The organism is Janibacter sp. A1S7 (assembly GCF_037198315.1).
Taxonomy (GTDB): Bacteria; Actinomycetota; Actinomycetes; order Actinomycetales; family Dermatophilaceae; genus Janibacter; species Janibacter alittae.
Map to the genome: position 1 here is coordinate 1476741 of NZ_CP144913.1, position 230686 is coordinate 1707426.

207 protein-coding genes, 5 tRNA genes, 9 pseudogenes and 1 riboswitch (2 of these 222 only partly in view) are annotated in these 230686 nt (G+C 68.9%); of the genes and pseudogenes, 143 read left to right on the forward strand and 78 right to left on the reverse strand.

What is annotated here, in order from left to right; all coding sequences use genetic code 11:
- Nucleotides 1-90 carry the 5' end (the start) of a potassium channel family protein gene (locus V1351_RS07060; RefSeq protein ID WP_338752075.1) on the reverse strand. The gene continues 576 nt to the left of window position 1, outside the view, so the window shows 90 of its 666 coding nt (coding positions 1-90); it begins with the start codon at nt 88-90; its stop codon lies off the left edge, out of view.
- Between the two features lie 44 nt (nt 91-134).
- On the opposite strand from V1351_RS07060, the gene V1351_RS07065 reads away from it, so the two are divergent.
- The 5 genes from V1351_RS07065 (at nt 135) to dxs (ending at nt 8899) form a co-directional block, all read left to right on the forward strand.
- On the forward strand, nt 135-2141 hold the full coding sequence (locus tag V1351_RS07065; protein ID WP_338752077.1) for an APC family permease: 2007 nt from the start codon (nt 135-137) through the stop codon (nt 2139-2141).
- A 5-nt stretch (nt 2142-2146) separates the two neighbouring features.
- Nucleotides 2147-3451 (forward strand): class I SAM-dependent RNA methyltransferase, encoded by a 1305-nt coding sequence (locus V1351_RS07070; RefSeq protein ID WP_338752477.1) that lies wholly within the window; start codon nt 2147-2149, stop codon nt 3449-3451.
- 138 nt (nt 3452-3589) lie between these two features.
- Complete coding sequence (locus V1351_RS07075) at nt 3590-6391, forward strand: aconitate hydratase (RefSeq protein ID WP_338752079.1); 2802 nt, start codon at nt 3590-3592, stop codon at nt 6389-6391.
- A 110-nt stretch (nt 6392-6501) separates the two neighbouring features.
- Nucleotides 6502-6948: a hypothetical protein gene (locus V1351_RS07080; protein WP_338752081.1), complete on the forward strand. Its 447-nt coding sequence runs from the start codon at nt 6502-6504 to the stop codon at nt 6946-6948.
- 88 nt (nt 6949-7036) lie between these two features.
- Nucleotides 7037-8899 (forward strand): 1-deoxy-D-xylulose-5-phosphate synthase, encoded by a 1863-nt coding sequence (gene dxs / locus V1351_RS07085; protein ID WP_338752083.1) that lies wholly within the window; start codon nt 7037-7039, stop codon nt 8897-8899.
- Between the two features lie 16 nt (nt 8900-8915).
- On the opposite strand, the gene V1351_RS07090 is transcribed toward dxs, so the two are convergent.
- On the reverse strand, nt 8916-10781 hold the full coding sequence (locus tag V1351_RS07090; protein WP_338752085.1) for a helix-turn-helix domain-containing protein: 1866 nt from the start codon (nt 10779-10781) through the stop codon (nt 8916-8918).
- A gap of 23 nt (nt 10782-10804) precedes the next feature.
- Complete coding sequence (locus V1351_RS07095) at nt 10805-11614, reverse strand: 3-hydroxybutyrate dehydrogenase (protein ID WP_338752087.1); 810 nt, start codon at nt 11612-11614, stop codon at nt 10805-10807.
- A 175-nt stretch (nt 11615-11789) separates the two neighbouring features.
- Between V1351_RS07095 and V1351_RS07100 the strand changes: the two genes are divergently transcribed.
- Nucleotides 11790-13241: a GntP family permease gene (locus V1351_RS07100; protein ID WP_338752089.1), complete on the forward strand. Its 1452-nt coding sequence runs from the start codon at nt 11790-11792 to the stop codon at nt 13239-13241.
- A gap of 78 nt (nt 13242-13319) precedes the next feature.
- Here V1351_RS07100 and V1351_RS07105 read toward each other — a convergent pair whose 3' ends face one another.
- The 3 genes from V1351_RS07105 to V1351_RS07115 all read right to left on the reverse strand — a co-directional run bounded on the left by V1351_RS07105 (nt 13320) and on the right by V1351_RS07115 (nt 16830).
- Nucleotides 13320-14861, reverse strand: coding sequence for a helix-turn-helix domain-containing protein (locus tag V1351_RS07105; RefSeq protein WP_338752091.1), 1542 nt, complete (start codon nt 14859-14861; stop codon nt 13320-13322).
- Between the two features lie 155 nt (nt 14862-15016).
- Nucleotides 15017-16252 (reverse strand): HRDC domain-containing protein, encoded by a 1236-nt coding sequence (locus tag V1351_RS07110; RefSeq protein WP_338752093.1) that lies wholly within the window; start codon nt 16250-16252, stop codon nt 15017-15019.
- Complete coding sequence (locus V1351_RS07115; RefSeq protein WP_338752095.1) at nt 16249-16830, reverse strand: DUF3000 domain-containing protein; 582 nt, start codon at nt 16828-16830, stop codon at nt 16249-16251. The genes V1351_RS07110 and V1351_RS07115 overlap by 4 nt, the downstream gene beginning before the upstream one ends.
- 70 nt (nt 16831-16900) lie before the next feature.
- On the opposite strand from V1351_RS07115, the gene V1351_RS07120 reads away from it, so the two are divergent.
- From V1351_RS07120 to V1351_RS07140, 5 genes are all read left to right on the forward strand, one after another.
- Nucleotides 16901-17734: a DMT family transporter gene (locus tag V1351_RS07120; protein ID WP_338752097.1), complete on the forward strand. Its 834-nt coding sequence runs from the start codon at nt 16901-16903 to the stop codon at nt 17732-17734.
- Between the two features lie 56 nt (nt 17735-17790).
- On the forward strand, nt 17791-18834 hold the full coding sequence (gene hemE, locus V1351_RS07125; protein WP_338752099.1) for a uroporphyrinogen decarboxylase: 1044 nt from the start codon (nt 17791-17793) through the stop codon (nt 18832-18834).
- Nucleotides 18834-20246 carry a protoporphyrinogen oxidase gene (gene hemG, locus V1351_RS07130; RefSeq protein WP_338752101.1) on the forward strand — a complete coding sequence of 471 codons (1413 nt, stop codon included), beginning with the start codon at nt 18834-18836 and terminating at the stop codon, nt 20244-20246. Before hemE ends, hemG begins: the two co-directional genes overlap by 1 nt.
- Nucleotides 20243-20962, forward strand: a complete 720-nt coding sequence (gene hemQ / locus V1351_RS07135; RefSeq protein WP_338752103.1) for a hydrogen peroxide-dependent heme synthase — start codon at nt 20243-20245, stop codon at nt 20960-20962. Before hemG ends, hemQ begins: the two co-directional genes overlap by 4 nt.
- 206 nt (nt 20963-21168) lie before the next feature.
- Complete coding sequence (locus V1351_RS07140; RefSeq protein WP_338752105.1) at nt 21169-22083, forward strand: type IV toxin-antitoxin system AbiEi family antitoxin domain-containing protein; 915 nt, start codon at nt 21169-21171, stop codon at nt 22081-22083.
- Between the two features lie 102 nt (nt 22084-22185).
- Here the strand turns inward: V1351_RS07140 and msrB are convergent, their stop codons facing one another.
- Entirely contained in the window at nt 22186-22614 is a 429-nt protein-coding gene (gene msrB / locus V1351_RS07145; RefSeq protein ID WP_338752107.1) for a peptide-methionine (R)-S-oxide reductase MsrB, read from the reverse strand.
- A gap of 95 nt (nt 22615-22709) precedes the next feature.
- Nucleotides 22710-23609 carry an ectoine hydroxylase gene (gene thpD / locus V1351_RS07150; protein WP_338752109.1) on the reverse strand — a complete coding sequence of 300 codons (900 nt, stop codon included), beginning with the start codon at nt 23607-23609 and terminating at the stop codon, nt 22710-22712.
- A 145-nt stretch (nt 23610-23754) separates the two neighbouring features.
- On the opposite strand from thpD, the gene V1351_RS07155 reads away from it, so the two are divergent.
- Nucleotides 23755-24837, forward strand: coding sequence for a DNA polymerase domain-containing protein (locus V1351_RS07155; RefSeq protein WP_338752111.1), 1083 nt, complete (start codon nt 23755-23757; stop codon nt 24835-24837).
- Between the two features lie 75 nt (nt 24838-24912).
- Here V1351_RS07155 and V1351_RS07160 read toward each other — a convergent pair whose 3' ends face one another.
- Nucleotides 24913-25938, reverse strand: coding sequence for an ATP-dependent DNA ligase (locus V1351_RS07160; RefSeq protein WP_338752479.1), 1026 nt, complete (start codon nt 25936-25938; stop codon nt 24913-24915).
- Nucleotides 25939-26017: 79 nt separating this feature from the next.
- Here V1351_RS07160 and V1351_RS07165 point away from each other — a divergent pair, with 79 nt between their 5' ends.
- Complete coding sequence (locus tag V1351_RS07165) at nt 26018-27187, forward strand: alpha/beta hydrolase family protein (RefSeq protein ID WP_338752113.1); 1170 nt, start codon at nt 26018-26020, stop codon at nt 27185-27187.
- A 1-nt stretch (nt 27188) separates the two neighbouring features.
- Here V1351_RS07165 and V1351_RS07170 read toward each other — a convergent pair whose 3' ends face one another.
- Nucleotides 27189-27863 carry a dihydrofolate reductase family protein gene (locus V1351_RS07170; RefSeq protein WP_338752115.1) on the reverse strand — a complete coding sequence of 225 codons (675 nt, stop codon included), beginning with the start codon at nt 27861-27863 and terminating at the stop codon, nt 27189-27191.
- 45 nt (nt 27864-27908) lie between these two features.
- Between V1351_RS07170 and V1351_RS07175 the strand changes: the two genes are divergently transcribed.
- On the forward strand, nt 27909-28778 hold the full coding sequence (locus V1351_RS07175; protein WP_338752117.1) for a polyphosphate kinase 2 family protein: 870 nt from the start codon (nt 27909-27911) through the stop codon (nt 28776-28778).
- A 9-nt stretch (nt 28779-28787) separates the two neighbouring features.
- On the opposite strand, the gene V1351_RS07180 is transcribed toward V1351_RS07175, so the two are convergent.
- On the reverse strand, nt 28788-30464 hold the full coding sequence (locus tag V1351_RS07180) for an acyl-CoA dehydrogenase family protein (protein ID WP_338752119.1): 1677 nt from the start codon (nt 30462-30464) through the stop codon (nt 28788-28790).
- Nucleotides 30465-30631: 167 nt separating this feature from the next.
- Here V1351_RS07180 and V1351_RS07185 point away from each other — a divergent pair.
- The 3 genes from V1351_RS07185 to V1351_RS07195 all read left to right on the forward strand — a co-directional run bounded on the left by V1351_RS07185 (nt 30632) and on the right by V1351_RS07195 (nt 30914).
- Nucleotides 30632-30704: transfer RNA gene (locus V1351_RS07185), tRNA-Gly, on the forward strand.
- Nucleotides 30705-30726: 22 nt separating this feature from the next.
- A tRNA-Cys gene (locus V1351_RS07190) sits at nt 30727-30797 on the forward strand.
- A 42-nt stretch (nt 30798-30839) separates the two neighbouring features.
- Nucleotides 30840-30914 (forward strand) — tRNA-Val (locus V1351_RS07195).
- Nucleotides 30915-30985: 71 nt separating this feature from the next.
- Here the strand turns inward: V1351_RS07195 and V1351_RS07200 are convergent.
- The gene (locus V1351_RS07200) at nt 30986-31663 is read right to left on the reverse strand and encodes a GAF and ANTAR domain-containing protein (RefSeq protein WP_338752121.1); all 678 of its coding nucleotides are present in this window, start codon (nt 31661-31663) and stop codon (nt 30986-30988) included.
- Nucleotides 31664-31731: 68 nt separating this feature from the next.
- Nucleotides 31732-32052 carry a PRC-barrel domain-containing protein gene (locus V1351_RS07205; protein ID WP_338752123.1) on the reverse strand — a complete coding sequence of 107 codons (321 nt, stop codon included), beginning with the start codon at nt 32050-32052 and terminating at the stop codon, nt 31732-31734.
- Between the two features lie 193 nt (nt 32053-32245).
- Between V1351_RS07205 and V1351_RS07210 the strand changes: the two genes are divergently transcribed.
- Nucleotides 32246-33070 carry a sigma-70 family RNA polymerase sigma factor gene (locus V1351_RS07210; RefSeq protein ID WP_338752125.1) on the forward strand — a complete coding sequence of 275 codons (825 nt, stop codon included), beginning with the start codon at nt 32246-32248 and terminating at the stop codon, nt 33068-33070.
- Here V1351_RS07210 and V1351_RS07215 read toward each other — a convergent pair.
- Entirely contained in the window at nt 33046-33903 is an 858-nt protein-coding gene (locus V1351_RS07215) for a helix-turn-helix domain-containing protein (protein ID WP_338752127.1), read from the reverse strand. The genes V1351_RS07210 and V1351_RS07215 overlap by 25 nt on opposite strands.
- 191 nt (nt 33904-34094) lie before the next feature.
- On the opposite strand from V1351_RS07215, the gene V1351_RS07220 reads away from it, so the two are divergent.
- From V1351_RS07220 to V1351_RS07245, 6 genes are all read left to right on the forward strand, one after another.
- Nucleotides 34095-35117, forward strand: coding sequence for a chorismate-binding protein (locus V1351_RS07220; protein ID WP_338752129.1), 1023 nt, complete (start codon nt 34095-34097; stop codon nt 35115-35117).
- The gene (locus tag V1351_RS07225) at nt 35114-35959 is read left to right on the forward strand and encodes an aminotransferase class IV (RefSeq protein ID WP_338752131.1); all 846 of its coding nucleotides are present in this window, start codon (nt 35114-35116) and stop codon (nt 35957-35959) included. Before V1351_RS07220 ends, V1351_RS07225 begins: the two co-directional genes overlap by 4 nt.
- A complete protein-coding gene (locus V1351_RS07230; RefSeq protein ID WP_338752133.1) occupies nt 35956-36552 on the forward strand; it encodes a PGPGW domain-containing protein in 597 nt (198 codons plus the stop codon). The genes V1351_RS07225 and V1351_RS07230 overlap by 4 nt, the downstream gene beginning before the upstream one ends.
- Before the next feature lie 94 nt (nt 36553-36646).
- Nucleotides 36647-36723 (forward strand) — tRNA-Val (locus V1351_RS07235).
- Between the two features lie 120 nt (nt 36724-36843).
- Complete coding sequence (locus V1351_RS07240) at nt 36844-37125, forward strand: hypothetical protein (RefSeq protein ID WP_338752135.1); 282 nt, start codon at nt 36844-36846, stop codon at nt 37123-37125.
- A gap of 232 nt (nt 37126-37357) precedes the next feature.
- Nucleotides 37358-37849, forward strand: coding sequence for a hypothetical protein (locus tag V1351_RS07245; protein WP_422389010.1), 492 nt, complete (start codon nt 37358-37360; stop codon nt 37847-37849).
- A 232-nt stretch (nt 37850-38081) separates the two neighbouring features.
- On the opposite strand, the gene V1351_RS07250 is transcribed toward V1351_RS07245, so the two are convergent.
- Entirely contained in the window at nt 38082-38273 is a 192-nt protein-coding gene (locus V1351_RS07250) for a helix-turn-helix domain-containing protein (protein ID WP_338752139.1), read from the reverse strand.
- 437 nt (nt 38274-38710) lie between these two features.
- Here V1351_RS07250 and V1351_RS07255 point away from each other — a divergent pair, with 437 nt between their 5' ends.
- The 3 genes from V1351_RS07255 to V1351_RS07265 all read left to right on the forward strand — a co-directional run bounded on the left by V1351_RS07255 (nt 38711) and on the right by V1351_RS07265 (nt 41156).
- Nucleotides 38711-39214 (forward strand): hypothetical protein, encoded by a 504-nt coding sequence (locus tag V1351_RS07255; RefSeq protein WP_338752141.1) that lies wholly within the window; start codon nt 38711-38713, stop codon nt 39212-39214.
- Between the two features lie 285 nt (nt 39215-39499).
- A complete protein-coding gene (locus V1351_RS07260; RefSeq protein WP_338752143.1) occupies nt 39500-39736 on the forward strand; it encodes a tyrosine-type recombinase/integrase in 237 nt (78 codons plus the stop codon).
- 244 nt (nt 39737-39980) lie between these two features.
- Entirely contained in the window at nt 39981-41156 is a 1176-nt protein-coding gene (locus tag V1351_RS07265) for an IS481 family transposase (RefSeq protein WP_338750181.1), read from the forward strand.
- Between the two features lie 411 nt (nt 41157-41567).
- Here the strand turns inward: V1351_RS07265 and V1351_RS07270 are convergent, their stop codons facing one another.
- The gene (locus tag V1351_RS07270; RefSeq protein WP_338752145.1) at nt 41568-42017 is read right to left on the reverse strand and encodes a hypothetical protein; all 450 of its coding nucleotides are present in this window, start codon (nt 42015-42017) and stop codon (nt 41568-41570) included.
- A gap of 115 nt (nt 42018-42132) precedes the next feature.
- Between V1351_RS07270 and V1351_RS07275 the strand changes: the two genes are divergently transcribed.
- From V1351_RS07275 to V1351_RS16295, 27 genes are all read left to right on the forward strand, one after another.
- Entirely contained in the window at nt 42133-42756 is a 624-nt protein-coding gene (locus tag V1351_RS07275; RefSeq protein WP_338752147.1) for a hypothetical protein, read from the forward strand.
- Between the two features lie 319 nt (nt 42757-43075).
- Complete coding sequence (locus tag V1351_RS07280) at nt 43076-43516, forward strand: helix-turn-helix transcriptional regulator (protein WP_338752149.1); 441 nt, start codon at nt 43076-43078, stop codon at nt 43514-43516.
- A 265-nt stretch (nt 43517-43781) separates the two neighbouring features.
- Nucleotides 43782-44342, forward strand: coding sequence for a hypothetical protein (locus V1351_RS07285; RefSeq protein WP_338752151.1), 561 nt, complete (start codon nt 43782-43784; stop codon nt 44340-44342).
- A gap of 458 nt (nt 44343-44800) precedes the next feature.
- A complete protein-coding gene (locus tag V1351_RS07290) occupies nt 44801-45325 on the forward strand; it encodes a PKD domain-containing protein (protein ID WP_338752153.1) in 525 nt (174 codons plus the stop codon).
- Nucleotides 45325-46053: an SAF domain-containing protein gene (locus tag V1351_RS07295; protein ID WP_338752155.1), complete on the forward strand. Its 729-nt coding sequence runs from the start codon at nt 45325-45327 to the stop codon at nt 46051-46053. Before V1351_RS07290 ends, V1351_RS07295 begins: the two co-directional genes overlap by 1 nt.
- 1 nt (nt 46054) lies before the next feature.
- On the forward strand, nt 46055-46828 hold the full coding sequence (locus tag V1351_RS07300) for a hypothetical protein (protein ID WP_338752156.1): 774 nt from the start codon (nt 46055-46057) through the stop codon (nt 46826-46828).
- A gap of 356 nt (nt 46829-47184) precedes the next feature.
- Nucleotides 47185-48363 carry a CpaF family protein gene (locus V1351_RS07305; RefSeq protein ID WP_338752158.1) on the forward strand — a complete coding sequence of 393 codons (1179 nt, stop codon included), beginning with the start codon at nt 47185-47187 and terminating at the stop codon, nt 48361-48363.
- Entirely contained in the window at nt 48360-49250 is an 891-nt protein-coding gene (locus V1351_RS07310) for a type II secretion system F family protein (protein WP_338752160.1), read from the forward strand. The genes V1351_RS07305 and V1351_RS07310 overlap by 4 nt, the downstream gene beginning before the upstream one ends.
- Nucleotides 49247-50143 carry a type II secretion system F family protein gene (locus V1351_RS07315; RefSeq protein WP_338752162.1) on the forward strand — a complete coding sequence of 299 codons (897 nt, stop codon included), beginning with the start codon at nt 49247-49249 and terminating at the stop codon, nt 50141-50143. Before V1351_RS07310 ends, V1351_RS07315 begins: the two co-directional genes overlap by 4 nt.
- A gap of 51 nt (nt 50144-50194) precedes the next feature.
- Entirely contained in the window at nt 50195-50389 is a 195-nt protein-coding gene (locus V1351_RS07320) for a hypothetical protein (RefSeq protein ID WP_338752164.1), read from the forward strand.
- Between the two features lie 79 nt (nt 50390-50468).
- Nucleotides 50469-50813, forward strand: a complete 345-nt coding sequence (locus V1351_RS07325) for a TadE family protein (protein ID WP_338752166.1) — start codon at nt 50469-50471, stop codon at nt 50811-50813.
- On the forward strand, nt 50810-51247 hold the full coding sequence (locus V1351_RS07330; protein ID WP_338752168.1) for a TadE/TadG family type IV pilus assembly protein: 438 nt from the start codon (nt 50810-50812) through the stop codon (nt 51245-51247). Before V1351_RS07325 ends, V1351_RS07330 begins: the two co-directional genes overlap by 4 nt.
- A gap of 5 nt (nt 51248-51252) precedes the next feature.
- Nucleotides 51253-51675, forward strand: coding sequence for a TadE/TadG family type IV pilus assembly protein (locus tag V1351_RS07335; protein WP_338752170.1), 423 nt, complete (start codon nt 51253-51255; stop codon nt 51673-51675).
- Nucleotides 51672-54887 (forward strand): LysM peptidoglycan-binding domain-containing protein, encoded by a 3216-nt coding sequence (locus V1351_RS07340; RefSeq protein WP_338752172.1) that lies wholly within the window; start codon nt 51672-51674, stop codon nt 54885-54887. The genes V1351_RS07335 and V1351_RS07340 overlap by 4 nt, the downstream gene beginning before the upstream one ends.
- Nucleotides 54888-55805: 918 nt before the next feature.
- On the forward strand, nt 55806-56636 hold the full coding sequence (locus V1351_RS07345) for a hypothetical protein (protein WP_338752174.1): 831 nt from the start codon (nt 55806-55808) through the stop codon (nt 56634-56636).
- Nucleotides 56636-56884 carry a hypothetical protein gene (locus tag V1351_RS07350; protein WP_338752176.1) on the forward strand — a complete coding sequence of 83 codons (249 nt, stop codon included), beginning with the start codon at nt 56636-56638 and terminating at the stop codon, nt 56882-56884. Before V1351_RS07345 ends, V1351_RS07350 begins: the two co-directional genes overlap by 1 nt.
- Nucleotides 56881-57705 carry a hypothetical protein gene (locus V1351_RS07355; protein ID WP_338752178.1) on the forward strand — a complete coding sequence of 275 codons (825 nt, stop codon included), beginning with the start codon at nt 56881-56883 and terminating at the stop codon, nt 57703-57705. Before V1351_RS07350 ends, V1351_RS07355 begins: the two co-directional genes overlap by 4 nt.
- Entirely contained in the window at nt 57702-58001 is a 300-nt protein-coding gene (locus V1351_RS07360; protein ID WP_338752180.1) for a hypothetical protein, read from the forward strand. Before V1351_RS07355 ends, V1351_RS07360 begins: the two co-directional genes overlap by 4 nt.
- Before the next feature lie 77 nt (nt 58002-58078).
- Nucleotides 58079-58819 (forward strand): hypothetical protein, encoded by a 741-nt coding sequence (locus V1351_RS07365; RefSeq protein ID WP_338752182.1) that lies wholly within the window; start codon nt 58079-58081, stop codon nt 58817-58819.
- Complete coding sequence (locus V1351_RS07370; RefSeq protein WP_338752183.1) at nt 58792-60354, forward strand: hypothetical protein; 1563 nt, start codon at nt 58792-58794, stop codon at nt 60352-60354. The genes V1351_RS07365 and V1351_RS07370 overlap by 28 nt, the downstream gene beginning before the upstream one ends.
- Before the next feature lie 18 nt (nt 60355-60372).
- Complete coding sequence (locus V1351_RS07375; RefSeq protein WP_338752185.1) at nt 60373-61878, forward strand: SCO6880 family protein; 1506 nt, start codon at nt 60373-60375, stop codon at nt 61876-61878.
- Between the two features lie 194 nt (nt 61879-62072).
- Nucleotides 62073-63392 (forward strand): ATP-binding protein, encoded by a 1320-nt coding sequence (locus tag V1351_RS07380; RefSeq protein ID WP_338752187.1) that lies wholly within the window; start codon nt 62073-62075, stop codon nt 63390-63392.
- Nucleotide 63393: 1 nt separating this feature from the next.
- Nucleotides 63394-64956 (forward strand): peptidoglycan DD-metalloendopeptidase family protein, encoded by a 1563-nt coding sequence (locus V1351_RS07385; RefSeq protein WP_338752189.1) that lies wholly within the window; start codon nt 63394-63396, stop codon nt 64954-64956.
- Between the two features lie 53 nt (nt 64957-65009).
- Nucleotides 65010-65504 (forward strand): hypothetical protein, encoded by a 495-nt coding sequence (locus V1351_RS07390; protein WP_338752191.1) that lies wholly within the window; start codon nt 65010-65012, stop codon nt 65502-65504.
- Nucleotides 65501-66970 (forward strand): type IV secretory system conjugative DNA transfer family protein, encoded by a 1470-nt coding sequence (locus V1351_RS07395; RefSeq protein ID WP_338752193.1) that lies wholly within the window; start codon nt 65501-65503, stop codon nt 66968-66970. Before V1351_RS07390 ends, V1351_RS07395 begins: the two co-directional genes overlap by 4 nt.
- Nucleotides 66971-66979: 9 nt before the next feature.
- Complete coding sequence (locus V1351_RS07400; protein WP_338752195.1) at nt 66980-67633, forward strand: hypothetical protein; 654 nt, start codon at nt 66980-66982, stop codon at nt 67631-67633.
- 418 nt (nt 67634-68051) lie between these two features.
- Nucleotides 68052-68456, forward strand: a complete 405-nt coding sequence (locus tag V1351_RS16295) for an ANTAR domain-containing protein (RefSeq protein ID WP_422389023.1) — start codon at nt 68052-68054, stop codon at nt 68454-68456.
- Here the strand turns inward: V1351_RS16295 and V1351_RS07405 are convergent.
- Together V1351_RS07405 and V1351_RS07410 are read right to left on the reverse strand one after the other, a co-directional pair.
- Nucleotides 68379-68780 (reverse strand): hypothetical protein, encoded by a 402-nt coding sequence (locus V1351_RS07405; RefSeq protein WP_338752197.1) that lies wholly within the window; start codon nt 68778-68780, stop codon nt 68379-68381. The two genes, V1351_RS16295 and V1351_RS07405, sit on opposite strands and share 78 nt — an antisense overlap.
- A gap of 529 nt (nt 68781-69309) precedes the next feature.
- Nucleotides 69310-69467 (reverse strand): annotated as a pseudogene (locus V1351_RS07410) (thiamine phosphate synthase); the annotation flags it as partial.
- 238 nt (nt 69468-69705) lie between these two features.
- Here V1351_RS07410 and V1351_RS07415 point away from each other — a divergent pair.
- The 5 genes from V1351_RS07415 to V1351_RS07440 all read left to right on the forward strand — a co-directional run bounded on the left by V1351_RS07415 (nt 69706) and on the right by V1351_RS07440 (nt 75572).
- Nucleotides 69706-70692 (forward strand): heme o synthase, encoded by a 987-nt coding sequence (locus tag V1351_RS07415; RefSeq protein WP_338752199.1) that lies wholly within the window; start codon nt 69706-69708, stop codon nt 70690-70692.
- A 64-nt stretch (nt 70693-70756) separates the two neighbouring features.
- The gene (locus tag V1351_RS07420; protein ID WP_338752201.1) at nt 70757-71143 is read left to right on the forward strand and encodes a hypothetical protein; all 387 of its coding nucleotides are present in this window, start codon (nt 70757-70759) and stop codon (nt 71141-71143) included.
- A 1140-nt stretch (nt 71144-72283) separates the two neighbouring features.
- The gene (locus tag V1351_RS07430; RefSeq protein WP_338752203.1) at nt 72284-72526 is read left to right on the forward strand and encodes a hypothetical protein; all 243 of its coding nucleotides are present in this window, start codon (nt 72284-72286) and stop codon (nt 72524-72526) included.
- Nucleotides 72523-74067 carry an apolipoprotein N-acyltransferase gene (gene lnt, locus V1351_RS07435; protein ID WP_338752205.1) on the forward strand — a complete coding sequence of 515 codons (1545 nt, stop codon included), beginning with the start codon at nt 72523-72525 and terminating at the stop codon, nt 74065-74067. Before V1351_RS07430 ends, lnt begins: the two co-directional genes overlap by 4 nt.
- 494 nt (nt 74068-74561) lie before the next feature.
- The gene (locus V1351_RS07440; protein ID WP_338752480.1) at nt 74562-75572 is read left to right on the forward strand and encodes an arsenic resistance protein; all 1011 of its coding nucleotides are present in this window, start codon (nt 74562-74564) and stop codon (nt 75570-75572) included.
- A 221-nt stretch (nt 75573-75793) separates the two neighbouring features.
- On the opposite strand, the gene V1351_RS07445 is transcribed toward V1351_RS07440, so the two are convergent.
- The 9 genes and pseudogenes from V1351_RS07445 to coxB all read right to left on the reverse strand — a co-directional run bounded on the left by V1351_RS07445 (nt 75794) and on the right by coxB (nt 87214).
- Nucleotides 75794-76645, reverse strand: a complete 852-nt coding sequence (locus tag V1351_RS07445; RefSeq protein WP_338752207.1) for a M56 family metallopeptidase — start codon at nt 76643-76645, stop codon at nt 75794-75796.
- A complete protein-coding gene (locus V1351_RS07450) occupies nt 76642-77064 on the reverse strand; it encodes a BlaI/MecI/CopY family transcriptional regulator (RefSeq protein WP_338752209.1) in 423 nt (140 codons plus the stop codon). The genes V1351_RS07445 and V1351_RS07450 overlap by 4 nt, the downstream gene beginning before the upstream one ends.
- Nucleotides 77039-78781, reverse strand: coding sequence for a thiol reductant ABC exporter subunit CydC (gene cydC / locus V1351_RS07455; RefSeq protein WP_338752211.1), 1743 nt, complete (start codon nt 78779-78781; stop codon nt 77039-77041). Before cydC ends, V1351_RS07450 begins: the two co-directional genes overlap by 26 nt.
- Nucleotides 78778-80436, reverse strand: a complete 1659-nt coding sequence (cydD, locus tag V1351_RS07460; protein WP_338752213.1) for a thiol reductant ABC exporter subunit CydD — start codon at nt 80434-80436, stop codon at nt 78778-78780. Before cydD ends, cydC begins: the two co-directional genes overlap by 4 nt.
- Nucleotides 80433-81503: a cytochrome d ubiquinol oxidase subunit II gene (gene cydB, locus V1351_RS07465; protein ID WP_338752215.1), complete on the reverse strand. Its 1071-nt coding sequence runs from the start codon at nt 81501-81503 to the stop codon at nt 80433-80435. The genes cydD and cydB overlap by 4 nt, the downstream gene beginning before the upstream one ends.
- Before the next feature lie 15 nt (nt 81504-81518).
- Complete coding sequence (locus V1351_RS07470) at nt 81519-82964, reverse strand: cytochrome ubiquinol oxidase subunit I (RefSeq protein ID WP_338752217.1); 1446 nt, start codon at nt 82962-82964, stop codon at nt 81519-81521.
- 1180 nt (nt 82965-84144) lie between these two features.
- Nucleotides 84145-84531, reverse strand: a pseudogene (locus V1351_RS07475) (cytochrome c oxidase subunit 4).
- Between the two features lie 53 nt (nt 84532-84584).
- On the reverse strand, nt 84585-86309 hold the full coding sequence (gene ctaD / locus V1351_RS07480; protein ID WP_338752219.1) for a cytochrome c oxidase subunit I: 1725 nt from the start codon (nt 86307-86309) through the stop codon (nt 84585-84587).
- Entirely contained in the window at nt 86309-87214 is a 906-nt protein-coding gene (gene coxB, locus V1351_RS07485; protein WP_338752221.1) for a cytochrome c oxidase subunit II, read from the reverse strand. Before coxB ends, ctaD begins: the two co-directional genes overlap by 1 nt.
- A gap of 585 nt (nt 87215-87799) precedes the next feature.
- Here coxB and V1351_RS07490 point away from each other — a divergent pair.
- On the forward strand, nt 87800-88252 hold the full coding sequence (locus tag V1351_RS07490; RefSeq protein ID WP_338752223.1) for a hypothetical protein: 453 nt from the start codon (nt 87800-87802) through the stop codon (nt 88250-88252).
- A 127-nt stretch (nt 88253-88379) separates the two neighbouring features.
- Nucleotides 88380-89231, forward strand: coding sequence for a M23 family metallopeptidase (locus V1351_RS07495; protein ID WP_338752225.1), 852 nt, complete (start codon nt 88380-88382; stop codon nt 89229-89231).
- A 66-nt stretch (nt 89232-89297) separates the two neighbouring features.
- Here V1351_RS07495 and V1351_RS16300 read toward each other — a convergent pair.
- From V1351_RS16300 to cmtR, 9 genes and pseudogenes are all read right to left on the reverse strand, one after another.
- A pseudogene (locus V1351_RS16300) lies at nt 89298-89480 on the reverse strand (helix-turn-helix domain-containing protein); the annotation flags it as partial.
- A gap of 382 nt (nt 89481-89862) precedes the next feature.
- Entirely contained in the window at nt 89863-90852 is a 990-nt protein-coding gene (gene ccsB, locus V1351_RS07500; protein ID WP_338752227.1) for a c-type cytochrome biogenesis protein CcsB, read from the reverse strand.
- Complete coding sequence (gene resB, locus V1351_RS07505; RefSeq protein ID WP_338752229.1) at nt 90849-92426, reverse strand: cytochrome c biogenesis protein ResB; 1578 nt, start codon at nt 92424-92426, stop codon at nt 90849-90851. The genes ccsB and resB overlap by 4 nt, the downstream gene beginning before the upstream one ends.
- On the reverse strand, nt 92426-93196 hold the full coding sequence (locus tag V1351_RS07510; RefSeq protein WP_338752231.1) for a cytochrome c biogenesis CcdA family protein: 771 nt from the start codon (nt 93194-93196) through the stop codon (nt 92426-92428). The genes resB and V1351_RS07510 overlap by 1 nt, the downstream gene beginning before the upstream one ends.
- On the reverse strand, nt 93193-93789 hold the full coding sequence (locus V1351_RS07515; RefSeq protein ID WP_338752233.1) for a TlpA disulfide reductase family protein: 597 nt from the start codon (nt 93787-93789) through the stop codon (nt 93193-93195). Before V1351_RS07515 ends, V1351_RS07510 begins: the two co-directional genes overlap by 4 nt.
- A gap of 49 nt (nt 93790-93838) precedes the next feature.
- Nucleotides 93839-94471: a vitamin K epoxide reductase family protein gene (locus V1351_RS07520; RefSeq protein ID WP_422389011.1), complete on the reverse strand. Its 633-nt coding sequence runs from the start codon at nt 94469-94471 to the stop codon at nt 93839-93841.
- On the reverse strand, nt 94452-95096 hold the full coding sequence (locus tag V1351_RS07525) for a DsbA family protein (RefSeq protein WP_338752237.1): 645 nt from the start codon (nt 95094-95096) through the stop codon (nt 94452-94454). Before V1351_RS07525 ends, V1351_RS07520 begins: the two co-directional genes overlap by 20 nt.
- Entirely contained in the window at nt 95093-97060 is a 1968-nt protein-coding gene (locus V1351_RS07530; protein ID WP_338752239.1) for a heavy metal translocating P-type ATPase, read from the reverse strand. Before V1351_RS07530 ends, V1351_RS07525 begins: the two co-directional genes overlap by 4 nt.
- Nucleotides 97057-97440 carry a Cd(II)/Pb(II)-sensing metalloregulatory transcriptional regulator CmtR gene (gene cmtR, locus V1351_RS07535; protein ID WP_338752241.1) on the reverse strand — a complete coding sequence of 128 codons (384 nt, stop codon included), beginning with the start codon at nt 97438-97440 and terminating at the stop codon, nt 97057-97059. Before cmtR ends, V1351_RS07530 begins: the two co-directional genes overlap by 4 nt.
- Nucleotides 97441-97547: 107 nt before the next feature.
- Here cmtR and V1351_RS07540 point away from each other — a divergent pair, with 107 nt between their 5' ends.
- Together V1351_RS07540 and V1351_RS07545 are read left to right on the forward strand one after the other, a co-directional pair.
- On the forward strand, nt 97548-97925 hold the full coding sequence (locus tag V1351_RS07540; RefSeq protein ID WP_338752243.1) for an ArsR/SmtB family transcription factor: 378 nt from the start codon (nt 97548-97550) through the stop codon (nt 97923-97925).
- On the forward strand, nt 97925-98860 hold the full coding sequence (locus V1351_RS07545) for a cation diffusion facilitator family transporter (RefSeq protein WP_338752245.1): 936 nt from the start codon (nt 97925-97927) through the stop codon (nt 98858-98860). The genes V1351_RS07540 and V1351_RS07545 overlap by 1 nt, the downstream gene beginning before the upstream one ends.
- A 17-nt stretch (nt 98861-98877) precedes the next feature.
- Here the strand turns inward: V1351_RS07545 and V1351_RS07550 are convergent.
- From V1351_RS07550 to V1351_RS07565, 4 genes and pseudogenes are all read right to left on the reverse strand, one after another.
- Nucleotides 98878-99941, reverse strand: a pseudogene (locus tag V1351_RS07550) (IS110 family transposase).
- A 62-nt stretch (nt 99942-100003) separates the two neighbouring features.
- Nucleotides 100004-100969, reverse strand: a complete 966-nt coding sequence (locus V1351_RS07555) for a phosphatase PAP2 family protein (RefSeq protein ID WP_338752247.1) — start codon at nt 100967-100969, stop codon at nt 100004-100006.
- Between the two features lie 81 nt (nt 100970-101050).
- On the reverse strand, nt 101051-101377 hold the full coding sequence (locus V1351_RS07560; protein ID WP_338752249.1) for a hypothetical protein: 327 nt from the start codon (nt 101375-101377) through the stop codon (nt 101051-101053).
- Nucleotides 101378-101393: 16 nt separating this feature from the next.
- Nucleotides 101394-101516, reverse strand: a pseudogene (locus tag V1351_RS07565) (transcriptional regulator); the annotation flags it as partial.
- Nucleotides 101517-101711: 195 nt separating this feature from the next.
- Between V1351_RS07565 and V1351_RS07570 the strand changes: the two are divergent.
- Both V1351_RS07570 and V1351_RS07575 read left to right on the forward strand, forming a co-directional pair.
- Nucleotides 101712-102286 (forward strand): annotated as a pseudogene (locus V1351_RS07570) (cadmium resistance transporter).
- Nucleotides 102287-102452: 166 nt separating this feature from the next.
- Nucleotides 102453-103067 carry a copper resistance CopC family protein gene (locus tag V1351_RS07575; RefSeq protein ID WP_338752251.1) on the forward strand — a complete coding sequence of 205 codons (615 nt, stop codon included), beginning with the start codon at nt 102453-102455 and terminating at the stop codon, nt 103065-103067.
- Between the two features lie 46 nt (nt 103068-103113).
- Here the strand turns inward: V1351_RS07575 and V1351_RS07580 are convergent, their stop codons facing one another.
- Entirely contained in the window at nt 103114-103626 is a 513-nt protein-coding gene (locus V1351_RS07580) for a methyltransferase family protein (RefSeq protein WP_338752481.1), read from the reverse strand.
- 133 nt (nt 103627-103759) lie between these two features.
- Here V1351_RS07580 and V1351_RS07585 point away from each other — a divergent pair, with 133 nt between their 5' ends.
- The 3 genes from V1351_RS07585 (at nt 103760) to V1351_RS07595 (ending at nt 107950) form a co-directional block, all read left to right on the forward strand.
- Nucleotides 103760-106171 carry a cytochrome c oxidase assembly protein gene (locus V1351_RS07585; protein ID WP_338752253.1) on the forward strand — a complete coding sequence of 804 codons (2412 nt, stop codon included), beginning with the start codon at nt 103760-103762 and terminating at the stop codon, nt 106169-106171.
- A gap of 319 nt (nt 106172-106490) precedes the next feature.
- Nucleotides 106491-107450 carry a cytochrome c oxidase assembly protein gene (locus tag V1351_RS07590; RefSeq protein ID WP_338752255.1) on the forward strand — a complete coding sequence of 320 codons (960 nt, stop codon included), beginning with the start codon at nt 106491-106493 and terminating at the stop codon, nt 107448-107450.
- 11 nt (nt 107451-107461) lie between these two features.
- Nucleotides 107462-107950: a GmrSD restriction endonuclease domain-containing protein gene (locus V1351_RS07595; RefSeq protein WP_338752257.1), complete on the forward strand. Its 489-nt coding sequence runs from the start codon at nt 107462-107464 to the stop codon at nt 107948-107950.
- Nucleotides 107951-108178: 228 nt separating this feature from the next.
- Here the strand turns inward: V1351_RS07595 and V1351_RS07600 are convergent.
- The 3 genes and pseudogenes from V1351_RS07600 to V1351_RS07610 all read right to left on the reverse strand — a co-directional run.
- Nucleotides 108179-109213, reverse strand: a pseudogene (locus tag V1351_RS07600) (IS1634 family transposase); the annotation flags it as partial.
- 114 nt (nt 109214-109327) lie between these two features.
- Nucleotides 109328-110902 (reverse strand): group II intron reverse transcriptase/maturase, encoded by a 1575-nt coding sequence (gene ltrA / locus V1351_RS07605; RefSeq protein ID WP_338747878.1) that lies wholly within the window; start codon nt 110900-110902, stop codon nt 109328-109330.
- A 485-nt stretch (nt 110903-111387) separates the two neighbouring features.
- Nucleotides 111388-111927: pseudogene (locus V1351_RS07610) on the reverse strand (IS1634 family transposase); the annotation flags it as partial.
- 178 nt (nt 111928-112105) lie between these two features.
- On the opposite strand from V1351_RS07610, the pseudogene V1351_RS07615 reads away from it, so the two are divergent.
- Nucleotides 112106-113439, forward strand: a pseudogene (locus V1351_RS07615) (IS1380 family transposase).
- A 472-nt stretch (nt 113440-113911) separates the two neighbouring features.
- Here the strand turns inward: V1351_RS07615 and mobF are convergent.
- Nucleotides 113912-119647: a MobF family relaxase gene (gene mobF / locus V1351_RS07620; RefSeq protein WP_338752261.1), complete on the reverse strand. Its 5736-nt coding sequence runs from the start codon at nt 119645-119647 to the stop codon at nt 113912-113914.
- A gap of 269 nt (nt 119648-119916) precedes the next feature.
- Here mobF and V1351_RS07625 point away from each other — a divergent pair, with 269 nt between their 5' ends.
- Together V1351_RS07625 and V1351_RS07630 are read left to right on the forward strand one after the other, a co-directional pair.
- Entirely contained in the window at nt 119917-120297 is a 381-nt protein-coding gene (locus V1351_RS07625; protein ID WP_338752263.1) for a hypothetical protein, read from the forward strand.
- Between the two features lie 58 nt (nt 120298-120355).
- Nucleotides 120356-120793, forward strand: coding sequence for a hypothetical protein (locus V1351_RS07630; protein WP_338752265.1), 438 nt, complete (start codon nt 120356-120358; stop codon nt 120791-120793).
- 114 nt (nt 120794-120907) lie between these two features.
- Here V1351_RS07630 and V1351_RS07635 read toward each other — a convergent pair whose 3' ends face one another.
- The 3 genes from V1351_RS07635 to V1351_RS07645 form a co-directional block, all read right to left on the reverse strand.
- Nucleotides 120908-121912, reverse strand: a complete 1005-nt coding sequence (locus tag V1351_RS07635) for a DUF932 domain-containing protein (RefSeq protein WP_338752266.1) — start codon at nt 121910-121912, stop codon at nt 120908-120910.
- A 113-nt stretch (nt 121913-122025) separates the two neighbouring features.
- Entirely contained in the window at nt 122026-122328 is a 303-nt protein-coding gene (locus V1351_RS07640) for a hypothetical protein (RefSeq protein WP_338752268.1), read from the reverse strand.
- 2 nt (nt 122329-122330) lie between these two features.
- Nucleotides 122331-123812 carry a ParB/RepB/Spo0J family partition protein gene (locus V1351_RS07645; RefSeq protein WP_338752270.1) on the reverse strand — a complete coding sequence of 494 codons (1482 nt, stop codon included), beginning with the start codon at nt 123810-123812 and terminating at the stop codon, nt 122331-122333.
- Nucleotides 123813-124062: 250 nt separating this feature from the next.
- Between V1351_RS07645 and V1351_RS07650 the strand changes: the two genes are divergently transcribed.
- The 6 genes from V1351_RS07650 (at nt 124063) to V1351_RS07675 (ending at nt 128616) form a co-directional block, all read left to right on the forward strand.
- Nucleotides 124063-124521: a hypothetical protein gene (locus V1351_RS07650; protein ID WP_338752272.1), complete on the forward strand. Its 459-nt coding sequence runs from the start codon at nt 124063-124065 to the stop codon at nt 124519-124521.
- Nucleotides 124522-124677: 156 nt separating this feature from the next.
- Nucleotides 124678-125865: an ATP-binding protein gene (locus V1351_RS07655; RefSeq protein WP_338752274.1), complete on the forward strand. Its 1188-nt coding sequence runs from the start codon at nt 124678-124680 to the stop codon at nt 125863-125865.
- 273 nt (nt 125866-126138) lie between these two features.
- A complete protein-coding gene (locus V1351_RS07660) occupies nt 126139-126918 on the forward strand; it encodes a hypothetical protein (RefSeq protein ID WP_338752275.1) in 780 nt (259 codons plus the stop codon).
- A gap of 140 nt (nt 126919-127058) precedes the next feature.
- Nucleotides 127059-127436: a hypothetical protein gene (locus tag V1351_RS07665; RefSeq protein WP_338752277.1), complete on the forward strand. Its 378-nt coding sequence runs from the start codon at nt 127059-127061 to the stop codon at nt 127434-127436.
- Between the two features lie 156 nt (nt 127437-127592).
- Nucleotides 127593-127751 (forward strand): hypothetical protein, encoded by a 159-nt coding sequence (locus V1351_RS07670; RefSeq protein ID WP_338752279.1) that lies wholly within the window; start codon nt 127593-127595, stop codon nt 127749-127751.
- Entirely contained in the window at nt 127741-128616 is an 876-nt protein-coding gene (locus V1351_RS07675; RefSeq protein ID WP_338752281.1) for a hypothetical protein, read from the forward strand. Before V1351_RS07670 ends, V1351_RS07675 begins: the two co-directional genes overlap by 11 nt.
- Nucleotides 128617-128932: 316 nt before the next feature.
- Here the strand turns inward: V1351_RS07675 and V1351_RS07680 are convergent, their stop codons facing one another.
- Nucleotides 128933-129118 (reverse strand): hypothetical protein, encoded by a 186-nt coding sequence (locus tag V1351_RS07680; protein ID WP_338752283.1) that lies wholly within the window; start codon nt 129116-129118, stop codon nt 128933-128935.
- Nucleotides 129119-129120: 2 nt separating this feature from the next.
- Here V1351_RS07680 and V1351_RS07685 point away from each other — a divergent pair, with 2 nt between their 5' ends.
- Nucleotides 129121-129573, forward strand: a complete 453-nt coding sequence (locus V1351_RS07685) for a hypothetical protein (protein ID WP_338752285.1) — start codon at nt 129121-129123, stop codon at nt 129571-129573.
- Nucleotides 129574-130045: 472 nt separating this feature from the next.
- Here the strand turns inward: V1351_RS07685 and V1351_RS07690 are convergent, their stop codons facing one another.
- The 5 genes from V1351_RS07690 to V1351_RS07710 all read right to left on the reverse strand — a co-directional run bounded on the left by V1351_RS07690 (nt 130046) and on the right by V1351_RS07710 (nt 135694).
- Complete coding sequence (locus V1351_RS07690) at nt 130046-132067, reverse strand: hypothetical protein (protein WP_338752287.1); 2022 nt, start codon at nt 132065-132067, stop codon at nt 130046-130048.
- Nucleotides 132064-132561, reverse strand: coding sequence for a hypothetical protein (locus V1351_RS07695; RefSeq protein ID WP_338752289.1), 498 nt, complete (start codon nt 132559-132561; stop codon nt 132064-132066). The genes V1351_RS07690 and V1351_RS07695 overlap by 4 nt, the downstream gene beginning before the upstream one ends.
- Nucleotides 132558-133496, reverse strand: coding sequence for a hypothetical protein (locus tag V1351_RS07700; protein WP_338752291.1), 939 nt, complete (start codon nt 133494-133496; stop codon nt 132558-132560). Before V1351_RS07700 ends, V1351_RS07695 begins: the two co-directional genes overlap by 4 nt.
- Nucleotides 133497-133673: 177 nt before the next feature.
- Nucleotides 133674-134426 (reverse strand): DUF6308 family protein, encoded by a 753-nt coding sequence (locus tag V1351_RS07705; protein ID WP_338752293.1) that lies wholly within the window; start codon nt 134424-134426, stop codon nt 133674-133676.
- 413 nt (nt 134427-134839) lie between these two features.
- Nucleotides 134840-135694, reverse strand: a complete 855-nt coding sequence (locus V1351_RS07710) for a hypothetical protein (RefSeq protein WP_338752295.1) — start codon at nt 135692-135694, stop codon at nt 134840-134842.
- Between the two features lie 223 nt (nt 135695-135917).
- On the opposite strand from V1351_RS07710, the gene V1351_RS07715 reads away from it, so the two are divergent.
- The 5 genes from V1351_RS07715 to V1351_RS07730 all read left to right on the forward strand — a co-directional run bounded on the left by V1351_RS07715 (nt 135918) and on the right by V1351_RS07730 (nt 139436).
- A complete protein-coding gene (locus tag V1351_RS07715; protein ID WP_338752297.1) occupies nt 135918-136262 on the forward strand; it encodes a hypothetical protein in 345 nt (114 codons plus the stop codon).
- A 182-nt stretch (nt 136263-136444) separates the two neighbouring features.
- Nucleotides 136445-137698, forward strand: a complete 1254-nt coding sequence (locus V1351_RS07720) for a hypothetical protein (RefSeq protein WP_338752299.1) — start codon at nt 136445-136447, stop codon at nt 137696-137698.
- A complete protein-coding gene (locus V1351_RS16305; protein ID WP_422389012.1) occupies nt 137695-137979 on the forward strand; it encodes an FtsK/SpoIIIE domain-containing protein in 285 nt (94 codons plus the stop codon). The genes V1351_RS07720 and V1351_RS16305 overlap by 4 nt, the downstream gene beginning before the upstream one ends.
- On the forward strand, nt 137960-138613 hold the full coding sequence (locus V1351_RS07725; RefSeq protein WP_338752301.1) for a hypothetical protein: 654 nt from the start codon (nt 137960-137962) through the stop codon (nt 138611-138613). Before V1351_RS16305 ends, V1351_RS07725 begins: the two co-directional genes overlap by 20 nt.
- Before the next feature lie 319 nt (nt 138614-138932).
- The gene (locus V1351_RS07730; protein WP_338752303.1) at nt 138933-139436 is read left to right on the forward strand and encodes a hypothetical protein; all 504 of its coding nucleotides are present in this window, start codon (nt 138933-138935) and stop codon (nt 139434-139436) included.
- 290 nt (nt 139437-139726) lie between these two features.
- On the opposite strand, the gene V1351_RS07735 is transcribed toward V1351_RS07730, so the two are convergent.
- Together V1351_RS07735 and V1351_RS07740 are read right to left on the reverse strand one after the other, a co-directional pair.
- Nucleotides 139727-140989 carry a tyrosine-type recombinase/integrase gene (locus V1351_RS07735; protein WP_338752305.1) on the reverse strand — a complete coding sequence of 421 codons (1263 nt, stop codon included), beginning with the start codon at nt 140987-140989 and terminating at the stop codon, nt 139727-139729.
- 253 nt (nt 140990-141242) lie between these two features.
- Complete coding sequence (locus tag V1351_RS07740) at nt 141243-142619, reverse strand: NAD-dependent succinate-semialdehyde dehydrogenase (protein ID WP_338752307.1); 1377 nt, start codon at nt 142617-142619, stop codon at nt 141243-141245.
- Nucleotides 142620-142807: 188 nt separating this feature from the next.
- Here V1351_RS07740 and V1351_RS07745 point away from each other — a divergent pair, with 188 nt between their 5' ends.
- From V1351_RS07745 to V1351_RS07755, 3 genes are all read left to right on the forward strand, one after another.
- Entirely contained in the window at nt 142808-143923 is a 1116-nt protein-coding gene (locus tag V1351_RS07745; RefSeq protein WP_338752308.1) for a class I SAM-dependent methyltransferase, read from the forward strand.
- Nucleotides 143924-144063: 140 nt separating this feature from the next.
- On the forward strand, nt 144064-145401 hold the full coding sequence (gene mgtE, locus V1351_RS07750; protein ID WP_338752310.1) for a magnesium transporter: 1338 nt from the start codon (nt 144064-144066) through the stop codon (nt 145399-145401).
- Nucleotides 145402-145452: 51 nt separating this feature from the next.
- Nucleotides 145453-145686, forward strand: a complete 234-nt coding sequence (locus tag V1351_RS07755) for a superinfection immunity protein (RefSeq protein WP_338752312.1) — start codon at nt 145453-145455, stop codon at nt 145684-145686.
- Between the two features lie 36 nt (nt 145687-145722).
- Here the strand turns inward: V1351_RS07755 and V1351_RS07760 are convergent, their stop codons facing one another.
- Both V1351_RS07760 and V1351_RS07765 read right to left on the reverse strand, forming a co-directional pair.
- Nucleotides 145723-147660: an acyl-CoA dehydrogenase gene (locus V1351_RS07760; RefSeq protein WP_338752314.1), complete on the reverse strand. Its 1938-nt coding sequence runs from the start codon at nt 147658-147660 to the stop codon at nt 145723-145725.
- A gap of 37 nt (nt 147661-147697) precedes the next feature.
- Complete coding sequence (locus tag V1351_RS07765) at nt 147698-148375, reverse strand: TetR/AcrR family transcriptional regulator (protein ID WP_338752316.1); 678 nt, start codon at nt 148373-148375, stop codon at nt 147698-147700.
- A gap of 121 nt (nt 148376-148496) precedes the next feature.
- On the opposite strand from V1351_RS07765, the gene V1351_RS07770 reads away from it, so the two are divergent.
- From V1351_RS07770 to V1351_RS07815, 10 genes are all read left to right on the forward strand, one after another.
- Nucleotides 148497-149786, forward strand: a complete 1290-nt coding sequence (locus tag V1351_RS07770) for an acetyl-CoA C-acetyltransferase (protein WP_338752318.1) — start codon at nt 148497-148499, stop codon at nt 149784-149786.
- Between the two features lie 32 nt (nt 149787-149818).
- Nucleotides 149819-151156, forward strand: a complete 1338-nt coding sequence (locus V1351_RS07775; RefSeq protein ID WP_338752320.1) for a 3-oxoacyl-ACP reductase — start codon at nt 149819-149821, stop codon at nt 151154-151156.
- Nucleotides 151156-152025 (forward strand): MaoC family dehydratase, encoded by an 870-nt coding sequence (locus tag V1351_RS07780; protein WP_338752322.1) that lies wholly within the window; start codon nt 151156-151158, stop codon nt 152023-152025. Before V1351_RS07775 ends, V1351_RS07780 begins: the two co-directional genes overlap by 1 nt.
- 117 nt (nt 152026-152142) lie before the next feature.
- Nucleotides 152143-152505 carry a VOC family protein gene (locus tag V1351_RS07785; protein ID WP_338752324.1) on the forward strand — a complete coding sequence of 121 codons (363 nt, stop codon included), beginning with the start codon at nt 152143-152145 and terminating at the stop codon, nt 152503-152505.
- A 108-nt stretch (nt 152506-152613) separates the two neighbouring features.
- A complete protein-coding gene (gene thrS / locus V1351_RS07790) occupies nt 152614-154635 on the forward strand; it encodes a threonine--tRNA ligase (RefSeq protein ID WP_338752326.1) in 2022 nt (673 codons plus the stop codon).
- Entirely contained in the window at nt 154635-155195 is a 561-nt protein-coding gene (locus tag V1351_RS07795; RefSeq protein WP_338752328.1) for an HIT family protein, read from the forward strand. The genes thrS and V1351_RS07795 overlap by 1 nt, the downstream gene beginning before the upstream one ends.
- Before the next feature lie 63 nt (nt 155196-155258).
- Entirely contained in the window at nt 155259-155885 is a 627-nt protein-coding gene (gene pgsA, locus V1351_RS07800) for a phosphatidylinositol phosphate synthase (RefSeq protein WP_338752330.1), read from the forward strand.
- Nucleotides 155882-156814 (forward strand): phosphatidylinositol mannoside acyltransferase, encoded by a 933-nt coding sequence (locus V1351_RS07805; protein ID WP_338752332.1) that lies wholly within the window; start codon nt 155882-155884, stop codon nt 156812-156814. The genes pgsA and V1351_RS07805 overlap by 4 nt, the downstream gene beginning before the upstream one ends.
- Nucleotides 156811-157992 carry a glycosyltransferase family 4 protein gene (locus tag V1351_RS07810; RefSeq protein ID WP_338752334.1) on the forward strand — a complete coding sequence of 394 codons (1182 nt, stop codon included), beginning with the start codon at nt 156811-156813 and terminating at the stop codon, nt 157990-157992. Before V1351_RS07805 ends, V1351_RS07810 begins: the two co-directional genes overlap by 4 nt.
- Nucleotides 157989-158561, forward strand: coding sequence for a hypothetical protein (locus V1351_RS07815; RefSeq protein ID WP_338752336.1), 573 nt, complete (start codon nt 157989-157991; stop codon nt 158559-158561). Before V1351_RS07810 ends, V1351_RS07815 begins: the two co-directional genes overlap by 4 nt.
- A gap of 21 nt (nt 158562-158582) precedes the next feature.
- Here the strand turns inward: V1351_RS07815 and V1351_RS07820 are convergent, their stop codons facing one another.
- Complete coding sequence (locus tag V1351_RS07820; protein WP_338752338.1) at nt 158583-159920, reverse strand: aminotransferase class I/II-fold pyridoxal phosphate-dependent enzyme; 1338 nt, start codon at nt 159918-159920, stop codon at nt 158583-158585.
- A 128-nt stretch (nt 159921-160048) separates the two neighbouring features.
- Between V1351_RS07820 and pdxS the strand changes: the two genes are divergently transcribed.
- The 11 genes from pdxS (at nt 160049) to V1351_RS07875 (ending at nt 171200) form a co-directional block, all read left to right on the forward strand.
- Nucleotides 160049-160945, forward strand: a complete 897-nt coding sequence (pdxS, locus tag V1351_RS07825; protein WP_338752340.1) for a pyridoxal 5'-phosphate synthase lyase subunit PdxS — start codon at nt 160049-160051, stop codon at nt 160943-160945.
- Nucleotides 160942-161541 (forward strand): pyridoxal 5'-phosphate synthase glutaminase subunit PdxT, encoded by a 600-nt coding sequence (gene pdxT, locus V1351_RS07830; protein WP_338752342.1) that lies wholly within the window; start codon nt 160942-160944, stop codon nt 161539-161541. Before pdxS ends, pdxT begins: the two co-directional genes overlap by 4 nt.
- 95 nt (nt 161542-161636) lie before the next feature.
- On the forward strand, nt 161637-162395 hold the full coding sequence (locus V1351_RS07835) for a YebC/PmpR family DNA-binding transcriptional regulator (protein ID WP_338752344.1): 759 nt from the start codon (nt 161637-161639) through the stop codon (nt 162393-162395).
- A 112-nt stretch (nt 162396-162507) separates the two neighbouring features.
- A complete protein-coding gene (ruvC, locus tag V1351_RS07840) occupies nt 162508-163044 on the forward strand; it encodes a crossover junction endodeoxyribonuclease RuvC (RefSeq protein ID WP_338752349.1) in 537 nt (178 codons plus the stop codon).
- Nucleotides 163041-163640 (forward strand): Holliday junction branch migration protein RuvA, encoded by a 600-nt coding sequence (gene ruvA, locus V1351_RS07845; RefSeq protein ID WP_338752352.1) that lies wholly within the window; start codon nt 163041-163043, stop codon nt 163638-163640. The genes ruvC and ruvA overlap by 4 nt, the downstream gene beginning before the upstream one ends.
- Entirely contained in the window at nt 163637-164761 is a 1125-nt protein-coding gene (ruvB, locus tag V1351_RS07850; RefSeq protein WP_338752354.1) for a Holliday junction branch migration DNA helicase RuvB, read from the forward strand. The genes ruvA and ruvB overlap by 4 nt, the downstream gene beginning before the upstream one ends.
- Before the next feature lie 137 nt (nt 164762-164898).
- Nucleotides 164899-165198, forward strand: coding sequence for a preprotein translocase subunit YajC (gene yajC, locus V1351_RS07855; RefSeq protein WP_338752356.1), 300 nt, complete (start codon nt 164899-164901; stop codon nt 165196-165198).
- A 1-nt stretch (nt 165199) separates the two neighbouring features.
- A complete protein-coding gene (secD, locus tag V1351_RS07860) occupies nt 165200-167143 on the forward strand; it encodes a protein translocase subunit SecD (RefSeq protein ID WP_338752357.1) in 1944 nt (647 codons plus the stop codon).
- Nucleotides 167143-168372, forward strand: a complete 1230-nt coding sequence (gene secF, locus V1351_RS07865) for a protein translocase subunit SecF (RefSeq protein ID WP_338752359.1) — start codon at nt 167143-167145, stop codon at nt 168370-168372. The genes secD and secF overlap by 1 nt, the downstream gene beginning before the upstream one ends.
- Nucleotides 168372-168899 carry an adenine phosphoribosyltransferase gene (locus tag V1351_RS07870; protein WP_338752361.1) on the forward strand — a complete coding sequence of 176 codons (528 nt, stop codon included), beginning with the start codon at nt 168372-168374 and terminating at the stop codon, nt 168897-168899. Before secF ends, V1351_RS07870 begins: the two co-directional genes overlap by 1 nt.
- 9 nt (nt 168900-168908) lie before the next feature.
- Entirely contained in the window at nt 168909-171200 is a 2292-nt protein-coding gene (locus V1351_RS07875; protein WP_338752363.1) for a RelA/SpoT family protein, read from the forward strand.
- 97 nt (nt 171201-171297) lie between these two features.
- Here the strand turns inward: V1351_RS07875 and V1351_RS07880 are convergent, their stop codons facing one another.
- Nucleotides 171298-172674, reverse strand: a complete 1377-nt coding sequence (locus V1351_RS07880; protein WP_338752364.1) for a DUF349 domain-containing protein — start codon at nt 172672-172674, stop codon at nt 171298-171300.
- A 57-nt stretch (nt 172675-172731) separates the two neighbouring features.
- On the opposite strand from V1351_RS07880, the gene V1351_RS07885 reads away from it, so the two are divergent.
- From V1351_RS07885 to V1351_RS07935, 11 genes are all read left to right on the forward strand, one after another.
- Nucleotides 172732-173433 (forward strand): MBL fold metallo-hydrolase, encoded by a 702-nt coding sequence (locus V1351_RS07885; RefSeq protein WP_338752366.1) that lies wholly within the window; start codon nt 172732-172734, stop codon nt 173431-173433.
- Nucleotides 173433-174791, forward strand: a complete 1359-nt coding sequence (gene hisS / locus V1351_RS07890) for a histidine--tRNA ligase (RefSeq protein ID WP_338752368.1) — start codon at nt 173433-173435, stop codon at nt 174789-174791. The genes V1351_RS07885 and hisS overlap by 1 nt, the downstream gene beginning before the upstream one ends.
- Nucleotides 174792-174963: 172 nt before the next feature.
- The gene (locus tag V1351_RS07895) at nt 174964-175875 is read left to right on the forward strand and encodes a site-specific tyrosine recombinase XerD (protein ID WP_338752482.1); all 912 of its coding nucleotides are present in this window, start codon (nt 174964-174966) and stop codon (nt 175873-175875) included.
- Nucleotides 175876-175949: 74 nt separating this feature from the next.
- Complete coding sequence (locus tag V1351_RS07900; RefSeq protein WP_422389024.1) at nt 175950-176825, forward strand: ParA family protein; 876 nt, start codon at nt 175950-175952, stop codon at nt 176823-176825.
- Nucleotides 176822-177715, forward strand: a complete 894-nt coding sequence (locus V1351_RS07905; protein WP_422389025.1) for a segregation and condensation protein A — start codon at nt 176822-176824, stop codon at nt 177713-177715. Before V1351_RS07900 ends, V1351_RS07905 begins: the two co-directional genes overlap by 4 nt.
- Nucleotides 177708-178361: an SMC-Scp complex subunit ScpB gene (gene scpB / locus V1351_RS07910; protein ID WP_338752373.1), complete on the forward strand. Its 654-nt coding sequence runs from the start codon at nt 177708-177710 to the stop codon at nt 178359-178361. The genes V1351_RS07905 and scpB overlap by 8 nt, the downstream gene beginning before the upstream one ends.
- Nucleotides 178358-179284 carry a pseudouridine synthase gene (locus V1351_RS07915; RefSeq protein WP_338752374.1) on the forward strand — a complete coding sequence of 309 codons (927 nt, stop codon included), beginning with the start codon at nt 178358-178360 and terminating at the stop codon, nt 179282-179284. Before scpB ends, V1351_RS07915 begins: the two co-directional genes overlap by 4 nt.
- Entirely contained in the window at nt 179281-180405 is a 1125-nt protein-coding gene (locus V1351_RS07920; protein ID WP_338752375.1) for a prephenate dehydrogenase, read from the forward strand. Before V1351_RS07915 ends, V1351_RS07920 begins: the two co-directional genes overlap by 4 nt.
- Nucleotides 180406-180427: 22 nt before the next feature.
- Nucleotides 180428-181126: a (d)CMP kinase gene (gene cmk / locus V1351_RS07925; protein ID WP_338752376.1), complete on the forward strand. Its 699-nt coding sequence runs from the start codon at nt 180428-180430 to the stop codon at nt 181124-181126.
- A gap of 38 nt (nt 181127-181164) precedes the next feature.
- A complete protein-coding gene (gene der / locus V1351_RS07930) occupies nt 181165-182676 on the forward strand; it encodes a ribosome biogenesis GTPase Der (RefSeq protein ID WP_422389026.1) in 1512 nt (503 codons plus the stop codon).
- Nucleotides 182677-182775: 99 nt separating this feature from the next.
- Nucleotides 182776-182849: transfer RNA gene (locus V1351_RS07935), tRNA-Pro, on the forward strand.
- Between the two features lie 105 nt (nt 182850-182954).
- Here the strand turns inward: V1351_RS07935 and V1351_RS07940 are convergent.
- Nucleotides 182955-184130: an IS481 family transposase gene (locus V1351_RS07940; protein WP_338750181.1), complete on the reverse strand. Its 1176-nt coding sequence runs from the start codon at nt 184128-184130 to the stop codon at nt 182955-182957.
- 339 nt (nt 184131-184469) lie between these two features.
- On the opposite strand from V1351_RS07940, the gene V1351_RS07945 reads away from it, so the two are divergent.
- The 4 genes from V1351_RS07945 to V1351_RS07960 are packed head-to-tail and all read left to right on the forward strand — an operon-like array spanning nt 184470 to nt 188533.
- Nucleotides 184470-185867, forward strand: a complete 1398-nt coding sequence (locus V1351_RS07945; RefSeq protein ID WP_338752380.1) for a branched-chain amino acid ABC transporter permease — start codon at nt 184470-184472, stop codon at nt 185865-185867.
- A gap of 21 nt (nt 185868-185888) precedes the next feature.
- Complete coding sequence (locus V1351_RS07950) at nt 185889-186881, forward strand: branched-chain amino acid ABC transporter permease (RefSeq protein WP_338752382.1); 993 nt, start codon at nt 185889-185891, stop codon at nt 186879-186881.
- Nucleotides 186882-186924: 43 nt separating this feature from the next.
- On the forward strand, nt 186925-187797 hold the full coding sequence (locus V1351_RS07955) for an ABC transporter ATP-binding protein (protein WP_338752384.1): 873 nt from the start codon (nt 186925-186927) through the stop codon (nt 187795-187797).
- Complete coding sequence (locus V1351_RS07960) at nt 187790-188533, forward strand: ABC transporter ATP-binding protein (RefSeq protein WP_338752386.1); 744 nt, start codon at nt 187790-187792, stop codon at nt 188531-188533. The genes V1351_RS07955 and V1351_RS07960 overlap by 8 nt, the downstream gene beginning before the upstream one ends.
- Nucleotides 188534-188626: 93 nt before the next feature.
- Here V1351_RS07960 and V1351_RS07965 read toward each other — a convergent pair whose 3' ends face one another.
- The gene (locus tag V1351_RS07965; RefSeq protein WP_338752483.1) at nt 188627-189880 is read right to left on the reverse strand and encodes an ABC transporter substrate-binding protein; all 1254 of its coding nucleotides are present in this window, start codon (nt 189878-189880) and stop codon (nt 188627-188629) included.
- A 253-nt stretch (nt 189881-190133) separates the two neighbouring features.
- Here V1351_RS07965 and V1351_RS07970 point away from each other — a divergent pair, with 253 nt between their 5' ends.
- On the forward strand, nt 190134-191036 hold the full coding sequence (locus tag V1351_RS07970) for an SDR family oxidoreductase (RefSeq protein ID WP_338752388.1): 903 nt from the start codon (nt 190134-190136) through the stop codon (nt 191034-191036).
- A 76-nt stretch (nt 191037-191112) separates the two neighbouring features.
- Here the strand turns inward: V1351_RS07970 and nhaA are convergent, their stop codons facing one another.
- Complete coding sequence (gene nhaA / locus V1351_RS07975; protein WP_338752390.1) at nt 191113-192405, reverse strand: Na+/H+ antiporter NhaA; 1293 nt, start codon at nt 192403-192405, stop codon at nt 191113-191115.
- A gap of 277 nt (nt 192406-192682) precedes the next feature.
- Here nhaA and V1351_RS07980 point away from each other — a divergent pair, with 277 nt between their 5' ends.
- Nucleotides 192683-192952, forward strand: coding sequence for a DUF7218 family protein (locus tag V1351_RS07980; protein ID WP_338752392.1), 270 nt, complete (start codon nt 192683-192685; stop codon nt 192950-192952).
- A 76-nt stretch (nt 192953-193028) separates the two neighbouring features.
- On the opposite strand, the gene V1351_RS07985 is transcribed toward V1351_RS07980, so the two are convergent.
- The 4 genes from V1351_RS07985 to V1351_RS08000 all read right to left on the reverse strand — a co-directional run bounded on the left by V1351_RS07985 (nt 193029) and on the right by V1351_RS08000 (nt 196578).
- The gene (locus V1351_RS07985) at nt 193029-193418 is read right to left on the reverse strand and encodes an ectoine synthase (protein ID WP_185989705.1); all 390 of its coding nucleotides are present in this window, start codon (nt 193416-193418) and stop codon (nt 193029-193031) included.
- A gap of 37 nt (nt 193419-193455) precedes the next feature.
- Nucleotides 193456-194736 carry a diaminobutyrate--2-oxoglutarate transaminase gene (ectB, locus tag V1351_RS07990; RefSeq protein ID WP_338752396.1) on the reverse strand — a complete coding sequence of 427 codons (1281 nt, stop codon included), beginning with the start codon at nt 194734-194736 and terminating at the stop codon, nt 193456-193458.
- Nucleotides 194737-194790: 54 nt separating this feature from the next.
- Nucleotides 194791-195219 (reverse strand): diaminobutyrate acetyltransferase, encoded by a 429-nt coding sequence (gene ectA, locus V1351_RS07995; RefSeq protein ID WP_422389027.1) that lies wholly within the window; start codon nt 195217-195219, stop codon nt 194791-194793.
- 213 nt (nt 195220-195432) lie between these two features.
- On the reverse strand, nt 195433-196578 hold the full coding sequence (locus tag V1351_RS08000) for a MalY/PatB family protein (RefSeq protein WP_338752400.1): 1146 nt from the start codon (nt 196576-196578) through the stop codon (nt 195433-195435).
- Nucleotides 196579-196684: 106 nt separating this feature from the next.
- On the opposite strand from V1351_RS08000, the gene V1351_RS08005 reads away from it, so the two are divergent.
- The 9 genes from V1351_RS08005 (at nt 196685) to gcvP (ending at nt 204848) form a co-directional block, all read left to right on the forward strand.
- Complete coding sequence (locus V1351_RS08005) at nt 196685-197638, forward strand: DUF881 domain-containing protein (protein ID WP_338752402.1); 954 nt, start codon at nt 196685-196687, stop codon at nt 197636-197638.
- Entirely contained in the window at nt 197635-197967 is a 333-nt protein-coding gene (locus tag V1351_RS08010; RefSeq protein WP_338752403.1) for a small basic family protein, read from the forward strand. Before V1351_RS08005 ends, V1351_RS08010 begins: the two co-directional genes overlap by 4 nt.
- Nucleotides 197964-198812, forward strand: a complete 849-nt coding sequence (locus V1351_RS08015; RefSeq protein WP_338752405.1) for a DUF881 domain-containing protein — start codon at nt 197964-197966, stop codon at nt 198810-198812. Before V1351_RS08010 ends, V1351_RS08015 begins: the two co-directional genes overlap by 4 nt.
- Before the next feature lie 22 nt (nt 198813-198834).
- Nucleotides 198835-199224: a glycine cleavage system protein GcvH gene (gene gcvH / locus V1351_RS08020; RefSeq protein ID WP_338752407.1), complete on the forward strand. Its 390-nt coding sequence runs from the start codon at nt 198835-198837 to the stop codon at nt 199222-199224.
- A 79-nt stretch (nt 199225-199303) separates the two neighbouring features.
- Nucleotides 199304-199756, forward strand: a complete 453-nt coding sequence (locus V1351_RS08025; RefSeq protein WP_338752409.1) for an FHA domain-containing protein — start codon at nt 199304-199306, stop codon at nt 199754-199756.
- 2 nt (nt 199757-199758) lie between these two features.
- Nucleotides 199759-200466 (forward strand): MerR family transcriptional regulator, encoded by a 708-nt coding sequence (locus V1351_RS08030; RefSeq protein WP_338752411.1) that lies wholly within the window; start codon nt 199759-199761, stop codon nt 200464-200466.
- 20 nt (nt 200467-200486) lie between these two features.
- Nucleotides 200487-200960, forward strand: coding sequence for a bifunctional nuclease family protein (locus tag V1351_RS08035; RefSeq protein WP_338752413.1), 474 nt, complete (start codon nt 200487-200489; stop codon nt 200958-200960).
- A 201-nt stretch (nt 200961-201161) separates the two neighbouring features.
- Entirely contained in the window at nt 201162-201731 is a 570-nt protein-coding gene (locus tag V1351_RS08040; RefSeq protein WP_338752415.1) for a MerR family transcriptional regulator, read from the forward strand.
- A 44-nt stretch (nt 201732-201775) separates the two neighbouring features.
- Nucleotides 201776-201869: riboswitch (glycine riboswitch) on the forward strand.
- A 72-nt stretch (nt 201870-201941) separates the two neighbouring features.
- Nucleotides 201942-204848: an aminomethyl-transferring glycine dehydrogenase gene (gene gcvP, locus V1351_RS08045; protein ID WP_338752418.1), complete on the forward strand. Its 2907-nt coding sequence runs from the start codon at nt 201942-201944 to the stop codon at nt 204846-204848.
- A 213-nt stretch (nt 204849-205061) separates the two neighbouring features.
- On the opposite strand, the gene V1351_RS08050 is transcribed toward gcvP, so the two are convergent.
- Together V1351_RS08050 and V1351_RS08055 are read right to left on the reverse strand one after the other, a co-directional pair.
- A complete protein-coding gene (locus V1351_RS08050) occupies nt 205062-208253 on the reverse strand; it encodes an SMC family ATPase (RefSeq protein WP_338747641.1) in 3192 nt (1063 codons plus the stop codon).
- On the reverse strand, nt 208250-209425 hold the full coding sequence (locus tag V1351_RS08055) for an exonuclease SbcCD subunit D (RefSeq protein ID WP_338747642.1): 1176 nt from the start codon (nt 209423-209425) through the stop codon (nt 208250-208252). Before V1351_RS08055 ends, V1351_RS08050 begins: the two co-directional genes overlap by 4 nt.
- A gap of 157 nt (nt 209426-209582) precedes the next feature.
- Between V1351_RS08055 and V1351_RS08060 the strand changes: the two genes are divergently transcribed.
- The 4 genes from V1351_RS08060 to V1351_RS08075 are packed head-to-tail and all read left to right on the forward strand — an operon-like array spanning nt 209583 to nt 213231.
- On the forward strand, nt 209583-211064 hold the full coding sequence (locus V1351_RS08060) for a glutamate--cysteine ligase (protein WP_338747643.1): 1482 nt from the start codon (nt 209583-209585) through the stop codon (nt 211062-211064).
- 4 nt (nt 211065-211068) lie between these two features.
- The gene (locus tag V1351_RS08065; protein ID WP_338747644.1) at nt 211069-211542 is read left to right on the forward strand and encodes an OsmC family protein; all 474 of its coding nucleotides are present in this window, start codon (nt 211069-211071) and stop codon (nt 211540-211542) included.
- A gap of 7 nt (nt 211543-211549) precedes the next feature.
- Nucleotides 211550-212584, forward strand: a complete 1035-nt coding sequence (locus V1351_RS08070; protein WP_338747645.1) for an ArsO family NAD(P)H-dependent flavin-containing monooxygenase — start codon at nt 211550-211552, stop codon at nt 212582-212584.
- A 26-nt stretch (nt 212585-212610) separates the two neighbouring features.
- Nucleotides 212611-213231 carry an L-threonylcarbamoyladenylate synthase gene (locus V1351_RS08075; protein ID WP_338747646.1) on the forward strand — a complete coding sequence of 207 codons (621 nt, stop codon included), beginning with the start codon at nt 212611-212613 and terminating at the stop codon, nt 213229-213231.
- 20 nt (nt 213232-213251) lie between these two features.
- On the opposite strand, the gene V1351_RS08080 is transcribed toward V1351_RS08075, so the two are convergent.
- The 9 genes from V1351_RS08080 to V1351_RS08120 all read right to left on the reverse strand — a co-directional run bounded on the left by V1351_RS08080 (nt 213252) and on the right by V1351_RS08120 (nt 225723).
- Nucleotides 213252-214445 carry a glycine C-acetyltransferase gene (locus tag V1351_RS08080; RefSeq protein ID WP_338747647.1) on the reverse strand — a complete coding sequence of 398 codons (1194 nt, stop codon included), beginning with the start codon at nt 214443-214445 and terminating at the stop codon, nt 213252-213254.
- A 1-nt stretch (nt 214446) separates the two neighbouring features.
- On the reverse strand, nt 214447-215487 hold the full coding sequence (gene tdh, locus V1351_RS08085) for an L-threonine 3-dehydrogenase (RefSeq protein ID WP_338747648.1): 1041 nt from the start codon (nt 215485-215487) through the stop codon (nt 214447-214449).
- Between the two features lie 71 nt (nt 215488-215558).
- On the reverse strand, nt 215559-216686 hold the full coding sequence (locus tag V1351_RS08090) for a methyltransferase domain-containing protein (RefSeq protein WP_338747649.1): 1128 nt from the start codon (nt 216684-216686) through the stop codon (nt 215559-215561).
- Between the two features lie 189 nt (nt 216687-216875).
- Nucleotides 216876-218543: an AMP-binding protein gene (locus V1351_RS08095; RefSeq protein ID WP_338747650.1), complete on the reverse strand. Its 1668-nt coding sequence runs from the start codon at nt 218541-218543 to the stop codon at nt 216876-216878.
- Nucleotides 218544-218585: 42 nt separating this feature from the next.
- Nucleotides 218586-219788 (reverse strand): MFS transporter, encoded by a 1203-nt coding sequence (locus V1351_RS08100; protein WP_338747651.1) that lies wholly within the window; start codon nt 219786-219788, stop codon nt 218586-218588.
- A 38-nt stretch (nt 219789-219826) separates the two neighbouring features.
- Nucleotides 219827-220273, reverse strand: coding sequence for a MarR family winged helix-turn-helix transcriptional regulator (locus V1351_RS08105; protein WP_338747652.1), 447 nt, complete (start codon nt 220271-220273; stop codon nt 219827-219829).
- A gap of 100 nt (nt 220274-220373) precedes the next feature.
- Nucleotides 220374-222398, reverse strand: a complete 2025-nt coding sequence (betT, locus tag V1351_RS08110; RefSeq protein ID WP_338747653.1) for a choline BCCT transporter BetT — start codon at nt 222396-222398, stop codon at nt 220374-220376.
- The gene (gene betA / locus V1351_RS08115) at nt 222395-224155 is read right to left on the reverse strand and encodes a choline dehydrogenase (RefSeq protein WP_338747654.1); all 1761 of its coding nucleotides are present in this window, start codon (nt 224153-224155) and stop codon (nt 222395-222397) included. The genes betT and betA overlap by 4 nt, the downstream gene beginning before the upstream one ends.
- Nucleotides 224156-224229: 74 nt before the next feature.
- Nucleotides 224230-225723, reverse strand: a complete 1494-nt coding sequence (locus tag V1351_RS08120; RefSeq protein ID WP_338747655.1) for an aldehyde dehydrogenase family protein — start codon at nt 225721-225723, stop codon at nt 224230-224232.
- Nucleotides 225724-225812: 89 nt separating this feature from the next.
- Here V1351_RS08120 and V1351_RS08125 point away from each other — a divergent pair, with 89 nt between their 5' ends.
- From V1351_RS08125 to arfB, 6 genes are all read left to right on the forward strand, one after another.
- The gene (locus V1351_RS08125) at nt 225813-226427 is read left to right on the forward strand and encodes a TetR/AcrR family transcriptional regulator (protein WP_338747656.1); all 615 of its coding nucleotides are present in this window, start codon (nt 225813-225815) and stop codon (nt 226425-226427) included.
- 26 nt (nt 226428-226453) lie between these two features.
- Nucleotides 226454-228811 (forward strand): excinuclease ABC subunit UvrA, encoded by a 2358-nt coding sequence (locus V1351_RS08130; RefSeq protein WP_338747657.1) that lies wholly within the window; start codon nt 226454-226456, stop codon nt 228809-228811.
- Between the two features lie 40 nt (nt 228812-228851).
- Nucleotides 228852-229226 (forward strand): VOC family protein, encoded by a 375-nt coding sequence (locus tag V1351_RS08135; RefSeq protein WP_338747658.1) that lies wholly within the window; start codon nt 228852-228854, stop codon nt 229224-229226.
- Between the two features lie 27 nt (nt 229227-229253).
- A complete protein-coding gene (locus tag V1351_RS08140) occupies nt 229254-229490 on the forward strand; it encodes a FitA-like ribbon-helix-helix domain-containing protein (protein WP_338747659.1) in 237 nt (78 codons plus the stop codon).
- Between the two features lie 197 nt (nt 229491-229687).
- Nucleotides 229688-230602, forward strand: coding sequence for a ketopantoate reductase family protein (locus V1351_RS08145; RefSeq protein ID WP_338747660.1), 915 nt, complete (start codon nt 229688-229690; stop codon nt 230600-230602).
- A gap of 12 nt (nt 230603-230614) precedes the next feature.
- Nucleotides 230615-230686 carry the 5' portion of an alternative ribosome rescue aminoacyl-tRNA hydrolase ArfB gene (arfB, locus tag V1351_RS08150; RefSeq protein ID WP_338747661.1) on the forward strand. It continues 372 nt past the right edge of the window, so the window shows 72 of its 444 coding nt (coding positions 1-72); the start codon lies at nt 230615-230617; its stop codon lies off the right edge, out of view.

A 230686-nucleotide genomic window follows, 5' to 3' on the forward strand; every position in this document is an offset into this window, starting at 1 on the left:
GTCGACGACGGCGACGTCGTGACCCATCCCCTCCAGGGAGCGGGCCAACGACGCACCGACCCGGCCACAGCCCATGATCACGAAGTGCACACGACGACGTTACTCTCCACCCGACTGCGGCCTACACTCGCCGGGTGTCTTCAGCACAACTTCTCAAGCGTGTCCTCGTCGGTCGGGCCAAGCGCAGCGACCGACTCGGCGAGACGCTGCTCCCGAAGCGCATCGCGCTGCCGGTCTTCGCCAGCGACACATTGAGCTCGGTGGCCTACGCGCCGGACGAGATCCTCCTGACGCTCGGTCTCGCCGGGGGTGCCCTCGCCGTGACGAAGTCGTGGCCGGTTGCGCTCGCGGTCGTCGTGGTCATGGTCGTGGTCGTGGCCAGCTACCGCCAGAACGTGCACGCCTACCCCTCCGGGGGCGGTGACTACGAGATCGCCAGCACCAACCTCGGCCCGCGTGCGGGGGTGATGGTCGCCAGTGCGCTGATCGTCGACTACGTGCTCACCGTCGCCGTCTCGATCTCATCCGGGGTGCAGAACGCCGCCGCGGCCTTCGGCTTCCTCGAAGGACATGAGGTCCTCGCGGGACTGGTCCTCATCGGGGCGCTCACCGCAGTCAACCTGCGCGGCGTGCGCGAGTCCGGACGCACCTTCGCCATCCCCACCTACCTCTTCATGCTCACCGTGCTCGGGATGGCTCTCGTCGCGATCGTGCGGCGCACCACCGGCACCCTGCCGCAGGCAGAGAGTGCGCAGCTGACGCTCGCACCGGAGCCCGGGTTCGAGCAGCTGGGCACCCTGGCGATGGCCTTCCTGGTGCTGCGTGCCTTCTCCTCCGGGTGTGCCGCCCTGACCGGCGTGCAGGCGATCAGCAACGGCGTCCCCGCCTTCCGACAGCCGAAGAGCCGCAACGCCGCCGCGACGCTGGTTCTCATGGGCGCCGCCGCGGTCACCCTCTTCGTGGCGATGATCGCGCTCGCTCGCTGGACCGGCGTCCAGATAGCCCAGGATCCTGCGACCCAGCTGCTGCGCGACGGCGAGCCGGTCGGCGGGGCCTACGTGCAGCACACGATCATGGGGCAGGTCTCGCACGCGGTCTTCGACGGCTTCCCCGCCGGTGTGTTCCTCGTGGCCGTCGTCACCGGACTGATCCTCGTGCTGGCGGCAAACACCGCCTTCAACGGATTTCCCGTGCTCGGATCGATCCTCGCCCGGGACGGGTACCTGCCGAGCCAGCTGCACACCCGCGGTGACCGGTTGACCTTCTCCAACGGGATCCTGCTGCTCGCCGGGGCGGCGGCCCTGCTCATCACCGTCTACGACGCGAGCGTCACCCGGCTGATCCAGCTGTACATCGTGGGTGTCTTCGTCTCCTTCACCGTGAGCCAGGCAGGCATGGTCCGGCACTGGAACCGCCACCTCGCGGTGGAGGAGGACAGGCGCTCCCGGAGGCAGATGCTGCGGCGTCGAGCGCTGAACATCGTCGGTGCCGTCCTCTCGGGCGTCGTGCTGCTCGTGGTCGTGGTCACGAAGTTCGCCGAGGGTGCCGGTTTCGCCATCGCCGCGATAGCGGCGTTCTACCTGCTGATGCGCGGAATCAACCACCACTACGAGAAGATCGGTGAGGAGCTGTCCGTCCCCGAGGGGGACACCTCACAGAGCCTGCTGCCCTCCCGCGTCCACGCCATCGTCATGGTCAACACCATCCACAAACCGACCTTGCGGGCGCTGGCCTACGCCAAGGCCACACGCCCCTCCAGCCTCGAGGCGATCACCGTCGACGTCGACCACGAGCGAACGGCCGCCCTGCAGGCCGAGTGGGACCGACGGGGGATCCCGGTGCCGCTCACCGCGCTCGACTCGCCCTACCGGGACGCCACCAGACCGGTGGTGCAGCACGTGAAGTCGATTCGTTCGGGCAACCCACGCGACCTGGTCGTCGTGTACATCCCCCAGTACGTCCTCGGACACTGGTGGGAGCAGGCGCTGCACAACCAGTCGGCGCTGCGGCTGCGCAGCCGACTGATCTTCACCCCGGGAGTGATGGTCTCCTCGGTGCCGTGGCAGCTGGCCAGTTCCGAGGGAGCCGAGGAGAAGCTGAACCGCCCGGCAGCCGGTGACGTGAGACGCGGAGGGGTTTGAGCGACGTGGGAGCCGATGAGCTGACGACCGGTGACGTGGTGGAGGTCCAGGTCGGGCCGATCGCCCATGGCGGCCACTGCGTCGCCCGGTACGAGGGACGGGTGCTCTTCGTGAGGCACACCGTTCCCGGGGAGCGGGTGCGCGCGAGGATCACCGAGGGTGGCCCCGGTGACCGCTTCCTGCGGGCCGACGCCGTCGAGATCGTCGAGGCGTCGCCGCACCGGGTGCCGCCGCGCTGCCCCGTGTCCGGTCCCGGCGGGTGCGGCGGGTGCGACTTCCAGCACGTCTCGACCGCCCACCAGCGGGAGCTGAAGGGGCAGGTGGTCGCCGAGCAGCTCCAGCGCCTGGCCGGTGTCGAGCGCGAGGTGAGCGTCGAGGCACTGGGGGACACCGACGGCCTCGGGTACCGCACCCGGGTGGAGTTCGCCGTGGACGGCCCCACGATCGGGTTGCGTCGACACCGCAGCCACGAGGTCCAGCCCGTGCCCGGGTGCCCGATCGCCGTGCCCGAGATCGACACCGCGCTCGCCGAGGCCCGTGCCGAGGTCGTGGACGCACCGCACGCCCTGGACGAGGTCGCCGCTCTCGACGTCGTCGTGCCCTCGGGTGAGGACGACACGGTGGTCGTCGAGGTGCCCGTGGGTGCGACGACACCCTCGATCCCGATCACCGAGGAGGTGCCCGTCCCGACGGGATCGATGGCCATGGGGGTGGACGCCCGGGGGTTCTGGCAGGTGCACCGTGACGCCCCCCGGGTCCTCGTCGAGGCCGTCCTCGCCGCGGCCCGCGTCGAGCCGGGGGAGCGGGTGCTCGACCTGTACTGCGGCGTGGGCCTGTTCTCCGTGCCGCTCGCGGCGGCGGTGGGGGAGTCCGGCCAGCTCATCGCAGTCGAGTCGGACGGTCGGGCCACCGAGCACCTGCGCGACAACCTGGCCGAGCGGCCGTGGGCGCTCGTGGTGCCCGGGCGGGTCGATGACCTCTTCGGGGTGCCCCGCAAGGGACCGAAGGGAGGCCGCGGCCGGGGCCGTGGGCGCGCTCCGGCCCGCTCCGACCTCCTCCCGCCGAGTGCGGACGTCGTCGTCCTCGACCCGCCGCGCACCGGCGCGGGCAAGGGGGTCGTGGTGGCGCTGACCTCCCTTCGCCCCCGACGCATGGTCTATGTCGCCTGCGACCCGGCCGCGCTGGCGAGGGACACCGCCTACCTGGCGGACCTCGGGTACACGCTGACCGGCCTGCGTGCCCTCGACGCCTTCCCGATGACCCACCACGTGGAGTGCATCGCGGTCTTCGAGCCGGCCGCAGCCCGCTGATGCGGCTGTGCCCGTGACGTGGCGGCCGATCTGCGGGAGAGTGGCAGCAGTGCCCCCTGCGTCGGGTGCTCGCGCCGTGGCGAGGTGGCTGTGATAGATTTATCTTGACGTCAAGATACCTACATCAAGGAGTCGACTGTGGCCAGTGCGAACACCTTCAACGCGAAGGACCAGCTCACCGTCGGGGACTCGTCCTACGAGTTCTACCGGATCGACGCGGTCGAGGGCTCGAAGAACCTCCCGTACAGCCTCAAGGTGCTGCTGGAGAACCAGCTGCGCAGCGAGGACGGCGAGAACGTCACCCCGGAGCACATCAACGCGCTCGGGTCCTGGGACGAGAACGCCGACCCGAGCATCGAGATCCAGTTCACGCCGGCACGCGTGATCATGCAGGACTTCACCGGTGTGCCGTGCATCGTCGACCTCGCCACCATGCGCGAGGCCGTGGCCGAGCTCGGTGGCGACCCCGAGAAGATCAACCCGCTGGCTCCGGCCGAGCTGGTCATCGACCACTCGGTGCAGATCGACGTCTTCGGCTCCGACGACGCCTTCGAGCGCAACGTCGAGTTCGAGTACCAGCGCAACAACGAGCGCTACCAGTTCCTGCGCTGGGGCCAGACCGCCTTCGACGACTTCAAGGTCGTCCCTCCGGGCACCGGCATCGTCCACCAGGTCAACATCGAGCACCTGGCCCGCGTGACGATGACCCGTGACGGCGTCGCCTACCCCGACACCTGCGTCGGCACCGACAGCCACACCACGATGGAGAACGGCCTGGGCGTCTTGGGCTGGGGCGTCGGCGGCATCGAGGCCGAGGCCGCGATGCTCGGCCAGCCGGTCTCGATGCTCATCCCGCGTGTCGTCGGCTTCAAGCTGACCGGAGCCATCCCGGCCGGTGCCACCGCGACCGACGTCGTCCTGACGATCACCGAGATGCTGCGCAACCACGGTGTCGTCGGCAAGTTCGTCGAGTTCTACGGCGAGGGCGTCGCCCAGGTGCCGCTGGCCAACCGCGCCACCATCGGCAACATGAGCCCCGAGTTCGGCTCGACCGCCGCGATGTTCCCCATCGACGACATCACCCTGGAGTACCTGCGCCTGACCGGACGCCCCGAGGAGCAGGTCGCCCTCGTCGAGGCCTACGCCAAGGAGCAGGGCATGTGGCTCGACCCGGCGACCGAGCCGCGTTTCTCCGAGAAGATCGAGCTCGACCTGTCCACCGTCGTGCCCTCCATCGCCGGCCCGAAGCGTCCCCAGGACCGCATCTCGGTCTCCGAGGCGAAGGAGCAGTTCCGCGGCGACCTGAAGAACTACGTCGTCGAGGGCAACGGCATCGTCAAGAGCTCGGTCGACGACGAGCTGCGGGACTCCTTCCCGGCGTCCGACTCACCGAGCCACGACGCCCACGAGGTGTCCGAGGAGGCCGGTCGCCCCGCGCACTCGGCGATGCGCTCCAACGGTGACCGAGCGACCAACCCGGTCACGGTGACGATCGACGGGCAGCAGGTCGAGGTCGACCACGGCCACGTCGCGATCGCCTCGATCACCAGCTGCACGAACACCTCGAACCCGTCGGTGATGATGGCCGCAGCCATGCTCGCCAAGAACGCGGTCGAGCGTGGCCTGCAGGTCAAGCCCTGGGTGAAGACCTCGATGGCGCCCGGCTCGAAGGTCGTCACCGAGTACTACGAGAAGGCCGGCATGTGGCCCTACCTCGAGAAGCTCGGCTACCACCTCGTCGGCTACGGCTGCACGACGTGCATCGGCAACTCGGGCCCGATCATCCCGGAGGTCACCGAGGCCGTGAACGCCAACGACCTGGCGGTCACCTCGGTCCTCTCGGGCAACCGCAACTTCGAGGGTCGGATCAACCCCGACGTGAAGATGAACTACCTGGCCTCCCCGCCGCTGGTCATCGCCTACGCTCTCGCCGGGACGATGGACTTCGACTTCGAGTCCGAGCCGCTGGGGCAGGACGGTGACGGCAAGGACGTCTTCCTCGCCGACATCTGGCCAGCCCCGGCCGATGTGCAGAGCACGATCGACACCGCGGTCAGCCAGGAGATGTTCACCGAGAAGTACGCGGACGTCTTCGCCGGTGACGAGCGCTGGACATCGCTCGAGACGCCGGAGGGAAACACCTTCGAGTGGGCGGAGGACTCCACCTACGTCCGCAAGCCCACCTTCTTCGACGGCATGACGATGGAGCTCGACCCGGTCGAGGACATCTCCGGGGCCCGCGTCCTCGCGCTGCTCGGCGACTCGGTCACCACCGACCACATCAGCCCGGCCGGTGCGATCAAGGCCGACAGCCCGGCCGGCGTCTACCTCACCGAGAACGGCATCGACCGCAAGGACTTCAACTCCTACGGCTCGCGTCGCGGTAACCACGAGGTCATGGTCCGCGGCACCTTCGCCAACATCCGGCTGCGGAACCTGCTGCTGGACGGCGTCGAGGGTGGCTTCACCCGCAACTTCCTGGCGGGTGGGGAGCAGACGACGATCTTCGAGGCGAGCGAGGCCTACCTCGGGGCGGGAGTCCCGCTGGTCGTCCTCGCGGGCAAGGAGTACGGCTCCGGGTCCTCGCGTGACTGGGCGGCCAAGGGCACCAGCCTGCTGGGCGTGCGTGCGGTCATCGCCGAGTCCTTCGAGCGCATCCACCGCTCGAACCTCATCGGCATGGGCGTCATCCCGCTGCAGTTCCCGGAGGGGAAGACCGCGCAGTCGCTCGGCCTGGACGGCACGGAGACCTTCGACATCTCCGGCATCACCGCCCTCAACGACGGCCCGGCGCCGGAGACCCTCGAGGTCACCGCGACGAAGGAGGGTGGCGAGACCGTGACGTTCGACGCGGTCGTGCGCATCGACACCCCCGGTGAGGCGGGCTACTACCGCAACGGCGGCATCCTGCAGTACGTGCTGCGCTCGCTCGCTGCCTGATCTGCACCGTTCGAAGGGGCCCGCCACGGCGGGCCCCTTCGTCGTGCGTGGGGGCGTGCGGTCAGGGGTGTCATGTTCAGGTGTCCGCTCATCGGCGTACACTCGAACGCATGTTCGAACTGGGTGAGGGTGGTGGACCGCCGGTGCGGGCTGCTGTGCCCGGGTCGCCGGGGGCGCACACCGCGGCCCGGGCGAAGGGGGGCCCTCCGGGATGGCCGGACCGGGTGCCGCCTCCGGGGGTGCGCGGGTGGGAGCCCGCGGCCGTCGCCTGGTTGCTCGATCTGTGCCCGCCCGAGTACCGCAGCCACGCGGTGCTGCGTCGCCACCCGGTCGCCCTCGCCTGGCTGGCCGACCACCACGTGGCAGCACAGGTCGAGGCGATGCGCCGGGCCTACCGGACCGTGCGGGTCGACCTCGGCGAGGCGCTGCCCACCGCAACCGTGACCGCCGTCCTGGTCTGTCTCGAGCACGAGGGGCTGCGGCTGCGTGCCGCGCAGCGGGGGATCGCCCTCATCCGTGAGGTGCTCGATGGCCGTGTCTTCATCGAGCGGTTGTGAACCCCGGGTAGCGCAGATGCCGGTCCTGAACACTTCCCCGGTCGGGGGGACGTAGACTCGTGCGGTCCCCACAGGAAGGAAAGCCAGCGTGGCAGTCCTGAAGACGATCACGTCTCCCGCCGATCTCAAGCGGCTCCCCGCCGAGTTGCTCGGGACGCTCGCCGAGGAGATCCGTGCCTTCCTCGTCGAGCAGGTCTCGCGCAGCGGAGGACACCTGGGACCCAACCTCGGCGTCGTCGAGCTGACCATGGCCATCCACCGTGTCTTCGACTCGCCGCGGGACACCGTCGTCTTCGACACCGGTCACCAGTCCTACGTGCACAAGCTGCTCACCGGACGACAGGACTTCAGCGGCCTGCGTACCCGAGGCGGCCTGTCCGGCTACCCGAGCCGCTCCGAGTCCGAGCACGACGTCGTGGAGAACAGTCACGCCTCGACCTCCCTCTCGTGGGCCGAGGGCATCGCCCGAGGGTACCGTCTGCGTGGCGAGGACCGGCATGCCGTCGCGGTCATCGGTGACGGAGCGCTGACCGGCGGCATGGCGTGGGAGGCGCTGAACAACATCGCCGCCAACAAGGATCTCCCGCTCGTCGTCGTCGTCAACGACAACGAACGCTCCTACGCCCCGACGATCGGCGGGCTCGCGGACCACTTGGCCATGCTGCGGACCAACCGCCAGTACGAGCAGGTGCTCGACTGGGGCAAGGAGACGCTGCACCGGACCCCGGTCATCGGCCGGACCGCCTACCAGGCCTTCCACTCCATGAAGAAGGGCGCAAAGGACTTCTGGGCGCCCCAGGGCATGTTCGAGGACCTGGGCATCAAGTACCTCGGCCCCGTCGACGGGCACGACGAGGCCAGCGTCGAGCAGGCCCTGCGCCGGGCGCGCGACTTCGGCGGCCCCGTGATCGTGCACGTCATCACGCAGAAGGGGCGCGGCTACGACCATGCGGTGGGTGACGTCGCCGACCAGTTCCACACCGTGGGCAAGATCAACCCCGAGACCGGTCTGCCCCTGGAGATCGCCGGACGATCCTGGACCGACGAGTTCAGCGACGAGATGCTCGAGCTGGGTCGGGAGCGCACGGACATCGTCGCCGTCGCGGCGGCGATGATGCTGCCGGTGGGCCTGAAGCCCTTCGCCGATGCCTACCCCGAGCGCACCATCGACGTCGGTATCGCCGAGCAGCACGCGACGACGATGGCCGCGGGCCTGGCCTTCTCCGGCATGCACCCGGTCGTCGCCATCTACGCAACCTTCCTCAACCGCGCCTTCGACCAGCTGCTCATGGACTGCGCGATGCACAGGGCGGGTGTGACCTTCGTCCTCGACCGCTCCGGCGTCACCGGGCCCGACGGTGCGAGCCACCACGGCATGTGGGACATGTCCCTCGTCTCGATCGTCCCCGGCCTGCGACTGGCGGCCCCCCGTGACGGACAGCAGATCCGCCGCGCCCTGCGCGAGGCGGTCGACGTCGACGACGCTCCCACCGTCATCCGGTTCCCCAAGGGCAGCGTCGCCGAGCCGCTCGAGGCGCTCGCGACCGCGGAGGGCCTGGACGTCCTGGCCGGTGACCCCGAGGCCGACCCCGAGGTCCTCATCGTCGCCGTCGGTTCCATGGCAGGCACCGCGACGACGGTCGCGGAGAAACTCGGAGCCGAGGGGCACGACGTCCTCGTCGTCGATCCCCGCTGGGTGCTCCCCGTGCCCGACGGCATCATCGAGCTCGCCCGCCGGGCCGGCCGGGTCGCGGTCATCGAGGACAACACCATCGCCGGTGGCGTGGGCGCCGAGGTCTCTCGAACGCTCGACGAGGCCGGACTGGCGACACCGGTGCACCGTTTCGGTCTGCCCAGGGAGTTCATCGCCCATGCCTCCCGGGGGCAGGTGCTCGAGGCGGCTGGACTGACACCGGAGCCGATCGTCGAGCGGTTGCGCACCCACCTCTGACGCTTCGGTCTGCGGTTCAGCGGGCCTCGAGGAGTTGGCGAAGTTTCAGCGCGAGTTGGATCTCCAGCGCGCGGTCCGGCTGTTGCCAGGTCGTACCAAGCAGCGACCCGATGCGGGTCAGACGCTGGGCGACCGTGTTGGCGTGCACGTGCAGGGACCCGGCCGCGTGCCGAGGTGAGCCTCCGGCGACGAAGTAGGCCTGCAGGGTACCGATGAGATCGGTGCCACGTGCGTCGTCGTAGTCCACCACGGGGCCAAGCACCTGTCGCACATAGTGAGCGATGTCCGGATCCGCACCGACGATGAGCCCGGCGAAACCGAGCTCGGTGGCGGCGGCGCCCTCGCCCGTGCGGCCGAGAGCATTCAGCGCCCCGACGGTACGCAGCGCCTCGAGGTGCAGCGAGGGGAACTCATCGACATCCGTCGTGGGACCGGTGCCGCCGATGGTCAGGACCGGGCCACGGTTCACCCGTTGGGCGAGCGCGTGGGCCAGTGCGTGGGGTGCCTCGCCTGGCACGACGGCGATGATCTCGTCGTCGTGCGTGCCGACGATGCACCCGTCGCCGAGCGCGGTGCTCACACTCAACGCAAGGGCGCGGTGCTGTCCGGGAGCGCCGCCGCGAGCGACGAGCAGACACATCGGTTGGCGGGGGTCCAGCCCCGCTGCGCGCAGATATCCGGTCCGGTCGGCGTGGCTGCCGCGGGCCGCGATGAGATCCGCCACGATCCGGTTGCGGGCACTCTGGCGCGCCTCGTCGGCCTGGCGCTCGAAGAGCAGGACGAGCGCGGTGACCACCGCCGCACGCTCCACCGTGCGTTGGTCTGCCTCCTCGAGCGCACCGTGCCCACTGACGAGGAGGGTCCCCAGTTGCTCCCTGGAGGCGATGACACCGATGGCGTGGATCCCGCCCTCGTCCACCAGCCGTCCGGTCTCGTGACGAGCGCGCTCGACGACCTCCATCTCGAGCAGGGGGTCGGTCTCGCCACCGTCCTGGGGTGCACGCCCATGGACGCTGCGTCGACGACCGTCCGCATCGAACAGGACGGCCCACCCCCCGAGCAACTCGCTCAGCGCCTTGGTGACGTCATCGACTCCGCCGCCCTCGAGGACGACGGAGGCGAAACGGTCGTGTGCTGCCGCAGCGCGCGCCACGCCCTCGGCCTGGTGTCGCATGTCCTCGTGGGCCTGCGACAACGCCGACAACGCGTCCTGGGCGGCGGTCAGGGCCCGCGTCTGGACGAGGGCGATGGCGGCCAGCGCCGCGAGGTTGCCCAGGAGGCCCACCTCGGTGCGCGAGAAGGGCCGCGGACTGCGGTTTGCCGCGAAGAGGACACCGACGAACTCCGACTCCACGATCAACGGGGTGCCGCAGATGGCGATGATCCCCTCATCGTCGACTGCGCTGTCGATGGTGTGGATGTGGTCGAAGCGCTCGTCCAGCTGGTAGTTCGCCGTCCAGTAGGGCCTGTGCGTCGACGCGACGAGGCCACCGAGCCCGGCCCCGAGGTCCAGGCGAACCGACTGGAACTCCGCGGAGACGGACCCGTCGGTCACCCTCATGAAGGTGTCGCCCGCATCGGTGTCGTAGAGCGTGAGGTAGGCCAGATCGGTCCCCAGCAGGATCCGCGCCCGCCGCACGATGGCCTCGAGAACGGTTCCGGGGTCCTCCTTCGAGGCGAGCTCGCGGGCGATGTCCAACAGGGCGGACTGCGCGGACTCCCGACGACGGTGCTCTTCCCGCGCTGTCCCGACACGAAGGACCAGATCCTTGATCGCATCGGGGGCCGGGGCGGCTGCGAGCCTGGCGATCGAGGCGTCCGAGGCGAGCAGCTCGAGCAGGCTGGTGGCCTGCTCGATGGATGCGTCCTCCTCGGTGGCCATGGGGGTGATCCTAGGCACGAAGGTCAGTGCGCGGTCCAGCCGCAGTCCACCGGGAGGGACGAGCCCGTGATCGAGGTCGCGGCCGGCGAGCAGAGGAACAGTGCCATGGCCGCCACCTCGTCGACCTCGACCAGCCGCTTGAGGGCAACGGGGGAGAGCATGACCTCCTCCAGCACCTCTTCCTCGGAGATGCCGTGCGTGGCGGCCTGGTCAGCGATCTGCTTCTCCACCAGTGGGGTGCGCACGTAGGAGGGGTTGAGGCAGTTGCTGGTGACCCCGTGCTCGGCCCCCTCGAGGGCGACGACCTTGCTCAGGCCCTCCAGCCCGTGCTTGGCGGTGACGTATGCGGACTTGAAGGCGCTGGCCCGCAACCCGTGGACGCTGGAGACGTTGATGATCCGTCCCCATCCCCGCGCGTACATGTGCGGCAGGTTCGCTCGCACCAGTCGGAAGGGGGCGTGCAGCATCAGCCGTTGGATGAGGTCGAAGCGCTCGACGGGGAACTCGTGCACCGGACTGACGTGCTGGATGCCGGCGTTGTTGACCAGGACGTCCGCGTCCGTGGGCAGCCGCGACAGCGCGTCGAGGTCGGCGAGGTCGATGGCCCGGGCGTCGATGCGTGCCTCGGGTAGCTCCGTCACGAGGTCGGTCAGCCCCCCTTCGTCGAGGTCGGCAGCGGTCACCCTGGCGCCGACCGCAGCGAAGGCGGCCACGCAGGCCGCCCCGATGCCGCTGGCGGCGCCGGTGACGAGGACGTGCCGGCCGGACAGGTCCGGGGCGAGTGCGGACAGTGGGGTCGAGGGGCCGCCGAGGCGCTGGTTCCGAGTCGTCATGGTGAGCAACGTATGGGTCCTCTCGCGGAGGAAGGATGCGCTGCGAGCACGTGATTGGTCGAAGAATGTGTGCTTCCAGCACACCGTTCCCGGTGGGCGCCGGGTGCCACGATCGGGGACGTTCACCACGGCCGTCGCCTGTCGACGACCGCCCCTGCCTGATTAGGAGACACCGATGTCCCTCGGACTCGTCGGCATCGTCCTGTCGCTGGGCCTGCTGATGTACCTGGCCTACCGCGGCATCAACGTGCTGATCCTCGCGCCGATCCTGGCGCTGCTGGCCACCCTGATGGCCGGTGGGCCGATGCTCGCGACGTACACCCAGGTCTTCATGCCGGCCCTGGGCAAGTACGCCATGACCTACTTCCCGCTCTTCCTGCTGGGCGCCATCTTCGGCAAGGTGATGGACGTCAGCGGCAGCGCCAAGTCGATCGCCGACTTCATCGTCCACCGGATCGGCGCCAGCCGCGCCATCCTCGCGATCACCCTGGCCTGCGGCATCCTCACCTACGGCGGCGTCTCCCTCTTCGTCGTCGCCTTCGCCGTCTTCCCGATCGCGGCAGCCCTGTTCAAGGAAGCCGGGCTGCCCAAGCGGCTGATCCCGGCGACCATCGCGTTGGGCTCCTTCACGTTCACGATGACGGCGCTGCCGGGTACGCCGGCCATCCAGAACGCCATCCCGGCGCCCTACTTCAGCACCAACGCCTTCGCCGCGCCGGGGCTGGGGACCATCGCCGGTCTGATCATGCTCGTGGGTGGTGTCCTCTGGCTCGACCGTCGCTCCAAGACGCTGATCGCGGCCGGCGAGGGGTACGAGCCGCCGGTGGTCGCCGGCGGCGGCTTCCTCGGTTTCGGCAAGAAGGCACCGGCCGACCCCGGGCCGGCCCCCACCCGCGGCGAGGACGAGCACCTCATGGAGCGTCCCGACGTCCCGGCGTGGCTGTCCTTCCTGCCGATCGTCGTGGTGATCGGGCTCAACTACGTGCTGGTGAACTGGATCTTCCCGAGCATGGACTTCGCGTACCTGCAGCAGGAGGCCTACGGATCGGTCGGCATCGACGAGGTGGCCGGCATCTGGGGCATCATCGTGGCGCTCGTCGCAGCGATCGCGCTCAACCTGGGCACCAACTGGAACCGGATCCAGGACGTCACCAAGACGGTCAACGAGGGGACGATGGGCTCCCTCCTGCCGATCTTCAACACCGCCTCGGAGGTCGGCTACGGCGCGGTCATCGCCTCCCTCGCCGCCTTCACGACCATCAAGGATGCGGTCCTGGGAGTGTCCAGCAACCCGTTGGTGTCGTTGGCGCTGTCGGTGAACGTCCTCGCCGGTATCACCGGTTCCGCTTCCGGCGGGATGAGCATCGCCCTCGAGGCCCTCGGTGACCAGTTCCGGACGTTGGGGATCGAGCAGGGCATCAACCCCGAGCTGCTCCACCGGGTCACGGCGATCGCGTCCGGAGGGTTCGACGCACTGCCGCACAATGGCGCGGTGATCACGCTGCTGGGCATCTGCGGGCTCACCCATCGCCAGTCCTACAAGGACATCGGTGTGGTGGCCGTGCTCATCCCGGTGATCGCCCTCGTCGTGGTGATCGTCCTGGGTACGGTGTTCGGCAGCTTCTGAGCGGATGCCCGGACCGGGACGAAGGGAGGTCCCGCCACCTGGTGGTGGCGGGACCTCCCTTCGTCGTGCGGCGGGGGGTCAGCCGATGTCGCGGTAGGGCTGCACGCTGGCCCCGAGGGCGTTGAGGCGCTCGGCGAGGTCCTCGTACCCGCGGTGGATGACGTAGACGTTGCGCAGGTACGAGGTGCCCGGTGCGGCGAGCATCGCCAGCAGGACGACGACGCCGGGGCGCAGCGCCGGCGGGCAGGTGACCTCGTTGGTGCGCCACCGGCTCGGGCCCTCGACGAGGACGCGGTGCGGGTCGAGGAGGGTGACCTTGCCACCGACCTTGTTCAGCTCGGTCAGGTAGATCGCCCGGTTGTCGTAGACCCAGTCGTGGATCGTCGTCGTCCCGTGGGCGCATGCGGCGATGAGGGCGAAGAAGGGCAGGTTGTCGATGTTCAGCCCCGGGAAGGGCATCGGGTGGATCTTGTCGATCGGTGCCCGCAGCGGCCCGGTCCGGGTGGTGATGTCCACCAGGCGGGTGCGGCCGTTGTGGGCCTTGTACTCGTCGGTCATCGCGTACTTCATGCCCATGCCGGCCAGGGTGGCCAGCTCGATCTCGAGGAACTCGATCGGGCACCGGCGGATCGTGATCTCGGACTCGGTGACCACGGCGGCGGCGATGAGGCTCATCGCCTCGATCGGGTCCTCGCTGGGGGAGTACTCGACGTCGACGTCGATGTCGCGCACCCCCGAGACCACCAACGTCGTGCTGCCGATGCCCTCGACGGTCACGCCGAGCTTCTCGAGGAAGAAGCACAGGTCCTGGACCATGTAGTTCGGTGAGGCGTTGCGGATCGTCGTGCGCCCGGGGTGGCGAGCCGCAGCCATGAGTGCGTTCTCGGTGACGGTGTCGCCGCGCTCGGTGAGGATGATCGCCCGGTCGGCGCCGTCCTTCGGGTCGACCTGGGCCTCGTACCAGCCCTGGGTCGCCTGCACGTCGAGACCGAAGTGGGTCAGCGACGTCATGTGCGGCTCGACCGTGCGGGTGCCCAGGTCGCAGCCACCGGCATAGGGCAGGCGGAAGTCGGTGAACTCGTGCAGCAGCGGCCCGAGGAACATGATCACGCTCCGGGTGCGGCGCGCCGCCTCCTCGTCCATGCCCTCGAGGTCGAACCTGGCCGGCGGGATGATCTCCAGGTCGGAGCTGTCCGGCAGCCAGCGGGTCCGCACGCCGATGGAGTCGAGCACCTCGAGGATGCGGTTGACCTCCTCGATGCGGGCGAGGTTGCGCAGGGTGGTCGTGCCCTTGTTGAGCAGTGAGGCGCACAGCAGAGCCACGGCGGCGTTCTTGCTCGTCTTGACGTCGATGGCACCGGAGAGCTGCCGACCGCCCTCGACCTTCAGGTGGACGGCGCCGGTGGCCTTCGTGCGGGTCAGGGCGACGAGCTCGGTGTCGAGCGCCTCGCTGATGCGGGCGAGGCTGTCCAGGGTGAGGTTCTGGCCGCCGGCCTCGATGCGGGTGACCGCACTCTGACTCGTCTCGAGGCGGGCGGCGAGGTCGGACTGGGACAGGCCGGCGCGGTGACGCGCGTCCTTGATGGTCGTGCCGATACGGGCGAGGTAGTCATCAGACATGCCCTTCACCGTAACTCATATATGAGTTACTCGCAGGTTGTCGGGTTCCGCGTGTCGTCGTGCACGACAGGGACTCCAGGTGCAGATGTCCCCGAGCACGTGGGGTGCTGGTTGCCGGGAGTCCCTTTCGTGCACACCGGACTCACGATCGGCTGCTACGCGTCCGGGTGCGCGTCGAAGGCCGCGACCAGGAACGGAGCGACGATCTCCTGCTGCCAGGGTCGCACGCCGTGTTCCGCCAGGGCGGCCGCGAAGCCCTCGACACCGCGCTCGGTCGGCGGGCTCCACACGACGCGACGCAAGGGGTCGGGGGAGCAGACGTTCTCGATCGGGATGGTGTGCTCCTCGGCGAAGTCGGTGAGGGCGGCACGGGTCGCCGTCAGCCGCTCCGCGGCGAGGGGGTCGCGGTTGGCCCACGAGCGCTGGGGCGGAGGTCCGTCGGACTTCACCGTCGCGGGTGGCAGCTCCTCGTCGGACAGGCTCCGGGCGCGCTCGACGGCGGCGAGCCACGCGCGCTGGTTGCGCTGGATGGCCCGGTGCCCACGAGGCAGGTCGCCCGCGCCGGCAGGGGCCGCCTGGGCGATGTCGACGAGGGCCGTGTCGGGGATGACGCGACCGGGGGCCGTGTCGCGGTCGCGGGCGATCCGGTCGCGTTCCCACCACAGCTCGCGCACGGTGGCCAGGACACGGGGGCGGCGGATCTTGTGCAAACCCGAGGTGCGCCGCCACGGGTCCTGGCGCTGGGCCGGTTGCCATTCCAGCAGGGAGGCGAACTCCTGCCTGGCCCACTCCGACTTGCCCTGGGCCGCGAGGTCGGCGCCCATGAGGTTGCGCACCTCGGTCAGCACCTCCACGTCCAGTGCCGCGTACCGCAGCCACGGCTCCGGCAACGGTCGCGTGGACCAGTCCACGGCGGAGTGCTCCTTGGCCAGGGAGATCCCGAGGTAGTACTCGATCACCGCGGCCAGCCCGACCCGGGACAGCCCGAGCAGCCGCGCGCCGAGCTCGGTGTCGAAGATCTGTCGAGGCACCAGCCCGACGTCACGCAGGCAGGTGAGGTCCTGGGTGGCCGCGTGCAGGATCCACTCGCCGGTCCCGATCGCCTGGTCGAGAGGTTCCAGGTCGGGCAGGAAGACCGGGTCGACCAACCAGGTGCCCGCGCCCTCCCGCCGCAGCTGCACGAGATAAGCGGCCTGGCCATAGCGGTAGCCGGAGGCACGCTCGGCATCGAGGGCGACGGGTCCGACGCCGGACGCGATCGCGTGCGCGCACTCGATCAGCTCGGACTCGCGCGTGATGACCTCGGGGACGCCTTCAGCAGGTTCGTCGAGCAGCGGAAGAGGCGCCGTCGTGGACTCCTCTTCCCCGCCCTTCGCCGGTCCCGCGCTCAACGGCGCCGACCCGGTAGTGCCACGACCCCGTCCGGCAGTGGGGGCAACCCACCGACCGTACCCAGCATGTCGACCCAGGCGGACAAGTGCGTGCCCGCCTCCGCGTCGGCGGGGCTCCACGAGGCGCGGATCTCCATCTCGACGCCGGGCTCGCGGTCATCGAGGTCGCCGAAGGACTCCGACACCACGTGGGTGACGGTCCCGGCGAGGTTGTGGGCCCGGATGCCGTGCGCCCCCAGCGCGTCGGTCAGCCATGACCAGCCGACGGCGCCGAGCATCGGGTCGCCGGCCACCTCGGCCTCGAGCTCGGCGCGGGCGAAGGTGACCACCCGCCACGCACCTCCCCACGGCTCGGGCTCGTCCGGGTCGTGCAGCAGCACGAAGCGACCGGTCGCGACGTCCTCGCCGTCCGAGGCATCGACGATGTCTGCGGTCAACGCCACTGCGTGGGGTGCGAGCCGGGTGGGCGCCGGGACCTCGGTCAGTCGCACCTCCGGACGCAGCCGCGCTGCGTGCACGCTGCGGAGTGCGTGCTCGAAGGCGGGCGACTCGGCGCCGGAGATCTGTCGAGTTGACACCCTGTGAGGGTAGGTCGCCAGCAGCCGCGCCGTCGGTATGCCACGCCGGGGGAGACGTACCGTTACCCGCGTGACGATCGCCATCGCCCTCGCGGCCTCCGTGACGTGGGGGACCTCCGACTTCATCGCCGGTCTGCTGTCCGCGCGACTGCCGGCACGCACCGTCGTCACCTGCTCGCAGGCCGTTGCGCTGGTGGCGATCTCCGTGGTGGTGCTGGTCATCGGCCTGCCCCTGCCGCCCGGCTCGTGGTGGGTGTGGGGTGCGCTCGGCGGAGTGGCCGAGGGCGCCGGCCTGCTGGCCCTCTACACCGGCCTGGCGCGCGGCCCGATGGGGATCGTCACGCCGATCGCCGGTCTGGGCGTCCTCGTCCCGGTGATCGTCGGTCTGGTCCAGGGTGACCCCGTGACCGTCCTGCTCGGCGCCGGGATCCTGCTGGCGATCGCCGGCGGTGTCCTGGCCAGCGGCCCGGAGGTCGAGGGCCGAGGCGAAGGGGGCGATGCCACCTCGATCCTCTACGCGGTCCTCGCGGCGGTCGGGTTGGGCACGGCCATGGTCTGCGTCGACCTGGGCAGTCGGGTTTCCGGGCTGCACACGCTGTGGGCGATGCGGATCGCGTCGGTGGGCGTCTTCCTCGTGCTCGCCGTGGTGCTGACGACCCGGTGGCGACTGCCGCGACGGCTGGTCCCGGGGATCATCGTCGTGGGCCTGGCGGACCTGTCGGCCACGGCCCTGTTCAGCGCGGCGACCACCCGTGGCCACCTGAGCATCGCCGGGGTCCTCGCCTCGCTCTACCCGGTGACGACGATCCTGCTCGCGTGGCTCCTCCTGCGGGAGCGGCTGCGTCCCGTCCAGCTGGTCGGTGTGGCCGCTGCGCTGGCCGGGATCGCCCTCATCGCCGCCTGACCCGCCCCCTTCGCCCGGGGCCGGGTGGCACGCCCGTGCATGGGAGGATCGAGGGCGTGAACACCGCAGCCTCGCCCTCCGACAGCACCCTGGTCCGTGCGGCCCGGGGTGAGTCCGTCCCGCACACCCCGGTGTGGTTCATGCGCCAGGCCGGCCGCTCCCTCCCGGAGTACCGCGAGGTGCGGGCCGGCACCACCATGATGGAGGCCTGCCGCACCCCTGACCTCGTCACCGAGATCACCCTGCAGCCGGTGCGACGCCACCGCGTGGACGCTGCGATCTTCTTCTCCGACATCGTCGTCCCGCTCGAGGCCGTGGGCATCGACATCGACATCGAGCCGGGAGTCGGTCCTGTCCTGGACGTGCCCTTCCGGTCCCGCGAGGACCTCGACCGGATCCCGGAGCTGACCGCGGACATGGTCCCGGACATCACCGAGTCGGTGCGGCGGATCGTGCTGGAGCTCGGGGCGACGCCGCTGGTGGGCTTCGCCGGCGCCCCCTTCACCCTCGCCTCCTACCTCATCGAGGGTGGTCCGAGCAAGAACCATGAGAAGACGAAGTCGCTCATGCACGGGGACCCGCAGCTGTGGCACGACCTGTGCGCGCGCCTGTCGCGGATCGCCTCGACCTTCCTGCAGATCCAGGTCGACGCCGGCGCCAGCGCGGTCCAGCTCTTCGACTCCTGGGCCGGGTTCCTCTCCAAGGCCGACTACCGCGAGCACGTCCTGCCGCACAGCAGGGCTGCGTTGGCCGCACTCGCCGACCGCGACGTCCCGCGCATCCACTTCGGCGTGGGCACCGGCGAGCTGCTCCCTGACATGGCCGGCGAGGGGGCCGACGTCATCGGGGTCGACTACCGGGTCTCCCTGGCCGAGGCCATCGAGCGCGTCGGCGGGGACCAGCCGGTCCAGGGCAACCTCGACCCGGCGCTGCTCTTCGCTCCCTGGGACGTCATCGAGGCGCAGGTCCGTCGCATCCTCGCGGAGGGGCGTGCGGCGCCCGGGCACATCTTCAACCTCGGCCACGGCGTGCTCCCGGACACCGACCCGGTCGTCCTCACCCGGGTCGTCGAGCTGGTCCACGAGGTCAGCGCGCGCTGATGCCTCGCGTGATCGTCGTCGGTGGTGGCATCGCCGGTCTGGCGACCGCCCACCACCTGCTGGCGCAACGACCCGACCTCGACGTCCTCGTCATCGATGCGGGGGAGACGCCGGGCGGCAAGATCCGCGGGGTCGAGGTCGGTGGCGTCACCGTCGACGTGGGCGCCGAGTCCATCGTGGCGAGCAGCGCCCCCGCGCGCCAGCTGATCACCGACCTGGGCCTGGCCGAGCGACTGGTCCACCCCGAGCCGGTGCCGGCCACGATCTGGTCCCGCGGCGCGCGCCACCGCGTCCCCGCCCGCAGCTACCTCGGCATCCCCTCCGCCGGGACCGACCCGGGTGGCATCCTCGACGAAGGGGAGGCCGCCCGCGCGGCGGAACCGGCCCCCTTCGCCATCGACGGTGTCGACGTGAGCGTCGCCGAGGCGGTGGGATCCGTCTACGGCCGGGCGGTCGTCGACCGGGTGGTCGAGCCGCTGCTCGGCGGGGTCTACGCCGGCCGGGTCGACGCGCTCTCCCTGCGCGCGACGATGCCCGGGCTGTGGACGACGATGGACGAAGGGAGGTCCATGCCCGAGGCGGTCGCCTCCCTCCTCCCGGACCCGACCACCCCGGCGAAACCGCGCGTCATGGGCCTCGCCGGGGGCCTCAGCACGCTCGTCGACGCCCTCGGATCCGGTGTCGCCGCAGCCGGCGGCACCATCCTGCGTGGGACCCTCGCCCGTGAGCTGCACCGCACCCCCACCGGGTGGCGGGTGGTGACCGGACCGACCATCGACCCCGTCGCCCACGACGCGGACGCCGTCGTGCTCGCGACCCCGGCCGCACCGACCTCCCGGCTGCTCGCCGACCACGCCCCTGCGGCCGCCCGCGCCCTGGCCGCCGTCGAGTACGCGTCGATGGCCGTCGTCACGCTCGCCCTGCCCACCGCGCTGCTGCCCCCGCTGCCCGGCAGCGGCTTCCTCGCGCCCGCGATCGACGGCCACACGATCAAGGCCGCAACCTTCTCCGCCAGCAAGTGGGCCTGGGTCGCTGCCGCGTCCTGCGAGGTCACCCTGCTGCGTGCGTCCATCGGGCGAGCCGGTGAGGTCGCGAGCCTGCAGTGCAGCGACGAGCAGTTGCGTGCCATCGCCCTCGACGAGGTCGGGCAGGCGCTCGGCGTCCGACTGCCCGCGCCTCTCGACGCGCACGTGCAGCGCTGGGGTGGCGGGCTGCCCCAGTACGACCTCGGGCACACTGACAGGGTCGCCACGACGCGCGCGGATGTCGCCGGCCTGCCCGGTATCGAGCTCGTCGGCGCCGCCTACGACGGGGTCGGCATCGCGGCCGTCCTCGACGGTGCGGCCCGGGCCGCGAGCACGATCCCGATCCCTTGCCCCCCTTCGTCCACCACCCGACAGGAGCAGCGATGACCGACCGTCCCGCCCACCCCAAGCCCGACCGCGAGCAGCTCGAGGAGATCAACTCCTCCGTGCACTACGCGATGTTCTCCGCCTTCGCCCTGGCGACACCGCTGGGCGAGGCCGACCGCCCCGCGCTGGTGGCCGAGGTCGAGGGGCTCATCGCCGCGGTGACCCAGGGTGGGGTGACCGTCCGCGGCGTCTACGACGTCGCCGGCCTGCGCGCCGACGCCGACCTGCTGGTCTGGTGGCACGCCGACGAGGTCGAGCTGCTCCAGGACGCCTACAAGCGCCTGCTGCGCACCGAGCTGGGGGCGCACCTCGAGCCGGTGTGGTCCAACGTCGCGTGCAACCGTCGAGCCGAGTTCAACCGCAGCCACGTGCCCGCCTTCATGGCCGGTGAGCCGGTGCGCAACTACGTGTGCGTCTACCCCTTCGTGCGGTCCTACGACTGGTACGTCATCGACGAGAAGGAGCGGCGCACCATGCTCGCCGAGCACGGCGCGATGGCCCGCGACTACCCGGACGTGCGCGCCAACACCATCCCCGCCTTCGCCCTGGGTGACTACGAGTGGATCCTGGCCTTCGAGGCCGACGAGCTGCACCGCATCGTCGACCTCATGCGGGAGCTGCGTGCCTCCCGCGCACGGCTGCACGTGCGCGAGGAAGTCCCGTTCTTCACCGGCCCGCGGGTGAGCGTCGAGGCGCTTGTGGAGGGCCTGCGCTAGGCCGAGCTCGCCTCACCCGCCCCTCGAATATCGGGTAACCCGATATTCCCCGGGTGTGCTGGAGTTTCGAAGTCGGGCGAAGCCCAAGGTTCTCTGGTGAGGTGGACCGGCGTGCGATACCCCCAAGCGTCCACCGTCCGTGCCGCTCATCCCCAGGATGGTGCCGGCATCTGTCGCGGGAGCCCGTCGGCGCGCACCGTGGCGGCATGATCGACGTGCCAGTGGACCTCTTTTCCGGACTTCTCGCTCTGCCCGACGGCATCTTCACCCGGCAGGATGCGCTGCGGGTCGGCGTCACGGACGACGTCCTCACCGCTGCGGTCCGCCGGGGAGTGCTCATCCGACCGTGCCGGGGTGCGTACACCTCGCCGGACACGTGGGCGAAGGGGGAGGCACGGCACCTTCTTGCCCGGGCCGCTCTGCGGCTCTACCCGGATGCCGTGCTCGCCGGTGCGCCCGCGGTGCGAGCCCATGGCATACCCCTGTTCGAGGTGCCCCTCGTCCGGGTCGACATCATGCGTCCGGTGACGAGCGAGGCCACGACTGCGCGCCTGCGCATCCGCCCCCTTCGCGACGAGGTGGTCCAGACCTCGTGGGGTCCGGCCACAGATCTGCCGTCATCCCTCGTCCAGCTGACCATGGACCACGGCATCGCCTCGGGGCTGGCGTCGTTCGACGCTGCCCTTCACACGGGGGCCGTCACGCGGGACGAACTCGAGGCCGCCTACGCACGCGTGGCCGGGTGGCCGCGCTCGTCCCGGGTGCGGTGTGCGTTGGCCTGGTCTGATGGCCACGCCGAATCGTTGGGCGAGAGCGTGACGCGCGCGATCCTGCTCGGGGCCGGCTGGGAGGTCGAGTCACAGGTGCTGGTTGCCGACGAGAACGGCGAGATCTTCGCCCGAGCCGACCTCGGCATCAAGGGCACCCGAGTGCTGCTCGAGTTCGACGGCAAGGTCAAGTACTCCGACGGCGGTGTCGACGCGCTGTTCCGGGAGAAGCGCCGCGAGGACCGGATCCGCGCGCAGGGCTACGTCGTGGTTCGAGTGACCTGGGCCGACCTGTTCCATCCGGAACGGATCGTCGCAGCCGTGCAGTCGGCCCTGATGGCTGCCGTTGCCTGATCTCCACCGGACTTTCCCCGGGTTCGTGTGAGTTCCAAACTCCTGCGAACCCGGGGAATATCGGGTTACCCGATATTCGAGGGGTAGGCGGGACCCCCGACCTCAGGCCTCCGCCGGGCGCAGGGTCATCGAAATCGAGTTGATGCAGTAGCGCTGGTCGGTGGGGGTGTCGTACCCCTCTCCCTCGAAGACGTGGCCCATGTGACTGCCGCAGTTGGCGCAGCGGACCTCGACGCGGGGGCGGCCGGGCAGGGAGTCGTCCTCGATGTACTCGACCCGGTCCTCGGCGAGCGGGGTGTAGAACGAGGGCCAGCCGCAGTGGCTGGAGAACTTCGTCTCCGAGGTGAACAACTCGGACCCGCAGGCGCGGCAGGCGTAGACGCCCTCGGTCTGCGTCTCGTTGTACTCACCCGTGAAGGGGCGCTCGGTCCCGGCGGCACGCAGCACGGAGTACTCCTCCGGGGCGAGCTCCTGGCGCCACTGCTCGTCGGTCTTGCTGACGGCGTAGTCGCGGTCGGTCTGCTCCATCATCGTGTGACTCCTTCATCGTCGATGTCTCCATCATGCAACGCCGCGGCCGCCGAAGATCTTCCGGGGCTGCCGCGGCGTTGCCTGATGGGCAGGGATCAGCCGACGTCGCGGTGGGCGAGGTGGTCGGGCCGCGGCGCGGAGGCCGCGAAGGGCTCCCGCAACCGGTTGGAGACCGCGTTGAAGACGACGAACAGGTTGTTGCGTGGATCCGGCGAGATGTTGCCCGCGGATGCGTGCATGCAGTTGGCGTCGAAGTACAGCGCCGACCCCGCCGGACCGGTGATCATGTCGATCCCGTGCTCCTGCGCCAGCCGGGCGACGTCCTCCTCGTCCGGGGTGCCGAAGGGGGGACGGTAGGAGCTGAGCGACTCGCGGTGGTAGCCCTCGGGCGTCTGGCCGACGCAGCTGACGAACTGCTTGTGCGACCCGGGGATGATCATCAACGCGCCGTTCGTCTCGTAGTTGGGCGTCAGCGAGAGCGAGACGCTCAGGGCGCGGGGGGCGGGCATCCCGTCCTCGGCGTGCCAGGTCTCGAAGTCGCTGTGCCAGTAGAACGGCCCGCCGGCGAAACCCGGCTTGAGGTTCATGCGGCTCTGGTGGATGTAGACGTCGTCGCCCAGGATCTGGCGGGCGGCGCCGACGATCTCGTCGCGGTTGACGATCTCGGCGATCGCGTCGCTGAACCGGTGGACGGCGAAGACGGAGCGCACGTCGTCGTTCGAGCGCTCTCGGATGATCCGCTCGTCCTCGCCCAGCCGGCCGGTGATGGCGTCCACCTCGGACAGGCAGGTGGTGATGTCCTCATCGGAGAGGACGGAGTCGGCGGTGTGGTAGCCGCGCCGGTCGTAGCCGCGCAGCTGGTCCTCATCGAGAGGACCCGAGGCATGCGTGCCCCACACGACGGAGTGGGAGCGGGGCTCGATCTGGCTGCGGTCGGCCAGTCGGGTCCGGTAGACGTCAATGGTTCGAGTTGCGGTTTGAGTTCCCGTGATCACAGAAGATCCCTTTCGCTCAATCCGGCGCATCGGTGGTGCCGGTGGTGCTGTTTTGTTGTCAAATGCATGGAGGCCACTGGGCCTTTCAGCACGTTCTCAACTTCGCTCGAGGGACGCAAGTGGCGCCAACCCATAGGCTGGCGCCATGGTCAGGACACCGGCTGCGGTCGTGACGGCGGGGGAGCGGGAGGTGCGCGTCTCCAGCCCGGACCGGGTCGTGTACCGGGCGAGCGAGCGGACCCCACAGATCACCAAGCTCGAGGTGTGCGAGTACGTCGCGGCCATCGGGGCGACGATGATGCGCACGATCGGGGAGCGCCCCACCGCGATGGAGCGCTGGCCGGACGGGTGGCGCGAGGGGATGCGCCTCGCGGTCGGCCCCAAGGACTCCGGCGCCGACGGCTTCTACCAGAAGCGCCTGCCCCGGGGCGCACCCGACTACGTCGAGACGGTCGACATCACCTTCCCGAGCGGGCGCACGGCCGCCGAGCTGTGCCCGACGGAACCGGCATCGCTCGTCTGGGCGGCCCACATGGGAACCCTGACCTTCCACCCCTGGCCGGTGCGACGGCCCGACCTCGACCATCCGGACGAGTTGCGACTCGACCTCGACCCGCAGCCCGGCACCGACTTCGCCGATGCGCAGCGGGTGGCCGGCGTCGCTCGTGAGCTGCTCGAGGAGCTCGGTCTGCGTGGCTACCCGAAGACCAGCGGTCACCGGGGCATCCACGTCTACGTGCGGATCGAGCCACGGTGGTCCTTCGAGGAGTTGCGGCACGCGGCGATCGGGTTCGGCCGCGAGCTGGAGCGGCGCGACGAGGGTGTGACGACGAAGTGGTGGAAGGAGGAGCGGGGCGAGCGGATCTTCGTCGACTTCAACCAGAACAACCGTGACCGCACGATCGCCGGCGCCTGGAGCCTGCGGGCTCGTCCCGGCGCGCCCGTGAGCACCCCGATGACGTGGGAGCAGCTGGCCGCGGTCACCGATCCGAGGGACTACAACCTCACGACGGTGCTCGATCACCTCGCCGACGGTGACCCGTGGGCCGACATGGACGAGCAGGCGTACTCGCTCGACCCCCTGCTCCGGTTGTGGGAGGCCTTGCCCGGCGGCGAGCTGAACTTCCCGCCCGACTACCCGAAGATGCCCGGCGAGCCACCGCGGGTGCAGCCGAGCAAGAAGGTCGCCGAGCACTGGGACGACGACGGCAACCGGATCGAGTCGTGACCGCAACGAGTGGTCGTGAACGCGCCGACGGTTCGTGCGGGTGGCTGACCTCCACCGAGCCGAGCGGCGGGATCCTCAGTCGGCGAGGACCTCACCCAGGTCGTAGGCGGCGGCCCGGTCGATCTGGTCGAGCGTGCACGAGGCGGGGTCGCGGTCGGGGCGCCAGCGCAGGAACTGCACGGTGTGGCGGAAGCGGTGCCCCTCGAGCTGGTCGAAGGCGACCTCGACGACGCGCTCCGGTCGCAGCGGGACGTACGAGACGTCCTTGCCCGAGGAGAAGCGCGAGCGGTCGGTCTCCGCGTGCTCGATCTCTCCGTCGGGGCCACGTCGCACGAGCGGTTCGAGCTCATCGATGAGTTCGAGGCGCCGCTGGGCGGTGAAGGCGGCGATCCCGCCCACGTTGTACAGCTGCCCCTCGTGGAAGAGCCCGAGCAGCAACGAGCCGACACCCTGCCCGGACTTGTGCAAGCGGTAGCCGGTCACGACGGCCTCCGCAGTGCGCTTGTGCTTGATCTTCAGCATCGTGCGCTTGCCCGGTTGGTAGGTCGAGGTGAGTGCCTTGGCGACCACGCCGTCCAGACCGGCCCCCTCGAACCGCACGAACCAGTCGCGGGCCTCATGCGCATCCCGCGTCACCCTCGTCAGGTGGAGCGGGGCACCCTTCGCCATCGTCGTGAAGACCGACTCGAGGACCTCGCGGCGGCGGGCGAAGGGGGACCCGGTCACGTCCTCGTCGCCGAGGGCGAGCAGGTCGAAGGCGATGAACTCCGCCGGTGTCTGCGCCGACAGCTTGGTGATGCGCGACTGCGCGGGGTGGATCCGTTGGCCGAGCGCCTCCCAGTCCAGCCGTTCCCGACCCGGCTCGCCGCTGCGCACGACGATCTCGCCGTCGAGGACGACCTGCTCGGGCAGGTGCTCGCGGCAGGCATCGACGAGCTCGGGGAAGTACCGGGTCAGGGGCTTTTTGCCCCGGCTGGCCAGCTCGACGTCCCCGCCGTCCTTGACGACGATGCAGCGGAAGCCATCCCACTTCGGCTCGTAGGAGTAGCCCGCGTCGACGGCGTCCGCTGCCGGAACCTCCGTGACGGCCTTGGCGAGCATCGGGGTGAGGTCGAGTTCGGGAAGGGGTGTCACTCGTCACATTCTGCCCGTTCGTCCTCGGATTTGAGACGATGTGCCGGTGGCGACGACGAGGACGGTGGCAGAGCGCGCAGTGACCTACGGGTCCGTGGCCGCCGCGTCCGCCATCGTGGGTGCGGGGTCGGTGTGGGTCGGGGGAGCGACCTACTTCGCCCGTCGCGTCCTCACCCCGGACCCGGTCCGGCCCGACGACACCATCATCCACGTCGTGCACTCCGACAGCGTCACCCTCTCGGGCACCGAGGACATCGTCGTGCCCGGTCGCTACGGACTGTGGCTCGACGGTGGGAGGGGCCACGCCCGCATCGGCGGCGTCCTCGAGGTGGACCATCGGCGCCAGCGGGTTCGCCGCGAGCTGCTCGGGGTGGACTGCGGCACACTGCAACCGGGCCCGGCACGCTTCAACAGCTACTACTGGGGGCGCGACCCGCAGACCGACCTCGGGCTGGCGACCGAGGACGTCGTGGTGCCCGCCGAACTCGGACCGATGCCGGCGTGGATCACGCCGGCCACGCACGGTACCGGTGACCGCTGGGCGATCCTCGTCCACGGCCGCGGTGCGCGTCGCATCGAGGCGATCCGGGCGGTCCCCGCACTGCATGCGGCCGGTCTGACCTGTCTGGTCCCGAGCTACCGCAACGACGGGGAGGCTCCGGTGGGGCCTGATGGGCGCTACAACCTCGGCCTGTCCGAGTGGCGCGACATCGAGGACGCCGTCTCGATGGCGTTGGCCCGCGGCGCGCGGGAGATCATCCTCGTGGGCTGGTCGATGGGCGGCGCGATCGTGCTGCAGTTCCTCGACCGCTCCCGCCTGGCGAGCGTCGTCTCCCGGGCCGTGCTCGACGGGCCGGTGGTCGACTGGGGACAGGTCCTCAAGCACCACGCCGAGCTGCACCGTGTCCCCGCCCCCGTTTCCCACCTGGGCAGTGCCCTGATGGGACAGCACTGGGCCAAGCGCCTGGTCGGGGTCTCCGAGAGCGTCGACGTCGCCAGGACCGACTGGGTCGCCCGGGCCGAGGAGCTGCACCACCCGATGTTGCTCATCCACTCGCGCGACGACGAGTTCGTCCCCGTCGGGCCGAGCGAGGAGCTGGCGCAGGCGCGACCGGACCTGATCACCTACGAGCCGTGGTCGCTCGCGCGGCACTGCAAGGAGTGGAACGTCGACCCGCGGCGTTGGGACGCGGTGGTCACCGACTTCGTGCGCTGACTCACCGCTCGACGCGCCACAGGCCCAGCAGCGTCCCGTCCTGCTCGAGCAGGTGCCGGCAGGTGAGGTCGACGTCGACGTCCGCCCCGTCGAGCAGGCGCGGGTGGGAGCTGCGGTCGCCACCGACGAGGTTCGGCGTCCACGACAGGCCGAGCTCGTCGACGAGCCCTGCGGCGACCAGCTGGGCGGCCAGCGACGGTCCCCCTTCGCACAGGACGTGGGGACCGAAGGCCTCCCGGGCGCGCTCCACGACGACCACCGGGTCGACGTGGTCCTCGCCGCACAGCCACGTGGTCTCTGCCTCGACGGCACCGGAAGAACGGGTCGTCGCGAGCACGACGTCGTCACCCTGCGCGGTCGGCGGCAACTGGGACCGGGAGGAGACGACGACCATCGGTGTGCCCGCCGGCTTGTACCCCTCGGCACGCGCCGTCCCGCCCCCGACGAGCAGGACATCGGCGGCTCGACGCATCGCCGCGAAGCCTCGGTGGTCGGCCGCCGAGTTGATCGTCCCGGAGCGTCCGTCCGGGCCGGTCGCCGCCCCGTCGAGGGTGGTGACGAAGTTGAGTCGCAGCAGCGGATCCGATGCGACGTAGAGGCTGTCGAGGTCGTCGTCGGAGAGCTCGTCGCCGGGCGAGACGGCGACAGCGGCATGGTCACAGGTCAGGACGCGCATGCTGCGAGTCTCCCTCACGACCGCCGTGGCTGCGATGATCGGTGGATGGCCAAGAAGAAGTCAGGCACGAAGAGCGCCTCGTCCACCCCGTACCGGGATGCGTTGCACGCCGCCCCGGGGATCGACCTGGCCGGTATCGACACCCGCGGTACCCCGGCCTTCGACGGGGACAAGAGTGCGGGCAAGAAGGCCCTGACGGCCCTGGCCGAGCCGGTGTCCGACCTGCAGGAGCGTCTCTTCGCCGAGGCGACTGCAGGTGGCCACCGCCGCGTCCTGCTCGTCATCCAGGGCATGGACACCGCCGGCAAGGGAGGTGTGATGCGCCACGTCGTCGGGAACGTCGACCCGCAGGGCGTGGAGATCACCGCCTTCAAGGCGCCGACGGCCGAGGAGCTGGAGCACCCCTTCCTCTGGCGCATCCGCAATGCCCTGCCGGACGCGGGCATGATCGGCGTCTTCGACCGGAGCCACTACGAGGACGTCCTCATCGCGCGCGTCCACGACCTGGTGCCGAAGTCGCAGTGGTCGCGCCGCTACACGACGATCAACACCTTCGAGGAGGAGGTGGCCGATGCGGGTACGACGATCATCAAGGTGCTGCTGCACATCAGCTTCGGCGAGCAGAAGGAGCGTCTGGCCGAGCGGCTCGACCGCCCGGACAAGCACTGGAAGTTCAGCCCCGCCGACATCGACGAGCGCGCCCACTGGGACGAGTACCAGCAGGCCCACCAGGCCGCCATCGACAGGTGCTCCACCGAGGTCGCGCCCTGGTACGTCGTGCCGGCGGACCGCAAGTGGTACGCCCGACTCGCCGTGATGAACCTGCTCAACGAGCACCTCGAGCCCATGGAGCTGCAGTGGCCCGAGGCGGACTTCGACGTCAAGGAGCAGCGCAAGCGCCTGCTGAGGTCCTGACCGCTGCGGCTATGCGGGCGTGACGGTGGACCGCTCGATCGCGGTCGCGCCCGCGAGGGTGACGAGGTCGGGGTCGAGGGTGCCGAAGTTCACTCCCTTGCCACCGCCGAGCCGGGAGACCACGAAGGCCTCGGCCACGTCGCTGGGAGCGTGCCTGACCATCAGGCTGGCCTGCAGTGTCTGCGCGAGGCGCTCGACGAGGTGGCGCGAGCCCATGGCCGCGCGGTCCGGGTCCTGCGCCCCGAGCTCGCTGCAGTCGCGCTCCAGGTCGTCCAGCGCGGCGTCGAGGACGGGAAGCTGCCCCCGGGCCACGGAGGCCTCCTTGAGCAGGGCCATCAGCGAGGCCGGCTCCTTGGCGATCGCGCGGAGCACGTCGAGGGCGTTGACGTTGCCCGAGCCCTCCCAGATCGAGTTCAACGGGGCCTGCCGGTACAGCCGGGCCATGCCGTGCTCCTCGACGTATCCGTTGCCGCCGAGGCACTCCATGGCCTCCGCGGTGAAGGTCGAGGCACGCTTGCACACCCAGTACTTGCCGACCGCGACCCCCAGACGGGTCAGCTCGGTGTCGCCCTCGTCGAGCGCGTGGGCCAGGCGCAGGCCGAGCAGGGTCGCGGCCTCCGACTCGAGGGCGAGGTCGGTGAGGACGTTGCGCATCAAGGGCTGGTCGACCAGCGTCGCACCGAAGGCGACACGGTGGCGCGTGTGGTGGACCGCCCGCGTCAGGGAGGCACGCATGGTGGCGGCCGAGCCGAGGACGCAGTCCAGTCGCGTCGTCGCGACCATGTCGATGATGGCTCGCACACCCCGGCCCTCCTGACCGACGAGCGCACCCCAGCTCCCGTCGAGCTCGACCTCCGACGATGCGTTGGAGCGGTCGCCGAGCTTGTCCTTCAGCCGCTGCAGGGCGAAGGGGTTGCGCGTCCCGTCCTCGAGCACGCGGGGGACGAGGAAGCAGCTGGGTGGCGCCTCGGGGGACGTCTTGGCCAGGACGAGGAAGACATCGCTCATCGGGGCCGAGCAGAACCACTTGTGCCCGGTGAGCCGGTAGGTGCTGCCGGTCAGGGGGCCGCCCGGCGTCGCCACGGCGAGCGTGGAGTTGGCCCGGACGTCCGAGCCGCCTTGCTTCTCCGTCATCCCCATGCCGGCGATCGCGCCGGTCTTGGTGCCGGCCTCGCGCAGACCGAAGTCGTACTCGCGGGAAGCGAGCAGCGGCTCCCACCGAGCGGCGAGCTCGGGGGAGTGGCGAAGGGCGGGAACGGCCGCGTTGGTCATCGTGATCGGGCAGATGTGTCCGGGCTCGACCTGGCTCCATGTGGTCAGGCCGGCCGCCCGACGGACGTGCGCGCCACTCCCTTCGTCCTGTGTCCACGCCTCGCCGGTGAGCCCGGCGCCGGCGGCGGTACGCATCAGCTCATGCCACGCCGGGTCGAACTCGACCTCGTCGATGCGGTGACCGAAGCGGTCGTGGGTGACCAGCCGGGGGGTGTTGCGGTGGGCGCGCTCGGCCCACCCGGCGGCCTCGTCGGTGCCGGCCAGCAGGCCCAGCGCAGTGAGCTCCTGCACGCTGTCGTCGCGACGTGCGGCCGGGACCCAGCGAGCGACCCCTTCCGTGAGTACGGGATCCGTGGAGAAGACATCCTGACCGCTGAACGGTGGGGGTTGGTTGGTCACCTCGTGCGTGGGCATGGGGCAAGCCTACGAGTGGAGGCCGTGGGGTGGGAGCGCGCCCCAAGCGGCCTGGTCGCCCGGATCTCCGGGCGACGTGGCCGGTGGTCACGCTCAGTTTGGAACTGGCGGAATCTATGGGCTAATCTTCCACAGCACGCCGACGCAGAGAAGCGGCAGGCGTGAGTGCGGATGTAGCTCAGTTGGTAGAGCGCAACCTTGCCAAGGTTGAGGTCGCCGGTTCGAGGCCGGTCATCCGCTCGGAAGGTTCACCGCCTTCAGTGGTGGAGTGGCCGAGAGGCGAGGCAACGGCCTGCAAAGCCGTCTACACGGGTTCAAATCCCGTCTCCACCTCGACCATGCAGAGCCTGCATGGAGTTGTACGTGCACGACCTCGGGCGATTGGCGCAGCGGTAGCGCGCTTCCTTGACACGGAAGAGGTCACTGGTTCAAACCCAGTATCGCCCACCACGGGAGACAGGCCCCTGCCCAGCGGATCCGCTGGGCAGGGGCCTTCGTCGTTGCGCTCGCGGTACGCCCCGTCAGTGCTGGGGGCTGCGCTGGCCCACGCCGTCGAGGACTCCCTGGGCGACGTCGCGCAACTTGGTGTTGCTCTCGTTGGAATGGCGACGCAGCACCTCGAACGCCCGGTCCAGGGTCAACCCGTAGCGCTCCATCAGGATCCCCTGGGCCGCGCCGATGATGAGCCGGTTGTGCAGGGCGCTGCGCAGACCGGTGATCTCACGAGCCTGCTCCAGCGCCACCGACGCGAGCCGCGCGTAGACGACGGCCCGGTCGAGCGCGTCCTGGTCGAAACCGTCCTCGTCGTGTGAGTACATGTTCAGGCACGCGAAGTACGGCGCCACCGCCGAGAGCCGCACGCTCAGGGAGGATCTCACCCCCTCCTCGTGCGCGGCATCGGCCCAGTCGGGCCACCGTCGCTCGTGCCCCGTGTCGCGGACGGTGGCGATCTCGTGCTCTGCCAGGACGTCGAGGCAGGGGCCCTCCTCGAACGCGAACTGCAGGTCGTCCACGCGGGACGCCACGGGATCCGAGCTGGCAGCGACCTCCACGGTGCCGTGCCGCCGTACGAACACGCTGCACATGTGGCACCCGGGGATGTTGGCAACGGCCTGGTCGACCACCTGCTGCAGGGTGTAGGCCTCCTCCGGCTCCGCGCTGAGCTGCTCGATGATGCGAGCGAGCTGGTCGTCCTGCATGGCACTCCTCGTAGGGGTCCTGACGGCCCGGTGCACCGGGCCGGTGGGCAGACCGTGGTCGAGGAGGCTCAGTGCCCGATCCAGTATGCGTGGAGGTCCAGCTCCTGCCGAGCGGTCATGGCGGTTCCCAACCTGATCTGGGGCGAGTCTCGCAGAGTCCTACGGGAAACCGGTACGCCCAGACCACCAGCCGTCCGCAGCACGAGTGCGCACGGCAGCGCGCGGTGCCGAGGCAAGAAGCCGCGCAGACTGACCACAACCCACTGGGCGGTGCCGGATCGGGCATCCGCGAGGATGTCGACGACGTGCCCGAGCAGCGGTCCGGCGGTGCTGTGGACCTCATGACCGAGGTAGTTGCGGATCGCCATGTCCGGAATGCGCACCGCCACGTCCCCTCCTCGGCCTCGTGCCGGGTTCTCCTGTCGGTCGCTACGGGGCCTACCCCGATCCTGTGCTGCCCAATCGCTCGGGCTGCGATCAGCTGCCCATCTGTTGCATGCGGCGAACCGCTGTGGTTGTCTGAAAGCAGTTGTCGGCTCGAGACCGTGGCTGGCGTGGTTCTTTCCCAGGAAGAGGCCGCCCATGTCCATCGCACCGCAGGAGAGCCCATCCCAAGCCCGCGACCGTGAGTCCGTGGAACTCTTGGCCCAGGCGTGGGCCGAGCCGGACCCGGCTCTGGCCAGCCGACTGCGCGAACGCGTCATCCTCGCGAATCGGTGCCTGGCAGACGGTCTGGCACGACGGTTCGAGGGGCGGGGCATCGAGGCCGACGACCTGCACCAGGTCGCGATGCTCGGTCTCGTACAGGCAGCGCGTCGCTATCGTCCCGAGAAGGGACACGGCTTCACGGCCTTCGCCGCGCCGACCATCAACGGCGAGCTCAAGCGCTACTTCCGCGACCACGGGTGGGCGGTCCGTCCGCCGCGCGCCCTGCAGGAGATGCACCAGCAGGTGCGGGACACCTCGGCCGCCCTGGGCCAGACGCACCACCGTGACGTCTCCGACGCCGAGGTCGCTGCCGAGCTCGGCATCGGCGCCGACGAGGTCCGTGCCGCACGGGCAGCGGGGGAGCGGTACCGCTCGACCTCGCTGGATGCTCCGGTCGGGACCTTCGGCCCGGTGCTCTCCGAGACGCTGGCCGGTGGCGATGGCGAGGAAACCTACGACAAGGTCGTCACGCTGATCTCGTTGCGTTCGGCGATGGAGGATCTTGACGAACGTGAGCGTCAGATCCTGACGCTGCGCTTCTCGGCCGACCTGACGCAGCGGGAGATCGGTGAGCGGATCGGGGTGAGCCAGATGCAGGTGTCGCGCATCCTCAGCGCCCTGTGTCGCCGACTGCGTACGCGGATCGAGGGGTGGGCCCCGACGTCCTCGAGCAGTCACCAGGTCCAGGTGAATCCGTAGGCCCCGGGGTCGGCGTCCTCCAGGACGAGTACCGCCTGCCGGTCGTCGTCCAGAGGCACCTCGTCGAGGAATTCGAAGTCCATGCCGGGGGCCTTCTGGACGCGTCGCAGAGTTGTCGGGGCCACGGCGAACTCGACCGAGACGACGAGGCTCCTGGTCGTGTGCGGCGCGCCCCAGATGAAGCCGTCCGAGTAGCCCAGGGTGCCGTCGTCGTCGGGGTGGGAGATCACCTCGTACTCGTAGGAGTGGAACTGGCCCTTGGCGAGTCGGCGCGGCAGAGCCACCCCGAAGACGGTGACGTTGCTGTCCTCGAAGTCCCACCGGCCGAAGAGGCGACTTCCCCGCAGGGGCACGAACTCCAGACGGGAGGCAGTGGTGTGCTCGTCACCGTTCTGGACGTTGAAGACCCGCTCGAGCCCGTCCTCGACCGCCTCCAGGGCGATCTGGCAGCGGGTCGTGGACATCCTGCGGTCCGCGCCGACGCTGGTGTGCCAGTTCTGGCTGATCACCCGGTACGCACCCAGGGCCGAGCGGGTCATCGCGTCGATCTGCTCCATCTCCGACAGGGTCGGGTCGACCAGGAGCCGGTCGAAGCCGGCCTGGTCCGGGGTGGCCCAGGCGTGCATGAACTCGGCCTGCTCCTGCGGTGAGAGCGTCAGTGCGAGGGCGAGTTGTTGCAGCGTGGTGACCTGGGGACGGTGGATCTCGCCGCGCTCCAGGCCGCGGATCGTGCGGACGCTGATCCCCGAGGCGTGGCCCAGATCGCTCTGGGTGCGCTTTCGCGCCTGCCGCAGACCTCGTAGCAAGGCCGCTCCGTGCGCTGGGTGGTTCATGATTCCACCCTGCCGGAAAGACGGCCGTTCGTCGTCCCGGCACCAGCAGGGCCGCCCCTCTGTGTGGAGGAGCGGCCCCTGTCCCACCCCCGGAGTCGATGTCAGAAATGTAGTCGGTGCTGCCCGTGCTGGCCAGTGGTTGCCGGTAGGTTGCCGCCTGATTGCCGCTCCCGGGCGCATACCCTTCGATCGTGGAGTTCGCGCGCTTCGGATCGACCACATGGTCCGACCCGGTCGAGGTCAGCCATGACATCGCCGACCTCGAGCGCGGATCGTGGGCCGTCGTGATCACCTTCGAGGGGGAGTTGACCGCGGTCCGCTTCGGCCACCGCGACGAAGGGGGCCTCCATCCCGGTCGAGCCGAGCGCTGGCCGGGCGTGACGGGGTGGCGGGCGAGTCTGGACCGGGCCGGGTACGTCGCCGGGGTCGAGGAGGTCCGTCGGCGCATCGCTGCCGGCACCGTCTACCAGGTGAATCTGACGACGATGCTCGAGACGCTCCTGCCGCCGGATGCGCACCTGCCCGATCTCGCGGCGCGACTGACCAGGGGGAACCCGGCGCCCTTCGCCGGGACCGTTCACGTCCCCTCGGCCGGGCTGGACGTCGTCTCCGCCTCCCCGGAGCGCTACCTGACCCGCACCAACGACCAGCTGCTCTCCAGCCCCATCAAGGGGACTGCGCCGACGGCCGACCAGATGCTGGCCAAGGACGTCGCGGAGAACGTGATGATCGTCGACCTCGTGCGACACGACCTGCAGCAGGTCTGCGAGTCGGGCAGCGTCGTCGTCGAGCGGTTGTGCGCACCGGAGGAGCACCCGGGCCTGGTCCACCTCGTGAGCGACGTCGCCGGACGTCTGCGCTCCAGCACGACGTGGGCGGACATCATCGGGGCGACCTTCCCTCCCGGGTCGGTCAGCGGCGCTCCGAAGGCGAGTGCGCTGCAGACCCTCGCCGACCTCGAGACCGCCTCACGCGGTCCGTACTGCGGAGGCATCGGGTGGGTCGAGGGTGACGGCACCGGGCAGGTGACCGGGGAACTCGCGGTGGGGATCCGCACGTTCTTCACCACGACGGACCCGACGGGGGGACGTCTGCTGCACTTCGGAACCGGAGCCGGCATCACGTGGTCCTCGGACCCGGAGGGGGAGTGGGCGGAGTGCGAGCTGAAGACCCGGGTCCTGATGGGCCTGGCATCTGGAAGAGTGGGGTCATGAGCGACGTACGCGTGTGGGTCAACGGAGCGATCGTGGGGCCGGACGAGCCGTCCCTGGCTGCACTCGACCACGGTGTGACCGTGGGGGACGGGGCCTTCGAGACGTGCAAGGTCATCGACGGCGAGGTCTTCGCCGCGGACCGCCACCTCGCGCGCATGGACCGCACCCTGGCGGGTCTGGGACTGCCCACGGCCGACCGTGCCGTGCTGCAGAAGGGCGTGGAGGCCGTCCTCGGCGAGGGCGACCCGATCGGCTTCGGCCGGCTGCGGTACACGATCACGGCGGGTCCGGGGCCCCTCGGCTCCGATCGGGGCGAGCAGGGGATGAGCTACATCGTCACGGCTGCGGAGGTCGCCCCCCTCGCCGCGACGACGGCCGTCGCGACGGTCCCGTGGACCCGCAACGAGCACGCTGCCACCGCAGGGCTGAAGACGACCTCCTACGCGGAGAACGTCATCGCCCTCAAGTACGCCAAGGACAAGGGCGGTACCGAGGCGATCTTCGCCAACACCCGGGGTGAGCTGTGCGAGGGCACCGGCAGCAACATCGTCGTCGTCGTCGACGGCGTGCTGCGAACCCCGCCGCTGGACAGTGGCTGCCTTGCCGGCATCACCCGCGAGCTGACCATCGAGTGGGCGCGCGGGGCCGGCATCGAGGTGCGTGAGCAGGCCCTGCCCATGGCGGTGCTGGAGACGGCCGACGAAGCCTTCCTGACCAGCACGACCAGGGACGTCCAGCCCATCCACGCCATCGACGGGCGCGAGTTGCCTGCTCCCGGGCCCGTGACCACCCGTGTCCAGGAGGCCTTCGCGAAGGCTGCCGCCGCATCGATGAATCCATGAGCCCGACGGAGAGCACCATGACCGCCGAGTCGTCGACACCGCAGAAGCCGGCCCCGGGGCGCACTGCCGACGGACAGCGCAAGCCCTATCGGGTGGTGCGCGACGAGCAGCACGCCATCGTGCGCCAGGAGCTGCTGGACCGCTTCGGCACGGATGGTCGGATCGACGCGCACGAGGACCCGATCCGGTGGCGCCGCGCCATCCGCACCAACCCGATGACCGCGACGGTCTACCGCGTCCTCGTCGCCGTGCTGGGACTGGCGCTGATCGTCGCCGGTCTCCCGCTGGTGCCGCTCGTCGGCCCGGGCTGGGCGATCATCTTCATCGGGTTGTTCCTGTGGAGCACCGAGTTCAGGTGGGCCCGCCGCGTGACGCAGTTCGTCAAGGCGGAGGTCAAGGCCTTCGAGCAGTACACACGCGCCCTCCCGTGGCGGGCGAAGCTGCCGCTGCTGTGCGTCTCGGCCATCTTCGGCTGGCTGTGCTTCTGGCTCGTCCTGATCCTCATCGGGGTCCCGACGTGGCTCCCGGACCAGGCGGAGAACCTCCTGCTGTGGGTTCCCGGCCTGAGCAACGAGCCACTGATCCCCTGGTGATCCGGGGACGAAGGGGACCGATTGGCACCGTCGGAACTCCGCCGGGTACTCTGCTCTGGTTGCCCGGCCGGGACACCGGACCGAGGAACACCACGGACGTATAGCTCAGTTGGTTAGAGCGTTCGCTTCACACGCGAAAGGTCAGGGGTTCGAGTCCCTTTACGTCCACCACGGAGAACAGCCCCTGACCTGCGGAAACGCAGAGTCAGGGGCCTTCGCTTTGCCCGGCGTGTCGACTACGTGTCGTAAGGGCCGAGGTTCCTGACGCCGATCCGGACGAAGGAAGCAGCCATGACCACCACAGCCACCACCCAGACCACGAAGTGTCCCCAGTGGTGCAGTCACCACCGCGACGACGGCGAAGGGGGCATCGTCCACCGGGCCTCCGTCACCGAGGGCGAGGCGACCGTCGAGCTTCAGGTCGGGCCCGAGAACGACGGCCTGCCGATCCTGTTGCCAGAGGTCATTGAGTGCGGTGCCTCAGCCGCGCGCGACCTATCCCACGCGCTGAGGCTGGCGGCGTGGATCGTCGAGGGCCACCCGGACGCGTACCTGCTCGTCGACCGCAAGTAGGAGGCGCAGGAGAGATCCCCGGCCGGGAGGCATGCGGCCGGCGACCTCGTGTGGCGCTGGTGGGTCTAAGGAAAGACCCGCTCGCCACCATCCCGGGCATGCGAAATCGCCGGCTTGACGTCGGTCTAGGACAGGGTGGCTCTCTCGGTGCCGACCATTCGAAACTATTCGCGCGGACGCAGTGTCGTCCACTGAAGGCCACACCGTAGTGCCGACCTGTCCAAACTGGACTGTGCGAGACATGGTCGAGCATTACGGGCAGACCCAGCACTGGGTGTCACAGATCTTGGAGGATCGGATCATCGACCCTGCCCAGCTGACCACCCAGTACGCCGAGCTACCCGCCGATTCGCAGGACTGGCCGGGGTGGCTGTCCGAGGCCGCCTCCCGTGCGACCGCGACCTGCACAGATGCAGCAATGCAGGCTCAAGTGTTCAACGCCGCCGGCGATGAACGCACTGGAGGCCAATTCTGGCTACTCAGCCTCCTCAAAGAGACCGTCCTCCATGGATACGACGCAGCCGTGGCCGCCGGCACTCAGCGCGACTACACCATCGATGACGACGTGGCCGCTGAACTGATCAGCAACCACCTGACGATGCTGACCTCACCAACCTGGGCGACCCAACGGCCGGACTCCGCGGCGGCGCTGCACGGCAACGGCGAAACCCTACTTTGCCATGCCACCGACGAACCCGGCTCCGCGACGTCGAGAGATGGTTGATCGAACGCCGTCCCGACGGTGCGACGTGGCAACACCGTCGCGAGGAGGCAGATGTGCGTGTGCAAGGACCAGCGCGAGCGTTGCCGCTGTTGCTGACCCGCCGGCTTCCCCTGACCGCAGCAGGCACCGAACGGGTCGGCGTCGACGGCGGGGCCAACCTGGCACGGCACTGGATCGAGCACACCGCCCACATCGCCGACTACCGTGATGCTGGAGTCAAGATGTTGACACATCATGCAGTCGGGACACGCACCATGAGTCGATCCACGTCCCTGGGGTCTACGCGAATCACGCGCGGGCCGCTGCGGTACGCAGGGAGGTGGCCTGCCGCGATGCGGCGACGCAGCGTGCGCACGCTGAGGCCAGTACGTTTGGCGGCTTCAGTGAGGGACTCGAACTGGCGGATGGATGTAGATGCAGACATTGGTCGCTCCCTTCGTCTACTCCCAAAGCCCTAGAAGCCTCCTTGGCGGTCACCACCGGTGGTGACCGCCAAGGAGGACCGGCATGGCGCACCTGGCCGACCCCGACGACCACGGACCACTGCACACCGCGTACTCCCGCTACCAAGAGCAAGTCGACGTCCTCGCCGAGCACTGCGGCATCGCCGCATGAAGGACGACTTCACGAACCAAACTTGACTCAGAATTCCGGCTCCGCCGGATCTAGCGAAGCTAGGAAAGTCCTCACATGGAGCTGCGTCGCCCCTTCGACGCTCCCCCTTGAATCGAATGGTCAAGTACGCAATCGTCACCGCACAGTCTTCTGGTCCGGGCGCAGAATTTGGACGTCAGTCAGCCGAAGAAGTCCATTCCTTGGTATGCGGCTTATCGCAGGACCGCTCGCCGCGATACTGCCAATATGGGGGGTGAGCAGTTCATTGCGTGGTGCTCACATTGCCACCGTCTGAACCTAATCTCGCATCCAGCCACGGAGACGTTCTTCGACGGCTACCTGCCGTGCCAGTTCTGTTCAGGCATATGTCTACGCCTGCCTGATCAATTCGGTGAATATGCGGTGTCGGCGTTCGCCTCTCTGGCGCAGCAGGAGTACGCGAAGGCTGTGCCGCTTGCTGAACTAGGCAGAGTCATTGGCCAGATTCGCGCTCAACACGCGGCCGGAGCCGCGTCGGACCCAATAGCCACCGTTGCCGCCAGCGCCCCCGACCTGGAGGACCTGCTGATTTACGCTCGTGACCGCGACGATCTGGACGCAGCCCTCCTCACGCTCTGGATCCTGATCGGGGAGCTGCTTATTGCAACCAGAGACCCATCGATTGCCGGGCTTCCGGACGAGGAGTCGGACAGCTTGGCGCACCTCCTGTCTTTGCACCGCATCGTCACCGAGTTGTCCTCGAGTCGATGAGCACGGCACCGCGAACCCTTACCAAGCCAGTAGTAGTGGCTCGCAAGCCTTTCTCGTCGGCTTGAGGTGAGAAGAGCTCGAGGTCGGTTTCCCCCCGATTGGCTCAGCGTCGGGTGCGGATGGTCGAGCGAGCGACCGAGGTCAGCGGTCGTATGGATGTCTTTGTCCCGAATTCGGAGGCTGGCCTGTCGCTGGTCACCGCGAGGTGGGCATTCCCGCGGTGCTGGGTGGCCACCTGAGGGTGCGGAACTGGCGCCACCGATGCGGTTATTTTGACGAGGCGTTGTGCCCTCTCGGGTTGGAGGTGCCCCGCACGACCTGCGACGCACCTTCGGGAGCCTGACTCGCGTGGCCGGCGCTGACCTGCGGTTCATCCAGAAGGCCATGGGGTCCGGCTCGATCACGACGACGGCTAGGATCTACGCGCACCTGTACGACGACGAACTCGATGCCGTCGCTGCCGCTCTGGATGGCCTCGGGGCCATCCGCTCACAGCAGGCGATGCGGGCAAGAAGCGGGTGACGAGGCCCGATTGAGCCGTCCTCGGGGACCGAGAACCCCGATTTCTAGGGTGCCCCCGGCAGTGTTCAGGTACAGGGTGCCCCCGGTAGTGTTTAGGTTCACGACATCGTTGACAGGTTAGGTCGTGGCGGGTGTCGATGACCGGTGATGGGTGAGTCGGGTCATCGTTGACAGATTCAGGTCGGTGATCGTTGACCGGTGAGTCGGGTCATCGTTGACGCTCGCGCGGCGCGGACGATTGGTGATGAACTCTCGTGAGAAGAATCAGGTGATCGTGCGGTCGGTGCTGGATCAGGGGTTGACGGTCGCGCAGGCCGCGGCGCGGTTCGGGGTCACGCGTCAGTGGGTGCACACGCTGGTGACTCGGTACCGGGCCGATGGCCCGCAAGGACTGGCACCGCGCAGCAAGGCACCGAAGTCACGACCGGGGACCACGAGTCAGGCGGTGCACGGGCGGATTGTCCAGTTGCGTCGTCAGCTCCACGCCGACGGCGCGGACGCCGGCCCGGAAACCATTGCTTGGCACCTGCGCGATGAGGGGTTGATGGCGCCGTCGACCTCCACGATCCGGCGGATCCTGCACGCTGAGGGGTTGGTGGTCCCGGAGCCGAAGAAGCGCCCGAAGTCCTCCTACATCCGCTTCGAGGCAGACCTGCCCAACGGGTGCTGGCAGGCCGACATCACCTACTGCTTCCTCGCTGATGGCACCCGCGTGGACGTCTTGGACTTCCTGGACGACCACTCCCGCTACCTGCTGTTCCTGCGTGCCGCATCTGCCTACAGCGGGCCCATGGTCGTGGCCGCACTGCAAGAACTGATCGACACCCACGGCGTACCGGCCTCGACCCTGACCGACAACGGGCTGGTCTTCACCGCTCGCCTGGCCGGCCGCACGGGTGGCCGCAATGGCTTCGAGAAGCTCCTGCAAGCCCACCACATCGAGCAGAAGAACGGGCACCCCGGCCACCCGCAGACCCAGGGCAAGATCGAACGCTTCCACCAGACCCTCAAGAAGTGGCTACGCCCCCGACCGGCACCGTCCACCACCACCGAATTGCAAGCCCTCCTGGACGAGTTCGCCCACTGGTACAACCACCAACGCCCGCACCGCTCCATCGGCCGACGCACCCCCGCGACCGCCTACACCGCACAGACCAAAGCCACTCCCGCCACCCCAGCGCATGACCCCGAATGGCGCACCCGCACGGACAAAATCGCCGCCGCCGGGACCGTGTCCCTGCGCTACGCCGGAAAGATGCGTCACCTGGGCCTCGGACGCGCCCTGGCAGGCCAACCCGTGCTCCTACTCATCCACGATGACCACGTGATCACCAGCCACGCAGAAACCGCAGAAATCCTGGCCGAACACCACATCGACCCCACCCGCGACTACCAACCAGCCACCCGACCACCCACCTGATCGTTGACACCGATGAGTCGCGACATCGACGACAAGCCCCGCGAACCTACAAAAAAGTCCTGAGTCGCGACACCGTGTAAACGATGTCGCGACTCAGGACACAGGGTGCCCCCGGCAGGATTCGAACCTGCGACACCTTCTTTAGGAGAGAGGCGGGGGCCCGATCCGGTCGTCGATCAACCGTGACAACCGTGAGAGTCTGGGCCAGCTGCTCGCGATCGTAACTCTCGCTCCGGTCTTCGTACGGACAAAACGCGGCCTCGGCTTGCTTGGGCTGCCTACCTCTTGCGTGGTGGTCGGGGAGGCAGGGTGGGTATCGCCATTGCTGGATGTCGGGTGAGGTCGTCTCGTCTACCCACGAGACCTCGATGGTGCTGTCGCTCGTCGCTATCGATCGAGTCGCCATGAACGTCAATGCCTCGCCTGGCCCCCCAGCATCGTCGTCTCTGGGGGGCGGAAGATCATCGACTCGTGTGCGGACACGGTGACCTCTTCTGCGGCGAGGCCGCTGGTGTTGGAAAGCAAGTAGGTGTCGCCAGATTGATTGGTCAGCGACCAAGTAAGCCGCCGGACGCCTTCAGTGGCGATCCCGGCTGGTCCTTGTGACGCCATTGTCTCGAGGGCTTCAACCACACGTCGGGTGTACTCCTCCGTCAAGCGGGCGGCTGCTTCTGATCGCATGGCCGTCGCTTCGGCCTGATCTCGCTCCAACTCCTGGCCGGCCCGAGTCAGGCGTTCCGACCGCAGTGAGTGGCCGACCGTCCACAGAACACCCAGCAGAGCGACCACCGTGCCAACTGTCGTGCCGATGTCGGCTGCCGTGGAGGGCGGCCGCATGTCGAGACCATCGGTAGCCTGCACTCGTGGAGCATGAACCCGATCTGAGGGGCTGACCTCACGGGTGCACGTGGCGCTGTGGCTCGACGAGCACCGGGAATCTCCAGCGCGAAAGGACGTCGGTGCGCTCGTACGCCGGATGAGCGGACGAGACCGCTTGGTCGATCTGGCCGCCGAGCGCGGCATGGCGCACAGCCAGATGCAGGACGTGCTGCACCGCACGGCGCTGCGCCTGATCGTCCCGCACCTGGACGACATCGCCGCCTGGGACCGGGCGCGCCAGACCAGCATCACGGACACGGCAATCGCCGAGCTGTCGGACAGCCTGCCCCAGGTCGTCGCGCTCGCCTTGGACGGCTGGCCGTCCGCGAGCAAGGCGGTTGTCGAGGAGATGAGGGTCGTCGAGGCACACCGATGCTGGCGGGCCGGCGGTTCACGAGCCGACGTGGCCGCAGTGCTCGGTATCCCCGCGGACCGCCTGATCCGGCAGTTGAAGTCAGGAGAGAGCGAGCTGTTGCCCCACCGCCTGACCAGCTGCGACCTGCGGAAGCGGTACGGCTGGACCCCGTCGGCAATCGGGATGTACCGCCGTAAAGGCGTCCTGCCGCCTCCCGACGGGCGGGACGGCAGTCGCGACTGGTGGTGGGAACCTGCGATCGAGGCCTGGGAGCGAGAGAGTGCGCTGCATTGGTGCGGGTTCTGCCACCATGCGTTCATCAGCCCCATCGGTCTGAGGGCGCACCGCACTCGCGTGCACGACTGAACGGGTGCACGCGGCAAGCGGGGGGCGGCTGCGAGACGCCGAGCCGGGTTCGTGGCCCTCGTCCTGCGATCGGACCGACGTCTGGCAGCGTGCCCGTCGGCGCATTCGCAAGGAGCAGGCCGCTTGACCTGTCTGATGCGTGGCGGGGGAGATCTCAAAGCCACACCCGGCTGGTCGGCGGCTGGACGTCGTTGCGGACTGTCGGATATGCCGAGCAGGCAGCCTCTACTCGGTAAACCACGAACATGTGTGAGTGAGACCCCCGCCCGCAACCCCCGGTCAACCCGAGCGGTCACCCCATACCGTCTAGGATCATGGGATGCCCGAGCCTGACCCACATTTCGACTCCGAGGCGCTACGACGAGCGCGCACGGACAAGGGGCTCACGCAACACGAGCTGGCCCGTCTGATCGGCACGGCAGGGGGGGAACACGTCTCTCGCTGGGAGCTGGGGACCACGGTCCCCAGGCCGGGGGCACTGCGTCGGATCGCGGAGGTCCTCGAGATGGACATCGCCAACCTGCTCCGGCCGGTTAGCCACGGCCCCGACCTGTGCCGCCTGAGGCTCCTGGCCGGCATGAGCGCCAACGAGCTTGCCCGCCAAAGCCACATCTCCCTGTCGACCATTCGCCGCTGGGAAGCGGGACGCCTCGAGCGGATCCCATCCGAAGAGACGCTGGGCCCCGTGGCAGAGGCGCTAGGAGTCGGTGTCACGGACGTCGACCGTGCTTTGCGCCGGGCCAGGGACGCCAGCCTGTAGCACGCTTCACCACCGGCTGGCGGGCTCTCAACAGGCGAAGCGGGCCTCGCTGTGATGCCATGGAACAGACTGAGTGGGTCGGCCTGTGGGGGGATCATGGCAAAACGGAGGGCTGGGGACCCCGAGACCACGGTCGACAGACGGGAGTTCGACGTAGCCAGGATGGTGCAATTGATCTAGAGTAAAAGTGTCGTTTTTTGGTGGTGTGAACGCCCGAGGCGTCGATGGGGCTTTAGTCCCTGAGATCGAGGAGACGAAGATGTCTGTGACCAACAAGCATCGAGTGGCCGCCGGAGCAGCGGCGACCATGCTCACCTGCTGGGTGACGCTGAGCGCCTGCAGCGATGCGCAGGCGCCTGAGGGAATCACGTCCTCGTCGTCTTCGAGCTCATCCTCGTCGTCGAGTTCTTCGACACCCAGCAACCCGGACGGCGCGCGGGCGATTGCCGTGGTGAAGAGCTATGAGAAGACCACCAACGAGCTCCGTCTCAACCCGTCGTTGCCGACGGGCGAGCTCGGCGCGTACGCGACCGGCCAGGCATACCGCCAGCGGACGTTCGACATCAGGCGGAGCCGCGAGCGGGGGGAGCAACAGCGAGGCGGGGTCAAGGTCGTGGAGGCGGATGCGTCCAGGCGATCGGCCACGAGCCAGCAGGTCGTCGCGTGCACGGACCTGACTGGCATCACGGTCACTGATCGGAACGGCAAGGAGATCGACCTGCCCCATGAGCATTTGGAGCGTATTTACACCGTGAGCAAGAGTGACGGGGCGGGGCAGGACGGGAAGTGGCGCGTGACGGCCGAGAAGGTGAAGGAGACGTGCTGACCGCTCGCCGCGTGGCTGAGCTCTGGGTCGGCCTCCTGCTCACCGTGGCCGCGACTCCGGCCTACGCGGGCTCCGGGGATGAGCCCGTGACCTGCGGGGCCGATGAGGTGATGAACGAGCGAGGTCAGTGTGTGCTGGTGGCGCCGCCCGTGAACGAGGGCCAGGGCGATCCGGTGGGGGTCGAGGAGGTGGCGGATGGGTCAACTCGTCCGACTGTCCTTCCTGCGGAGTCGGAGGGGGAGCCGGTGTGCAGGGATGGGGGCAAGACGATCCCGTGTGTGCAGAAGAACACGGGGCGGTGGTGGAGTCCGGAGTTCGGCTGCTACGTGAACGAGGTGCCCACTCCGCCCTCGAAGTCGGACCCGGTGTGGCAGGGGAACACGGGTGGCGCGATCTACTCGTGCCTGCGGGGCAGCGGAAACGGTGGGATGGCTGGTAGCGGTGCCGGTGGGGACGTCGTGCGAGACGAACTGTTCTGGGCGGCGACGCCTCCGGCTGGTCCGGGTGCGCCGTTGCCGGATCCGCGGGATCTGGCTGAGCAGGCCGTCGCCAAGATGGGCTTGCGAGCCCCGGAGATCGGGATCGTCCCAGAGCCGGGTGAAGGCAACGTGGGCGTGGTCGGGATGCCCACGTGGATGTGGGTCGAGGACGCTGACTCGCGCACGCTCGGGCCGATAACGCGGCAGGCAAGCGCATCCGGGCACACGGTCACGGCGAACGCGAAGGTCAGCAAGCTCCAGTGGGAGATGGGGGAGGGGACGACGGTCACCTGCACCGGCCCCGGAACCGCGTATGCAGACAGCTACGGCAAGCAGGACTCGCCCGATTGTGGCCACCGGTACAACGAGCAGGGCGAGTACACCGTCACGGTGAACGCGACCTGGACTATTACGTGGTCCGGTCTGGGGCAGTCCGGGAGGATCCCGATGACCCTGGAGCGGTCCACGACGATCACGATGGGCGAAGTGCAGGTGCTGAACTGATGGCACGCAAGGACGAGATGAGCCAGACGAGTGGCTCGGGCGAGGGAGGTGCTCGACCGCCGGCGGACCCGGCGGCCACGACCCCGGAGGCAGTGGAGCCTGCTCCTCAGCTGCGCCGCAAGCCGGTCCTGCTGGCGGCCTCGGTGGCTGCGGTCGTGCTCGGCGCGTTGATGGGTGTGTGGGCATGGTCGGCGATGAGCGACACCGAGGGCGTGGTCGCTGTTCGTGAGTCCGTCTCGCGGGGGGAGACGATCGAGATGAACGACTTGGTCGTGGTCCATGTCGGTGTCGACCCGCAGCTGGACACGGTCCCGGACGAGGGCTTGCAGTCGATGGTTGGCCAGCGGGCGGCTTCAGACCTTCCGGCGGGCACGCTGCTGACCCCCGGCGTGACCACGAGCAAGGTTGTGCCGAGGGATGGCCAGTCCGTGGTGGGTGTGGCCGTCAACGCCGACCAGATGCCCGGGATGGAGTTGCGTGCCGGCGACAGGATCCGCGTGATCAGTACGGCCGGCAGCTCGGGCCAGGACCAGCAGAGCGGTTTGACTGGGCAGAATCAGCCGGCGGAGCCGGCCGAGGTGCGGACCGAGGTCGTCAGTTTGCACAAGGGGGATCAGCCGGGCACCACGGTGGTGTCGGTGCTGGTGCCCGAGGACCGCGCGGCGGAGCTGGCCTCGCAGGTCTCGACGGGGAGGGTCTCGATCGTGCTGGACAGTCGGGAGCGTTGACGTGGCACTGATCGTGATCACGTCCGCGTCGGGGTCGCCGGGAGTGACCGCGACGAGCCTTGGCCTGGCGCTGACCTCCACCCGGCCCGCCCTCGTCGTCGAGGCTGACCCGACCGGCGGTTCGGGGATCCTCGCGGGATACCTGCGCGGCGGAACGACGCCGCCGGACTCGTTGATCGACCTGGCTGTGGCCAATCGCCACGGCGAGTTGGCGGAAGCACTGCCGAGGATGGCCGTGAACATCTCCGAGAAGGTCTCTTTGGTGCCGGGGACCCGCTCACACACCCAGGCCCGGAGCCTGAACGCGTTGTGGGAACCGTTGGCCACCGTGCTGCGCGGGCTGGAGCGCACGGGTCAGGACGTGATCGTGGATGCCGGTCGTCTCGGGCTGCAGGGATCGCCCGAGCCGCTGGTCTACGCCGCGGACCTGTGTTTGCTGGCCACCCGCAGTGACTTGGTTTCTCTCTCGGCGGCGAAGTCGTGGGGTGAGTCTCTGCAGGAGGGCTTCGAGCGCGTCGGTGGAGCATCGAGCCTGGGGGTACTGATGATCGGTGAGGGCGACCCCTACCGAGCCCGCGAGGTCCGCTCCGTGCTGCAGATCCCGGTCACGGCGTCACTGGCGTGGGACCCGGACGCGGCAGGCGTGTTCGGCCGCGGCGCGAAGGCACCGAAGAGGTTCGACTCCTCGCCGCTAGTGCGGTCGCTGCGGGCGGCACACGAACGAGTGGAGGCGAGCGTCGAAAGCAACCGCGCGGAACTGGGGAGGGCGCTGTGACCCCGTACGAGTCCAATGGGGCTTTCGCTCCGGACGAGCCCGGTGGGGTGGACCCGACGAACCTGCCGCTGTTCGCCTCGTCTCCCTCATGCAACGGGCATCGGGCCGCCCCCGACGCTCGGACCGCGAACGGGGTGGAGGCTAGGGAGGAGGCTCCTGCTCCTACCGATGAGGACTGGCAGAGCGGGGACAGCCAGGATGTGGATTGGGGGTTGATCGCCGGCCTGCGACAGCAGGCCTCCAACCGGCTCAGCGAGATGCCCCAGGACGGGCGCTCACACTTGGGTCCGCAAGACCTACGAGAGAAGGGCCGCGCGATCATCCTCAGCCTCCTGGAGGATGAGTCTGCGGCGCGCGTGACGGCAGGGGAGTCGTCGTGGGCGCTGCGCGAGCAACGTCAGATGGCCAAGGCCCTTGAGGACGCCCTGTTCGGCTTGGGCCGCCTCCAGCCGCTGGTCGATGACCCTCGGGTGGAGAACATCACCATCATCGGTCACGACCGGGTCTTCCTCGAGCTGACCGACGGACGCCTGATCAAGGGGCCGCCGGTGGCCGACAGCGACCAAGAGCTCATCGACTTCCTCGTGTTCTTGGCCAGTCGATCCGAGGTCAACGCGCGACCCTTCTCCGAGGCCCAGCCCAGCCTGCACCTCCGCCTCGACGGCGGTGCACGTCTGGCGGCGGCCGCCTTCGTCACTCCGCGTCCGCAGGTGGTCATCCGTCGGCATGGCATGAGGGAGGTCACGCTGGAGGACTTCGTTGCCAATGGCCAGCTCTCACCGGTGGCGGCGAGTTTCCTGCGGGCGGCGGTGCGTGCCCGCAAGAGCATCGTGGTCTCGGGGGCTCAGGGTGCCGGCAAGACGACGCTGGTCCGTGCGCTGTGCGCCGAGATCCCGCCCCATGAGGCGATCGGCACGTTCGAGACGGAGTACGAGCTGCACCTGCACGAGCTGCCCGAGCGGCACCCGCTGGCCATGCCGTGGGAGGCCCGGCCCGGCTCCGGCGAACGGGGCCCCGATGGGCGACAGGCAGGTGAATACACCCTGACCGCGGCGCTGTACGACTCCTTCCGGTTCAACCTCTCCCGCCAGATCGTCGGCGAGGTGCGTGGACACGAGGTCCTCGCGATGCTCAAAGCCATGGAATCCGGCTCGGGCAGCATCTCGACCACGCACGCGAAGAACGCCGAAGGCGCGATCGGCAAGTTGGTCACCTGCGCGATGGAGGCCGGCCCCCACGTCACCCACGAGTACGCCATCCGCAGCATCGCCAAGAACATCGACGTGATCGTGCACCTCCACCTCGAAACCATGCCCCTTGCGGATGGAACCGCGCAGCGCGAGCGGTGGGTGAGCGAAATCATCACCGTGGACCCGGGGGAGCGGGAGCCGGGGTACGCCGTGAACACCGTCTTTAGGACCGAAGGCGACGCACGCAAGGCCACTCCCGATGTGCTGCCGGACGACTACCGGGAGCTGCACGCATGGGGCTTCGACCTCGACGGCTACTTCCGCGCCGACGGGGGGACGTCGTGAGCGCGCTGGTGCCGGCGATCGCGGGAGCGCTGATCGTGGCGGGCCTGCTGGGCGCGCTCCTGGCCATGCGCCCCTCCCCGGTCCCGCCGGCCACCGCGCCAGCCCGCAGCAGGATCCTCGGCCGCCTGACCCGAGGAGTGCAGGGCCTGAGCAAGAGAACCAAGCAGCTACTCGTCGGCGGCTTCCTCGTCGGGCTGTTCATCGCCTTGGTCACCGGATGGTTGGTGGCGCTCCTGTTGGTGCCAGCCGCGGCCGCAGGCGTGCCCTTCCTGTTGTCCTCACCCGAATCCAACTCCCAGATCGGGCGGATCGAGGCGATGGAGGAGTGGACGCGGTCGCTCTCGGGGATCCTCACTGCCGGCGCGGGCCTGGAACAGGCACTGATCGCCACCCTGCGATCTACCCCCGAGGAGATCCGGCCGGAGGTGACCCGGCTGGCGGGGCGCCTGCGCGCCCGGTGGGGCACCGAGGACGCCCTGCGCGCCTTCGCCGACGAGCTCGACGACGCGACCGGCGACCTGATCGCCGGCAACCTGATCCTCGGTGCGCGACGCCGCGGCGGGGGCGTGGCCGCCGTCCTCGATGCGCTGGCCGAGTCGACCGCGGCCGACGTGCGGGCGCGCCGCGAGATCGAGTCCGACCGCGCCAAGCCGAGGTCGACCGCCCGACTGGTCACCCTTGTCACGGTCGGCGTCCTGGTGTTCATGGCGCTGACCGGTAGCTACATCGCGCCCTACGGCACGCCCCTGGGGCAGGTGATCCTTCTCGTGCTGCTGACGTTGTACGTGGCCATCCTGATCTGGATGAAGCACATGGCCAGAGGAACCAAACTGCCGCGCTTCATCGGGGCCGGGGCCAAGACCGCCGCGAAGGGGGCCATGCCATGACTGGGATGCAGTTGGCCGCTGGGGGCGGGGCCCTGATCATGCTGGGCGTGGTGCTGCTGGTCTGGCGCCTGTCCCCGGCCGAGCCTGCCCTGGGGGAGGCGCTGGAGCGGCTCTCCCCTCGGCGACAGCGCGGGTCCGTCGACGTGAGCGATGGTTCCAGCGTCCGCGACCGGGCGGGGTTGTGGGCGATGAAGCGCTTGCCGGACGGGATCTGGGGGAAGGTGCCCACGCGCGAGCTGGCACTGCTGCGGGTCTCGCACAGCCGGTTCTACGGCGAGAAGCTCCTCTACGCCCTGATGGGCATGCTGGTGCCGCCGCTGTTCACGCTCTTCTTCAATGCGATGAACCTGGGTATCCCCCTGTTCATTCCGGTACTCGGGTCGGTGGTCGGGGCGGGTGCGGGGTTTTTCCTGCCGGACTACAACGTGCGTGACGAGGCCAAGGCCGCTCGGATCGAGTTCTCCCGCGCGCTGGGCGCCTACATCGACTTCGTGGCGTTGGAACGCAACGCCGGGGCCGGACCGAGACAGGCGATGGAGGTCGCGGCGCAGATCGGTGACTCCTGGGTCTTCGGGCGGCTGGCCGAGGAGCTGGCCCGCACTCGCTGGTCCGGGGTGACCCCGTGGGCGGCGTTGCACTCCTTGGCCGAGGAGCTGGCGTTGCCCGAACTGGATGACCTGGCCGACATCATGCGCCTCTCCGGCGAGGAGGGAGCGCAGGTCTACACCAACCTTCGCGCCCGGTCAGCCAGCATGCGCACCTCCATGCTCAACGCGGAGAAGGGTAAGGCTGCCGAGATGAGCGAACGCCTCTACGTACCGATGAGCATGCTCGGCGTCGTCTTCCTCGCGCTTCTCATCGCACCATCGCTGCTGCGGGTCATGGGGGGATAGGAAATATCCGGTCACACCACGGAAGTCACCACACCATCGAAGGGATCCATCATGTTGTACCTGTTTGTCTCGCTGCAAGTGCTTGGCGCCACGATCACCGAGAATGCCCGAGACCGACTTGCCGAGGACAAAGGGTCCGTCACCATCGAGCAGGTCCTGTGGGCCTTGGCGGTGGTCGGCTTCGTCGGCATCGTCGTCGCAGTGGTGAAGGCGTTCGTCACCCGCAAGGCCGGCGAGCTCGGCTGAGCCAATCGTGACCGGCCAGAGAGACACCCGTGCCAGGCTGCGCTCACTGCGTGGGCGCAGCGCGAGCGATGCTGGATCGGTGTCGATCCAGGCAGTCATCCTCCTGCCACTGATGTTCTCCATCATGTTCTTGGGAATGCAGGGCGCGCTGTACTACCACGCGCGGTCGGTCGCGATCGCGGCCTCCCAAGAGGGGGTGAGGGTTTCTGCCAGTGAGCAGCCGGGCAATGGGCCAGCGGCAGCCGCAGACTTCGTCTCGGCCGCCGGGGGCGAGGACGTCCTACGCGGCGTGCGTATCACCAGCGACCGCAGCGCGACCTCGGTCACGGTCACGGTCTCGGGGAGCTCCATGAGCGTGTTCCCGGGGTGGGACCCGCAGGTCACGCAGTCGGCGAGCGTCCCGGTGGAGCGGCTCACCCGATGAGACTCCAGACGCGCCGTCTGCGTGAGGAAGGGGGTTCCATGGTCATCGAGACGGTGATCCTGGCCCCGGCGTTCATGCTGTTCGTCGCGTTGATCTTCATGGCCGGACGGATGACCATCGCGCAGCAGTCGGTCGAGGCGGCGGCGAACGACGCGGCACGCTCGGCGTCCATCGAACGTACCCACGGCGAAGCCCAGGCGGCCGCGACCTCCAGTGCCTCCACGACGTTGAGCAACCAAGATCTTGACTGCGTGAGCACGAACGTGTCGGTCGACACGGGGGCGTTCAGTGTCGAGGTGGGCACCGCCGGGCAGGTCGAGGCCACCGTCAGCTGCGAGGTCCCCCTGAGCGACCTCGCGCTACCGGGAGTGCCCGGATCCCGGACCGTCACGGCCACCGTGCGCTCACCCATCGACACCTACCGAGAGCGGTGAAGAGCATGGACAGGCTCACCCAAGAGAGCGGCTCGGCCAGCATCTTCGTCGTCACCTCGGCGTTCGTGATGATCATGCTGGTGGGGATCGCCGTCGACCTCGGCGGCAAGGTCTACGCGCAGCAGAACGCCCAGGACGTCGCGCGCCACGCGGCACGGACCGCCGGTCAGGCCATCCAGGTGCCCGAAGCGGTGCGAGGCGAAGAGGTCGTGGCCGACCCACAGGCCGCGCGTCAGGCCGCCCAGCGATACCTGAACGGCAGCGACATGAGCGGGAGGGCCACCGTGGTGGACAGTGAGACCATGCACATCACGACCAGCGACACGTACGAGACGAAGTTCCTCGGGATCATCGGCATCGAGGGCTTCGCCGTCCACGGCGAGGCCGAGGCCCGGATCGTGCGCGTCGTGGACGGGGCCGAGCGGTGAGGCTGCAGCAGCGTCTCCTCGGGCTGGCCGCATGCCTGGTGCTGCTGGGCATCCTGATCGGGCTGCCGGTGGCACTGTGGAACATCGGACCGTCCGTGCTCCCGCAGGCCCTCCCCTCGTGGGGTCAGGTGTGGCAGTCCCTGACTCGAGCCGATGACGGGACCCTCGCACTGCGCGTCATCAAGGCCCTGGGGTGGGCGTGCTGGATGGTCATGGCCGTCCTGATCGCGGTCGAGATCATCACCAGGGCCGGGAGACCAGCAGGCCGCCGACCGTCTGTACCTGCCCTTCGCACACCGCAGTCGGCCGTGCGCGCCCTCGTGGGAACCTCCCTGCTGCTCTTCACCGCCACCAGCGGCGTCGGGATGGTGCAGGCAGCCCTCCCTACGGCACAGGCCGCGAGCGCTGCGCCCGCGAGCGTGGCGGCACCCGCCGTTACTACGGACGCCTCCGCGCCTACGCGGACGGCATCTCCGGACGAGCACCAGAGGGCACAAACACCGCCGGTGGACACGGCAGACACGACGTCCCACACGGTCCGCCAGGGCGAATCGCTCTGGTCGATCGCGCAGGACCACCTGGGGGAGGGCATCCGATACAAAGAGATCCGCGACCTTAACCGCGACACCCTCGGAGAGGACCCGGGATTCCTCGACCCCGGCACCGTCCTGAAGATCCCGGTCGCGTCCGCAGCCGAGAACGCGCACACCGTCACGGTGGAGTCGGGAGACACTCTCTGGGACATCGCGGACAGCGAGCTGGGGGACGCGAGCCAGTACCAAGTGATCGCGGAGGCGAACGACCAGATCAGCGACCCGGACGTCATCGAGCCGGGGATGACCCTGACCATCCCGCAGGCCAGCGAGGCCACGACCGACGAGCCGCAGCGACAGCGCGCGGACGACAGAACGCAGAAGCCGGCACCCACGCCCACGAGCGGGCAGAGCGACCCCGAGCAGGCCACGGGTGACTCCCGCGCACACGCCGCAGCGCCCACAGCCTCCGCCGAGAAGAACCAAACCAGCACGACACGTCAAGAAGCGCCTCACGGAGCACCCGAGGCCGGCGCTGAGGACTCCGTCGGCGGGTGGATGCTGGCTGGACTGACCGGTGGCGGTGCAGTCCTGGCGGGGGGGATCCTGATGGCGCTGTACCGCCGCCGCCGCACCCAGCACCGCCACCGTCGCGCGGGTCGCACGATCGCCACCCCCACGCCCGCCCTGGGGCCCGTCGAGAAGACCGTGAACGCCATGGGGACGGTGACCGCACCGACACTGGAGCGGATGGACAGTGCCCTGCGACGCCTGGCCACCAGGCACGCTCAACAGGGAAACGCCATGCCTGACCTCGCAGCCGTGGAACTGACACGGGCCCGGATCGGGCTGCACCTGTCCTCACCGGCCTCACTGGCTGCGCCGTGGGAGGGCAGCGAGGACGGCCTGCACTGGTACCTCCCCAGCGGAGAGAACGCGCTCGAGGAAGCAGGAGAAGCGACATCGGACCGGCCGGCGCCGTACCCGCTGCTGGTCACGCTCGGCGCCACGGACACCGGCGAGACGTGGCTGCTGAACCTCGAAGAGCTGGCACTGAGCATCACTGGCGACACCACCCGCGGGCGCGACGTCGCCCGATACCTGGCCGCCGAGCTGGCGGTGAACCCGTGGTCTCACGGGGTGCGCGTCGACCTGGTCGGCGTGGCCGAAGAGGTAGCAGAGATGGACGCCGACCGGATCATCATCCACACCGGCGCAGGAGACCCAGCGGCGGAGGTGCTCGCCGACGCGGTCACGACGGTCGATCGATCAGGCGAGCTGGGCGCCGACGTCGCCACCGCCCGCGCCCACCAAGCAGGAGCGGACACGTGGCACGCCCGGCTGCTGCTGGTCGACGCGGCCGCAGACCGCCCGGAAGCCCTGAACCAACTGCTCGACCTACTGGCCACACACGCCGGGCACACGGGCGCCAGCGTCGTCGTGCGCGGGCAGGACGACGAAGCCGCCGACGGGCTGCAGCTGCACGTGAGCTCCACAGGTCGGATCACCATCCCCACCGTGAGTCTGGAACTGGCCGTCGTCGGCCTCACCAGCGACGAGGCCCGAGGATGCGCCGCGATCCTGTCCCAGGGCGAGCAGCTCGAGGACGTCCCGGTCCCCGTTCGAGAAGACGCGACCGAGGGCTGGCGGGCGTTCACCGACGAGGCAGGGGCCCTGCGGGAGGAGCACGTTCGCCAACGTACCGACGAGACCGCAGGTGACGAGGAGACGACCTCGGTGCTCGAGAGCTCCGACGAGGAGTACCTCGCGGTCGGAGCCACGACGCCCGCCGACCTGAAGGCAGTGGCACCGCAGGTCCCGGCCCACATCAGCCAAGCCGTGCGCGAGGCAGACCCCAGCCTTGACGAGGACCTTGACGCCTGGTGGTCCCCGGACTGCCCCCTGCCGCGTCTCTCCCTGCTGGGTCCGGTCACGGCGCGCACCCGCGGAAGCGCGGTGACCAAACGCAAGGCGTACTACACGGAGATGCTGGCCTACCTGGCCACACGCGCCACGGGCGCGACACCCAACGAACTGGCCGAGGCCTTCGGGATCACCCCCGCCAAGACCCGCGACTACGTGCGGATCGTGCGCGACTGGCTCGGCACCAACCCCAACACAGGCGCGCCACACCTGCCCGATGCGCGCAAGGCACCAGCGGCGCAAGCCCGGGGACAAGGCGTGTACGAAGTGCTCGACGTCCTGGTCGACGCGGACTTGTTCCGTCGGCTGCGCGCGCGGGGTGAAGCCCAGGGCCCTGCAGGCATCGAGGACCTCGATGCCGCGCTGCGGCTGGTCAACGGTCGCCCCTTCGACGCTCTGCGCCCGGGCGGGTGGTACTGGCTCTCGGAAGGAGACCGCCTCGACCAACACATGATCTGCGCGATCGTGGACGTGGCCCACCTAGTCACGACGTTCGCCTTGCAGGCCGGCGACCTCAAGCGAGCCAGGCTGGCGGCCGAGACCGCGGCGTTGGCGGCCCCCGAGGAGGAGATCCCCCGATTGGATCTCGCCGCTGTGGCCGACGCCGAGGGGCACGGGAGTCAGGCGGACCGCATCCTGGCCGACGAGGTGTTCAACCGCTCCGACGACCAAGGGGCGCCACCCGAACTACCCGCGAGGACCCAGCAGGTCGTTTCGGGCAAGGACTGGGCCGAGCGGGCTCGAAGCGCGAGCTGACTCGCAAGTGAAAGGAACCCATCGTGAAGCTCTTCAAGGCGACCGCAGAGCTTGCCGAGCGCATCGGGATCTCACTACTGCGGCACTGTCCGGCCAGCGTGCGTGCGCCCGTCACGCGGGGCCCGTAACTGCGCGACCGACTTTGCTTCCCCAGCGGCCGTGCGCACTCTGTCGGGTGATGCCAGCGGCGCGCCCCGATCTGCTCCCATATGACTGGGGGTCGCTGCGGCGAGCCTCGAGGACTGTCTCATCGAGGGCGTTCTGATTCTCACGCACCGCTGTCGCGGCGTCCTTGATGGCCCCCGTGGCGACGAAGGGCTGTGCGTGTCGGTGCCGTTCCTCGCGGCCGGCCTCCTCCACCGGGCGGCCTTCTGGGAGCAGCTTGTCTTCCGGGTCCACCTCGTCCCATGCCGGCTCGGTCTTCCTCGCGGCTCCAGGTCGTGCCGCGCCATCCGCACTCGCACTGGACCCGCCACTCCGGGGCCTTGAGCCGCGGCACGATTTCATCGCCGGCAGGGGCGAAAGGAAGATGATCCCGATGGCATTGGTCGGGTCGGACCCCACGGCCGTCCGGTTCCAGCATCGCCACGTGTCCTTCGTGCTCTCCGCCGTACTCAATGTCGACCATCCAGCCCGTGACACTCTTCCCTTCGTCAGCCTTCCCTGAGGCTCGGACCGGGTTCTAGTCGTCGCGGTCGCCGTCGTCGATGAGGCCCTCATCCCCGACGGGGGCGGGGCGTGGCGCGACCGCTCGAGGGGAGTGCGCAAGCCCTCCTCGGAAAATTGTCGCGATGACTTGGGGTACGAACGTTTCCGCAGGTCAGAGCGCATGTACCCCCCGTCACGCACTGTCGTACCCCCGCGCATGCAGGGCGAGGGGGTACGAATCCGGGGACGACATCTCGAGAGGTTCCAGCCGTGTCCACACGGCGAAAGGAACTCGAGATGTCGGTAGCCAAGCACCTGGGTCTGGACGACCCCAACAGTGACGTGCTGGCGTTGGCGCGCACACGCTTGGCCACGTGGCAGGCCGAGCACCCCGTGTTGGGGGCGGTGGAGGACCTCGCGGATCTCCCGGACCATGTGCGCGGCGCTGATCGCGAGGAGGCGGACGCGACGCTGTTGGCGTTGGCTGAGCTGAGCTCACCGGAAGGCGGCGATGACGTGGCTGCCACGGGCGTTCTGGCGTGGCTGCTGCTGCCGGGAGCGAGCCTGCTCGCGCGACGCATGGCGACGTTGACTCCCACTATCGACGAGGTCCTCGCCGCTCAGCTGTGGGTCGAGGCGCGCACTTTCCCCTGGCAACGGGGACACCGCGTGGCCGCGAACATTCTGATGAACACCCGCAAGACGGCGATGCGCGACCTGGGCGTCGGTGACGCGGCCGAGGGGTCGTGGGCGCGTTGCGCCCCCGTCGACCCGATCGAGGGTCCGTGGAGCCACATGGTGGCCGCCCCGGTGGAGATCCCACCTGAGCGGGAACTGGCTGACCTCCTTGAGTCGGCGTGCCGGGACGGGGTCATTACCGCCGGTGATTGGGGCCTGCTGATGGACGTTGCGGAGAGCGCTGATCGGTGTGGGGTCTCTCGGGCGGGGCGTGGATATGCAGGCCTGTTGGGCAACGAGGTCTGCAGCGAGGTCGCCCAGATGCACGGCGTCTCGCCCATCACCGTGCGCCGCCGGGCGAGCCGCCTGGTGCAGAGGCTACGCACCTCGGTGGCCTGCGGCGTGGAGAAGGTGCCCGCGTGATGACCGCCGATTACAGCATCGAGGCTTTAGGTGCCGACCCGATGAGGACGGTGACTGACGTGGCGGAGATCGAACGACTGACGGACCTGGCCGGTGCAGAGCGCGCCGCCTTCCAGGAGTTGGACTGCTGCCTGACGCGACTGCGCGACGTGTGGGCCGCGCAGAGCCAATTGGCGCATCTGGACTCCGAGACGCTGCGCGGCGTGCTGGCAGCCCGCCGCGCCCAGCTGGGTGGCCAGTCGCGATGAACGCCCAGACGGTGGCCCGGCCCGTGGTGCGAGTCGAGGAGCTCAAGCGGGCTTGGCAGGCAGTCCAGTCTGGCCAGTTCAGTACCACGCGAGGTCAGCAGGAGAGCAAGACCACGAGCGCGCCCGACGCGGCCTGGGACCCCGCCGAGGCTGTCCTGCCGGTGATCGGGTGCATCGGAGGAGCCGGCGCGACGACGACCGCCGTAGCGATCGCGCAGCAGGCCGGAGCCTCTAGGGTCCTCGAGTGCTGCTCCGCCACGGCCTCCGGACTGGCCGCCGCAGCGCACGAAGAGCTGGGTCGGCAGGGCGGTTGGAATGTCGGACGCCGCGAGCGAGTCACGCTGCAGCGCCCGGCCGGCGTTCTGCTCGGACCCGCAGAGGTACCCCTGCCGCTGATGTCGCCTGGACAGAAGGGGCTGACCGTCTTGGACGTGGGATGGGAACTCGGGCAGGTCCTGAGCCTGCCGTCCTGGCTGGGTGACCAGCTGCTCCACGCCCCGACCGTGGTGGCCGTGACCGCCGCGACCGTTCCCGGCCTGCGCCGCCTCGAGGGAGTGCTCGCCCTGCTGGAGAGCACCCACATCGTCGCCGCCGTCATCGGCCCCCGTCGCAAGAGGTGGGCGCCCGGAGTCGCCGCGTCCATGGGGCGGCTGACCAGCGACCTCGACGACGCGCGGAACCTCGTTGAGGTCCCCAGTGACAAGACCCTGGCGGCCCACGGCGTCGAGCCGACACCACTGCCGCCAGCGCTGCTGAACGCAGCAGGCCACCTGCTCCGGCTGACCGAGGCCGGGACCACTATGAAGGGAAGGCACGAATGAAGAACGCACTCCTGACCGAGATCTACGCGGTGCCAATGGAGGTCTGCCCTGTCGCCCCACCGGGTGCGCAGGCCCATGCCGACCAGCTGATGGGGTACGTGCTCTGGGGGGTTGGCATTCTCTTCGTGGTTGGCATCATCATCGGTGTCGGCGCCGTGGTTGGCGGCCGAATCTTCGGGATGTCGCACGCCAGCAAGGGCGGCATCATCAGCCTCGTGGTGGTGTTCATCGCGATCATCCTTTACCTCGTCCTTCCCGAGATCGTCGAGAGCATGACCGGATCGGGCTGCATCTGATGGCGTCCCGGGCAGCATCTGCAAGCGGGCAGCCGTGGGACCGCAGGCGGCTGCTGGTGACGCTTGTGGGTGTTGTCATGGCACTCGTGCTGATGGTCACTGGCCTCGGTCTGGCTATCTACTACGCCATCACGGCCGATGGCTCAGCGCAGGACGACGGGGCATCGGCCGCGCCCGTGAAGGTCGGCCCAGGCGCCACCGAGGGTGAGCGGCGTGACCAGATCGCGGCTACGCCCATGCTCGAGGTGCCCACCGACGCTGCCCTGAGCGGAACGCCGGCCGCGACCCCCGGGGAGGCGATCGAGGTCCCACCGGCGACCACGACCGGTCCGGCAGGGATACCTAGCGGGTACCCGAAGACACCGGAAGGTGCGGCAGGCCAACTCGCCGCGATCGAGATAAAGGTCATGCAGGGGATGTCTATCTCATACACCAACGAGGTCTACAAGCACTGGGCCCTGCCCAAGGGGGTCGGCGCGAAGAACTGGCCGCTGACGCAGAACGTCCAGGCCTTCCTCGCTAGCGCGGGCCAGAGCCAGACGAAGGACACCTCGGTCACGGTGACCACGGAGCCTGCGGCAGCCCAGATCAAGGGCACTGACGGTACGGAGTGGGTCGTGGCCTGCGTGCTCCTGGACGTGCGAGCCGAGATCACCCAGGAAGCGCGGATGGCCTACGGCTACTGCGAGCGGATGCAGTGGTCCGTGGGCCGCTGGATGATCGCGCCCGGAGCGAGCCCAGCCAAGGCCCCCTCCACCTGGCCCGGGAGTCAGCTTGCGCAGCAGGCCGGGTGGCGTACCTGGGCAGAGGCGGACTGACCGTGCTGCCTGATTGGACCAATCCCTGGACCCATTTGGGGTCGGCTGCCGGCAAGATCGTCGCCGACGCGTGGACTGCCGCGATGTTGGGGATCTGGAACGCGGGCCTGTGGCTGCTCCGGCTGGTCCTCAACATCGTCGATGCCTTCACCACGCCGGATCTGAGGGAGAACGGGCCTGGACGAGACCTCTACGAGACCACGTTCTGGATCGCGGTGACGCTCATGGTCATCCTCACCCTGGCCCAGCTGGGAATCGCGGCGTTCCGCCGGGACGGGGAGTCCGTGGGTCGAGTCCTTATCGGCACCGGCCAGTTCTTGATCATCTGGGTCTCGTGGATCACGTACGGCGTCGCGGTGGTTGCGGCCTGCGGAGGCTTGACCACAGCGATCCTGAAGAGCTTGCTACACATCGATGAGTGGAAGCAGTTCTCCCCCCTGGGAACACAGTTCTCCACGGACGACATCACCGAAGGCACGGTCGCGACCGTCCTGGGTTTCATGGGCATACTCGTGGTGATCGCGGCCCTCGGCCACCTGATCGTGATGCTCGCACGCTCCGCAGCACTGATGGTGCTGGCCGCGACGACACCCATCGCGGCCGCCGGTTTGGCCAGCGACTTCGGGCGGACGTGGTTCTGGAAGAGCTTCCGGTGGTTCCACGCAGCCGCGTTCACCCCCGTCCTCATGGCGCTGGTCCTCGGCATCGGGGTCGAAATGACCTCCGGGGTGGCCACGGGCATGACTGAGGACATCGACAAGGCCGTGGGCACTGCGGTGCCGGGAGTCATGCTCATCTGCGTGGGTGCCTTCAGCCCACTGGCGCTGTTCAAGCTGCTCGCGTTCGTCGACCCGGGCACCAACTCCGGTGCGTCGCTGCGGGCCGGCGTGGCGGCCTCCGGCGGCATCAGTGGGCTCCTGAAGGGCAAGAGTGGTGACAGCACGTCCTCGGCAGCATCGAGCACGGACGAGAACGGCAAGTCGCAGGGCGAATCCGCCGGTGAATCGGATGCGACGGCGCGAGCCAGCCAAGGAATGAGCAAGCTCGGGGGCCTGGGGAAGGCCGCGGCCGGCGGACTGGACGCGATGAGCTCCATCGCGGCCAAGGGAGCATCGATCGGGTCCGACGTGACCAACCAAGCCGGCATAGGGCACAACCAGTACGCCCCCGACTTCGGCGGAATCAGGAAGAGCGGCGGGGGACAGGGCAAGGGGCCGGACGAAGAGCCCCCCGGCGAGTCCCCGAACGACGACGGGACCGGAACAACCCCGGATGCGCCGACGCCGCCGACACCCGGTGGGGACCAGAACGGTGGGAGCGGCGCACCCTCGATGCCGCAACCCCCCACGCCCCCGTCCCCGCCGATGCCCGGTGGAAACCAAGGCGGCGGTGGTCAGGGGTCGCCAACAGAAGGGATGCCGTCCGAGCCCGGCGCCGGAGGGTCTGGCGCCGGAGGGTCTGGCGCCGGGGCAGCAGGTGCCGGAGGGTCTGGCGCCGGGGCAGTCGGGGCCGGCGCAGTACCGCCGCCCGTCTAGCAGATCGAAGGAAGAGAAATGAGCGGAATCTACGCCGATTACACAAAGGCCCGCATTGGCCTGGTGTTCGGGTTGTCAGGTTTTCAAATCGCCGTGCTGGCGCTGTCCTTGCTGCCCATCGCGTGGAACGCGAGTCGTGGGGCGTGGCTGTCGGCGCTGGTATTCGTGGTGCTGTGGCTGTTCATCGCGGCCATCACTACCGTCCCGGTCCGGGGCCGGTCAGCAACGGGGTGGATCGTCGCGACGCTGCTGTTCTCCCTCGGCGGCCTGCTGCGGTGGACCCGGTGGCGAGCGAAGGCAACCCGGGGCGCAGTCGAAGCGCTGGATGAGCCGGACCTGCCGGGGGTGCTCCAAGGCATCCAGATCCATGACGGTCCTCCGAGCGGGGCGACCTTCACCCGGATCGCGATCATTCAGGATCACCGAGCCAGGACGTGGGCAGTGACCGCGGCCGTGGTCCACCCCGGTATCGGGTTGATGGAGCAGGAGGACCGGCTGCGCAACGGCAGTGGGTTGAGTGAGCTGCTGGACCTGGCGGCCCGGACCGAACTCATCGACGAGGTCCTCATCCTCGTGCGGTCAGTCCCCGACGACGGAGCCGAGCGCAAGCAGTGGATCACCCGGCACCGCCGCAGCGACGGCCCGCTGGCGGTGCGGCAGATCAACGACGACATCCACGAAACGCTCAGCCCGTCGAATGTGCGCACGGAGTGCTTCGTCACCATCGTCGTCCCCGAGACGCGACTTGGCCGGCAGGCCAAGGAGTCCGGGGGCGGAGTCGATGGACGTGCACGCGTGATGTACGGGTTGGCAGGCGAAGTCGAGTCCCAGCTGCGCGGAGGCTTGGGCATGACCAGCGTGACATGGCAAACCAGCCCGGATCTCGCGTTGGCGTGCCGTACCGGGTTCGCGCCGGGAGACCGCTCCGCGATCATCGATGCCCTGGCTGAGCAGGAGGACGGGAAGGACACGAACGCGCAGGTGCCGTGGGCGATGGCCGGTCCCTCCGGAGCGGACGCGCTTGCGCGCCACTACAGCCACGACGCCTGGAACTCGACCTCCTCGACGATCAAACTGCCCGTCAAGGGGGCAGCGATGGGGGCACTGGCCCCCGTCCTGACCCCGGGAGAACCCGGGGAGCGACGAAGCTTCCTTGTCGCGTACCCGATTTTGAGCCAGACCAAGGCAGAACGGCAGAGCGCCAACAGCGAGTGGGCTGCGGACGTGGGGGATGGGATCCGCACCCAGATGAAGGTCAAGCAGAAGACCAAGGAACGCGACGAGGCGGACAAGGTTCGACGCCTGGACACGAAACTGGCGCGAGGCAACTCGCTGACGCGGCCCTACGCGGTCTGCACGGTCACCGCTCCCAAGACTGCCGCGATCGCGGAGTACGGACCCCGGTTGGATGCCTCGATCCGGCGTGCCGGGTTCGCCCCCCTTCGTCTCGACATCGCGCATGACGTCGCGTTCGCGGCCTCCACGGTGCCGCTGGGCGTCAGTCTCGCCCGGAGGGCGGATTGATCATGGCTGGTACGAAATCGCGCGGGCGCGACGTCTCTCGCCTGTTGTCCGACTTCGGGCACGACCTTCCGGCCGTGCCGGCCCCACCGGGGAAGGTCAGGGATCCGCGGGTGTTCCGGCACGCGCCCCCTCGAGGAATGCGCAAGGCAGGCCGCGGGTGGACGCCAGCCCCCGCGCCCGTGTCCTTGTGGCGCATGACCAGCGACCAGGCCCCTGTGTACTGGCCCTTCATCTCCACCCCTGCTCTGCCGCCCACCGGCGCGCACATGGGCGTCGACCACCTCTCCGGTGGCGCGTTCTTCGCTGACCCGATCGGGTGGGTCCTCAACGACGGGGTGCCGGTCACCAACCCCAACATCTTCTCCTTCGGCAAGCCCGGGCGCGGCAAGTCCGCCACGACGAAGGCCTTTTGCCTGCGGATGATGGATTTCGGGTACCGGGTGCTCGTGCTGGGAGACGTCAAGGACGAGTACGAGGCGATGGCGCGCTTCCTGGGCGTCGAACCCGTGCGCATCGGCAAGGGACTGCCGGCCCGGATCAACCCGCTGGCCTTCGGGCCTCTGCTGGCCGGATGGGACAGCCTCAGCGTCGAGCAGGCGCGTTCACGGGCGGCGATCGTCTTCTCCCGGTGGCTGACCCTGGTCCGCGGCCTCGTGGGCTCGCAACGCATCGGCGATCACCGGGTGCCCTTCGGCCCGACGGAGGAGGTCGTCGTCAAGTGCGCACTGCAGCACCTGACCGGGTACGCCCAGGGGAACTCGAGAATGCGGGAGACGACGATCCCCGAGCTGTGGCACCTGCTGGACAACCCGACCAGTCAACTCATCGCCGAGTGCAGGTACGCCAACGAGCGGGCCTTCCTGGACGAGACCCGGCTGCTGCGTGACGCCCTGGGGCAACTCGTGAACGGAACCCTCTCCGGTCTCTTCGATGACCACACCACCATCGACATCGATTGGAAAGCGCCGATGCAGTCGCTGAGCCTCTCCCGGCTGGACCCACTGGGAGAGGAGGCCGTGGGCATCGCCTTGACCTGCCTGAACTCGTGGGGTCGGGGAATGCGCGAGACCGCAGACGAGGGCGACCTGCGGATCGTCGTGCGCGACGAGGCGTGGAAGCAGCTGCGCCTGGGACCAGAGGCGGTCAAGAGCTTCGACTCCGACCTGAGGCTCTCGCGCAGCGCCGGCGACATTCAGTTCGCAATCGCGCACAAGCCCTCAGACCTCCTCTCCGCCGGAGATAGCGGATCTCAGGCCGTGGCCATCGCCAAAGACCTGCTGCACCTGGCCGACGTGAAAATCCTCCACGGGCAGGACCGAGCCGTAGCCAACGAACTCGAGCAACTCCTCGGCCTGGGCCCGATGGCCCGCGACCTGATCACCGGATGGGCCATGCAGGGCCAGGGCCGCGCCCTGTGGGGCGTCGGCGAGCAGATGTACAAGGTGGGCACAGTGCTCCACCCGATCGAGAAGGAGCTGACCTACACCAACGACGCGATCAAGGCAGCCGGCTGAGATGAAGAAGGCCGCGATCGTCCTGGTGCCACTGCTGGTATTTCTCGGGATGCCGCTCGGGACCGCGCTGATCATCACCGCGATGAGCGCGCCAGCGGTCGGCCAGCAGCTCCAGACCCTCGAATGTGGCGGGGTGGCGCCTGCCACAGGTGCGTGGCGGGCGCCGTTCCAGCAGAAGTACACGGTCAGCGACCGGGGGTTCGGCAGAGAGTTCCACCCGATCCACAACGAGTGGCGGATGCACACCGGGCAGGACATGGTCTCTCTACCCGGACCCGGGCCGGTGGTGTCGATCGGGACGGGCAAGGTCGCGTTCGCCGGCCAGATGGGCGGCTACGGCAACGTCGTCGACGTCCAGCACAGCGAGGGCGTGGTCAGCAGGTACGCCCACCTGGCCAGCATCGACGTGACCCGGGGGCAAAGCGTCGAGGCGGGCACGAAACTGGGCGTGGAAGGGACAACGGGCACCAGCACAGGAGAGCACCTGCACTTCGAGATCCAGATCGATGGCCGGGCCGTAGACCCCATGCCGTGGATGACCAAGCATGGGGCCCCACTGAACGGTAAGGCCGTCGCGGCCGCCTCCCAGACTCCCGAGCAGGTCCCCGCGAACGTCGAGGAAGGCGGTGTCGGATTCACGCTGCCCATACCAGGCGCACCACGGAAGGACTCACTGCACAACGAGGCACTGCCGATCCCAGCGAACATCAAGAAGCTCTACATCGAGGCAGGCAAGAAGTACGGCCTGGCCTGGACCCTGCTCGCAGGGGTCGGCATGGCCGAGACCGCCCACGGCCGGAACACAGCTGTCTCGTCGGCGGGCGCCCAAGGCCACATGCAGTTCATGCCCAGCACCTGGCAATCGATGGGGACCGACGGTAACGGCGACGGCACAGCAGACATCCACAACACCGCTGATTCCATCTACTCGGCGGCACGCTACCTCGTGCACGAAGGAGCCACCCGCGGCGGCGGAGAGGGCGTCAAGGAAGCGCTGTTCGCGTACAACAGGGCCACCTGGTACGGCAACGACGTGCTCTACTACGCCGAGGCCTACGGCGGAGGCATCGTCCTGGGCACCACCACGGACTGCACCGAGACCAGCGGCACCAGCAGCCGGAACCTTCCCCCACTGACCGACGCGCGAGCGAAGAAGGTCCTGACCTGGGCAGCCGAGCAGGACGGGGACGACTACGTGATGGGAGGCGAGGGGCCCGACGCCTGGGACTGCTCATCCCTGACCCAGCGCGCCTTCAGCCAGATCGACGTGAGCATGCCCCGCACGGCCGCAGCCCAACGCGACTGGCTCGCCGCGGGCAACGGGATCCGCATCAAGCCCGGCGAGGAGAAGCCCGGCGACTTGGTCTTCTGGGACTCCTACCTCGGGCCCAACGTGATCGGACACGTGGCCATGGTCTGGGACCCCGCCACGAAGAGCACCATCGAGGCCCAGTCGACGAACACCGGCGTGGGTCATTTCTCCTACGAAGGCAAAGAAGACAAGCAGATCTTCGAGATCTGGCGAGTCGGCAACGTCAGCGACAACCCCAGCCGCTCCACCTAGCTAGTGACCGCCACAGGCCCCCGAGGGGCATTGGTGGTCGAAAGGAGCCCACGATGCAGCAGTCACGACGATCAAACCCTTACCCGTACACTTGGGAGATCCCCTTGGCCATGTTCCTGGCCGTGGTTCTCCTGCTGTTCTTGGGAGTACACCTCGGGCGGGCGGTGGCCAATTTCTGGGCCGGTGCCGGACTGACCGTCCTCTCCGGGCAAGAGATGCTCACCAGCTGGGTCAGCGTGCTCAAGGGCGACGCCGGGGCGGGACTCTCACCACGGCCCGACAAAGTCGCCGGCACCACCGCGCTTCGGACCTGGATCATCGTCTCGGAGGCGTGCATCATCGCCGGACTGATCTGGGCCGCCCGCGTGTCATGGGTCCACTGGGGCCCTGGCACTGTGCGCGGCGTCGCCACGAACGACGAGGTCGAGCAGGTCGTCGGCCGCGCCCGTCTGCACAAGCAGGCCCACGTCATCCGACCCGACCTCTACGCCAAAAAGCCCAACGTCATTCACAAATTGGCGACACAGCTCAAGGGAGACCAGCGATGAAGATCGAACCCGAGCAGGTGGGCTGGCGCTTCGGCAGCAGCAAGCACCCCCACGGGACGGACCTGTGGATACCGTGGGACCGCGCCGCCGGAGTCATCGGCCCGCAGGGCAGCGGAAAGACACTCGACGTGCTCGTTCCGGCCCTCCTCGGGGCCCCCGGAGCCGCCATGACCACGCTCACAAAACCCGAAGACCTGCTCCTGAGCTGGACGGCCCGTTCCACGGACGACCGACCCTGCGCGGTCCTCGACCCGTTCGGCCTGACCGACGGCCTGCCCGAGCTCGTGTGGGACCCCATCGCCGGGTGCGTCGACTCGATGGTTGCAGAGCGACGCGCGAAGGCCTTCGCTGCTGGCACGATCCAAGGCTCCGACAGCGGCGGCAACGACGGAGCCGCACGGTTCTACGCGGCAGAGGCGGCGAAGGTCCTCAAGGGTTTCTTCCACGCGGCCGCCCTGACCGGGGGCACACTCGATGACGTGCTGCGCTGGGTCGCCAACCCCCTCGCCGCGACGGAGGCAACGTCGATCCTGCAGGACCACCCCCACGCTGCGCCGTTCTGGCACGGCCTGGTCTACGCCGCCCTGCACGGGGACGAACGCACAGCGGGAAACACCGTGACCACCGTGCAGCAGGCCATGGAGATCCTCTTCCAGGAGCCGATCCGTCGTCGGTGCGTCCCCGGGCCCAACCGGCCCGCGACCAACATCGCTGAGCTGATCCAGCGACGCGGAACGGTCTATCTGCTCGGACGCGAAGACCCCTACGCCTCGGCGTCGCCACTGATGACCGCGTTCGCGGAGTACATGCTCGACACCGGTCTCGAGGCAGCACACCGATCCCCTTGGGGACGGCTGTGCCCCCCGATGGTCTCGGTCCTCGACGAGCTTCCCTCGACCGCGCCACTGCCGACCCTGCGCACCCGAATGGCCAACGAACGAGCCCTGGGAATGTCCTTCATCTGGGCGGCGCAGACCCCAGCCCAGCTGACCACCATCTACGGCAAGCAGGAAGCCGAGTCCCTGATCCAGCTGACCAACAACCTGCTGATCTTCGGAGGAGGCAAGGACGGAACCTTCAACCAAGAGATCTCCGATCTGCTCGGGACTGTCCGCGTCGGGCGCTCGACTTGGCAGACCGGGAAGGGAGGACGCAGTCACTCCGGCGAAGACATCCCGATCATCACCGCCTCCGAGATCCGCAGACTGGAAGAGCGCACGGCCCTGCTCGTTGCCGAGAACAGTCGCCCGATCATCGCCGGCCTACATCGATGCATCGATGGCCGGTCCGGCAAGCACCTTCTGTCGCAGCAGAAGGCGCTGCGCGGGCAACTGGCCGAGGATCGGCAGATGACGGTGACCCAGGAAGCGCGGGCCACCGCCGCACTGGTGGAAGCGCGCCGGTGTGGGCTCAGTCGCGAGGCCACTCACCAGCAGGCCAAGAACGCCTCGTACGGGCAGCTGTAGGAGGCTGAGGTGAACAGCCCCGAGACCACCGATGCGCGGGCCGTCCCCCTGACCAGGTCATTTCCGCGACCTGGCCCCGGCTTGGTCCAGGCATACCGGGAACTGGACCTGGCGATGAACGGCACGGCAGAGCAGGTCAAGGCACTGGGGGACATAGAAGCACTGCCGCGCCCATGGGAACCCGCGTCCATCACCCAACCGCAACTTCGACGCGAGGTGTGGAGGTGGCTCGAGGACGTCGTCACCTGGCTCAACATCGAGTACACGTGGGACGTCGCGACGATCATCCCCGAGTGCTGGCCCAAGCACCCCCACATCGTGCACGAGGTCGCCGTCATCGCCGACCTGCGCCGAAGCGCGGGACTGGCATTCACCAGTGCTGCCCTCGAGGAGTGGCACCGCTACGCCCTGCCAGCGTTCACCGAACGGATGCGATCACGCATCAAGACCGGCTGCGACACCGGCCACCAGGAATGGCCCGCCCGCAGCCGCTTCCATCGGCACACATCGGCTCGTGCCAAGAGCAGCCGCAACACGGCCTACCTCTCCGACGAGCGGACCACGCAGCGACCCCCTTCGCCCAGCGCCACGGCACGACTACGAGTGGTCGACGAGCCTGTGCCGCCCAACGTCGATCCCCACACCGGTGAGGTGTTCGACTAGATTCGATGCCTGAAAAGTATGTGTCGCGCCCGCCCGGCGCATCTCAAGGCCAAGTTCCGGGTCTGCTCCCTGTCGCCGGCCCGCTGCCCGAGGCACTCAGCCGGTGGTGCTCCACCACCCGAGCGGCACTGGAACGCGATAGGTCGACGCGCGGATCATGTACGCCTCCCAGTGGATCTGCAGTACCTCCACGCAGCCTCGACGCTCGTGCTCGGCGCCTCGACGCTGAGCGGTTCAGAGCCCCACCTCGACGTCCGGCGCGCAGCCGACCACCTCGCGGACGCGCAGACCGCGCGGGACGAGACCGTGCGGGCGTGGCCCCGGGAAGCAGGCACACAGACGGCAGGGCGCTCCGACCACGAGCAGCCGCTTGCAACACAGCGCCTACACGAGAACATCCGCGGCCACCTTCGCGACGGTGCCTCGTGGCGTCCCCCGCCGACATCGCCGAGAGTATCGCGCCGTCGAGACGCTCCGTGCTATTGCTGACCTCGGCCCCGCGCGTTACGTCCGTGGGCCCGCCCAGGACCTCGGAGGAGTTGCAGGAGACCCCGAGCAGGTATTTACGGACCTCACGCGGGCCGTGGCCACACGCACCGTTACCGGTCGGGCGACCGGCATCCTGATGGAGCGTCACCACCTGACGGAGACTGCCGCGTTAGAGAGCCTGACCACCGCCGCGCCCCGCCCGGGGCACCGCCTCTCGTGGGTGGCCGAGCACGTCGCCACGACCGGGGCGAACCCCTCATTCGCCGATGTAGGACATCTCGATCTTGTGACCAGTTTGGTCTGCGGGACGTCGACAGCGCGCAGCTCTGAGTAGCGGTCGGTGCGCTGGTGCCACCGGCCGGTCGCGCCCAAAATGCCGATAGACAGACCGCGCTGGGCGGGTGGGAACCATGCAGGGACGAACGGGACGCAGACGGCGAAGACGGTGCCGCCGACGCCCGAGGAAGAACCCGGCGAGCAGCAGCAGCGTGGAGGGGATCAGCGCGAAGAAGCCGATGAACAGCACGGGCAGGATCGTCAGGGCCGAGATCACCGGGAACACCAGGCGACCGCCGTAACGATCGGTCAGGGACTCGAGGACGACGCCGAGCGATCCGACGACCACCGGCACCGCGACCATCAACGACACGTCGAACACGGTGAGCTCGCCGACCCGGCCGGAGTCGCGGAAGACGGGGCCCGAGTGGGCTGATCAATGCCCAGGCCCGGAAGTTCAGGGCAGACCCGATGGTGGCCACGGCCAGCGTCAGCCATGACTCCCCATCGGCGGCGCACTCATCTGCCTGGCCCGTCGCAGGGTCGACGTGAGGTCGATCTGCACTGCCTTCCCCCTTTGTCGCGACGTGTACGGCACACCCTCGCACGGATCCAGTAGCGTTGCTTGACCCATGTCTGGGTTCGAGACTTCCAGGATCGGATGATTCCTGCGCAAGGGCACGGCGGCCGAACTCGCGGGCAGAAAGCTGTTGGCACTCTTCGGCGGCGCCTAAGCACGCGACTTCGCCGATGTGTACAAGCTCGCACAACGTTTTGGCAAGAAGCGTTTGATCGAGCAGACGCAAGCACTGGACCCAGGCTTCGACCTCGACGTACTCGGCGAAATGCCGCGAACCATCGATCGATTTGACGACCACGACATCCCACTTGCGCCCGAGGAGCTGCCGGTCGTGGGTGGAACGGCCGATCAGTACCCGGCGCCGAGGCGAGACCGCGCCTGAGCGGGGGAGAGGTCATGCTGACCGATGTGGAAAACATCGGCGCCCACGAGCGCTGCGACATCGGCCCGGTCGTTGGCGGCGAAGAGCTTCCCGTGCTCAGCGGCCACCCGGCTAGCTAGTCAGAACTGTCATCAGATGTGGTTCGGTTTGACGGTTCCCTCTATACCGCACCTGCTCCCGTCCTCGCGCGGGGCGCTTCGGTCCGCTGGCAAAGCGCAGGAGTGGACATCACTACTACAGCCTGTAGGATACTTGGGAATCATTCGTGAAGACGCCTGACGCCGGACGGGGTTCGGAATACGTGTTCAGACTTGGGTCGGGCGCGAAGGAAGCGAAGTCATTGACGTGCCTGAACAGCACAACGCCGCGCACCAAGCGGAGAAACCGCTCAGGCGGACCATCGACGAAGCCAAGCTCGCGGCCCGCCGGGCCGGCCGGCCTCGCAGCAAGGTCATGGCATTTGTCGCGTTGACGAAGCCGCGGGTCGTCGAGCTCCTCCTCGTCACCACTGCACCCGTGATGATCTTGGCCGCTGAAGGAATGCCGCATCTTTGGCTGGTGCTGGCCACTCTTATCGGCGGATCCGCAGCAGCGGCTTCGGCCTCGGTGTTCAACTGTTTCTTCGACCGCGATCTGGACGCGAAGATGCAGCGGACGAAGAATCGGCCGTTGGTCACGGGGGAGGTCACCCCGCGCGAGGCGCTCATCTTCGCGTTCACGCTCGGGATCGGCTCGATCTTCTGGATGGGTGGCTTCACCAACTGGGTCGCGGCTGGTCTGGCAGCCGCGGCGATCTTGCTCTACGTGGTGTTCTACACCCTCGTGCTCAAGCGGCGCACCACCCAGAACATCGTGTGGGGAGGTGCGGCCGGCTGCATGCCCGTCCTTATCGGCTGGTCGGCGGTCACCGGCAGCCTGAACTGGGAGCCGCTGCTGCTCTTCCTCGTCGTGTTCTTCTGGACCCCACCGCACTACTGGCCGCTGGCCATCAAGTACAAGGCCGACTACGACGCCGCCGGCGTGCCGATGCTGCCCTCGAAGGTCCCGCCGACCACCGTGGGCCGGCAGATCCTGGGGTACGCGTGGCTCATGGTCGCGGCCAGCCTTGCGCTCATCCCGGTCGCCCCGATGGGACCGATCTACATCATCACTACGTTGGTTGCCGGTGCGTGGTTCATGTACCAGTGCTACGCGCTGACCAGCCGAGCCAGGCAGGGTTACCACGGCAGCCAGCTGCAGGCCATGAAAGTGTTCCACAGCTCGATCGCGTATCTGACGGTCGTGTTTCTCGCTGTCGCTGTCGACCCATTCTTCAACCCGTTCGTCGGGTGACTTCGACCACACTCTGAGTCGGCGTCTGCAGCTCAGAGCGCATTGAACCCATCTAAGGAGCATCATGCCCCGCATCACCATCGGACTTGGCATCGTCCTCGTCGCCGTCGGCGTCATCGCCTACATCGCAACCGGATTCGCGAGCTGGACTGCGTTGATCCCCGCCATTCTCGGCGCAGTCATCCTGGCCTGCGGTCTCATCGGATTGAAGAACCAGAAGACAGGCATCCACATCGCCCTCGTGGTCGCGATCCTGGGCATCCTCGGCACCGGCATGAACGTATTGCAGATCGGCGCACTGCTCGCCGGCGAGGCCGAGCGTCCCGCAGCCGTGATCACCAGCATCATCACCTTCGTGCTGCTCATCGTCTACGTCATCCTCGGAATCCGGTCCTTCATTACCGCCCGCCGATGGAAGGGCACAGCAAACGCAGAAACCGCGGCGCAGTAGTCAGCTAGCTTCCAGCCAGAAAGTGGGCCAGCCACTCGCCACCGCATGGTTCACCCTGAGTTGAAGAGTGTTGAAGTGGGAGCAGCCGTCGCTTCCGTGCTCGCCGCTCCAGGCCAGCCGCCGCACCAGCAGCCGCGGCCTTGCGCCACTCGATCAGGTGCGAGGAGTGCAGGCCCTCCCGGCGCTGGATCGCCCCACGTTGACCACGATCTGCCCCGTCGTACTCCGCCAAGATCCCGGCGTTGTATCCGGCGGTGAACGTGCGCCGTTTCGGTCGATCCGCTCGAGGTCCCATGACCCCATCATCGGGGGCCACATTAGCCGTGGTCATCGTCATCGTGCTCGTCTCGTTTCTCACCCTGTGCAAGAGAATGAGGTGTGTCTGACTTAATGAGGCATTCGCGGTTGGAAATACCCAGCCAATCGTGGTGCGTGTTTACGGTTGGGTTTCCTTGTGCGTCTGACGGTAGTCGATCTGGTTCTCTCGTGCTCGGGCCAGGCCCTCGCGGCAGGCCTGGCGACCCGCTGCGGCAACGCCCTCGCCCGCCGCGGCCGTTACTGCCCACAAAACCCCACCACCTTGCCCACGACCCCGGCCGACCCCGGCTGCATCGACCGGCAGGTAGCAGCCGATTCACGACGCCTGGCCACCCTCGCACCACCCCTGGTGTTCGGCGACACGTCGACCGGGGAGACTTCGCCGCCGACGTCAAGAGCCTAACGACCCTCCTGCTGCACATCGCGGCCGCCACCGGACGCCGCGAACTGCTCCCGGCCTGGGCCGGCGACGTCCAGGCCGCGACCCGCCCTTTGGCGCGAGCTCTCCGATGGGGCCTGCAGCCACCGGCAGACATCGCGACCAGATCCCGGGCCCTGACCACCGCCGCCGAGATCATCACCAGCGGCGACCTCGAGGTCGCCGCCGCACGCTTGACTCCCTGATTCGAGACGATCCCGCGAACCCCAGACGGTCTGCTTGGTTGGGCGGGCGATCACACCAGGCGCACCCCGGTCACGACCCGCCTGATCAGGAGCAGGCCCATGCCGAGGATAAGCGCACGGATCGCGGGCAGTGCCCGAACTGACAGGCGGCAGCCCCCTTCGTCCGCTTGTCCGGCCGTGACGGCTAGCGTCGGGGTCGTGACCATCCTGTCCGACCTGGCCGCTCTCGACGAGGACCCCTTCGACTCCGTGCTGTGCGTCGTCGCTCATCCCGACGACATCGAGTACGGCGTGGCCGCTGCCGTCACCGCGTGGACCGGCGCCAGCAAGACCGGGCGCTACTTCCTGTTCACTCGCGGTGGGGCCGGGGTCGACACGATGGACTCGGTCGACGCCGCACCCCACGCACGCGTTGCTCGTGCAGCTCTACTGAGCGGATGACCGTCAGTTTCGGCTCCGCCGATACCGTGTGGCAAAGGAGGAGCGCGACCTCGCGCGGGTTGGCGCCGGCCACCGCCTTGATGGTGACGGCTGCGATTTTCTGGTGGTTGGCGCTGCCGCCGCGCGGGTGGTGGGTGCTTTTGCCACTGGGGGTCGCTGCATTCATGCTCGCCCTGGCCGGTCGTCCGCTGCGTGAGCGCCTGTGGCTCGGCGCGCTCGGTGGAGTCATCCACTACGGCATCGCCCTGCGCTGGCTCACCGACTTCACCGTCCCCGGGTACCTGGCTGCCGTCGCACTCGAGACAGCAATGCTGGTGCTCGTCGCGGCGGTGTCGCTCGGCATCCCAGCACCGCCCAGCCCGTCCACGCGGCGCCACGGGCGGCGGGGCTGGTGGCTGACCACCCCCGCCGCGCTCGTGCTGCTGGATGCGGTGCAAAACCGCTTCCCCCTCGGCGGCTTCCCGCTGCCGTCTCTGGGCTTCAGCCAAGTTGACGGCCCGTTTCTGGGCGCGGCCCCTGTCGGTGGTCCCCTCCTGGTGACCGGACTCGCGGCCCTGACCGGTGCCGCAGTGACGGCTCTCGTCCTCGGGTCGAACCGCACCCGCGCGGTGGCCGCGGTCAGTGCCGTGCTGGCGATCACTATGCCACCGGCGCTGCCGGACACCCCGGGGACCGCGTCGTCGGGCACGCTCGACGCGGTGATCGTCCAAGGAGGCGGTGCCCGCGGGGTGCACGTGATCCAGTCGGTGGATGCCACCGCCGAGCACCTGCAGGCCGCCCAGGCCATCACCGGATCGCCGGACCTGGTGCTGATGCCGGAGAGCATCGCCCATGTCGATGGCCCAATCGGCCGGACACCGGTGGGCGCACGCTTCGCCGATCTGGCCCGACGGCTGGGTACGAACCTCGTCGTGGGGACCACCGAGGCGGAAGGTCAGGACCGCTTCCGCAACGCGTCCGTCCTGTGGGGCCCGGAGGGGAACCTGCTGGGTCGCTACGAGAAGCACCACCGCGTGCCCTTCGGGGAGTACCTCCCGATGCGGGACGTGGTCGAGTCACTCAGCGACCTGACCCGACTCGTGCCACGCGATGCCATCGCCGGTCAGGGCCCCGCCGTGCTCCAGCCGCGTGGGATACCACCGTTGGGCATCATCATCTCGTATGAGACGTTCTTCTCCGACCGGGTCGCCGCGGCGGTGCGTGCCGGCGGGCAGCTGGTCCTCGCCCCGACCAGCGCCTCGTCCTTCACCGGCGAGGTCGTCCCCGCGATCGAGGTCGCCGCCTCCCGGCTGCGCGCCCGCGAGTTCGGCCGCACCGTCCTGCAGGCCGCACCCACGGGGTACTCGGCCATCATCCAACCCGACGGTGCGGTGACCGAGCTCAGTGGTCTGGGGACCCGCGAGCTGCTGATGGCCAGCGTCCCATTGCGAACCGGGTTGACTCCCTATGCGCGCGTGGGCGACATCCCGGTGCTGGTGCTCGCGCTGCTCACCCTTGTGGCGCCAGTGTGCGTCCGCGCCATCCGCCGGCGGGTCGTCTGACCGGCCGCCAGTCCCGTCCAGGGCGAAGGGAGCAGCGCCGCCGGATGAGCACTGCAGCGCGTGGCCGCTCTGGCGCCGTTACGCCCGGCCGACGCCGGGCAAGTGAGCGAGGGCCCGTTCGGGTTCTGCCTCTACGCGTCCTACCCGGTGGCAGGTCGTGGCCCTGGACACCTTCTGCGTCGGGCGCCTGAAGGGCATCGGCGCGGTCTGGCAGCTGACGGCCGTCGACATCGCCACCCGTAGCGCCGTCGTGGAGCTCGATCGTCGGGAACGAGACCGCGCAGGTCAACGCCCGCTTCCCGGACCGCCTGAAGAGGGCCCGAGCACGGCGTCACCCTGGAGGGATGCGGACGAACAACGGTCCGGAGTTCGTCGGCAAGCCCATCCAGCCCCGTGCGGTGGAGCTGGGCTGACCCGCCGCCGGATACTGCCGAGGTCTGCCGACCGCGCCTGCCTACACTGGCAAGGTGCCATTCCCTCGTCTGATCAACGCGATGGAACGTCGCCAAATTGGTCTTTACCTGCTGGCCATCGCGGGTGGAGCGCTCCTCGGCTGGTCGCTCCCTGCCGCGGCCGGGCCGCTGGAGCAGGCGATCACTCCGGTGCTCGGGCTGTTGCTGTTCGCCACGTTCCTGGGAATCCCGTTCTCCGCCATCGGCCAGGCAGTCCGCGATGTGCGCTTCCTGGCCACGGTTGTGATCCTGAACTTCGTCATCGTTCCTGTCGTGGCCTTCGGTCTCTCCCGGTTCGTCGCCGATGACCAGGCTTTGCTGGTGGGTGTGCTACTGGTGCTGTTGACCCCCTGCATCGATTACGTGATCGTCTTCGCCGGCCTGGCCGGCGGCTCCAGTGAGCGCCTGCTGGCGGCCGCGCCGCTGCTCATGCTGACCCAGATGGTGTTGTTGCCGATCTATCTGGTCCTTTTCGTCGGTCCGGGACTCGTCTCGGCTATCGACCCTGAGCCCTTCCTGGAAGGGCTCATCGTGCTGATCGTGATCCCTCTCGCACTGGCGGCATTGATCCAGTGGTGGTCCCGCCGAGCGGCGACCGGCCAACTGGTGATGACCGTCATGCAGGCGATGATGGTTCCGCTCATGATGGCGACTCTGGCGGTGGTGATCGGATCGCAGATCCACGGAGTGGGGCGCGAGATCACCAGGCTGCTCTCCGTCATCCCTCTCTACGCGGTCTTCCTGGTGGTGATGGTTCCCCTCGGCATGGCCACCGCGCGCGCTGCACAGCTGGGTCTGGGAAGCACGCGGGCCGTGGTTTTCAGCGGCGCGACCCGCAATTCATTGGTGGTCCTCCCACTAGCCCTGTCGCTGCCGGACGCTCTGGCTCTGGTTCCGCTCGTCGTGGTCACCCAGACCCTGGTCGAACTTCTGGGCATGGTGGCCTACGTGAAGATCATCCCCCGGCTGGTCCCCTCCGAACCCCGCTCAGCGAGCTCGCCGCACAGGCCGGGACCTCATCCAAGACGCTGCGGTTCGGCTGGGGGTCGGTGATGGTGATCGGGTCTCCGGCGAAGGTTGCCGGCGGGGATGAGGGCGGCCTCGCGAGCTGTGCGCAGGTCGGTGAAGCGGTATCGACGGAGCTTCGCTCGGCAGCGGGGCAGGGTGCTCACTAGAGCGGTTGCGCACCTCGCGGTCAATGGGTGACAACCGGCTCTTCAGAGCCTCGAGCCCCCACTATCTCGTGGTCCTCTCGGGGAACCCGGCCCCGAGTGTCACGAGCCCATGAGGACCGCCAGCGTCGGCGGGGTCATCAGTGCTGCGGCGCAGACGAGGTAGAGCACCAGGGTTTGCCAGGGTGCGGGGTCGTCGGTCGCGAGCAGACGGATCCTCGTCGCCGCCGAGCCGGCCCCGGCCGAGGCACCCGGGGTGAGGCCCTGCTCGCTCGTGGCCTCGGCGAGGGAGAGGATCGCCCGCGCGAGGGAGATCTCGCCAACGTCCCGCCGGGCGGCCCGGTCCGCGAGGACCTCGACGATCAGCGCCACCTCCGCCAGCGCCGCATCCGTGCGTAGCCACCGAGGCGTCGCGGTGTGCAGCACCGTGAAGAACTCGAGGACGAGGTCGTGCCGCTCCCGCAGATGGGCCTCCTCGTGGGCGACGACGGCCGCGAGCTGCTCGGCGGGCAGGGCGGTCAGGGCGGCCTCGGTGATGACCAGACGCGAACCTGCGCCGGGGACGCAGTAGGCGGACAGCTCGGAGGAGGGCAGCACCCGGGTGTGCGCACCCTCGTGGCGCCCGACGATGTCGACGAGCTGGCGGTGCTGCGCCCGCGCGGTGCGGATCCTGCGGCCGACGTGGTGGCCGTTGAGCAGCAGCCGCACGAGCACCCCGACCGAGGCAATGCCCGCGACGACGAGGATCGCGACCTCGAGGGTCGTCGACTGCGGGTGGGGGTGGACCAGGGCGAGCGGTGCCGCGCTCAGCAGGCAGAGGACGGCGGACAGGGACAGCGCCTGCCACACGAAGAGCGCAGCCCGCGGGCTGCGACGCAGGCGCTCGATGCGCACCAGGGCCCGCGGCGCGATCAGGAGCGCTGCCGCGCAGAGCAGCAGCAGGACGGCGATCACGCTGAGGAGTCTGCCGCCCCCCGGCCGCGGCGACGTCGTGGCCGATCTCCCCTCGCCTCCACCGCAGCCATGGCCTCGCGCACGGCGTCGAGGTCGTCGACGCTCGCCTCGGAGAGGAAGTGCAGGATCGCCGCCTGCCGGTCCTCGCTGCTCAGGTCGTGCAGCGGGCTGCGCATGGCCTGCGCCGTGAGCGACTCACGCGTGGCGGCGGGGTGGTAGCGCCAGGCGCGCCCGTCGCGCTCGCGGGTGGTCACGCCCTTCACCTCGAGACGGGAGAGGACGGTCATGACCGTCGTGTACGCGAGGTCGCGACCGGTGAGGCGCTCGAGCACCTCCCGCACCGTGAGTCCGCCCTCCGCGGCCCACAGCACGTCCATGATCGCCTGCTCGAGATCACCCAGGGACACGCTCTTGGCCATGGCTCGGCACTCCTTCCTGCATCGTGACCACGCGGTCCATGCGATCCAGGCCGACGTGGTGGTGGGTCACCATGATCACCGACCGCTCCCCGGCGCCCTGCAGGAGGTCGGCGATGACAACCTCCGCGGTGGGGTGGTCCAGGTGCGCGACGGGCTCGTCGAGCAGGACGACCGGCCGCGCGCTGGCGATGGCCCGGGCGATGGCCAGCCGGGTGCGCTCTCCGCCGGAGATGCCGAGCCCGCCGGTGCCGAGGCGGGAGTCCAGGCCGTGCTCGAGCCCGTCGAGCCACGTGCCGAGCCCTGCCCGACGAAGGGAGTCGACCAGCACCTGGTCGTCCGCGTCGGGTGCGGCGAGGGCGAGGTTGGCCCGCAGGGTCCCCGCGAGCACGTGGGGCTCGTCGTCGACGACCGCGACGAGCCGGCGGACATCGGCCAGGGGCGCGTGGGTGACGTCGGTGTCGTCGACGGTGTAACGGCCCGCCGTGGGATCGAGGTGGCGCGCGAGGACGGCCAGGAGGGTGGATTTGCCGCTGCCGTTGGGCCCGGTGATCGCGACGCGCTCGCCGGGCTCGATGGTCAGGTCGAGGGGCCCGAGGTCGGTGCGACCGGGCAGCCACCCGGCGGCGAGATCACGCAGCTCCAGGCGCGGAGTCCCGTGCGGGCGAAGGGGGTGTCCTTGGGTCCCACGCTCCGCGTGGGCGGTGCGACGGAGTGGGTCCCACGCACCGCGCGGGCGCCTCGAAGGGGGCTCCACCTCCGGGTGGTCGACCACGGCGGGGGTGCGGCCGAGCAGCTCCACGAGACGGCGGGCGCAGGCGCGAGCCCGGGCCAGGGCCCGCGTGGCGTCGGTGAGGACGCCGAGGGCTTCCCCGGTGGCCACGGGCGCGAGGACGAGCAGCGCCCGCACAGGGGCATCGGCCCCGGACGTGCTGGCCAGGGCAGCGCACGCCAGCGTGGACGCACCGGTGATCACGAGCACTGCTGCGGCACTGAGGGATCGGCCTCGCGACTGGCGGGCGACGCTGGCGCGCAGCCGGACGTGGGCCGCGCGCAGCCAGTCGTGCGCGGACCCGGTCCCGCCGATGACCCGCAGCTCGTCGGCCTGCTCGGTGGTCAGCTGGACGACTCGGGCGACCTCGGCCCGGGCGGCGAGGACCGCTGCCTGCGAGCGGGACTCGAGCCGGTCGGCGAGGATCGCCACCACGGCGGTCGCCAGCAGCATGGCCGCCAGGACGAGTCCCACCCTCGGGTCGACCAGCGCAGTCAACGCAGCGGCACCGACTCCCGCGACCAGGGCGGCGATGGCGGGCACCGTCACGCGCACCGAGGCCTCCACGACATCGGTGAGGTCGTCGACAACCCCGGTGAGCACGTCCGTCCGGCCTCGCGCGCCCAGCCGGGCCGGGGTGAGGGGGACCAAGGCGGCGTAGGTCCCGGTGCGGCGCTCCGCCAGGTCGCGCAAGGCGACGTCGTGACTGCGCAGCCGCTCCCAGTACCGGAAGACCGGGCGCGCCAGACCGAAGGTGCGCACCGCGACGATGGCGGTGAGCAACAGCATGATCTGGGGCTGCTCGTCGGCCCGCACGATGAGCCAGCCGGAGGTGGTCGTCAGGGCGATGCCGGACGCGGTGGCGACCCCACCGAGGAGACCGGCCACCACGAGCCCGCGGGACAGGTGCAGCGTCGGTAGCCGTGTCGGGTCGAGGTGGCGCATCATCGGACCAGCACCCGCTCGCCGAGGTGGACGTGCTCGTCGGCGCGGGCGACCAGCTCGGGTTGATGGCTGACCGCGATGACCGTCCGGGACGCGGCCAGGGCGGTGATGACCTCCCCGATCATCACCGCGGAGCCCGGGTCGACGTGTGCGGTGGGCTCGTCGAGGAGGACGACCGGAGCGGGGGAGAGCAGTGCCCGGGCCAGCACGAGGCGGGCGCGCTGGCCGGCGGACAGACCGAAACCGTCGTCGCCGATCGGGCTGTCGAGGCCCTGCGGGAGACTCGTCACGACGCCGTCGAGCCCGACCGCTCGCAGTGCCTGCCAGACGTCGTGGGCTTCGACGGGGCCACCGATCGTGAGGTTGGTGCGCAGGGTGCCGGCACCGAGGAAGGGTCGCTGGGTCACCAGGTGCACCTCGGGGGCGCTGACCTGGCCGCAGTCCGGTCGGCGGATTCCGGCGATGACCTCGAGCAGGGTGGTCTTGCCGCACCCTGACGGCCCGGCGATCACCAGCAGACCGGGACCGGCGGTCAGGTCGACCTGGTCGAGGACACGCCGGGAGGTGCCGGGGTAGGAGTAGCCGAGCCCGCTCACCGTGACGGTGCCGCGGGTCAGGTGGTCACGTCGTGCGGCAGGAGTCGATTCTTGTGGCACGAGGTGCCCATCTGAGTCGGTGGCCATGGGGCGAAGGGGGGATGCCTCCCCTTCGTGCTCAAGCTCAGCGCGCTCCAGCTCGGCCAGGATCTCGTCGAGGGCGGCTGCTCCGTCCGCGGCGGAGTGGAACTCGGTGCCGACCCGCCGGATCGGCCAGTAGGCCTCGGGCGCCAGCAGGATCGCGGTGAGGCCGACCGACAGGTCCATCGAGCCGGTCGTCAGGCGCAGGCCGACGACGACGGCCACGATCGCGACCGAGATCGTCGCGAGCAGCTCCAGGGCTGCGGCCGACAGGAAGGCCAGACGCAACGTCTGCATCGTGGCCCGACGATGCCGGTGGCTCACTGCGCTGATCACCTCGACCTGGCGCTCGGCGCGCCCGTAGTTGACCAGCGTCGGCAGCCCGCGCACGACGTCGAGGAAGTGCCCGGACAGGTCACGCAGCGCACCCCACCGACGTTCGGTGTCCTCCTGCGTCGTCGCCCCGATGAGTGCGGCGAAGAGCGGCAGCAGCGGCACGGTCAGCACGACGACGACGGCGCTGGGCCAGTCGACGACCATCAGCGCCGTCATGGCAAGGGCTGGCACGATGGCGGCAGAGACGAGGGCGGGGAGGTACTTCGCGATGTACGGCTCCACTGCGCTCGTCCCCTGCGCGGCGAGCGTGAGCGCCCGCTCGCGAGAGGGCCGCTGGTCGATCGTGCGCGCCGACCACACCCGCAGCAGCTGCTCACGCAGGTGCGTGGCGACGATCGCGCCGGATCGTGCCGCGATGCTCTCCGTGAGCGCGCCGAGCAGCGCCCGTGCCGCGAAGAGCGCCCCGGTCCATGCGGCCGGGGCGACCAGCGACTCGCCCCGCACCACCGCGACCACGAGCGTGGCCAGGGCGAAGGCGGTCGCGATCGTCAGGATGCCCTGGACGATGCCGACCACCCCGAGCGCGGCCACCGGCCCCCGCGTGGCCGGGACCGCCTGCAGGACGCGGGGGTCGAAGGGCTTCACGGGTGGCTCTCGGACACGGCCGGCATGTGGTCCACGGACAGGCGCCGACGGAAGGTCCAGTACGACCACACCGTGTACCCGAGCATGATCGGCGTGAAGACCACGCCGGCCCACGTCATGATCGTCAGGGTCAGCGGCGAGCTCGCCGCGGCCTGGAGGGTGAGGTCCGGGCTCGCACCACGACCATTGATGGCATTGGGGAAGAGCATGAGGAAGTAGCTGACGACGGTCAGGCCGATCGTCGCCGAGGTGCCGGTGAAGGCCCAGCCCTCCGCCCCCCTCGCATTGGCGGCAATGGCCGCGAGGAGGGCGACGACGGCGACCCCGCTGACCACCCACGATGCAGCCATGCCGCGGGAGATGCCGAGGGCCACGAGGAGGGTCACCGTGAGGATCGCGGCGACGGGGCCGACCCTCTGGCCGAGCGCGCTGGCCTCCGACCGGAGCGGCCCGGCGGTCTTCAGCGCGATGAAGTGCGCGCCGTGCGTCAGGCACAGCACCGTCAGCGTGAGGCCGCCGAGCAGCGCGACCGGTGTCAGCAGGCTGAGGACCGACCCGTCGAACTCGGTGTACTTCGTGGTGCCCGCGAGATGCTCGGTCATCGGGAGCCCATGAACGAGGTTGGTCAGCACCACCCCGACGACGAAGGGGGCCAGGACCGAGCCGGCGATGATGGTCAGGTCCCAGCGCCGCACCCACGTGGTGTCGGTGCGCTTGTGGCGGTACTCCAGCCCCATGTTGCGCAGGATGAGGACAACGAGCAGCAGGAGCAGCGGCAGGTACATCCCGGAGAGCATCGTGGCGTACCAGTGCGGGAAGGCGGCGAACGTGGCACCGACCGCGGTGATCAGCCACACCTCGTTGCCGTCCCAGTGCGGGCCGATGGTGGTCAGCAGCGTGCGACGCCGGGTCTCAACACGCTGGTTGAGGTGCGGGGTGCGAGCCTTGAAACCGCCCCCACCGAGGACTGGCAGCAGCATCCCGACGCCGAAGTCGAAGCCTTCGAGGACGAGGTAGCCGGTCCACAGCACGGCCAGCAGGACGAACCAGATGAGGATGAGATCCATGGTGATGCTCCCGGGTCAGTAGGCGAACTGGAGCGGCTCGTCGTCCTCGACGAGGCGTGGTTCCTCGAAGGGCTCGGCACCGCGGCGGATGTAGTCGAGCAGCAGACGGACCTCGACGACGGCCAACGCCCCGTAGAGCAGGGTGAACACGCCCATCGAGATCCACACATCCGTGGCCCCGACGGAGGGGGAGACGGCGGTGCGAGTGGTCATCTCGCCGAAGACGACCCATGGCTGGCGGCCGACCTCGGTGAAGATCCACCCGAAGCTCTGCCCGAGGACCGTGGCGAGCGGGGCGAGCACGGTCAGGGGTTGGACCCAGCGCTGCATGGGCACGCGGTCCTTGCGGGTGGCAAACAGCACCCACGCGGCGACGGCCATCGCGAAGAACCCGGCGCCCATCATCAGGCGGAAGTTCCAGTACGTCACCGCGATCGGCGGGATGTAGGTGTCGGCCTGCGTGAGCTCACCGTCGGCGAACTTCGCCCGGTACTCGTTCTCCAGCTCGACCATTCCCTGCACCTGCCCGTCCCAGGTGCCGGTGCCGAGGAAGGAGAGCAGGCAGGGGATCTCGATGACGTGGGTCGGGTCCTCGCCACCGAGACCGGCGATCGTTAGGGCGGAGAAGGGGGCGCACTCGCCCTCCGGTGGGGTCTCGTACAGGGCCTCCGCGGCAGCCATCTTCATCGGCTGGACATCGGTCATCACCTTGCCCTGCAGGTCGCCGCTGATCGTCATCCCGAGACCGGCGACGAGGGTGACGACGGCACCCAGGCGGGTCGCGTGGCGGTACATCCTGCGGTCGGCGACATCGTCCCCCTTCGCATCTCTGGTCACTTTGCGCAGCTTGTGCAGGCCGACGCCCATGACCACGGCGCCACCGACCATGTAGGAGGCGGTGATGACGTGCGGGAAGGCGACGAGCTGGACCTCGTTGGTCAGGACCGCGATGAAGTCGCTCATCTCCGCGCGCCCGGTCTGCGGGTTGATCCGGTAGCCGACGGGGTTCTGCATGAAGGAGTTGGCCGCGAGGATGAAGTACGCCGAAAGCACGGTGCCGATATGCACGATCCACATGCAGGCCGCGTGCAGCCGCTCCGGGATGCGACCCCAACCGAAGATCCACAGGCCGAGGAACGTCGACTCGAGGAAGAAGGCGAGCAGCGCCTCCAGCGCCAGTGGCGCGCCGAAGATGTCGCCGACGAAACGGGAGTAGCTCGACCAGTTCATCCCGAACTGGAACTCCTGGACGATGCCGGTGACGAGCCCGAGCGCGAAGTTGATCGTGAAGAGCTTGCCCAGGAACTTCGCCATCCGCAGGTGTTCCTCGTTGCGGGTGCGGATCCAGCGGGAGTGGTACCAGGCGACGATCGCAGAGAGCCCGATCGTGATCGGCACGAAGAGGAAGTGGTACACGGTGGTGATCGCGAACTGCCACCGCGCAAGCTCCAGCACGTCCATCGGGTCTCCTACGACGTAGAGTACTACCGTTCGTAGTAGTCAACGCTACCCGTGGTGCTCCGTTCGGCCAAATGTGTCGCGCTCAAGACCTCGTCGCACAGGTCGAGCACGTAGTACTCGTCGGATTCAGCGCGCTCGGCCATGCGCGAAGACTCGCAGAGGGCCCATTCGGACACTCACTCGTGCTCGCGTACGACCGTGAACCTACTGTCGACGAGCCAGACGTCCTTCCCGCCGCCGGCGTAGGCGACCGCGACGATGGCCGAGTCTCCGACTGAGGGCCGCACTCCCGCCGGACCCAGGTCATCAGTTGCGCCTCGGCCTCCTGGCGAGGCTCGGGGTCACCGACGCATCGTCCACATGCCCGGACATCGGAACTGGCCTATCCACAGATATGGCGATGCTGCTTCACCTACGACCCGGCCTCGGGAGGCGCGCTGGACGTCGACACCCCGGAGGATGAGGATCCGATGAGCTCGAGCCGCTGGTGCACCCCGTCAGGACGAGGGCCCCCGTCACGAGCAGACCCAAGACCGTGGCTACGGGTGTCGTTCCCTTCACCAATTCACGTACCCCCATGGAAACAGGTGACGCGTCATGCCGCGGTGCAGCGATGACGCACCCGGACAAGACGCCGAAGAGGCCGCGACCTCAGCCACGTCCGCAAGCCCCTCAACAGGATACGCCCTGCTCAGTCGGCGAACTCTCCCTTGAAGTGGCAGATAGCGGGAGTTGGTACCCCTAGTCCGGGGACTTGGTACTGACGTTCCGACGAGCCGGTACTCCTGGCGTGCTCAGGAGTGGTCTGCTCGGGGAGAGGTGGCGCACTCGGCGCCGCCTGTTCCTATTTGAGGAGGCTCGAATGGCCGACTACAAGGCCATCATGATGTTGGCTCTGGCCGGGCACAGCTATAGCGAGATCGTCGCCGCGGTGGGATGTTCACGCCGGGAGGTCGCAGCGGTGAAGAAGACGATCACCGCGTATGGGATCACCGCCGGGCAGGCCGCGTCGATGAACCCGGCGGAGATCGCTGGGATGTTCCCCGATGGGCGCAAGCGGGTCTCGGAGGACTACACCAGACCTGACTTTGATCGTGTGCTGGCGAGCCACCACCGGCTACTGGGAGTAACCCTCACCGACCACGGCGCCGGCCCGCCTCACACGCGGGCCGGTACCTGGTCACCAGAACAGAAGTACCACCTCGCCGGACCCGAAGTACCACCCGGGGCTATCCGCCACCTTGAAGTACTCGAAGGTCCAACCGCAGAGGGCCCAGACTCCCATGATCATCCCGAACGCGGCGAGCCAGTAGGCCACCGCGACGCCGAGGAAGACCAGCGCGCCGGACAGCGCGAGCCGCAGCGGCCACCAGGAGTACGGGGCGAAGGCGCCTTAGGCACCCTCCTGCTCGTGGATCTCGCCGTGCTCGTTGTCCTCGGGGCGGGCCGGCAGCTTGCGGCCGACTGCCCAGAGGTAGAAGGCGATCATGAAGCCGAGGGCGCCGCAGAGGTTCAACGCGACCCAGCCCACCGGCTCGACCCAGCCGGTCCAGAAGCCGTAGAGCATCCCGACCGCGACGAAGAAGATGCCGATCCCGGCGAAGAATCCGATCTCGGTCTTTATCTGGTGACCTCTTCCTTCGCGGTGACGGCGGATCGTGCCCGCAGCGTCTTGGGTGCGTACTCGGGATGGTTCATGTCGAAGGTCGGACGCTCGGAGCGGATCGGCGGGATCGACGTGAAGTTGTGCCGCGGTGGCGGGCAGGAGGTCGCCCACTCAAGGCTGCCGCCGTACCCCCACGGGTCGTCGACCTCGACCTTCGGAGCGCTCACGTGCGTCTTCCACACGTTGTAGAAGAAGGGCAGGAAGCTGACCGCCAGGATCAGCGAACCCGCCGTGGAGATCTGGTTGCCCAGCTGGAAGTTGTCCTCAGGCATGTAGTCCGCGTAACGGCGGGGCATGCCCTCGACACCCAGCCAGTGCTGGATGAGGAAGGTCATGTGGAAGCCGACGAACGTGAGCCAGAAGTGCACCTTGCCCAGGGACTCGTTGAGCATCTTGCCGGTCCACTTGGGCCACCAGAAGTAGACCCCGCCAAAGGCGGAGAAGACGATCGTGCCGAAGAGGACGTAGTGGAAGTGGGCGACGATGAAGTAGGAGTCGGTGATCTGGAAGTCCAACGCGGGGCTAGCCATGATGACGCCGGTCAGGCCACCGAAGAGGAAGGTGACCAGGAAGCCGAGCGCCCAGATCATCGGTGTGCTGAACTCCAGCTTGCCGCCCCACATCGTGCCGATCCAGTTGAAGAACTTCACACCCGTCGGGACCGAGATCGCCATCGTCATGACGGCGAAGAAGGGTAGGAAGACCTGACCGGTGCCGTACATGTGGTGGGCCCACACCGAGACCGACAGGGCCGCGATGGCGATCGTGGCGAAGACGAGCGTCTTGTACCCGAAGATCGGCTTGCGGGAGAAGACTGGCAGGATCTCGGAGATCACGCCGAAGAAGGGCAGCGCGAGGATGTAGACCTCGGGGTGACCGAAGAACCAGAAGAGGTGCTGCCACAGCAACGCCCCGCCGCTCTCGGCGGCGAAGATCTGCCCACCGAACTCTCGATCCACACCGAGAGCGATGAGTGCGGACGCCAGGATCGGAAAGGCCATCAGGACCAGCACCGACGTGATCAGGATGCCCCAGGTGAAGATCGGCATCCGAAACATCGTCATGCCGGGTGCGCGCATGCAGATGATCGTGGTGATGAAGTTGACCGCACCGAGGATGGTGCCGAAACCGGCGAGGGCCAGACCCCACACCCACAGGTCACCGCCGACTCCGGGGCTGTACGTCGGGTCGGACAGCGGCGCGTAGGCGGTCCACCCGAAGGCCGCCGCACCGCCAGGGGTAAGCAGACCGGCACCGGCGATGATGGCACCGAAGAAGTAGAGCCAGTAGGCGAACATGTTCAGCCGCGGGAAGGCCACGTCCGGCGCCCCGATCTGCAACGGCATGAGCGCGTTGGCGAAGCCGGCGAAGGCCGGCGTCGCGAACAGCAGCAGCATGATCGTGCCGTGCATGGTGAACATCTCGTTGTACTGCTCGGGATTGTCCACCACCTGCAGGCCCGGGGCCCACAACTCGAGACGGATTACCACCGCCATCAGACCGCCGAGCAGGAACCACAGGAAGCTGGTCACCATGTAGAGGTTGCCGATGACCTTGTGGTCGGTCGAGGTGATGATGCGCACGAACTGGCTCCCGGCCCTCTCGCGGCGGGCGAGGGCCTTCTCGGAGACCTCCGCCTCACTCGTGTTCCGGCTCAATGCACCGGAGATCGTCGACATCAGTTCGTCTCCTCGTCGGTAGTGAGCGCCTCGTCGAGGCGCTTGCGATCGCGCTCGTTGATCCCCTCGCGGTTGAGATCGATGCCCAGGAGCCCGGTCTGGCCCTTGTCCCGCAGGCCCTGCAGGTAGGCCTCGTACTCGGCCGGCTCGACGATCTTGACGTTGAAGAGCATCTGGGAGTGGTACGCACCACACAGCTCCGCGCACTTGCCCTGGAAGGTGCCCGTCTGCGACGGCGTCACCTGGAAGCGGTTGACGATGCCCGGGTTGACATCCATCTTCTCGAGGAACGCCGGGACCCAGAAGGAGTGGATGACGTCACGCGAGGTGAGGACGAACTCCACCCGCTGGCCCTTCGGCAGGTACAGGGTCGGCAGATTCTTCTCGGCACCCGGGGTGCCGTCCAGGTCGGCCATCTGCCCGGTCTCGTGGACGTTGGCCTCGACGTAGTTGAAGTCCCAGCTCCACTGCTTGCCGACGACGTTGATCGTGACGTCGGGCTCCTTCGAGACGTCCTGCAATTGCGACGTTGCCTGCTCGGTATAGAAGAAGAGCGCACCGACCATGAACATCGGCACGACGGTGTAGAGGATCTCCAGCGGCACGTTGTACTGCAACTGGATCGGCAGCGAGCCGTCGTCGTCCTTGCGCCTGCGGTAGGCCACCATGCACCACAGGATCAGGCCCCACACGAGCACTCCCACGGCCAGCGCCGCGACCCACGACCAGATCCACAGGTTCTCCACGAGCACGGACTCCTCGGTGACCCCCTCGGGCAGGTACCCGTTCTTGATGCTGGTGTTGACGCCGACCGCGCTGCAGGCCGAGACGGCCGACAGGGCGGCGACGAGTCCGATCGCACCGATCCCGCGACGTACGCGCGGGGACGTTGTGCTCGAAGACACGGGCAAGGGGCACCTACTACTGGTCCGAAGTTTTCGGAGGGCGCTGCCACATTACCGCAGACCGGCGGCTCTTCGACGAAGGGTGGCACTAGCCTGCAAGCGTGGCGCCACAGACCGATTCGACCCCACCTGACACCCGCGGGGCCGCTCCCGCAGAGGGGGTCCGAGGTCTCCTCGACGCCTCCCCCGGACCCGTGCACCCGTCCGCCCTCGAGATCTGGTGTGCCGTCATGGCCGAGGGTCTGGGCGTGCGACCGGACGAGGTCACGCTGCACGCCAGTGGGGACCAGGCGGCTTGTACCGCACTCGAGGGGCTGGCAAGGGGGCGCCGCCGCCTCTCCGACCCTCCGGTGACCTCCTCGGTGGAGCACTCGGGCCTCCAGCGCTGGTTGCGCGCGGGGGCCGTGGAGCCCGTGGAGGTGGCCGTCTCCCGCACGAGGGACGCTCGACCTGCCGTCCTGGCGCGTCGCGATCACGCAGGAGACCCCCTTCGCCGTCCTGCAGGCCGCCAACCAGGAGGTCGGCACCCGCCAACCCCTGGCTGAGGCACGGTCGCTCGCGTCCGGGTACGGCATCCCCCTCCTCGTGGACGCCCGCGCCTCGGTCGGTCGGGACGCGGTGCCGGGTGACTTCGACGTCCCCGTGGCCGATGCCATCTCCTGGGGTGGACCCCACCTGGGCGTGCTCGTCGTGCGCACCGGTACCCGCTTCTCGCCCACCAGGCCAAGCCAGCGACCGGATCGACCGGATCCGGCGAGGTGGCCGGCTGTGGACATCGTTAGCGACCCTCGGGACCGGCTACCGCACGTGTGCACCTTCTCCGTGCTCTACGTCGAAGACGAGACCATCGTCGACACACTCGCCCGGCACGGGCTGGCCGTCGCCTCGAGGTCCGCGTGCACGTCAGACACGCTGGAACCCAACCACGTGCTCGTCGCGATGGGCGCCCTCACCCAAGGGCAACGTGAGCATCACCCTCCCCTCGAGGTCATCTCACCCAGCCGGTGGATCAGGGCTCAGGTCTCCTCCGCGACATGATCCGGACCCGCGACGTTCCTGCATTTTTGCGGCATGTCGGCCCCCGGTTTTGCGTAACAAATTGGTCACGCTAAGGTTTTCCAAGATTTGTCCGAGATATCCCCTGCCGAGGACGACGTCCTTTTTCATGAGTGAGTATTCGGGTCGACACCGTCCTCCTACACGCGCCGAGCGCCGCGCCCAGGAACGCCGCTCCCGCCTCCCCAAGAGCCTCTCGGCCGCCTACGCGATGCCGACCGCTGCTGCCGTGACTCTGGCGCTCATTGCCGTCGGAGCCACCGCCGCGCAGTCCTCGGCCTTCACAGGGGGGACCGACCAGGCCAGCGCCTCCCTCGAGGCGACCGCGCTGCTCGACGACCCACAACTGGGCAAGACCGCGCGCACCGAGGTGGCCGCGGCCTCCCGCGACAGCTCCAGCCTGTCCGAGCGTCGCCAGGCCGTCTCCGAAGACGTCGTCGACAGCCAGGTCCGCGCCGAGGAGCGCGCCGACCGGGACAAGGAGCGCAAGGAGCTCGCCGAGCAGGATGCCGCCGAGGCGACGGCGGAGGCCGGAGTCGCTGCACCGACCGAGGACGGAGCCGAGGAGTCCGCGTCCGGGTGGGCACGCCCGTTGGAGGGCGCTTCGCTCACCTCCGGCTACGGCTTCCGGTGGGGACGCCTCCACGCTGGCCAGGACTACAGCGCGTCCATCGGCACGCCGCTGCGGGCGATGGGTGTCGGCACGGTCGTCGGCGCCGGATCGATAAGCGGCTACGGGATCTACATCGACATCCAGTACGCCGACGGTTCCGTCTCCCGCTACGGGCACCTCTCCTCGGTCGCCGCCGTTGCCGGCCAGCAGGTCGCCGCCGGCGAGACCGTAGGCTACTCCGGCAACACCGGTCAGTCGACCGGTCCGCACCTCCACATGGAGATCCGCCCCGGTGGCGGCGAGACGATCAACCCGACGGGCTGGCTCGCAGAGCGCGGCATCCTCTGACCGCCCACACCACGTGAACCGAAGGTGTGCTGGTCGGCCCCCTTTTCGCGTGTGGACGTGCTCGCCTCAACGATGCAGAGTCGTGCTCGGCGATTCCCCGTACCTTCGGCGGTAGTGGTCGGCAAAGCGCGATACGTGGCCAAAGCCCCAAGAGTGCGCGACGGATGCCGTCGCGCCATCGGCCGGGTCCGCGGCTGTCAGTTCCTCGTGCGCACCGGCGAGGCGCACGGATCGCATGTAGGCCACTGGGCTGGTACCACGTGCTCACGGAAGGCCTCCTGAAGCGATCGGAGACTGACCCCGGACACCCTGGCCAATTCGGTGGAGGTGTGCGGCGTGCGTGGGTGGGTGCTCGTGGATGTGGTCAACGACCCGTTGAATCCGCTGAGGGTGCCACCTAGGTGGCTGGTGCCAAACGAGCCTCAATCGCAAGCTGGCGAGACAGCACCACTACGCATGGCGTCATTCCACTCAAAGAGCCCCTACATGTAGTGGTGAGATCTACGTTCCCGCAAAAACACCACCCACCTAGGGCAGCTCGTTGATTGTCACGCAGCCCGAGCAGCCAGAACAACGCGAGGTACCCGAAGAAGATCAGGAACCGGAGCAGGTGTTGCGGATCATGTCGCCCTTACTGCGCGTAGCTGTGCATGCCGATGAAGTAGAAGTTCACGACCGTGTAGTTGATGACGATGCACACGAAACCTGCGACGGCGATCCAGTTCGCCATGCGCCGCGGGGTGGTCTTCGTCGCGCGAGCGTGCAGGTAGGCGGCATAGATCGTCCAGATGACGAAGGTCCACACCTCCTTCGGGTCCCAGGTCCAGTACGCACCCCAGGCTTCGCGCGCCCAGATGGCGCCGGCGATGAGGGTGAAGGACCACAGCGGGAAACCGATGATGTGCAGGGAGTAGGAGAACCTCTCCAACGACTGCGGCGGCGGCAGCTTGCGCCAGAACCGCTCGCCGCCCACCTCGCGGTCGCTGAGCAGGTAGAGCCCGCTGACGATCGCGCCGACGGTCAGGACACCGACCGCCAAGGTCGCCACGGTCACGTGGATCGGCAGCCAGTAGGACTGCAGCGAGGGCACCAACTCGTCGGCCGCGACGTACCAGGCGGTCGAGGCGACCATGAGCAGCAGCGTGACGAAGCCGGTGACGAAGACCCCGAGCCAGCGCAGGTCACGACGGGTCGAGGCGACGCTGAACGTCGCCAGGGCGAAGAAGGCACCGGCGACGCTGAACTCGAAGAGGTTGCCCAGGGGGAAGCGCTCGACGGCGATCCCGCGCAGTGCAGCCGAGAGCAGGAGGAGCCCGGCGGCCAGCCACGTGAAGGAGCCGGCGATGCCGGCGGCCTTGCGCGCCCTCATCGGTGTCTCGACAGCGGTCTCTGGACCGGTCTCGGCGTGGGCGTCGCCCCCTTCGTCGCTGTCGCCCACGGTCGGGCCGCCCACGGTCGGGCCGCCCACGGTCGCCGGGACCTTGGCGTCCGCCTCCGCCCGCTCACGCACCGGCACGGCCTGCGCGAGGTAGAGGGCGTAGCAGAGCATCGCCACGGTGACCAGCAGCGCGGCGGAGGCCAGCGCGTAGTTGGCGTACTGGGCCAGCATCTCGTTGTTCATGATGTCCTCGATTCTCCTATGAGTCGGTCGCGCACCTGCTCGACCACCTCGGTCAGTCCCTCGTCGTCGTCACGGCTCATGCCGCCCACCTCGACCCGCACCCGGCCGTCGACCTCGGTCAGGCGCACGAAGACCCGTCGCCGCCTGACGACGAGGGTGACGATGAGGCCACCCAGCGCCAGCAGCGAGGAGATCAGTACCAGTTCCTCGCCTGGGTCATGGCGCACGGAGAAGCCGGCGTAGCGCTCGATGCCGTCGAAGGTGATCGTGCCGCGGTCACCGGGCAGTTTCTTGGTGTCGCCGGGGGTCAGCCACAGCCGCGTCTGGTCGGTGCCGTCGGCCGTCTCGACCTTGTCCATCGACTCGGTGTCGAGGGTGAAGACGGATTGTGGGCTGCCGCCGGGGTAGAGCTCACCGGTGTAGAGGCTGAGCGCCAGCGCCGGCGCCCGGGTGTCGGGGAAGACCGAGATCGGGCCGAGCTCCGGGTCGATCGTCGCCGTGGGCAGGAAGAGCCCGACAAACCCGAACTGCTCGGGCTCGCTCGCGGCGCCGACCTTGATCGCACCGGTGGAGCGGTAGTTGCCGTCCTGCGCGAGGAAGGCTGTGGCCCCCTTGTAGAGGACCTGCCCCTCGGTGTCCTTGACGGTCACGACGGGCGCGTAGCCGTTGCCGAGGAGGAAGACCGTGGCGTCCTTCATCTCCAGCGGCCCGTTGACCTTGATGGCGTCGGTGAACTCCTCACCCTCGATGGGGTCGACGCTCACGTTCGCCTCGAAATCCCGCGGCATGCCGAAGGAGCCTGCGGCCGGGTCCCGGTCGTTGAAGTCGGCGGTCATCTCCTCGACCGTGACGACGAAGGGTACGAGAGAGGACTCATCGACAAGCGGCCCCGGCGCCCAGGTGTCATAGCGCGTGACGGTGCTGACGAAAGACTCCCCGGAAGGGACGATGATGTCGGCCTTCCACCCCCACAGGTAACCGACCGCGACGCCGACGATCAGCACGACCAAACTCGTGTGGAAGACGAGGTTGCCGGTCTCCTTGAGGTAACCCTTCTCCGCGGAGACGCTGACCTCGTCATGGCTGGCGACGCGGAACCGGCGCCCCCGCAGCACCGTGGTCGCGGCCTCACGGACCTCCTCGACACTGCCCTCCACCTCGCCCTCGGCGTGGGCCTCCAGACGGGCCAGACGGCGCGGCGCACGCGGGGGCTTGCCGCGCATGGCGCGCAGGTGGACCCCGGTCCGCGGGATGATGCAGCCGATGAGTGAGATGAACAGCAGCAGGTAGATCGCCGAGAACCACGGCGAGGAGTAGACCTCGAAGGCCCCGAGCTTGTCGAGGATCGGGCCGGTCGTCTCGTGGCGCTCGATCCAGTCCGCGGTGCGCCCGGGATCGAAGTTGCGCTGCGGGAAGACCGAGCCGGGCACGGCTCCGATCGCCAAGAGCAGCAGCAGGAACAGTGCCGTGCGCATGCTCGTCAGCTGTCGCCAGCCCCACCGCGCCCAGCCGACGACACCGAGCCTGGGCTGGGTGATGGTCTGCTTCGGGTCGGGTTTCGTGCCGATCGCCATCAGAGGGGCACCTCCCAGTCGCTGATCAGGCGGATCTGCAGCCACTGGGTGATGGTGTCCCAGCCGCCGGTGAGCAGGAGCAGCCCGACGATGATGAGCAGGCCTGCGCCGACGACCTGAATCGCGCGCTGGTGTCGTTGCAGCCATGCGGAGACCGGGGCCCAGCGCTCGTACGCCGCGGCGATGAGGATGAAGGGCAGTCCCAGCCCGAGGCAGTACGCCACGGCGAGGACCACAGCCCGGGTCATCGAGGCGTCACCGGCGAGGTTGAGCGCGAGCACGGCGGCCAGCGTCGGGCCCATGCACGGTGCCCAGCCGAGGCCGAAGACCGCCCCGAGGACCGGTGCCCCGGCCAGCCCGGTCGCGGGCTTGACCGGTAGGCGGAAGGTCCGCTGCGCGCCCGCCCCGAGGAAGACCAAGGCCATGAGGATCACCACCACACCGCCGATGCGCATCAGCAACTCGCGGTGCTCCACGAGCGCGCGGCCGGCGGTGGCGACGAACATCGACGCGAGCACGAAGACCACTGTGAAGCCCAGGATGAACAGCAGCGCGCCCAGGACCATCCGACCGCGGCTGCGCTCCTCCAGAGCGACGTCGGACAGACCGGTGACGTAGCCCAGGTAGCCCGGCACGAGCGGCAGCACGCAGGGGGTGGCGAAGGAGACGAGCCCGGCCAGGGCAGCCACGAGCACCGCCAGCGGCAGAGCGCCTCCGGCGATCTGATCGCTCAGCCCGGCCGCGAGCGACGACAGCGCTGGGGCCATCATCCGTTGCTCTCGGCCAGAGTGTCCTCGATCATGCCGGTCAGCGTGCTCTCGGTCGTCGCGCCGAGGACGACCGCGGCGATCCGGCCCTGACGGTCCAACACCGCGGTCGAAGGCTGGGTGGTCATCATGCCCTGCATGGCGATGGCCGTGGTGCCGCTCTCGTCATAGATCGAGGGCCAGACGAAACCCCACGTCTTCGCCTGTGCCAGACCCGTGGCCACCGAGGACTCGCGGTAGTCGATCCCCACGAAGGTCACGTCCTCCCCCTTCATCGCCTCGTAAGTGGCGACCAGATGCGGCGCCTCCTTGGCGCACGGGCCGCACCAGCTGGCCCACAGGTTGACCACGACGACCTGACCGCGGTGGTCCGCGGAGTCCCACGTCTTGTCGCGGATGGTCTCCCCGGCAAGGTCGACCGGCTCACCCCGATCCTCCGGCGCGATCATGCGCAGGGCGCCGTCACCCGAGCGGTAGCCGGCGTCTTGGGCCGCATCCGCGGTGTCGGACGAGGACGAGCAGCCGGCGATCGCCATGACGGCAAGGGTGCTCGCGGAGGTGACCACGGTACGGCGGGAGGGACGATGGACGGTCATTCGGGTTCATGCTCCTGAGTTCTTCGTGGCGGGTGTTGGGAGTCGGGCATCACGCGAGGGTGACCCAGTAGTCCCAGAACCTGATGGCGATGAGGACGATGATCACGAGGTACCAGCCGGTCAGGATCGCTGCGCGGTACTCGGTGAGGGTGGTCAGTGCGCGGTGTCCACGTGGAGTGGCCGTGTGTTGGAGGCGCTGCAGGGTGTGGACGGTGGTGTACCAGAAGACCGCGATGGTCACGACCCACACGATCATGCAGTAGGGGCACAGGGCGCCGATGACGTAGAGGGTCTGGTAGATCAGCCAGTGGATGAACAGCACGGCGAGGGTGACCGTCGTCTGGGTGGCCAGCCGCAACCATGGGCGCAGGCTGGTGCCGGTGACGAGGAGTGCTCCGAGCATGGCCAGGGCGGCGAAGCCGGCGACTCCGATGATCGGGTTGGGGATGCCGAAGGCAGCGGCCTGCGGGGTGGTCATGACCGAGCCGCAGGAGAGAATGGGGTTGATGCTGCAGGTGGGGACGTAGTCCGGGTTCTTCAGCAGCTCGTTCTTCTCCACGAGCAGCACAACCGCGCAGACCAGCCCGATCAGTCCTCCGACGAGGTACAGCCGGCCCAGTCCACGTCCGCTGGCTACGGACACGGGTACCGCGGTCGCCGGCTCAGTTTTCGACTGCGGCATCGAGACGGGCCTCGAAGTCGGCGACGCTGGTCGGCTGGATCTTCTCGCCGTCGAGGAAGAACGTAGGTGTGCCGGTGACACCCACTGTCTGGGCATCGCTCTTGCTCTGCTCGATGCGCTTCTTGATGGCCGGGTCCTTCACGTCTGCCCGGTACTGCTGCATGTCCAGACCCAATTCCTTGGCGTAGCCCTGGAAGACCTTCGCCTTGGACGACTCCGAGTGGCTCCACTCGGCCTGGGTCTCGAACAGCTTGTCGTGCATGGCCTCGAACTCACCCTGCTCCTTGGCCGCCTCGGCGGCCAGGGCAGCGTTCATCGAGTTGCCATGCAAAGGCAGGTAGCGCACGACGAAGGTCACGTCGTCGCCGTACTGCTCCCGCAGGTCCTTGATCACGGGATGAGCCGCTCCGCAGGCCTCGCACTCGAAGTCGAGGAACTCCACGAAGACCGCGTCCTTGCCCGAGGTCAGGCGCGGGCTGTCCTCCCGCACCAACGGTTCAGACATGCCGTCGCTCGACCCGGCAGATGTCGGTGCGTCATCGGGTCGGCTCAATGCCACCGCAGCGGTGATCGCCACGAGGACCGCCACGATCATGGCCATGGACAGCTTCAGGCTCTTGCTCACCGGGTTCCAATCGTCAAAGGGTGCTTGTCGCGCGCAGTGTACGGACCGTCCCTGTCCTCCAACTGGGAGCGACGCTGCGCGCGGACCGCTCGCAGACCGTTGGCGATGACGACCACCTCGGCGACCTCGTGGACCAGCACGACCGCAGCCAGGCCCAGCACCCCGAAGAGCGCCAGCGGGAAGAGGATCGCGATCAGCGCCACCGACAGCACGACGTTCTGGGTCATGATGACCCGTCCTCGACGAGCGTGCGCAAGCGCCTGGGGAAGCAGACGCAGATCGTGCCCGGTGAACGCGACGTCGGCGGACTCGACCGCCGCTGCCGAGCCGCTGGCGCCCATGGCGATGCCTACGGTGGCCGACGCCAACGCAGGGGCATCGTTGATGCCATCGCCGATCATCGCCGTCGGGCTCGTGGCCATCGAGGCTTGGATGTGGTCGGCCTTGCCCTGGGGCAGGGCCTCGGCGTGGACCTCCCGGATGCCGGCTTGTCCCGCCAGTGCCTGCGCGGTACGCGCGTTGTCACCGGTCAGCATCACGGTGGACAGTCCTTGCTGGTGCAGGGCGGCGATGGCCTCGGCCGCCTCGGGGCGCAGCTCGTCGCGGATACCGATCACGCCGCACGTGCGGTCGTCGACCTCGACCACGACGAGACTCATCCCCTCGTCGGCCATCGCCTCGGCCTGCTCGGCCAGGCCATTCGGGCTGATCCAGCGAGGGCTGCCCACCCGCACCCGACGTCCCGCCACCGTTCCGGTCAAGCCGTGTCCGGCGTGCTCCTGGACGTCGCTGGCCTCCGGCCGGTCCGGTGAGGCAGCGACCACGGCCGCTGCCAGGGGGTGGCTGCTGGCGACCTCCAGCGCAGCGGCCAGCGCCAGGACCTCGGTGTCGGTATGGCCCCCGATCGCGTGCGTGGCGACCACCTTGGGGTCATTGCGGGTGAGGGTGCCGGTCTTGTCGAAGGCGACCGTGCGGATGGCCCCGAGTTGCTCGAAGGCTGCTCCGGACTTGATGATCACCCCGAACTTGCTGGCGGAGCCGATCGCCGAGATGACCGTGACCGGGACCGCGATCGCCAACGCGCAGGGAGAGGCTGCGACCAGCACGACCAGTGCGCGTTCCACCCAGGTCTGCGGGTCGCCGACCACGAAGCCGTAGGCCGCAACGAGCGCTGCGGCGAGCAGCACCAACGGCACCAGTGGCCTGGCGATCCGGTCAGCCAGGCGGGCCCGCTCGCCCTTGTCCGCATGGGCCTGCTCGACCAGCTCGACCATCTGCGTCAGGGAGTTGTCGCGGCCATCGGCGACCGCGGTGATGCGCAGGGCTCCCGAGGTGTTGACCGAGCCGGCCGCCACCGCGTCACCGGGAGCGACCTCGACCGGGATCGACTCACCCGTGATCGCCGAGGTGTCCAGCCACGAGTGCCCGACCGTGACCACGCCGTCCGTGCTGACCCGGTCCCCGGCGCCGACGACCAGGACGTCATCTCGGCGGACCTGCTCGGCCGGGACCCGCTTCTCACCTGCCGCTCGCGAGACCACCGCGGTCTCTGGGATCAGGGACAGCAGCGCGCGCAAGCCGTGCCGTGCGCGGTCCATCGCGCGGTCCTCGAGCGTCTCGGCGATCGAGAACAGGAAGGCCAACGCAGCAGCCTCACCCACGTGCCCCAGCAGCACCGCGCCCGTGCCGGCGATCGTCATCAGCAGCCCCACGCCCAACCGGCCGCCACCCGAACCGCTGACCAGACGGCGCACCGCACTCGGGGCGAAGGTCCACGCTCCTGCGGCCAGACCGATCGCATAGGCAACCGTCGCAAGGGTGCCGGCGCCTGCCCAGTCCAGCAGCAGACCCGTCACCCAGAGCACCCCGGCGGTCGCCGGCAGGGCCAGCGCCCGATCACGCCACCACGGCGCGAGCTCCTCGGTCACGACCTCGTCAGTGCCGCCACAGCACGCATCACTCATCGCGTGACCTCCGCCTCGAGGACGACAGACGATGTGGCGCCGCAGCACAGCGGCACATCACAGTCCTCGTCAGTGCAGGGCGCCCCGTCGTCGACCGCCAGGACCACCTCCAGCAGCGACTCCAGAGCCCGCGTCAGGTGCGCGTCGGCGATCTCATAACGGGTGCGACGCCCCTCCGGCGCGGTGACCACGATCCCGCAGCCACGCAGGCAGGCCAGGTGGTTCGAGACGTTCGTGCGACTCAGATCGAGATCACGAGCCAGCTGGGCCGGGTAGCTCGCCTCCTGCAACAACATCACCAGGATCCGAGCCCGGGTCGGGTCCGCCATCCCCCTCCCGAGCCGATTGATCACGTCCAAACGAGAAGCAGAGTTCAGCATGCGCTGACCATACATTGGAGGCTGACCTGAAAACGGAGAGGGGGCTCCCCTGAAGGCGACCACATCGCCTCATTTTCAAAATCGCTGCCTGGTGATAGCATCGTTATATGACGATTAATAGTGATCGCGAAGGGCCGACCGCCTTGGAGGTGCCTGACGCTGGTGCTGCGTTGTTCCATGCCCTGGCCGAACCCACGCGCTTGGCACTGCTCGAGCACCTATCCAGTGGTGAGCACCGCGTCCGTGACCTCGTGGACCACATGCACCTGGCCCAGTCGACGGTGAGCAAGCACTTGGCCTGCCTGCGTGACTGCGGTCTGGTGACCGTGCGGGCCGAGGGCCGCGCGTCGTGGTTCTCGCTGGCCGACCCACCACGACTGGCCAACCTGCTGAAGAGCGCGGATGCGCTGCTGGCGGCGTCCGGAGCGTCACTGTCTCTGCGTGATCACCGTGACCACGACCAGCTGGTCACCGAGGAGTTGTGATGAGCGCCAACCACCAGCATGGGCCAGCGGTCGGGACAGCAGACCGCGGTCTGCGCAACCGACTCCTGATCGCCTTCGGCATCACCACGCTCATCGTCCTCGCCCAGGCGATCGGCAGCGTCATCACCGGGAGCCTGGCACTGCTGACGGACACCGCCCACGCCCTGTCCGACGCAAGCGGGCTGCTGGTGGCAGTCGTCGCCGCCACCATGATGCTGAAACCGCCCAACAACAGGCGCACTTGGGGCTTTGCCCGAATCGAGGTCGTTGCCGCCCTGGGGCAGGCGGCGCTGTTGCTGGTGGTCGGCACCTACGCCGCCATCGAAGGGCTGCGCCGGCTGGTCGAGCCGACCCAGGTTCCCGCCGGCGAGCTGTTGGTCTTCGGCATCATCGGCCTCGTGGCGAACATCGTGGCGATGGTGGTCCTCTCCTCCAGTCGCGACGCGAACTTCAACATGCGCGCCGCCTTCCTCGAGGTGCTCAACGATGCCCTCGGGTCCCTCGGCGTGATCGTGGCCGCCATCGTCATCGCCACCACCGGCTTCCAACGGGCAGACACCATCGCCGGCCTGTTCATCGCAGCACTGATCCTGCCCCGCGCCTACCGGCTTCTGCGCGAGACCGTGCGCGTGCTGATGGAGTTCACCCCGAAGGACGTCGACCTGGACGAGGTGAGAACGCACATCCTCGCTCTGGATCACGTCCAGGAAGTCCATGACCTGCACGCCTCCACGGTCGGCACGGGCCTGTCCGTCCTCTCCGCGCACGTCGTGATCGACGACGAGTGCTTCGAGTCCGGCCACGCACCACAGATCCTGGAGCAGATCCGATCCTGCGTGAAGGAGCACTTCCCCGTCTCCTTCGAGCACGCAACCATCCAATTGGAGACGACCGCGGTGCGAGAACGAACGTGCACCGAAGTTGAGCACGCCTAGGGATCCTTCTATGTTCGTCAAACTGGGCTGTTGGCTGTCTCGGTTGCGTTGAGGATCCGGTAGATCTGGCGAGCGAGGTAGCGCTTCAAGCAACGGCGGATCTTGGTGGTGCGGCCTTCGGTTCGTCGTCGCTCGACGTAGGCCCGGGTTTCCGGATCGTGAGTCATGCGGGTGAGGACGGCGATGTGCCGGGCCCGCTTCAGACGCCTGTCGCCGCCGCGGTTGAGGCGGTGGCGGACGGCGTTTCCCGAGGACGCTGGAATGGGGTTCACGCCGGCCAGAGCTGCAAACGCGGCCTCGGAGCGCACCCTGCCGTGATGCGACCAAGCAGTCAGACAGATGGCAGCGGTCACGGGCCCGATGCCGGTCTTCTCGAGCAGTGGCGCGGCTTGGCTGGCTTGGACGAGGTCGCTCATGCGGGCGTCGTTGGCGGCGATCTGCTCGTCGAGTTCGACCACTCGCCTGGCCACTCGGATGGCCTCGGCCCGAGCGGTTGCAGTGCCAAGGTCTTCTTCGCGGGATCGCCAACGGGCCACCGTGGCGATCTGCGTGCGGGTCAGGGGCCGGCGGGCATCGATACCCAGGTCAACGACGCGTAGGAGCGCGATCAGTGCGTTGAGGGTGGCGGTGCGTTCGGCCGTCATGTGGTCGCGGGAGGCGATCAGGACGCGCAGGGCAGCCCGCACGCCCTCGGCCAGGCGCGGGCGGCGCAGCTCGTTAGCGTCCAACGGGAGGACAGCTGCGGCGATGCGGTGAGCGTCCAGCGAGTCCGACTTGCCAAGGCCCCGGTTGTTCCGCGCGTTCATCCGGGCTGCCTCGACCACCTCGTAGCCGGCCCGGCGACTGTCGCGGCCAAGCCGGCACCGTCGGACGCCACGCCCTCGATCACCCACAGTGCCGCCAGATCACCTCCGGTGCGGCGGGCCGCCCAGGCGATAGCGCGGGCCAAGCCTGCGGCCGTGGTGGGGAACTGGCCGGTGTCGATGACTTCACCGGGGGCGGCGAGGATCGCCAGGACGTGATTGCGGGCGTGGGTATCGACACCAATGACGAACGGGTGAGCATGCGCGACGATGGTCATAGCGGCCAGCGACCCCGTCGCCGGTGGCGGGGCTCAGCCCTTGCCGTTGGGCTGCAGCTCACCTACCCGGGCGTGGCGCACGTGCTCCCGCAGAGCGAAGGGAGGCCGTCCGCGGGCCGGGCCACGGGGTGGCCGGACCGTGTCGAGCCGTCATGGCGCGCACCGTCACCGGTCGCAGCGGGGGCAGGTCGTTGGCGCTCTGGGTCGCCGTGGGGAGCGCGGCCCGGGCAGGTGACGGACGTGCCGGTGCCGACACCGTGCCCGCACCCGGGCTCGGGGAGGGCCGCCGTGGAGACGGGCGACGGCGCCGGGGCCAGTGCCGACCGCGCCGCGACGGCGGTGCGCACGGTGGGTGGCCGCCACCCGAGGATCGGCTTGCCGGCGGCGACCCGACGGTCGACGTCGATGATGATCCGCAGCATGAGGCCGCCGGCGAGCATGCCGCCGAGCAGGTCGGTGGGCCAGTGGAAGCCGAGGTAGAAGGCGACGATAACCGCATTGGCGGTGATGAGGCCGACGAGGAAGTTCAGCCGCTTGCGGATGCGCACGTCCGGGCCGGAGTACACACGCAGCAGGTAGGCGGCCGCGCCGTAGAAGAGGATGGCCTCGGCGGCGTGGCCCGACGGGTAGGAGATGCCGTACCACCCGTACTCGAAAACCCCGCCCTGCCAGAAGCGGCCGATGCCGGCCGCGGGGGAGGTGCGGGCCAGCAGCACCTTCATCCCGCCGACACCGACGTAGAAGGCGACCTCGGCCGCGACGACGATGGCCAGTGGGTGCCACGTGCGGTGCTTGCGCGCCAGTACCACGGCAATGACGAGCAGCACGGGCAGGCACACCGCCTGGCCGGCGATGGCGTTGGGGACGGAGTCGAGGAACCCCCACCAGTTCGGCGTGTACCGCCTGGCCCAGTACCCCTGCAGGGCGGCGTCGAGGGACCGCAGCGGCCCGGCCGCGAGAACGGTGACAACGATCAGCGCACCGGCCAGTACCGGGGCGCTCGTCGGGCGCAGCGATCTCGAGATCACCCTTCACGTGTAGTAGAAAATCCTGACAACTTCCTGTGCAACACGCCTTCGGTGAGGGAGTTCACATGCTGTTCACGCCGCTCATCGCGGCTGGGCGAGCTCCTCACGGACGGCCCGCGTGAAGGCCTCGACATCGGCCTCGGTGGTGGCCCAGGCGCACATCCAGCGCACCTGGCCGGTGGTCTCGTCCCAGAAGTAGAAACGGAAGCGCTCCATCAGCCGCTCGCTGGCCAGCCGCGGGAGGGTCGGGAAGACCGCGTTGGCCTCGACCTTCGTGACCAGACGAACACCGTCGATGTCGGACACCGCCTCGGACAGGCGGCGGGCCATCGCGTTGGCGTGCTCGGCGTTGTCGCGCCACAGGTCACCCTCGAAGAGCGCGAGCAGCTGCGCCGAGACGAAGCGCATCTTGCTGGCCAGCTGGGGCCAGCTGAGCAGGGTAGGCCGGCCGTTCGAGGAGCTGGAGGAGGACGCGGGAACCAGTGGTGTCGGCCATCGCCCGCCCCAGCCGGTTCATCGCATCGATCCGTGAAGTCATGTTCAGCACATACTGAATAACACAGTCTCCGCTGACGCATGCCGATCGAGAGGCGAGCCCCGCCTTGGTCTACGCCCCAGGCTCGATCACTCGCAGTCCTCGCTCGCGCATCAGCCGCCAGACTCCCGCCAGTTGCCTTCAGCCGATGCCTGACCGAACGGACCCACCTTGCTTGCCTCGATCCTCCAGGCCATCGGCTTTCTCATGGCCACCAACATCGATGACATCATCGTCTTGTCGCTGTTCTATGCCCGCGGGGCCGGTCAGCGAGGCGCCACGGCAAGATCCTGAGTGGCCAGTACCTCGGCTTCGGGGGCATCCTCGCCGCGGCAGTCCTGGTAGCGCTCGGGGCGCGCAATTTTCTCCCAGAAGGAGCCTTGCCCTACTTCGGCCTCAACCCCCCCCCCCCCCCCCCCCCCCCCCCGCTGCTGGGCCTGTATGCAGTGTGGAAGGCTTGGCGCGGCGACGATGACGATGAGGGCAAGATCGCCGGCAAGCCCGTCAGCGCGCTGACTGTGGCCGCGGTTACCTTCGCTAACGGCGGGGACAACATCGGCGTGTACGTGCCGGTCTTCGCCAGTGTGAGCACCAACGCTGTCGTGGCCTACTGCATCGTCTTCCTGGCCCTGGTAGCCGTGCTCGTCGTGCTCGCTAGGTTCGTTGCGACGCGTCGGGCGATCGCGGAGGTTCTAGAGCGGTGGGAGCACATTCTGTTCCCCATCGTGCTCATCGGTCTTGGTGTGGTGATCCTCGTCGAGGGCGGTGCGTTCGGTATGTGACCTCGGGAGAGGCGTCAGGTCGGGCTCGGCTCCGCCAGTCAGACTCCCTCACGGAACTCCCGGTCGCACTTCTTCCTCTGCTGGCACAACAGTCCTCATTGTCGATGCCTCTACACTCCCGGGGGAACCTCACCCCTCCTTGATTTCCCCGAAAGGCACCATGAATATGACCACTTCGTTCTCCCGTCGAGCCTTGCGGATCGGCTTGTCTGCCCTCTTGGTGAGCTTTCTGACTGTGCTTGGTCTGACCGCCCCGGCACAGGCCCATGACCGCCTGCTCGAGTCCGTTCCCGCTGCGGACAGCACGCTTAACGAGGCACCGGAGGAGATCGCGCTGACCTTCTCGGCCGACGTGGAGAGCATTGGCAGCTCCGTTGAACTCCGTGACTCCGACGGAAACGCGCTTTCCGTCGGGTCCTTGGAGGGCGAGGGGTCCACCGTGACGGCCGACATCAACGACGAACTGACCGCTGGTGATTACGAGGTTCGCTGGCGAGTTGTCTCCTCCGACGGCCACCCGATCAGCGGCGTCACCCCCTTCACCGTGAAGGGCACGACCTCCTCATCGAGCCCGAGCGGGTCGTCATCCGTCAGCGAGTCCCCGTCTACCGCTGATGAGTCCACGTCGACCACGCAGGCCACCGAGGACACTGAAGTCCGCGAGCAGGGCGGAAACAGCGCATCATCCGCGACGGTTCTCAGGGGCGCCGTTGGCGTGGTCGTGGTGCTGGGATTGCTTCTGGCCTTCGTCTGGTGGCGACGTTCTCAACGAGAGCGCTGATCGCATCGTCGCTATCGCTCGGTCTGGCAGCGTGGCTGCCGACTGCTCACTCCTCCTGCCGTGAGCCCGACTCGGCTGCCCGCGTCGGCGCCGACTGTCTGCTCACTGTCTTCATGCGACCCACGGATGGCATGAGCCGGCCTGCCCGAGCGGCGTAGGCAACGAAGTCTGGTCCGTGCACGTCGAGGAGGTATGGCTCCTCGACTCTACCCTGGAGCTCCATCCCGGCGATGAGGGCAATCAGGTCGGCAGCGGATGCGGCATTGGGAGTCATGACCATGACGCCCGCTATGGCCAGGGCCATGGCGGAGAATATCGGGTTGCGAACGGCGGCGAACGCTCCTGTGGTCACCAACCCGGTCCGTTCGGTCGGATCCACTCCGATGCGCCACGAGTTGCCCATCGCCTGCTGTGATGTCAGCACGAACGCCAGCCCTGTCAGGCTCAGCCCGAGGCCGATCAGCCACACCCACGGAGGCGCAGAGATCGTTGATGCGGGAACGAGCAGCGTCAGGAGCGGCCCGGCTACCCCGACGGCGAGGGCGCCTGCGAACAGCATCACGCCCAAGCGACCTACATTGGTGCTGTTGGAGCTGATTCGTCGGATCCCGGTGTCACCGGTTCGCCGATGCTGCTGCCAGGTCCTCACCCCGGACGTGGGTGCCAGGCCAACGAGGTAGACAGTGAGCGCCATGACTGCCCTCGCAGCTGGGGGTGTCGTCATGTCGAGTCCTCCTGGGCGCTCCGAGGGTCAGGGTGCCTTCAACGAGGCGCTCGTCTTCGCGGCCGTGACCAACGCGCCGACGGTGTTCTTCGTGCAGAACAACCAGTGGGCGATCTCCCAGCCCAACGCGAAACAGTTCATCATCCCGCCGTACCAGCGCGCTCGCGGCTTCGGCTTCCCCGGCGTGCTCGTCGACGGCAACGACCCGCTAGCCACCTACGCGGCCGCCAAGGACGCCCTCGACAAGGCGCGCTCCGGCCAGGGTCCGACCCTCATCGAGGCCTACACCTACCGGATGGGCGCGCACACGACGTCCGACGACCCGAGCAAGTACCGCAGCGGTGCGTTGCCTAGATTAGACGTCATGTCCCCCTCCGCGAGTGCCCCCCGCACCACCTCGCGTCCGCTGGCCCTCTTCGGGCTGCTCCTCGTCATGGTGGTCGTCGCCGCGACGGCCTTCGGTGGGGGAGCGGCGCCGCTGGAGCTCGGTGACCCCGGGCCCTTCGTGCGCTGGTCCCTCCCGACGCTGCGGGCCATCCACGACGGCGCGGCCGCGGTGACCATCGGCGCGCTCGTCCTCGCCGCGTTCATCGTCCCGGAGACCACTCGCACCACGCGGCGGCGCACCCTGTCGCACCTGGCCGGGGGAGCGGCGATCGTCTGGTTCCTCGCGGGAGTCGGTGGGATCCTCACCAACTTCGCCTCCCTGGCCGGCATCCAGTTGACCGACCCCAACTACCTGACCCAGCTGGCCGCCTTCATCTGGCAGCTGGACTCCACGCGCACCGGTGTCATCTCCGCGGTCGTCGTCGCGATCGTGGCCCTGTGTGCGCCGGTCGCGGAGTCGAAGGCCGCCTTCGGTTGGTTGTCCGCCGCGAGTCTCTTCGCCCTGCTGCCGCTGGCCCTGTCCGGTCACTCCTCGGCGAGCCTGGACCACATCAGTGGCGTCAACGCCCTCGCGTTCCACCTGGTCTCGGCGACGCTGTGGGTTGGCGGTCTCGTCGCGCTCGTGATCATCCGCCCCTCGCTGGGCAGGCACCTCGCGGTGACCGGGCAGCGCTACTCGGTCCTGGCCGGCTGGTGCTTCGTGCTGCTCGTGGGTTCTGGTCTGCTCGTCGCGTGGATCAACATCGGTGCCCTGTCGGGACTGGCCTCCCGCTACGGGGTCCTGCTCATCCTCAAGACGGTCGCCGCGGTCCTCCTCGGGTTCGCCGGCTGGTGGCACCGGCGCCGGACCATCGCCGCCCTCGGCGACATGACGAAGGGCGCCCCCCTTCGAGGCTCCTCCGTCGCACCTCAGGACAACGCCTTCGTCCGTCTGGCCCTGGGGGAGGTCGTGGTCATGGCCGCGGCCTTCGGCATGGGTGCGGCGGTCGGGCGCACCCCGACCCCGCCGACCGCCGGCGAGAGGCCCAAGAGGTCGATCGTCTACGACCTGTCTGGCTACCTCGACCCGGGCGCGCCGGACTCGATGAGTTGGCTCACCGCGTGGCGGATCGACTGGCTGTGGCTGCCGGTCGCCGTGATCGCGATCGTCGTCTACGTGCGCTGGGCGTTGCGGCTGCGCGCTCGTGGTGACCACTGGCCGGTGATGCGCACGATCAGCTGGGTGCTCGGTTGGCTCGTCTTGGTCTACTTCACCTCCGGCGGCGTCGCGGTCTACGGTCGGATCCTCTTCTCCTGGCACATGGTCCAGCACATGGGCGTGGCGATGCTCGTACCGCTGCTGCTCGTTCCGGGCGCCCCGATCACCCTGGCGCTGCGCGCGCTGCCGGCCCGCAAGGACAAGACGATGGGGCCGCGCGAGGTCATCCTTGCGGCCGTGCACTCGAAATACCTGCGCATGCTCGCCAACCCGATCATCGCGGCGTCGTTCTTCTTCTTCAGCCTGGCGATCTTCTACTACAGCCCGCTCTTCGAGCTGGCCATGCGCACCCACACCGGGCATGTGCTGATGATGGTCCACTTCCTGGCGGCCGGGTACATGTTCACGTGGGTGCTCATCGGTGTCGACCCCGGGCCGAAGCGCTGGTCGCCGATCGCGCTGCTCGTGATTCTCTTCGCGACGATCAGCTTCCACGCGTTCTTCGGCGTGACCATCACCCAGTCCACCGAACTGCTGGCGCCCGACTACTTCGGCCGCCTCGACCTGTCCTGGATGACCAACCCCATCGCCGACCAACGCACCGGTGGCGCCATCGCCTGGGGCGTCGGCGAGGTGCCGACCCTGATCCTCGCGGTCACCGTCGCCTGGCAGTGGTACAAGACGGACGCCAAGGAGAGCACCCGCCGCGACCGCCGCGTCGACCGTGACGGGGACGGCGAGCTCGCCGCCTACAACGCCCACCTGGCCGGTCTGGCAAGGCACGACTCGGAGTAGTCCGCAGTTCAGGGCCGATCAACTGTCTGATGTGACCGCGCGCTCCAGTCGATCGAGGACCTCAGCCGTCATCGCGTAGTCATCCTTACGGCAGTAGCCGAGCATCCTGCGAAGGCGAGTGCAGTCCTTCCTCGTGTGTCCCTCCCCGCGGACGGGGAGTTCGTCGACGGGTCGGCAGCATGGACGAGTCCATCGGAGCACACCAGGAACCTCATTCATGTCAGGAGAGTCGCTCCCGACTCCAAGGCGTAAGATCGGGCGCTGATGACCTCATTCAACGCCATGTCAGTTGCGGCACGTTCTTGGCAGGTGACCACTCGTGGATGAGCCGACCGTGCAGGGGCCGGTGTGGATACCCGAGGCACCGCCGTCGCTGGGGGCCTTCTTGTCCCCTGATCTGCAACCGGTGCCCTTGATCCCGGCTATCGCCTTGATCGCCGCAGTGCTGTACCTGGCTGGTGTGGTGCGGCTTTGGGCCACTGGGCGGCGGTGGCCGGTGGCCCACATGTTCTTGTTCTTGCTGGGGTGTGCGGCCATCATGGTGGTGACTGGTGCAGGCGTGGAGGGGTACGGGCTGCGGATGTTCTCGGTGTTCATGTTCCAGCAACTGACTCTGATGATTACCGTCCCGCCGCTGCTGGTATTGGGTCGGCCCGGCACGTTACTGCTGAGGGCGACCCCGCACCGCTTCGGGGGGCAGCACGTGCTACGTGCCGCCTTGTGCTCTTTGCGTTCACGTGGGGCCAGGTTCGTGATTCATCCGGGGTTCATGGTTCCAGTGTTCCTGATGACTTTCTACGTGTTGTACTTCAGCGACATCGCAGATGCCTTGCTGCCCTATTGGCTGGGGCACGTGGGATTGGAACTCTTCTTTCTCGCCTCGGGGATCCTATTTGCCGTGCCGCTGCTGTCCACCGGTCCGCTGCCGAAGCGCCAATCATATGTTGGGCGGCTCCTCGACCAGTTCGCAGAGATGCCGTTGCACGCCTTCTTCGGAGTGATTCTCATGATGGCCTCCACTCCGGTGGTGGACTTTTATGCCGAACTACCTCCGGAATGGGGCATTGATCCAATGCGCGACCAGTGGCTGGCCGGCGGATTGGCCTGGTCATACGGGGAACTGCCCGCATTGTTCATTCTGCTGTTGATCATGGTCCGCTGGCAACGTGACGAGGCAGCGACGGACGCGCGTGAGGACCGAGAGCGCGAAATCCATGGTGATCCAGACTTGGAGGCCTACAACTCCTACCTGAATCAGCTTGGCCGAGCGAGCCACTGAGGTTTGGTCTGATGATCTGCAAGCTGATGTGGCTGATGTCGAAGCGGCATGACTTGGAGATCACCGACGATCATCTCGAGGCCGTCGTGCACCTGCTGACCAGCTTCTTCGTCCGTCGCAACCTGACCGGGTATCCGCCCACGTACGCGCTGGCGAAGTTGTTCATGACCACGATCGACGCCGTGGGCGACGCGCGCGGCGACGAGGTCCCCGCCGTCGTTGGCGAACGCCTCAACGCCGTCTCGGCTACCGACGAGGAGTTCCGGGCGCGCCTGGCGGGACGGATCTACGAGGAGAACACCGACGTTGCCAGGCTCGTCCTGGCGACGCTGGCCGAGAACGCCATGACCAAGGAGACCGAGGTGGACCTGTGGCGTCAGGAGAAGAACCACTTCGTCTGGACGATCGAGCACATCCTCCCTCAGGGCGACCTTCGGCTCTCCCGGCATGAATGTGGGTGGGTTCGGCCGTTGAGGTCGCGGGAGGGCTTGTGTGGGTGAGGGATCGGGCATCTGGGGGCCCTCGTTCAGGTGCGCACGGGGCGTGGGGCGGTTCAGCCCGGATCCACCGATAAGGCGCCAGTGATGTAGGGAGTTGTGCGGGTCGGAACAGGCGAATGCCCCTCTCGGCGAGGAGAATTGGGACTGTCAAAGGCTCCAGTTCACCAAGCCAAGAAGGGGCATCCGGTAGATGCGATCCTCTCACCTGACTCGTGCCACCGGGGTGTGTCACTGAGGGGTGAGGTCGAGGGCCTCGAGAATCGATCGTGCTGCCGGGGTGAGGCGGTCTTCGGCGAGGTGCTCGTGGCCGGCGATGCGCACGCGGATCTGTTGGATCGGTCGTAGCGTGTGGACGATCTTCTTGATGCTCATCCCGGTCTCGTCCTGGAGGTAGCGGGCGATGGCGAGGGCGGCGAAGACGATGGTCAGGTGGGCTTCGATGGCCTCGCGGGTGTGGTGAAAGATCGGGCGGGCGCGTAGGTCGCTCTTGCTCATCCGGAACGAGGCCTCGACCTGCCAGAGCGCGTGGTAGCTGGCGATGACCTCGCCCGCGGGCATCAGGTCGACGGGGATGTTGGTGACGTACCCCTTCAGCCCGACCAGCCGGAACGCACGGTGCAGGGACGCCTCGTCCAGCACGCGGTTACCGCCGGTGGTCTTGACGAAGCGTGGTGCGCGGGAGGCCTTCTCGCCGGCGATGACGGCCTTGGCGCGGTTCTCCTGCAGCGTCAACGTCTTCCTGTCCCGCACCGCACGCTTGCGCGAGTAGGCCCACACCGCCCGCCACGACGCCGGGAACGTCGCTGGGTCCCAGATGGGTTCGGCGCGCTTGGCCGCGTCGTTCTCCGCGCGAGCAGCGCTCGTGGCCTTCTTGGGGGTGATGGTGTCGATGACCTGCCCATCGGCGAATGCGTCGCCGTGCCAGCGGAAGTGGGAGGCCAGATCACCCGGAGCCTTGACCGCTCGGGAGCCGACGATGAACCGCAGACCGGCCTCGTCCAGCGCGCTCAGGTTCGAGGTCGAGAGCATCCCGGCGTCGGCGACGACGACCATGTCGCTCAGCCCGTGCCGGGCCTGGAACTGCTGGACGATCGGGATGATCGTGCTCGTTTCGGCCTTGTTGCCCTCGTAGCAGCCGATCTCCAGGGGGAACCCGTTGCGGTCGACGAGTAGCCCGACCACGACCTGGGGGTCGACCCGGCGCTCCTTGCTGAAGCCCACGCGTCGCAGCTCGTCCTCGTGCTCGGCCTCGAAGTAGAGCGTGTTGGGTCGGTCCGGGGCGCGGTGGCGGCATTGCTGCTGCCCCGTTTCCCCGGACCGCCCGCCGAACCCGCCGTGCGCCTTTCAACGCAACGGGCTCTCCACGAGGTGATGCCGTCAGGCGGCCGTGGCCGGGTCGTAGGGACTGGGGATCCGATTCCCGCGGTACCGATAGCGTCGAACCCGCACTTTCGTGGGGTCGAAGACGGCCACGTCCGTAGTCGCGATGGGTTTCCAACTGCCGTCTGGGCGGCGGAGCCATCGTTTGACCTTGGACCAGTTCCAGCGGCGCTGCTCGCGCTGCCACGCGACAAAGCGTCTCCAGGTGAAGTACCGAAGGAAACTGAATCGTCGCCCGGCGATGGCGTGGCGGAAGTAGGACGTCCACCCGCGCAGCGCCGCGTTGACCTCAATGATCACGTCCATCATGGGCCGTGGTGACCGGCGAGGGGTCAGAGCGCGGATGGTCTGTTTGATCCTCGCGAACGCTTTGTTGCTGATGAAGACCATGCAGCACCACTTGCCGCCTCCTCTGCGTTTCCTCCACTGGATGTGGAAGCCGAGGAAGTCGATCCCTTCGCGTAGGTGCGTGACGCGGGTCTTGGCCTCGGAAAGCCGCAGCCCGATCCCGGCCAGCACCTCGGCGGCCTGTTCTTTCAGGGCCAGCGCGTCATCCTTGCTGCCGTTGGTCATGATGACGAAGTCGTCCGCGTAGCGCACGATCCGCCAGTTGCCCAACCCGTGGTAACGACGTTTGGCGCGTTCAGCCTGGCTTGACTGGTCACCACCTGGCTTCCACGGGGCCATGATCGCCTCGTCCAGCACGGACAAGGCGATGTTGGCCAACAGCGGCGAGATGATCCCGCCTTGTGGGGTTCCCTCACTGGTCGCGGCCTGCAGACCGAGCTCATCAAGAACTCCGGCCTTGAGGAACGCGCGGACCAGTGCCACGGTCTTCTTGTCCTTGATCCGTTCCCGCACCAAACCCAGCAGGGCAGTGTGGTCGATGTGGTCGAAACATCCTTCGATGTCTGCGTCCAGCACCCACCGGTACCCGCTGGTGGCGTAGTGGTGGATCTCGGCGACCGCGTCATGGGCGCGCCGCTTGGGCCGGAACCCGTAGGAGACCGGCTGGAAGTCGGCCTCGAAGATCGGTTCCAGCACCATCCTCAACGACTGCTGCACGACCCGGTCGGTCACGGTCGGGATCCCCAACGGGCGCGACTTGCCGCCCGGCTTGGGAAGGAGCACCCGCCGCACCGGCGAGGGCCGATACGTGCCGTCCTTCAGGCTCGCGGCGATCCCATTCAGGAAATCCCCGATCTCACCCCGCTGGGCGATCTGACGCACGGTCACGCCGTCGACCCCCGCGGTGCGAGCCCCCTTGTTTCGTGCCACGTGCTGCCAGGCCACCCGCAGGTAGTCCGGGTGTGACACGAGGTTGAACAAGTCCCCGAACCGCTGATCGCGGTCGGTCTTGGCCCACCGGTGATACTTGATCTGCGTCCGCGCTACCCGCTCCCTGACTTGCTCCATCAAGGCTCGAGCGTCGGAGTTCACCAACGCCTCTTGCGCCATCGCAGTACCTCCTATCCATCCTCGCTGCCGCCCTTCCCGATGTGTCCGGCTTTCCCGGACTCGCAGTACTACGGCGGCTCCGCCAGCCCCCGGGCCGATCGGCAGGCGACGCACCCAGCCACACCGACCCGCGCTGGCTGTACAGGCTCGGCGGGCAGGCCCCGGGGACCTTCCCGTGTTCACTTGCTGTCCGCTGACCGAAGGAGGCACCCGGCTATCTGCCTGCGGCACTCGTCGGCGACTACTCCGTAGTCCTTCACCGCCGACCCGACCCGGGACATGTAACTCGTGCCCCGGGCGGTCCACCGCCCATCACTCCGGCAGGTGGCTGGCCGCGCCCGCCCCATATCCACTGGGTTTGAGGCGGTAGTACGTCAAGACAGGTGATGACACCGGTTCCTCGCGTATACCTCTTCGGCTTGCTCGCCGCGCCCACGCCATCCAACGGTGCTGACGCGACACGGCTTTGTCGGGGCTGCTCCCGCCCTCCCGCACGTCCCTGCGATCAGGCTGCCCCCAGCTACGGACTCCCTGCTACGGCAGGGAATCAGGCAAAGGTCTCTCACCTCCACTCGAACAACAAGCGCCTCACGGCGCACCGTCACGTCGTAGAGGCACAGCGACACATCTCCGCTGGTGGCGGCGTGGGTGAAGCACGCGGCCGCCACCTGGTCGCGATAGTCGCGTTCCTGCGCCCGCGCCAAGGAGCGGAACATGGTGCGCAGCGACGCATGTTCGACCCCGACCTCGTCCAGCACCCGCTGCGAGTCCGCCTTCGAGGTGGGCTCGATGATCCGGGCCAGCACCAGCTCCTTGAACGCGTCATCGGCCACGACGTCGAACCCGAGCCGGTCGTACACGCTCGACAGCACCCGCCACAGCAGCGCGGACCGCTTGCCCGTGATCACCCCGGGCCGCTCGGGGACACCCTCATCGTCGCCGGTGGCGCCGACCTCGAGGTCGAGGACCTGTTGTCCGGGTTGTAGTCGTCGGCGCGCTTGGGCCATCAGCACCGCAAGCTCGGCTTCCCCGCGGGCAGTACCGACATGCTCAAGGACCACGTCCCGCCCGGCGCGGCGCTCCGCGATCTGCACTTTCGTGCTCCCCGACCGCCCCGGCGACTTCCGCACGAACACCACAAGGCCCGAGCCTACCCAGCCCGGGGTGTGTCACTCAGCCCAACGACACCCCGAGAAATGGCCGAAAAGTCCACCTAGATCGCAAAGGAAACATCAAGTGGCACGAGTCAGGTCTCACAACCTCTCAGCTGTCTTCGATGACCCGAACCTCGTCTCGTGCGCCGGGCTGGCCCCAGCCATGGCACTGGCCCAGCGCGCGAGCCTGGCCGGCCTGGTCGGCCAGCACCTGAGCTTGAACACGCCCGGCAGCGCCAACGCGCACCTGAAGGTTCCCGCTCTGGTGGCGGGGATGGTCGCCGGTGCCGACTCCATCGATGACATGGACCTGCTGCGCCATGGAGGGATGGGCCGCCTGTTCACCGGGGTGCGCGCCCCGTCCACGCTGGGCACCTTTTTGCGGACCTTCTCCTTCGGGCACGTGCGGCAGCTGGACGCGATCGCCTCCCGGTTCCTGACCGGCCTGACACGCCACGCGCCGGTCCTGGCCGGCGCCGACCAGCTGGCCTACCTCGATGTCGACGCTCCCCCAAGCACTTCGTGCAGGGCGGTACCCCCACGATCAAGGCCACCCACGGGTACGCCAAGCAAGGCGTGGGGTACGGGTACAACCGCGTGAAGGGACTCAACGCGTTGATCGCCACGCTCTCTACCCCGGCCGCGGCGCCGATGACCGTGGGTACCCGGCTGCGGCGAGGCAACACCAACTCCGCCCGCGGCGCGGGCAAGTTCCTCGCCGACGCCCTGTCCACCAGCCGCTCCGCCGGGGCCACCGGCACGCTGATCGTGCGCGCCGACAGCGCCTACTACGGCCACGACGTGCCCGCCACAGCCGGCCGCGCCGGCGCCCGGTTCAGCGTCACCGCCCGAATGAATCCCACTGTGTCCGCGGCGATCTCGGCGATCCCCGCCTCGGCGTGGGCCCCGATCCGCTACCCCCACGCGATCTGGGACGAGGAGGAAGGCCGACTGATCTCTGACGCGGAGGTTGCCGAGGTCCCTTTCACCGCGTTCACCTCCCGCCGCAAGAGCGAGCACATCACCGCGCGGCTGATCGTGCGCCGGGTCAAGCGACTCAACCCCGTCAGCGTGCCTGCGGGCCAAGGCGAGCTGTTTGCCACCTATCGACACCACGGCGTGTTCGCCGACTCCCCGCTGATGCTCCAGGCGGAAGCCGCGCACCGTGCCCACGCCATCATCGAGCAGGTCCACGCCGACCTGCGCTCCGGCCCGCTGGCCCACGCGCCGTCGGGGTCGTTCGCGGCCAACAGTGCCTGGCTGGTGCTGGCCGCGATCGCGTTCAACCTCACCCGCGCCGCCGGCGCCCTGGCCTCGCTCTTCCACGCGAAGGCGACCACCGCCACCATCCGCGACCAGCTGATCGGCGTCCCGGCCCGGATGGCGCGCTCCGCCCGCCGCCTACGCATGCACCTGCCCAAGGACTGGCCCTGGCAGGACGCCTGGGAAGCGCTGTTCGCCGCCACCAGCGCGCCACCAGGATCGGCGAGGACCTGACCACCAGCCTCCACCAGGGGCACGACCAAGGACCTGCAAGTGGAAGGGCCGGGCAGACCGGCGGCTACCCCACGCCCGATTCCACGACCACCCGAGAACCGCGACTCACATAGCCGCAAAGAACCGGGACGGTGGATTCGGGTTCAGTGGGCGGCGGCTTGGGCGCGCACCCACGCCGCGGGTGGCGCGGCCAGCGGGCCGGCGGGCCGGCGGTCGTTCGGAATCCCTGCAGCATGTAGTCGCCGAACCAGCGCCAGGCCTCCAGGGCGAAAGGGGCGCGTTCCGCGGACCAGGCCGGCGTTTGCGTGCTGGAGCATGAGCAGGTCGCTGTGGTCAAAGTCGGGCCGGATGGCTCCGGTGTCTCGTGCCCGGTGGACCCCCGGGCTCGGGGTCACTGCGGACCCTCGCCGCGCCACCCTCGCCGTCGGGCGAAGGGGCCAAGGGGCCAAACGGGCCCGGCGGTCGCTGATGCCTACCGTCGAGGCGCTGAGGACGGCGCGGGCCGAGAGGTCGGGTTGCGACGCTCATGCTGTGCACCCGAGGCAACCTCGCGGTCTCTGGGTTCCGGTGGTGAGGGAGCGTCGGCCGGGATCGTGGCGGCGAGCCGGTAACGAAGGTCCTGTGCAGGCCGGTCGCCCAACGGCTGGTCGGCCACCAGTTGGCTGGCGATCGTGGTGATGTCGTGGCCGTCGACGTCGGCCTGGTGGATCATCGCGGCCAGTGCCGGCCAGTCCCCTTGGGCAGTCAGACGCGGGTCGAGCTCCTGGGCAAGGCCGGCCCACTGGTGGGCAGGTGGGGCCGCGTCGCTGCCCTCCATGCGGGCCCGCACGTCCCGGACCCCGTCGAGTTGTTCCTGAGCCACCTTGCGGGGGTCGCAGTTCCAAGCCAGCGCCTCCTTGGCCAGAGCCCCCCGCAGGGCGGGTTCTGCCAGTGCCAGCCGGTCGGAGATGAGGCGGGCCGAGGTGTCCCAGGCTGATGGGGAGTGCGCGGCCGCCACGCGCACGGCCTGGTCCATGGCTGCCGGTCCGGTCAGGTTCGTCAGTCTTTCCTCGAGCAGCACTTCGGCCAGGGGGTGAGCGCTCTCCAGGGTGGCCATGAGCGCGGTCTCGCCGCGGCGGGCTAGAACGTCGGCCGGATCTGAGCCTTCAGGGAACCGGGCCACGTCCGGAGAGAGGTTGTGCTGCGCCAGCAGCCAGAAGTCTCGCTCGGCCGCGACGCGGCCAGCTAGGTCGCCATCGGTGGCCACGATCGGCGTCTGACCAAGTGCCGCGAGCTGCGTGGCCTGCTCTTCGGTCAGGGAGGTGCCCAGTGGGGCCACGCCGACATGGGTGCCGCCGCTGGCTAGGGTGACGGCGATGGCGTCCATGGGGCCCTCTACCAGCACCGGTGTCGCTCCGGATCCGCTGAGCCGTGGGTGAAGGCCGTAGAGCTGGGCTCCTTTGTGGAACAGGGGAGTGTCCGCCGTGTTGAGGTACTTCGGCCCTGCCTTGTCTTCCTCGGCCAGCGAGGGGTGGCGGCGCCCGACGAAGCCGAGGACCTCGCCCCGGTCGGTGATGGGGAGGATCGCGCGATCACGGAAGCGGTCGATGAGTCGGCCGGTACTGGCTACGGTGGCGACACCCGTTGCGGTCATCTCCTGGTCGGAGATGCCGTGGGAACGCAGATGGTCCACGAGATTCGTCCACCCGGCCAGTGCGTAACCGGGAGCCACCTCGAGGTCGCCGGCCAGGTCGACACCGAAGCGGTCCGTGAGGTAGTCGTGTGCCCAGCTGCCGGCGAAGTGGTCCTCGAAGTACGCGCGAGTGAGGGCATTGATCTGCAGCATCCGCTCCGGCGAGGCAGGGCAGTCGTCCCACTCGACCGAGCGCTTGACCATGGCCTCGATGTCCGTGTCGTTGGGCCCGAGGGGGCCCATCACTTCCCGGTGCATCGCGGCCATCTGCAGACCCGTCTCGATGTCGAGCACATCGGCGGACGGTGAGGTTTCCGGCACCCCCGCGGGGCCATTGCCCTCTCCCTCGCCCCGCGCGGGCCCGTACCGCCACTCGTGCTGCGTCGGTGCATCAGCAGGGGGAGTGGTCCCGTGCCAGAGGTCCTCTGGCGGCTCGTCCTCAGGATGGGGCGGGCTCTCCTCGTCGGGGTGGGGTGGCGGGTCGGCAAGCACGGCCAGACGCCAGATCATGGCCATCGACTCATCGAGGTCCGCATCCGGCCGGGCCGCGGTGGCCATGACGTCCGGCAACGGCATCCCCCGCTCGCGACTGTGCTCGACGGCGGTGACGAGAGAGGGCCAGGAGCTGCTCGCCTGCATCGCGTTGGCGCGTTCCGCGCCGACCATGTCAGTCAAGCTCGGGAGCCATTTGGGCGCTAGCGCATCGGAGACCGGGGCCTCGTCGACGGCGGAGTCGGAGGTGTGGCGGCTCAGGCGCCACCACATCGCTCCCGCGGCGTGGTCGTCGGGCAGTTTCCCGATCGCCGCCGCACTGTGCACCAGGTCGCGAGTGGGCAGGCCCGCGCGGGACATCGCGGCGACTCGCTCGGCGAGCAGCGGGAGGAACGGGTCCCGGGACATGTCGGGGGAGAACTGCTGAAGGAATCCACCCCACTCCTTCAGTGCGGGTTGCCGGTCCTTCGTGATGGCCGCGTTGAGGTGGCGCTGCCATGTGGCCTGCGCCTTCTGCATCGTCGGAGCCCCGGTGGGACGTCGATCCTTGCTGGGCACCTGCATGGCGGCACGCCAGACCTGCACCTCACCCAGGACGTCATCGGCGGGTCGAGCAGTGCCCTGCCGAGCCCATTCGGGCGCCCTCGTCTGCGTGCGCGCGTTCTCGCGGACCTGATCGGCGAGGCTGCTGAGCAGTTCCGCCCTGGCCTCGAGGTATGGCCCCCAGGTGGGGTCCTGCTTGAGACTGTCGGGGACGGCCGGGACCCACGGCAACGGGCCGGTGCTCGCATTGCGCAAACCAGTGCCGTCCAGGCGCCAGTCAAGGACCGCTGCCGCGTCGTAGGCCGTGGTCAGGGCCCGGCCGGTGGCGGCGGTCTCCAGGCGCTTGATCGGGTCAGCGCCCTGCGCGTCGAGCAGGATCAGGTGCGCGCGCAGGGCCGGCCACGCCGGCTGATCAGTGATCCCTTCGACGATCCGTTCTGCATCGCCGTCGAGGGTTTGCACGCGTGGGCCCATGCGCTCTTCCGCGGCGACGTAGAGAGCGTCGATGTACCGGGTTGCGGCGTCTCCGAGTCGGGTCTCTGGCTGTGCGTCGAGGCGCGACTGCGTGGTCGCGGAGACGGGGGAGTCGTCGCGGGCGAGGATCCCTTCGAGGATGTCGGTGGCGGTGGGGGCGACGATGTTGTCCGGCCGGATGACGTTGTGCTGGTCGCCGTCACCGACGACCTCGAGGTAGATCTCGTTGGACAGTCGTCCCCGGGTGAGCATGGTGTAGATCTGCTGGCGTGACTCTTCCCCTGTGGCCAGGCCGTGCATGGCGTCGACCGAGACTCCTTGTGCGGCGTGGATGGTGGTGGCGTAACCAAGTTCGGTGGACTGAGCGACATAGTCCGCTCGGAGGGTCACCGAGAGCCCGTTCTGGGCGTGCTGAGCGCTGACAGCGCCGTCGTCGTGGACGTCGAGGATGGTCCAACGGTCACCGTTCTTGACCCAGTCCGTGTCGCTCATTCGCACCCGGCGGTCGTTGGAGCGGGTGATGATGAGGTCACCGATCGAGGCGCTGAGGCCATCCGAGAGCGTGACCTGTCGACCGGGGGAAGCGCCTTCGAGCCGGTCGGCGCGGGCACGCTGATTCAGCTCGGCCACGAGTTCACGCGTGGGCGCCAGCATGATCGCGTCTAGGCCTCTGGAGCGATCGGTCTGCCACCCCGCGAACACGTCTTCGGTCATCGTCGCCAGGTCACCGACGTGCGCGCGGCCGTTGTCGAGGTAGAAGCCCAGCGCCTCAACCCGGCCTTCCCGCAAGGCCAGCGACGCCGCACCTTCGGCCGGGTCGGCGAAGCGCATAAGCTCGCTCAGTCGCAACGAGCCGTGGCTGGCGTCGATGTCGCGCAGGACTCCGCCGGCGCCGATCGCGGCCAGCTGCTGGTCATCTCCGATGAGCCTGACGTTGGCGCCGCGCTCGAGGATGAACTGCACGGCACTGTCCAGCGAGAGGGTGTCAGCCATGCCCGCTTCGTCGATGACCACAAGGGTCTCCGGCCCGATGGCGTGGGCCCACTGAGGCAGGTCGTCGTGCTCGATGCCCCACGTCAGCTTGGCCAGCGTGTCGGCGGAGGTGTCGATCTGCTCGCGTAGCGCGGCTGCTGCCGCGGCGGAGGGCGCGAGCCCCAGAACCGTTCCGCCGGAGTTGGCCCAGGCCGAGGACAGGGTCCGCATCGCGGTGGTCTTCCCGGCGCCTGCGGGGGCGATGGCCAGCTGCAACCGGGCCCCGGAGGTGGCCATGCCGCGCACCAGGGCGGACTGGCCGGCATTGAGCGTGATCCCGTTTGCGGTGGACTCCAGCAGGGCCAGGTCGACCGCTCCCGCGGTGGCCGTGCGCCCATCCCGCAGCCCGGCCGCGTCCACGATCCGTTGCTCTGCGCTCATCACGCGCACGGAGCTGTACCGGTCGGCGCCGTGCACCGTGTAGACGCTCTGCTGGTCCCGGCGACGCAACTGTGCGGGTTGTGCAATGCCGTCATCTGAGTGAGCGAGGCGCACCGACTCCTTGGTGAGAACCCGTGCGACGAGCCGGTCAACGACCCGGTCGACGTCGTGCGTGGCGACGTTGGCGCCGCGCACCCGCCGCTGAGCCTCGGCCCGGACGTGCCACACCTGCCAGGTGCTGCGGCGAGATTCGATCGTGCTGAGGATCGAGGCGCTGGTGTGCGATATCCACGTCTTACTTACTCGCTCACCCCGGCCAGCGGAGGGGTGTAGCGCCCCGCGGATCATCAGTTCCACCTTGGGTCGGCCACCCAGAACCTCGTTGGCCTGGCCGTGCCAAAGCAGCCGTTGCTCAGCCAAGCTACGCGGCTGCTTCTTCGCTTCCCGGGTCTCGAGGGTGGCCTTCTGCGCTAGCCGGATGGACTCGACGGGCGTCGGCGGGCGGCCGTGACTGCGCTGGAACTGGTGCGCGAGCTCGCTGCGCCGCGCTTCGATGCTGGCGCGCCGCGCAGACCACCTCTCGTTCAGGCGGGGGTCGACACCGACCACTTCTCGTACCGGGCGCTTGCGCGCATCGGTGGCGGGACGCTTGGCGAACTGAAGGCCCAGGGAGTCCCCGAGGTGCTTCTCCAAGGCGGTGTTGTAGGTCTCGGAGGCGGTGACATTGGCTTTGTAGAGCACGCGACCGTCGATGCTCAGCCACCGACCGTCCTCGGTCTGGACCTTGTTGGCGACAGCGACGTGGGTGTGCAGGTCCGGGTCGCCTGCACGGCTATCGCGGTGGGTGAAGGCTGTGGCGACGAGCCCGCGGACCTCGAGCTGGCGCACCCCGTTGGTCCCGGTGCGGGTGTAAAGGGCGTGCTCTTCGATGAACCGCAACGTGTCCTTGACCGCGGCCTGATGGGCCTGTTCGATCAGCGCGGCGGTCTGCAGGTCGGCGACGGCCCACAATGCGCTAACACTCTTGACCGGGGAGAACGTCAGGTCGTATCCAGCGACGGCGGTGGTCCGCGGCCGGGAGCTCTTGGCGATCGTGGCCGCGATCTCACGGGCATCGTCGGGGTCGCGACCGTGCTCGCTGCGGAAGAACTCGGACGCCACCTGGGTGCGGATGCGGGCCCGGTCGTCGACCGGGACGGCCCAGTCGCGCGGATGGCCCCGATCTTCGTTCCAGTCGCCCAGGCGCTGGGCGACCTCCATCCGAAAGGGGGAGACGTCGTTGGAATAGACCTTGTACGGCATCCCCAACCGGGCGGCGTCACGGTAGTCCCGAGCGGTCAGATCCGGCCCGGCGAGACGGTTCTGACGCTCTTGGGCCAAGGGGTGATGGCCCGACCCGAACAGCGCCTGCATCTGCTCGGCCGTGACGACCGACCCGGCCTCGAGCCCATCGATGCCTCGCACCCCCGAGCCAATCCACGTACCCGGTGCCTCGCCCCGCTCCGTGTAGTAGCTGCTCAGGCCGGTGTGGCCCTTCTCGGTGCTGTCGTGCGCGGCGACCTGGCGAGTCAGGTAGTCATACCCGCTGCCCGCGGTCAGCTTGTGCATCGACATCGTCACACCTAGAGAAAGCCGAGAAATCGCCCCTGGCGGTCAGTCATTGAAACTGAAACAACCGGGAATGCATGAGGTGTGTACGACTTGAAGATTTGGGTCTGTTCGGGGGTACGTGGGAGTGGCTTGGGCTGGTGAGTGGTCCGGGCTCGGGAAGGGGTGGACGAATGGGTCGGTGGGCGCGGGTGGGGGTGGTGACCGTCGGGGAAGTGGGGGAGGGCTTTGGTCGATGGAAGTGGCTGGAGACGAAGCGAAGGAAGTGTGTGGGCGTGGCTGGATCGGTGCGGCAGGAGGCACGGCGCAAGGCGCTGGATGCTCAGGCGACGATGAAGGAGGAGCGCAAGAAGAAGGAGAAGCGACTCAGCGGTCTGGGGGTGGACCTGATGACGGCCATGGAAGAGCGCGACGCCACGGTGGCGCGATGCGATGCGAAGGCGGGCGCGACCCTGCGGAAGATGACCGACGAGGAGGGCCTGAGCCTGCGGGAGGCACTGGAGTGGTGCGGTCCGGACGTGACCCGAGCCGAGGCGGCGCGGCTGCGCAAGATCGGCACGAACCGCTACGGCGATGGCGAGGCGCAGGAGAGCGAGACCGTCGAGGCAGCAACCGAGACCGAGGAGAGCTCGACCTCGGAACCTGCCCAAGGGTGAGAGGCGCGTGAGCGGACGACGGTTGGACCGGGAGGGGCGCGCACATCTGGCAGCGTCCGTGACGAACCCGGACATCGTCGCCCGATGGCGGGCCAAGACGGTCCGGGTGCCGGGCTCGGACTGTCTGTGGTGGACGGGCGCGATCAGCGGACGCGGTCATGGCCGGTTCTGGTACGCCCCCGGACGGGTCGTCATCGCCCACCGATTCGCCTGGGCCCTGGCCTACGGGGTGGAGTCGCTGGTCGGCATTGAACTCCTGGGGCATCGCTGTGACAACCCGCTGTGTCAACGGATCGGGCCGGATCATGTGGTGGCCTCGTCCTACGTCGAGAACCGCCGCGAGTGGGCGATCCGGAAGCAGATCACCGGCTCGCCGCTGGACGATCCTCGGGGTTACGACGGAGGGCGCGGGAACTGCGCGATCTGGCGCGGCGTGACCCGATGCTCGTGGCGGCGGAGCTGGACCGCCTGCGTGCGATCTACGGCGAGCAGCTGACGCTGTGGTGACCCGGGCGGAGAGGACGGCGCCAGGTCACCACAGCGTCAGGGTTGAGCAGGGCCCCCGCTCGCGGTGTCGGCGTCACGCGAGGGAGGCCCTGCGGCTTGTGGGTCAGGCCGGGGCGAGCGCGGCCCACGCCTTGTGCTTGATCCGGGTCGGCTCGTCGCTGGTGAGCAGCCGGAGGGCCCGCGCGTCGGCCTTGCCGGACTTGGCGCGCACCGGGGCGAAGTGGTCGACGTACTCGGCAACCGACTGGTAGCCGGCCCACGCGGTCTGCCGGATGCCGGCCTGGGTGTTCGCGTCGAACCACAGCCGGTCGAGGTTGGCGACACGTTCACGCTCGGCGGTCTGGGCTCGCTTGCTTGCGTCTCGGTCGAGCGTGCCGAACACGCGGGCGGTCATGTCGGCGAACCCGGCGTCGGTCATGGTCGTGTTGATCAGTCGCTCGGCCTCGGCCTCGAACTCTTCGGCGTAGGCGAACGTCAGCCCCAGGGCTTCCCGGGCCGCCTGCACGGCGGCCTTGGCGTTGCGCGTGTGCCGGATGCTGATGCTCGCCTTGTGCGACCGCAGGGCAGCGGCCTGAGTGTTGGCGCAGACCACCCGGACCGGGGTGACGAGCAGCCGGAAGGCGCTCGAGCCGTCGTGGCTGTTCAGCGCGGCGATGTTCAGGTCGACGCGGTCACTGCCGCCGACGTTCAGCGACTCGGGCAGTCGCATGGTGACGAACACCTGACGCCCCCCGCGCAAGGACCCGGCCGTGTCGAAGATGGCGCCGGACTCGTCGGCCAGGCGGTTGAGGAACTCGGCGTGGTCCTCGTTCTGCAGGGGGTGGTACGCGCTGCCGACCACGCCGAGGGCCTCCGGGGCCTGGGTGAAGGGGTTCGTCCGGACGGTGGCGAAGCCGGGCACGTCGAGCGGGGTGACGCCCTCACTGGTGATCTCCGATGCCGACAGCGGCACCTTGCGCACGTCCCAACCTCCGAGGTGGCCGAGAGTCATCGCCTGCTCGGCGGTGAAGGCTTCTCCCTCGATGGTCGTGCCGAGCCGGTGCCACGGGTCCGTTCGGGCGAACAGGGCAGCGGCGCGGTTTCCGTGGGTCTCGATCTGGTGGCTCATGTCGGGTTCCTCTCCCGTGGTGATGTGCTGATGAGTCCTACTCACTTCTTTCTCTTCTACTGGGGCGGGAGTTCTCCACAGATGAACTCCCGCCCCAGTAGGTTGGGGAAAGATCAGGTGGTTGCGGGGCTGGCGCAGCTGGCCCGCATCTGGTCGACGGCGCTGCCGAACCACACGGGCGGTCGCGGTAGCCACGCGGGGACGGGCTCGCGGGTGTGTGGCGACTCCACGAAGTAGGGGTACTCACGGTCGGAGTGGTGGCCGTAGCCGACGACGAAGACGATCAGCCAGAATCCCGTGTCTGCGGTGAACGCGACCCAGCGGGCGGTGTGGGCGGTGAAGTCCTGGCCGCCGGTGTCGCGGGCCTCGCCGTGGGTGGGTAGGTGGACCTCGACGCGGTTCGGGGTGGGGTCCATGGTCAAGCCACCTCCTCGTCCTCGTCGGTGGCCGTGAGCAGCTGCTCGACCTCGCTGGCCTCGTAGCCCCATCCGGTCATCACTGCCATGACGCGGCGGTCCCACGTGCTCGGGTTGCGCCACGTGTGCACGTCAGTGCTGTCCTCCCATGCCAGCAGCACGGCGGCGAGGGTGCGCATCGTCAGCGCCTTGGCGGTGGCGGGCTGGGTGGACAGGGTGGCGCACTCTGCGGCCACGGCGCGGTAGTCGCCGAGCTCGCTCTCGCTGCCCAGCGTGGAGCGCAGCATCGCGTGGCTGTTCTGCATCGCCCTCGTGAGGCTGTGCGGGGCGATGATCATCGCCTCACAGATGACCGCCTCGGCCCCCTTCGGCGGGGTCTTGCGGGTGACGAAGCCGGCAAGCCACTGTCGGCGCACCGTTTCCGCGCTACGCCACGCCGCGTTGTTCTCGCGCACGAGGCGGCGCTCCTGACGCTCCGCCTCGGCCTGTGCCTCGGCTGCTGCGGGGTCGGCCTCGGCGACGGGGGAGGGGCCGCGCGAATCTCGCTGGTAGCGGTAGCGCAGTCCAGCGGCCTCCGGGTCGGTGCACACCCACGTATGTACGTAGACCTCTCGCGCCTCCTCCGGCTGCTCCTCGTCTTCGTCCTCGTCGTCGTGGTTGGGGTATTCCCATTCGAGGGAGACGACGACGGCGAGCCCGGGCAGGCCCTCGCGCTGCTCGTTGGTCACCTCCTCGCCCTCGATGGTTACGAGGTTGTCCAGGCGCATCCGGAACAGGTCACCGGGGGCGGGGCAGTCGTCGGGGTCAAGCGCAGGGACGCCCTCCGCGCGCAACCGCTCGGCCTCGGCCTTGAGCCCTTCGCGCTCGGCTCGCTCGTCGCGCAGTCGCTGCACGGCGTGGTCGATGGGGTGGCCCCATTCGATCGAGCGCGCGAGACGGGCCGTGGCCACGTCGTCGGCCTCGAACTCGGCCAGCGCGGCGGCTTGCGCCAGCGTCAAGCCCTGGCTGTCCATGCGCTCCCGGGTGGCGTCGCTGCCGACGACGGCCAGAGCGGCCTTGACGGTCTCGCGCTTGACGGCGGTGCGCTTGGCGATCTGGGCGGCTGAGACACCCAGCAGCGCCAGCTGCTCGACGCCGTCGCGCAGCTCACTCTCGTGCATCGCGGTCCGGTGAATGTTCTCGCTCATCTGGTCGATGATCCGGTCGGTTTCCTCGGGAGGCTCGACGATGCGCACCGGGACGGTGCCGCTCGGTGTGCCGACCTCTGCGGCGGCGAGCGTGCGGCGCTGTCCGCGCTGGACGACCAGAGTGCCGTCCTCGTCCTCGTGCGCGGTGATCGCCTCGATCACCCCACGCGCCTTGATCGAGGCCGTGAACTCCTTCGCCTTCGGGTGGGTGTCCAGCCGAACGTTCGCGCCGATGGTCAGTGTCTTCGGGTCGACTTCAACGACCTGCCCGACGGTATGCGTGGTGGTGGTACTCATGTTCTTCTCCCGATGTGTAGACTAGAAAGAACTGACAATGACTATTCTGGTGATTCGGGGCATTCCATGGCAGGGGCTGACTGGCGTTGTGGAGGACCGGGCCCGCCAGACGCGGCCTGGGGATGAGGGCCTGGGTCGCGCGGCTACATCTGGTTCGATGGACAGTGACCAGACTCGAGACGGTCCGGGAATGCACCCGGGTGGGTGTTAGTCCGATAGTCCGAGTCACCCGAAGAGTGGGAGGAGCCCGATGATGGGGGAGGGCGACAGCCCAGTCGGGCTGTACTGGGATCCCGAGACCTGGGGTCGAGCCCGAGCGGCCTACGTCTCGGACCTCGACCGGGACCCGGAGTGCCCGGATGCCTATATCGGGTGGCTCCACCTGGCGATCGAGGGCCACGTCGAGCGCGGCCATCGGGCCCGTGCAGAAGCGGGGATCGAGCAGCCGGCTCGTCGTCGCTCTGGGCAGGGTCTGACCCGCACGTACCCTCTGAAGGACTCCCTGGTGGAACGCATGGAGGACGCGATCGCTGCTGATCGCCGGGAGGACGGCCGCTTTCTTGGGCCCTCGGCGTTTGTGCACGAGGCCGTCACGTTGGCTATCGACGAGGCGATCGCTCGCCGCGGTGGAGTCGAGCTGCCTCCACCTCCGGCCAAACTGACCACTCGGCCGCGACGGCGCGGCGCCCAGGGGGAGGTTCGTCCATGACAGGCCATCGCCTATCCAGATGCTCTCGCCCAGAGGAGCCACGGCACGAGACCGTTTCGTGTAGGATCTCTAAAGAATATAAACGGCTATAAACGAGGGGGAGTCGTGGCGTCTGGCCGGAATCCGTTCACCCCGACATTCGGAGTGTCCCCTCCCGTGCTGGCGGGGCGAGAGGAGATCCTCGGCGACTTTGAGGTCGCCTTGGAAGAAGGCCTGGGATCGCCTGGTCGCGCGGCGTTGTTCACGGGCTTGAGGGGCTCGGGTAAGACGGTACTCCTCAACGCCTTGGAGGGCCGGGCCCACGAGCGCGGGTGGGCGGTCATCTCTGTCACGACCCGGCCAGGGGTTGCCGGCGAGATTGCGCAGACCCAAATTCCGGCTCTGCTGGCGCAGCATCACCCTGGCGGCGCGACGGAGTCGGTCGTGACCGGCGGCAACGCGTCCGTGGCGGGGTTCGGGGGCGGGCTCACTCGGGAACAGCGCGACCGCTTCCCGGTCGAGGCGTCGTTGCGTTCCGGCCTGACGGCGCTGGCTGATGTCATGGCTGCGCGGGACGCCGGCGTGTTGATCACGGTCGATGAGCTGGGGACGGACGGGGCGCGCGACCTGCAGGAGATCACTCAGGTTGTTCAGCACTGCTTCCGTGAGGGCCGTGAGGTTGCCTTCGTAGCGGCCGGGCTGCCTTCCCAGGTCTCGCCCTTGCTGAGCGCTCCGGGGACAACCTTCCTTCGTCGAGCCGAGCAGGCGCACTTGGGGCAGGTCTCTGACGCAGATGTCGCGGCCGCCATCCGGGGACCGATCGTGCATGGTGCGAAGACGATCCCTGACGAAGCCCTCAGAGCCGCGGCACGAGCCACCCAGGGCTACCCCTTCATGGTTCAGCTGGTCGGTTACCACTCGTGGCGTGCCGCCAGGGGCGTGGACACGGTCACGGCCGAGCACGTCGAGGAAGGAGTGCAGGCGGCCGCCCGTCGCGTGGGGAGGCTGGTTCACGAGCCGGCGTTGTCCGAGCTCTCTGGCATTGACCGCTCCTTCCTCACGGCCATGGCCCGGGACGAGGGACCAAGTCGTGTGCGCGACGTCGCCGACCGTCTCGGGGTCGGTGGCAGCTACGCCAGCGTCTACCGCGCCCGGTTGATCAACGCCGAGATGATTTACGCGCCCGGGTGGGGCGTCGTGGACTTCACCCTGCCCTCAATGCGCGAGTACCTGCGCGAGCACGCCGTCACGGAACTGGCGATGGACACGCCGCGTCCTCGCCTGGCGGCGAGCGAGGAGACGGAGCGTCGTCATGACTGGCCGAGTCCCACACCCGGCCAGCCACCGCCTGACCCATACCAGTGACGGGCCGGGGTGGGGGCCGCGAGCTTGTGTAGAAGAGCCAGAATTCAGGCCCGAGTGCCCTCGGGTGAGTTGGCGCGGATCTCGCCGGAGTGGCTCGGCTCAGATGAGGTATGGCGCGATGGTGGCCCCGACTCCGACCACCAGGGCGAGCACCAGCATCCACAGCGCCACGACGCTGCTTCCTGTTCCTGGATCTCCCCTTTGCACGGGGCCTGAGAGTAGACCCCAGTGGCGGGGGCTGCATGTCGAGAGAGAGTAGATGGCCTGCCTACCGTGATCGACGGACCCGGTCTGAGCGCTCTCGCGCCCGTGTGGGTCGAGGCGCTGGAGCATGAGGGTGTGGCCTCGCGGGTTCATTTGGCGCTCTGGCTGGATGAGCACCGCGAGTCTCCCGAGGCGAGTGACGTGGATGCGCTCGTGCGTCGGGTGCGCGACGGAGTGCGCCTCGTCGATCTGGCCACCGAGAAGGGGTGGACCGCGCACAGTCAGGTCCAGGCGTGGCTGCACCGCACCGCGTTCCGGCTGATCGTCCCGCATCTGGAGAACGTGGGCGCCTGGCACCAAGCTCGACAGACCGGCGTCCCGGACGTGGAGATCGGGCAACTGTCCGGAACGCTGCCTGAAGTCGTCGCCCTCGCCCTGGATGGGTGGCAGGCCGTGCGTAGTGGAGCCTTCAACGAGACGAAGGCTCTCGAGGCGCACCGACGCTGGTGCGCCGGCGGTTCTCGAGCAGAGGTGGCTGGCGTGCTCGGGATAGCCGCCCAGCGGCTGAACCGTCAGTTGAACACGGGCGAGAGTCAACTTCTGCCGCGCCGATTGACCACCACGGGTCTGCGGGCTCGCTTCGGTTGGACCCCCTCCGCAGTATCGCTCTACCGCAGCAAGGGCGTGCTGCCGCTCGCCGACGGACGCGACGGTCAGCGCGACTGGTGGTGGGAGCCAACGATCGAGGCATGGGAGCAGACCGCCGGGTTGTCTTGGTGCGAGGACTGCCATCACGCCTTCGTCAGCCCCACCGGTCTGCGGGAGCACTGCACCCGCGTGCACGGCTGATGAAGAGCGAGTCTCGACACGGTCCGGTCGACACCGACGTGACTGGGCGATGTTGAACCGCCTACGTGCTGTCTGCGGCAGGGGTGACCGCCGACAGGTACGCGCGGGGCGTTGGTGGCCACACTACTTGAGGAGAAGCTATGCAGAACGAACTGCTCCGTCGTGCCGGGTTGGTGCTGGTCCTCGTCTCCTACTCGGCTTCGGTAGCCATGGGCGGGTGGGTACTCGTCCAGGCATTCGGGATGCGGGAGACCATCAGCTGGGCTCCTGTGATGCTGTTGATCGGCGTGGTGGGTGCCGTCTTGGCGCTCCTCGTGGCCGGCAGGACCTCCCGACGAACCCGCGTCGTGGTCGTAGCCGCCGCAAGCCTCTGGCCGTGGGCCGCCGTAACGCTCTTCACGCCCCACGGGATCACCTGGGTGGCGATGGCCGGGCTGCTCGGCGGGGTCGTCCTTGTGGTGCAGGCCGTTCGTGACCGGGGCAGGTCGCTCGCGAGCACGCGCAGGCCTCAGGCCTGAACGTCGGTCGCGTCACCGGCATCACGAACCGGTTGGGGGTCTTCGCAACGAGCGTGACCGCCTAACCGGTCGTGATGGCTTTCGTTTGCATCAGACGCTCCGCCTTGATGGCGGGGCCGGACACGGAAGACCTGCGAGACGAGACGGGGCAACCAGATGCCTGACGACCCGGACACCACGGCAATCACCCAGGTGCGTCAGCACTTGGTCGAGTCACTGCGAGTGATCGACGACCTCGAGCGGTTCCTGCCCAAGGACGACAGCGAGGCCCCTGAGGGAACTGTGGGCGAAGGGGGTGCCCCCCATGGCCAGTGACGCTGAGCAGGGACCCGATGGCATCCACGCGGCCCGTGACGCGCTCGAGGACGCTGCCCTCAGCATCCGTCGTGCCCGCCTGGACCTGCAGGATATGCACGAGCAAGTCTCTGCCGCGTCCCGGGCGCTGTCCGATGTGGAACGTCAGGTGCGCTCGGGGGAGAGGGAGGATGCCTCCGAAGACATGAACCGGGTGGCGCGACGATCCCAGGAGGCAGCGGATCTCGGCATCACCGTGGCTACACGGCTGCGCAATGCCGACCAGCACATCGCCGAGGCCCAAGACCACGTGGGCCGCATCGACACCTCGGGGCTCAGCGCGCAGGAGTCTGCAGACGTGGCCAGCCTACGGGCTCGCGTCGACTCCTACGGCAAAGCAGTCCAGCTGGCGGGCCCGATGGCCACGGCCGCCAGTGAACATCTCTACGGCGCTTCCCATCTCGCCGCCCGCGCTGCGCAGTACGACTTCTCGGAGGTCGCCCCCTCCGAGGCCCTGGACGCGGGCAGCGTCGCGCCCGTTGCACACGACCTCGGCCGAGCTCAAGAGGCCGAGAGGCATCTCGGGCGCACCGTGGAGCTGGCAGACGACGTCGGCCAGAAGAGCCTGGACAGTGCCCAGATGGCACAGGCCGACACTCGCGCGCTGTTCGAGGCCGATCGCCTCTCGCGTGGGGCCAGCGACGGACAGGCCCCCCTCAGGAGGCGGGCATCCGCGCCGCTGACGAGGCTCGCTCCCGGATGGCAGAGCAGTCTCGGCGGGAACCCGCCCCTTCTGGTGATCCTGCGGTGTCCCGGGGCGTCGAAGGCCCGAGGTGGTGACTCGCGTGAGCGGCCTAGTGAACTCGACAACGGACGTCGACACTGAGCGCGCAGCCCGCACGCTCAGGAGGGTCGCGCGCATGGCCTCAAGCGCGCGATCTTGGCTCGTCGCCCGCCATGCTGAGCTCGCCGCTCTTCACGTGGAGATCACTCGCACAAGCACCGACTCTGGGCGTGCCGCCGTGGTGATCGATCAGGCGGTCGACCTACGACGCGAGCTCCAGTCAGACCACGCTGAAGCGCGGGGCATCTTGGATGCCCTCCACAGCGTGATCGAGAGTGGCGACCTCGCCGCGTCAGCGCTGACGCCGGCCACGTCGAGCGCAGCAACGCTTGTCTCGTCCACGAATGCGGCCGCCTACTCACTTGGGCCCATATCTCGATGCCTCATCGACGAGCTCGAGCTCCCGGCCGCCCGGACGGTGGTCACCCTCTCCGAACGATTCATCGAAACGGCAGTCCTCACCTCGCTCCAGCTCGACCATCATCTCCTCACCGCGGTCCACCAGTGCCCGGTCGAGGGCGCCCGAGACGACACCTTGAGGCATAGGTGGCGGCGTCAGTGCCTGCGAGCCGCAACGTTGTAGACGCGGACGGCCACGTCATCCGCGTCTACGACCTCTACCACCGCACCGACCCGGCCGCCGCCCGCGCGATCCTTGCCAGTGGCCGCTTCGAGAGCCACTGCCAAAACACGCATGAGGCCTACTTCACGAACGTGGCTGACGGTCGCAACGCTCGCCGCTACGGCGACGCGGTCGTCCACGTCCAGGTCCCGACCGTCGTGGCCGTCCCCGATGAGAAGTTCAAGGATGGGGAGATCTTCTACCGGGTTCCCGTCCCGGAACTGAGCCGGGACCGCATCCTCGGCGCCACGAGCACGGAGACGCCAGAGACGGACCGACCCGGCGAGCGACCACCTCATGAACCCTCACGAGGGGCCCTCGAGGAAAGGCGGCAACTGGGCATGACGGCACCGCCCGGGTATCGGCTGAATCCGTAGACCACCCCTCGATTGGGCAAGTTCAGGCTGGATCTCGAAGCGGGCGGTGGGGCAGTGGCGCACAGCGGTTCGGTGCTCGCATTATCTGCACGCCTTGAAACGAATGGTGCCGCCCGAAGAGCAGGGTGTGGTCGTAGCGCACGAATTGAGCGACGAAAGTGTCGTCGAGGGGGCCTGGCCCGAGCCGTAGGACGCCCCTATCCCGGAACTGCAAGCCGGACAGGTTAACCGGGACGCCATCGTCGCTACGGAGCAAGAGCAGGCCCTGCCGTGGCGGTCGTCATTTGTGGTTCCGCTTGCGGTGACCTTCGTCTGGCCGACGCGAGACCGCTGCTTACCGCCCAGAATGATGCAGCGACCGCCCTACCGGGCCTGACTCTGCTCCCTTAACGATCACGCAGTGACTATCGTGCTGCACGTGGTGGGCAGCTCGTGCGCTTCCATGGGTCCCGAATCGCGGCCGCACCGTGGGTCAGGACAGCTTCTGGAGCAGGTACCCATCGACGACGTGGAGCGTGTGTTGCACGTCTTCGAGCATCGCCTTTAGCGACTCCAGCGGTTCAGACGTTGCGAAAATGACCTGGCGATTTGGGCCGCCCCCTGATGCCCGCTTGAGTAGTGCGGCGAATGAGACGTCCTTGGCGCTCTGCTGCTTGGGTTCGTCGAAGACGACGAAGCCAGGGTGATTGGTGTCGAATTGCTCACCCACTTCGAGCAGCCCCAGTAGGTAGGCCCAAATGACTCGTACGGAGTCCGAAGCCGATATGTCGGCTTGGAGGTCGAAGTCTTCGCGACGCGGGAGGTAATCGTCGTACCCAATTTGGACCATGTCATTGCTGAAGGAGCCGAAGTCGTAGGCCCGCAACTGGTCGACGAACGAGTGGTGGAGAGCGCGCAACTTCTTCCGGTCCTTGCCGGACAGTTCATCCTTGGGGAGGTCTCTGAGCGCGGCCTTCACGGCAGCCGACTCGACAGCGAGGCCCTCCAACTGCACCTGCAGTTCGTCGAACCGTTCAACAACGCCTTCTAACCGCTGGAGCCGGTCGCGCAGCTCAACCCGCAGTGCAGCATCCTCAGCAGTGATGCCGCCGGTAGAACTCGTCAGGTCGTCACGTAGCGCTTGCACCTGGAGGTTGAGAGCGTCTCCACGTTGGCGGAGCGCAATCCAGCGTTCACGCTTGGCGATGGCGGCTTGGTCGGCGTCGGTTCGCATTGCCTCGAAGAGGTCAATCTGCTTCTTGATGTATTCGACGCTCTCCGATGCGGTCATCGTCGGCACGTCGCCGGGGAGCAGCGACGCGGGCAGATGCTGGTGGCATACCGGGCAGTCGGCTGCGAGTTGCTCGGCTACTGGCGAGCCGAGCTTCTGCAACACGACGATGTCCTGGTGCTGTCGTAGGTCCTCGGTAAGGGAGTCGATGCGATGGCCGATGGACCGTAACTCGGTCTCGTCGCGCAAGAGTTCCTCGCGGAGCGCCAAGTCCAGCGCTCTCACCTGACGCGCGGCATCGAGGGTCTCGATGATGCGTGCCGAGACATTCGCGTCGACTGTCGGGTTTGTCTCGGGGGTGTCGAGCCGTGCCAGTTCGGCGGACGCAGCAGCCATGAAGTCATCGAGGGGTTGCCAGTTTTCGTCGCCAAGTGACACGGAGACGTCGGCGGGGTGGCTCTCGTCAGGCCATGTCGTTTGCAGGCGGTCCGGCAGGCCGAGTGACTTGAGCCCGCTGCCGGCCAGGGATTGCTCGAACGCAGCGACCGACAGGTGCCATCCATTCGCCAGTTCCGCCTCCCGTGCGCGAAGCCGCTGACGGGTCAACTCGTACTGCCCAACTTCAAGGGCGAGGAGGAACTCGATGGCTCGTCTGCGGACCTCCGTGACGCCGCTGAATGCGGGCATCTGGGCTTGGATGCCACCCCAGCCGCGACGCTGTTCCACGAACAGCAAAGGGAACACCTGTTCCATATACAACTTCGAGGTGCGACCTTCGCGGGCGGGCAATTCCGGCATCGTCCACCCAATGAACCCGGCCAGCCACACGTGGAAGCCGCGTTCTCGTGTCGCGCCCCCCTGCCGTCCAACGTAGTAATCGTCGACCGGCTTTTCCGGCGTGATGTCGTCGATAGGGGCATGTTGAACACGAACGAGGTTCGGGCCAAGGCTGTCGTCGACGACCCACCTGGTCACGGTGGCGACCTCGCCGTTGGCGCCTTCGATCTCGACCGCGACCCGCGAGGACACGACAGACGTCTCCGCCTTGGTGGTTGGGTCGTATATGAGCCGGTCGCGCATCGCTGACGTGAGCGCGCTCGCTGGTTGGGTCGTGATCATTCGTTCCAAGCCAAGCGCGAATAGGATGCTCTGAACGGCCGTCGACTTCCCGCGAGAATTCTCGGCGCGGACCACCATGAGACCCTTGCTGAACGGGATATCAGCACCGAACGTGCCCTGTCCAGTCTGGGCGCGGAGCCGCAGGCGACGCACCTTCAAATTCATCGTGACCGCCATTCTAGAAGTCGCTCCACGTCTCGGTTCGACACCTTCCCGTTCACGGCCGCGAGAGCCGCCGCTTCCTGTTCGAGGACTCGCGCTTCCCGCATCTCGGCGAGCGCTTCCCGGCCCGCACCTGTGAGTTCGAACGGGCCGACGCCGTCGCGCGTGAGGAACCCAACTCCCAGGGCCAGGTCAAGCGCCCGATCGAGGGCAGGTTCAAACCGAACCACAGGTATGTCGAGTAGGTTGGCGCCGTTCTTGAGGTTGGTCAGCATGTCGACACGCTTCGGTGACTGGAGCGCCCAACTCAGCACGTGCATGGCCTTCCACGACGCCTTCCCGGCACGGCACTTGTCGACGATGAGCATGCACACCGCCACACGGCGTTCGGGGCGGAAGTCTGGCGAGATGGGATCGGCACGCGCCGTGAAGTTCATCGGTGCATCAAGCCATCCGAGCACGGCGGAGTCGTCCAAGTCGACGGGCAGTGCGCTCATGGCGCCGCTTGAAATTCGAGGGGGCACCGCATCAGCCACTCACCAGTCTGCCCGCGCGAGAGCCGTTCGGCGTCGCCGGCCTTCAGGCCCGCGACCCTCGCTTCCAGTTGCTTCGCGTAGTCAGCCACCAACTGTATGACTCGGTTGTGCGGCTGGGTGACCGCGAACCCGTTCTCGAACTCCAGCGCCCCTTGGCGCAGGCGCCGCTGTGCCTCGACGGCTTCGCGGGTTTGCGGCATGCCCCGCAGGGCTTCCATCATCTCTTCCTTGGCCAGAAACCAGCGCGTGAGCGAGGCGCGCATGACGTCCACATCGGCGGCGGGGTGATGGTCCTTAAGGCGCTCGAGCTTCTCTAGCAAGGTGGTCGCCAGTTCTGGTTCCTTACCGCCGAAATCCTCTACGGCCACATCGCTGACTGTCGGCTCGGCGAGAACGACTTGGGCGGCGGCGTCGAGGAGTGCTGCCTGGTACTGCCCCTGGTAGTCCTGAGGGGTCTTGGGCGCGATGGCGAATTTGTCCGAGATGAACGGGAGGCCCCACGAGCGGACCAGCGTGGCTCGTTTGTTGGCGTGCTCGATGACTTCGGTCGAGTGGTACTGGGGAACGATAAGGAAGTAGTGGTCAAGGACGGTCCCGTCGAGAAGGGATATCAGGGCGTCCTTGTTCTTCGTCAACTTATTGGTGTCGCGAGTGAGTTTCGCCTTCTGCTTGTCGGTGCGGGCGCGCAGCGTGAGGGAGTCCTTGTCTGCATAACACTGGTAGCCGATGCCGTCAGTCGAGAAGCCCTCGAGTCCCTTGTCGCCGCCCATCGCGGCCGGAAAGTAGCGCAACTTCTCAGGCGGATATCGACGTTGCAGGAGACTCCAGACGAACCCCTCGAAATCGTCCCCAGAAGGCAGGGCTGGAATGCCTTGCAGGGGGTCGGACAAAGTCATGGCCTGCAGTGTAGTGGGGCAGCCGCTGGACTGTGGTCGTACGGGTCCGATGCCGGAGGTGGATGGCCGCCATCTGCGCGGTGGGATGCCCTCGGTCCCTGCCGGTGGGGCTCGTCATGCGGGACTACTTGCGCAGGCGTGACCGGTGCGTCTAACCGCCGCAACTGCCGGGCGCGTTCATCTGAGACGAAGCGCCCATCGTTGTCCCAGCCGTTCCTCGGCCACGAGGGTGTCTTGGAGCTTCTGTACCCAAGACTGCACCTTCGTTCGAGGGTTGTAGCCGTACCAAACAGCGACATCAAAGACCCGTAGAGGGGTCACCGTCGCGTCCACACCGACCCGACGTGCAGATTCTGCTAGGCGGCTGTGGAGGGCACGCCCGTCAACCTCGGTTTGCATGAGTTTCCGCATTGTGGCCCAGTGGTTCGCGGACGACGGCAGACCGAGGACCTCTTGAACCACGGTGTCGAAGACTGGAATGAGGCTGGCGCGCTTACGCGCCATGAGTTTGCTCGTAGTCGTCGGACCAAGGCCGTCACGGCCCCTGCGGAGTAGGTGCCACAGCTGGGATGCGGGAGCCTCCGGGTCGACAACGACACTCTCAGGAACGTCCCATAGCGTCGCGTCAATCGGCGGCATCGCTGTCAGCAACTCACTGATGGGCTTGGCTTGGCCCTGCAGTACGCGAATGGCCGCAGCGCCAGGGACCTTGACGGACAGGCATGAAACCGCCGCCAGATCGCCGGCTGTCATGACGTTTCGATTCGCGGGCTCGTACCACTCACCGCCCAGCGTCTCGAAGTGGGCACCAGTGAAGCGCTTCAACCCTATTCGTGTGACGGTGAAGAAGTAGTCCCTGATGAGCGCGTCGACTAGGGCCTCGTAGCGAGGCTCGAAAATAGATGGAAGAGGCTGACCTATGGCGAGCATGCCTGAGGCTCGCATGGCGTCCCCGCGTACGCCAGTTGCCTAGTAGGAGTTCCGCTGGGTCCTGGTGCTGCGGGTGTCTCGCACGCTCTCGCTCATGCCGTGCGCCGCTCGTACGACCCGCGTCATACCGCCGCGTATGACTGTCCTGCGGGGCAGCCCGGCGCTCGAGGCTCTGATCCATTCCGTCCGAAAGCGGATCTTCATACGGGACGGCTCGGAGGCGCTGTGCACAGGACTTCGGACATCTGGTGCAGCCGACTTCGGAAACTGACACCAGCGTGACCCATAACGTGCCGTTTTTGCTGCATTCGTAGGCCGTCTGTGCAATCTTCGTGCATCTCGACAGTGGATGTGCCAGCACCTGCGTTCCAACCCACCCACACAGTGCCTTGAGTCAGGGTGTGCATCCCTACTTAGGCGGCTCGAGGAGCCAGGGCGGGCGTGGTCAGAGTGTGAGCGCGTTCGTGGATCGCAGGGGATGAGGACTGGCTCAGCAGGAGTCGGGCGTATGCCGGGGCGAGACCGACCTGGCGGAGATTCTCGTCGCCGACGTCGCGCAGGGTCTGTTCCCAGACCCGCTCCCAGTAGGGGAAGACGTAGGTCGCCACGATGACCACCCCTCCGGTGACCCCGGCGGTGATCGACTCCGGGGTGCCTTCCTGGACTCCCTGCACGACAGCGACCACCCCGAGGACGATCCGGGCGTGCCAGACCAGCATCACGGCCGGAAGCCACTGGAATCGGGCGGCGCACACGCGGGCGATCACTCGCACGAAATTCCACGGGAGCGTCCAGAATTCCACGGCGGGGTCGTTGCGCGTCAGGCCGCTGCGCACGCTCGCTTCGGCGTGGGCGATGAGCGCGGCTACTTGGTCGGCAGGCAGGCGACCCGCTCGCACCGCGGCGAGCAGCCCGCCGGTCACCAGCACGGATCGTCGCCCGACACCACCGGTGGTGACCGGCGTCTCTCGCTCGAGCACCCACAGGTCGATCACAGGAGGGCCCATACCGCGCTGGCCGAGTAGCTGCAGCGCGGGTGCGAGGGCCGCTTCCTCTGCTTCGGTGACCGGACGGGCGAAGTAGAGCAGACGCATGGCGGTCGCCTCGCCGAGACCACTGAGGAGCAGTCCGAGGATGACCAGCCCGCCGACGAACAGGATCAACCCGATCAGCGGTGGCAGCAGGGACGCCACCGGGAAGGTCAGCAGCATTGCGATGAGCACGTTCGGCGTCACCGCCAACGCCTTCCTCATCGAGTAACGCGCCATGTCGTTCACACCTCTTTCAGCGCTTCTGCGCTAGAGCAACCACGCCGTTGTGATCGCTGGATGACCGTCTGGGAGATCCCGGGGGCTTTGTGTTGTGAGACCCAGTTTCGCCCCCGACCCCGACAGCCGTCGTAGTTATCCACAGGAGGGGTCAGGAGGCAGCGGTGGTGGTCGGGTGTGTGTCGAAATGGCTGCATCCGAAACGAAGGAAGGAAGGTCCACCATGAGCACGGAGACGGTCGATCCAGCGATGGTCGAGCTGGCCGGGGTGGTGTGGCGACTGGGCACCGCAGCTGATGCCGCCCTGACCGAGTCGATGGACAACGGTATGGACCCGCTGGGCGCCTTGCTGGCCACCGGGGCGCAGCTAACCGCCTCTCAGGGCCTGCAGCTGCTCGGACAGGACGTGGCCCTGTGCAACGAGCCGGCATCTGAGAGCACGGACCCAGCGACGCTGATCAGGGAGGCCGAACAGGTGCTAGCTGGCCGGCCCATCGAGCAGTGGCCGGCAGGCACCTCCGGGCTGATCCGCGAGGTCTGCGACCTGATGCGCGAGCACGGGCTATGAGCGGCACGGATATCCGCAGCGTCGGAGAACTGCTGGTCGACAACGACCTGATCGCTCGACGTCTCCTCAGGGACGCCGACGAGGTTGACCCTCGATCGGTGACCCGGGCGTGGGGCGAGCTCGTCGATTCGGCCACCGACCTGTGGGCTGCACTCCCTGCGCGCGGCCCCGGTGGCGAGCCCGTGCACGAGGCGACGATCAAGCAGGTCGACCTCATGAATCGTCAGATGGTGCGCCGCTCCTGGGCGACAGGCTGGCCGGGACCGGGCGGAACTGAACCCCACCTGGCGGAGATGACGGCCAACTTCGACCGAGCCGCCGACTTGGTCGCACGCTTCCACGGGCGTCGCGACGGAATCGGTCTCACCGCACCCGCAGAAGCCGACGCGCAAGCCAGCCGCCTACGAATCATGCACAGCCTCTACCTGGCCTCCCACGCAGTGGGCGCCACCCTGGGGCACGAACTGAAAGGTTTCGAGGACCCGGGCGAGTCACGGGCGCGGAAGCACTCCCCCGAGACGATTGTCAGCTACCAGGAACGCGTGGCCGGCGTCGAACAGCTGTTGGGCTGGGCGGTCGCTCGAGGCTGGCCCTCCGCCTTGGCCGGTGAGCACGCCGGCCCGGTGAACAGCTCCCGTCTCGCCGAGAGTTGGGCCGCTTGGGAACTGCAGGCTCACCGAGCCCTCGCCCACTCTCCCTCCACCGGGACACTCGCCGTGATCAGCATGAACCAGGTCTCCGCCCTCGTCGGCGGCAACAACCTGGTCCAAGCCGCCGCGCTGCTCGAGCGCATCGACCCGTCCGAGTACCGCGACCGGCTCGGCCCGGCCCTCGAATCCAGTGCCCACCAGTGGCACGGCGCAGCGCAGGCATGGCAACAACTCACTCCACAGGACACCCGCGGCACCGACCCAGCCTTGCTACAGGCCGGACGGGAACTACGAGCTGCGCTGATCGAGATCCAGCGAGACGGCGCAGTGCGAGCCACCCCAGAGACCATGGCCGAACGCATCGACCTCACCGAAGCCACCCGCACCTTCCACCGGGCAGTCATCGGCTCTGCCGACCTCGCCCGCGCGGCACAAGACGTGGCCGCCGACGCCCCTCTGACCGCGCCAGCCAAGCCGGTGCAGAAAGCTACCCAGGCCGTGACCGAGAGGATGCACGCAGACCACATCGACACCAGCCCCCACGCGACGTGGATCTCGCCGAGAGACCTCCAACGCAACGCCCACGTCGACCTTCCCCAAGCCCTGCGCGAGGACCTCGCCAAGAGCATCGGCGACGTCATCACCGCAGCTGACACCGCCCGCAGCGCCGCCTCCTCCATGCAACGAACTCCGACTCCCGAGCCACACCTGAACGGGCGCCTCGTCGAAGAACGGCAGATCCCTCCCAGCGCGCCCGCAGCCCGACAGCCAGGGCCAAGGCCGTGAGCGCGTTGGGCGAGGACGGGGACCCTTGGTCTATTCGCATCAAGGGGACTCACACCCTCATCGCGGGCGCGACCGGCGCGGGAAAGGGCTCCGTGCTCTGGTCACTCGTTGCCGGCCTAAAGGCGTCCGTTCTGAACCACACCGTAGAGATCTGGGCCATCGATCCGAAGGGAGGCATGGAACTGGGACTGGGCCGAGGCGCCTTCTCCCGCTTCGAGGGTGGCCATGCCGAGTCCATGTGCAACCTGCTCGAGGACGGGAGTGCCGGTCATGGTCAATGACACATACGAAGCCAGGTACGCGCTCGAGGAAGCCGGAGCGCAGATCCGCTGGACACGCGGTCCGCTTCACGACATGCAGGAGCACGTGGCGGGCGCGTCTCGATCCCTCTTCGAGGCAGAACGCCGGGTGCGCGCCGGAGCCACTGATGGCACGGCCGCGGACATGATGGTGGTGGCCCGCCACTGCCAAGTGGCCGCGGACGAAGGAGTGCAGATCGCCACCCGCGAGCTGCACATCAGCCTCAGCACGGTGAAGAGCCTACGCAACGCGGCGCAGCACATCGAATCCGCTCAACAACACGCGAGCCAGATCGACACCTCCGGGTTGGGCGCACCAGAGGCCGCGGACATCGCAGACCTGCGTGCCCGCATCGAGGCGTACGGCCAAGCCGTGGATCTGGCCCATCCCATGGCCACGGCCACGAGCGAGCACCTCTACAGCGCCGCCGACGTGGCAGGACGTGCAGCGCGTGTCGACCCAGTCGGTCGCGGGCGCGGGATTGACCAGGACGTCGCCAGCATTGAGACGGTCGCGCGTGACCTCGGCCGCGCCCAGGAAGGAGGAAGGCACCTGGTCGCACGGTGGCGCACGCCGCCGACGCCGGCGAGAAGAGTCTCACCAACCCGCAGATGACAAGGTCGATCGCGGAAGAGGACCAGTGGCACTTCAACGAGAACCTGCTGGACCTGCAGGCGTCGGCTACTGACTGGTTCAGCTGGTCGGAGGCTGAGCAGATCTCCGCCGAGCAGGATGACGACCGTCCTCTACGCGAGATGGAGATGCACTCCCGTGAGGTCGCGGAAGGCAAGTGCAATGTGCGAGTCTCACCCGAAGAGGCGGGCCAGCGAGCTGCCGACGCCCGCGCTCGGCTGTCGGAACAGTCACGCCGCCCTCCTACGCCCACGGGTGATCCCGCGGGCCCTCGTGCCTCCGGCCCGCGGAGATGACCCCCGTGAGCGCAGTGCCGAGGCCCCCGGCGGGTATGACAACGGATCAGGCACGTATCGCCCGCACCCTGCGAATGGTCGCGCGCATGGCCAATGGCACGCAGGCTTCGCTGGTCGCCCGGGGCGAGGATCTAGCGGCCTTTCACCACGAGATCGCACGTGCGGAGAGACAACCGTTCCGAGCCGTCGTGGTGATTGACCAGGCAGTCGACCTGCGGCGCGCCCTCCAGTCGGATCACGCGGACGCGGGCGAGATCCTGCGCGCGCTGCACAGCGTGCCGTCACAACGACTGCAGGATGCTCAGCTTGTCTTGGCGATGACCTCAGCGATCTCGACCAGCGCAACCGTGCATTTCGCTGTCAACGCGGCGTCCTCCTCACTTGTGGCCCGATCTCCCGATGCGTTGTCGCCGAGTTCGACACCTCTGCCGCAAGAGCCGTTGCAGTCCTCGCCGGGCGGCTCATCCGCACAGGAGTCTGGACGTCACATCGACTCACTGACCATCTGACGGTCCCGTCCATCCACAGACAGAGCACTGACCACCCCCTGGGGTCTGATGAGCCAGCGACAGCAGCTTCGCGAGAGTCCCCCCGGGGGTACCGAGGGGCCGTCTAGTGCTCTTCGTGATGGTCCGGGGGAGGGGGGTATCCAGTGATACCGGGTGGTATCCAGACCTTCTGGGCCATCCTCGGACGCTCCTCGGTGCTCCTGAGGGCTTCTCGATGACGCTCAGAGCATGACGTAAATCACACTCCGATGTACGGCCACTCGGGCGTGTCTTGGCTGTAATGCGGACGTTCAGCGCCGGGAGGCCTCCTTCATTTCCGTCACGTCGTCGCGTCCGGTCAGCTCGTCCACCTGCGCATCGAGGGCGTCCGCGATCGCGCGGTCCCGCTCGGCCGTGGACTGCTGGTAATGGAGCGCCATTGCGGCAGTCGTGTGCCCGAGCCGGTGCTGGATCTCGCGGACCGTGGCCCCGGACTGCGCCCCCAGCGTCGCGGCCGTCCGACGCAGGTCGTGGAAATGGAGCGAAGGGCGGCCTATCGCCTCACGGGCGGCGAAGAACCCGTAGGCCGCCTTCTCGTAGGTGCGCCCGTCACGGCGCCGCTCGATACGCGCGGTGCGCCCGTACAACGAGGTGGGGGCCAGTATCTGGCCGTCGACGCCGGGGAACACGAGGGCGTCTCGGCCCTGCACAGGCTGGCCTGCCAGGTGCTCCCGGACGGCCTCGGCGGCGATCTTGGGCATGCTCACCGTCCGTCGTCCGGCGTCGGTCTTGGGTGGCCCCGCGGACTTGACCCCGCCGGACGGGGTCGCGGTCCGCGCCACCGTCACCGTGGCCGCGTCGAGGTCGATGTCCCGGCGGCGAAGGGCGGCGGCCTCACCGAACCTGAGCCCGCACGTGCCGCACACAAGGGTGATCGCGCGGTGCCGGGTCGGCATGGCATCGGCCAGGGCCAGCAGCTCGGCCAGCGTCAGCACCTCGGGCTCACGGGCCACTTTCGCCTTACCCCCGGCCTTGACCCGGCACGGGGTACGGACGATCAGCCCGTCGTCCTCGGCGGTGCGCATGATCGCGCTGAGCACCTGGTACGCGTGCGCCCGCGCGGTCGGGGTCCGGTCCCCATACGAGGCGAACCATGCCCGGACGGCGGTCGTGGTGATCTTGTAGACGGGCAGGTGACCGAAGGGCGGCACGAGGTGCCGCTCGATCGCCGTCGTGTATGAGAGTCGGGTGCTCTCTCGCAGCTCGTGACGGCCAGCCAGCCACGACCGCGCGTAGGTGGCGAAGGTGTTGTGCTCCCGGCTTGCCTCGGCATCCCTCGCGGCCTGCTGACGATCCGCCGGGGGAGTCCACGTCCCTGCGGAGATGAAGCGGCGCTCGTCGGTGATCCACGCTTCGGCGTCGATCCGCGCATCGAAGGTGTGCGGGGCGGTGTGCAAGACGAGGGCGGCGTTGCCACGGCTGTTGATCGTGGTCCGGCCCTCTGGGTCGGCGTACCGCGCTTGGTAGCGGCCAGAGGGCAGCTTGCGTATCTGGCCGAAGGATCGTCGCGCCATGCCCGCGCCCCGCTTCCATGTCGACTACGTGTCGATAGAAAGTGTACCCGCGTCCCTTTACGTCCTGTCTAGTCCACTACTAACCTGTTTGATACCGCAGGAAATCGGGGCAGAAGCCCGGTGCGACACGAGGTAGCCGGATCGCCCAGATAATGATTCGAGTCCCTTTACGTCCACCACCGACAACGGCCCCGGACTCCGCGCGATGCGGATGTCCGGGGCCGTTTCAGCAGGGATCCCCCACCGGGTGCGACTACTTCGCAGCGACCCGGACCAGCTTGCGGTTGACGAACTCGTGCATGCCATCGCTGGCCAGCTCGCGACCGTAGCCGGACCGCTTGACCCCGCCGAAGGGCAGACCCGGCAGCGTCGTGCCGTGCTCGTTGACGTAGGCCATGCCGACGTCGAGCCGGTTGGCGACCTCCGCGGCCTTCTCCGGGTCATCACTCCACACCGAGCCGGACAGGCCGTACGTCGACGCATTGGCCTGTTCCAGTGCGGCGGAGACATCGGTCATCCGGTAGACCATGACCACCGGGCCGAAGAGCTCCTCGTCCCACGCGCGCATGTCCGGGGTGATGCCGGTGAGCACGGTGGGCGCGTAGAAGGCACCCGGGCCGTCCTGGGGCGCCCCGCCCGTGTGGACAGTCGCCCCCTTCGACACGGCGTCCTGCACCTGCTCGTGGAGGTCGTCACGGGCCTGCGTCGAGGACATCGGTCCCATCTGCGTCGCCTCGTCGAGCGGATCCCCGACGACCGTCTTCTCGACGTTGCGGGTCAGCGCGGCGAGGAAGTCGTCGTGGATCTCGTCGGCCACGAAGATGCGCTTGGGCGAGTTGCACGCCTGCCCGGAGTTGGACAGTCGCGCCTTCGCCGCGGTCCGGGCCATCGCCTCGACGTCGGCAGCGTCGAGCACGAGCATCGCGTCGGAGCCGCCGAGCTCGAGCACCGACTTGGTCAGGTTCTTGCCGGCGGCTTCGGCCACCGAGGCTCCGGCCGCCTCGCTGCCGGTGAGCGAGACGCCCTGCACCCGGGGGTCGGCGATGACGTCGGGGATGATCCTGCTCGGGGCGAGGAGGTTGACGAAGCCACCGTCGGGCAGCCCCGCCTGCAGCAGGATCTCCTCGATGAGCGCGTTCGAGGCGGCGCAGATGCCGGCGTGCTTGAGCAGCACGGTGTTGCCGATCATGAGGTTGGGCGCGGCGAAGCGCGCCACCTGGTAGTAGGGGTAGTTCCACGGCATGACGCCCAGGAGCACCCCGACCGGCTCCATCTGCACCATGCTGCGCAGCGCGCCCTGCGGGTCGAGCTGCTCCTCCTGCAGCATCTGCGGCCCGTGGTCGGCGTACCACCGGTAGATCGACCCGGCGAGCTGCACCTCCCCCTTCGCCTGCTTGAGCGGTTTGCCCATCTCGACGGCGATGGTGCGGGCCAGCTCCTCGGAGCGCTCGTCGTACAGGTCGGCGGTCCGTCGCAGCACGTCGGCGCGCTGCTCGGCGGGGATCTCACGCCACTGCTCGTGGGCCGCCTGGGCTCGGTCGACCGCGGCGATCGCGCCGTCCCGGTCGAGGTCGTCGAAGGTGCGCTCGACCTCTCCGGTCGTCGGGTTCTCGGTGCGATAGTTCGACATGTCGTCCTCTCGTCGTGCGTGGTCTGCAGGGGGCCTACCCGGCAAGCGCCACAACATGCACTGCCCGCGGCCGGCCGTGGGGCGTCCTGGGCGAGGGGTGGTGTGGCATCCTCTCACCGACGAGGCCGACCTGCCTCGTGCGTGCTGCCACAGTCCACCGCGGCACCGTCCGACCACCAGGGAGCCAGATGTCGATCCACTGGAGCGAGGACGGCGTGGAGCGTTCCGCCCCGTGGCACTCGGAGAACGGCATGCCCCCGCCCGTCCGGGTGGTGGTCGTCGACGACACGATCCGTGCGGATGCCGCGTACCGCCTGGCCCGGAAGGGCACCGGATTGCTCTGGCGGGGGGACTACCACAACGCCCGTCAACTGCTGAAGGCGATGGACCGACGGGTGCAGAAGGCCGCCGCGCGGAGCCGCGGTGCCGGGACGGATTTCGCCGCCCACCGCGCTGAGCGTGCCGAGCGCTCCCGCGTGCTCGGCATGCTCGTCGTCGAGCTGGCGGCCGATCACTCACTGCGGCTGCGTCGGGCCCCCGATGTGCGCGGAGCCTGTCGACTGGCCTACGGCGACCCCCCGGGCCCCGTGTGCGTTGCTCTGCAGGAGCTGCTCGGCGTGATCGGCGCACACCAGTGGTGGACGAAGGGGGTGCCCGTCCCGGCGCTCGGGGCGAGCGTCCACCCGGGGTACGGGGTCTTCTCGCCGGTGCGCGGTGAGTACGTCGACCTCGTCGCCGATGCGCCGCTCCCGAAGACGGCGCCCACGGTCTTCGACGTCGGGACGGGCACCGGGGTGCTGGCGGCAGTCCTGGCCCGCCGCGGTGCCGGCCGGGTGGTCGCCACGGACATCAGCCACCGGGCAGTGGTCGCCGCGCGCGAGACGATGACCGGGTTGGGTCTCGATGGCACCGTGGACGTCATCGAGACCGATCTCTTCCCTCCGGGACGCGCGGACCTGGTCGTGTGCAACCCGCCGTGGCTGCCGGGGGAGCCGACCTCGACGCTGGAGGTCGGGATCTATGACCCCGACTCCGACATGCTGCGCCGATTCCTCGGCGGGCTCGGCGCTCACCTCGAGCCCGGGGGCGAAGGGTGGCTGGTCCTCTCCGACGTGGCCGTGCACCTCGGCCTGCGCACCCCCGAGGAGCTCCTGACGTTGATCGCCGACGCCGGTCTGCGGGTCGCCGGCCGGGTGGACACCACGCCCCGCCACTCCCGGGCCACCGACCCCGCGGACTCTCTCCACGCCGCGCGCAGGGCGGAGGTCACGTCCCTGTGGCGGCTCGTGCCGGCCCGCACCTGAGCCGACGCCGGCTGGTCGGGGGTCGGTGGACCCATCCGGCTCCACACGCGGTCGTGCGCAGGGTGGGGCTGGTGTAGGTTCCGCGGCAGCGGTACCGGCGCCCAGTCCTCGCCGGTCAGGGGCACCAGGCAGGAGAGACCGTGACGATCGACACCGACGGGATTCGTTCACTCGTCCAGTCGCGCGACCTGGGAACCCTGGCCTCGCTCGTGCGCACGATGCCGCCCGCCCAGGTCGTCCGCGACATCGAGTCGTTGCCGATCGAGGACGCGACCGTGGTCTTCCGGCTGCTCGACAAGGACCTCGCAGTCGCCGTCTTCGACGATCTGGGCACCGTCACCCAGGCTGATCTGATCAACCGGCTCGGTCACGCCCCCCTGACCGAGGTCTTCGCCGCCCTCGACCCGGATGAGCAGGCGCGGCTGCTCGACGAGCTTCCCGCAGGTGTGGCCACCCGTCTCGTCGACTCCTTCGACGGGGACGAGCTCGACGCGACGATGGAGCTGCTCGGTTACCCGCAGGGGTCCGTCGGCCGCCAGATGTCACCCACGGCCGCGCGCGCCCGGACCGACGAGACCATCGGGGATGTCCTCGATCGTCTCTCCCGGCACACCGGAGACACCGACGTGGTGACCATGGTCCCCGTGGTCACCGCCGACCGACTGCTCCTGGGGATCCTCGACACCGTCGACCTGCTGCGCCACCCACAGGAGACGCTCGTCGCCACCGTCATGAACGACGACCCCGCGGTGGCCCGGACCGAGGATGACGCCGAGCTCGTCGCCCGACGGGTCCTGGACGTCGGACACCTGTTGTGGCCCGTCGTCGACCGTGAGCACCGTCTCGTCGGCGTCATCCCGGTCACCGATGCCGCCCGCATCGACAAGGAGGCCATGGCCGAGGACCAGGCCCGTGCCGGCGCGAGCGAGCCGCTGCGCCGCCCCTACCTGCTCACCCCCGTGCGCCGAATCGCTCGTGCCCGCATCGTGTGGCTCTTCGTGCTCGGGATCTCGGCCGTGCTCACCGTCCAGGTGCTCGAGATCTTCGAGGCGACCCTCGAGCAGCAGGTGACGCTTGCCCTCTTCATTCCGCTGCTGACCGGCATCGGTGGTAACACGGGATCCCAGGCAGCGACCACGGTGACCCGGGCCCTGGCCATGGACGAGGTGCGGATCCGCAACGTCACCCAGGTCGCCCTCAAGGAGGTCCGCACGGGTCTGTACCTCGGTCTCGTACTCGCCGTCGTCGCCTTCGTCATCGCCAGTGCCGTCTACGGCACGGGGATCGGCACCGTCATCGCCCTGACCCTCATTGCCAACTGTCCCATCGCTGCCACGGTCGGCGGGGTCATCCCGCTCGTGGCCAGGGCCGCCAAGGTCGATCCCGCGGTCTTCTCGACCCCGTTCATCTCGACGTTCTGCGACGCGAGCGGGCTGCTCATCTACTTCACCGTCGCCATCTCGGTCCTGGGCCTGTGAGCCGACGGGCACGAGGGGGCGCCCCGGGGCGTGCGGACTAGGCTGATGCCCATGGCACGCATCGTCACCGATCAGAAGACACGAGTCGTCAGCGCCCCGGTGGCGATCATCGTCGCGATCGTCACGGCGGGGTACATGCTGCCGTGGGCCATCGCAGCGGTCCGGGGGACGCGCAACGCGTGGGCCGTCTTCTGGGTCAACCTCCTGCTCGGCTGGACCGTCGTCGGCTGGATCATCGCCCTGGTCATGTCGATCCGCGAGCACCGCGTCCTCGACATCCGCTGACCGGATCCGGGTCCGGCCGGACGTCGGCCGGCCTCGCTAGAACGAGGCGAGGTCGGCCATCATCTCGGTGGTCAGCCACTCGTCCGGGATGCCGAAGGCATCGACGAGGGTGTCGGCATGGGGGCGGAGTTCCTGGCACAGCTCGTTGACCCGGGCGATGACCCCCTTCGCCTGACTGGCACTGAGGCGACCGTGCTCGAGGTACCACGCCCGGTGCTCCTCCACGGTGCTGAGCACGTGGAGGTCACAGACCTTCGCCAGCAGGTCGCGGCCCGGCCCCTGCGGGGCCTCCTCGACAGCGGTGACGAAGGCCTCGAGGACGACCCGGTCCATGTGCGCGCGGGCGGCCTCGAGCAGATGGTCCTGTGCGTCGTTGAACACCGAGAAGGACTTGCTCTCGTCGTCCCCGGCCCGTCGCAGCCGCATCGCCAGGCTCTCGGTCAGGTGGGACTCGCGATCCGCGAAGAAGGCGACCTGCCCGCCGCGGTCACGCAACGCATCGTCCCCGTCCCGGCCGGATGCGCCGGAGATGAGCCGCTGGATGAGAGACCCGCCGATCGTGTGCTCGATGACCGAGGTGGTCAGTTGCCGGGCGCCGAACAGGATGGCTCCGGAGGTGTCGAGGTCGGCGAAGTCGGCCTGGTAGTTGGTCAGCATACCCTTGGCGACCAGCTGCAGGAGGATCGTGTTGTCGCCCTCGAAGGTGGTGAAGACGTCCGTGTCCGCCTTGAGGTCGGCGAAGCGGTTGGCGCTCATGTAGCCCGCCCCGCCGCAGGCCTCGCGACAGGCCTGGATCGTGTCGGTCGCGTGCCAGGTGGTCACGGCCTTCAGGCCGGCGGCCCGCGCCTCGAGCTCGCGGTGTGCGTCCTCGCCCGTCGACTCACCGACGGTGAGGTCGTGCATCCGGGCGATGAGCGCATTCTGTGCCAGCGCGAGCGCGTAGGACCGCGCGAGTCGGGGGAGCAGCGTGCGCTGGTGCCCCAGGTAGTCGAGGATCACGACCTCGTGCTCGCCATCGGGGTAGCTGAACTGCGTCCGCCGGAGGCCGTAGCGCACGGCGACCGTCAACGCGCTGCGGGCCGCTGCCCCGGCGCCGGCGCCGACGGTGATCCGGCCGCGCACGAGGGTGCCGAGCATGGTGAAGAAGCGCCGGTTCCTGCTCTCGATGGGGGAGGTGTACGTGCCGTCGTCGTCGATGTCGCCGTACCGGTTCAGCAGGTTCTGCCGCGGCACGCGGACCCCGTCGAACATCAACCGTCCGTTGTCCACCCCGCGCAACCCCATCTTCGGGCCGCAGTCGGTGATGGTCACGCCGGGCATCGCCCGGCCCTGCTCGTCCCGGATCGGGACCAGGACGCAGTGCACGCCATGGCTCTCGCCGCCGACGACCAGCTGGGCGAAGACGGCAGCCATGCGGGCGTCCCGGGCGGCTCCGCCGATGTAGTCCTTGCGGGCAGCGGGCGAAGGGGAGTGGATGACGAGCTCGTCGGTGTCCGGGTCGTGGGTCGCGGTCGTCAGCAGCGACTGCACGTCCGATCCGTGGCCCGTCTCGGTCATCGCATAGGCACCCGGGAGATCGAGCTGCAGTGCGTCCTGCAGGTAGGCCTCGTGGTGGCGGGCGGTACCGAGGTTGGAGATCGCCCCCCCGAAGAGGCCGAACTGGACGCCGGCCTTGATCATCACCGACAGGTCGCCGTGCCCGAGCATCTCCAGCCCGGTGACCGAGCCCCCGAGGTCGCCCGTCCCGCCCTGCTCGGGTGGGACCGCGCCGAGGACGAAGTCGCTGCCCGCCAGCTCGTGGCAGGAGGCCAGCGTGCGGGCCCGGTACTCATCGAGGCCGAGCTCGAGGCCGGGTACCGCCACGGGGAAGTCGGGGTCGGCCCGCAGGCCTTGGCGTACCTCGGCCCATCGGCCGTCGAGGACGGTCCTGATCTGCTCGGCGACGGGATCCTTGGGCGAGTCGGAAGTGGCCATGGGGGCATCGTCGCAGATGTCCGCGAGGAGCTGAGGGTCAGTCGGTGGGGCGCTGCCAGGCGATGGCGATGCCCGACCAGGCGAGATCGGTCAGCTGCTCGGTCAGCTCCTCGCGGGCGACGTCGCCGGCCGACCCGGCCAGCCAGGCATCGGCGCCGGCGCGGACGAGCCCGACGAGGGACTGGCCCCACAGCCGGGCGGGGGCCGGGTCGTGGCCCCGGTCGACGAGGGCCGCCGAGATCAGCTCGCTGATCTGCCCGGCCATCTTGCCGGTGGCCGTCGCAGCGGCCTCGGCGGCGTTGCCGGACTTCCCGCTGCCGACGATCGGGGCGGAGACGATGAAGCGGTACAGCTCGGGATCGCGCTCGACCAACATCAGGTAGGCGTCGATGGCCGCCCGGATCACCGAGCGGGGGTCGACATCCAGGAGGCCGAGATCAGCCCCCTTCGCCACTCCCTGACCGAGGGCGGTGCCGATGTCACGCAGGATCAGCTCGTCCACCCGCTCGGCCACCGCCTGGTACAGGCCCTGTCGGTCGGTGAAGTGGCGGTAGAAGACCGTCTTGGAGGTTGCGGCGCCGGCGGCGAGCTCATCCATGCCGACAGCAGCGCCCCGGCTGCGGATGGTCCGGATCGCCGACTCGACCAGCTCCTTGCGGCGCTGCTGTCGGTGGACCGCCCAGCGGGCGCTGCGTCCGTCGGTGGTAGTGCTCACACTGGAGGACGGTAGCAGGTACTGCGGGTACCTGCTACCGTCCGTATCGTATAATTCGTGTGGGATTCCTCGACCACGAGCGGATCGCACAGACACCCAACTCACGACCAGGAGACCCGGAGTGGCCAACAACCAGCCCCGCCGTGCCGCTGTCCTCGGTGGCAACCGCATCCCCTTCATGCGCCAGTTCGGCCCCTACGCCGAGGCGTCCAACCAGGACATGTTCACCGCTGCCCTGGACGGGCTCGTCGCCCGGTACAACCTCGGCGGCAAGCACATCGACGAGGTTGCCGGCGGTGCCGTCATCAAGCACTCCCGCGACTACAACCTCATCCGTGAGTCGGTCCTGGGCTCAGCGCTCGCGCCGACGACATCGGCCTACGACCTCCAGCAGGCATGCGGCACGGGACTCGAGACCGCGCTCCTGGTCAGCAACAAGATCAAGCTCGGTCAGATCGAGTCCGGCATCGCCGGTGGGGTCGACACCGCATCAGACGCGCCCATCACCGTCAGCGAGAAGCTGCGTACCAAGTTGCTCAAGGTGAACCGCGCCAAGGGCACCGCCAACCAGCTCAAGGCCCTCGCCGCGATCCGCCCGACCGACCTCGGCATCTCCTTCCCCGGCAACGCGGAGCCGCGGACCGGACTCTCCATGGGCGACCACATGGCCATCACGGCCAAGAAGTGGGGGATCACCCGCGAAGCCCAGGACGAGCTGGCCGCCAAGAGCCACCAGAACATGGCCCGTGCCTACGACGAGGGGTTCAACGACGACCTCATGACCAGCTTCATGGGGCAGTCGCGTGACCAGAACCTGCGTCCCGACTCGTCGATGGAGAAGCTCGCGAAGCTCAAGCCGGTCTTCGGCAGGGGCGACGACGCGACCATGACCGCCGGCAACTCCACACCGCTGTCCGACGGCGCCTCGGCCGTCCTCCTCGGATCCGAGGAGTGGGCCGCCGAGCAGGGTCTGACGCCGCTGGCGTGGTTCGTCGACGGCCAGTCCGCTGCGGTGGACTACGTCCACGGCGCCGAGGGGCTCCTCATGGCGCCGGCCTATGCCATCCCGCGCATGCTCGAGCGCAACGGCCTGGCCCTGCAGGACTTCGACTACTACGAGATCCACGAGGCCTTCGCCTCGACCGTGCTCTCCACGCTGAAGGCCTGGGAGGACGAGGCCTGGTGCCGCGAGAAGCTCGGGCGCGACTCCGCCCTGGGCTCGATCGACCGCGACAAGCTCAACGTCAACGGCTCCTCGCTCGCCGCGGGACACCCCTTCGCCGCCACCGGAGGCCGGATCACCGCCGTGATGGCGAAGCTGCTGCACGCCAAGGGCCCGGGCAGCCGCGGCCTGATCTCCATCTGCGCCGCAGGCGGACAGGGCGTCGTGGCCATCCTCGAGGGCGCCTGAGCCCTCCCCGAAGCGAATCAAGGAGAAACCACATGGGATTCGAGTACGGCAAGTTCGTCAGCTCCGGTCTGGGCAAGCAGATCGCCAACACGCTCGGTCTGCCGCGGCCGACCACCCTGCGTCGCCACATGGCTGGTGCCCCGCTCATCAACGGTGCGGTGCTCCTCGACGGCCACGGTGACGCTCCCGTCGCCGAGGTGCTGACCCGGGCGCTGTCCGCGGCCGACGTCCAGATCGCCACATCGCCGTCGACCTCCGTCGCGGGCGTCGTCGTCGACATGACCCAGGCACAGACCCCGGCCGACCTCGAGACGCTGCGCCGCATCCTGTCGCCGGCGCTGAAGACCCTGGCCCCCACCGGTCGCGTCATCGTCATCGGCCGACCGGTCGAGGACACCGACGACGTCGCCCAGGCAGCGGCCCGGCGCGCCCTCGAGGGAGTCGTCCGCTCGGTCGGCAAGGAGATGCGCGCCGGTGGCACGGCCAACATGGTCTACGTCGCCGAGGGCGCAGAGGCCAACGCCGAGGCGACCATCCGCTTCCTCCTCTCCGGCCGCTCCGCCTACGTCTCGGCACAGGTCGTCCACGTGGGCGAGCCGGTCGCCGACGTCGTCGCGCCCGCCAGCTGGGAGGCCCCGCTGGCGGACAAGGTCGCCGTCGTCACCGGCGCCGCCCGCGGCATCGGCGCAGCCATCGCCCAGACCCTCGCCCGGGACGGTGCCACCGTCGTGTGCGTGGACATGCCTGCCGCCGGTGGCCCGCTCGCCGACGTCGCCAACAGCATCGGCGGTTCGGCCCTCCAGCTCGACGTCACCGCCGAGGACGCGGGCGCCAAGATCGTCGACCACGCACAGAGCCTGCACGGCGGATTCGACATCGTCGTGCACAACGCGGGTATCACCCGGGACAAGCTCCTCGTCAACACCGACTCCGATCGCTGGGGTTCGGTCCTCAACGTCAACCTGTTGTCCATCCTGAGGATGAACGAGACGCTTCTCCCGGCCATCAACGAGGGCGGGCACATCGTCAACATCTCCTCGATCGCCGGCATCGCCGGCAACCGGGGACAGACGAACTACGGCGCGAGCAAGGCCGGCGTCATCGGGATGACGAAGAGCCTGGCGAAGGACCCGCAGGTCGTGAGCAAGGGGGTCACCGTCAATGCCGTCGCCCCGGGCTTCATCGAGACCGAGATGACCGCGAAGGTGCCGCTGGCCACGCGTGAGGTCGGCCGACTGACCAACTCCCTGTCGCAGGGTGGCCTGCCGGTGGACGTCGCCGAGACCATCGGCTGGTTCTCCTGGGACGCCAACCGCGCCGTGACCGGCAATGTCGTGCGCGTCTGCGGCCAGATGATCCTGGGGGCCTGATGAGCCTCGAGACCCTCACGTCCGTCCCGACGCTGGGCGTGATCTACGCGAAGGCCGCCCTGCCGTCCCTTCCCGGGCCGTCCGGGTCCGCGGCACCCGGCGAGCTGCCGGACCGTTCGCTGCGCCTGACCGGCCACACCGTCGACCGGCACGACCTGCTGCAGTACGAGCGGATCTGCGGGTTCAACAACTCCGACGTGCTGCCGCACACCTACCCGCACGTCGTCGGTTTCCCGCTGCAGATGCAACTGATGTCCCACAAGGACTTCCCGCTCCCGCTGATGGGCCTGGTCCACGTGGAGAACGTCATCACGGTCCACCGTGAGGTGCGCTTCGACGAGGAGCTCGAGATCACCGTCACCGCACAGAACCTGCGCGCCCACCCCAAGGGCACGGTCGTCGACCTCGTCACCGAGGTTGACGTCGCGGGGGAGCGGGTCTGGGACGGGCGCTCGACGTACCTGGCCCGCGGCCGCGGTGACGCCGAGGCCACCCGGGGCGAGCAGCCCCCTTCGATCCCGACGGGAGCTGCTGCCGCGAAGTGGAGCCTGCCGGCCGATCTCGGTCGCACCTACGGATTCGCCTCGGGCGACATCAACCCGATCCACATGAGCGCACCCACGGCCAAGGCGATGGGTTTCCCCCGGGCCATCGCGCACGGCATGTGGACCTACGCGCGCACGCTCGCCGCCATCGGCCCGGTCACCAGCGGTCCGGGCACGAGCCACGTGTGGTTCAAGAAGCCGGTCCTGCTGCCGGGGAAGGTCGACCTGGTCATCGACAAGGACGACCGGGACGGCTCCGTCGTCGCGGGCCTGCGCAACTCACGCACGCCGGCGACGGAGCACCTGGTGCTCACCCTCTCCTGACGAACGGCTCGAAGGCCCGTGACCCCACCGGGGGCACGGGCCTTCGGCATGCCGTGCGGGCGACCGCTCGGCGCTCGGGGGGTGATGCACGTCACCACCAGGTGGGATGCTCGGGTCATGGCACACGGAGACATCACCCACATCGACATCCCGGTCGCGGACACGGACGCGGCCAGCGCGTTCTACAGCGGCCTCTTCGGCTGGCAGATCGCCGAGATCCCCGGCTACGAGGGCTACCCCATGTGGCAGGCGCCCAACGCGATCAGCGGTGGTGGCCTGGCCCCTCGCGAGGACGGCTTCACCCACCCACGCTCCTACGTCGAGGTCGACTCCATCGACGATGTCCTGGCCAAGGCCACCGCCTCCGGTGGCTCGGTCGTGATGGAGAAGTCAGTCATCTCCGAGACGAGCTGGTTCGCCGTCCTCGCCGATCCGGACGGCAACCAGCTCGGACTCTACGAGGGGGAGACCGCGACCTGATCGGCAGCGCCATCCGCGTCGAATCCGACTGGGGCAGGCGGCGGTCACGGGGATAGAGTTCGAACGTGCCGACCGGGCACCTCGATCCGTCCCACCAGGAGAACCGCCGTGCCAGCCCAGATCACCATCACAGTCGCCGGAGACGAGCGATCGGTGGCCGAGGGCACTACCGCGGCAGAGGTCTTCGCGGACGAGCGGGCAGTTCTCGTCGCCCGTGTCGGCGGGCAGTTGCGCGACCTGGCCCACGTCCTGGCCGACGGCGACGTCGTCGAGCCGGTCACGGCGCAGGACCAGGACGGTCTCGACGTGCTGCGCCACTCCTGCGCTCACGTCCTCGCGCAGGCCGTCCAGCAGGTCCACCCGGCGGCCAAGCTCGGCATCGGGCCGCCCATCCGGGACGGCTTCTACTACGACTTCGACGTCGCCGAGCCCTTCACCCCCGAGGACCTCAAGGCCCTCGAGAAGACGATGCAGAAGATCATCAACGAGGGGCAGACCTTCCACCGTCGCGAGGTCAGCGACGAGGCAGCCCTGGCGGAGCTGTCCGACGAGCCGTACAAGTGCGAGCTCATCGGTCTCAAGGGAAGCGGATCGGACGACCCCGAGTCCTACGGGGAGGGCGCGAGCGTCGAGGTCGGGGGCGACCGGCTGACGATCTACGACAACGTGCGCCGGGACGGCTCCGTCGCATGGGGCGACCTGTGCCGCGGACCGCACATTCCGAGCACGAAGCTGCTGGGCAATGCCTTCACGGTGATGCGCTCGGCCGCGGCCTACTGGCGGGGCTCGGAGAAGAACCCGCAGCTGCAGCGCATCTACGGCACCGCCTGGCCGACGAAGGCCGAGCTGAAGGAGTACCTCGACCGGCTCGCCGAGGCGGAGAAGCGTGACCACCGCAAGCTCGGGCGTGAGCTCGACCTGTACTCCTTCCCGGACGAGATCGGCTCCGGTCTGCCCGTCTTCCACCCCAGGGGCGGCGTCATCAAGCGGGAGATGGAGGACTACGTCCGCCGTCGTCACATCGAGGAGGGCTTCGAGTACGTCGGCACCCCGCACATCGCCAAGGAGGGGCTCTTCCACACCTCCGGACACCTTCCCTACTACGGCGAAGGGATGTTCCCTCCCCTCGACGTCGACGGCATGGACTACCGCCTCAAGGCGATGAACTGCCCGATGCACAACCTGATCTACCGCAGCAAGCAGCGGTCCTACCGGGAGCTGCCGCTGCGCCTCTTCGAGTTCGGGCACGTCTACCGGCACGAGAAGTCCGGTGTCATCCACGGTCTGACGCGCGTGCGCGGTTTCGCCCAGGACGACAGCCACTCCTACGTCACCAAGGAGCAGGCGCCCGACGAGATCCGCCACCTGCTCGACTTCATCCTCGGCCTGCTGCGGGACTTCGGTCTCGACGACTTCTACCTCGAGCTGTCCACGCGTGACGACGAGGGGGAGTCGAGCAGCAAGTTCATCGGCACCGACGAGGACTGGGCCGAGGCGACCGCGGTGCTCGAGCAGGTCTGCTCCGAGACCGGACTGGAGCTCGTGCCCGACCCGGGCGGCGCCGCCTACTACGGTCCCAAGGTCTCGGTGCAGGCGCGGGACGCCATCGGCCGCACCTGGCAGATGAGCACGATCCAGTACGACTTCAACCAGCCCTCACCGGACCGCTTCGCCCTCGAGTACCAGGCGGCGGACGGCTCCCGCCAGCAGCCGGTGATGATCCACTCGGCGAAGTTCGGCTCGATCGAGCGCTTCATCGGTGTCCTCGTCGAGCACTACGCCGGAGCCTTCCCGGTGTGGCTGAGCCCCGTGCAGGTCCTGGGTGTCCCCGTCGCCGAGGAGTACAACGACTACCTCTGGGGCGTGCTGTCGCAGATGCGGGCGAAGGGGATCCGCGTCGAGCTCGACGAGAGCGATGATCGCTTCCCGAAGAAGATCCGCAACGCGAGCAAGGCCAAGGTGCCCTTCACCCTCATCGCCGGCGAGGAGGACCGCGGCAACAACGCGGTCTCCTTCCGCTACCGCGACGGGTCGCAGGAGAACGGCGTGCCGATCGAGGCCGCGATCGCCACGGTGCTCGCCGCCATCGAGGGCAAGGGCCAGGTCACCTCCGCGCCGGCGACGAACTGATGACGAGCGACCACCACGAGCTTCCGGTCGAGGACGAGCGCTCCTTCGTCGGTGTCCCCGACGGCTTCGACCGCCTGTGGACACCGCACCGGATGGCGTACGTCACCGGAGAGCGCCCGAGCGAGGACGAGGGGGACGGGTGCCCCTTCTGCGTCGCTCCGGACAAGGAGGACGCGGAAGGGTTGCTCGTCCACCGTGGGCGGACGTGCTACGTCGTGATGAACCTCTTCCCGTACAACGCCGGTCACGTCCTCGTCTGCCCCTATCGGCACGTCTCCCTCTACATCGACCTCACCGACGAGGAGACGGCCGAGTTCACGGCGCTGACCAAGGCGGCGATCCGGGCCATGCAGCAGGCCTCGTCGCCGCACGGCTTCAACATCGGGATGAACCAGGGCGCGGTCGCGGGGGCAGGCGTCGCCGCCCACCTGCACCAGCACGTGATCCCGCGTTGGGGAGGAGACATGAACTTCCTGCCAATCATCGCCCAGACCAAGGCGCTGCCCATCCTCCTGGAGGACGCACGCACGGCGCTGGTCAGGGCCTGGCCGACCGACTGACCCCCGGCGCGCCCACCGGGTGGCGCGGGTCACCCGCACGCCGCATATACCCTGTCTGGCGAGATGCTGAATCGATACGCGCGCGCGACCTTCACCCGGATCCTCACCCCCGTGGCGAAGCTGCTGCTGCGCCTGGGCATCAGCCCCGATGTCGTCACCGTCATCGGTACGCTCGGCGTCTCGCTCGGTGCCCTGATCTTCTTCCCCCGGGGTGAGCTGCTCATCGGGGTCCTCGTCATCACGGCGTTCGTCTTCTCCGACACGGTCGACGGGATCATGGCCCGCGAGCAGGAGCGCTCGGGCGACTGGGGTGCCTTCCTCGACTCGACTCTGGACCGGATGGGTGACGCAGCGATCTTCGCCGGCTTGGCCATCTGGTTCTTCCAGGGCGGTGACGACCGGATCATGGCCTGGCTCGCCCTGGCCTGCCTCGTGCTGGGCAGCCTGGTCTCCTACGCCCGCGCCCGCGCCGAGGGCCTGGGCATGCGCGCCGACGTGGGCATCGCCGAGCGAGCGGACCGTCTCGTGGCCGCACTGGTGACGACGGGGCTGGTCGGCATGGGCCTTCCCGAGGTCGTGCTCAAGGTCGTCCTCGCGGTCCTGGCCGTCGCCAGTCTGGCCACCGTCATCCAGCGGATCCTCTGCGTGCGCCAGCAGGCCCGGGCGGCGACGTCGGCCGCGACCTCGTGACCGGCCTGCGGGAGCGGTTGACCCTCCTGGGTTTCCTGCTGGCATGGCGGGTGCTCCGCCTGGTCCCGGCCCGGCTGGCCTACCGACTCTTCGACGTCGTCGCGGACCGCACCACCGCCGCGGACGGCACCTCGGTCCGTCGGCTGCGGTCCAACTACGCCCGGGTCCGTCCCGACCTGCCCGCGGACGAGCTGCAGGCCATGACGGCGCAGGGTGTCCGCGCAGCCCTGCGCTACTACGTGGAGGCCTTCCGCCTCCCGTCGGTCCGCGGCGACGACGTCGACCGCCTCGTGCGCTGGGAGGGGGCGATGCCACAGCTGAAGGCCGAGCTGAGTTCCGGACGGCCGGTGCTCTGCTTCCTCGGGCACACCGGCAACTGGGACCTGGCCGGGGTCTGGTGCGCCCGACACCTGGGGCCGGTGGTCACGGTCGCCGAACGGCTCGAGCCGGAGGAGATGTTCCGCGCCTTCCTCGACTACCGGGAGGGTCTGGGCATGCGGATCCTGCCGGCGCAGAAGGGCACCTTCGACGCCCTGCGCGCCCAGCTCGACACCGGCGAGCCGGTCGTCATGCCGCTGCTGGCGGACCGGGACCTGTCGGCCACGGGGGTCGAGGTCCAGCTGTGCGGCCACACCGCCCGGATGGCCGCGGGGCCGGCAGCCCTCGCCGTCGAGAGCGGCTACCGCCTCCACCCCGTCACGCTGCGCCACGAGCGCGTTGGTCGGGACTGGGGGATGGTCATCACGGTCCACGCCGCCGTCGACGTCCCGCCGCCGGGGACACCGGAGGCGGTCCAGCAGGTGACCCAGTCGTGCGCCGACGCCTTCGGTGCCGCCATCTCGGAGCACACCCCGGACTGGCACATGATGCAGCGTGTCTTCGTCGAGGACCTCGAGGCCGGTACCGATGACCTGCGGAGCGCAGCATGAGGATCGGCCTGGTCAGTCCGTACTCCTTCGATGTGCCCGGGGGAGTGCAGTTCCACATCCGTGACCTGGCCGAGTACCTTCAGAAGGCCGGGCACCACGCCAGCGTGCTCGCGCCGGCGGACGAGGGCACCGAGCTGCCCGACCACGTCGTACCAGCGGGTCGGGCCGTACCGATCCGCTACAACGGATCGACTGCGCGCCTGCTCTTCGGTCCGGTGGCGGCGGCGAAGGTCGGCCGCTGGCTCGAGGACGGCGACTTCGACCTCCTGCACATCCACGAACCCCTCGCGCCGAGCCTGTCGATGCTCGCCCTCTGGGCTGCAGACGTCCCGGTCGTCGCGACCTTCCACACCTCGAACGTGCGCTCACGCGTCATGCAGGCGGCCTCCCCCCTGCTGCGCCCCTCGCTGGAGAAGATCCACGCTCGGATCGCCGTCTCCGAGGACGCGCGGCGCACCGTGACCACGCACCTCGGCGGCGATGCCGTCGTCATCCCCAACGGCGTCAACACATCGGCGTTCGCGCGGGCCGACCGACGACCGCAGTGGAGCGGTGCACCGGGGCGACCGACCGTGGTCTTCCTCGGGCGCATCGACGAGCCGCGCAAGGGCCTGCTCGTCCTCGCCGAGGCGATGCCCCGGATCCTCCAGGCCATCCCGGGTGCCCGTCTGCTCGTGGTCGGGCCGGGGGGAGCACAGGCTGCGCGGGCACGACTTCCGGAGCGGGTCGCCGAGGCCACCGAGTTCCTCGGGGCACTCTCGGACGTGGACAAGGCGAGTGTCCTCGCCTCGGCCGACCTGTACGTCGCTCCGCACACCGGTGGCGAGAGCTTCGGGATCGTGCTCGTCGAGGCCATGGCCGCCGGCGCCCCGGTGCTCGCCAGTGATCTCGCGGCCTTCCAGCGTGTCCTCGACGGCGGGCGGACCGGCATGGCAGGGGCTACCTTCGCGACCGGTCGTCCCGTCGACCTGGCCGACCAGGCGGTGGATCTGCTGAGCGACTCGGACCGTCGGGGTGCGCTCAGCGATCTCGGGCGTGAGCGGGCCGCGGTCTTCGACTGGGACGTCGTGGCCGAGGAGATCCTTGCCGTGTACGAGACCGTCGTCGATGCCGGATCACCGCGCCGGGCAGTCGCCCGTCTGCGGCCCGGCCGGGGCCACGCGGGAGGAGCCGGATGACCATCCTGCTGTGGGTCGCCGTCGTCGCCGGCGTGCTGCTGCTCCTCGCCTGGTACCTGTCCTACAGTGCCGCCCGTCTGGATCGACTCCACGCGAAGGTCGAGGGCGCCCTGTCCGCCCTCGACGCCCAGGTCGTGCGCCGGGCGGAAGCCACCCTCGAGCTCGCCAACAGCGGCGCTCTGGACCCCGCGACCGCGTTGCTGCTCGTCGGGGCGGCGAGCGGATCGCTGGAGCGGACCAACGAGCACACCTTCGCGGGTGACCCGCTCGAGGGGCAGCACTTCGCGGGCCGCGAAGGGGTCGAGAGTGAGCTGACCGAGGTGATCCACGCGGCGTTGCCGCCGGAGGTGATCGCGGACGTCGAGGCGGCCGGGGGCCCCGGCGCTGCTGCCCTGGGGCGATTGCGAGCGGCCGGCCTGCGCGTGCAGCTGGCCCGCCGGTTCCACAACAACGCGGTCACGGAGGTGCAGCGGGTCCGTGCCAAGCCCGTCGTGCGCGCTTTCCGTCTGGCCGGCCACGCGGCGCTGCCGCAGACCGTGGAGTTCGACGACAGCGTGCCCGGGAGCTGACTCTGCTGGACGACGTCCCGCTCAGCGTCTGCCGAGGGCGGAGTCGGCGAGGTCTGCGGCGAGCGCCGCCGCGTCCTCCTCGTCCAGGTCGTGCACGGTCAGCCTCAGGTGGTGGGAGGGCTCATCGGCCCGCTCGAGCCGGAACTCGTCGCCGGTGCGCACCAGCCAGCCGCGTCGCGTGAGCCGATCGGCGACCTCCCGTGCCGCGAGTGGCACGGTGACCCACAGGCTCATCCCGTCGCCCGCCTCGGCCGGCAGACCCCGGGCCGTGAGGAGGTCGGCGAATGCGGTGTTGCGTTCGGCGTAGTGCGCACCCGCCTGCTCGATCAGCGCCAGGGCGGACGGGTCGCTCATGACCGCGTGGGTGATTCGCTGCAGCAGATGGCTGACCCAGGTGGTGCCCGGCCGCAGGCGCATTCCCAGACGCGCCGCGGTATCCGCATCGGAGGCCATCACCGCCAGGCACATGTCCGGACCGGCGAACTTCGAGACCGAGCGCACCAGGGCCCACCGCTGGTGGTCGGGGCCGATGATCGAGTGGAAGGGTCGGCGGGAGAGGTAGGAGAAGTAGTCGTCCTGGACCACGAGCACGTACGGGTGGTCGGCAAGGACCTCCCTCAGCGCCGCTGCGCGGCGGGTGCTCAGCGACGCACCGGTGGGGTTCTGCGCCCGGGGGGTGCTCACGACGGCCCGGACACCCTGGTCGAGGGCACCGCGCAGGCCCTCGACCGTCATGCCCTCGGCGTCGACGGGCACCGGCACGGCGCGATACCCGCCGAGCCGGGCGAGGTGGATGCTCGCCAGGAAGCACGGGTCCTCGAGAGCGACGGTGTCGTCCCGCAACAGGGCCTGGGCCAGGAGCCGCTCGACGGCGTCGACTGCACCACTGGTGAGGGTCAGGTGCAGGTCCTGCGCCTGCGCGGGGACGTCGGGCGCGAACCAGTCCCGGGCCCATGCCTTGAGGTCGGGATCGATCACGGGGTCGCCGTAGAGCACCGGCCGCCGCCCGGCGGCGGTCGCGAGCGCAGGTCCCAGATCGGGGATCCAGCGGGGATCAGGGTTGCCGTTGCCGACGTCGCGCAGGGCCCCGGCATCAGCGAAGCCCTCCTGCGGGACGCGGGGGCGCTGCGTGACCCGGGTGCCGGCCCGACCCTGCGACACGACGACCCCGGATCGGGCCAACGTGCGGTAGGCGGCGACGGCCGTGTTCCGGTTGACGCCGAGCTGCTCGGCCAGCGCCCGGACCGGCGGCAGCGACTGTCCGGGGGAGAGGTGGCCGCGCTCGACGAGTCCGCGCACGCTGTCGGCGATCTCCGCCGCCGTACCGCCGATGATCCGTGTCGCTGCCTCAGTACCCACGCGCCCGAGTCTAGGTGGCCGCAGCCGCTCCACGGGCGCCGACGACGGTTTGACCTGTGCCGTGCTATTTTATGGCCTAGATCAATCAATCGGGGCCGTTCGCACGCGGCCGGGACGAGGAGCGAGTCATGGGTACTGACACCACCGGGACCGGAACGGCACGGGTCAAGCGAGGTATGGCCGAGATGCTCAAGGGCGGGGTGATCATGGACGTGGTGACCCCCGAGCAGGCGAAGATCGCCGAGGATGCCGGCGCGGTCGCCGTCATGGCGCTCGAGCGCGTGCCCGCAGACATCCGCGCCCAGGGCGGCGTGTCCCGGATGAGCGACCCGGAGATGATCGATGGCATCGTCAACACCGTCTCCATCCCCGTGATGGCCAAGGCCCGGATCGGCCACTTCGTCGAGGCGCAGGTGCTGCAGTCGCTCGGTGTCGACTACATCGACGAGTCCGAGGTGCTCACCCCGGCCGACTACACCAACCACATCGACAAGTGGAACTTCACCGTCCCCTTCGTCTGCGGTGCGACCAACCTCGGGGAGGCCCTGCGCCGGATCACCGAGGGTGCGGCGATGATCCGGTCGAAGGGAGAAGCCGGCACGGGGGATGTCTCCAATGCCACGACCCACATGCGCTCGATCCGTCAGCAGATCCGTCGCCTGCACAGCCTCGCCGAAGACGAGCTGTACGTCGCCGCGAAGGAGCTGCAGGCCCCCTTCGACCTGGTCAAGGAGGTCGCGACCCACGGCAGGCTGCCCGTCGTGCTCTTCACCGCAGGTGGGATCGCGACCCCCGCGGACGCCGCGATGATGATGCAGCTCGGTGCCGAGGGCGTCTTCGTCGGGTCGGGCATCTTCAAGTCCGGCAACCCTGCCGAGCGTGCGCGGGCGATCGTCAGGGCGACGACGTTCCACGACGACCCGGACACCCTCGCGGCCGTCTCCCGTGGTCTGGGCGGGGCCATGGTCGGCATCAACGTCGACGAGATCCCGCAGCCGCACCGGCTCGCCGAGCGCGGCTGGTGACCGCACCCGTCATCGGTGTCCTCGGCCTCCAGGGAGACGTGCGGGAGCATCGGGCGGCCCTCGAGTCGTCGGGAGCGACCAGTACGGTCGTGCGCCGCCCCGAGGAGCTCGCACAGGTGGACGCTCTCGTGATCCCCGGCGGCGAGTCGACGACCATCGACATGCTGACCCGCGTCGTCGGGCTGCGCGACCCCCTTCGCTCCCGGATCGCCGGCGGGATGCCGGTGTACGGCAGCTGCGCCGGGATGATCCTGCTGGCCGACCGTGTCCTCGACGGGCACCCGGACCAGCAGACCCTCGCAGGCCTGGACGTCACCGTGCGCCGCAATGCCTTCGGTCGGCAGGTCGACTCCCACGAGGGCGACCTCGAGGTTCGTGGGGTGGGCGGCGGCCCGGTGCGGGCGGTCTTCATCCGCGCCCCGTGGGTCGAGGAGTGGGGTGATGGCGTGGAGGTGCTCGCCGCGGTCGAGGCGAAGGGGGAGTCCCGCCCGGTCGTCGTGCGCCAGGGTGCCCTGCTCGCGACCAGCTTCCACCCCGAGGTCACCGGGGACCACCGGCTGCACCGGCTCTTCGTCGGGATGGTCACGGCGGCCTGACCCGCGTCGGCCGGGCGGACAGGTCCGGGCCGTGGCCATCCTGAGCGTATTATCGACGATCGGACCCATCCACCAGCCACACCGAGGAGACCTACGTGTCCGGCCACTCCAAGTGGGCAACCACGAAGCACAAGAAGGCGGCGATCGACGCCAAGCGCGGCAAGCTCTTCGCCAAGCTGATCAAGTACATCGAGGTGGCTGCCCGCACGGGCGGCGGTGACCCGGCCGGCAACCCGACGCTCTACGACGCCATCCAGAAGGCGAAGAAGAACTCCGTCCCCAACGACAACATCGACCGCGCGGTCAAGCGTGGTTCGGGGGCCGAGGCCGGTGGCTCCCACTGGGAGGCCATCACCTACGAGGGCTACGCCCCGGGTGGGGTCGCCGTGCTCATCGAGTGCCTCACCGACAACAAGAACCGGGCTGCCACCGAGGTGCGTACCGCGCTCAGCCGCAACGGTGGCAACCTCGCCGACCCGAACTCCGTGGCCTATCTCTTCAACCGTCGCGGCGTCGTGATGGTCCCCAAGGCCGAGAGGACGGACGAGGAGCTGCTCGAGATCGTCCTCGAGGCCGGCGCCGAGGAGATCAACGACTACGGCGAGTCCTGGCAGATCGTCTCCGAGGCGACGAACTTCGTCGATGTGCGCACCGCGCTGCAGGAGGCGGACGTCGACTACGACTCCGCCGAGGCCGTCTTCCTGCCGAGCATGGTGGTCCCGCTCGACCTCGACGGGGCGAAGAAGATGATCCGGGTCGTCGAGGCCCTCGAGGACAGCGACGACGTGCAGAACGTCTACACCAACGGGGACATCCCCGACGAGGTCCTCGAGCAGCTGGACGCCGAGGAGTGACCGGCGTGTCGGCGGCCGCCGTGCGGCCGCCGACACGTAGTCTTCGACTAGAACAGGTGTTCTAAGCGGCATCGTCGCGTGGCGAGCCGCCGTCGGATCGAGGAGGGTGCACGTGCGCGTGCTCGGCGTGGACCCGGGACTGACCCGGTGCGGCCTCGGGGTCGTCGACGGTGCGGCCCGTGCCCTGCGCATGGTTGCCGTCGGCGTCGTGCGCACCAGTGCGCAGCGCTCTCCCGGGGACCGCCTCGCCTACATCCAGGACCAGCTGGACTCGTGGCTGGACCAGTTCGACCCCGACGCGATCGCGCTGGAGCGGGTCTACGCGGCCGACCACGTGCCCACCGTGATGACCACCGCGCAGGTGAGCGGTCTCGTCCTGCTCGCCGGGGCGCGCCGCGGCCTGCCGGTCGCGCTCCACACCCCGACCGAGGTCAAGGCCGCGGTCACCGGGACGGGGCGCGCGGACAAGGCCCAGGTGACCACGATGGTCACGCGCATCCTCACCCTCGACGAGGCGCCCCGGCCGGCGGACGCAGCCGATGCCCTCGCCCTGGCGATCTGCCACCAGTGGCGGGGTGCCGGTCAGGCTCGACGGGAACTGGCAGCCGCCGGCGAACGCGCTCGTCAGCGAGCGGTGGGCGCCCGATGATCGCCTCTGTCCGCGGGATCGCCGGTCACGTCGGGCTGGACCGGATCGTGGTCGACGTCCACGGCGTCGGCCTGCTGGTGCACACACCGCCGGCGGTGGCCGCCGGTTGCCGTCACGGCTGCGAGGTGGAGCTGTCGACGAGCATGGTCGTGCGCGAGGACTCGATGACTCTCTACGGCTTCTCAGCCGCGGGGGAGCGAGACACCTTCGAGCTGGCCCAGACCGTCACCGGGGTCGGGCCACGCGTGGCCATGGCCCTGCTCTCCGTACTCAGCCCCGAGGAGCTGGCGGCCGCCGTGACCGCTGACGACATCGCGACCCTGACGAAGGTGCCGGGAATCGGCAGGAAGGGCGCGGAGCGGATCGCCCTCGAGCTGCGCGGCAAGCTGCCCGAGGTCCCGGGTGCGACCGCGGCGAGGACACCGGCTGCTGCCGGCGGATGGCACGACCAGGTCACCGGGGCCCTCGTCGGACTCGGCTACTCGAGCAGGCAGGCCGCGGACGCGGTCGACAGGGTCTCGCGCGAGGGCGGAGACGAGGGGCCCGCCGAGGTGTCCACGGCACTCAAGGCGGCCCTGCAGGTGCTCGCGCGATGAACGACGGCTTCAGCTCCGAGATCCGGGTGGCCGAGGACGACCACCGGTCGGGCGACGGCTCCTACGACGCGACCGCCAGGATCGTCGATGCCGGGAGCACGGACGACGACGGGGTCGTCGAGGCCGCCCTGAGGCCCAGGCGGCTCGCCGACTTCCCCGGACAGCCGAAGGTGCGCGACCAGCTCGGTCTCGTCCTCGAGGCCGCCCGCCGTCGTGGCGCGCCCCCGGACCACGTCCTGCTCTCCGGTCCACCCGGGCTGGGCAAGACCACACTGGCGATGATCGTCGCCGCCGAGCTCGAGCAGCCCATCAGGGTGACCTCGGGGCCGGCGATCCAGCATGCCGGTGACCTGGCCTCCGTCCTGTCCTCCCTGACCGAGGGAGAGGTGCTCTTCTTCGACGAGATCCACCGCATGTCGCGTCCCGCCGAGGAGATGCTCTACCTGGCGATGGAGGACTTCCGGGTGGACGTCATCGTCGGCAAGGGTCCGGGCGCCACCGCCATCCCGCTGGAGCTGCCTCCCTTCACCGTCGTGGGTGCGACCACCCGGGCCGGGCTGCTGCCGGCGCCCCTGCGTGACCGGTTCGGCTTCACCGGCCACCTCGACTTCTACGAGGACGCCGATCTGGAGACGATCCTGGCCCGCAGCGCGGGGCTGCTGGAGGTCGAGTCGGACCCGGATGCGCTGGCCGAGATCGCCCGACGCTCCCGCGGGACCCCGCGGGTGGCCAACCGGCTGCTGCGACGGGTGCGCGACTGGGCCCAGGTCCACGGCACCGGTCGGGTGGGCCTCGACGCGGCACATCGCGCGCTGGCCCTCTTCGACGTCGACGACATCGGGCTCGACCGACTCGATCGGGCCGTCCTGGACGCCCTGTGCCGTCGCTTCGGTGGGGGGCCGGTCGGCTTGTCCACGCTCGCGGTCTCCGTCGGGGAGGAGACGGACACCGTGGAGACCGTGGCCGAGCCCTACCTGGTGCGACAGGGCTACATCGTGCGCAGCCCCCGTGGGCGCCTGGCCACGCCCGCGGCCTGGCAGCATCTCGACCTGAGCCCTCCGGCGGGGGCGCAGACCCCCCTTCCGCTCTCCGGCGAGACCGACGCCGGCCGCCTCGGATGACACCACGCGGAACCCCGTCACCGGCCTACCCGTTGGTCACGGCGATGGCCTGATTAGACTCGGCCATTGGCTCGGGGGCTCCCGGGCCACTGTGACGTCGACCTGACCGATCGGTCCCGACCCAGGAAGTCCCACTCATGAACGAAGGCTCGCAGACCGCCAGCCTGCTCCTGCTCATCCTCCCGCTGCTGCTCATCGGCTTCATGCTCTACTCCGCGAGGAAGCGGCAGCGCACCATGGCGCAGTTCTCCGCATCCCTGCAGGTGGGGGACGAGGTCTTCACGACGTCGGGCATCCTCGGCCGGATCACCGACCTCGACGAGGACCGGGTTCGTCTCGAGGTGGCCCCGGGGACGGTCCTCACCCTCGACCGTCGTGCGATCGGGATGAAGGCCGAGACCGGCACCCAGGCGTCGACCGACGACGGGCAGGACTGACGTGGAGGCTCGCCGCAGCAAGGACGCTGCCCGCAAGGACAAGGCCGCCCGCACACTGATCTGGCTCTTCGTGGGCATCCTCGTGCTCGTCGGAGCGCTCGGCTACGGCGTGGCCAAGCACAGCGCGACGTGGGCCCCCCGACTGGGCCTGGACCTGGCCGGCGGCACCCAGATCATCCTCGAACCGAGGGTGGAGGGCGGCGAGGTCTCGGCGGAGCAGCTGGCCCAGGCGCGCGACATCATCGTCCAGCGCATCGACTCCCAGGGCACCGCCGGCGCCGAGGTGACCACGCAGGGTGACACGAACATCGTGGTCGCCGTGCCGGGCTCCCTGACGGAGGAGCAGGAGCAGGCCATCTCCGCCTCGTCGCAGATGCAGTTCCGTCCGGTCCTGGCCACCGCCATCGGCAGCACGAAGGCCGCCGAGCCGACCCCGTCGGGCACCGAGTCACCAACGCCCGGGACGGGCGAGGGCGCGACGTCCGACGAGGAGAAGGCATCCGACGGGAAGACCTCCGAGTCGCCGTCCTCCGACGAGAAGACCTCCGAGTCGCCGTCCCCCGACGAGAAGACCTCCGAGTCGCCGTCCTCCGACGGCGGCGCGCAGTCCGTGGAGACGACCGCCGAGCCGACGCCGTCCTCGGACGACCCCACGCAGTCGTCCACCTCGGGCGAGACGGACCCGGGCCAGGGCGCGACGCCCTCGACGAGCGGGGGCGAGCCGGCTGAGGACCCCGCTGCCGGGATCGACTGGACCCCGTCCGGCGAGCCGACGGGTCCGATGGACCCCAACCACGTGTCGACCGAGCTGTGGAACACCTTCCAGGAGCTCGACTGCTCGGAGCCGCCGGCCCAGGCGCCCGTGGCGACGAAGGACCCCATCGTGGCCTGCTCGCAGGACGGTGCGCTGAAGTACGTGCTGGGGCCCGTGGTCGTCCCCGGCAAGGACATCGCCGATGCCGAGGCCGGCTACCAGGTCAGCCCGCAGGGCGCCCAGACCAACAACCCGGAGATCTCGCTGACGCTCACCAGCGACGGCCGGGAGAAGTACAAGCAGGTCTCCCAGGAGATGGTCGGCATGCAGCCGCTCAACTCGGCATCGCCGGTCAACCCCCCGGGGTCGTACAACGCCCTGGCGGCCGTGCTCGACTCGCAGGTCCTCATCGCGCCGGGCTTCAACGAGGCCATCCCGAGCGGACGTGCGAGCATCACGGGGTTCGACATCGAGGAGGCGCGCAGCCTCGCGCAGTCACTGAAGTTCGGCGCGCTCCCGATCTCCTTCGACCTGCAGACCCGCCAGGAGATCAGCCCCACGTTGGGCTCCGACCAGCTGCGCTTCGGCATCATGGCCGGCATCATCGGCCTCTTCATCGTGCTGCTGTACGCGCTCGTGCAGTACCGCGCCCTGTCGATCGTCGTGGTCGGTTCCATGGTCGTCGCCTTCGGGATCACCTACCTGGCCATCGCCCTGTTGTCGTGGGGGTACAACTATCGGCTCGACATGGCAGGGGTGACGGGCCTGATCATCGCCATCGGTGTCACCGCGGACAGCTTCATCGTCTACTTCGAGAGAGTCAGGGACGAGCTGCGTGAGGGGCGCAACCTGCGCGCCGCGGTCGAGGCGGGTTGGGCCCGGGCCAAGGGCACCATCCTCGTCGCGGACGGCGTCAACTTCATCGCGGCGGTCGTCCTGTACGTCCTCGCCAGCTCCGGGGTGCGTGGCTTCGCCTTCACCCTGGGCCTGACGACGCTGATCGACCTGGCGATCTTCTGGCTCTTCACCCACCCGATGCTCACGATCCTCGCGAGGAACACCTTCTTCGCCTCCGGCCACCCGTGGTCCGGCTTCGACGTGAACACGCTGCGGGAGGCCAAGCTGCGCTATCGAGGACGTGGCCAGGTCGACATCGACCCGGCCGTCCGCCCGACAGGAGGGAACGCCTGATGAGTCGCTTGGCGGACTGGGGCAACGACCTCTACACGGGTGCCCGATCGTTCAACTTCGTCGGCCGGTCCAAGACCTGGTACAAGGTCTCGGTCGTGATCATGGTGGTCGCCGCCCTCGGCTTCGTCGTGCGACCGTTGAACTTCTCCCTGGAGTTCACGGGTGGGTCGGAGTTCCGGGTGGCCACCCAGCAGACGCCCGGTGACTACGAGTCCCGCGCGACCGATGCAGTCCGTGAGGTCGCCGGCAACGCGGCGTCCGCGAACGTGTCCACGGTCGGCGGGGACACCGTGCGCGTCCAGACCGAGGAACTGGCGGCCGACCAGGTCCGCGACGTCAGCGACGCACTGGCCGCGTCCTTCGACGTGGATGCCAACCAGATCAGCTCGAACCTCATCGGCCCCTCGTGGGGCGCGTCGGTGAGCAAGCAGGCACTTCGGGCCCTGGTGGTCTTCCTGCTGCTGACGACGCTGATGATGACGCTGTACTACCGCAACTGGAAGATGGCCGTCTCGTCGATGGTGGCTCTCGCCCACGACATGCTGATCACGGTCGGCATCTACACCTGGGTCGGCTTCGAGGTGTCCCCGGCGACGCTGATCGGCTTCCTCACCGTCCTGGGCTACTCCCTCTACGACACGGTCGTCGTCTTCGACCACGTCAAGGAGAACACCCGTGCGGCGTTCTCCAACCGGCGCAAGAGCTTCGCCGAGGCAGCCAACCTGGCCGTGAACCAGACCCTCGTGCGCTCGATCAACACCACGGTCATCGCCGTTCTGCCGATCATCGCGGTACTCGTCATCGGGTTCGCCTACTTGGGCCCCGGTACGCTGCTCGACCTCTCGCTCGCCCTCTTCATCGGCATGTCGGTGGGTGCGTTGTCCTCGATCTTCATCGCCACGCCCCTGCTCGTCGACCTGCGGCGCAAGGACCCCGAGGTGGTCCGGCTCGCCGAGGACGCCGAGAAGTTCCAGGCCCGCACGAGGCGGGAGCAGGAGCGGACCGCGACCACGGGGCCGCAGTTCGCGCCGGTCTCCGCTGCGTCGGGCCCGGCCACGGCGGCGAAGGGGGATTCGGCCGCCTCACCGCCCTCGACCGTCGGCGGTGTTGCCGCGCCGGCCGAGGGCGAGGCGCAGACGGTCACCGGACGCAAGGTGCATAAGTACGCCCAGTCGGCAGGACCGCGCAACCAGCCGAAGAAGACGCCCCGCAAGCGGCGGCGCGGCTGATGGGCGGGTCCCTGGCCGAACGGATCCTCGCGACCATGCGCGATGTCGAGGACTTCCCGCAGCCGGGGGTGACCTTCAAGGACATCACCCCCGTCCTGGCGGACGGCGATCTGCTCGCCGAGGCGGTCCGAGCGCACGCGGACCCGTACCGGGACCGGGTCGATCTCGTCGCAGGGCTCGAGGCACGCGGATTCATCTTCGGCGCTGCGGTCGCCCTGCACCTGGGTGTTGGCTTCCTGCCGGTGCGCAAGGCGGGCAAGCTGCCCGGCCCGACGCTGGGTGTCGACTACGACCTGGAGTACGGCAGCGCGCGGGTCGAGTTGCATGCCGAGGACCTTCCCGAGGGCGCTCGGGTGCTCGTCGTCGACGACGTCCTCGCGACCGGGGGCACGGCAGCCGCAGGCTGTCGGCTCATCGAGCTGTGCGGAGGACGTGTGGTCGCGGTTGAGGTGCTGACGGAGATCGCAGCGCTCGACGGACGAACACTTCTCGAGGGGTACACCGTGCGGAGCCTGGTGACCGTCTAGGCTCTCTGCATGAGTGAGCGCAACACGAGTACCGGCGGGTTCTCCCCGCGGTCACTGGCGCGCGCCTCCCTGGCCCGGATCGGCGGCGGCCGGGCAGCCACTCCCGGGGTGCTCGACCCGCTGCTGACGATCGTGCGGCAGAGCCACCCCAAGGCCGACCTGTCGATCATCGAGCGGGCGTACGACGTCGCCGAGGAGAAGCACCGCGGGCAGCGACGCAAGAGCGGCGACCCCTACATCACGCACCCACTCGCCGTGACGACCATCCTGGCCGAGCTGGGTATGACCCCGCTGACGCTCGCCGCGGCGCTGCTCCACGACACGGTCGAGGACACCGACTACGGCCTCGACGACCTCGAGGAGGAGTTCGGGGCAGAGGTGGCCAAGCTCGTCGACGGCGTGACCAAGCTGGACAAGGTCACCTACGGCGAGAGCGCGCAGGCCGAGACCGTGCGCAAGATGATCGTCGCGATGGCCCGGGACATCCGGGTACTCGTGATCAAGCTCGCCGACCGACTGCACAACGCCCGCACCTGGCGGTACGTGTCAGCGCAGTCGGCTCAGCGCAAGGCGCAGGAGACGCTCGAGATCTACGCGCCGCTGGCGCACCGCCTGGGGATGAACACCATCAAGTGGGAGCTGGAGGACCTGTCCTTCGCAACCCTGTACCCCAAGGTCTACGAGGAGATCGTGCGCCTGGTCGCCGAGCGGGCACCCGCCCGGGAGGAGTACCTCGCCACCGTCCGGTCCCAGGTCGTGCTGGACCTTCGTGAGGCCAGGATCAAGGCGACCGTCACGGGTCGACCGAAGCACTACTACTCCGTGTACCAGAAGATGATCGTCGGTGGTCGGGAGTTCGGCGAGATCTACGACCTCGTGGCGGTGCGTGTCCTCGTCGACACGGTCCGGGACTGCTACGCGGCGCTCGGTGCGCTGCACGCCCGGTGGAACCCCCTTCCCGGGAGGTTCAAGGACTACATCTCGTTGCCGAAGTTCAACATGTACCAGTCGCTGCACACGACCGTCATCGGTCCGCAGGGCAAGCCGGTCGAGATCCAGATCCGGACCCACCAGATGCACCGCCGCGCCGAGTACGGCGTCGCGGCGCACTGGAAGTACAAGGACCGGGCGAGCCCCGACAGCGGCCACGTCGATGACGGGCAGGTCGGGGAGATGGCCTGGCTGCGCCAGCTGCTGGACTGGCAGCGCGAGACGGCCGACCCCAGTGAGTTCCTGGACTCACTGCGCTACGAGATCAGCACGAACGAGGTCTACGCCTTCACCCCCAAGGGGCAGGTCATCGCCCTGCCCGCCGGTTCCACGGCCGTGGACTTCGCCTACGCGGTGCACACCGAGGTCGGCCACCGGTGCATCGGTGCGCGGGTCAACGGCCGACTGGTGCCGCTGGACTCGGCGCTGGACAACGGCGACGCGGTGGAGGTGCTCACCTCCAAGGCCGAGGGCGCCGGTCCCTCGCGGGACTGGCTGAACTTCGTGCGTTCGGCGCGGGCCCGCAACAAGATCAAGCAGTGGTTCACCAAGGAGCGCCGGGAGGAGATGGTCGACTCCGGCAAGGAGGCCATCGCCAAGGCCGTGCGCAAGCAGAACGTGCCGCTGCAGCGGATCCTGTCGGTGGAGAGCCTGACCGCCGTCGCGAGCGAACTGCGGCGCCAGGACGTCGACGGTCTCTACGCCGCGGTCGGGGAGGGGCACGTCTCCGCCCAGCACGTGGTGTCACGGCTGATCGCGGCCGCCGGCGGTGAGGACGGAGCCACCGAGGACCTGGCCGAGGGCACGTTGCCCGGGCCGACCCGTCATCGACGCAGTGACGCTGACCCGGGCGTCGTCGTCAAGGGTGTCGACGACATGTGGGTCAAGCTCGCCAAGTGCTGCACGCCGGTCCCCGGCGACGACATCATGGGCTTCATCACCCGCGGCAACGGTGTATCCGTGCACCGCACCGACTGCACGAATGCCAAGTCGCTGCAGAAGGAACCGGAGCGGTTCATCGAGGTCGAGTGGGCCCCGAGCAGCTCGAGCCTCTTCCTCGTGCAGGTCCAGGTGGAGGCCCTGGACCGCTCCGCGCTGCTCTCCGACGTCACCAGGGTGCTGTCCGAGTCGGGCGTGAACATCCTCTCCGCCGCCGTGCACACCTCCCGCAACCGCGTGGCGATCCTGCGCTTCACCTTCGAGATGGGTGACACCGGACACCTGAGCCACGTCATCCAGCAGGTGAAGCGCACCGAGTCGGTCTTCGACGCCTTCCGCATCACCGGCGGTCAGCTGCCCAGCAAGGACTGACCCGCCTGCGGCGCGCCACGGCGCCAAGTCATGGCGGGAGCCCCGAGACCGACCGTGTCGTGGTCCCGGGGCTCCCCGTGACGGTTGGGTGTGGAGGTCAGCCGCCGAACTCGTCCAGGCCCTTGCGGGCCTGGTCCAGCCACATCCGCTGCGCGTCGATCTGCTCACGCAGCCTGGCGGCACGGGAGGAATCGCCCTTCGCCTCGGCCCTGGCCAGGTCGTCCTCGAGGTCGGTGACCTTCGAGTCGAGCTGGGCGACCATCGAGGCGGCCCTGGCGGACTTCTCGGGGTTGACCGAGGACCACTTCTTGTCCTCGGCCTCGCGCACGGTCTGCTCGACCCGGCGCATTCCCTTCTCCATGCGGTCGATGTCGCTCCGCGGCACCTTGCCTGCGGCCTCCCAGCGCTCCTGGATGTCTCGCAGGGCGGCCTTGGCCTTCTCCAGATCCTTGATGGGCAGGAGTGCCTCCGCCTCGGCGAGGATGCCCTCCTTGACCTCGAGGTTGCCCCGGAAGGACTCGTCCTCCTTGGCCGCCTCGGCGTCCTTCGCGTTGAAGAAGGTGTCCTGGGCGGTCCGGAATCTCTCCCAGAGCCGGTCGTCGTCGGCACGACCCGCGCGGCCGGTCCGGCGCCACTGGTCCATCAGGCGCTTGTAGGCGCCCGCGGTGGCGTTCCAGTCGGTCGAGGAGGACATGCGCTCAGCCTCGACGACCAGCTCCTCCTTCTTCGCCTTGATCTCGCCACGGGACTGCTCGAGCTTGGCGAAGTGGGCCCGGCGCGCCTTGTCGAAGCCGTTGCGAGCCTTGGAGAAGCGTTGCCAGAGCGGCCCCTCGACATCCTTGTCCAGCCGGACCTTGCCCCGCTGGTGCGCCTTCCACTCATCGAGCAACTCACGCATCCGCGCCGTGGACTGCTTCCACTGGACCTTCTCCACCGGCTGTGCGGCGATCTTCTCCGCCTCGGCGACGATGACCTCGCGCTCTGCCGCGGCCACCTTCTTCGCAGCGGCCCGCTCGGTGGCCTCGTGGCGACGCTTCTCGGCCAGGCCCGTGTCGACCTCGGCGATGAGGGCGGCCAGAGCCGGTAGGTCACCGACCACATTGGGCTTGTCCGCGTGCTCGTGCAGCGACTTCAGGCCGTCGGCGACCTCCTTGGCGGTGACCTCGGGGGAATCGAGGCGCTGACGCAGCAGACGTGCGGAGGCGAAGAGCTCGTCGTACTTGCGGGCGAAGTAGTGCAGGGCCTCGTCCGGTGAGGCGCCGGGGTAGGAGCCGACCTCTCGTTCCTCCTCACCGTCACGGACGAAGACCCGTCCTTCCTCGTCGGCCCGGCCGAAGGCCGCGGAGGCACTGTGGTCGTCCGTGACGCCCTGGATCTCGGGGGCCGGGGTCACGGTCGGTCGGGTCGGGGCCAGCTTGGCCAGGGCTGCTGGCGATGGCGCCGTGGGGCGCGGTGCATCTGTCTCGTCGCTCACCCCCCCGAGGCTACCCATTCGCGCGCCGGATGAGTGGCCCCACGTAGGGTTTGGTCCGTGCTCACCATCTCCTTCCCGGCGCAGGCCTTCGGAACGAACTGCTATGTCCTCGCGGACGGACCCGGCGAGGAGTGCCTCGTCGTCGACCCCGGTATCGGGATCGAGGAGACCCTGCGCGAGGTGCTCACGACACACCGCCTCAAGCCGGCTGCGGTACTGCTGACCCACGGCCACGTCGACCACGTCTACTCGGTCACCCCGGTGTGTGGCGGAGAACTCGCCGCCTACATCCACTCCGACGACCGCTACCGCCTCGTGGACCCACTGGGCAGCTCATCGCTGGGGGAGCAGCTGACCGGGATGCTCGAGCAGCAGTTCGGTACGAAGGCGACCTGGCGCGAGCCCGAGCACGTCGTCGAGATCACCGACAGCCAGACCGTCTCGGTGGCGGGCATCGACCTGGAGGTCCTCCACGCGCCGGGCCACACCGAGGGATCGGTGATGTTCTCCCTCCCCGGGCTGCCCGAAGGGATCCCCGACGAGGCCGAGGTCGACCGCACCCTGATCACCGGTGACGTGCTCTTCGCCGGGTCGATCGGCCGGACGGACCTGCCCGGCGGGTCGGCGGAGGCCATGCAGCGCTCCCTTCGCGATGTCGTCCATCCGCGGCCCGACTCCAGCCTCGTCCTGCCCGGCCACGGCCCGGCGACGACGCTCGCGCGAGAGAAGGCGACCAACCCGCACCTGCAAGGACTGTGATGAGCAACCCCCGACCGACGAAGGTCACCCCCCTCTCCGGGTTCCCGGAGTACCTGCCCGAGCAGCGGATCATCGAGCAGCACTTCCTCGACGTCATCCGGGCCACCTTCGAGCTGCACGGATTCCCATCGATCGAGACCCGCTCGGTCGAGCCCGTGGAACGACTGCTCGGCAAGGGCGGTGACGCCGACAAGGAGATCTACGGCATCCACCGACTCGCCGACGGCGGCGGGGCCGAAGGGCACGGCGAGACCGAGCTCGGGCTGCACTTCGACCTGACCGTTCCCTTCGCCCGCTACGTGGTGGAGAACGCGGGACGGTTGACCTTTCCCTTCCGGCGTCACCAGATCCAGAAGGTCTGGCGCGGCGAGCGTCCCCAGGAGGGGCGCTACCGCGAGTTCACCCAGTGCGACATCGACGTCGTCGACGTGGGGGATCTCGCGCCCCACTTCGAGGCCGAGATGCCGCTGGTCATGGCCGAGGTCTTCGCCGGGCTGCCCATCCCCGAGATGATCATCCAGGTCAACAACCGCAAGATCCCCGAGGGCTTCTACCGTGGTCTGGGGATCGACGACGTGGCGGGCACCCTGCGCATCGTCGACAAGCTGGACAAGATCGGTCCGGACACGGTCGCAGGCCTGCTCGTCGAGGCCGGGAACACGCCCGAGCAGGCACGGGCCTGCCTCGACCTGGCGGCGATCCGCACGCCGGACACCTCCTTCGTCGAGCGTGTCCGCGACCTCGGCGTGGAGCACCCGGTCCTCGACGAGGGCCTCGCGGCGCTGTCGGCCGTCATCGAGACCGGCGCCGCAGCCGCGCCCGGCGCGATGGTCGCCGACCTGCGCATCGCGCGAGGACTCGACTACTACACCGGCACGGTCTACGAGACCCAGCTCGTCGGGTACGAGTCGTGGGGCTCGTTCTGCTCCGGCGGCCGCTACGACGAGCTCGCCAGCGACGGCAAGAACACCTACCCGGGCGTCGGCATCTCCATCGGCCTCTCCCGACTGCTCGGCCTGCTGATCGGCAAGGGGCTGGTCGGCGCCAGCCGCAGGTCGCCGAGCGCGGTCCTCGTGGCCGTGACGGACGAAGGGAGTCGGCCCGCCTCGGTGGCGGTGGCCACCGCACTGCGGTCCCGGGGCATCCCGTGCGAGGTGGCGCCGGCCGCAGCGAAGTTCGGCAAGCAGATTCGCTTCGCTGAGCGCCGGGGCATCCCGTTCGTGTGGTTCCCGGGGGCGGGGGAGTCCGGTGACCAGGTCAAGGACATCCGCTCGGGCGAGCAGGTCGATGCGCAGGCGTCCACCTGGCAGTGCCCGCAGGAGGACCTGCGTCCGCAGGTCGAGCGACTGGGGGAGTGACCGGGTCGGAGCAGGCGATTGTTGCGATCCGGACACGACCATGGTCTCCGTCACACCCGCGACCTAAACTCCCGGTCGTGGCTTCGCCACCCGTGGGCACAATGGGGTGTCCACGGCTCAACGACGCCACCGTCTCTGCGGAAGGGAAGCGCTGTCCGTGAGCACGACCCCCATGGAGCGGGCCGTGCGGACCTGGCTGACGCAGCTGGACGTCGAGCGAGGAGTCTCCGCCCACACCCTGACGGCCTACACCCGCGACTCACGCCGCTACCTCGACCACCTGGCCGCGCGGGGCGTCACCGCGCCGGACCAGGTCACCGAGGCGCACGTCGCCGGCTTCCTCGCCTCCCTGCGCACCGGTGATCAGGACCATCCACCACTGGCGGCCAGCTCGGCGGCCCGTTCGCTCACCGCCGTGCGCGGACTGCACAAGTTCCTCGTGCTCGAGGGGGAGACCACGCACGACCCGGCCGGGGAGGTCACCCCACCGACGCCGCCTTCGCGCCTGCCGAAGGCCATCAGCGTGGCGGAGGTGACGAGCCTGCTCGACGCGGCCGGCGTCGGTGACGGGGCGTTGCCGCTGCGTGACCGTGCCCTGCTCGAGGTGCTGTACGGGACGGGAGCGCGCATCTCCGAGGCCGTCGGCCTCGACGTGGACGACCTCGATCTCGAGGCGGGGGCGGCGCGACTTCTCGGCAAGGGCGGCAAGGAGCGGATCGTTCCGCTCGGCTCCTACGCCTGCGACGCCGTGGACGGTTGGCTGGTGCGCGGCCGGCCGGCACTGGGCGCGAAGGGGAGGGCCGGACCCGCGCTCTTCGTCAACCAGCGAGGGGCTCGCCTCTCCCGGCAGAGCGCGTGGGCGGTCATCACGGGCGCGGCCGAGCGCGCCGGCCTGACCGGCCACGTCTCACCGCACACGCTCCGGCACTCCTTCGCGACCCACCTGCTGGAGGGCGGCGCCGATGTGCGGGTGGTCCAGGAACTGCTCGGGCACGCCTCCGTGACGACCACGCAGATCTACACGATGGTGACCGTCCAGCAGCTGCGTGAGGTCTACGCGCAGAGTCACCCCCGTGCGCGCTGATAGTGTCATCGCTGATCAGCGAGACGCTGAACGCACGCGAGACGCGATGGAGTGATCCGACTGTGGCATCCGAGGTGACGCCGCCGCTCGACATCGAGCACGAATGGACCCAGAACGGGCCAACCGGTCGACCCCTGCCCACCTTCCCGGAGCCCCAGCCGCTGGCCTCCCACGGTCCGGCGCGCATCATCGCGATGTGCAACCAGAAGGGCGGGGTCGGCAAGACGACCACGACGATCAACCTCGGTGCAGCACTCGTCGAGGCCGGACGTCGCGTCCTGCTCGTCGACTTCGACCCCCAGGGCGCGCTGTCCGTCGGCCTCGGTGTGCCCACGCACTCACTCGACATCACGATCTACGACCTGCTCGTCTCCCGCGGCCACGAGATCACCGAGATCATCCAGCACACCTCGGTGGAGGGCCTGGACGTCGCCCCGGCCAACATCGACCTGTCTGCCGCCGAGGTCCAGCTCGTCGGGGAGGTCGCCCGCGAGCAGATCCTCACCCGCGTGCTGCGTCCCGTCGTCGACGACTACGACGTCATCCTCATCGACTGCCAGCCCTCCCTCGGACTGCTCACCGTCAACGCGCTCACGGCCGCCCACGGTGTGATCATCCCGCTGGAGACCGAGTACTTCGCCATGCGCGGTGTCGCCCTGCTGGTGGAGACCATCGACAAGATCACCGACCGGCTCAACCCGGCCCTGGTCGTCGACGGGATCCTCGGGACGATGTACGACGGGCGCACGCTGCACAGCCGCGAGGTCATCGAGTCGGTCGTCGAGCACTTCGGGGACAAGGTCTTCCACACCGTCATCTCCCGCACGGTGAAGTTCCCCGACGCCACGCTCGCCGCCGAGCCGATCACCACCTACGCCACCGGCCACTCCGGCGCCAACGCGTACCGACAGCTGGCCCGCGAGCTCATCTCGCGCGGCGGGTCGCCCTGACGGCCGTGGACGGCGCTGACACCGCGGTTCCCGGCGGGGTCATCACCACACGCGGGTCCGAGAAGGCCTTCACCGTCCACCTGGACAACTTCGAGGGGCCCTTCGACCTGCTGCTCGGCCTGATCTCCAAGCACCAGCTGGACATCACCGAGATCTCGCTGGCCAGGGTCACCGACGAGTTCATGGCACACCTGCGGGCACTGCAGGCCAGCGAGCCCGCCTGGGACCTGGGCCAGACCAGTGAGTTCCTGCTCGTCGCCGCGACGCTGCTCGACATCAAGGCGTCCCGGCTGCTGCCCAACACCGGGGAGACCGACGAGGAGGACCTGGAGCTGATCGAGGCCCGGGACCTGCTCTTCGCCCGGCTGCTGCAGTACCGCGCCTTCAAGGACGTCGCCGACCACGTCGAGTCGACCATGGCCACGACGGGCCGGATGACGCCGCGACAGGCCGGGCTCGAGCCGCACCTCGCCACGCTCCTGCCCGAGCTGGTCATGACCGTCACGCCGGAGCAGCTGGCGATGGTGGCCGCACGGACGCTGACCCCCAAGGAGCCGGAGACCGTCGGGGTGACCCACCTGCACGCCTCCGCCGTGAGCGTGCGCGAGCAGGCCCTCCTCGTCGTCGACCGCCTGCGCGCCGAGGGAGCGCTCTCCTTCCGCACGCTGGTGCGGGACGCGGACTCCACCCAGATGGTCGTCGCACGCTTCCTGGCCCTGCTCGAGCTCTTCCGCGACCAGCAGGTCGTCTTCGACCAGCAGGAGGCGCTCGGCGAGCTGGAGGTGCGGTGGACCGGCAGCGACGATGGCACCGTGGAGGTCGGTGCCGAGTTCGACGAAGCGGACGCGTCGCCCCCTTCGCCCGATGATGGAGAGAGCAACGATGAGTGAGTCCACCGACCACGCCGACCCCCCCGAGGGGACGGACGTCGTCCCCGTGCCCGTGGCCGAGGACGTCCAGGTCGCCTTCGACGTCGGCGAGCTGCCCGGGGGAGCGAAGGGGGCGATCGAGGCCGTCCTCATGGTCGTCGAGGAGCCCGTGACCGACGTCGCCCTCGCGTCCGTGCTGGAGCTGCCCGTGGAGGAGGTCCGCACGCTCCTCGAGGACATCGAGGCCCGGTACGCCAGCGGTGACCACGGCTTCACCGTGCGCAACGTCGGCGGTGGGTGGCGCTTCTACAGCCACGCCGCCTACGCGCCGGTCGTCGAGCGCTTCGTGCTCGACGGGCAGCAGGCAAGGTTGACCAGGGCCTCGCTGGAGACCCTCGCGGTCATCGCCTACCGCCAACCGGTCTCGCGGGCCCGCGTCGGCGCGGTGCGCGGCGTCAACGTCGACGGCGTGGTGCGCACCCTGCTCACCCGTGGCCTGATCACCGAGGCCAGCAAGGACGAGGAGTCCGGCGCGACCCTCTACGGCACGACCCCCTACTTCCTCGAGCGGATGGGACTGAACTCCCTGGACGACCTGCCCCCGCTCGCCCCCTACCTCCCCGATGCAGCAGTGCTCGACGATCTCGTGAGTGAGGCCCGCCCATGACCCCGCCCCGCAACCGACGCCCTTCCGGTGGCTCCGGAGCCCCCAGCGGTCGCGGCCCCAACCGCGGCCCGGGCCAGCCCCGCCGTTCCCGACAGGGCCGCCAGCAGACCGATCGCGGCACGACCGGGCGCACCCGGCCCGGGCAGCCGGACCTGGCGCCGCCGGAGCCCAAGGGACCCGAGATCGACGTCCACGACCCCAGGGGCACCCGACTGCAGAAGGTCCTGGCCGCCGCGGGCATCGGCTCCCGGCGGGCCTGCGAGGAGCTGATCACCGATGGCCGCGTGATGGTCGACGGTCACGTGGTCACCGAGCTCGGGGTGCGGATCGACCCCCTCAACCAGACGGTGCACGTCGACGGCGAGCGCGTGCAGCTGGACGAGTCGCGCGTCTACCTCGCCTTCAACAAGCCGGTGGGGGTCGTCACGACGATGTCGGACGAGCTCGGGCGGCTCAACATCGGTGACTACGTCGCGGGACGCCCTGAACGGCTCTTCCACGTCGGTCGGCTCGACGCCGACACCGAGGGCCTGCTCATCCTCACCAACGACGGTGACCTGGCGCACCGCCTCCAGCACCCCGCCCACGGCGTCCTGAAGACCTACGTCGCCGAGGTCCCCGGGCCGGTGGCCAAGGATCTGGGCAAGCGCCTGCGCGAGGGCATCGAGCTCGACGACGGACCGGTCGCGGTCGACTCCTTCCGGATCATCGACTCCCGACCTGGCAAGGCGATCGTCGAGGTGATCCTCCACGAGGGCCGCAAGCACATCGTGCGCCGGATGCTCGAGCAGGTCGGCCACCCGGTGCTCTCGCTGGTGCGCACGCAGGTCGGCCCGATCACGCTCGGCTCGACGAAGTCGGGTCGGTGGCGACCGCTCAACCGCAACGAGATCGGTCAGCTGTACAAGGCTGCGGGGCTGTGACGACCTCGGCCGAGCCGAAGGGGGCCGCCTCCGGGCTTCCGCCGGTCCACGTCATCGGCACCGGCCTGATCGGCACGAGTGTCGGGTTGGCACTGCGGGCGACCGGCGTCGACGTCTCCCTCGAGGACCAGTCCGAGACCTCGGTGGCCCTGGCCCGTGACCTGGGGGCCGGGCGGATCACCGGCGAGGTGGCCCCCGGGCTGGTGGTCGTCGCGACGCCCCCCGACGTCGCCCCCACGCTCGTGCAGGAGGCGTTGCGCAGGTGGCCGGAGGCGGTCGTCACCGACGTCACGTCGGTCAAGCAGGTCGTGCTCGCCGACATCGTGCGGTCCGGGGTGCCGATGGACCGGTACGTGGGCTCCCACCCGATGGCCGGTCGCGAGCGATCGGGCGCGATCAGCGGCCGTGCCGACCTGTTCGAGGGCCGGGCGTGGGTGCTCTGCCCGCACGAGACCACGCAGTCCCGGGCCACCGAGCTCGTGGGCCGTCTCGCCCGGGCGACCGGCGCAGCGGTGAGCACGCTCAGCCCGCACGACCACGATGCCGCCGTCGCCGCCGTCTCGCACGTGCCGCAGGTGGCGGCCTCCCTCGTCGCCGCGCGTCTGGAGCACCTGAGCGAGCAGGCCATCGGGCTCGCCGGTCAGGGGGTGCGGGATGTCACCCGGATCGCGGCCAGCGACCCCGGGCTGTGGACCCAGATCCTCTCCGGCAATGCTCCGGCCGTCGCCGCGATCCTGCGCGACCTCTCCGCGGACGTCACCCGGGTGGTCGCCGCACTGGAGGCCCTGGGCGGGGAGGCGAACGTCGCCGACGCGCCCGGGGCCCGTGCCGTCCTGGCGCGTAGCATCGCCGACGGCAACGCCGGGCACTCGCGCATCCCGGGCAAGCACGGGGCCGGCACGGCGACGTATGCGGTCGTCAGCGTCGTCGTCGACGACAGTCCCGGCGAGCTGGCCCGCCTCCTCGCCGAGATCGGTGAGGAGGGCGTCAACCTCGAGGACCTGCGCCTCGACCACGGCATCGGCCTGCCGTTCGGGCTGGCCGAGGTCCACGTGCTGCCCCAGGTCGCCGGACCCCTGACCGAGGCGCTGCAGTCCCGGGGTTGGCAGATCCACGGCTGAGCAGCGACTAGGCTGACCCCTCGTGACCAGCCAGCCCACCCCCTTCGTCATCGCCGTCGACGGACCCTCCGGATCCGGTAAGTCGAGTGTCTCGAGGGCCGTCGCCGGCACCGTCGGCGCCGGCTACCTGGACACCGGGGCGATGTACCGGGCACTGACCTGGTGGTGCCTGCACGACGAGGTCGACCTGCAGGACCCCGAGGCGATCAGCGCGGCAGCCTGGTCACTGCCGCTGGAGATCGGTGACGACCCGAGGGCACCCACGGTGCACGTCGGGGGGCGCGATGTCGGCGAGGAGATCCGCAGCAGTGGGATCTCATCGCAGGTCTCGCGCGTGGCCACCGTGCCGGCGGTGCGCACCGAGATGCAGCGACGCCAGAGGGCCCTCATCGAGGACATCGCGGCGCGCCGGGGCGCCTGCGTCGCCGAGGGTCGTGACATCACCACCGTCGTCGCTCCCGAGGCTCCCGTGCGCATCCTGCTCACCGCGAGTGAGGAGGCCCGACTGCGTCGCCGCTCGCTCGAGGTGCACGGCGCCAGTGACGAGGCCGCGATCGCCGCCACGCGCGACCAGGTCGTGCGGCGGGACCGGGACGACTCGACCGTCTCGCAGTTCACCGTCGCCGCCGACGGGGTGGTCGTCGTCGACACCTCGGACCTGGACTTCGACGGCTCGGTCGAGGCGGTGCTGACCGTGGTCCGCGCCGCCCGTGCGGGCTGACGCCCACGCATCCGGTCATCCTCGCGATGACTGCGACAATGGGCATTCCCACCGATTTCACCAGGAGCACCGTGGACACCACCCCCGAGCCGACCGACGCTGACCACGATCAGCATGCCCAGGGCATCGACCGCGTCCTGCGCGCAGGTCTGGACGACTTCGAGCTGACGCCGGAGGACCGGGCGCTCATCGACGGCTTCCAGGAGTCGACCGACGACGCGCCCACCGGTCCCCGTCCCGTCGTCGCGATCATCGGGCGGCCCAATGTCGGCAAGTCGACCCTGGTCAACCGCATCCTGCGGCGCCGCGAGGCCGTCGTGGAGGACACCCCGGGTGTCACCCGCGATCGTGTGGCCTATGACGCGGAGTGGGCCGGTCGCGACTTCACGCTGCTCGACACGGGCGGCTGGGAGATCGGTGTCGAGGGGATCCACCTGCGGGTGGCCGAGCAGGCCGAGGTCGCGATCGAGATGGCCGACGTGGTCCTCTTCGTCGTCGACGCGATCGTCGGTGCCACCGATGACGACGAGGCGGTCGTGAAGTTGCTGCGTCGCTCCGGCAAGCCGGTCGTGCTCGTCGCCAACAAGGTCGACGACCAGCGCTTCGAGGCCGATGCCGCTGCCCTGTGGAACCTCGGACTCGGCGAGCCGATGCCCTTGTCCGCGCTGCACGGCCGGGGCAGTGGTGACGTCCTGGACGCCGTGCTCGACGTGCTGCCGCAGGTCTCGGCCACGGGCCGCGCGCCCCTGCCGGGAGGACCCCGCCGAGTGGCCCTCGTGGGCCGCCCGAACGTGGGCAAGTCCAGTCTGCTCAATCGCCTGGCGGGGGAGGAACGGGTCGTCGTCGACGACGTCGCGGGGACCACCCGTGACCCCGTCGACGAGATCATCGAGCTCGGCGGCCGGCCGTGGAACTTCGTCGACACCGCGGGGATCCGACGACGCGTCCACCAGACGCGGGGCGCCGACTTCTACGCCTCGCTGCGCACCCAGGCGGCGCTGGAGAAGGCGGAGGTCGCGGTCGTGCTCATCGACACCCACGAGTCGATCACCGAGCAGGACCTGCGCATCATCAGTCAGGTGGTCGAGACCGGCCGTGCTCTGGTCATCGCCTACAACAAGTGGGACCTGCTCGACGAGGAGCGACGCTACTACCTCGAGAAGGAGATCGACCGGGAGCTCGTCCGCGTCACCTGGGCACCGCGCGTGAACGTCTCCGCCCTGACCGGTCGCCACGTCGACAAGCTGACGCCCGCGCTGGACACGGCCCTGCAGTCGTGGGACCGCCGCATCCCGACCTCCCGGCTCAACGGGGTCCTCGGCGAGATCGTGGCCGGTCATCCGCACCCCGTGCGCGGCGGCAAGCAACCGCGGATCCTCTTCGCGACCCAGGCGTCCACCCGCCCGCCCCGATTCGTCATCTTCACCTCGGGCTTCCTCGAGGCCGGCTACCGCCGCTTCCTGGAGCGGCGACTGCGTGAGGAGTTCGGCTTCGAGGGCAGCCCGATCGAGATCTCGGTGAGGGTGCGGGAGAAGCGCCGTCGGCGGTGAGCGACGCTGCGGCAGTGGGCGTCCCGGACACCCTGCGGGTCGATTGGGACGGCGTGGCACGCGTGGGATAAGGTGACGTGGCTCCTGACGGAGCAGCCACGGGCTGTGGCGCAGTTTGGTAGCGCACGTGACTGGGGGTCACGGGGTCGCAGGTTCAAATCCTGTCAGCCCGACCGGTGTCCTGAGTCGCGACATCGTTTACACGGTGTCGCGACTCAGGACTTTTTTGTAGGTTCGCGGGGCTTGTCGTCGATGTCGCGACTCATCGGTGTCAACGATCAGGTGGGTGGTCGGGTGGCTGGTTGGTAGTCGCGGGTGGGGTCGATGTGGTGTTCGGCCAGGATTTCTGCGGTTTCTGCGTGGCTGGTGATCACGTGGTCATCGTGGATGAGTAGGAGCACGGGTTGGCCTGCCAGGGCGCGTCCGAGGCCCAGGTGACGCATCTTTCCGGCGTAGCGCAGGGACACGGTCCCGGCGGCGGCGATTTTGTCCGTGCGGGTGCGCCATTCGGGGTCATGCGCTGGGGTGGCGGGAGTGGCTTTGGTCTGTGCGGTGTAGGCGGTCGCGGGGGTGCGTCGGCCGATGGAGCGGTGCGGGCGTTGGTGGTTGTACCAGTGGGCGAACTCGTCCAGGAGGGCTTGCAATTCGGTGGTGGTGGACGGTGCCGGTCGGGGGCGTAGCCACTTCTTGAGGGTCTGGTGGAAGCGTTCGATCTTGCCCTGGGTCTGCGGGTGGCCGGGGTGCCCGTTCTTCTGCTCGATGTGGTGGGCTTGCAGGAGCTTCTCGAAGCCATTGCGGCCACCCGTGCGGCCGGCCAGGCGAGCGGTGAAGACCAGCCCGTTGTCGGTCAGGGTCGAGGCCGGTACGCCGTGGGTGTCGATCAGTTCTTGCAGTGCGGCCACGACCATGGGCCCGCTGTAGGCAGATGCGGCACGCAGGAACAGCAGGTAGCGGGAGTGGTCGTCCAGGAAGTCCAAGACGTCCACGCGGGTGCCATCAGCGAGGAAGCAGTAGGTGATGTCGGCCTGCCAGCACCCGTTGGGCAGGTCTGCCTCGAAGCGGATGTAGGAGGACTTCGGGCGCTTCTTCGGCTCCGGGACCACCAACCCCTCAGCGTGCAGGATCCGCCGGATCGTGGAGGTCGACGGCGCCATCAACCCCTCATCGCGCAGGTGCCAAGCAATGGTTTCCGGGCCGGCGTCCGCGCCGTCGGCGTGGAGCTGACGACGCAACTGGACAATCCGCCCGTGCACCGCCTGACTCGTGGTCCCCGGTCGTGACTTCGGTGCCTTGCTGCGCGGTGCCAGTCCTTGCGGGCCATCGGCCCGGTACCGAGTCACCAGCGTGTGCACCCACTGACGCGTGACCCCGAACCGCGCCGCGGCCTGCGCGACCGTCAACCCCTGATCCAGCACCGACCGCACGATCACCTGATTCTTCTCACGAGAGTTCATCACCAATCGTCCGCGCCGCGCGAGCGTCAACGATGACCCGACTCACCGGTCAACGATCACCGACCTGAATCTGTCAACGATGACCCGACTCACCCATCACCGGTCATCGACACCCGCCACGACCTAACCTGTCAACGATGTCGTGAACCTAAACACTGTCAGCCCGACCGATCCGCCCTCGATCTGCACCTGCAGATCGAGGGCGTTCTCGTGCCGGGACGGGGAAATCGCCGAGTAAGGTCACAGTCAGGTGACTGTCCAGCATCCGGGCACCAGATCTCCTGCTGTGACGCTACGCTCCACACCGTCACGAACAACGATGTTTCCGGAGGACAGCACGTGCGAACGCGCCTTGCGGTGGCCTTTGCGGCGCTGCTCTTCACCCTCTTGGTTGCGCCCGCTGCGTGGGCGAGCACCGGTCTGACCACGGCCTCGCTCGTTGCCGACGAGCCGACCGGCGTGGGGATCACCGGCACCCTGCGGGGGCCGGATCGCGAGCCCGTGGAGGGCGTCACGTTGACCGCCTCCGCTGACGGGAGCGAGGTCGGGACCGCGACCACGGACGCCGAGGGGGAGTGGCGCATCGAGGTGCCCGAGCCGGCCACCTACTCGGTCGCCCTGGATCTCGACACGCTGCCCAAGGGCCTGAAGACACGCGAGAAGGGGGGCGATGAGCTCCCCGAGGTGCAGGTCAGGTCCGGCCGGGACTCGACCGTGATCTTCGCGCTCATCGCCAGCGGTGACCAGCAGGAGTCAGCAACACCGACGACGTCTGCGACGCCATCAGGTGACGAGGGGACATCGGACCCGGACCAGGCAGCGTCCGGCTCGTCCGGCACCAGCGGTAGCGGGTTCACCGGCCGCTTCCTCCAGCTCGTCGTCGAAGGGGTGAAGTACGGCACGATCATCGCCATCACCTCGGTGGGGCTGTCACTCGTCTTCGGGACGACCGGACTGATCAACTTCGCGCACGGGGAACTGGTCACCCTCGGTGCCATCGCTGCCTTCTTCTTCTCCGCCGGGGCCTTCGACCTCCCCCTCGTCCTGGCTGCCGTCCTCGCCATCATCATCGGCGGAGGCGCGGGTGCCGCGCTCGAACGCGGGTTGTGGCGGCCGTTGCGGCTGAAGGGCACCGGTCTGATCCAGATGTTCATCATCTCGATCGGTGTCTCGCTCTTCCTGCGGCACCTGCTCCTGGTCCTCTACGGCGGCAGACGTCAGCAGTACGACCAGTACGCGCTGCAGACGGAGATCGACATCGGTCCGGTCTCGATCACGCCCCGGGACCTCACGGTGACGATCATCGCGGTCCTCGTCATCATCGGCGTCGGGCTGATGCTCCAGCGCACGCGCATCGGCAAGGCCATGCGCGCCGTCTCCGACAACCGTGATCTGGCCGAGTCATCGGGCATCGACGTCAACCGAGTGATCCTCTTCGTGTGGATCCTCGGTGGTGGGCTGGCCGCGCTCGGTGGCGTCTTCTACGGACTGACCACCGCCGTCTACTGGGACATGGGGTTCAACCTGCTGCTGCTGATGTTCGCCGGTGTGATCCTCGGTGGCCTCGGGAGTGCCTTCGGCGCCGTGGTCGGAAGTCTGGTCGTCGGTCTCGTGGCCCAGCTGTCGACGCTCTGGTTCCCCACCGAGCTGCAGAACGCCTGGGCGCTACTGGCTCTCATCATCGTCCTGCTCGTGCGCCCCCAAGGGATCCTTGGTCGGGCCGAGCGCGTCGGTTAGACCGGCGAGTCAAGGAGAGAAATGGACTGGCCCAGCATCATCGGCAACGCCGTTCGCGGAATGTTCGGACCCGAGGCGGCGATCTTCGCCCTGTCCGCGATCGGGCTCAACATCCACTTCGGGTACACCGGCCTGCTCAACTTCGGTCAGGTGGGCTTCATGCTCGTCGGGGCCTACGGCGTCGCCGTCTCGGTGGCCACCTTCGGGTGGTCGATGTGGGTCGGAGTGCTCGTGGGCATCGCCTGCGCGGTCGTCCTCGCCCTCATCCTGGGGCTGCCGACCCTGCGACTACGGGGCGACTACCTGGCGATCGCCACCATCGCCGCGGCCGAGGTGCTGCGCTACTTCTACCGGTCGAGCACACTCGAGCCGCTCACCGGCGGTGTCTACGGCCTGCGCCAGTTCGCCGGCGAGTTCTTCGCCATCAACCCCTGGGCCGAGGGGTCCTACGGTTTCGGTCAGGTCACCTTCGATCACCGCTCGATGTGGGTGATGACGGTGGGGTGGGGTCTGGTCGCGCTGGGCTGCATCATGGTCAAGCTGCTCATCAGCAGTCCCTGGGGGCGCGTGCTGCGCTCCGTGCGCGAGGACGAGCTCGCGGCCCGCAGCCTGGGCAAGAGCGCCTACAGCTTCAAGCTGCAGAGCCTCGTGCTCGGCGGCGCCCTGGGTGGCCTTGCCGGAGTCCTCATGGCGATCAGTGCCCAGTCGGTCCAACCGGACAGCTACGACCCGAAGGTGACCTTCTACCTCTACACCATCGTCATCCTCGGCGGAGCGAGCCGGGTGATGGGTCCGGTGCTGGGGTCGATCCTCTTCTGGTTCATCGTCACCTTCTTCGACGCGTTCCTGCGCAACGCGACGGCCTCCGGTCTCATCCCCTCGAGCGTCCTCGACAGCGGCGACGTCGGCGCCGCCCGGTTCCTCCTCGTCGGCCTCGGGCTGGTCCTGCTGATGGTGTACCGACCAGCCGGGATCCTCGGAGACCAGAAGGAGCTGAGGCTCGATGTCCGATGACCGGGAACACGGCGCCGCAGACGGGCCGAAGGGGGATCCGACGATGAATGATGCACCGACCGTGGGGGCCGCCCAGCTCGTGGACGTGCGTCCGGAGCCGGGGGTCGCCAAGCCTGACGCTATCTTCGTCGCCGACGACGTCGTGCGCAGATTCGGCGGGCTGACGGCGGTCGATGTCGACCACCTCGAGATCCAGAGGGGCACGATCACCTCACTCATCGGCCCCAACGGGGCCGGGAAGTCGACGTTCTTCAACGTCGTCTCCGGGTTCGACTCGCCGGACGGCGGAACCTGGAGCTTCCAGGGCTCGGACGTCTCGAAGCTTCCCGCCCACCGGGTGGCGCGGCGGGGGATGGTCCGCACCTTCCAGCTGACGAAGGCCCTGACCCGGCTCACCGCACGCGAGAACCTCATGCTCGGGGCCACCCAGCAGGTGGGGGAGCGCTTCATCCCCGCTCTGCTGAGGTTCCCGTGGAGGTCGCAGGAGGCCACGATCGGCGTGCGGGCCGATGAGCTGCTCGAGCGCTTCAACCTGTCCCACATGCGCGACGAGTTCGCCGGGACCATGTCCGGTGGCCAGCGCAAGCTGCTGGAGATGGCCCGTGCCCTGATGGTCGAGCCGACGATGATCATGCTCGACGAGCCCATGGCAGGTGTGAACCCGGCACTGACCCAGTCACTGCTCGGTCACATCCAGGCCCTGCGGGACGAGGGGATGACCATCGTCCTCGTCGAGCACGACATGGACGTCGTGATGGGGATCAGCGACTGGGTGACCACCTTCGCCCAGGGCAGACTCATCGCAGAGGGACGCCCCGATGACATCCGACGGGACAGCGCCGTCATCGACGCCTACCTCGGGGCACACCGAAGCCTGCCCCAGGTACGGGACGAGAAGGAGACCGACGATGGATGACAGCGATGCCCCCCGGCCGACGGTTCTGACCGCGGTCGACCTCGTGGCCGGGTACATCCCCGGCGTCGACATCCTGCGCGGGTGCAATGCCCGCGTCGACCAGGGCGAGCTCGTCGGGGTCATCGGACCCAACGGCGCCGGGAAGTCGACCCTGATCAAGGCCATGTTCGGTCTGGTGCCCGTGACCGGTGGCAAGGTGCTGCTGGCCGAGAAGGACATCACGTCCTTGCCGGCGCACGCCATGGTCTCCGAGGGGATCGGGTACGTCCCGCAGAACAACAACGTCTTCCCGTCCCTGACCGTCGGGGAGAATCTCGAGATGGGCATGTACCTGCGGCCCAAGGAGTTCGGTACGCGATTCACCGAGGTGAGCGAGATCTTCCCGCTGCTGTCCGAGCGGAGGAACCAGAAGTGCAGCTCGCTCTCGGGTGGCGAACGACAGGTGGTCGCCATGGGGCGCGCCCTGATGACCGGCCCGGCGGTGCTCCTCCTGGACGAGCCTTCGGCAGGTCTCTCGCCGATGATGCAGGACGCCGTCTTCGAGTCGGTGCTGACGATCAACCGCTCCGGTGTCTCCATCCTGATGGTCGAGCAGAACGCCACGAACTGCCTGGAGATCTCCGACCGGGCCTACGTCCTCGACCAGGGCCAGAACGCGTACACGGGGACGGGGCAGGAGCTGCTCCACGACCCGAAGGTCATCGAGCTCTATCTCGGGACACTCGCGCGCATCTGAGCAACATCCAACCGCTCGTACCCACAACGGGCGAAGGGCCCGACCGCACGATGCGGTCGGGCCCTTCGAGATGCAGCCCGCGGCTGCGTGGACTCACTCCGGGGAGACTTCCTGGACCTTGACGGTCTTGAGATCGCCCTTGTCGTTGAAGGTGTAGACCTCGATCGAGGCCGCGCCCGGCTCTCCGTCATCGGTGAAGTCCAGGGGGCCGCTGGCGCCCTGGTAGTTGATGTCGGTGCCGTCCTCGATGAGCGCCTTGCAGTCCTCGAAGGAGGAGCACTCCTCACCGTCCTTGGTCACCCCGTCGACCTCGTCCTTGAAGTCGGTCGGGTCGGTGCTGTCCGCCTGCTCGGCAGCCAACGCGATGATGTTGACGCAGTCGAACACCTGCGGCGCGAACTGCGTCTCCTCCAGGTCCGGTGCGAACTCCTTCAGGCCCTTCAGGAAGGCCTCGTTGGCCGCGGACGCCGGTGCGGTCCCCTTCATGCCGGACAGGACGCTGGGGTCCTTCTTGTTCACCAGTTCCGGCAGCTCCTCGCTGCGCAGCCCGTCCGCGCCGTAGAGGCCGACCTTGTCGGTGGTCAGACCCGACTCCACCAGGCCGGACAAAATCTGCTTGCCCTCCTCGAAGGCAACCAGCACGACCGCATCCGGCTTCGCGCCGACAACCTTCTGGACGACGGCGTCGAAGTTGGTCGCCTTCGGGTCGTACATCTCCTTGGTGGCGATCGTCGCACCGGAGCTCTCGAGCGCCTCGGCTGTGGCGTCCACCAGACCCTTGCCGTAGTCGTCGGCGCGACCGACCAGCGCGACGTTGCTGTACCCGTCACCGATGATCGTCTCGGCCAGCACCGGACCCTGCATCGCATCCGAGGGTGCGGTGCGGAAGTAGTACCCGTCGTCCTGGTAGCCGGTGAAGGTCGGCGCCGTGTTGGAGCCGGAGCACTGCACGACCTGCGATCCGGTGATCTTGTCGATGATCGCCAAGGACATGCCCGATGCGGCTGCCCCGATGATGGCGTCCACGTCCGCGTTCAGCACGCGCTCGGCGGACTGGGAGGCGATGGCCGCCGTATCGGCCTCGTCACCGCTGACGAGCTCAGGGATGTCCTGCCCCAGGACGCCGCCGGCATCGTTGATCTGGCTGATGGCGTACTTGGACGCCTGGATCTGGGGCGGCCCGAGGAAGGCGAGCTGTCCGGTCTCCGGGAGCACGTAACCGAGCTTCAGGGGTTCACTCGACCCGCCATCGCCGCCCGAACCGCCGCCGTCTCCATCACCGCCCCCACCGCAGGCCGATAGCACCAGCAGCGCAGCCGCTGTGACACTGAGCGTCTTCGTGCGCATGCTCACACGCATACGTTCTCCTTAGACAGACTGCCGAGGGTCCTGCCGGCATCGTTGCCGGCGTGACCCTTCCCCGGCCATGTTGGTGCCGGCACGCTAGCACCCGCAGACGGCCACGGCGCCCGTTGTGCTCCACCTGTGACCCGCTCGAGACCTGCAGGTCGGGTAGGGCGGATCAGCAGCCGGTTTCTCCTCCCTGCCGAGCGGGTAGATCGGTGCAGCAGCGCCCTCGGACAGCAGCAGGAGGCAAGCCATGAACGAGTCCACCCTCAGCACGAAGGCCGCGGCGATGGCGACCGGTGAGGACGGCGGCTTCCCCGCCCAGCAACAGCAGCTGCCGGGCTCGACCGATCGGATGGAGCCCGTCCCGGACCACGGCGAGGAGACCTGGGTGGGTACCGGTCGGCTCCGGGGGATGCGGGCACTGATCACCGGCGGTGACTCCGGGATCGGCCGAGCCGTGGCCATCGCCTTCGCCCGGGAGGGTGCCGACGTCGCTCTCTCGTACCTACCGGAGGAGCAGGACGACGCGGAGACGACGGCGGCGTGGGTCCGCCGGGCCAGCCGTGCGGTCGTCCTGTGCCCGGGTGACCTGCAGAACCAGCACACCTGCGCAGAGGTGGTCGAGAAGGCCGTCTCCGGTCTGGGTGGCATGGACGTCCTCGTGAACAACGCAGGGGTGCAGATGGCTCGCGACCACGGCATCGAGGACATCTCCGACGAGCGCCTGGACCGGGTGTTCAAGACCAACCTCTACGCGCTCTTCTGGATGACCCGGGCAGCCCTGAAGCACCTCACGCGTGGCGCGTGCATCATCAACACCAGCTCCATCCAGGCATTCGAGCCCTCACCGGCGCTACTGGACTATGCGTCGACCAAGGCAGCGATCAACAACTTCACCGTCAACCTGGCGGCCGAGGTGGGGCAGCGTGGGATCCGGGTCAACGCCGTCGCCCCCGGCCCGATCTGGACCCCTCTGCAGCCGGCCACGCAACCCGAGGACAAGATCAAGGCCTTCGGCGCGGACACACCCCTCGGACGAGCCGGGCAGCCCGGCGAGGTCGCCGGCGCCTTCGTCTTCCTAGCCTCACCGGCCGAGGCCGGCTACGTCTCCGGCACGGTCCTGGGGGTCACCGGCGGCAAGCCCGTCTTCTGATGGGTTCACGAGGCCGCTGACGGGGGGGTCCACCCGATGTGGACACGACGCCCCCTACGTCGGCGGCGTCGCCTGCTCAGGAGCCGGCGGTCTCGGTCTGCGAGGTTGCTGATTTCAGCTGGCGGCCGCGGACGCCGAGGATGACGGCACCGAAGACAGCAGCGACGAAGGAGCCCATGAGGACGCCGATCTTCACGTGTTCGTCGGCGACGCTGGAGCTGCCGAAGGCGAGCTCTCCCACGAGGAGCGAGACCGTGAAGCCGACACCGGCGACGAAACCCATCCCGACCATTTCCGGCCACCGCAGGGACGGATCCAGCTGGAAGGACGGCAACCGGCTGAGCACGAAACTGGTCCCGACGATGCCGACCGGCTTGCCGACGACGAGTCCCACGATGATGCCTAGGGTGATCGGGTCCGCCAACGCCTTGGACATCCCCTCGAGGCCCCCCACCGTGACGCCCGCCGAGAAGAAGGCGAAGACCGGGACGGCGACCAGGGTGGAGAAGATGCCCCACTGGTCAGCCAGGTAGGCAGTGAATCCGTTGTAGATCGGCTCCCCGTCCTCGGTCGTGGTGGTGCTCACCCGGGCTCGTGCCGTGGCCACCACCGGGACGGTGAAGCCGAGGAGGACTCCGGCGACGGTGGCGTGGACCCCGGAGAGGTGCACCAGGGCCCAGGTCGCCGCTCCCAAGGGCGCCAGGAGCCACCAGGTGAGCACCCCGCGCTGGACGAGGACCGTGAAGAGGGCCAGGGGGACAAGAGCGAGAAGCAACCACTGCAGCTGCAACCCCTGGGCGTAGAAGACCGCGATGATCGTGATCGCAATGAGGTCGTCGACGATCGCCAGGGTGAGCAGGAAGACCCGCAGGGCGGACGGGAGACCACGTGCGACGACGGCCAGGACCGCGACGGCGAAGGCGATGTCGGTGGCCGTCGGGATCGCCCATCCCTGGAGCGCCTCGCCACTGCTGGATCTGGCGATGAGGGTGTAGATCACCGCCGGGACGACCACCCCGCCGACGGCGGCGGCGATCGGCAGTGCTGCGGTCTTGGGGTCCCGCAACTTCCCGGCGACGAACTCCTCCTTCAGCTCCAGACCGACGACGAAGAAGAAGATCGCCAGCAGCCCGTCGGCTGCCCACTGCCCCACGGACAGGTCGAGGTGGAGTGCCGCCGGGCCGATCTTGGTGTCCCGCAGGGCCTCGTACATGTCGACGGCGGGAGTGTTGGCACAGACGAGGGCGAAGACCGTGGCAGCGAGCAGCAACCCGCCGCCGAAGGCATCGCTGCGGGCGCTCTCGCGTACCCCCCTCCACAACTCGTGCGGGGCAAGACTGCTTTTCGAGGAGGTCTCGGGATCGGTCATGTGGAGCACGACCTCCGGGGAGTGCGGGATTGCGTTGTGGGGGCGGTCACAGGGCGAGTGTAGGGGTTGGTGCTCGCGGGTGGAGGCAGCGACGTGGCACCGGGCGGCGTGGTGCGGGGCGGGTCACGGCACGACGTGGGTACCGGGAGACCACGGACGGCGCCGGTTCGTCACCTCACCAGGAGTGGGTAACCCCTGGGCCCCGTGGAGGCGAGTGCATGGCCCGGCTCGGTGTGGGTAGGACGCTCCTGCACCCACCGGAAGGACGGTCACCACGATGCCCGAGGACAAGCCCGGACCCAGCGTCAAGGACGACGAGCTCTACGAGGAGCTGCGGGACGAGGGAGACAGCAAGGAGAAGGCGGCCCGGATCGCCAATGCCGCGGCTGCCTCGTCCAGGTCGGACGTCGGCCGGAAGGGCGGCGAGTCCGGCTCCTACGACGACTGGACGGTCGACGACCTGAAGGAGCGGGCCCGGGAGCTCGACATCGAGGGCCGCTCGAGGATGGACAAGGCCGAGTTGATCGAGGCTCTGCGGAACCACTGAACCACTGAACCACGGTCGGTACGGACGGCGACGGGGGCGAACCGGCCGGTTCGCCCCCTTCGCCATCACGTCGTGATCAGTCCTCCGTGAGGACCGGGTAGACGCCGTTCTCGTCGTGGACCTCTCGGCCCGTGACCGGCGGGTTGAACACGCACGCGCAGTGGATGTCCTCCTCGACGGTCACGGTGTGCTTGTCCGCGTCGTCGAGCAGGTACATCACGCCCGGCTCGAGCGGGTACGTCTCGCCGGTGTCGCGGTCGGTCAGCGTCCCCTTGCCCTGGTAGACGTACACGGCCTCGACGTGGTTGGCGTACCAGAAGTCGGACGACGTGCCGGCCTTGAGGATGGTGATGTGGAAGCTGAAGCCGACCTTGTCCTTGGCCAGGACCATGCGGCGGCTCTGCCAGTTGCCGTGGACGACGTCGTACTCGGTGCCGTCGAGGTCGTTGACGTTCACAACCTTCATGTGGATCCTCCTTCGGTAGTGGTGGTGGGGATGGAACTCAGGCGCCGGCTCGGGCGGGGGCGCCCAGGACCTCGCGTGCAGCGTCCTCGAGCAGGTCCAGGCCGTCGGCGAACTGATCTTCGGTGATGGTCAACGGCGGCATGATCTTGATGACCTCGTCGGAGGAGCCCGAGGTCTCGATGAGCAGCTTGCGCTGGAACGCGGCCGCGGCGATCTTGTCGGCGGCGTCGAGGTCGGCGAAGGCGACACCGGAGAGCAGACCGCGTCCACGGACCGCGCTGCCTTCCGCCAGCCCGGCGATGACCTCGAGACGTGTGTGCAGCTGCTCGGACCGCGCGGCGATGTTCTTCTCGAGCTCGTCATCGGCCCAGTACGTGCGCAGCGCCTTCGCGCCGGTGACGAAGGCCGGGTTGTGCCCGCGGAAGGTGCCGTTGTGCTCGCCGGGCTCCCAGTCGTCGATCTCCGGCTTGATCAGCGTCAGTGCCATCGGGAGACCGTAGCCCGAGATGGACTTGCTCAGGGTGATGATGTCCGGGTCGAGGCCGAAGTCCTCGAAGGAGAAGAACTTGCCGGTGCGGCCGCAGCCGGCCTGGACGTCGTCGACGATCAGCAGCACCTCGTGCTCGCGGCAGAGCTCCTGCAGCTCCTTGAGCCACTGGCCACGTGCGGCGTTGAGACCGCCCTCGCCCTGCACGGTCTCGACGATGACCGCGGCGGGACGGCTGTGGCCGGAGCTGCTGTCGGCCCAGATGCGCTTGAGCCAGGCGAAGTCGGACGTCTCGCCGTCGATGTAGTCGTCGTACGGGGCAGCCGTCGCGTGGTAGAGGGGGGTGCCGGCCCCGCTGCGCTTGAAGGCGTTCCCAGTCACGGCCAGGGAGCCCAACGTCATGCCGTGGAAGGCATTGGTGAAGGAGACGATGTCCTCGCGACCGGTTGCCTTGCGGGCGGTCTTCAGCGCGGTCTCGACGGCGTTGGTACCGGTGGGGCCGGGGAACTGGATCTTGTGGTTCATGCCCCGCGGGGTGAGGATCAGGTCGGTGAAGGTCTCGAGGAACTCACGCTTGGCCTTGGTGTACATGTCCATCGAGTGGGTGACGCCGTCGCCGGAGATGTACTCCAGGAGGACGTCCTTGAGGATGTCGTTGTTGTGCCCGTAGTTGAGGGCACCGGCACCGGAGAAGAAGTCGGTGTAGCGCTCTCCGTCCTCGGTGTACTGGTACGGGCCCTTCGCGGTGTTGAACACGACGGGCCAGTTGCGGCAGTAGCTGCGCACCTCGGACTCGCGTGTGGTGAAGATGTCGGTGGCGGGGTTGCTCATGGAAGGTCCTTCCTCGTCAGAGGCTCGGGAGTGGGGAAGTCGTCGGGGTGGGGGTCAGAACGGTCCGATGCGGTGCAGCACCTCCGGCTCGTGTCCCTCGTCGGGGAAGTGCTCGCGCACGAAGAGGTCGGCCTCCTGGTGGCTCGCGTCGCGCCTGCGGGCGAAGGCAGCGAACAGCGCACGGGAGGCGGCGTTGTCGTCGGTGATCGTCGTCTCGAGCGTGGTCATGCCCGGCACGGTGTCGGCGAGGTGGTCGAGCATCCGGCCGGCCAGTCCGTGCCCGCGCTGCTGGGCGTCGACGGCAACCTGCCACACCATCAGGGTGTGTGGTGCGTCGGGACGGATGTAACCGCTCACGAACCCGACGACCTCCTCGTCACGCACGGCCACGACGCTCGTCGTGGCGAAGTCCCGCGCCCACAACAGGTAGGCGTAGGAGGTGTTGAGATCGAGCGTCTGGGAGTCCTTGGCCACGCGCCACATGGCGCCACCGTCCGAGATGGTCGGCTGGCGCAGGACGAAGAGGGGCTCGTCGGAGGGCTTCTGGTCTTCTGCTGCGTCGGGGGTCACCTGTTTCAACCTAACGTGACCTGCGCACAGATCAAGTCGATGCCCGGCCGCCATGACGAAAGCCACCGCGCGCCAGCCGAATTCGACCGATCGTGAGACAGGCCACGCAGCCGGCCGGGTGGGCATTCACCGGGCCGTCCGCTGGTCGAGGCCGTGCCCCATCCTGCGCACGGCCTCGACGAGCACCTCCGGCGAGGCGGCGAAGTTCAGGCGGGCGTGGCCGCGACCCGCCCCGAAGGGCAGGCCCGAGTTCAGGGCGACGCGTCCGTGTCGGACGAAGTGGTCCGCCGGGTCGTCGCCGAGCCCGAGCGGCCGACAGTCCAGCCACGCGAGGTAGGTCGCCTGCCCCGGGCGCCAGCGCACGTCCGGCAGGTGGTGCGCCATCAGACCGCCGAGGAGGGACCGGTTCGCAGCAAGGTCCGAGACCAGGTCGGCCAGCCAGCCCTGGCCCTCGTCCATCGCCGCGATGTGTGCTCGTACGGCCACGTGGCTCGCGGTGTAGGCCAGGTCCGCGGGGACCCGACCGATCGCTGCGGACGCGCCGGGCCCGCCCACGACCGCCGCGGCCTTGAGACCGGCGAGATTCCACCCCTTCGCCGGCGAGATGACGCTCAGCGCCCCGGCCGCCTGCGGGATCGACAGGACCGGGGTGAACTGGGCCCCGGGCAAGACGAGCGGCGCATGGACCTCGTCGCTGATGATCGCCACGCCGTACCGCTCGGCGGCACGGGCCAGGTCGGTCAGCTCCTCCACGGTGGGGACGGTGCCGGTGGGGTTGTGCGGATTGGACAGCAGGACGGCGCCGCGACCGGGGGCGGAGGCGAACGCCGCCTCCAGTGCCGGCACGTCCAGACGGCCGTCGGCGGTCAGGGCGACGGGGACCCTCTGCCTGCCGTTCCCCGCCACCACGGAGTGGAACGGCGGGTAGACCGGCACTGTGATGTAGACGGGGTCCCCGGGATCCGTCATCGCGATGATCGCCCCCTTGACCCCACTCATGGCATCGGTGACCAACGCCATCCGGGAGGGGTCCGTCGGCGTGGACCATCGGGCGTACCACCGGGCCACCGCTTCGAGGTAGGGACCCGCGACGGGATAGCCGAGGTCCCCGTCGGCGACGACCCGTCGGATCTCGTCGGCGATGGGCGGTGCGGGCAGGACGTCCATCTCGGCGACCCACAACGGCAGGACGTCCGGGTCGTAGTGCTGCCACTTGATGCTGGTGCGCCGTCGACAGGTGGACTCGTCGTGGATGAGGACATGACGATGCATGTCCTCACTCTTCCACCGCCGACCACCACCTAGTCTGGGCAGGTGCGCACGTACGAGTGGTCCGGGTGGTCCGCGAGGGCCCCCCGGCGGGGGAGAGGGGCCTCTCGTGCGACCTGACGAGCCGACCCCTCCCGTCGACGACAGCGCGCCGGACGACGTCGGGACGAAGGGGGTGTCCCCGCCCGGTCGTCGAGCGGACGCCTCGATGACGCTGATCACCTCGATGCTCGAGCGTCCGCTGGACCCCGGCTACGCCGCTGCTGCCGAGAGGCGGGAAGCGGCCGGGCTACCGCGGTCCAGCGGGACGCGGCGCCCCATGCTGATCGCCTGGGTGCTCGTCATCGGCCTGATGATCGGCGTGAGCACAGCCAATCTGCGGGGCGACGACGGGGCACGTGGCGATGCGCGTGCACAGCTGATCGAGCAGATCGAGGACCGGCAGGAGGAGGTCGATGGCCACGACGAGCGGATCCGGGAGCTGCGGACGCAGATCAGCACGGCCACGGCCCTGCTCGACCCCGACCTCGCCGGAGACCGACACGTCGGGATCCGTGTCGCCAGTGGACTCGTCCCCGTCGAGGGGCCCGGCCTGCGCGTCACCCTCGACGACGCACCCGGCGCCGGCACCAGTGCCGACGGCGACCCGCGCACCGGGCTCAACGACGAGGGCCGGGTCCGCTCCAAGGACCTGCAGCTGATCACCAACGGCCTGTGGAGCGCCGGGGCGGAGGCGATCGCCGTCAACGGGCAACGGCTGACGTCCAGGACCGCCATCCGTTTCGCGGGCGAGGCGATCCTCGTCAACTTCCGTCCGCTGACCCGTCCGTACACGATCGAGGCGATCGGCGACCCCGAGCAGATGCAGACCACCTTCGCCGAGAGCGCGGCCGGGTCCTACCTGACCGGTCTGCGCAACAACTACGGCATCCTGACCACACTGACCACGCAGAACGACCTCGACCTGCCCAGCGCCACCAACATCCGCACCCACGCGGCGACGGCCATCCCCCCGGGGGCGACGCCGCCTGCGGTGACCCCCCGGAAGAAGGAGACCCCATGATCCCCGCATTCGGTCTGGTGGTCGGGATCGTCCTCGGCCTCATCCTCCAGCCCGATGTCCCCGTGTGGATGCAGCCATACCTTCCGATCGCGGTCATCGCCGCCCTCGACGCCGTCTTCGGCGCCGTGAGGGCCACGCTGGACGGCATCTTCAACGACAAGGTCTTCGTCGTCAGCTTCCTGTCGAACGTGCTCGTGGCCGCATTCATCGTCTTCCTGGGCGACCAGCTCGGTGTGGGCTCGCAGATGTCGACCGGCGTCGTCGTCATCCTCGGCGTACGCATCTTCTCCAACGTGGCGTCCATCCGGCGGCACCTCTTCAGGGCATGAGCGACGACGTGACCGACAGCGAGGTGCCTGACCCGCAGACGCCGGTGGGCGGTGACGACGTGCCCCCGAAGGGGTCGAAGGTGCCCTCGGGCGGCCCAGCGGACAACGGCACGAAGGTCTCATGGCGACGGGTCTACCGGATGGCACGGCCGCGCGTGACGCGGGCCAACGTCTTCGCGCTCCTGCTGGCCTCGTTGCTGGGCTTCGCCCTGGCCACCCAGGTGCGGCAGACGCAGGCACAGGGCCTGGAGGACCTGCGCCAGGACGAGCTCGTGCGCATCCTCGACGACGTCACCCAGAACGGCAGTCGTCTCGACGACGAGATCGCCGAGCTCGAGGAGACGCGGGACCGCCTCGCCGACAGCGAGGGCAACTCGCCCGAGGCGCTCGCTGCCGCGAAGGAGCGCGCAGACACACTCGGCATCCTCGCGGGCACGCTGCGGGCGACCGGACCCGGGATCACCCTGATCATCGAGGACCACGGTGGGGAGGTCGACGCGGCGACGCTGCTGGACGCCGTGCAGGAGCTGCGCGACGCCGGCGCCGAGGCGATGCAGGTCGGCGACACCCGGATCATCGCCAGCACGTGGTTCCGGGACGGCGAGGAGGGCATCGTCGTGGACGGCCAGACGCTCAAGCCGCCGTACACCTTCGTCGTCATCGGTGACCCGCAGACGATGAGCTCCGCCATGGAGATCCCCGGCGGTGTCACCGAGTCGGTTCGCAGCAAGGGTGGCGAGGTGACGGTGCACGAGTTCTCGTCGATCAACGTCGAGGCGTTGCACTCCAATTCATCGCCTCGTTACGCTCAGCCACACCCGGAGCCGACGGACGGCCTGAAGTGAGCCGGGACGACGAAGGAGAACGATGAGCGACGCCACCTACCCCGAGGACCTCAGGTACAGCAGCGACCACGAGTGGGTTGCGACCACGGAGTCCGGTCGGGTGCGTGTGGGCATCACCCACTACGCCCAGGAAGCGCTCGGAGATGTGGTGTACGTCAGCCTCCCCGAGGTCGGTGACACGGTCGCGGTCGGGGACTCCTGCGGAGAGGTCGAGTCCACCAAGTCCGTCAGCGATCTGTACGCCCCCCTCGCCGGTACGGTCACCGCCGTCAACGAGGCGTTGGACGCGACGCCGGAGCTGGTCAACACCGCCCCCTACGCCGAGGGCTGGATGTACGAGCTCGAGCTCGCCGAGGGGACCGACACCTCCGGCCTGCTCGACGCTGCGGCCTACCGCGCCGAGATCGACTGACGGCATCTGTTCCCGGCCGGTCCCGACGGGGGGCCGGTCACGTAGGCTTGGCCCAAGACACGACTGGAGGGAGCGCTGGATGAGCGGCAACGAGAACGACCAGCCCGCACGACAGGACCCGGCGACTCAGCGATTCACCGGGATCGAGAGCAGCGCGCCAGCCGACCTGCCGGACTCCGACTACCACCTCAGCCGCGAGGAGCAGGCGACGGTGGACGCGCTGCACCCGGGGACTGCTCTGCTGGTCGTCCTGCGTGGCCCCAACACCGGTGCTCGCTTCCTGCTCGACGACGCCGAGGTCACGACCGGTCGCGGACCGGACCGCGACATCTTCCTCGACGACGTCACGGTCTCGCGCAAGCACGCGGTCTTCTCGCGCGAGGATCAGGGTTTCGGCGTGCGCGACGTGGGCTCCCTCAACGGGACCTACGTGAACAAGGAGCGGATCGACCAGGCGGCGCTGCGTACGGGCGACGAGGTGCAGATCGGCAAGTTCCGCCTCGTCTACTACGCCAGCGCAGCGACCAGCTGACGGTGCCCGACGAGCGCATCGGGATCGGCGCCGTCATCGCGCATCTCGAGGATGACTTCCCCGATGTCACCATCTCCAAGGTCCGCTATCTGGAAGCCGTGGGACTGATCAGTCCCACGCGTACCGCGTCCGGGTACCGGAAGTTCTCCCGGGCCGACGTCGAGCGTCTGCGCTTCGTGCTTGCTGCCCAGCGGGACCGGTTCTGGCCGTTGCGGGTCATCCGTGAGCGACTCGACGCCATGGATCGGGGTCTCAGCGTCGACGACGACGGTGACATCGCTGCCCCGCCGGAGCAGGCGCAGGAGCACATCCGTCTTGAGCCACCCCCGGCGCGGTCGCGCCCCCTTCGCCTCACCGCGGTGGAGTTGCAGCAGGGCGCCCGCATCGACACGGCGACCTTCCGGGAGCTCATCTCCTACGGGTTGCTCCCCAAGAGCAGCGAGTACTACGGCCATGCCGATCTCGAGGTGGCTCGTGCCTCCGGTGCCCTGGTGGCGGCCGGGATCGACGTGCGTCACCTTCGTCCCTTCAAGAGTGCCGCCGAGCGCGAGCTCGGTCTGGCCGAGCACGTCCTGGGGCAGCAGGCACTGCAGGGGCGGGCCGCCGGCGCCGAGGGGCTCGACGATGAGACCGTGGCCAGGCGCGTCGTCGAGGACTGCCTCGACCTCCACATGGCACTCGTGCGCCGGGGACTGCAGGAAAAGGAGTGAGCGAGGGATACGCTGGGGGTGTGAAGTTGCTCGACGTCCTCGGAGTCCGGGTGGAGATGCCGACCTCCCAGCCGATCGTGCTCCTGCGCGAGCGCGACGGAGGGCGACGCGTGCCCATCTGGATAGGTGCCGCGGAGGCCACGGCGATCGCCTACGCCCAGGAGGGTGTGGAGCCGCCACGACCGTTGACCCATGACCTGCTCGTCGACGTCGTGGCAGCAGTGGGGCGTGAACTGGTGACGGTGCGGATCGATGCGGTCCTCGAAGGCGTCTTCCATGCCACCCTCGTGCTCGACGACGGGACCGAGATCTCTGCGCGGACCTCCGACGGTGTCGCGCTGGCGCTGCGCACCGGGGCCGAGATCGTCGCCACCGATCAGGTCCTGGACGAGGTCGGCATCGAGTCCTCGGACGATGACGAGGACGAGGTGGCCAAGTTCAAGGAGTTCCTGGACGAGGTCTCCCCGGAGGACTTCGAGGAACCCGGGACATAGGTCCGCAGCGGTCTCGACGTGGACCGGCCACGAGGTGCGTCCACCCCGCCGCGACCTGATCGTTACCGACACGCGAGCCGTTCGCCGCGGGGGTGTTTGACGCCCTCCCTGCGTCGCCGTAGCGTCGAAGACAGCGCCGGGCCACACCGGTGCGATTCCGCCCGGCTCGATCCGGGACCACGGTGAGGGCAGGAGGGCGTAGTGGACGCCACGAACGACGAGGGCCGGACCGACGTCCGGACCCAGGGCGTGCTCTTCGACGACGACCTGCCCGAGCTGTCCGAGCACATCGGCTATCGCGGCCCCGCCGCGTGCAAGGCCGCCGGGATCACCTACCGTCAGCTCGACTACTGGGCCCGCACCGGTCTGGTCGAGCCGGGGGTGCGTGACGCTGCCGGCTCCGGAAGCCAGCGACTCTACGGCTTCCGCGACATCCTCGTGCTCAAGGTGGTCAAGCGACTGCTCGACACGGGCGTATCCCTCCAGCAGATCCGGGTCGCGATCCAGCACCTCCGGGAGCGCGGTGTCGAGGACCTGGCGCAGATCACCCTGATGAGCGACGGCGCGAGCGTCTACGAGTGCACCTCCGCCGACGAGGTCATCGATCTCGTCCAGGGCGGTCAGGGTGTCTTCGGGATCGCCGTCGGTCGGGTCTGGCGGGAGGTCGAGGGGTCGCTGCTGGAGATCCCGAGTGAGCGACTGGAGCAGGATGAGCCACCGGCGATGCCCGGAGACGAGCTCTCCGCCCGGCGACGCGCGAAGCTCGCCTGAGCCTGACGGTCGTCGCGGTCACGCTGGTAGCCTGACAGCGCTGCTCACCCCGCGGGGGAGAGTCCTCGTGCGACGCGCGAGGCGCCGAAGGGGCAAATCTCCCCGGAACCTCTCAGGCGACAGGACCTCGCGGATCAGGCACCTCTGGAGCGCCTCGGCGTGACAGATGGGGAGGCTGGCTTTGTACCCCCACGCGTCCAAGGGAGCCTCATGAGCGCCTCAACACCCCTGTCCGAGTTCGTCGGTCGTCACATCGGTCCTCGAGAGGCCGATGTCCAGCAGATGCTCGAGGCCATTGGCCAGCCGAGTCTGGAGACGCTGTGCGACACGGCCGTCCCCGATGCCATCCGACAGACCGACTCCGTCGCCATCGAGGCGGCAGCCAGCGAGCTCGCCGTCATCGAGGAGCTGCGCGCCCTCGCGGCGAAGAACACCGTGATGACCTCGATGATCGGCCTGGGCTACTACGGCACCATCACGCCGGCAGTCGTCCAGCGCAATGTCCTGGAGAACCCCGCGTGGTACACGGCGTACACGCCGTACCAGCCGGAGATCAGCCAGGGGCGTCTGGAGGCGCTGCTGAACTTCCAGACGATGGTCGCCGACCTGACCGGACTGCAGACGTCCGGGTCATCCCTCCTGGACGAGGGCACGGCAGCGGCGGAGGCCATGACCGTCATGCGTCGCTCCAGCAGGGTCGCCAAGGACGCGGTGATGCTCATCGACACCAACACCTTCCCGCAGACGCGTGCCGTCATCGACACCCGAGCCGTGCCCCTGGGCATCGAGGTCGTCAGTGCTGACCTGACCGGGGTCACCACCGCCGAGGAGTTGCGCGCAGCGGCAGGGGACCGCGACGTCTTCGGGGTGCTCGTCCAGTACCCCGGCGCCGATGGCACGATCTCCGACTGGAGCGCGTTGGCGACCGCGGCGCACGAGATCGGTGCCCTCGTGGCAGCGGCAGCCGACCTGCTGGCGCTGACCCTGCTCACCGCGCCGGGGGAGTGGGGCGCAGACGTCGCCGTCGGCACCACCCAGCGCTTCGGAGTCCCGATGGCCTTCGGTGGACCGCACGCGGGGTACATGTCCGTTCGCGCCGGGCTCGAACGCACTCTCCCGGGACGGCTGGTCGGCGTGTCCGTCGACGCCGAGGGCCGTGCCAGCTACCGGTTGGCCCTGCAGACGCGTGAGCAGCACATCCGTCGCGACAAGGCGACGAGCAACATCTGCACCGCACAGGTGCTCCTGGCCGTCATGGCCTCGATGTACGCCGTCTACCACGGGCCGGACGGACTGCGCGCGATCGCCGAGCGGGTCCACGGCACCGCCGTGGGGCTGGCGGCCACGCTGCGCGCGACGGGCGTCGAGGTCAACGACGCACCGTGGTTCGACACGCTGCGGGTCAGCGTTCCCGGACGTGCCGACGAGGTCGTCGCAGCCGCGCTCGAGGCCGGGGTGAACATCTGGCGTCACGACGCCGACACCGTCCTGCTGTCCGTGGACGAGACGAGCGACCCGAGCGAGGTCGCCGCGGTGGCCGGAGCCTTCGGGGCGAGCGGCACCGGCGTCGACGAGCACGAGGTCGACTCCTCGCACGCTCCGCAGGTCAGTCCGCAATGGGCCCCGGCGCTGCTGCGCACGAGCGAGTACCTGACCCACCCCGTCTTCCACGAGCACCGCAGCGAGACGCAGATGCTGCGCTACCTGCGTCGCCTCTCCGACCGCGACTTCGCTCTCGACCGCGGGATGATCCCACTGGGCTCGTGCACCATGAAGCTCAATGCCACCACCGAGATGGCGGCCATCACCTGGCCCGAGTTCGCCGGACTGCACCCCTTCGCCCCGGACGAGCAGACGGTGGGCATCCGCGAACTCGTCGGACAGCTCAGTGACTGGCTCAGTGAGGTGACCGGGTACCACTCGGTCTCCCTGCAGCCCAATGCCGGGTCGCAGGGTGAACTCGCCGGCCTGCTGGCCATCCGGGCCCACCACGCCGCGCAGGGCCAGCAGCAGCGGCGCATCTGCCTGATCCCCGCCAGCGCGCACGGCACCAATGCCGCCTCCGCGGTCATGGCCGGGATGAAGGTCGTCGTGGTGAAGACCGCCGAGGGCGGCACCATCGACATGGACGACCTGCGGGCGAAGATCGAACAGCACCATGACGACCTCGCCGCGATCATGGTCACCTATCCGAGTACGCACGGAGTCTTCGAGGACACGATCTCCGAGCTGTGTGCCCTCGTGCACGACGCCGGTGGTCAGGTCTACGTCGACGGTGCCAACCTCAACGCCCTCGTCGGTCTGGCCCAGCCGGGCAGGTTCGGTGCGGACGTCAGCCACCTGAACCTCCACAAGACCTTCTGCATCCCGCACGGGGGTGGCGGTCCGGGCGTCGGTCCGGTGGCGGTGCGTGAGCACCTCGCGCCGTACCTGCCGAACCACCCGCTCGCTCCTGCTGCGGGTCCGCACACCGGTGTCGGCCCGATCAGTGCCGCACCGTACGGTTCGGCCGGCATCCTGCCGATCTCCTGGGCGTACGTCCGCCTGATGGGTGGCGACGGGCTCAGCCGTGCCACGCAGCTGGCCGTCCTCAGCGCCAACTACGTCGCAGCGCGGTTGGGGGAGCACTACCCGGTGCTCTACGCCGGGCCCGGTGGGATCGTCGCGCACGAGTGCATCGTCGACCTGCGGCAGCTGACCAAGGACACGGGGGTCACCGTCGACGACGTGGCCAAGCGGCTCATCGACTACGGCTTCCACGCCCCGACGATGAGCTTCCCGGTCGCAGGCACGTTCATGATCGAGCCGACCGAGTCGGAGGACAAGGGTGAGATCGATCGCTTCTGCGACGCGATGATCGCCATCCGTGAGGAGATCGAGACTGTGGCGAAGGGGGAGGACGTCGCCACCTCGATGCTGCGCCGGGCGCCGCACACCGCTGCCGCGCTCGCCCGGGAGTGGGACCGTCCGTACAGCCGCGAGGATGCCGTCTTCCCCGTCGGGGTCGACGCCGCGGACAAGTACTGGCCACCGGTGGCCAGGATCGACGGTGCCTATGGCGACCGCAACCTCGTGTGCTCCTGCCCCTCGCCCGAGGAGCTGGCCGAGATCGGCTGAGCGATCTCGGGTGCTGCCAGCGGCACGGGCCGTCGATCGCAGGTGCGGCGATGCGGCAGTCCGTGGCGCGCGGTGCGGACTCGTTGGCCCCCCGCGATCGAGTCCTCCCCCAGGCCGGACGTCGGCCTGAGCCGGACCACCCCGTCCCTGCACCGGCTCGATCACCCCGACGCGTGGTCGCCCACGTCCATCGCGTGGAGTGGACGGCCTGGATCAGGCGACGTCGGCGGTGGTGGTGCCGACGACGGAGACGCTGGAGCCCTGCTGGGTCTTGTGCACCTGAACCTGGGTCGGGATCCGGGTGCGCATCTCGGTGACGTGGCTGACGACGCCGATCGTGCGGCCGCCGTCGCGCAGACGGTCCAGGACGTCGAGCACCTGCTCGAGGCTGTCCTGGTCCAGACTGCCGAATCCCTCGTCGACGAAGAGGGTGCCGAACTCCCGACCACCGGACTCCTCCCGGATGGCGTCCGCGAGTCCCAGGGCCAGGGCCAGCGACGTGGTGAAGGACTCACCGCCGGAGAGGCTCGTGGTCGGCCGCACCCGTGACGTCCACAGGTCACGCACGACGAGCCCGAGCCCCCCGCGCCGCTGGCCCCGGGCGCCCGAGTCGTCATGACCCAGCTCATAGCGTCCGTCGGCCATGTCGACCAGCCGCTCGTTGGCCAGCTCGACGATGCGCTCGAGCCGGGCTGCCAGGACGAACGTGGACAGCCGCATCCGCTTGTCGTTGTCGGAGCTCGTCCCGGTGACCAGGGTTGCCATGCGGGTCACCAGCGCAGCGTGCTCGACGGCCGGCCCGAGCTCCGCACAGGCCCGGCGGACATGGTTGCCGACGGTGAGGAACTGTGTACGCACCGTCTGCGCCGACGCCTGGCGTCGGGCCATGGCCTCGGCGGCCTCCCGGGTGTCGCCGGCGACGACCTCGAGTGCGTCGAGGTCTGCTGGGGGCTCCTGCAGGGCAGCGACGACCTCGTCCTCCGCCAGCACGGCAGCCGCGGCCGCGTGCTGGGCCTCGTGGTCGTCGGCGGCCTGCGCGAGCTCGGACAGCGTCGACCTGGGCAGGGACGCTGCGACGACATCCGCCTCGTCGTCGAAGTCGCCCTCGCTGAGGGCCGCGGCCAGCAGGTCCACCGCCTCGGCGCACCGGGTGCTCGTGCGCTCGATCTCCGCGTCGGCCGCCAGGACCCGCTCCGTTGCGGCGAGCAGCGCGCGGTGCCCCCGGCGTGCGGTGGCGACCGCCGACGAGGCGGACTGCCCGACGTCCCGATCGTCCCGATCGTCCCGGACGGACACGGTGTCGGGGTCGGTCCCGGGTGGTCCCTCGTCGTCCGCGGTGGTCAGCAGGGGAGCGCAGGGACAGGTATCGGCGTGATCCTCGACGAGGCGGACCAACCGACGCGTGCACGCAGCGAGGTCGTCCTCGAGCTGGGTGTGCCGGGCACGGGACCCGGCCAGAGCCGCCACGGCCTCCTCGTGGGCTGTCGTCGCCCGCGCGACCGCTGCTGTGCACGTCTCGGCCGCCCGCTCGACGTCCTCGAGCCGGGCGACGACCTCGTCGAGGGCAACCTGTTCCTCGCGCAGGGTCCTGCAGTCGCGGGACAGATCACCATCGACGTCGATGTCAGGGAGCTCGTCGGCGGTGGTGAGTTCCCTGACGGCCTCCACCAGGTCGGCCGCCTTCGCCCTGGCCACCCCGAGTCGGGAGGCCACGGCCTCGTCCCGGGTGCGCGACTGCTCCAGCCGGCTCTCGGTCACGACGATCCGCTCCCGCGCGGCATCGATCTGCTCAGGGGTGACCTGGTCACCTGCGGGCGCGGGCGCCGGGTGCTCCGTGGACCCGCAGACCGCACAGGCTGCACCGTCGACGAGCTGGGCCGACAACTCTCCCGCCATGGTGTCCAACCTCTGCTGGACGAGCTGGTGCAGGTGATCGCGGCGTGCCAGGACCTCTTCGTGGGCGCTCTGGCGCTCGTCGGTCGTCGTCCGCTGCTCGTCCTCGAGGTCGGTCAGGCTCCTCCGCGTCGTCATCAGCTCGGTCAGCCGATCGACCAGCGGGACCAGGCGAGCCAGCCGGTCCCCGGCCCGCGCGACCTGACTGCGCGTCTCCTCGACCTCCTCGGCCCGGTCACCGGCGCGGGCCACGGCCGCGGCCGCGGCCGTCACCTCCCGCGCCTGCGTGTCGACGAGCGCCTCGGAGCGGCGCAGGTCCTGCGCGAGCCGCTCGAGGTGCTCGGACTCGTGACGGGCCGTCGTGAGGGAGTCGTCCTGCTCCAGGAGGGCGTCCCGCACGCTGGTGAGCCCGTGGCCCCCGAGGTCGGGGAGCGAGGCGAGCGCGAGGTCACGAGCCCGGTGGGCGCTCGTGACCTCGCGCCGGGCCCGCTCGGCGGCAGAGACGAGTGGCAGCACGGCAGCGGCCTCACGAGCTCGCGCCAGCCGATGGCGACGCTCAACGTGCTCGTCCGCACGCTCGGCAAGTGCGTCGAGGTCGGACTGGGCGCGATGGCCACGCCGGCGGCGCTCCGCCTGGCGCCGACCTGTCTCCAGTGCGGTTCGTGCGGCCGAGGCCCGGATGCGTGTGTCGTCCACGAGTGTCATGACCTCACCGGCGTGGGCGTCGAGCGCGGCGTCAACGGTGTCGACGACCGCCACGAGCTCGTCGGGGTCGAGCTGGTCGAGCGGCGGATCGACCCCGGTCGCTGCCCAGGACCCGTCCACCTCCGACAGCTCGACGTCCGTCTCGGCGAGCAGCTCGGTCAGTCTCCCGGTGTGCCCGGCCAGTGCCGCCCGGGCGGCGGTGAGGGTGGCCTGCGCCCGCTGCCGCTGGTCGGTGAGCCTCTGCTCCACCGACACGTAGTCGGTGACGTCGAAGAGGCGCTCGAGGACAGCCCTTCGCTCCTCGTCGGTGGCGCGGAGGAAGGCCGCGAAGTCGCCCTGGGGGAGCATGACCACACGTCGGAACTGGTCCAGCCCCATGCCCAGGAGATCGTCGAGCACCCGTGCTGCCTCGTCGATGCGAGAGCTGAGCGACTGCCAGCGGCCGCCGACGTACTCGTCGAGCTGGACGTGGGCCGGCTCGGTGGTGGTGCCGTCGCCGCGCTTCTTGGGTCGCTCGTAGGCCGGGCTGCGTGTGATCCGCAGCCGTCGGCCCGACAGGGTCAGCTCGAGGATCACCACGGTCGCCTCCGACGCCGCGGCGTGCTGGCTGCGCAAGGACGTCGTGAGCCGGTCGCCGGGGACGTTGGCGTACAGCGCGAAGCAGATGGCGTCCAGCAGACTCGTCTTGCCCGAGCCGGTCGGTCCGTGGATGAGGTAGAGGCCCGAGGCGCTGAGGTCCTCGAGGTCGAGGTCGACGGTCCCGGCGAAGGGGCCGAAGGCGGTTGCCGTCAGGTGGTGGAGCCTCATGCCGCTCCACGCTCACGAGTGCGGCCCTCGTCCTCGTGGTCCCCGCGCGCTGCACGTCCGGCCTCGAGCGCGTCCCGGAGCAGTCGGGTCTCGGCCTGGTCGGCGCCTGCACCCCGACGCACGTCCTCGACGAAGTCGCAGCAGACGTCCAGCGGCTCCCGACGAGCGACCTTGGCGGCGTAGCTGCGCTCGGGCAGGGCCTCGCCCTGCGGGTCGAAACGCAGCTGCAGCACGTGTGGGAATCGTCGCGCGATCTGCTCCAGGGCCCCTACGGGACGGATCGGGTCGGTCAGCGTGACCTGGACCCAGGCATCCTCCGCCCGGCTGTGGCGCGCGTCGGCGAGGACCTCCTCGAGGGTGCCGCGTACCTGCGCCAGGGAACGGTGGACCGGGGCCGCGACCTGCTCGACCCGGACGCGGTCGTCGGCGTCGAGGTCGAGCAGCAACGTGCCCTTGGTGTGGTGCGTCTCGCTGAAGGACATGGCGATCGGTGAACCGCTGTAGCGAATCGTCTCGGCGACCTGTTGGCTCCCGTGCAGGTGCCCGAGCGCCGCGTAGGCGACACCGTCGAAGGTGCCCGTCGGGACCATCGCCACCCCACCGGTGCTGATGTCACGCTCGGAGTCGCTCGTCGCACCGCCCCCCACGAAGCAGTGCGCCATGGCGATCGTCCTGGGGCCACGCGTCTCGGCATCCGCCCGGACCCGGTCCATGGCGGCGCCGAGAACCGCGGTGTGGGTGCGCGTGTCGACGCCCAGCTCCTCGGTCACCGAGGACGCGGCCGGCTCCAGGTAGGGGAGTGGGTAGACCGCTGCGTCACCGACCATGACCGGTGCGCCGATCGAGCCCGGATCGGAGCGGATGTGCAGGCCCGCCCGGGAGAGCAGGTCGGAGGCGAAACCGAGGCGGATCGCCGAGTCGTGGTTGCCGCTGGAGATGATCACCTGCGACCCGGCGTCGATGAGCCGCGTCACCGCCTCCGACAACAGCCGCACGGCGTCCGGCGGCGGAAGCGCCCGGTCGTAGACGTCGCCGGCGACGAGGACCGCGTCCACCGACTCGTCACGCACCGTGGTCACGAGGTGGTCCACGAACTCCGCCTGCGCGTCCAGCAGTCCCACCCCGTGGAAGGAGCGGCCCAGGTGCCAGTCGGAGGTGTGGAGCAGCTTCATGGTCTCCACGCTATGAGGAGGCACCGACAACGGCGCGGTGCGACACCCCCTTCGCCAGATGGTCGTGATCGGCGCATCCGACCCCGGTCTGATCTGTTCACCGGAGGCGGCCCTCGGTACATTCGACTCAGCCGACGCTCGGCGAGAGGCGGAATCCATGGGCAAGGAAGTCAGGACCCGGAGCTACACACGCGAGGAACGGCAGCGTTACCGGGAGAAGGTGCGCCAGAACCTCGACGTCTTCGAGCGGATGCTCGCCGAGAGCGTCTTCGAGGACGACGTGCCCCTGACCGGTCTGGAGATCGAGCTCAATCTCGTCGACGAGCAGAACCAGCCGGCCTTCGTCAACGACGAGGTGCTCGAGTCGATCGCCGATCCGGACTACCAGACCGAGCTCGCGCAGTTCAACATCGAGCTGAACGTCGCGCCCCGCCCGCTGCCGGGGGACTCCGCCCTGGATCTGGAGACCGCGCTGCGGGACTCGCTCAACCGCGCTGACGAGAAGGCGGCGGAGCGCGGCGCCCGGCTCCTCCCGATCGGGATCCTCCCCACCATCCGGCAGGAGCACTTCCAGGGGGAGTGGATCAGCGCGAACAACCGCTACACCGCGCTCAACGACTCGATCTTCACCGCTCGCGGTGAGGATGTCGTCATCGACATCGAGGGACCGACGGGCGAGCGGCTCAACTGCTTCGCGGACTCGATCGCCCCGGAGTCGGCCTGCACGTCGGTACAGCTGCACCTGCAGGTCGGTCCGACCCAGTTCGCCGACCACTGGAACGCCGCCCAGGCCATCTCGGCGGCACAGGTCGCGCTCGCGGCGAACTCGCCGTTCTTCTTCGGCAAGCGACTGCACGCGGAGACCCGCATCGCGCTGTTCTCGCAGGCCACGGACACCCGGCCGATCGAGCTGAAGAACCAGGGGGTGCGCCCGCGCGTGTTCTTCGGGGACCGGTGGATCACCTCGATCTTCGACCTCTTCGAGGAGAACGTGCGCTACTTCCCGGCGCTCCTCGCCGAGGTCACCGACGAGGACCCCATCGCCGTGCTCGACGAGGGTGGCACCCCGCAGCTCGGCGAGCTGAACCTGCACAACGGCACCGTCTACCGATGGAACCGTCCGATCTACGAACCCGGTGGCGGCACACCGCACGTGCGGGTGGAGAACCGGGTGCTCCCGGCCGGCCCGACGATCATCGACGTCCTGGCGAATGCGGCGTTCTACTACGGGGTCGTTCGCACGCTCGCGCACGAGGACCGGCCGGTGTGGACCCGGATGTCCTTCCCTGCCGCCCAGGCCAACTTCGAGGCCGCGGCCCGGGACGGGCTGACGGCCCGGTTGTACTGGCCGGGCCTGGGGCAGCTGACGGCGGACGAGCTGACCGTGCGGCACCTGCTGCCGATGGCCCGCAGTGGTCTGGAGGACTGGGGGGTCTCCTCGGCGGTGATCACGAGGTACCTCGACGTCATCGAGGGACGGTGCACCTCCGGCGTCAACGGTTCCGTGTGGCAGACCGAGTGCGTCGCTCGCCTCGAGGAGGGTGGGCTCGATCGCGCGGCCGCACTCGCCGAGATGGTCGGGCGCTACCGCGACCTGATGAGCCGCAACGAGCCGGTCCACACCTGGGCACTACCCTGAGGCCATGGTTGCCGATGACACCACCCGCACGGACGAGTCGACCGGCGGTAGCGGCCCCGGGCACCGCAGCGTCGAGCTGACGCGTGAGGCCTTGGGGCGGTATGAGATCCGCAACGCCCGAGGCGGCGCGATCACCGTCGGTGACGGCAGCACGGATGACTTCACCCCGGTCGAGCTGCTCCTGGCAGCGCTCGCCGGGTGCAGCTCCGTCGATGTCGACCACATCACCTCCCGACGGGCGGAACCGGAGAAGTTCGTCGTCGTCGCCGAGGGGGAGAAGGCCTCGACGCCCGCGGACGGGAACCACATGACGGACCTCGAGGTCACCTTCCGACTGGCATTCCCCGAGGGCGAAGGGGGCGACGCGGCGCGGGCCGCCGTCCCCCGCTCGGTGGCGCAGTCCCGGGACCGCCTGTGCACCGTCTCTCGCACGGTGCAGCTGGGCATGCCCGTGGCGATGACCGCGCGGGACTCGTAGGGGGAGGATGCGCACCCACGTCGACATCGTGGTCATCGGTGGGGGACAGGCGGGACTGGCCTGCGGGTACTACCTGCGTCGAGCCGGTCTCGACCACCTGATCCTGGATCGCCAGGGCTCCGCAGGAGGGGCCTGGCAGTCCACCTGGCCCTCGCTTCGCCTGTTCTCCTCGTCGGCCCACTCCTCGTTGCCCGGACGGCCGATGCCGCCACACCCGGACACCTTCCCGCCGGTCGAGCACGCGGTCAGCTACTTGTCCGAGTACGAGCGTCGCTACGACCTGCCGATCGAGCGTCCTGTCCGGGTCGTGGACGTGCACTCGCTCGATGACGGCCTCGAGGTGATCACCGATCGGGGCCACGTGAGCGCCCGCTACGTCATCAACGCCACCGGGACGTGGACTGCCCCCTTCGTCCCGCAGGTGGAGGGCGCCTCGACCTTCCGGGGGCGACAGCTGCACAGCGCCCACTACCGGGGACCGCACGCCTTCGCCGGTCAGCACGTCGCGGTCGTCGGTGGCGGCAACTCCGGCGTGCAGGTCACCGCGGACCTGGTCGACCACGCCGAGCAGGTCTCGTTGGTCTCGGCCCGACGGTTGCGGTTCCTGCCCGACGACGTCGACGGACGACACCTGTTCGACCAGGCCACCGCCCGGCTCGAGGAGGAGGACGCAGAGGCGGCCTTCGTCGGCAACATCGTGGCACTGCCGCAGGTGCGGGTCGCCCGGGCGAAGGGGGCGCTGCGGCTGCGGGCGATGTTCGACCGGATGACTGCGCACGGTGCGATCATCGGTCGTGAGCACCTCGACCTGGACGCCGTCATCTGGTGCACCGGCTTCCGACCGGCGTTGCGGCACCTGCGATCGCTCGGGCTGCGGACGTCCAAGGGGATCCCGGACGTGGCGGGCAACCGCTCGGTCAAGGACCCGCGGGTGTGCTTCGTCGGCTACGGCGACTGGACTGGACCGGCCTCCGCCACGCTCATCGGTGTCGGGCGCACGGCCAAGGCGCTCGTGGCCGAGCTCGACGGTGAGCTTCACTGAGGCGAACGCGCCACTAGGCTGGGGCAATGGCAACCTTCGTCGAAGTCCACCCGGACAACCCGCAACCGCGCAGCGTCGGCAAGGTCGTCGAGCGTGTGCGCGAAGGCGCTCTCGTCGCGTTCCCCACCGACTCCGGCTACGCCCTCGGCGGTCGACTGGACGACCAGCAGGTCAAGGACCGCATCCGCGACATCCGTCGACTCGACGACCGGCACCACTACACCCTGCTGTGCGCCGACTTCGCCCAGCTCGGTCAGCTCGTGCACATCGACAACTCGGTCTTCCGGGCGATCAAGGCGGCCACCCCCGGTCCGTACACCTTCATCCTCCCGGCGACGAAGGAGGTGCCGCGCCGTCTGCTGCACGCCAAGAAGAAGACCGTCGGCGTGCGGATCCCGGACAACCCGCTGACCAGGGCGCTGCTCGAGGGACTCGGTGACCCGATGCTCACCTCGACCCTGCTGCTCCCGGGCGAGGAGCGCACCCCCACCTTCGGCTGGGACGTCAAGGAGGCGCTCGACCACCAGGTCGACATCGTCATCGACGCCGGTGAGGTGTCCACCGAGCCGACGACCGTGGTCGACCTCTCCGGGGACGGTGCCGAGATCGCCCGTTACGGCGCGGGCGATCCCGCCCCCTTCGAGTAGTCGGTCGGCGATGACCGTGATCAGGCGTCTCCGAGCACCTCGGTCCGGGCCGTGACGAACGCGGCCACGCAGGTCCGCACATCCTCCTCGCTGTGCGCGGCGGAGAGCTGCACACGGATGCGGGCGGCGCCCTGGGGGACGACCGGGTAGGAGAAGGCGATGACGTACACGCCGTGCTCGAGCATGGCATCGGCGATCTGACCCGCCTGACGGGCGCCGTCCTCACCGGGGAACATCACCGGCACGATCGGGTGCTCGCCCGGCAGCAGGTCGAAGCCGGCGTCGGCCATCAGCTCACGGAAGAGGGCGGTGTTGCGCCGCAGGGTCGCCCGGGCATCCGTGGATGTCCGGGCGATCTCGATGGCCTTGAGCGAACCAGCGGCCACCACCGGGGCGAGGGCATTGGAGAAGAGGTACGGCCGGGAACGCTGACGCAGCAGGGCGACCACCTCCGCCGGTCCGCAGACGTAGCCGCCACTGGCACCACCCAGAGCCTTGCCGAGGGTTCCGGTGAGCAGGTCCACCCGGTCGGCGACCCCGCAGGCCTCGGGGGTGCCACCGCCCCCGGCGCCGATGAACCCGACCGCGTGCGAGTCGTCGACGAGGACCATCGCCCCGTACTCCTCGGCAAGGTCGCAGATCTGCTCCAGGGGAGCGAGGTAGCCGTCCATGGAGAAGACGCCGTCGGTGACGATGACGGTGCGGCGCGCCCCCTTCGCCGCCTCGAGTTGGGTTTTCAGGTCGTCCATGTCGGCATTGGCATACCGGTAGCGGGCCGCCTTGCTCAGCCGGATCCCGTCGATGAGCGAGGCGTGGTTGAGGGCATCGGAGATGATCGCGTCCTCCGGGCCGAAGAGCACCTCGAAGACGCCGCCGTTGGCGTCGAAGCAGCTCGAGTAGAGGATCGTGTCCTCGGTGCCGAGGAAGTCCGACAGCACGGCCTCCAGCCGGGTGTGCAGCTCCTGGGTGCCGCAGATGAAACGCACGCTCGCCATACCGAACCCCCACTCCTGCAGGGCTCCCGAAGCCGCGGCGAGGACGTCCGTGTGGTCGGCCAGACCAAGGTAGTTGTTGGCGCAGAAGTTCAGCGCCTGCGTCTTGGTCGTCGTGATGTGCGCCTGTTGCGGGCTGGTCAGCTCACGCTCGTCCTTCCACAGTCCGTCGTCGCGGATCTCCTGCAGGGTCGCGGCCAGTTCGTCCTTGAATCCGTACATCTCAGCTCCAGTCCATGATGACCTTGCCGCACTCTCCCGAGGCGGCGGTGGCGAACGCGTCCTCCCACTGCTGTGCGGGGAAGCGGTGGGTGATGACCGACGAGATGGTCTCGCGCAGCGCGGGAGAGGTGGAGAGCATCGCGCCCATCGTGTACCAGGTGTCGTACATCTCGCGGCCGTAGATCCCCTTGATCGTGATCATGTGGGTGATGACCTTCGACCAGTCGATGGGGTAGGGGTCCTTCGGGAGGCCGAGCATCGCGATGCGCCCTCCGTGATTGAGGTTGTCGAGCATGTCGGCCACCGCCGGGGGAGCGCCGGACATCTCCAGGCCCACGTCGAAGCCCTCCTTCATGCCCAGCTCGCGCATCGCGGCTGCGAGGTCGGAGGAGGCGGCGTTGACGAGCAGGTCGGCTCCCGCCGCCCCGGCCAGCTCCAGACGCCGGTCGGACAGGTCGGTCACGGCGATGTACCGGGCGCCCACGTGCCGGGCGATGGCGGCCGCCATGACCCCGATCGGCCCGGCGCCGGTGACCACGACGTCCTCGCCGGCCAGGGGGAAGGAGAGGGTCGTGTGGACGGCGTTGCCCAGCGGGTCGAAGATCGCCCCGAGGTCCGGGTCGATGGCGCCGGTGTGCACCCAGGCGTTCGCGGCGGGGATGACGACGAAGTCGGCGAAGGCCCCGTCACGGTTGACGCCGATGCCGACGGTGTTGATGCACAGGTGACGCCGACCGGCCCGGCAGTTGCGACACGAGCCGCAGACGAGATGGCCCTCCCCGGAGACGCGGTCACCGACCGCGACGCTGGTCACCGTCGCGCCCACCTCCACGACCTCGCCGTAGAACTCGTGCCCGATCACCTGCGGCGTCGTGGGCACGGCACCCGCCGCCCACTCGTCCCAGCCGTGCAGGTGGAGGTCGGTCCCGCAGAGGCCGGCCCGCAGCACACGGATCTTCACGTCGTCGGGGCCCGGGGTGGGTTCGGGGACATCGACCAGCTCGAGGCCGGGGCCGGGTCGGGGTTTGACCAGTGCTCGCATCGTTCTCCTGTCGTGGCTGCGGGGGTGACCGTCGTCACGACACTAGCGACCATCACGAGGGGGGAAAAACCTCAGCGTCGGGCCAGCAGCACCATGGCCTCGTGGTGGCGGGTCTGGGGGAACATGTCGAACAGGCGCGACCGCTCGACCCGGTACGCGGGAAGGTCCGCCAGATCACGGGCCAGGGTCGCGGCCTTGCAGCTGGAGTAGATGATGTGCCCGGGTGCCGCTGACTCCAGTGCGGCGCAGAGCCGGGCACCGATGCCACGACGCGGTGGATTGACGACGACCAGGTCCGCGGCGACGTCCTCCAGCGCACTGGCGTCTGCGACGCGGAAGTGTGCTGCCACCCCGAGGTCCGCAGCCGCGTCACGCGCGCTCGAGACCGCGTCGGGCGCGAGCTCGACCCCCTCGACACGCCGCTGGTGCGCCCCCTTCGCCATCGCGGCGTTGAGTGCGAAGCCGCCGACTCCGCAGTACAGATCCAGGACGCTGGCCGGGTCGATCGCGCCCACCCAGTCGCGGGCCTGACGGTAGAGCCCGCTCGCGACGACGCTGTTGGTCTGGAAGAAGCTGCGTGGACGCAACCGCAAGGTGATGTCGTCCAGCCGCATCGCCAGGAAGTCCTCCTCGGTGAGCACGATCTCCTCCTCGCCCTCGAGGACGGCCTTGTGCTCGGGCTGGATGTTGACCGAGACCACGCGCACACCGGGAAGGGCGGCACGAAGCAGGTCCAGCCCCTCCCGGATCCGCGGTAGCTGGCCGGGGGAGCGCAGGACGAATCGGACCATCAGTTCCCCGGCCGGGCTGGCCGTGACGATCAGGTACTTCAGCTCGCCGGACCGGGCCGAGACGTCGAAGGGGACCAGCCCCAGCTGAGCCACCGCCTCGGTCAGGAGCGGCAGTGCCTCGGCAAGAGCCGGTTCGTAGAGTCCGCAGTCCCGCAGGTCCACCCCACGAAAGCGCGCATCGAGGATGCCGAAGGTCGGTTCCCGACTGCTCCCGCCGACGGCCAGCTTCGCCTTGTTGCGGAAGCCCGACTCCGTGCCCACGAACGGGGCGTCCCACACCTCGGGTGGTGCGAAGGGTCGCAACTGCATCACGACGTCATCGGCCAGATCGTGCACCTGCTCGGCGTAGGGCACGCCCATGAGGGCGCACGAGCCGCACGATCCGCGGTCGAAGTGGGGGCACTGCACGATGTCAGAGGCTACCGGGGCGAGGACGGCACGTGGACCGGCAACTCGCCACCAAACGTCCCTTGCCGGATGCGGTCGACAAGGCCGACGAGCAGCAGGTCGGCGCCGACGACACCAGCACCGGGCCCACCCTCGGGGGCGCGCGCCGGGCCCACCCGGTACCCGCCCCCTTCGTCCGTGTCGCGCTGCCTACGACTGACCGAGGATCTCGCCCGCACGTTCGCGCATCTCGATCTTGCGGACCTTGCCGGTGACCGTCATCGGGAACTCCTGGGTGACGTGCACGTACCGAGGGATCTTGTAGTGGGCGAGCTTGCCGGTGGCGAATTCGCGGACCTCGTCGGCCGTCAGGGAGGTGGCTCCGGCCGAGAGGACCACCCACGCCATGAGCTCCTCGCCGTACTTGTCGTCGGGGACGCCGATCACCTGCACGTCGGCGATCGCCGGGTGGGTGTAGAGGAACTCCTCGACCTCGCGGGGGTAGACGTTCTCCCCGCCGCGGATGACGAGGTCCTTGATCCTCCCGACGATGTTGACGTAGCCGTGCTCGTCCATCGTCGCGACGTCACCGGTGTGCATCCACCGCGACTCGTCGATGGCCTCGGCGGTCGTGTCCGGCTGCTCCCAGTAGCCGAGCATCACGCTGTAGCCGCGCGTGCACAGCTCACCGGCCTCGTCCCGGGGCAGGGTCACGCCGGTCACCGGGTCGACGACCTTGGTCTCGATGTGCGGCATCGAGCGGCCGACGGTCTCGGTGCGTCGCGCCAGGTCGTCGTCCCTGCGGGTCATCGTCGAGACCGGTGAGGTCTCGGTCATTCCGTAGCTGATGGCCACCTCGGACATGTTCATCTCGGCGACGACGCGCTTCATGACCTCGACCGGGCACGTGGACCCGGCCATGATCCCGGTGCGCAGGCTGCTCAGGTCGTAGTCGGCGAAGGTCGGCAGGTCCAGCTCGGCGATGAACATCGTCGGCACGCCGTACAGCGAGGTGCACTGCTCCTGCACGACCGCATCGAGGGTGGCGACCGGGTCGAAGGAGGGGGCCGGGATGACCATGCAGGCACCGTGCGAGGTGGCCGCGAGGTTGCCCATGACCATGCCGAAGCAGTGGTAGAAGGGCACCGGGATGCAGATGCGGTCGTGCTCGGTGTAGGCGATCATCTCACCGACGAAGTAGCCGTTGTTGAGGATGTTGTGGTGGCTCAGGGTGGCTCCCTTGGGGAAGCCCGTGGTGCCGGAGGTGTACTGGATGTTGATCGGGTCGTCGGGGCTGAGACCCGCGCCGCGCTCGGCCAGATCCTCGTCGGTGACCGCGCCACCGGCGGCGACGAGGTCGTCCCAGGACGCGTCACCGATGTAGACGACCTCGGTCAGGGAAGCGACCTGCGGACGCACCTCCTCGACCATCGAGCGGTAGTCGGACGTCTTGTGCGTGGTGGCGCTGACGAGCATCCGCATGCCCGACTGCTGGGCCACATAGGTCAGCTCGTGCGAGCGGTAGGCCGGGTTGACGTTGACCAGGATCGCACCGATGCGCGCGGTGGCGTACTGCAGCAGCGTCCACTCCGGGCAGTTCGGTGACCAGATGCCGACTCGATCACCGGCGGCCACCCCCTTCGCCAGCAGGCCCCTGGCGAGTGCGTCCACGTCCGCGAGCAGCTGGGTGTACGTCCAGCGCCGTCCCGAGGGGACGTCGACCATGGCCTCCCGGTCGCCGTGGGTGGCGGTGGTGCGCTGGAGATTGGCTCCGATGGTGTCCCCGAGCAGGGGCGTGTCCGAGATGCCCGAGGTGTACGAGGGCTCTGTGGGTGCGGTCACAACGACTCCTTGCGTGTTCGCGGCGGTGCGGTGCATTCCCACTGTGCCACTCGTGCCGCCCGGCAGGACGTGCTCGTCTCAGTCGGCGTCGCCGACCAGCACGGCCCGACCCTCGGTGGCGCTGTGCACCGCCGGTGCTGGCCCGACCCGAAGGTGGCGCGAGCCCGCGGAGAAGATCACGACCCCGATGAGGACGGCGACCGCGCCCATCCAGAAGGGCGCGCTCATGCTGATCTCCTCACCGAGTCGACCGGCTGCCCAAGGGGCCACGGCACCGCCGGAGAAGCGGACGAAGGAGTACGCCGACGAGGCCACCGAGCGCTCGACGGGCGCGGAGCCCATGACGGCCTCGGTGATGAGCGTGTTGTTGACCCCGAGGAAGGCGCCGGCGATGACGATGCCGATGATCAGGACCGTCGTGGACTCGACGAAGACGGCCATCAGTGCCAGGTCGACGGCGAAGAGCGTGAGGGCCCAGAGGATGGAGGGGACGGTACCGAAGCGACGCTGCAGCCTCGGCGCGGTCCGGACCGAGGTGATGGCCAGCAGCAGGCCCCAACCGAAGAAGATCCAGCCCACCTGCGAGGCGCCCATGTCCAGCGGGAACGGCGCGAACGCCAGCAGGGTGAAGAAGCCCATGTTGTAGAAGAGCGCAGTCAGGGCCACGGTGCGCAGACCCGGGTGCTTCAGGGCCCAGATCGGGTCGGTCAGGGAGGTGTGCCGGCCCGACGGGGGAGTGGGCGGCAGGAGGACGGCGGTGACGACCACCGCGATGGCCATCAGGGCGGCGACCCCGAAGAACGGGGCTCGCCAGGAGATCGCCCCGAGCTGGCCGCCGACGATCGGCCCCACGGCGATCCCGAGACCCAGGGCCGCCTCGAAGAAGATGACCGCCTGGCCGACGCTACCGGCGGATGCCACGACGATGGTCGAGAGTGCGGTGGCCACGAAGAGTGCATTGCCCAGGCCCCATCCGGCTCGGAAGCCGACGATCGCCCCGATGGAGTCCGACATCCCTGCCAGTGCGGAGAAGACGATGATCAGCGCGAGACCCGCGAGCAGGGTGCGCTTCGCCCCGATGCGCGAGGAGATGAAGCCGGCGACGAGCATCGCGACGCCCATGACCGCCATGTAGCTGGTAAACAGCAGTGAGGTCTCGCTCGGACTGGCACCCAGCTCGTCGGCGATCGGCTTGAGGATGGGATCGACGAGGCCGATGCCCATGAAGGCGATGACGCAGGCGAAGGCCACGGCCCACACGGCACGCGGCTGCTTCCACATCGAGGGGCTCTCGTTCGCGGGTGGTGCTGGGGACGTCACTACTGCTGGCCTTCCTGCTGGTGTGCGGTCGCCTCGAGCACCGCGCGCAGCACCATCACGGCGGTGGCGAGGTCCTCGGGGGTGAGTACGGGGTGCTCCCGGACGGCGGTGACGACGGCCTCCGCGGTGCGCCGGCGCACGACGGACAAGGCGTCACGACCGGCCGGGGTGAGGGCCACGAGGGTGGCCCGTGCATCGTCGGGGTCGCTCTCCTTGGTCACCCAACCGCGGTCGGCGAGCGTCCTGACGAGCCCGGACATCGTCGGCTGGGACGTGCGGTCGAGCTGCGCGAGTCGACCCACGCCGCAGGGTCCGTGCTCGTCCAGGACGGACAGGACGCGTACCCCGGCCGGTGGGGTCGAGTGGATGTGCTGGCGCGATGCACGTACGAGACGCGCTGCGCTGGTCACCAGGTCGCTGGCGGTGGAGAGCTCATCGCGGGTCACGGCCCCATCTTACATAGGGGTCCTATGTACATGCCCGGAGGAGACGACGACCGGGCCGTGACCACTGGGTGGTCACGGCCCGGTCGGGCAGGGGAGCGGGTCAGACCTGCTCGGTCAACGTCCCCGCGACGGCCCAGCGCTCGAAGTGGTCCAGCACGTCGTGGCAGATCTCCTCTTCGCTGTAGGGGAAGACGTCGTACCCGCCCCCGCTGGGCAGGGCGACGTCGAGCCGTGTCGTGCGATCGTCGGCCTCGATCATGCGCACACCGTATGAGGGCGCCGGCCCGGGGCGAGCGCGCACGGACCAGACGAAGGGGGATTCCCCCTCGCCGATGACCAGCTCCGCCGAGGAGGGGGTGTCCGCATCCCCGTGCCGGACCTCGAGATGGGCGATACGACCCTGAGACTCCATCTCCGTGACGACTTCCTCCAGTGCCGGGACGACCACGGTCGCCAGACGCTCATTGGCCCGTTGGATGCTGACGGTGCCGAAGGCATGCGACAGCCGCTGGCGCCAGGAGAGCTGGTGCTGGATCTCCTGACCGGCCAGGTGCGTCGCCAGCGACAGCCGGGCAGCGTCGAAGTTGGTCCGCTCGACCTCCAGGGCCTTGTGCAGGCCGACCATCACCAGGATCATCACGACCGCGAAGGGCAGCCCCATGATGATCGTCGCGTACTGCAGGGCGACGATCCCACCGACGACGAGCATCGCGATGGTCAGCACGCCGGTCGCGACCGCCCACACGACGCGCAGTATCGCCGGGGCATCGGTCTCGCTGTCCGGCAGGTCGGACGTCAGGTTGGCCATGATGAGCGCACCGGAGTCGGCGGACGTCACGTAGAAGAGCAGTCCGACGAAGGTGGCGAGCCCGACCAGGAAGAAGGCCCCCGGGTACTGCTGGAGAAGACTGTAGAAGCCCTGCTCGGGCTGATTCATCGCCAACTCACCGAAGGCGGCATCGCCATCGGCAATCTGCTTGACGGCGGAGTTGCCGAAGATCGAGACCCACATGACGATGTAGCTGAAGGGGATGGTGAGGGTACCGAACACGAACTGTCCGATGGTGCGGCCCTTGGAGATGCGGGCGAGGAACATCCCGACGAAGGAGGCCCAGGCGACCCACCAGGCCCAGAAGAAGAGGGTCCACAGGTTCATCCAGTCGGCCGGGTGGTCGTAGGCCATCGTGTCCAGCGTCATCCCGGGGAACATCGAGACGAAGTCCCCGACATTCATCGTGATCGCCCGCAGGAGGAACGTCGTGCTGCCGGTCACCAGGACCCACAGCGCGAGCAGGATGGCCAGGACGACGTTGAGCTGGCTGAGGATGCGGATGCCACGGTCGACACCCGTGGTCGCGGACACCGTGGCCACGGCCACCGCCAAGATGACCAGACCCACCTGTGCGGGGATCCCCTGCGGGACGTCGAACATCACACCGAGGCCGACGTTGAGCATCACGACACCGATGCCCAGCGACGTGGCGACACCGAAGATCGTGCCGAGCACGGTGGCGATGTCGACCGTGTCACCGATCGGTCCGCGGATGCGCTTGCCGAAGATCGGGTACAGCGCGGAGCGCACGGCCAGCGGGAGCTTCTTGCGGTGGGCGAAGTAGCCCAGGGCGATGCCCATGAGCGCGTACATGCCCCAGCCCGTGATGCCGTAGTGGAAGAGGGTCCACACGGTCGCCTCGCGTGCCGCGTCCACGCTCCCGGCCTCGCCCTGTGGGGGAGCGAGGAACTGGCTGGCGGGCTCTGCGACGGCGAAGAACATCACGTCGGTGCCGATACCCGCGGCGAAGAGCATCGAGGCCCAGGCGAAGGTGGAGAACTCGGGACGGTCGTCGTCGTCGCCGAGGCGCACGCGGGCGTAGCGGACACCGACGTAGATGACGAAGACGAGCACCACCGTCGCCAGGGAGATGTAGAACCAACCGAACCAGTCACCGATACGGGTGACCAGACTGCCGAGGGTGCTCTCCGCCGTCTCCGGCGCGATGAGCGCCCAGGCGGCGATGACGGCGATGATCACACCGGAGACCGCGAGCACGGTGGTCTTCAGGCGGGGTCTGCTGGGGTGGTCCTCAGTCAGCTGGGGGTCGATCGAGGCGTCGGTCGTGCTCACTGGCCCTCTCCCTTCGTCGGAGCGGCCTGCATGGCGCGCAGGGCGCTGGGCAGGTGGTCCCGTGAGTCCCACGCGGAGTTGCGCGGGTCACCCTCGGGGTAGAGGGGCATCCCCTCGTTCGCGCGGTACACCGGCGGGTGCTCGGCCTCGAGGGGAGTGTTGCCGGCGATGAGGTCGGCGGCCTTCTCCGCGACCATCATCACCGGTGCGTAGATGTTGCCGTTGGTGATGCTGGGGAAGACGGAGGCGTCGACGACGCGCAGCCCCTCGGTCCCGTGCACCTTCATGGTCGATGGGTCGACCACGGACATCTCGTCGGTGCCCATCTTCGCGGTGCAGGACGGGTGCAGGGCCGTCTCGGCGTCCCGCGCGACCCAGTCGATGATCTCCTGGTCGGTCTCGACGCCCGGGCCGGGGGAGAGCTCGCCCCCGTCGAAGGGGGCGAAGGCCGGCTGGTCGAGGATGTGCCGCGCTGCGCAAACGACCTCGACCCACTCCTGACGGTCCCGCTCCGTGGACAGGTAGTTGAACAGGATGCTCGGCTTGGTGAAGGGGTCGTCGTTCGTGATCCGCACGTGACCGCGCACGTCGGAGTTCATCGGGCCGATGTGCACCTGGTAGCCGTGCTTGCCGCCCGAGGCCGTGCCGTCGTAGCGCACGGCGATCGGCAGGAAGTGGAACATCAGGTTCGGGTAGGCGACCTCGTCGTTGGTGCGGATGAAGCCGCCTCCCTCGAAGTGGTTCGAGGCGCCGACCCCGCGGTTGAGGAAGAGCCACTCGGCGCCGATGTAGGGCGCCTTCCACTTCTTCAGCCAGGGGGCGATGGAGACCGGCTGCAGGCTCTCGTGCTGCAGGTAGACCTCGAGGTGGTCCTGCAGGTTCTCGCCGACCCCCGGGAGGTCGATGTGCGGCGTGACGCCCGCGGCGCGCAGGGTCTCCGGGTCACCGACGCCGGACAGCTGCAACAGCTGCGGCGTGTTGAAGGCGCCGCCGCAGAGGATGACCTCTCCGGCGTCAACCGAGTGGTGGCGTCGGCCCGCGCGCACGAAGTCGACCCCGGTGACACGGTTGCCCTGCCAGCGCAGCTTCGTCACCGTCGCCAGGGTGGTGATGTCGAGGTTCTTGCGATCGCGGATCGGCCGCAGGTAGGCGCGCGAGGCCGAGATCCGACTGCCCTTGGAGACATTCCGGTCGAAGGGGGCGAAGCCCTCCTGGCGGTATCCGTTGACGTCGTCCGTCCGGGCGAATCCGGCCTGTTCCGTGGCCTCGAAGAAGGCTTGGAAGAGCGGGCTGGACGCAGGGCCGCGCTCGAGGGTGAGCGGGCCGGCGCCACCACGCCAGGCGTCGACGCCGGCGGTCGTGGTCTCCATCCGCTTGAAGTAGGGCAGGCAGTGGGCGTAGTCCCAGTGCTCCATGCCGTCGAAGCCGGCCCACTTGTCGAAGTCGCCCGCGTTGCCACGCTGGAAGATCATCCCGTTGATGCTCGAGCTCCCGCCCAGGACCTTGCCCCGGGCGTGCTTGACGCGCCGACCGCCCATGTGCGGCTCGGGCTCGGTCTCGTAGGCCCAGTCGTAGAGCGGGTTGCCGGCGGGGAACATCAGAGCGGCCGGCATGTGGATCAGGGGGTCGGTGATGAAGTCCGCACGTCCTGCCTCGAGGACGAGCACGCTCGTGCTCTCGTCGGAGCTGAGGCGGTTGGCCAGGGCGGAGCCGGCCGAGCCTCCTCCGACGATGACGTAGTCGTAGTGCTCTCTCATGGGGTCCTTCCCGTCTGCGCGTGGCGTGCGCCGTGGTGTGGTCGGTGCTGCGTGGTCGGTGCTGCGTGGTCCGGTCAGTCCTGGCCGGTGCCGAACCAGCCGGTGGTGGCCGGTCGGGTGTTGTGCCAGACGTGCTTGCTCTCCTGGTACTCGTGCAGCCCGGTCAGGCCGAGCTCGCGGCCGACACCGGACTGCTTCATCCCGCCCCACTCGGCGGCCGGGACGTAGGGGTGGAAGTCGTTGATCCAGATCGTCCCGTGGCGCAGCCGACGCGCGACCCGCTCGGCGCGGCCGGCGTTCTGCGTCCACACGGCGCCCGCGAGTCCGTAGATCGTGTCGTTGGCCAGCGACACGGCAGCCTCTTCGCGGGCCTCGGGGGAGTCGCCGGTGAAGGTCTCCACGGTGAGCACCGGGCCGAAGGACTCGTCCTGCACGCAGGACATGTCGGCGGTGCACCCGTCGAGGATCGTCGGGGGGTAGTAGCTGCCGACGGCCAGCTCACCACCGGGGCGCTCGCCCCCGCAGCGCAGCACGGCGCCCTCGGCCAGCGCGGCCTCGACGTAGGCCTCGACCTTCCGGCGGTGGCCGTCGCTGATGAGCGGGCCCGTCTCGGCGGACTCGTCGAAGGGCCCGCCCATCCGGATGGCCCGTGCCCGACGCACGAGCTCGTCGACCACCCGGTCGTGGACGGAGTCCTCGACGATCAGGCGGGAGCCCGCCGAGCAGACCTGCCCCGAGTCGAGGAAGATCGCCGTGAGTGCGTTGTCGATCGCGGCGTCCATGTCGGCGTCGGCGAAGATGATGTTCGGGTTCTTCCCGCCGAGCTCGAGCGCGACGTTCTTCACCGTGGCCGCGGCCGTCGCCATGATCGTGCGGCCGGTCTCGAGGCCGCCGGTGAAGGAGACGAGATCGACCTCCGGGGCGCTGGTCATGGTCGCACCGACGGTGGCGCCCGGCCCCAGCACGAGGTTGGCGACACCGTCGGGCAGGCCCACCTCGACGAGCGTGCGCACGAGCCAGATGGCGGTCTGCGGGGTGAGTTCGCTGGGCTTGAGGACGAAGGTGTTGCCTGCGGCCAGTGCCGGTGCGACCTTCCACGCCGTCTGCAGCAGCGGGAAGTTCCAGGGCGTGATCATCGAGCACACGCCGACGGGCTCGTGGACGATGCGCGAGGAGACGTCCGGGGTACCGGGGTCGACGACCCGGCCCGCCTCGGCCTGGGCCAGCGAGGCGAAGTGGCGGAAGACGGCGACGATGTCCTGCATGTCCATCCGGGACTCGACGAAGCGCTTGCCGGTGTCTTGGGACTCCATGCGGGCGACGTCGTCGAGCTCGTTCTCGAGACGGTCCGCGAGGCGGTGCAGGAGCGCCGCCCGCTCGGGGGCCGGAGTGCGCGGCCACGGACCGTTGTCGAAGGCGGCACGTGCGGCCTTCACGGCGTCCTGGGCGTCGGCCACGCCCCCTTCGTCCACGGTCACGACCACCGAACCGTCCGCGGGGCAGGTGATCTCTCGGGTCTCACCGGAGGCGGCGGCACGCCACTCGCCGGCAATGTGCAGCGTCGTCATGGGACTCCTTGGGTCGGCTCGGGGAACCCGTCGACAGTAACGCACGTTTCACTTCTGACCGAAACGTGCGTTGCGGTTAGGCTGACTCCATGACCAGTCACGTACGCAAGCGCCCGGCCCGGGAGCGCTTGCTCGCGGCGGCCGACGAGCTGATGTTCGTCGACGGTGTCGTACTCACCCCGGTCGATGTGGTGCTCAGGCGCGCGGGAGCCTCGGCGGCGACGCTCTACTCGAACTTCGGGAGCAAGGACGGCCTGATCGCTGCGGCTCTGGGACGCCGGCTGGAGGACTGGACGCAGGCCTGGGACGAGGCGATCGCCGCAGCCGACTCACCGACCGATCGTCTCTTCGCGATCTTCCCGGCCCTGCGCTCCTACCAGCGCGAGCGACTCAGGGAGCGTTGGTGCGCCTTCAGCGGGACCGCTGCAGCGATCTACCGCCCCTCGGAGGGGATCGTCGAGATGCTCGAGGCGGAGGACGAGCTCCTCCACGCCCGGCTGCTCGCGTTCGCCGGCGAGGTCGCCGGCGGGGAGCGCGCCCAGGACCTGGCGGACCAGGTCGCCGTCGCCTACCTCGGGACGATCACCGGCATGCTGCGCGGCGATCAGGAGACCGCCATCGCCCGCGGCGAGCTCGTCGCCCGGACCCTCGTCGCCTCGTTGGTGGGGGAGGGCAGCACAGATCTGCTTGGATCGCAGGAGTAGACCCGCCCCCTTCGCCTGGAGTGCCGATGAGCCACACCGCCGACCGTCATGACCTCATCCGAGTCCGTGGGGCACGGGAGAACAACCTCAAGGACATCAGTCTCGACCTACCCAAGCGGCGCCTGACGGTCTTCACCGGGGTCTCCGGGTCGGGCAAGAGCTCGCTGGTCTTCGGCACGATCGCGGCAGAGTCACGGCGCCTCATCGACGAGACGTACAGCGCCTTCCTGCAGGGCTTCATGCCCTCCCTCGCCCGACCGGAGGTCGACCACCTCGAGGGGCTGACGACCGCGATCATCGTCGACCAGGAGCGGATGGGCGCCAACCCCCGCTCGACCGTGGGCACGGCCACGGACGCCAACGCGATGCTGCGCATCCTCTACTCCCGCCTGGGCCGGCCCCACGTCGGGCCGCCGACCGCCTTCTCCTTCAACGTGCCCACCCGCAGGGCCAGCGGGATGATGTCGACCCAGAAGTCCGGTCGGACGGAGAAGAAGGCGGTCAAGGACGCGGTCTACCTCGGCGGCATGTGCCCCCGCTGCGAGGGCATGGGGCAGGTCAGCGACATCGACCTCACCGCCCTCTACGACGAGACCATGTCCCTGCGCGAGGGCGCGCTGACGGTGCCCGGGTACTCCATGGACGGCTGGTACGGGCGGCTGTTCGAGGGGATGGGCCTGCCGATGGACACGCCGATCGCGAAGTTCACGACACGCCAGCGGGAGACGATGCTGTGGTCGGAGCCGACGAAGATCAAGGTCGAGGGGGTCAACCTCACCTTCGAGGGCATCATCCCGAAGATCCAGAAGTCGATGCTGTCGAAGGACCCCGAGGCGATGCAACCGCACGTGCGGCGCTTCGTCGAGCGCGCGGTGACCTTCCAGACCTGCCCGGAGTGCGAGGGCACTCGGCTGACCCCCGAGGCGCGCGCGTCGATGATCAACGACAAGAGCATCGCCGACCTGTGCCGGATGCAGATCGACGACCTCGCCCAGTGGGTGCGTGACCTCGACGAGCCGGGCTTCGAGCCCCTGCTGAAGGGCCTGCGGGACCTGCTCGACTCCTTCACCGAGATCGGTCTGGGCTACCTCTCGCTCGACCGGCCGGCCGGGACACTGTCCGGGGGAGAGGCGCAGCGCGCCAAGATGATCCGCCACCTCGGCTCGTCCCTGACCGACGTCACCTACGTCTTCGACGAGCCGACGATCGGGCTGCACCCGCACGACATCGACCGGATGAACGACCTGCTCCTTCGCCTGCGGGACAAGGGCAACACCGTGCTGGTGGTCGAGCACAAGCCGGAGACGATCGCCATCGCCGACCACGCCGTCGACCTGGGTCCGTTGGCCGGGGCGAAGGGGGGAGAGGTGGTCTTCGAGGGGACGGTCGAGCAGCTGCGCTCCTGCGACACGCTCACCGGACGGCACCTCGACGACCGGGCCCGGCTGAAGGAGAGGGTGCGCTCGGCGACGGGTGCGCTGGAGATCCGCGGCGCCGACACCCACAACCTGCAGGACGTGGACGTCGACCTCCCACTGGGCGTCCTGGCCGTCGTCACCGGCGTCGCCGGATCGGGCAAGAGCTCGCTCGTCCACGGCGCGCTCGACCACCGCGACGACATCGTCATCGTCGACCAGGCCGCGATCAAGGCCTCACGACGCAGCAACCCCGCCACCTACACCGGTCTCCTCGAGCCGGTGCGCAAGGCCTTCGCCAAGGCCAACGACGTCAAGCCGGCGCTGTTCAGCTCCAATTCCGAGGGAGCCTGCCCGACGTGCAACGGCGCGGGCGTGATCCTCACCGAGCTCGGTGTCATGGCGACGGTCGAGTCGCCGTGCGAGGACTGCGAGGGGCGGCGCTTCCAGGACGCGGTCCTCGAGTTCGAGCTGGCTGGCAAGAACATCGCCGATGTGCTCGAGCTGTCGATGAGCGAGGCCGCGGCCTTCTTCGCCAAGGACGGTCCGGCGAGCGTTCCGGCCGCGCACACGGTCCTCACCCGTCTCGTCGACGTCGGGCTCGGGTACCTGACGCTCGGGCAACCACTCACCGCCCTGTCCGGCGGTGAGCGCCAGCGCCTCAAGCTCGCCGTGCAGATGGGGGAGAAGGGGCAGGTGTACGTCCTGGACGAGCCGACTGCCGGGCTGCACCTCGCTGACGTCGAGAACCTGCTGGGGCTGCTCGACCGCCTCGTCGACTCGGGCAGGTCCGTCATCGTCATCGAGCACCACCAGGCGGTGATGGCGCACGCCGACTGGATCGTCGACCTCGGCCCGGGCGCGGGTCACGATGGTGGGCGGGTCGTCTTCGAGGGCACACCTCGTCAGCTCGTGGAGGACCGTTCGACCGTCACGGGTGAGCACCTGGCCGACTACGTCGGCGGCTGAGGGCGTGGACGCAGGCGGGCTGCGGCAGTAGCGTCGGGTCATGCTTCGCATCGGCGCGATCGTCCTCAACGTGTCCGACACCGAGCGCGGCTCCGCGTTCTGGAGTGCGGCCCTGGGCTACGAACGCTCGACGAACCCGGACTTCCTGGAGCCCGGCGAGGGCACGGCGCCCAGCGTGCACCTGGACCAGAGCGACCGGACCCACCTCGACCTGTGGACCGACAGTGCCGAGGAGCAGCATGCGCAGGTGGAGCGCCTGGTCACGCTCGGCGCCGACCGCGTCGACTGGGACTACCCCGAGGACGCCGATTTCGTCGTCCTCACCGACCCGGACGGCACCCTGTTCTGCGTGGTCGACACGTCTGCGCACAGCGCGGGGGAGCAGACGGGAGACGCCACGGCGAGGACCGAGTAGTTTGGTGAGCGGAAGGGTGTGATCCAGATGACATTCGAGATCCATGACCTCGATCCCGGCGTCCGGAGTCGACTGTCGGAGCTCGCGCGCAAGCACGGCCGGACGATGGAGACCGAGGCTGCCGAGATCCTCACGGCAGCAACGCGCGGCGAGGTTCGCGACGGCTCGGCCGTGATCGACCTCTACTCGTCGGCACGGCGCGTCGTCTCCAAGGAGGCCCTGGCCCCGCCGACGCAGGTCGACTTCACGCCCGACGGCTTCTGAGCCCTGACCGGACGGCTGCATGGTCGACCGGCGCCATCCCGCCTGACCCGGCCATCTGATCCATTTCGCCGATAATCCACATTATGTCAATACTGACCCTCGGTCCACGCCCGGGACCTCCCCCCAGGGCCACCCCGTGGCCTCGATGAGCGGAACGGTCGACCGCTGAGCCCGGGAGGTGGCCTACCTTGTCGGGTGTGACCGAGACGCAGATCAGGGCCGTTGCCGTCGTGGGCGCCGGCGCCATGGGGGCGATGTACGCCGCGCACTTCGTCGAAGGGGGCATGGAGACCGCCCTCATCGCCTCCGGTGACCGAGCGGCCAGGTTGCGTCGCGACACGATCACGGTCAACGGCGAGCCGCTGCGGGCGCGAGTCGTCGAACCGGGTGTGGACGACTTCCACGCCGACCTCGTCCTCGTGGCAGTGAAGCACCACGACCTCGCTGAGGCGCTCGACGACGTCGCTCCCTTCGTCGGTCCGGACACGACCTTCGTCTCCGTGCTCAACGGCCTGGACAGCGAGGAGGTCATCGCCGATCGCTTCGGTTCCGGCACCGTCCTGCTGTGCATCGCCCTGGGCATGGCCGCCGGGCGGGACGGATCGGCGGTCACCCACCTCTCCCCCGGACACCTCGTCATCGGGACGACGCCCGACCTGGCGGACAGCCATCGCCTGCACGCCGTCGGTGCCGCCCTCGACGCAGCGTGCCTCGAGTGGCAGGCGCCGGAGGACATGCGCCACGAGATGTGGTGGAAATTCATGGTCAACACCGCCATCAACCAGTCGTCCGCGGTCCTGCGCAAGCCCTACGCGGCGTTCAGGACGGACGGCCCCGCGCGGTCCCTGATGCTCGCCCTGGCGCAGGAGGTCGTGGCCGTCTCCGGTCCCGAGGGCGTGCACCTCGGCGATGCCGATCTGGCCCGCTGGGACGCGGTCCTGCAGGCGCTCCCCGGAGACGGTCACACCTCGATGCTCCAGGACGTGATGGGCGGACGGACCACCGAGGTCGCCCTCTTCGGCGACCGCGTGGTGGCGTTCGGACAGCAGCACGGCGTGCCGACTCCGATCAACCAGACGATGTCCTGGATCCTGACCTCGGCCCGACAGTGACATCCTGACCGGATGAACGAGTTGCGCGTCCCTGCGGGCCCGGGGATCCCCGACGGCGTCGTGGTCCCCGGGCCGGATCTGTCC

Excerpts from the sequence above, each read along its gene's own strand:
- V1351_RS07080 (WP_338752081.1), top strand. The coding sequence starts at position 6,502 with ATGTTCGAACTGGGTGAGGGTGGTGGACCGCCGGTGCGGGCTGCTGTG.
- V1351_RS07090 (WP_338752085.1), bottom strand. The coding sequence starts at position 10,781 with ATGGCCACCGAGGAGGACGCATCCATCGAGCAGGCCACCAGCCTGCTC.
- V1351_RS07095 (WP_338752087.1), bottom strand. The coding sequence starts at position 11,614 with ATGACGACTCGGAACCAGCGCCTCGGCGGCCCCTCGACCCCACTGTCC.
- V1351_RS07100 (WP_338752089.1), top strand. The coding sequence starts at position 11,790 with ATGTCCCTCGGACTCGTCGGCATCGTCCTGTCGCTGGGCCTGCTGATG.
- V1351_RS07105 (WP_338752091.1), bottom strand. The coding sequence starts at position 14,861 with ATGTCTGATGACTACCTCGCCCGTATCGGCACGACCATCAAGGACGCG.
- hemG (WP_338752101.1), top strand. The coding sequence starts at position 18,834 with ATGCCTCGCGTGATCGTCGTCGGTGGTGGCATCGCCGGTCTGGCGACC.
- hemQ (WP_338752103.1), top strand. The coding sequence starts at position 20,243 with ATGACCGACCGTCCCGCCCACCCCAAGCCCGACCGCGAGCAGCTCGAG.
- V1351_RS07140 (WP_338752105.1), top strand. The coding sequence starts at position 21,169 with ATGATCGACGTGCCAGTGGACCTCTTTTCCGGACTTCTCGCTCTGCCC.
- msrB (WP_338752107.1), bottom strand. The coding sequence starts at position 22,614 with ATGATGGAGCAGACCGACCGCGACTACGCCGTCAGCAAGACCGACGAG.
- V1351_RS07155 (WP_338752111.1), top strand. The coding sequence starts at position 23,755 with ATGGTCAGGACACCGGCTGCGGTCGTGACGGCGGGGGAGCGGGAGGTG.
- V1351_RS07160 (WP_338752479.1), bottom strand. The coding sequence starts at position 25,938 with ATGCTCGCCAAGGCCGTCACGGAGGTTCCGGCAGCGGACGCCGTCGAC.
- V1351_RS07170 (WP_338752115.1), bottom strand. The coding sequence starts at position 27,863 with ATGCGCGTCCTGACCTGTGACCATGCCGCTGTCGCCGTCTCGCCCGGC.
- V1351_RS07175 (WP_338752117.1), top strand. The coding sequence starts at position 27,909 with ATGGCCAAGAAGAAGTCAGGCACGAAGAGCGCCTCGTCCACCCCGTAC.
- V1351_RS07180 (WP_338752119.1), bottom strand. The coding sequence starts at position 30,464 with ATGCCCACGCACGAGGTGACCAACCAACCCCCACCGTTCAGCGGTCAG.
- V1351_RS07200 (WP_338752121.1), bottom strand. The coding sequence starts at position 31,663 with ATGCAGGACGACCAGCTCGCTCGCATCATCGAGCAGCTCAGCGCGGAG.
- V1351_RS07210 (WP_338752125.1), top strand. The coding sequence starts at position 32,246 with ATGTCCATCGCACCGCAGGAGAGCCCATCCCAAGCCCGCGACCGTGAG.
- V1351_RS07215 (WP_338752127.1), bottom strand. The coding sequence starts at position 33,903 with ATGAACCACCCAGCGCACGGAGCGGCCTTGCTACGAGGTCTGCGGCAG.
- V1351_RS07225 (WP_338752131.1), top strand. The coding sequence starts at position 35,114 with ATGAGCGACGTACGCGTGTGGGTCAACGGAGCGATCGTGGGGCCGGAC.
- V1351_RS07230 (WP_338752133.1), top strand. The coding sequence starts at position 35,956 with ATGAGCCCGACGGAGAGCACCATGACCGCCGAGTCGTCGACACCGCAG.
- V1351_RS07240 (WP_338752135.1), top strand. The coding sequence starts at position 36,844 with ATGACCACCACAGCCACCACCCAGACCACGAAGTGTCCCCAGTGGTGC.
- V1351_RS07250 (WP_338752139.1), bottom strand. The coding sequence starts at position 38,273 with ATGTCTGCATCTACATCCATCCGCCAGTTCGAGTCCCTCACTGAAGCC.
- V1351_RS07255 (WP_338752141.1), top strand. The coding sequence starts at position 38,711 with ATGGGGGGTGAGCAGTTCATTGCGTGGTGCTCACATTGCCACCGTCTG.
- V1351_RS07265 (WP_338750181.1), top strand. The coding sequence starts at position 39,981 with ATGAACTCTCGTGAGAAGAATCAGGTGATCGTGCGGTCGGTGCTGGAT.
- V1351_RS07275 (WP_338752147.1), top strand. The coding sequence starts at position 42,133 with ATGAGCGGACGAGACCGCTTGGTCGATCTGGCCGCCGAGCGCGGCATG.
- V1351_RS07280 (WP_338752149.1), top strand. The coding sequence starts at position 43,076 with ATGCCCGAGCCTGACCCACATTTCGACTCCGAGGCGCTACGACGAGCG.
- V1351_RS07295 (WP_338752155.1), top strand. The coding sequence starts at position 45,325 with ATGGCACGCAAGGACGAGATGAGCCAGACGAGTGGCTCGGGCGAGGGA.
- V1351_RS07315 (WP_338752162.1), top strand. The coding sequence starts at position 49,247 with ATGACTGGGATGCAGTTGGCCGCTGGGGGCGGGGCCCTGATCATGCTG.
- V1351_RS07320 (WP_338752164.1), top strand. The coding sequence starts at position 50,195 with ATGTTGTACCTGTTTGTCTCGCTGCAAGTGCTTGGCGCCACGATCACC.
- V1351_RS07330 (WP_338752168.1), top strand. The coding sequence starts at position 50,810 with ATGAGACTCCAGACGCGCCGTCTGCGTGAGGAAGGGGGTTCCATGGTC.
- V1351_RS07335 (WP_338752170.1), top strand. The coding sequence starts at position 51,253 with ATGGACAGGCTCACCCAAGAGAGCGGCTCGGCCAGCATCTTCGTCGTC.
- V1351_RS07350 (WP_338752176.1), top strand. The coding sequence starts at position 56,636 with ATGACCGCCGATTACAGCATCGAGGCTTTAGGTGCCGACCCGATGAGG.
- V1351_RS07355 (WP_338752178.1), top strand. The coding sequence starts at position 56,881 with ATGAACGCCCAGACGGTGGCCCGGCCCGTGGTGCGAGTCGAGGAGCTC.
- V1351_RS07360 (WP_338752180.1), top strand. The coding sequence starts at position 57,702 with ATGAAGAACGCACTCCTGACCGAGATCTACGCGGTGCCAATGGAGGTC.
- V1351_RS07365 (WP_338752182.1), top strand. The coding sequence starts at position 58,079 with ATGGCACTCGTGCTGATGGTCACTGGCCTCGGTCTGGCTATCTACTAC.
- V1351_RS07375 (WP_338752185.1), top strand. The coding sequence starts at position 60,373 with ATGAGCGGAATCTACGCCGATTACACAAAGGCCCGCATTGGCCTGGTG.
- V1351_RS07380 (WP_338752187.1), top strand. The coding sequence starts at position 62,073 with ATGACCAGCGACCAGGCCCCTGTGTACTGGCCCTTCATCTCCACCCCT.
- V1351_RS07385 (WP_338752189.1), top strand. The coding sequence starts at position 63,394 with ATGAAGAAGGCCGCGATCGTCCTGGTGCCACTGCTGGTATTTCTCGGG.
- V1351_RS07390 (WP_338752191.1), top strand. The coding sequence starts at position 65,010 with ATGCAGCAGTCACGACGATCAAACCCTTACCCGTACACTTGGGAGATC.
- V1351_RS07395 (WP_338752193.1), top strand. The coding sequence starts at position 65,501 with ATGAAGATCGAACCCGAGCAGGTGGGCTGGCGCTTCGGCAGCAGCAAG.
- V1351_RS07420 (WP_338752201.1), top strand. The coding sequence starts at position 70,757 with ATGCCCCGCATCACCATCGGACTTGGCATCGTCCTCGTCGCCGTCGGC.
- lnt (WP_338752205.1), top strand. The coding sequence starts at position 72,523 with ATGACCGTCAGTTTCGGCTCCGCCGATACCGTGTGGCAAAGGAGGAGC.
- V1351_RS07440 (WP_338752480.1), top strand. The coding sequence starts at position 74,562 with ATGGAACGTCGCCAAATTGGTCTTTACCTGCTGGCCATCGCGGGTGGA.
- V1351_RS07450 (WP_338752209.1), bottom strand. The coding sequence starts at position 77,064 with ATGGCCAAGAGCGTGTCCCTGGGTGATCTCGAGCAGGCGATCATGGAC.
- cydC (WP_338752211.1), bottom strand. The coding sequence starts at position 78,781 with ATGATGCGCCACCTCGACCCGACACGGCTACCGACGCTGCACCTGTCC.
- cydB (WP_338752215.1), bottom strand. The coding sequence starts at position 81,503 with ATGGATCTCATCCTCATCTGGTTCGTCCTGCTGGCCGTGCTGTGGACC.
- V1351_RS07470 (WP_338752217.1), bottom strand. The coding sequence starts at position 82,964 with ATGGACGTGCTGGAGCTTGCGCGGTGGCAGTTCGCGATCACCACCGTG.
- ctaD (WP_338752219.1), bottom strand. The coding sequence starts at position 86,309 with ATGTCGACGATCTCCGGTGCATTGAGCCGGAACACGAGTGAGGCGGAG.
- V1351_RS07495 (WP_338752225.1), top strand. The coding sequence starts at position 88,380 with ATGAGTGAGTATTCGGGTCGACACCGTCCTCCTACACGCGCCGAGCGC.
- ccsB (WP_338752227.1), bottom strand. The coding sequence starts at position 90,852 with ATGAACAACGAGATGCTGGCCCAGTACGCCAACTACGCGCTGGCCTCC.
- resB (WP_338752229.1), bottom strand. The coding sequence starts at position 92,426 with ATGGCGATCGGCACGAAACCCGACCCGAAGCAGACCATCACCCAGCCC.
- V1351_RS07510 (WP_338752231.1), bottom strand. The coding sequence starts at position 93,196 with ATGATGGCCCCAGCGCTGTCGTCGCTCGCGGCCGGGCTGAGCGATCAG.
- V1351_RS07515 (WP_338752233.1), bottom strand. The coding sequence starts at position 93,789 with ATGACCGTCCATCGTCCCTCCCGCCGTACCGTGGTCACCTCCGCGAGC.
- V1351_RS07520 (WP_422389011.1), bottom strand. The coding sequence starts at position 94,471 with ATGCCGCAGTCGAAAACTGAGCCGGCGACCGCGGTACCCGTGTCCGTA.
- V1351_RS07530 (WP_338752239.1), bottom strand. The coding sequence starts at position 97,060 with ATGAGTGATGCGTGCTGTGGCGGCACTGACGAGGTCGTGACCGAGGAG.
- cmtR (WP_338752241.1), bottom strand. The coding sequence starts at position 97,440 with ATGCTGAACTCTGCTTCTCGTTTGGACGTGATCAATCGGCTCGGGAGG.
- V1351_RS07540 (WP_338752243.1), top strand. The coding sequence starts at position 97,548 with ATGACGATTAATAGTGATCGCGAAGGGCCGACCGCCTTGGAGGTGCCT.
- V1351_RS07545 (WP_338752245.1), top strand. The coding sequence starts at position 97,925 with ATGAGCGCCAACCACCAGCATGGGCCAGCGGTCGGGACAGCAGACCGC.
- V1351_RS07560 (WP_338752249.1), bottom strand. The coding sequence starts at position 101,377 with ATGCGCTTCGTCTCGGCGCAGCTGCTCGCGCTCTTCGAGGGTGACCTG.
- V1351_RS07575 (WP_338752251.1), top strand. The coding sequence starts at position 102,453 with ATGACCACTTCGTTCTCCCGTCGAGCCTTGCGGATCGGCTTGTCTGCC.
- V1351_RS07580 (WP_338752481.1), bottom strand. The coding sequence starts at position 103,626 with ATGCTGTTCGCAGGCGCCCTCGCCGTCGGGGTAGCCGGGCCGCTCCTG.
- V1351_RS07585 (WP_338752253.1), top strand. The coding sequence starts at position 103,760 with ATGACTGCCCTCGCAGCTGGGGGTGTCGTCATGTCGAGTCCTCCTGGG.
- V1351_RS07595 (WP_338752257.1), top strand. The coding sequence starts at position 107,462 with ATGATCTGCAAGCTGATGTGGCTGATGTCGAAGCGGCATGACTTGGAG.
- mobF (WP_338752261.1), bottom strand. The coding sequence starts at position 119,647 with ATGTCGATGCACAAGCTGACCGCGGGCAGCGGGTATGACTACCTGACT.
- V1351_RS07635 (WP_338752266.1), bottom strand. The coding sequence starts at position 121,912 with ATGAGCCACCAGATCGAGACCCACGGAAACCGCGCCGCTGCCCTGTTC.
- V1351_RS07640 (WP_338752268.1), bottom strand. The coding sequence starts at position 122,328 with ATGGACCCCACCCCGAACCGCGTCGAGGTCCACCTACCCACCCACGGC.
- V1351_RS07645 (WP_338752270.1), bottom strand. The coding sequence starts at position 123,812 with ATGAGTACCACCACCACGCATACCGTCGGGCAGGTCGTTGAAGTCGAC.
- V1351_RS07650 (WP_338752272.1), top strand. The coding sequence starts at position 124,063 with ATGATGGGGGAGGGCGACAGCCCAGTCGGGCTGTACTGGGATCCCGAG.
- V1351_RS07665 (WP_338752277.1), top strand. The coding sequence starts at position 127,059 with ATGCAGAACGAACTGCTCCGTCGTGCCGGGTTGGTGCTGGTCCTCGTC.
- V1351_RS07670 (WP_338752279.1), top strand. The coding sequence starts at position 127,593 with ATGCCTGACGACCCGGACACCACGGCAATCACCCAGGTGCGTCAGCAC.
- V1351_RS07675 (WP_338752281.1), top strand. The coding sequence starts at position 127,741 with ATGGCCAGTGACGCTGAGCAGGGACCCGATGGCATCCACGCGGCCCGT.
- V1351_RS07680 (WP_338752283.1), bottom strand. The coding sequence starts at position 129,118 with ATGCCTCAAGGTGTCGTCTCGGGCGCCCTCGACCGGGCACTGGTGGAC.
- V1351_RS07690 (WP_338752287.1), bottom strand. The coding sequence starts at position 132,067 with ATGAATTTGAAGGTGCGTCGCCTGCGGCTCCGCGCCCAGACTGGACAG.
- V1351_RS07695 (WP_338752289.1), bottom strand. The coding sequence starts at position 132,561 with ATGAGCGCACTGCCCGTCGACTTGGACGACTCCGCCGTGCTCGGATGG.
- V1351_RS07700 (WP_338752291.1), bottom strand. The coding sequence starts at position 133,496 with ATGACTTTGTCCGACCCCCTGCAAGGCATTCCAGCCCTGCCTTCTGGG.
- V1351_RS07705 (WP_338752293.1), bottom strand. The coding sequence starts at position 134,426 with ATGCTCGCCATAGGTCAGCCTCTTCCATCTATTTTCGAGCCTCGCTAC.
- V1351_RS07710 (WP_338752295.1), bottom strand. The coding sequence starts at position 135,694 with ATGGCGCGTTACTCGATGAGGAAGGCGTTGGCGGTGACGCCGAACGTG.
- V1351_RS07715 (WP_338752297.1), top strand. The coding sequence starts at position 135,918 with ATGAGCACGGAGACGGTCGATCCAGCGATGGTCGAGCTGGCCGGGGTG.
- V1351_RS07735 (WP_338752305.1), bottom strand. The coding sequence starts at position 140,989 with ATGGCGCGACGATCCTTCGGCCAGATACGCAAGCTGCCCTCTGGCCGC.
- V1351_RS07740 (WP_338752307.1), bottom strand. The coding sequence starts at position 142,619 with ATGTCGAACTATCGCACCGAGAACCCGACGACCGGAGAGGTCGAGCGC.
- V1351_RS07745 (WP_338752308.1), top strand. The coding sequence starts at position 142,808 with ATGTCGATCCACTGGAGCGAGGACGGCGTGGAGCGTTCCGCCCCGTGG.
- V1351_RS07755 (WP_338752312.1), top strand. The coding sequence starts at position 145,453 with ATGGCACGCATCGTCACCGATCAGAAGACACGAGTCGTCAGCGCCCCG.
- V1351_RS07760 (WP_338752314.1), bottom strand. The coding sequence starts at position 147,660 with ATGGCCACTTCCGACTCGCCCAAGGATCCCGTCGCCGAGCAGATCAGG.
- V1351_RS07775 (WP_338752320.1), top strand. The coding sequence starts at position 149,819 with ATGGGATTCGAGTACGGCAAGTTCGTCAGCTCCGGTCTGGGCAAGCAG.
- V1351_RS07780 (WP_338752322.1), top strand. The coding sequence starts at position 151,156 with ATGAGCCTCGAGACCCTCACGTCCGTCCCGACGCTGGGCGTGATCTAC.
- V1351_RS07785 (WP_338752324.1), top strand. The coding sequence starts at position 152,143 with ATGGCACACGGAGACATCACCCACATCGACATCCCGGTCGCGGACACG.
- V1351_RS07795 (WP_338752328.1), top strand. The coding sequence starts at position 154,635 with ATGACGAGCGACCACCACGAGCTTCCGGTCGAGGACGAGCGCTCCTTC.
- pgsA (WP_338752330.1), top strand. The coding sequence starts at position 155,259 with ATGCTGAATCGATACGCGCGCGCGACCTTCACCCGGATCCTCACCCCC.
- V1351_RS07810 (WP_338752334.1), top strand. The coding sequence starts at position 156,811 with ATGAGGATCGGCCTGGTCAGTCCGTACTCCTTCGATGTGCCCGGGGGA.
- V1351_RS07815 (WP_338752336.1), top strand. The coding sequence starts at position 157,989 with ATGACCATCCTGCTGTGGGTCGCCGTCGTCGCCGGCGTGCTGCTGCTC.
- pdxS (WP_338752340.1), top strand. The coding sequence starts at position 160,049 with ATGGGTACTGACACCACCGGGACCGGAACGGCACGGGTCAAGCGAGGT.
- ruvA (WP_338752352.1), top strand. The coding sequence starts at position 163,041 with ATGATCGCCTCTGTCCGCGGGATCGCCGGTCACGTCGGGCTGGACCGG.
- ruvB (WP_338752354.1), top strand. The coding sequence starts at position 163,637 with ATGAACGACGGCTTCAGCTCCGAGATCCGGGTGGCCGAGGACGACCAC.
- yajC (WP_338752356.1), top strand. The coding sequence starts at position 164,899 with ATGAACGAAGGCTCGCAGACCGCCAGCCTGCTCCTGCTCATCCTCCCG.
- secF (WP_338752359.1), top strand. The coding sequence starts at position 167,143 with ATGAGTCGCTTGGCGGACTGGGGCAACGACCTCTACACGGGTGCCCGA.
- V1351_RS07870 (WP_338752361.1), top strand. The coding sequence starts at position 168,372 with ATGGGCGGGTCCCTGGCCGAACGGATCCTCGCGACCATGCGCGATGTC.
- V1351_RS07875 (WP_338752363.1), top strand. The coding sequence starts at position 168,909 with ATGAGTGAGCGCAACACGAGTACCGGCGGGTTCTCCCCGCGGTCACTG.
- hisS (WP_338752368.1), top strand. The coding sequence starts at position 173,433 with ATGAGCAACCCCCGACCGACGAAGGTCACCCCCCTCTCCGGGTTCCCG.
- V1351_RS07895 (WP_338752482.1), top strand. The coding sequence starts at position 174,964 with ATGGAGCGGGCCGTGCGGACCTGGCTGACGCAGCTGGACGTCGAGCGA.
- scpB (WP_338752373.1), top strand. The coding sequence starts at position 177,708 with ATGAGTGAGTCCACCGACCACGCCGACCCCCCCGAGGGGACGGACGTC.
- V1351_RS07915 (WP_338752374.1), top strand. The coding sequence starts at position 178,358 with ATGACCCCGCCCCGCAACCGACGCCCTTCCGGTGGCTCCGGAGCCCCC.
- der (WP_422389026.1), top strand. The coding sequence starts at position 181,165 with ATGGGCATTCCCACCGATTTCACCAGGAGCACCGTGGACACCACCCCC.
- V1351_RS07940 (WP_338750181.1), bottom strand. The coding sequence starts at position 184,130 with ATGAACTCTCGTGAGAAGAATCAGGTGATCGTGCGGTCGGTGCTGGAT.
- V1351_RS07950 (WP_338752382.1), top strand. The coding sequence starts at position 185,889 with ATGGACTGGCCCAGCATCATCGGCAACGCCGTTCGCGGAATGTTCGGA.
- V1351_RS07955 (WP_338752384.1), top strand. The coding sequence starts at position 186,925 with ATGAATGATGCACCGACCGTGGGGGCCGCCCAGCTCGTGGACGTGCGT.
- V1351_RS07960 (WP_338752386.1), top strand. The coding sequence starts at position 187,790 with ATGGATGACAGCGATGCCCCCCGGCCGACGGTTCTGACCGCGGTCGAC.
- V1351_RS07965 (WP_338752483.1), bottom strand. The coding sequence starts at position 189,880 with ATGCGCACGAAGACGCTCAGTGTCACAGCGGCTGCGCTGCTGGTGCTA.
- V1351_RS07970 (WP_338752388.1), top strand. The coding sequence starts at position 190,134 with ATGAACGAGTCCACCCTCAGCACGAAGGCCGCGGCGATGGCGACCGGT.
- nhaA (WP_338752390.1), bottom strand. The coding sequence starts at position 192,405 with ATGACCGATCCCGAGACCTCCTCGAAAAGCAGTCTTGCCCCGCACGAG.
- V1351_RS07980 (WP_338752392.1), top strand. The coding sequence starts at position 192,683 with ATGCCCGAGGACAAGCCCGGACCCAGCGTCAAGGACGACGAGCTCTAC.
- V1351_RS07985 (WP_185989705.1), bottom strand. The coding sequence starts at position 193,418 with ATGAAGGTTGTGAACGTCAACGACCTCGACGGCACCGAGTACGACGTC.
- ectB (WP_338752396.1), bottom strand. The coding sequence starts at position 194,736 with ATGAGCAACCCCGCCACCGACATCTTCACCACACGCGAGTCCGAGGTG.
- ectA (WP_422389027.1), bottom strand. The coding sequence starts at position 195,219 with ATGTGGCGCGTGGCCAAGGACTCCCAGACGCTCGATCTCAACACCTCC.
- V1351_RS08000 (WP_338752400.1), bottom strand. The coding sequence starts at position 196,578 with ATGCATCGTCATGTCCTCATCCACGACGAGTCCACCTGTCGACGGCGC.
- V1351_RS08010 (WP_338752403.1), top strand. The coding sequence starts at position 197,635 with ATGATCCCCGCATTCGGTCTGGTGGTCGGGATCGTCCTCGGCCTCATC.
- V1351_RS08015 (WP_338752405.1), top strand. The coding sequence starts at position 197,964 with ATGAGCGACGACGTGACCGACAGCGAGGTGCCTGACCCGCAGACGCCG.
- gcvH (WP_338752407.1), top strand. The coding sequence starts at position 198,835 with ATGAGCGACGCCACCTACCCCGAGGACCTCAGGTACAGCAGCGACCAC.
- V1351_RS08025 (WP_338752409.1), top strand. The coding sequence starts at position 199,304 with ATGAGCGGCAACGAGAACGACCAGCCCGCACGACAGGACCCGGCGACT.
- gcvP (WP_338752418.1), top strand. The coding sequence starts at position 201,942 with ATGAGCGCCTCAACACCCCTGTCCGAGTTCGTCGGTCGTCACATCGGT.
- V1351_RS08050 (WP_338747641.1), bottom strand. The coding sequence starts at position 208,253 with ATGAGGCTCCACCACCTGACGGCAACCGCCTTCGGCCCCTTCGCCGGG.
- V1351_RS08055 (WP_338747642.1), bottom strand. The coding sequence starts at position 209,425 with ATGAAGCTGCTCCACACCTCCGACTGGCACCTGGGCCGCTCCTTCCAC.
- V1351_RS08060 (WP_338747643.1), top strand. The coding sequence starts at position 209,583 with ATGGGCAAGGAAGTCAGGACCCGGAGCTACACACGCGAGGAACGGCAG.
- V1351_RS08065 (WP_338747644.1), top strand. The coding sequence starts at position 211,069 with ATGGTTGCCGATGACACCACCCGCACGGACGAGTCGACCGGCGGTAGC.
- V1351_RS08070 (WP_338747645.1), top strand. The coding sequence starts at position 211,550 with ATGCGCACCCACGTCGACATCGTGGTCATCGGTGGGGGACAGGCGGGA.
- V1351_RS08075 (WP_338747646.1), top strand. The coding sequence starts at position 212,611 with ATGGCAACCTTCGTCGAAGTCCACCCGGACAACCCGCAACCGCGCAGC.
- V1351_RS08080 (WP_338747647.1), bottom strand. The coding sequence starts at position 214,445 with ATGTACGGATTCAAGGACGAACTGGCCGCGACCCTGCAGGAGATCCGC.
- tdh (WP_338747648.1), bottom strand. The coding sequence starts at position 215,487 with ATGCGAGCACTGGTCAAACCCCGACCCGGCCCCGGCCTCGAGCTGGTC.
- V1351_RS08095 (WP_338747650.1), bottom strand. The coding sequence starts at position 218,543 with ATGCACCGCACCGCCGCGAACACGCAAGGAGTCGTTGTGACCGCACCC.
- V1351_RS08100 (WP_338747651.1), bottom strand. The coding sequence starts at position 219,788 with ATGTGGAAGCAGCCGCGTGCCGTGTGGGCCGTGGCCTTCGCCTGCGTC.
- betA (WP_338747654.1), bottom strand. The coding sequence starts at position 224,155 with ATGAGAGAGCACTACGACTACGTCATCGTCGGAGGAGGCTCGGCCGGC.
- V1351_RS08120 (WP_338747655.1), bottom strand. The coding sequence starts at position 225,723 with ATGACGACGCTGCACATTGCCGGCGAGTGGCGTGCCGCCGCCTCCGGT.
- V1351_RS08125 (WP_338747656.1), top strand. The coding sequence starts at position 225,813 with ATGACCAGTCACGTACGCAAGCGCCCGGCCCGGGAGCGCTTGCTCGCG.
- V1351_RS08130 (WP_338747657.1), top strand. The coding sequence starts at position 226,454 with ATGAGCCACACCGCCGACCGTCATGACCTCATCCGAGTCCGTGGGGCA.
- V1351_RS08135 (WP_338747658.1), top strand. The coding sequence starts at position 228,852 with ATGCTTCGCATCGGCGCGATCGTCCTCAACGTGTCCGACACCGAGCGC.
- V1351_RS08140 (WP_338747659.1), top strand. The coding sequence starts at position 229,254 with ATGACATTCGAGATCCATGACCTCGATCCCGGCGTCCGGAGTCGACTG.